The 166,436-nt window shown below is 68.1% G+C and carries 146 protein-coding genes and 2 tRNA genes (1 of these 148 running past the window's edge); 78 read left to right on the top strand and 70 right to left on the bottom strand.

Annotation, left to right across the window (positions count from 1 at the left end; genetic code table 11):
• Window positions 1-495: the 5' portion of an alkaline phosphatase D family protein gene (locus K343_RS0118650; protein WP_084615995.1), read on the bottom strand. 1,305 nt of this gene lie to the left of the window's left edge; 495 of the gene's 1,800 nt are visible here — the first part of the coding sequence; the start codon lies at window positions 493-495; the stop codon falls past the left edge of the window.
• A gap of 86 nt (window positions 496-581) precedes the next feature.
• Window positions 582-1,781 carry an efflux RND transporter periplasmic adaptor subunit gene (locus K343_RS0118655; RefSeq protein WP_028009346.1) on the bottom strand — a complete coding sequence of 400 codons (1,200 nt, stop codon included), beginning with the start codon at window positions 1,779-1,781 and terminating at the stop codon, window positions 582-584.
• A 110-nt stretch (window positions 1,782-1,891) separates the two neighbouring features.
• On the opposite strand from K343_RS0118655, the gene K343_RS0118660 reads away from it, so the two are divergent.
• The 7 genes from K343_RS0118660 (at window position 1,892) to hisC (ending at window position 14,943) form a co-directional block, all read left to right on the top strand.
• A complete protein-coding gene (locus K343_RS0118660) occupies window positions 1,892-2,593 on the top strand; it encodes an SDR family NAD(P)-dependent oxidoreductase (RefSeq protein ID WP_051278715.1) in 702 nt (233 codons plus the stop codon).
• A gap of 182 nt (window positions 2,594-2,775) precedes the next feature.
• Window positions 2,776-4,329, top strand: a complete 1,554-nt coding sequence (locus K343_RS0118665) for a glycerol-3-phosphate dehydrogenase/oxidase (RefSeq protein WP_028009348.1) — start codon at window positions 2,776-2,778, stop codon at window positions 4,327-4,329.
• Window positions 4,330-4,578: 249 nt separating this feature from the next.
• A complete protein-coding gene (locus K343_RS0118670; RefSeq protein WP_028009349.1) occupies window positions 4,579-6,807 on the top strand; it encodes a hypothetical protein in 2,229 nt (742 codons plus the stop codon).
• A 17-nt stretch (window positions 6,808-6,824) separates the two neighbouring features.
• Window positions 6,825-8,648, top strand: coding sequence for a DUF1302 domain-containing protein (locus tag K343_RS0118675; RefSeq protein ID WP_028009350.1), 1,824 nt, complete (start codon window positions 6,825-6,827; stop codon window positions 8,646-8,648).
• 923 nt (window positions 8,649-9,571) lie between these two features.
• Window positions 9,572-12,340: a TonB-dependent receptor plug domain-containing protein gene (locus K343_RS0118680; protein ID WP_043113215.1), complete on the top strand. Its 2,769-nt coding sequence runs from the start codon at window positions 9,572-9,574 to the stop codon at window positions 12,338-12,340.
• A gap of 98 nt (window positions 12,341-12,438) precedes the next feature.
• Window positions 12,439-13,590 (top strand): NHL repeat-containing protein, encoded by a 1,152-nt coding sequence (locus K343_RS0118685; protein ID WP_028009352.1) that lies wholly within the window; start codon window positions 12,439-12,441, stop codon window positions 13,588-13,590.
• Window positions 13,591-13,797: 207 nt separating this feature from the next.
• The gene (gene hisC / locus K343_RS0118690; RefSeq protein ID WP_084615996.1) at window positions 13,798-14,943 is read left to right on the top strand and encodes a histidinol-phosphate transaminase; all 1,146 of its coding nucleotides are present in this window, start codon (window positions 13,798-13,800) and stop codon (window positions 14,941-14,943) included.
• Between the two features lie 188 nt (window positions 14,944-15,131).
• Here hisC and K343_RS22870 read toward each other — a convergent pair whose 3' ends face one another.
• Genes K343_RS22870 through hutI form a run of 5 tightly spaced genes read right to left on the bottom strand, consistent with a single transcriptional unit; the run spans window position 15,132 to window position 20,976 of the window.
• The gene (locus K343_RS22870) at window positions 15,132-15,728 is read right to left on the bottom strand and encodes a HutD/Ves family protein (RefSeq protein WP_043113162.1); all 597 of its coding nucleotides are present in this window, start codon (window positions 15,726-15,728) and stop codon (window positions 15,132-15,134) included.
• Between the two features lie 15 nt (window positions 15,729-15,743).
• Window positions 15,744-17,414 carry a urocanate hydratase gene (hutU, locus tag K343_RS0118700; protein WP_028009354.1) on the bottom strand — a complete coding sequence of 557 codons (1,671 nt, stop codon included), beginning with the start codon at window positions 17,412-17,414 and terminating at the stop codon, window positions 15,744-15,746.
• A gap of 30 nt (window positions 17,415-17,444) precedes the next feature.
• The gene (hutG, locus tag K343_RS0118705; protein ID WP_028009355.1) at window positions 17,445-18,275 is read right to left on the bottom strand and encodes an N-formylglutamate deformylase; all 831 of its coding nucleotides are present in this window, start codon (window positions 18,273-18,275) and stop codon (window positions 17,445-17,447) included.
• On the bottom strand, window positions 18,272-19,810 hold the full coding sequence (gene hutH, locus K343_RS0118710) for a histidine ammonia-lyase (RefSeq protein ID WP_028009356.1): 1,539 nt from the start codon (window positions 19,808-19,810) through the stop codon (window positions 18,272-18,274). The genes hutG and hutH overlap by 4 nt, the downstream gene beginning before the upstream one ends.
• Window positions 19,807-20,976: an imidazolonepropionase gene (gene hutI, locus K343_RS0118715; protein WP_211226343.1), complete on the bottom strand. Its 1,170-nt coding sequence runs from the start codon at window positions 20,974-20,976 to the stop codon at window positions 19,807-19,809. The genes hutH and hutI overlap by 4 nt, the downstream gene beginning before the upstream one ends.
• 177 nt (window positions 20,977-21,153) lie before the next feature.
• Here hutI and K343_RS0118720 point away from each other — a divergent pair, with 177 nt between their 5' ends.
• A complete protein-coding gene (locus K343_RS0118720; RefSeq protein WP_028009358.1) occupies window positions 21,154-22,509 on the top strand; it encodes a formimidoylglutamate deiminase in 1,356 nt (451 codons plus the stop codon).
• 17 nt (window positions 22,510-22,526) lie between these two features.
• Window positions 22,527-23,300, top strand: coding sequence for a histidine utilization transcriptional repressor HutC (gene hutC, locus K343_RS0118725; protein ID WP_028009359.1), 774 nt, complete (start codon window positions 22,527-22,529; stop codon window positions 23,298-23,300).
• A gap of 38 nt (window positions 23,301-23,338) precedes the next feature.
• Here hutC and K343_RS0118730 read toward each other — a convergent pair whose 3' ends face one another.
• Complete coding sequence (locus tag K343_RS0118730) at window positions 23,339-24,289, bottom strand: LysR family transcriptional regulator (protein ID WP_051278717.1); 951 nt, start codon at window positions 24,287-24,289, stop codon at window positions 23,339-23,341.
• A 264-nt stretch (window positions 24,290-24,553) separates the two neighbouring features.
• Here K343_RS0118730 and K343_RS0118735 point away from each other — a divergent pair, with 264 nt between their 5' ends.
• The 8 genes from K343_RS0118735 to K343_RS22875 all read left to right on the top strand — a co-directional run bounded on the left by K343_RS0118735 (window position 24,554) and on the right by K343_RS22875 (window position 34,058).
• On the top strand, window positions 24,554-25,711 hold the full coding sequence (locus tag K343_RS0118735) for a cytochrome c (protein WP_245585244.1): 1,158 nt from the start codon (window positions 24,554-24,556) through the stop codon (window positions 25,709-25,711).
• 218 nt (window positions 25,712-25,929) lie between these two features.
• Entirely contained in the window at window positions 25,930-27,390 is a 1,461-nt protein-coding gene (locus K343_RS0118740; protein WP_084615997.1) for a sodium:solute symporter family protein, read from the top strand.
• On the top strand, window positions 27,387-27,944 hold the full coding sequence (locus tag K343_RS0118745; RefSeq protein ID WP_028009363.1) for a hypothetical protein: 558 nt from the start codon (window positions 27,387-27,389) through the stop codon (window positions 27,942-27,944). Before K343_RS0118740 ends, K343_RS0118745 begins: the two co-directional genes overlap by 4 nt.
• A 4-nt stretch (window positions 27,945-27,948) precedes the next feature.
• Window positions 27,949-29,709, top strand: a complete 1,761-nt coding sequence (locus tag K343_RS0118750; RefSeq protein ID WP_028009364.1) for a DUF1592 domain-containing protein — start codon at window positions 27,949-27,951, stop codon at window positions 29,707-29,709.
• A 25-nt stretch (window positions 29,710-29,734) separates the two neighbouring features.
• Entirely contained in the window at window positions 29,735-31,081 is a 1,347-nt protein-coding gene (locus K343_RS0118755) for a DUF1552 domain-containing protein (RefSeq protein WP_028009365.1), read from the top strand.
• Window positions 31,078-32,439 carry a COG4315 family predicted lipoprotein gene (locus tag K343_RS0118760; protein WP_028009366.1) on the top strand — a complete coding sequence of 454 codons (1,362 nt, stop codon included), beginning with the start codon at window positions 31,078-31,080 and terminating at the stop codon, window positions 32,437-32,439. The genes K343_RS0118755 and K343_RS0118760 overlap by 4 nt, the downstream gene beginning before the upstream one ends.
• Window positions 32,439-33,596 carry a hypothetical protein gene (locus K343_RS0118765; RefSeq protein WP_028009367.1) on the top strand — a complete coding sequence of 386 codons (1,158 nt, stop codon included), beginning with the start codon at window positions 32,439-32,441 and terminating at the stop codon, window positions 33,594-33,596. The genes K343_RS0118760 and K343_RS0118765 overlap by 1 nt, the downstream gene beginning before the upstream one ends.
• A gap of 189 nt (window positions 33,597-33,785) precedes the next feature.
• On the top strand, window positions 33,786-34,058 hold the full coding sequence (locus K343_RS22875; protein WP_028009368.1) for a response regulator transcription factor: 273 nt from the start codon (window positions 33,786-33,788) through the stop codon (window positions 34,056-34,058).
• A 150-nt stretch (window positions 34,059-34,208) separates the two neighbouring features.
• Here K343_RS22875 and K343_RS0118775 read toward each other — a convergent pair whose 3' ends face one another.
• From K343_RS0118775 to K343_RS0118785, 3 genes are all read right to left on the bottom strand, one after another.
• The gene (locus K343_RS0118775; protein ID WP_028009369.1) at window positions 34,209-34,886 is read right to left on the bottom strand and encodes a SanA/YdcF family protein; all 678 of its coding nucleotides are present in this window, start codon (window positions 34,884-34,886) and stop codon (window positions 34,209-34,211) included.
• Window positions 34,883-35,284: an MAPEG family protein gene (locus K343_RS0118780; protein WP_028009370.1), complete on the bottom strand. Its 402-nt coding sequence runs from the start codon at window positions 35,282-35,284 to the stop codon at window positions 34,883-34,885. The genes K343_RS0118775 and K343_RS0118780 overlap by 4 nt, the downstream gene beginning before the upstream one ends.
• Before the next feature lie 109 nt (window positions 35,285-35,393).
• A complete protein-coding gene (locus K343_RS0118785; protein WP_020649665.1) occupies window positions 35,394-36,572 on the bottom strand; it encodes a vWA domain-containing protein in 1,179 nt (392 codons plus the stop codon).
• Window positions 36,573-36,648: 76 nt separating this feature from the next.
• Between K343_RS0118785 and K343_RS0118790 the strand changes: the two genes are divergently transcribed.
• Window positions 36,649-37,311 (top strand): DNA-3-methyladenine glycosylase family protein, encoded by a 663-nt coding sequence (locus K343_RS0118790; protein WP_028009371.1) that lies wholly within the window; start codon window positions 36,649-36,651, stop codon window positions 37,309-37,311.
• A 15-nt stretch (window positions 37,312-37,326) separates the two neighbouring features.
• Here the strand turns inward: K343_RS0118790 and K343_RS0118795 are convergent, their stop codons facing one another.
• From K343_RS0118795 to K343_RS0118810, 4 genes are all read right to left on the bottom strand, one after another.
• Window positions 37,327-38,043: a hypothetical protein gene (locus K343_RS0118795; protein ID WP_028009372.1), complete on the bottom strand. Its 717-nt coding sequence runs from the start codon at window positions 38,041-38,043 to the stop codon at window positions 37,327-37,329.
• Window positions 38,044-38,055: 12 nt separating this feature from the next.
• On the bottom strand, window positions 38,056-38,754 hold the full coding sequence (locus tag K343_RS0118800; protein WP_020649668.1) for an iron-containing redox enzyme family protein: 699 nt from the start codon (window positions 38,752-38,754) through the stop codon (window positions 38,056-38,058).
• A 141-nt stretch (window positions 38,755-38,895) separates the two neighbouring features.
• Window positions 38,896-39,669 (bottom strand): helix-turn-helix transcriptional regulator, encoded by a 774-nt coding sequence (locus K343_RS0118805; protein ID WP_028009373.1) that lies wholly within the window; start codon window positions 39,667-39,669, stop codon window positions 38,896-38,898.
• Between the two features lie 289 nt (window positions 39,670-39,958).
• Complete coding sequence (locus K343_RS0118810) at window positions 39,959-40,531, bottom strand: hypothetical protein (RefSeq protein ID WP_028009374.1); 573 nt, start codon at window positions 40,529-40,531, stop codon at window positions 39,959-39,961.
• A 143-nt stretch (window positions 40,532-40,674) separates the two neighbouring features.
• Between K343_RS0118810 and K343_RS22880 the strand changes: the two genes are divergently transcribed.
• Entirely contained in the window at window positions 40,675-41,454 is a 780-nt protein-coding gene (locus K343_RS22880) for a TetR/AcrR family transcriptional regulator (protein WP_051278719.1), read from the top strand.
• A 156-nt stretch (window positions 41,455-41,610) separates the two neighbouring features.
• Here the strand turns inward: K343_RS22880 and K343_RS23710 are convergent, their stop codons facing one another.
• The 3 genes from K343_RS23710 to K343_RS0118830 form a co-directional block, all read right to left on the bottom strand.
• On the bottom strand, window positions 41,611-42,384 hold the full coding sequence (locus K343_RS23710; protein ID WP_028009375.1) for a helix-turn-helix transcriptional regulator: 774 nt from the start codon (window positions 42,382-42,384) through the stop codon (window positions 41,611-41,613).
• A 214-nt stretch (window positions 42,385-42,598) separates the two neighbouring features.
• The gene (locus K343_RS0118825) at window positions 42,599-43,624 is read right to left on the bottom strand and encodes a hypothetical protein (RefSeq protein WP_028009376.1); all 1,026 of its coding nucleotides are present in this window, start codon (window positions 43,622-43,624) and stop codon (window positions 42,599-42,601) included.
• Between the two features lie 83 nt (window positions 43,625-43,707).
• The gene (locus K343_RS0118830) at window positions 43,708-44,253 is read right to left on the bottom strand and encodes a PraA/PraB family alkane oxidation protein activator (protein WP_028009377.1); all 546 of its coding nucleotides are present in this window, start codon (window positions 44,251-44,253) and stop codon (window positions 43,708-43,710) included.
• 495 nt (window positions 44,254-44,748) lie between these two features.
• On the opposite strand from K343_RS0118830, the gene K343_RS0118835 reads away from it, so the two are divergent.
• Genes K343_RS0118835 through K343_RS22895 form a run of 4 tightly spaced genes read left to right on the top strand, consistent with a single transcriptional unit; the run spans window position 44,749 to window position 52,013 of the window.
• Window positions 44,749-47,019, top strand: coding sequence for a DUF1302 domain-containing protein (locus tag K343_RS0118835; protein ID WP_028009378.1), 2,271 nt, complete (start codon window positions 44,749-44,751; stop codon window positions 47,017-47,019).
• A gap of 49 nt (window positions 47,020-47,068) precedes the next feature.
• Window positions 47,069-48,487: a DUF1329 domain-containing protein gene (locus K343_RS0118840; RefSeq protein WP_028009379.1), complete on the top strand. Its 1,419-nt coding sequence runs from the start codon at window positions 47,069-47,071 to the stop codon at window positions 48,485-48,487.
• A gap of 32 nt (window positions 48,488-48,519) precedes the next feature.
• A complete protein-coding gene (locus tag K343_RS22890; RefSeq protein ID WP_154662654.1) occupies window positions 48,520-49,608 on the top strand; it encodes a WD40/YVTN/BNR-like repeat-containing protein in 1,089 nt (362 codons plus the stop codon).
• Window positions 49,605-52,013: an efflux RND transporter permease subunit gene (locus tag K343_RS22895; RefSeq protein ID WP_084616001.1), complete on the top strand. Its 2,409-nt coding sequence runs from the start codon at window positions 49,605-49,607 to the stop codon at window positions 52,011-52,013. Before K343_RS22890 ends, K343_RS22895 begins: the two co-directional genes overlap by 4 nt.
• Before the next feature lie 9 nt (window positions 52,014-52,022).
• Here the strand turns inward: K343_RS22895 and mgtE are convergent, their stop codons facing one another.
• Complete coding sequence (gene mgtE, locus K343_RS0118855) at window positions 52,023-53,372, bottom strand: magnesium transporter (RefSeq protein WP_028009380.1); 1,350 nt, start codon at window positions 53,370-53,372, stop codon at window positions 52,023-52,025.
• A 348-nt stretch (window positions 53,373-53,720) separates the two neighbouring features.
• On the opposite strand from mgtE, the gene K343_RS0118860 reads away from it, so the two are divergent.
• Together K343_RS0118860 and K343_RS24710 are read left to right on the top strand one after the other, a co-directional pair.
• The gene (locus K343_RS0118860; protein WP_028009381.1) at window positions 53,721-54,335 is read left to right on the top strand and encodes a glutathione S-transferase family protein; all 615 of its coding nucleotides are present in this window, start codon (window positions 53,721-53,723) and stop codon (window positions 54,333-54,335) included.
• A 93-nt stretch (window positions 54,336-54,428) separates the two neighbouring features.
• A complete protein-coding gene (locus tag K343_RS24710) occupies window positions 54,429-54,848 on the top strand; it encodes a hypothetical protein (RefSeq protein ID WP_028009382.1) in 420 nt (139 codons plus the stop codon).
• 19 nt (window positions 54,849-54,867) lie between these two features.
• Here K343_RS24710 and urtE read toward each other — a convergent pair whose 3' ends face one another.
• From urtE to K343_RS0118895, 6 genes are all read right to left on the bottom strand, one after another.
• On the bottom strand, window positions 54,868-55,566 hold the full coding sequence (urtE, locus tag K343_RS0118870) for an urea ABC transporter ATP-binding subunit UrtE (protein ID WP_028009383.1): 699 nt from the start codon (window positions 55,564-55,566) through the stop codon (window positions 54,868-54,870).
• Window positions 55,567-55,603: 37 nt separating this feature from the next.
• Window positions 55,604-56,404: an urea ABC transporter ATP-binding protein UrtD gene (urtD, locus tag K343_RS0118875; protein ID WP_028009384.1), complete on the bottom strand. Its 801-nt coding sequence runs from the start codon at window positions 56,402-56,404 to the stop codon at window positions 55,604-55,606.
• Complete coding sequence (urtC, locus tag K343_RS22900) at window positions 56,401-57,528, bottom strand: urea ABC transporter permease subunit UrtC (RefSeq protein ID WP_043113163.1); 1,128 nt, start codon at window positions 57,526-57,528, stop codon at window positions 56,401-56,403. Before urtC ends, urtD begins: the two co-directional genes overlap by 4 nt.
• A gap of 138 nt (window positions 57,529-57,666) precedes the next feature.
• Window positions 57,667-59,343: an urea ABC transporter permease subunit UrtB gene (gene urtB / locus K343_RS0118885; RefSeq protein WP_245585246.1), complete on the bottom strand. Its 1,677-nt coding sequence runs from the start codon at window positions 59,341-59,343 to the stop codon at window positions 57,667-57,669.
• Between the two features lie 161 nt (window positions 59,344-59,504).
• A complete protein-coding gene (urtA, locus tag K343_RS0118890; RefSeq protein ID WP_366514400.1) occupies window positions 59,505-60,761 on the bottom strand; it encodes an urea ABC transporter substrate-binding protein in 1,257 nt (418 codons plus the stop codon).
• 69 nt (window positions 60,762-60,830) lie between these two features.
• The gene (locus K343_RS0118895; protein ID WP_028009387.1) at window positions 60,831-61,958 is read right to left on the bottom strand and encodes a hypothetical protein; all 1,128 of its coding nucleotides are present in this window, start codon (window positions 61,956-61,958) and stop codon (window positions 60,831-60,833) included.
• 479 nt (window positions 61,959-62,437) lie between these two features.
• Here K343_RS0118895 and K343_RS0118900 point away from each other — a divergent pair, with 479 nt between their 5' ends.
• Window positions 62,438-65,851: a hybrid sensor histidine kinase/response regulator gene (locus K343_RS0118900; RefSeq protein WP_051278724.1), complete on the top strand. Its 3,414-nt coding sequence runs from the start codon at window positions 62,438-62,440 to the stop codon at window positions 65,849-65,851.
• The gene (locus K343_RS0118905; protein WP_028009389.1) at window positions 65,848-66,777 is read left to right on the top strand and encodes a response regulator transcription factor; all 930 of its coding nucleotides are present in this window, start codon (window positions 65,848-65,850) and stop codon (window positions 66,775-66,777) included. Before K343_RS0118900 ends, K343_RS0118905 begins: the two co-directional genes overlap by 4 nt.
• A 143-nt stretch (window positions 66,778-66,920) precedes the next feature.
• Here the strand turns inward: K343_RS0118905 and ptsP are convergent, their stop codons facing one another.
• The 10 genes from ptsP to K343_RS0118955 all read right to left on the bottom strand — a co-directional run bounded on the left by ptsP (window position 66,921) and on the right by K343_RS0118955 (window position 74,688).
• On the bottom strand, window positions 66,921-68,651 hold the full coding sequence (ptsP, locus tag K343_RS0118910) for a phosphoenolpyruvate--protein phosphotransferase (RefSeq protein WP_028009390.1): 1,731 nt from the start codon (window positions 68,649-68,651) through the stop codon (window positions 66,921-66,923).
• Window positions 68,652-68,661: 10 nt separating this feature from the next.
• The gene (locus tag K343_RS0118915) at window positions 68,662-68,928 is read right to left on the bottom strand and encodes an HPr family phosphocarrier protein (protein WP_028009391.1); all 267 of its coding nucleotides are present in this window, start codon (window positions 68,926-68,928) and stop codon (window positions 68,662-68,664) included.
• An 11-nt stretch (window positions 68,929-68,939) separates the two neighbouring features.
• Window positions 68,940-69,344, bottom strand: a complete 405-nt coding sequence (locus tag K343_RS0118920; protein ID WP_028009392.1) for a PTS sugar transporter subunit IIA — start codon at window positions 69,342-69,344, stop codon at window positions 68,940-68,942.
• Between the two features lie 55 nt (window positions 69,345-69,399).
• Entirely contained in the window at window positions 69,400-70,287 is an 888-nt protein-coding gene (gene rapZ, locus K343_RS0118925) for an RNase adapter RapZ (RefSeq protein WP_028009393.1), read from the bottom strand.
• Window positions 70,288-70,333: 46 nt separating this feature from the next.
• Window positions 70,334-70,891 (bottom strand): hypothetical protein, encoded by a 558-nt coding sequence (locus K343_RS0118930; RefSeq protein ID WP_245585247.1) that lies wholly within the window; start codon window positions 70,889-70,891, stop codon window positions 70,334-70,336.
• 66 nt (window positions 70,892-70,957) lie between these two features.
• Complete coding sequence (locus K343_RS0118935) at window positions 70,958-71,416, bottom strand: PTS sugar transporter subunit IIA (protein ID WP_028009395.1); 459 nt, start codon at window positions 71,414-71,416, stop codon at window positions 70,958-70,960.
• Window positions 71,417-71,484: 68 nt separating this feature from the next.
• On the bottom strand, window positions 71,485-71,808 hold the full coding sequence (gene hpf, locus K343_RS0118940) for a ribosome hibernation-promoting factor, HPF/YfiA family (RefSeq protein ID WP_020649687.1): 324 nt from the start codon (window positions 71,806-71,808) through the stop codon (window positions 71,485-71,487).
• A 49-nt stretch (window positions 71,809-71,857) separates the two neighbouring features.
• Complete coding sequence (locus K343_RS0118945; protein ID WP_028009396.1) at window positions 71,858-73,345, bottom strand: RNA polymerase factor sigma-54; 1,488 nt, start codon at window positions 73,343-73,345, stop codon at window positions 71,858-71,860.
• A gap of 34 nt (window positions 73,346-73,379) precedes the next feature.
• Window positions 73,380-74,150: an SDR family NAD(P)-dependent oxidoreductase gene (locus K343_RS0118950; RefSeq protein WP_028009397.1), complete on the bottom strand. Its 771-nt coding sequence runs from the start codon at window positions 74,148-74,150 to the stop codon at window positions 73,380-73,382.
• Window positions 74,151-74,202: 52 nt separating this feature from the next.
• Window positions 74,203-74,688, bottom strand: a complete 486-nt coding sequence (locus tag K343_RS0118955; RefSeq protein ID WP_028009398.1) for a DUF4399 domain-containing protein — start codon at window positions 74,686-74,688, stop codon at window positions 74,203-74,205.
• Between the two features lie 279 nt (window positions 74,689-74,967).
• Between K343_RS0118955 and K343_RS0118960 the strand changes: the two genes are divergently transcribed.
• Together K343_RS0118960 and K343_RS24715 are read left to right on the top strand one after the other, a co-directional pair.
• Window positions 74,968-76,392 (top strand): DEAD/DEAH box helicase, encoded by a 1,425-nt coding sequence (locus K343_RS0118960; RefSeq protein WP_245585248.1) that lies wholly within the window; start codon window positions 74,968-74,970, stop codon window positions 76,390-76,392.
• Between the two features lie 3 nt (window positions 76,393-76,395).
• Window positions 76,396-76,557, top strand: a complete 162-nt coding sequence (locus K343_RS24715; protein WP_154662655.1) for a hypothetical protein — start codon at window positions 76,396-76,398, stop codon at window positions 76,555-76,557.
• Between the two features lie 184 nt (window positions 76,558-76,741).
• Here K343_RS24715 and rpiA read toward each other — a convergent pair whose 3' ends face one another.
• On the bottom strand, window positions 76,742-77,407 hold the full coding sequence (gene rpiA, locus K343_RS0118970; protein ID WP_028009400.1) for a ribose-5-phosphate isomerase RpiA: 666 nt from the start codon (window positions 77,405-77,407) through the stop codon (window positions 76,742-76,744).
• An 81-nt stretch (window positions 77,408-77,488) separates the two neighbouring features.
• A complete protein-coding gene (locus K343_RS0118975; protein WP_028009401.1) occupies window positions 77,489-78,202 on the bottom strand; it encodes a YggS family pyridoxal phosphate-dependent enzyme in 714 nt (237 codons plus the stop codon).
• 132 nt (window positions 78,203-78,334) lie between these two features.
• Between K343_RS0118975 and K343_RS0118980 the strand changes: the two genes are divergently transcribed.
• The 7 genes from K343_RS0118980 (at window position 78,335) to K343_RS0119010 (ending at window position 83,566) form a co-directional block, all read left to right on the top strand.
• Window positions 78,335-79,378, top strand: coding sequence for a type IV pilus twitching motility protein PilT (locus tag K343_RS0118980; RefSeq protein ID WP_028009402.1), 1,044 nt, complete (start codon window positions 78,335-78,337; stop codon window positions 79,376-79,378).
• Between the two features lie 27 nt (window positions 79,379-79,405).
• Window positions 79,406-80,572, top strand: a complete 1,167-nt coding sequence (locus tag K343_RS0118985) for a PilT/PilU family type 4a pilus ATPase (RefSeq protein ID WP_028009403.1) — start codon at window positions 79,406-79,408, stop codon at window positions 80,570-80,572.
• A gap of 49 nt (window positions 80,573-80,621) precedes the next feature.
• Window positions 80,622-81,683 (top strand): PilT/PilU family type 4a pilus ATPase, encoded by a 1,062-nt coding sequence (locus K343_RS0118990; protein WP_043113166.1) that lies wholly within the window; start codon window positions 80,622-80,624, stop codon window positions 81,681-81,683.
• A gap of 199 nt (window positions 81,684-81,882) precedes the next feature.
• Window positions 81,883-82,311 carry a 50S ribosomal protein L13 gene (gene rplM / locus K343_RS0118995; protein WP_028009405.1) on the top strand — a complete coding sequence of 143 codons (429 nt, stop codon included), beginning with the start codon at window positions 81,883-81,885 and terminating at the stop codon, window positions 82,309-82,311.
• Window positions 82,312-82,325: 14 nt separating this feature from the next.
• Window positions 82,326-82,724 carry a 30S ribosomal protein S9 gene (rpsI, locus tag K343_RS0119000; RefSeq protein ID WP_020649699.1) on the top strand — a complete coding sequence of 133 codons (399 nt, stop codon included), beginning with the start codon at window positions 82,326-82,328 and terminating at the stop codon, window positions 82,722-82,724.
• A gap of 73 nt (window positions 82,725-82,797) precedes the next feature.
• A tRNA-Gln gene (locus K343_RS0119005) sits at window positions 82,798-82,871 on the top strand.
• A gap of 206 nt (window positions 82,872-83,077) precedes the next feature.
• Window positions 83,078-83,566 (top strand): hypothetical protein, encoded by a 489-nt coding sequence (locus K343_RS0119010; protein ID WP_028009406.1) that lies wholly within the window; start codon window positions 83,078-83,080, stop codon window positions 83,564-83,566.
• Between the two features lie 344 nt (window positions 83,567-83,910).
• Here K343_RS0119010 and K343_RS0119020 read toward each other — a convergent pair whose 3' ends face one another.
• The 6 genes from K343_RS0119020 to K343_RS24280 form a co-directional block, all read right to left on the bottom strand.
• Complete coding sequence (locus tag K343_RS0119020) at window positions 83,911-84,399, bottom strand: hypothetical protein (protein ID WP_028009407.1); 489 nt, start codon at window positions 84,397-84,399, stop codon at window positions 83,911-83,913.
• 13 nt (window positions 84,400-84,412) lie between these two features.
• On the bottom strand, window positions 84,413-84,871 hold the full coding sequence (locus tag K343_RS0119025; RefSeq protein WP_028009408.1) for a YHS domain-containing (seleno)protein: 459 nt from the start codon (window positions 84,869-84,871) through the stop codon (window positions 84,413-84,415).
• 115 nt (window positions 84,872-84,986) lie between these two features.
• Window positions 84,987-86,081, bottom strand: a complete 1,095-nt coding sequence (locus K343_RS0119030; RefSeq protein WP_028009409.1) for a hypothetical protein — start codon at window positions 86,079-86,081, stop codon at window positions 84,987-84,989.
• Window positions 86,078-86,596: a hypothetical protein gene (locus K343_RS0119035; RefSeq protein ID WP_020649703.1), complete on the bottom strand. Its 519-nt coding sequence runs from the start codon at window positions 86,594-86,596 to the stop codon at window positions 86,078-86,080. The genes K343_RS0119030 and K343_RS0119035 overlap by 4 nt, the downstream gene beginning before the upstream one ends.
• Complete coding sequence (locus tag K343_RS22905) at window positions 86,571-87,023, bottom strand: hypothetical protein (protein WP_051278725.1); 453 nt, start codon at window positions 87,021-87,023, stop codon at window positions 86,571-86,573. Before K343_RS22905 ends, K343_RS0119035 begins: the two co-directional genes overlap by 26 nt.
• A gap of 147 nt (window positions 87,024-87,170) precedes the next feature.
• Window positions 87,171-88,043, bottom strand: a complete 873-nt coding sequence (locus K343_RS24280) for an AraC family transcriptional regulator (RefSeq protein ID WP_161628924.1) — start codon at window positions 88,041-88,043, stop codon at window positions 87,171-87,173.
• 162 nt (window positions 88,044-88,205) lie between these two features.
• Here K343_RS24280 and K343_RS0119050 point away from each other — a divergent pair, with 162 nt between their 5' ends.
• The 6 genes from K343_RS0119050 (at window position 88,206) to K343_RS0119075 (ending at window position 96,065) form a co-directional block, all read left to right on the top strand.
• Window positions 88,206-89,978 carry a bifunctional lysophospholipid acyltransferase family protein/GNAT family N-acetyltransferase gene (locus K343_RS0119050; protein ID WP_028009411.1) on the top strand — a complete coding sequence of 591 codons (1,773 nt, stop codon included), beginning with the start codon at window positions 88,206-88,208 and terminating at the stop codon, window positions 89,976-89,978.
• An 82-nt stretch (window positions 89,979-90,060) separates the two neighbouring features.
• Window positions 90,061-91,860, top strand: coding sequence for a long-chain-acyl-CoA synthetase (locus K343_RS0119055; RefSeq protein WP_028009412.1), 1,800 nt, complete (start codon window positions 90,061-90,063; stop codon window positions 91,858-91,860).
• Window positions 91,861-92,019: 159 nt separating this feature from the next.
• Complete coding sequence (locus K343_RS0119060; RefSeq protein ID WP_028009413.1) at window positions 92,020-92,499, top strand: SRPBCC family protein; 480 nt, start codon at window positions 92,020-92,022, stop codon at window positions 92,497-92,499.
• Between the two features lie 93 nt (window positions 92,500-92,592).
• Entirely contained in the window at window positions 92,593-93,891 is a 1,299-nt protein-coding gene (locus K343_RS0119065) for an acyl-CoA dehydrogenase family protein (protein WP_028009414.1), read from the top strand.
• 10 nt (window positions 93,892-93,901) lie between these two features.
• Window positions 93,902-95,107, top strand: coding sequence for an acyl-CoA dehydrogenase family protein (locus tag K343_RS0119070; protein WP_028009415.1), 1,206 nt, complete (start codon window positions 93,902-93,904; stop codon window positions 95,105-95,107).
• A gap of 142 nt (window positions 95,108-95,249) precedes the next feature.
• Complete coding sequence (locus tag K343_RS0119075) at window positions 95,250-96,065, top strand: crotonase/enoyl-CoA hydratase family protein (protein WP_028009416.1); 816 nt, start codon at window positions 95,250-95,252, stop codon at window positions 96,063-96,065.
• 20 nt (window positions 96,066-96,085) lie between these two features.
• Here the strand turns inward: K343_RS0119075 and K343_RS23720 are convergent, their stop codons facing one another.
• Window positions 96,086-96,835 carry an energy transducer TonB gene (locus K343_RS23720; RefSeq protein WP_028009417.1) on the bottom strand — a complete coding sequence of 250 codons (750 nt, stop codon included), beginning with the start codon at window positions 96,833-96,835 and terminating at the stop codon, window positions 96,086-96,088.
• A gap of 261 nt (window positions 96,836-97,096) precedes the next feature.
• Between K343_RS23720 and K343_RS0119090 the strand changes: the two genes are divergently transcribed.
• Both K343_RS0119090 and K343_RS0119095 read left to right on the top strand, forming a co-directional pair.
• Complete coding sequence (locus tag K343_RS0119090; RefSeq protein WP_028009418.1) at window positions 97,097-98,335, top strand: NAD(P)/FAD-dependent oxidoreductase; 1,239 nt, start codon at window positions 97,097-97,099, stop codon at window positions 98,333-98,335.
• A 151-nt stretch (window positions 98,336-98,486) separates the two neighbouring features.
• Complete coding sequence (locus K343_RS0119095) at window positions 98,487-99,698, top strand: hypothetical protein (protein WP_245585249.1); 1,212 nt, start codon at window positions 98,487-98,489, stop codon at window positions 99,696-99,698.
• Between the two features lie 86 nt (window positions 99,699-99,784).
• On the opposite strand, the gene K343_RS0119100 is transcribed toward K343_RS0119095, so the two are convergent.
• Window positions 99,785-100,477, bottom strand: a complete 693-nt coding sequence (locus K343_RS0119100) for an SDR family oxidoreductase (protein ID WP_028009420.1) — start codon at window positions 100,475-100,477, stop codon at window positions 99,785-99,787.
• A 238-nt stretch (window positions 100,478-100,715) separates the two neighbouring features.
• Between K343_RS0119100 and K343_RS0119105 the strand changes: the two genes are divergently transcribed.
• A complete protein-coding gene (locus tag K343_RS0119105) occupies window positions 100,716-101,945 on the top strand; it encodes an aspartate aminotransferase family protein (protein WP_028009421.1) in 1,230 nt (409 codons plus the stop codon).
• Window positions 101,946-102,143: 198 nt separating this feature from the next.
• On the opposite strand, the gene K343_RS22915 is transcribed toward K343_RS0119105, so the two are convergent.
• The 12 genes from K343_RS22915 to K343_RS0119165 form a co-directional block, all read right to left on the bottom strand.
• Window positions 102,144-104,993 carry an Ig-like domain-containing protein gene (locus tag K343_RS22915; RefSeq protein ID WP_043113168.1) on the bottom strand — a complete coding sequence of 950 codons (2,850 nt, stop codon included), beginning with the start codon at window positions 104,991-104,993 and terminating at the stop codon, window positions 102,144-102,146.
• Window positions 104,994-105,207: 214 nt separating this feature from the next.
• A complete protein-coding gene (locus K343_RS23725) occupies window positions 105,208-105,975 on the bottom strand; it encodes a general secretion pathway protein GspB (RefSeq protein WP_051278726.1) in 768 nt (255 codons plus the stop codon).
• Window positions 105,972-107,651, bottom strand: coding sequence for an ExeA family protein (locus tag K343_RS0119120; RefSeq protein WP_028009422.1), 1,680 nt, complete (start codon window positions 107,649-107,651; stop codon window positions 105,972-105,974). The genes K343_RS23725 and K343_RS0119120 overlap by 4 nt, the downstream gene beginning before the upstream one ends.
• A 67-nt stretch (window positions 107,652-107,718) precedes the next feature.
• Complete coding sequence (locus tag K343_RS0119125) at window positions 107,719-108,183, bottom strand: GNAT family N-acetyltransferase (protein ID WP_028009423.1); 465 nt, start codon at window positions 108,181-108,183, stop codon at window positions 107,719-107,721.
• 46 nt (window positions 108,184-108,229) lie between these two features.
• On the bottom strand, window positions 108,230-109,600 hold the full coding sequence (astB, locus tag K343_RS0119130; RefSeq protein ID WP_051278727.1) for an N-succinylarginine dihydrolase: 1,371 nt from the start codon (window positions 109,598-109,600) through the stop codon (window positions 108,230-108,232).
• Window positions 109,601-109,680: 80 nt separating this feature from the next.
• Window positions 109,681-110,382, bottom strand: a complete 702-nt coding sequence (locus K343_RS0119135) for a sensor histidine kinase (RefSeq protein WP_028009425.1) — start codon at window positions 110,380-110,382, stop codon at window positions 109,681-109,683.
• A 1-nt stretch (window position 110,383) separates the two neighbouring features.
• Window positions 110,384-112,774, bottom strand: coding sequence for a serine/threonine-protein kinase (locus tag K343_RS0119140; protein WP_028009426.1), 2,391 nt, complete (start codon window positions 112,772-112,774; stop codon window positions 110,384-110,386).
• 39 nt (window positions 112,775-112,813) lie between these two features.
• Window positions 112,814-113,464 carry a response regulator gene (locus K343_RS0119145; protein ID WP_028009427.1) on the bottom strand — a complete coding sequence of 217 codons (651 nt, stop codon included), beginning with the start codon at window positions 113,462-113,464 and terminating at the stop codon, window positions 112,814-112,816.
• A gap of 135 nt (window positions 113,465-113,599) precedes the next feature.
• Window positions 113,600-114,433 carry a DNA ligase gene (locus tag K343_RS0119150; protein ID WP_043113169.1) on the bottom strand — a complete coding sequence of 278 codons (834 nt, stop codon included), beginning with the start codon at window positions 114,431-114,433 and terminating at the stop codon, window positions 113,600-113,602.
• Between the two features lie 48 nt (window positions 114,434-114,481).
• Window positions 114,482-115,951: a succinylglutamate-semialdehyde dehydrogenase gene (gene astD / locus K343_RS0119155; RefSeq protein ID WP_028009429.1), complete on the bottom strand. Its 1,470-nt coding sequence runs from the start codon at window positions 115,949-115,951 to the stop codon at window positions 114,482-114,484.
• An 18-nt stretch (window positions 115,952-115,969) separates the two neighbouring features.
• Window positions 115,970-116,995 carry an arginine N-succinyltransferase gene (gene astA, locus K343_RS0119160; RefSeq protein WP_043113231.1) on the bottom strand — a complete coding sequence of 342 codons (1,026 nt, stop codon included), beginning with the start codon at window positions 116,993-116,995 and terminating at the stop codon, window positions 115,970-115,972.
• Window positions 116,992-118,200: a hydrolase gene (locus K343_RS0119165; RefSeq protein ID WP_028009431.1), complete on the bottom strand. Its 1,209-nt coding sequence runs from the start codon at window positions 118,198-118,200 to the stop codon at window positions 116,992-116,994. Before K343_RS0119165 ends, astA begins: the two co-directional genes overlap by 4 nt.
• A 72-nt stretch (window positions 118,201-118,272) precedes the next feature.
• Between K343_RS0119165 and K343_RS0119170 the strand changes: the two genes are divergently transcribed.
• From K343_RS0119170 to K343_RS0119210, 9 genes are all read left to right on the top strand, one after another.
• Window positions 118,273-119,106 (top strand): transporter substrate-binding domain-containing protein, encoded by an 834-nt coding sequence (locus tag K343_RS0119170; RefSeq protein WP_028009432.1) that lies wholly within the window; start codon window positions 118,273-118,275, stop codon window positions 119,104-119,106.
• A 147-nt stretch (window positions 119,107-119,253) separates the two neighbouring features.
• Window positions 119,254-121,275 (top strand): S9 family peptidase, encoded by a 2,022-nt coding sequence (locus K343_RS0119175; protein WP_245585250.1) that lies wholly within the window; start codon window positions 119,254-119,256, stop codon window positions 121,273-121,275.
• Window positions 121,276-121,683: 408 nt separating this feature from the next.
• Window positions 121,684-123,027 (top strand): TolC family outer membrane protein, encoded by a 1,344-nt coding sequence (locus tag K343_RS0119180; protein WP_028009434.1) that lies wholly within the window; start codon window positions 121,684-121,686, stop codon window positions 123,025-123,027.
• A gap of 179 nt (window positions 123,028-123,206) precedes the next feature.
• Window positions 123,207-124,478, top strand: a complete 1,272-nt coding sequence (locus K343_RS0119185; protein ID WP_028009435.1) for an efflux RND transporter periplasmic adaptor subunit — start codon at window positions 123,207-123,209, stop codon at window positions 124,476-124,478.
• A 27-nt stretch (window positions 124,479-124,505) separates the two neighbouring features.
• Window positions 124,506-125,216 carry an ABC transporter ATP-binding protein gene (locus K343_RS0119190; RefSeq protein ID WP_028009436.1) on the top strand — a complete coding sequence of 237 codons (711 nt, stop codon included), beginning with the start codon at window positions 124,506-124,508 and terminating at the stop codon, window positions 125,214-125,216.
• An 11-nt stretch (window positions 125,217-125,227) separates the two neighbouring features.
• Window positions 125,228-126,529, top strand: a complete 1,302-nt coding sequence (locus tag K343_RS0119195) for an ABC transporter permease (RefSeq protein WP_028009437.1) — start codon at window positions 125,228-125,230, stop codon at window positions 126,527-126,529.
• Between the two features lie 10 nt (window positions 126,530-126,539).
• Window positions 126,540-127,760 (top strand): ABC transporter permease, encoded by a 1,221-nt coding sequence (locus K343_RS0119200; protein WP_028009438.1) that lies wholly within the window; start codon window positions 126,540-126,542, stop codon window positions 127,758-127,760.
• Window positions 127,761-127,945: 185 nt separating this feature from the next.
• Window positions 127,946-129,286 (top strand): sigma-54-dependent transcriptional regulator, encoded by a 1,341-nt coding sequence (locus K343_RS0119205; RefSeq protein ID WP_028009439.1) that lies wholly within the window; start codon window positions 127,946-127,948, stop codon window positions 129,284-129,286.
• A 42-nt stretch (window positions 129,287-129,328) separates the two neighbouring features.
• Window positions 129,329-130,633, top strand: coding sequence for a sensor histidine kinase (locus tag K343_RS0119210; RefSeq protein WP_028009440.1), 1,305 nt, complete (start codon window positions 129,329-129,331; stop codon window positions 130,631-130,633).
• Here the strand turns inward: K343_RS0119210 and K343_RS0119215 are convergent.
• The gene (locus K343_RS0119215) at window positions 130,611-131,036 is read right to left on the bottom strand and encodes a globin family protein (RefSeq protein ID WP_028009441.1); all 426 of its coding nucleotides are present in this window, start codon (window positions 131,034-131,036) and stop codon (window positions 130,611-130,613) included. The genes K343_RS0119210 and K343_RS0119215 overlap by 23 nt on opposite strands.
• A gap of 159 nt (window positions 131,037-131,195) precedes the next feature.
• Here K343_RS0119215 and K343_RS0119220 point away from each other — a divergent pair, with 159 nt between their 5' ends.
• Both K343_RS0119220 and K343_RS0119225 read left to right on the top strand, forming a co-directional pair.
• Entirely contained in the window at window positions 131,196-132,143 is a 948-nt protein-coding gene (locus tag K343_RS0119220; protein WP_028009442.1) for an amino acid ABC transporter permease, read from the top strand.
• Window positions 132,136-132,900 (top strand): amino acid ABC transporter ATP-binding protein, encoded by a 765-nt coding sequence (locus tag K343_RS0119225; RefSeq protein WP_051278730.1) that lies wholly within the window; start codon window positions 132,136-132,138, stop codon window positions 132,898-132,900. The genes K343_RS0119220 and K343_RS0119225 overlap by 8 nt, the downstream gene beginning before the upstream one ends.
• 101 nt (window positions 132,901-133,001) lie before the next feature.
• Here the strand turns inward: K343_RS0119225 and K343_RS0119230 are convergent, their stop codons facing one another.
• Together K343_RS0119230 and K343_RS0119235 are read right to left on the bottom strand one after the other, a co-directional pair.
• Window positions 133,002-133,376: a PaaI family thioesterase gene (locus tag K343_RS0119230; protein WP_028009444.1), complete on the bottom strand. Its 375-nt coding sequence runs from the start codon at window positions 133,374-133,376 to the stop codon at window positions 133,002-133,004.
• A gap of 60 nt (window positions 133,377-133,436) precedes the next feature.
• A tRNA-Arg gene (locus K343_RS0119235) sits at window positions 133,437-133,512 on the bottom strand.
• 161 nt (window positions 133,513-133,673) lie between these two features.
• Between K343_RS0119235 and K343_RS0119240 the strand changes: the two genes are divergently transcribed.
• Entirely contained in the window at window positions 133,674-135,488 is a 1,815-nt protein-coding gene (locus K343_RS0119240) for an Ig-like domain-containing protein (protein ID WP_154662658.1), read from the top strand.
• Window positions 135,489-135,554: 66 nt separating this feature from the next.
• Here the strand turns inward: K343_RS0119240 and K343_RS0119245 are convergent, their stop codons facing one another.
• The gene (locus K343_RS0119245) at window positions 135,555-135,911 is read right to left on the bottom strand and encodes a hypothetical protein (RefSeq protein WP_154662659.1); all 357 of its coding nucleotides are present in this window, start codon (window positions 135,909-135,911) and stop codon (window positions 135,555-135,557) included.
• 128 nt (window positions 135,912-136,039) lie between these two features.
• Between K343_RS0119245 and ald the strand changes: the two genes are divergently transcribed.
• Complete coding sequence (gene ald, locus K343_RS0119250; protein ID WP_028009447.1) at window positions 136,040-137,161, top strand: alanine dehydrogenase; 1,122 nt, start codon at window positions 136,040-136,042, stop codon at window positions 137,159-137,161.
• Between the two features lie 148 nt (window positions 137,162-137,309).
• Complete coding sequence (locus K343_RS0119255; RefSeq protein WP_245585252.1) at window positions 137,310-139,739, top strand: TonB-dependent receptor; 2,430 nt, start codon at window positions 137,310-137,312, stop codon at window positions 139,737-139,739.
• Window positions 139,740-139,892: 153 nt separating this feature from the next.
• Here K343_RS0119255 and nth read toward each other — a convergent pair whose 3' ends face one another.
• The 3 genes from nth to metG form a co-directional block, all read right to left on the bottom strand.
• Window positions 139,893-140,546: an endonuclease III gene (nth, locus tag K343_RS0119260; protein ID WP_028009449.1), complete on the bottom strand. Its 654-nt coding sequence runs from the start codon at window positions 140,544-140,546 to the stop codon at window positions 139,893-139,895.
• Between the two features lie 31 nt (window positions 140,547-140,577).
• Window positions 140,578-141,000 carry an RnfABCDGE type electron transport complex subunit B gene (locus K343_RS22925; protein WP_169716658.1) on the bottom strand — a complete coding sequence of 141 codons (423 nt, stop codon included), beginning with the start codon at window positions 140,998-141,000 and terminating at the stop codon, window positions 140,578-140,580.
• A gap of 103 nt (window positions 141,001-141,103) precedes the next feature.
• A complete protein-coding gene (gene metG / locus K343_RS0119270; protein WP_028009450.1) occupies window positions 141,104-143,281 on the bottom strand; it encodes a methionine--tRNA ligase in 2,178 nt (725 codons plus the stop codon).
• Between the two features lie 135 nt (window positions 143,282-143,416).
• Between metG and K343_RS0119275 the strand changes: the two genes are divergently transcribed.
• On the top strand, window positions 143,417-143,803 hold the full coding sequence (locus K343_RS0119275; RefSeq protein ID WP_028009451.1) for a hypothetical protein: 387 nt from the start codon (window positions 143,417-143,419) through the stop codon (window positions 143,801-143,803).
• 233 nt (window positions 143,804-144,036) lie between these two features.
• A complete protein-coding gene (locus K343_RS0119280; protein WP_051278732.1) occupies window positions 144,037-145,212 on the top strand; it encodes a S8 family peptidase in 1,176 nt (391 codons plus the stop codon).
• 54 nt (window positions 145,213-145,266) lie between these two features.
• Here K343_RS0119280 and K343_RS0119285 read toward each other — a convergent pair whose 3' ends face one another.
• On the bottom strand, window positions 145,267-145,617 hold the full coding sequence (locus K343_RS0119285) for a DUF4870 domain-containing protein (RefSeq protein WP_084616003.1): 351 nt from the start codon (window positions 145,615-145,617) through the stop codon (window positions 145,267-145,269).
• A gap of 166 nt (window positions 145,618-145,783) precedes the next feature.
• On the opposite strand from K343_RS0119285, the gene apbC reads away from it, so the two are divergent.
• The 3 genes from apbC to dcd all read left to right on the top strand — a co-directional run bounded on the left by apbC (window position 145,784) and on the right by dcd (window position 148,509).
• The gene (gene apbC, locus K343_RS0119290) at window positions 145,784-146,863 is read left to right on the top strand and encodes an iron-sulfur cluster carrier protein ApbC (protein ID WP_028009454.1); all 1,080 of its coding nucleotides are present in this window, start codon (window positions 145,784-145,786) and stop codon (window positions 146,861-146,863) included.
• A gap of 84 nt (window positions 146,864-146,947) precedes the next feature.
• A complete protein-coding gene (locus K343_RS0119295) occupies window positions 146,948-147,898 on the top strand; it encodes a glycerophosphodiester phosphodiesterase (protein WP_161628925.1) in 951 nt (316 codons plus the stop codon).
• Window positions 147,899-147,945: 47 nt separating this feature from the next.
• Window positions 147,946-148,509 (top strand): dCTP deaminase, encoded by a 564-nt coding sequence (dcd, locus tag K343_RS0119300; RefSeq protein WP_020651063.1) that lies wholly within the window; start codon window positions 147,946-147,948, stop codon window positions 148,507-148,509.
• Between the two features lie 229 nt (window positions 148,510-148,738).
• On the opposite strand, the gene K343_RS0119305 is transcribed toward dcd, so the two are convergent.
• The 5 genes from K343_RS0119305 to K343_RS0119325 all read right to left on the bottom strand — a co-directional run bounded on the left by K343_RS0119305 (window position 148,739) and on the right by K343_RS0119325 (window position 152,459).
• Window positions 148,739-149,146 (bottom strand): hypothetical protein, encoded by a 408-nt coding sequence (locus tag K343_RS0119305; protein WP_028009456.1) that lies wholly within the window; start codon window positions 149,144-149,146, stop codon window positions 148,739-148,741.
• Window positions 149,147-149,227: 81 nt separating this feature from the next.
• A complete protein-coding gene (locus K343_RS0119310) occupies window positions 149,228-149,638 on the bottom strand; it encodes a hypothetical protein (RefSeq protein ID WP_028009457.1) in 411 nt (136 codons plus the stop codon).
• A gap of 67 nt (window positions 149,639-149,705) precedes the next feature.
• A complete protein-coding gene (locus tag K343_RS0119315; protein ID WP_154662660.1) occupies window positions 149,706-150,062 on the bottom strand; it encodes a hypothetical protein in 357 nt (118 codons plus the stop codon).
• A 122-nt stretch (window positions 150,063-150,184) separates the two neighbouring features.
• On the bottom strand, window positions 150,185-151,135 hold the full coding sequence (locus tag K343_RS0119320) for a response regulator (RefSeq protein ID WP_028009459.1): 951 nt from the start codon (window positions 151,133-151,135) through the stop codon (window positions 150,185-150,187).
• Window positions 151,136-151,157: 22 nt separating this feature from the next.
• The gene (locus K343_RS0119325) at window positions 151,158-152,459 is read right to left on the bottom strand and encodes a sensor histidine kinase (RefSeq protein WP_051278733.1); all 1,302 of its coding nucleotides are present in this window, start codon (window positions 152,457-152,459) and stop codon (window positions 151,158-151,160) included.
• Between the two features lie 278 nt (window positions 152,460-152,737).
• Between K343_RS0119325 and K343_RS0119330 the strand changes: the two genes are divergently transcribed.
• The 14 genes from K343_RS0119330 (at window position 152,738) to cas2 (ending at window position 166,270) form a co-directional block, all read left to right on the top strand.
• Entirely contained in the window at window positions 152,738-153,028 is a 291-nt protein-coding gene (locus tag K343_RS0119330; protein ID WP_020651069.1) for a co-chaperone GroES, read from the top strand.
• 46 nt (window positions 153,029-153,074) lie between these two features.
• Window positions 153,075-154,718, top strand: a complete 1,644-nt coding sequence (groL, locus tag K343_RS0119335) for a chaperonin GroEL (protein WP_020651070.1) — start codon at window positions 153,075-153,077, stop codon at window positions 154,716-154,718.
• 159 nt (window positions 154,719-154,877) lie between these two features.
• Complete coding sequence (locus tag K343_RS0119340; protein ID WP_043113172.1) at window positions 154,878-155,480, top strand: TetR/AcrR family transcriptional regulator; 603 nt, start codon at window positions 154,878-154,880, stop codon at window positions 155,478-155,480.
• Window positions 155,481-155,505: 25 nt separating this feature from the next.
• Window positions 155,506-156,405: an alpha/beta hydrolase gene (locus K343_RS22930; protein ID WP_084616005.1), complete on the top strand. Its 900-nt coding sequence runs from the start codon at window positions 155,506-155,508 to the stop codon at window positions 156,403-156,405.
• Between the two features lie 21 nt (window positions 156,406-156,426).
• The gene (gene gstA / locus K343_RS0119350) at window positions 156,427-157,065 is read left to right on the top strand and encodes a glutathione transferase GstA (RefSeq protein ID WP_028009462.1); all 639 of its coding nucleotides are present in this window, start codon (window positions 156,427-156,429) and stop codon (window positions 157,063-157,065) included.
• A gap of 110 nt (window positions 157,066-157,175) precedes the next feature.
• Window positions 157,176-158,129 (top strand): helix-turn-helix transcriptional regulator, encoded by a 954-nt coding sequence (locus tag K343_RS0119355; RefSeq protein WP_043113238.1) that lies wholly within the window; start codon window positions 157,176-157,178, stop codon window positions 158,127-158,129.
• A gap of 177 nt (window positions 158,130-158,306) precedes the next feature.
• A complete protein-coding gene (locus K343_RS0119360; protein ID WP_028009464.1) occupies window positions 158,307-160,574 on the top strand; it encodes a CRISPR-associated endonuclease Cas3'' in 2,268 nt (755 codons plus the stop codon).
• Window positions 160,568-160,933 (top strand): GIY-YIG nuclease family protein, encoded by a 366-nt coding sequence (locus tag K343_RS0119365; RefSeq protein ID WP_028009465.1) that lies wholly within the window; start codon window positions 160,568-160,570, stop codon window positions 160,931-160,933. The genes K343_RS0119360 and K343_RS0119365 overlap by 7 nt, the downstream gene beginning before the upstream one ends.
• Window positions 160,909-161,583, top strand: coding sequence for a type I-C CRISPR-associated protein Cas5c (gene cas5c, locus K343_RS0119370; RefSeq protein ID WP_028009466.1), 675 nt, complete (start codon window positions 160,909-160,911; stop codon window positions 161,581-161,583). Before K343_RS0119365 ends, cas5c begins: the two co-directional genes overlap by 25 nt.
• Entirely contained in the window at window positions 161,580-163,394 is a 1,815-nt protein-coding gene (gene cas8c / locus K343_RS0119375; RefSeq protein WP_028009467.1) for a type I-C CRISPR-associated protein Cas8c/Csd1, read from the top strand. Before cas5c ends, cas8c begins: the two co-directional genes overlap by 4 nt.
• The gene (cas7c, locus tag K343_RS0119380) at window positions 163,391-164,281 is read left to right on the top strand and encodes a type I-C CRISPR-associated protein Cas7/Csd2 (RefSeq protein WP_028009468.1); all 891 of its coding nucleotides are present in this window, start codon (window positions 163,391-163,393) and stop codon (window positions 164,279-164,281) included. The genes cas8c and cas7c overlap by 4 nt, the downstream gene beginning before the upstream one ends.
• An 18-nt stretch (window positions 164,282-164,299) precedes the next feature.
• Window positions 164,300-164,935 (top strand): CRISPR-associated protein Cas4, encoded by a 636-nt coding sequence (gene cas4 / locus K343_RS0119385; protein WP_028009469.1) that lies wholly within the window; start codon window positions 164,300-164,302, stop codon window positions 164,933-164,935.
• Window positions 164,935-165,975, top strand: a complete 1,041-nt coding sequence (cas1c, locus tag K343_RS0119390) for a type I-C CRISPR-associated endonuclease Cas1c (protein WP_028009470.1) — start codon at window positions 164,935-164,937, stop codon at window positions 165,973-165,975. The genes cas4 and cas1c overlap by 1 nt, the downstream gene beginning before the upstream one ends.
• Window positions 165,976-165,979: 4 nt before the next feature.
• Window positions 165,980-166,270 carry a CRISPR-associated endonuclease Cas2 gene (gene cas2, locus K343_RS0119395; RefSeq protein WP_028009471.1) on the top strand — a complete coding sequence of 97 codons (291 nt, stop codon included), beginning with the start codon at window positions 165,980-165,982 and terminating at the stop codon, window positions 166,268-166,270.
• Window positions 166,271-166,436 lie beyond the last annotated feature (166 nt).

Below are 166,436 nucleotides of genomic sequence, written 5' to 3' on the forward strand. Positions count from 1 at the left end.
GAGGCCGAGGCGGACGCGCTGCGGCTGGCCGTCCGGCGCGGTGCGCGTGCGCCCGACCGGCGAGCGCGCCGCGCCGCAGCGGAACTGGTAGTAGTAGCTGCTGCCGGGCGCCAGGCCGAGCACGTCGACCTTGAACGTGTAGTCGCGCGCCGGCGTCGCCGTGCGCGGTTGGCCGGGGTCCTGTCCGTCGTCGCTGCGGCGGACCACGTCCTGCAGCTGCGGATCGCGGGCCAGCACCCAGTCGACCGTCGCCGCCGCCGTCAGGCCGGAGACGCGGGTCCAGAGGATCACGCGATCGTGCAGCGGATCGCCGGAGGCGACGCCGTGCTTGAAGCCGGCCTCGGCGGCCGGCGCCGGCGATTCTCCGCCGGAGGAACCGCTGCCGCAGGCGCCGAGCCAGGGCAGGGTGCCGGCCGCGGCCAGACCGCGCAGCACATCACGACGCTTGAGGCTTCCTGCGCGCGCGCCGCGCCGCAGCCGGATACGACGGCTCATGAACGAGATCCTTCTCGGTTCGAAAGCCGGCGATGCTAGCGGCGGCAGATGTCGCGCCGATGGCGCGGCGCCGCGACCCGCGAAGCTCAGGGCGGCGCGATGCGCACCCGCACGCCGTCCTGCAGCTTGGCGAAGTCGCCGACCGCGACGCGCTCGCCGGCGCTGAGGCCGGACAGCACCGTGAGCTGTTCGCCGGCCAGCGCGGCGCCGAGCTTCACGGCGCGGCGTTCGACGTGATCGTCGCGCAGCACGTAGACGACGCCGGTGCCGGATTCGCTGCCGGCCTGCACGGCCGCCGCCGGCAGCGACAGACCGCCGCGCGGCGCGCCGGGGTCCGTCGGCGGCGCTTCGGAGAGGAACGACACGCGCGCGCCCATCTCCGGCAGGATGCGCGGGTCCTTGTCCTTGAAGCCGACCCGCACCTTGACCGTGGCCTTGCTGCGGTCGGCGGTCGGGATCACGGCGATGACTTCGGCCGGAATGCTCCAGTCCGGATAGGCGTTGAGGCGCACGACGGCCGGCTTGCCGCTCTGCACGCGATTGATGAAGTTTTCGTTGACGTCGACCTCGACTTCCAGCGAGTCCATGTCGACCAGCGTGCCGATGCCGGTGCGCGTGAAGCCGCCGCCGGCCGAGATCGGCGAAACGATCTCGCCGGGCTGCGCCGCCTTGGTGGTGACGACGCCGGCGAACGGCGCGCGGATGACGGTATCGGCGACGTCGCGTTCGGCGACGGCGAGACTGGCCTCGGCCACGCGCAGCGCGTACTGCTGCGCGTCATAGCTGGCCTTGCTGGTCTCCAGCGCCTCGGTGCTGATGAAGCCCTCGGCGGCCTGCCGGCGGTTGCGCTCGTAGATCGGCCGGATGTTGGCGGCCGCGGCGCGCGCCGCGGCGAGACTGGCGCGCGCCTGCAGCAGCCGCGCCTGGGCGTTGGAATCGTCGAGGCGCGCCATGATCTCGCCTTCGGCGACACGCTGGCCTTCCTCGATGTACAGCTCCTGCAGCTTGCCGGTGATCTTCGCCGACACCGTCGCCTGACGGCGCGCCACCACATAGCCGGAGGCGTCGAGCATCGAGGCCGCGCCGCCGCCGCTGCCGCCCGGCAGCGGCGTGGCGCTCACCGCCTGCACCGGCACGCCGCGCTCGCGCAGGAAATAGGCGGCGCCGGCGCCGAGCACGGCGACGAGCAGCAGCGCGGCCACGATCCACGGCCAGCGCGATGGCGCGTCGCGCTCCGGGCCGCGGTCGATCTTCAGCTGGCCGAGCAGGGTCTGGGTGTCGTTCATCGGCGACGGTTCTTCTTGCTCAGGAGGGCCGCACTCTAGCAGGGCACGGCGCGTCCGGTACGGGCCGTGCTTATCATATGGACACAAGCACAATTCAAAGCAGGTTTCGCATGAGCGCACGCAGCTCCACCCCCCGTCGCAAGGCCCGCATCGGCCGGCCGGTCTGCTTCATCGTCGGCGCCGGGCGCGGCATCGGCGCGGCGCTGGCCGAGGCGTTCGCCGGCGAGGGTTTCGACATCGTGCTGCTGTCGCGCGGGCCGGCCAAGCTGCGCGGCTTTTGCGAGGAGCTGCGCCGCAAGTCCGGCCACTACGTCGCCGCCTACGCCGCCGACGCCGGCGACGAGATCTCGCTGAAGCAGGGCCTCGACATCGCCCGCGCCGACTTCGGCGATCCGCAGGTGCTGATCTACAACGCCGCCGCCTCGCATCCCGAAGTGCCGACGCAGATCGCGCCCGAGCGCCTGGTCGAGGAATTCCGCGTCAACGTCGGCGGCGCGCTGATGGCGGCCCGCGAAGTCGCGCCGGCGATGATCAAGGCCAAGAAGGGCACGATCCTGTTCACCGGCGGCGGCTTCGCGTACGAGCCGTCGATGAAGTACGCCTCGCTGTCGCTCGGCAAGGCGGCGCTGCGCTCGCTGACCTACACGCTGGCGCAGGAACTCGGCGCGCACGGCGTGCACGTGGCGACGGTCACGGTGCACGGCATCACGCAGACCGGCACCAGCCTCGATCCGGCGCGCATCGCGCAGACCTATCTCTGGCTGCATCGCCAGCCGAAGGGCCATTTCGACATCGAGAAGATCCACAAGTAGGCGCCCGCTGCCGGCACCGCACGTGTTGAAGCCGTCATGGCGAGGCGCGTAGCGGCGAAGCCATCCGGCGGCCTGCGCGATCGCGCGGCCGGCCTGGTCGCTCTGGCGCTGCCCGCCGAGATGGACCTGTCAGCTTGTCCTCGAAGCCTTCTTCGCATCACCGGATACGGATGACATCGACCATGCCCGCGGCCTTTCCCCTGATCCGCAATCCCGCCGAGCTCGCTGCGCGCGAGTTCGATGTGCTCGTCATCGGCGGCGGCATCTACGGCGCCTGGACGGCCTACGATGCGGCGAGCCGCGGTCTGTCGGTGGCGCTGGTCGAGAAGAACGACTGGGGCAGCGGCACCTCGTCGGCGTCGAGCAAGCTGATCCACGGCGGTCTGCGCTACCTCGAACACTACGAGTTCGGTCTCGTGCGCCACGCCCTGAAGGAGCGCCGCACGCTGTACCGCATCGCGCCGCATCTGGTGCGGCCGCTGAACTTCATCCTGCCGATGTGGAAAGGCCCGCGCGCGAGTCCGTTCATGGTCTCGGCCGGCTTGGCGCTCTACGACCTGCTCGCGCTCGGCAGCCGGCCGGTGCAGCCGCACCGTCATTACGGCGCGCGCGCGTTGCTCGCCGAATATCCGTTCGTCGATCCGCAGCAGCTGCTCGGCGGCTTTCGCTACGGCGACTGTCAGGAAGACGACGCGCGCATGACCCTGGTCGTCGCTGCCGCGGCGCAGGGCTGCGGCGCCGTCTGTGCCAATCGCGTGGCGGCGCGGGCCTTGATCGAGGCCGGCGGCAAGGTCGTCGGCGCCGAGCTCGAGGACGGCCTCGGCGGCGGGCGCTTCGCGGTGCGCGCGAAAGTCGTGGTCAATGCCGCCGGACCGTGGGCGCCCGGTCTGCTCGGCGCGGCGGCGCCGAAGGTCAAGCTGGTCAAGGGCACGCATCTGGTGCTGCCGGCGATTCCCGGCTGCAACGAGGCCTTCCTGCTGACGGCCGCCGACGGCCGCGTGTTCTTCGTGATTCCGTGGTACGGCCGCACGCTGGTCGGCACGACCGAGGCGAGCGTCGCGGTCCCGGCCGACGCGCGGCCGACCGACGAGGAGACGCGCTATCTGCTCGCCGGCGTGCGCGCCGGTCTGCCGGGCATCGGCTGGACGGAGGCTGACGTCATCGCCCGCTTCGCCGGCGTGCGCATGCTGCAGGCCGAGGACGCCGAGTCGCTGTCGGCGGTGACGCGCGAGTTCGCGGTGCTGCGCCCGAAGCCGAATCTGGTGATGCACGTCGGCGGCAAGTACACGACCTCGCGGCACGACAGCATCGCGATCGTCGACGCGGTGTTCGAGGCGCTCGGCCAGCGCCGCGCGCCGCCACCGGTCACGCAGCTGCGTCCGCTGCCGGGCGCGCCGCAGCACGGTTTCGAAAGCTGGCAGGCGCAGACCATCGCCGAGCTGGCCGCAGCCGGCGTCGACCTGGAAGCGGCGCGCTGGCTGACGCTGCGGCACGGCACGCTGGTGTCGGCGATCGTCGCGCTGATCCAGGCGCGGCCGGCGCTCGCCGCGCGCATTCATCCCGAAGCGCCGTTCGTGCTCGCCGAGGCTGTGCACGCCGTGCGCGCGGAGATGGCGCTGTCGCTCGACGATCTGGTCCGTCGCCGCATGCCGCTGACGCTGCTCGTCCGCGGCGAGGCCTGGCGCGCGCCGCTGCTGTCGGCGCTGGCCGACGCCGGGCACGCCGACATCCGCTGAAGGTCTCGCGCTGCACGATCGCGGCCGCCGCGGTCGGTGCGTTGCCGCACGCTCGCAGCAAAATTTGTGCAGCGCGACCGCGGCGCGCTTCATGTTGCGTCGCACATTCCGACGAGCGGTAGCAGATAGCCGCCCGCGGCCGCGGTCCGCAGGCCTAATCTCTCCATACTGCTGCGCATTGTCCGCCCGATCGGACTCCAGACGTGCCGTAAGGGCGGACGTCGAAGAACACATAAGAGGAGAGGAGTTATGCGAACCCGCAGATTTGCGCCCCTGCTGCTGGCCGCCGTTCTCGCCGCGTGCGGCGGAAGCAACGATGACGGCAGCGGCCTGGAAGGCCAGAAGGCCAACGCCTATTCGCTGTTCGATCCGGTCGCCGCCAGCGCCGTGATCCCGTTCCCGTTCGACGGCCTGTTCAACGGCATGACGGACGGCACGCTCAACATCCCGAACAGCAGCAATGTGCCGTTCGTCGCCGCCGCCAACCAGCTCGACGGCTTCTCGACCACGGCCTCGCTGTTCACCGATTTCATCGGCTATGTCGACGTCGACCACGCGCTCGACATCGACGCCACCACGCACATGCCGGGCGTGCTGGTCATCGACACCTCGACGTTCTCGGTGCTGATTCCGGGCGTCGATTACCGTCTGCAGTCGTCGAAGGCGATCGACCCGTCGACCGGCCTGCCGCTCAACCAGCTGCGCACGCGCATGCTGGTCGAGCCGCTCAAGCCGCTGAAGCCATCGACGACCTATCTCGCCGTCGTCACGCGCCAGGTCAAGTCGACCGACGGCGTGCCGGTCGAGGCCGCCGACCTGTTCCGCGTGATCCGTTCGACGACGCCGGTGTCCGAGCAGGACGAGGCGGCGCTGTCGACGCTGAGCAATACGCAGCGCGCCACGCTCGAAGGCATCCGCCAGCAGTTCGCGTCGATGTTCGCCGGGCTCGAGGCCAAGGGCATCGCGCGCGAGAACGTCGTCATCGCCTGGCCGTTCACCACACAGTCGACGACCAAGACGCTGAGCAAGATGGCCGAAAACGCGACCGCGTCGCAGATCATCGTCGTCAACAGCGGCCTGAACACCGGCACCGCCAGCGGTGGCCAGCTGCCGGCGATCGCCGACGTCTACGCCGGCACGATCACGGTGCCGTACTACCTCGGCGCGCCGAGCGGCGAGGACCCGACGCACTCGACCACGCCGCTGACCAGCTACTGGCAAGCCGATACGACGCAGCGCGACGACAGCGCTAGCATCCTCGGCTATCCGTGCCCGGCGCTGGCGCCGAGCGTGAGCACCACGGCCTGCTATCCGCTGCCGCTCAAGCAGAGCAACCAGACCATTCCGGTGCTGGTGACGATCCCGAACGCCGCCAGCGGGCAGACGATGCCGGCCAGCGGCTGGCCGGTCGTGATCTTCCAGCACGGCATCACCGGCAACCGCACGCAGATGATCGCGATCGCGCCGGCGCTGGCCGCGGCCGGCTTCGCGACCATCGCCATCGACCTGCCGCTGCACGGTCTGCCGCCGGACAGCGCCTCGCGCATCCCGGGTGTCGGCGAGCGCACCTTCGATCTCGATCTGGTCAACAACACCACCGGCGTGTCCGGCCCGGACGGCATCGCCGACAGCTCGGGTACGCACTTCATCAACCTGAGCAGCCTGCTGACCAGCCGCGACAACATCCGCCAGGCGGTGTCCGACCTGCTGGTGCTCGCCAAATCCGCCGGCGGCACGCTGGTGCTGAAGGCCGATCACACGCCGGCCGGCATCGCCTTCGACGGCACCCAGGTCCGCTATGTCGGCCACTCGCTCGGCGCGATCGTCGCCGGCACCTTCCTCGGCGTGAAGGAAGGCAGCAGCGCCGCCGTGCTCGCCATGCCGGGCGGCGGTATCGCCAAGCTGCTCGACGGTTCGGCGAGCTTCGGTCCGCGCATCGCCGCCGGTCTTGCCGCGGCGACCGCGAGCAGCCCGGCAGCCAGCCGCATCGTCGAAGGCAACGACAACTTCGAGACCTTCCTGCGCTTCGCGCAGACCGCCGTCGATTCCGGCGATCCGCTGAACTTCGCGGCGACCGCGGCGGCCAACCATCCGCTGCTGATGCTGGAAGTAAAGGGCGACGCGGTGGTGCCGAACTGCACGATCGCCGGTGACGCGAACTGTCCGGCGACCGACACGATCACCGTGTCGGGCTACCTGTCGGGCAGCGATCCGCTGGCGCGCATGCTGGGGCTCGGCTTCATTCCGGGCCCGGCGCAGACCGATACGCTCGACGTGCCGGCGGCGGCGCAGATCCTCACCGGCGCTGCGGCGCGCAGCAACGTCGTGCGCTTCGCACAGGGCGACCACGGCTCGATCCTGAGCCCGGCAGCCTCGCTCGACGTCACCTGCGAGATGCAGGGCCAGACGGCGGCCTTCGTGAAGACCAACGGCACCGTGCTGAAAATCGGCAATCCGTGCCCGGGCAGCGGCTCGTGAGCGCGAGGAGAACGAACATGATCGACAAGAAGAATCTGATTGCCGCCGCCGCTGCGCTGCTGTTCGCGGGCCCGGCGCTGGCCTATACCGACGAGATCCACGGTATCTCGCTGCAGCTCGACAATCGCGTCACGATCGGCAGCGCCTGGCGCACCGAGTCGCGCGATCCTGACCGCATCGGCATCGCCAACGGCGGCAACGCCTATTCGACCAACGGCGACGACGGCGACCTGGCGTTCGATGCCGGCAAGATCGTCTCGGCGGCGGCCAAGATCACCTCCGACCTGACGCTGACCAAGGGCAAGTACGGCGTCTTCGTGCGCGGCAGCTATCTGTTCAACGACCGTCTGCACAACTACGACTTCTTCAACGAGAACAACTACTACACGACGCCGATCGGCCCGGGCTACGGACTGACGCCGGACGGCCGCGTGTCGGTCGCGCCGTACTCGGAGTACCGCTCGAAGAACAAGCAGGTGCAGGATTACAACGGCAACGACGCCGACCTGCTCGATGCCTATTTCTTCGGCAGCATCGATTTCGGCAGCCGCGAGCTGGCCTTCAAGATCGGCCGCCAGGTCATCAACTGGGGCGAGTCGACCTTCATCCTCAACGGCATCAACAGCATCCTGGCCTTCGATTCCAACCAGCTGCACGTGCCGGGCTTCGATCTCGACGAGGTCGTGATTCCGGAGAACATGGCCTGGCTGTCGATGAACGTGGTGCCGAACGTCAACGTCGAGGCGTTCTACCAGTTCGACTGGCAGCGCACGCAGCCGGACGCGGCCGGCACGTTCTGGTCGACGAACGACTTCGCGTCGATCGGCGGCACGCGCGCCAACATCACCTTCGGCCTGCCCAAGGAGAACGCGCCGAACTCGTCGATCCCGCGCGAGCACGACCGCACGCCGAGCAAGAGCGGCCAGTTCGGCGGCAAGATCAGCTTCTTCATCCCGGCGCTGAACGACATGGACCTGTCGTTCTACGCGATGAACTATCACAGCCGCCTGCCACTGGTCAGCGGCATTTCCAAGTCGAGCTACGCGTCGACTTCGGAAACCGGCCGCTACTTCATCGAGTACCCGGAGGACATCCAGCTGTACGGCACCTCGTTCAACACGACGGTCGGCGCCTGGTCGCTGCAGGGCGAATACAGCATGAAGGTTGATCAGCCGCTGCAGGTCGAGGACGTCGAACTGCTGCTCGCCGGCGTCGGCCTGCCGAGCCAGATCACGCCGCCGCCGGCGGCGCCGCTCGGCTCGGCGCTCGGCAACAAGTACCTGCGCGGTTACCGCCGCCATGACGTCAGCCAGGTCGACTTTTCGGTGACGCGACTGGCTGGTCCGATGCGCTGGCTCGGCTCCGACCAGCTGCTGTTCCTCGCCGAGGCCGGCGCCGTCTACGTGCACGGCATGCCGTCGGAGAACGAGCTGCGCTACGAAGGGCCGGGCACGTACACGCCGGGCGACGCCGCGGTTGCGGCGCTGGTCTCGAGCGCGACGCTGCCGGGCTACGGCTACGCGGTGCCGCAGCAGACGGACGGTTACGCCACGGCCTTCTCCTGGGGCTACAAGCTGGTCGCGCGCGTGACGTACAACAACGTGTTCGGAAAGTTCCGGCTCGAGCCGACGCTGCGCTTCGACCACGACGTGCACGGCGTCACGCCGACGCCGCTGCTGAACTTCGTCGAGGGCCGCAAGACGGCGACGGTGTCGCTGCTCGGCTACTACCTGCAGTCGTGGTCGGCGGAGCTGGGCTACACCGCGTACTTCGGCGGCGGTGATCGCAACCTGCTGTCGGATCGCGACTACGTCGACGCGGTGCTCAAGTACACGTTCTGAGTTGTGGGAACGCGCGGGCGGCCGACAGGCCGCCTTCGCGGGGGCGATGGGCCGGCCTTGCGCCGGCCCTGTTTTTTTGCGCGTTCAGATTCTCAATTCGCCATAAGCGCCAGTAGCGGTCTCGAACGGAACGTCGCAGGGGACGGGCGTGCCTGCCGCCACCCGTGCCTATCTCCGATGTGCCCCGCGGAGCAAGACGGTCATTCCCCAGGCGGTCTTTGAAGCCGCCGGGACGGGCGCGACGTCTGTCGACGCCGCGTGAACGCCGCCCTTTTGCGCGCATGAGGGGCCGCGCGGGCGCGTGACGATGAAATTTCCTTCACGCAATCGCTTGCCGGGTATGGCGACGCGCGCCATCCGGCCGGCGCACCAGATTGAATCGGCATGCCCCAAGCCGGGAATAAGGCTTGCGTGGGCCACGCGAATTCAATGTCTTGAACTCATCTCGCACTAGCCAAGCGCGCACCAAAAAGGCGTGTGCGCGGCGGTGCGTCCGTTGGTTGCTGCGCGCGCCGCCGGCAGGAAAAAGATGGCAGCGAATTTGCTCGTCGTTATATATAGACTTTTGAAATTGGATATGTCTAGATATTAATAAGGTCGTGTGCCGGGGCGTCATCGGGCACGGGGAAGTGAAGAGGAATTTCCTGGTGGGCTGCTTCGACCGCCTGTCAGGGGCGGCGGGCGGTACGTAATCACTTACTTATGGGAGATCGAGGGCAATGGTTCCGAGCGATTCGAAACTGACGGCGCGTGACGGTATGCCACGCGGCGCCGAATGCGGAGGCGAGAGAACGCAGGAGGGCCGACGGCGGGCGGCCCTGGCGGGCGGCACGGCGGCGTTGTTGGGTGTTGCATCGCTTGCAGCGACTCAAGTGGCATCGGCGCAGGCTGCCGAAGCCGCTCCCGCGCAGGAAGAGACCGCGGTGGAAGAGGTCGTCGTCACCGGTACGCGCATCGTCCGTGACGGTTATCAGGCGCCGACGCCGGTGACGGTGATGGGTGCGGAGCAGCTGCAGTCGTTCGCGTCGCCGAACATCGCCGACGCACTCAATACGATGCCGGAACTGTCCGGCAGCGCCACGCCGGCGACTTCGGTTACGACCGCGAGCACCGGCAACTCGAACATCAACGCCTTGAACCTGCGCGCGCTGGGCACCAACCGTACACTGGTGCTGGTCGATGGCCGCCGCGCGGTGGCGTCTTCGATGTCGGGCATGGTCGATGTCAACCTGATCCCCCAGGATCTGGTCCGCAGCGTCGAGGTCGTGACCGGCGGCGCTTCCGCAGCCTACGGCTCGGACGCGCTCAGCGGTATCGTCAACTTCGTCCTCGACAAGAACTACACCGGCACCAAGCTGACCGCGCAGACCGGCGCCACCACGTACGGCGACGGCGACAACTGGATGGGCGGCCTGACCTACGGTACGCCGTTCGGCGAAGGCCGCGGCCACTTCCTGTTCAGCGCCAACTACCGCCACCAGGACGCGATTCCGATCAACGATCGCGGCTGGAACCTGCAGGGTTGGCAGTTCATGGGCAATCAGAATTACAAAATCGGAGATACGTACACCGGCGAGCCGCAATGGCTGCGGCTCAGTCAGGTGGCGCCGAGCACCGGCTTCGCCGGCGGCGTCATCACCGACACCGCCTTCCGCGGCACGGCGTTTGGACCTGGCGGCACGCCGTACCAGATCGAGTTCGGCGATCTGGTCTCCAACCCCGACATGCATGGCGGCGACTGGAAACTCACGCAGGTCCGCGGCACGCGCGCCGGCAGCAGTCTGCTCGGCGGCTCGAAGACGGTCAGCTTCTTCACGCGCGGGTCCTGGGACCTCACCGACGACATCAATGTCTTCGCGCAGGCTTCGTACGCACGAGATCGCAATCACAACTACGCATTCTCGCTCGAAGACACCGGTACCATCACGCTCAGCGTCGAAAACGCGTTCCTGCCGGAGAACATCCGCCAGGCGATGATCGCGCAGGGCGTTTCGACGTTCCACATGGGCAGCATGCACACCGACTTGCCGATCGTCGACGCGACGAACGATCGCGAGGTCACCAGCCTGCTCGCCGGCGCCGAAGGCAAGTTCGGCAACGGCTGGAGCTGGGATACGTACTACCAGCGCGGCATCTCGAATTTCGAGAGCGTCGCCAAGGGCATGGTCTACAATCCCTACATGACCCTGGCCTATGACTCGGTCATCGATCCGGACACCGGCGTGCCGGTCTGCCGTTCGACGCTGACCGATCCGGGCAACGGCTGCAAGCCGTACAACCCGTTCGGCATCGGTGTGAACACGCAGGGCGCCGTCGACTACGTCACCGGCAACGGTACGCAAATGTGGCGCAAGCAGCAGATGACGCAGGACGTTGCGGCTTTCACGCTGAACGGAACGCCGTTTGCGACCTGGGCGGGTGACGTTTCCGTCGCCACCGGCATCGAGTGGCGCAAGGAAGCGATCGGCAAGGGCCGCAACGACGAGCTGTCGCCGACGCAAAAGTGGTGGGTCGGCGGCTACCAGATCAGCAAGGGTAGCTACAACGTCAAGGAAGCGTTCGTCGAAACGGTCGTGCCGCTCGCCAAGGATCTGCCGGCGCTGCAGGCCCTCGATTTCAGCGGTGCGTTCCGCGCCACCGACTACAGCACCTCGGGTAGCGTCGAGACCTGGAAGCTGGGCCTGAACTGGACGCCGATCGAGGATGTCCGCGTGCGTACGACGCTGTCGCGCGACATTCGCGCGCCGAACCTCGAAGAGCTGTTCAGCAACGGCGGCGGCGGCGCGCCGTCGGTCAGCAATCCGTGGATCCTCGGCGACGATGGCCAGCCGATCAGCGAGAACATCAGCTCGCCCCGCATCGGCAACCCGGACCTGACGCCCGAAAAGGCCGACAGCTTCGGCGGCGGCATCGTGCTGACGCCACGCTTCATGCCGGGCTTCGCGATGTCGGTCGACTACTGGAAGATCGATATCGACGACGCGATCGGCCTGCCGGCGACGCAGGACATCATTGACGGCTGCCATAACGGACAGACGGACTTCTGCTCGGCGATCGACTTCAATGTCGATGCCGACGGCGCTCAGCATATCGGCGTGGTCCGCCGCAATCCGTTCAACTACACGACGCTGGCGGCCCGTGGTGTCGACTACGAAGCCTCGTATCGCTTCATGGCGAGCTCGATCTACTCGGCGCTGCCGGGCGTGGTGCAGGTGCGTGCGCTGGCGACGAACTACCTGAAGATGGCTTCGACCATCAACGGCGTGGTCGACGATACCGCGGGGCAGAACACGTCTTACGGTCCGCCGAGCTGGAAGTGGAATGCGTCGGTCAACTACGCGCTCGATGCGTTCCGTGGCTCGGTGACGGCGCGCGGTATCAGCTCCGGCGTCTATGACAACGACTGGATCGTCTGCAGCACGAACTGCCCGGTGTCGGGTTCGAAGTACAGAACGGTCAACGACAATCACATCCCCAGCGCGATCTTCTGGGATGCCTCGCTGACGTATGCCTTCGGTTTCAAGGATGCCGACGTCGAGAGCTTCGTCAATGTCCGCAACGTGTTCGATCGCGATCCGCCGATCGTTGCGCCGAACGCCGGCGGCTTCAACTACACGATGCCGTCGTCGAACGCGCAGCTGTACGACGTGCTCGGCCGCACCTTCACGGTGGGCCTGCGCATGAAGTTCTGATAAAGCTCAGGTGCAGCGGGGCGGCGAGAGCCGCCCCGCCATCCTGCTGATGGCGATTGCGTGCCTGGTGCACGCATCAATTCCGGAGAGCCGATTTCATGTTTCGCTCATTCATTCGCGCGCTGGGCCTGAGCCTGGTGCTGCAGGCGTTCCTCCCTGTCGGCGCACACGCTGCCGAGCCGGCAACGCCCAAGGTGCCCGAGTACGCGCTCGATTCCACCTGGCCTAAGCTGCCGCTGCCGCACAACTGGGCGCTCGGCCTCATCAACGGCATCTACGTCGATGCCAAGAATCATCTGTGGATCTACCACAGTCCCGAGCTGGTGCCGAAGTACGCACTCGGCGCCGCGCAGAATCCGCCGACCGGCAAGTGCTGTGTGCCGGCGCCGGCGATCATCGAATTTGACGAGGCGGGCAATGTGCTGCGCGCCTGGGGCGGTCCCGAGGATGCCAAGGTTCAGGGTTACGACTGGCCGTCGGCCGGTCACGGCCTGTATGTCGACTACAAGGGCAATATCTGGATCGGCGGCAGCCAGACGCGCGTCGGCGCCGATGGCAGTCAGCCGGACGGTCTGTATCTGAAGTTCAGTCCGGATGGGAAGTTCCTGCTGCAGATCGGCGGCAAGGGGCCGTCCAAGGGTAGCCTCGACACGACCATGCTCAGCGGTGCGGCCGCGGTCGACGTCGACCCGGCGACCAACGAAGTCTTCATTGCCGACGGTTACGGCAATCATCGTGTGATCGTGTTCGACGCCGACAGCGGCGCATTCAAGCGCCAGTGGGGCGCTTACGGCAAGCCGCCGACCGATCTGAACATCCCGCGCTATGACGGTGGCCCGGAACTGCCGAAGCAGTTCAATCTCGTGCACTGCATCCGCATTGCAAAGGACGGGCTGGTCTACGTCTGCGACCGCCTGAACGATCGCCTACAGGTCTTCAAGAAGGATGGCAGCTTCGTCATGGAGCATGTCTACGAGCCGATGACGCGCGGCTCCGGCTCGGTCGGCAACGTCAGCCTGTGGCCGGATGCGAAGCAGACCTTCATGGTCATGAACGATCCGGGCAACTTTCAGACGGTGATCCTGCGCCGCTCCGATCTGAGCGAGGTCGCGCGCTTCGGCCACTACGGCACCTGGGCGGGTGAGTATCACCGCAACCACCAGATGGAGTTCGACCTGAAGGGCAATATCTACACGTCGGAAGATCACCGCGTGCAGAAGCTCAAGATCGTGAACGGTGTGAAGCCCTGAGCGTCAGCGCGGTCCGGTGCCTGGATCGCGCCGTTAGTTTTTCTAAAGAGTTAAGCAGAAGGGCTCGATGTTCTTGCATCGCGCGAGTCTCGACAATGCGCAGCCCGATCTGGGGTCTGCGCCGTCGGCTTGCAGGCATGCGTTGCGGACAGGGGCATGGCGCCGTGTTCGCTCCCGCTGGGGCGAGCCACCGAACGGAGATGAGCGTTGCTGAGCGGCAAAAAAATAGCGGCAAATCCCGAGCTGTACTTCAACCCTCATATCGCCGCCGTGCCGAAGTACAACGCCGGGCTGGGGCTCGCGGCGGCGCGCGCCGCCAGTGGCCTGGAGCAGATCGCGCGGCTGGCCAGCAACGAGAATCCGTACGGCTGTTCCCCCGGCGTGCAGCAGGTGCTGTCCGGGAGCAGCGTGGAACCCTGGCGCTATTCCGATCCGGCCTGCCAGCGTCTGCGGATGGCGCTCGGCGAGCAGCTGGGCGTCGATCCGGAGCGGATCGTGGTCGGCAACGGCTCGGAAGAAATGATCGCCGCGGCATCTCGCGCCTTCCTGTCGGAGGGTGCCGAGGCGCTGACCGTGGCGCCGTGTTTCGGTTTGCATGAGATCGAGCCGCTCGCGGTCGGTGCGCGCGTGACCAAGGTGCCGATGACGGCCGATTTCGGCTTCGACGTGCCGGCCCTGGAGACGGCGCTGGCGCGGGCTCCCAACGTCTTCTTTCTGCCGTCGCCGTGGAATCCGGTGGGCGCTGCGCTCGATCATGAGCAACTGGCGCGGGTGATCGCGGCGACGCCGGAATCCACGTTGTTCGTGCTCGACGAGGCGTACTGCGAGTTCACCTCGGAAGCGATCCCGGACGGCTTCGAGGCCCTGCGCGAGGCGGACCGTCCTTACGTGGTGCTGCGCACCTTCTCCAAAGCCTTCGGTCTGGCGGGCTTGCGCGTCGGCTATGCGATCTGCGCCAGCGTCGAAATTGCGCGGATGCTGTCGGCCGCGAAGACGCCGTTCAATGTCAATGCGGTCGCGCAGGCGGCGGCCGTCGCGGCGCTCGATGACCAGGCCTGGATGCAGGCTGCGGTCGCGCGAATCTGCGCGGAGCGCGAGCGTGTGGCGGGCGAGCTGCGTACGCTCGGCCTTCGGGTCGCTCGCTCGGAAGGCAATTTCCTGTTCTTCAGCGTGGGGCGCTCGAGCGCCGAGGTGGCGGCTGAATTGCTGAAGGCCGGGGTGGTGGTGAAGCCCTGGGTCGAGGCGCAGTATCAGGCCTTCATCCGCGTCTCCATCGGTGCGCCGAGCGAGAACGATCAGTTTCTCGCGGCGCTCGCCGCGGTTCTGCGTCCGGCTGCCGCCGGCGCTGCCTGAGGGCATCGAGGCCCGCCGCCGCCGTCAGGGCGGCGGCGGGCTTTTCTGTGGAGCCGGAGCGACGGGATATCGCGCGATGTCGCTCGGTTCGGGTGCTGCGCAGAACGACGCAGGCGCCGGGTGAATGCGCCGGGGCGTCGACGATTCCGGATGGCGGCGGCGTTGCGGCCGGCCGATGACGGCAGGCTTTAGGGCAGGCGCTCGATCCTGATCAGCAGGGCCGCCGCCGCTGCGTCCGTACTGAAGAGCGTCAACGCGCGCGGATTCTGCGGGCCCTGCAGGACGACGCAATCGTGCGTGCCGAGCTCGGCCGCCGTGCCTTCATCCGCGTGCACGCGCATGCGGCCGCCGCCACAGAACACGAGCAGCACCTCCGCATCTTCTCGCGCCGGCAGGGGCGTGCCGATCGGCGCGCGGCTCACGGTGTGCCGGTAACGGCCGCGCCGCGTCATCGTGTTCAGATCGGTGACCGTTGCGCCCAGCAGCTGCGCCTGCACCGGCCGTTCGGCGTCGAAGGCGAAAGGCGGCGCGGCGCGGTCCAGCGTCCGGACGCTGCCGTCGTCGGCGAAGGCGAGGCGCAGGCCGTCGCCTTCGAGCACGCAGAGCGTGCGGTCGATACCGGCAAAGCGGGAAAAAGGTCCGTCGCCGGCGACGACGGCCATGCTGACGCGCCAGTCCAGCGTGTCGAGGCTCGCCGCCGGCGGAGAGACCGCGATTTCGAAGGTCTCTCCGCCGCCGTTCTTCCACGGCATGCGCTGGTAATTGGACGAGCGCAGGATGCGCATGCCGTGTCCCCGGCCTCAGCCGCCGAGAATGCCGGGCAGGTCGAGATGCTTTTCCCGCGCGCAGTCGAGCGCGATGTCATAGCCGGCATCGGCATGGCGCATCACGCCGGTGGCCGGGTCGTTCCACAGCACGCGCGCGAGCCGTGCATCGGCCTCGGCCGTTCCGTCGCAGACGATGACCATGCCGGCGTGCTGCGAGAAGCCCATGCCGACGCCGCCGCCGTGATGCAGCGACACCCAGGTCGCTCCCGAGGCGGTGTTCAGCAGCGCATTGAGCAGCGGCCAGTCGGAGACCGCATCCGAGCCGTCCTGCATCGCCTCGGTTTCCCGGTTCGGCGACGCGACCGAGCCCGAGTCGAGGTGGTCGCGGCCGATCACGATCGGCGCCTTCAGTTCACCCGAAGCCACCATCTGATTGAAGGCGCGGCCGAGACGGTCGCGATCGCCGAGGCCGACCCAGCAGATGCGCGCCGGCAGGCCCTGGAAGTGAATGCGCGCGCGCGCCATGTCGAGCCAGTTGTGCAGATGCGGATCATCCGGGATCAGCTCCTTGACCTTCTGATCGGTCTTGTAGATGTCTTCGGGATCTCCGGACAGCGCCGCCCAGCGGAACGGGCCGACGCCGCGGCAGAACAGGGGGCGGATATACGCCGGCACGAAGCCGGGGAAGGCGAAGGCATCCTTCACGCCGCGATCGAGCGCGACCTGGCGGATGTTGTTGCCGTAGTCGAAGGTCGGGATGCCCTGCTTGTGGAACTCGAGCATCGCGCGGACGTGGATCGCCATCGAGTCCTTCGCGGCTTCGGCGACGGCGGCCGGTTCGGTCGCGCGCTGTGCTTCCCATTCCTCGACCGACCAGCCGATCGGCAGGTAGCCGTTGACCGGGTCGTGGGCCGAAGTCTGGTCGGTCACGGCATCCGGCTTCACGCCGCGGCGCAACAGCTCCGGCAGCACTTCGGCCGCGTTGCCGCGCAACGCGACCGAGATCGCCTTGCCGGTCTTCTTCGCGTCATCGAGGATCGCCAGTGCTTCGTCGAGGTCCTTGGCGCAAACGTCGACATAGCCGGTGCGCAGGCGGAAGTCGATGCTCGACTGCCGGCATTCGATCGCCAGGCAGCTGGCGCCGGCCATCGTCGCGGCGAGCGGCTGGGCGCCGCCCATGCCGCCGAGGCCGGCGGTCAGGATCCAGCGGCCCTTCAGGCTGCCGTCGTAGTGGCGGCGACCCATTTCGACGAAGGTTTCGTAGGTGCCCTGGACGATGCCCTGCGAGCCGATGTAGATCCACGAGCCGGCCGTCATCTGGCCGTACATCATCAGGCCCTTCTGATCGAGCTCGCTGAAGTGCTCCCAGTTTGCCCAGTGCGGCACGAGATTGGAGTTGGCGATCAGCACGCGCGGCGCGTCGCGGTGCGTGCGGAACACGCCGACCGGCTTGCCGGATTGCACGAGCAGCGTCTCGTCGTCGCCGAGACGCTTTAGCGTCGCAACGATGCGGTCGAAGCTCTCCCAGTCGCGTGCGGCGCGGCCGATCCCGCCGTAGACGACCAGTTCCTCGGGACGCTCGGCGACGTCCGGATCGAGGTTGTTCATCAGCATGCGCAGCGGCGCTTCCGTGAGCCAGCTGCGGGCACTCAGCGTCGATCCGTGCGGAGCTCGGATAACGCGCGACTTGTCGATTCGAAGCATGTCTACCACCTGATGTTGAAGCCTTAATCTTTAGGCTGATGGGCTCTGGGCGAATTCGATGCAGCGAGCCAGCACGGTTTCCAGGACCGTGCGCAGCGGCATCGCGAAATCGGGCACGAACGGCGTCGGCCAGTTGTCCGGCGTCGGCGCGCTATCCGGCTCGCGCATGTAGCCTCGGCATCCGAGCTCCATTTGCAGAGCGTGGACGCCCGTCTCCGGCTGGCCGAAGGCGCGCGTGATGTAACCGCCCTTGAAGCGGCCGTTCACGACATGGCTGTAAGGCGTGCCGGCACAGACCGCGGCCACCGCGTCGCTGAGCGCCGCAGCGCAGGCGCGGCCATCGTTGCTGCCGATGTTGAACTGCGGCAGCTCGCCGTCGAACAGACGTGGAATGCGCGAGCGGATCGAATGGCAGTCGTAGATCACGACGCGCGGATGGCGCTCGCGCAGGCGCGAAATTTCTTCGCGCAGCGCGGTGTGGTAGGGATCGAAGTACCGGGCTCGTCGCCGGGCGATTTCGTCCGGCGTCAGCGGAGAGTCCGCCGGATAAAGCGGTTCGCCGTCGAAGGTCGTGGTCGGGCAGAGCTCGGTGGTGGCGAGCCCGGGATACAGGGAATGACCGGACGGATCGCGATTGACGTCGATGACGCTGCGCGACACCGACGTGTGGACGATGGTGGCGCCGAGGCCGGCGGCGAAGCCGTACAGCTGCGGCAGCCACCAGTCGGCGTCCTTGCGCGCCAGCCACGGCGACACGAAGCGCGCTTCGAGCTCGCGCAGATCGGTACCGGCGTGCGGGATGCTGAGCAACAGCGGCGCATCGCCGCGCGTAATGGACAGCCAGTCGGACATGCGGCTCATGCCTCCAGCAAGACCTGCGGCAGCGGCACGCCGGCTGCGGACGCGATCGAGCCGCTGCGCACGAGCGCGATCGCTTCCTCCATGTCCGGATGCATGTAGCGGTCGTTGTCGAGCATCGGTACGCGTGCACGCAGTGCCGTACGCGCAGATTCAAGCGGGACGCTGGATTTGAGCGGGCTGCGGAAATCGCAGGCCTGCGCCGCCATCAGCAGCTCGATGGCGATGACCGCGGTTGCATTCTCGATCATCGGCAGCACGCGACGCGCGCCGTGCGCCGCCATCGATACGTGGTCTTCCTGGTTCGCCGAAGTCGGGATGGAGTCGACGCTGGCCGGGTAGGCGCGCTGCTTGTTCTCGGACACGAGCGCGGCGGCCGTCACCTGCGGGATCATGAATCCGGAATTGAGGCCTGGCCGCGGCGTCAGGAAGGCGGGCAAGCCGGAGAGCGCCGGGTCGATCAGCATCGCGATGCGGCGTTCCGCCAGAGAGCCGATCTCGCAGACGGCGATGGCGATCATGTCGGCGGCGAAGGCGACGGGCTCCGCGTGGAAGTTGCCGCCGGATAGCGCCTCGCCAGTCTCGGCGAAGATCAGTGGATTGTCCGAAACGCCGTTGGCCTCGGTGGCGAGGAAGCTGGCGGCGTGACGCAGCATGTCGAGGCACGCGCCCATCACCTGCGGTTGGCAGCGCAGGCAGTAAGGATCCTGCACGCGATCATCGTCGACCAGATGCGAGGCGCGCAGTGCGCTGCCTGCCATCAGCTCGCGCAGCGCGGCGGCTGCCTCGATCTGGCCCTGATGGCGGCGCAGCGCGTGGATGCGCGGGTCGAACGGCGTATCGGTGCCGCGAGCGGCATCGGTCGTAAGCGCGCCGGTGACCAGCGCCGACTGGAAGAGGACTTCCGCCTCGAACAGCGCGGCGAGGCAAACGGCCGTGGAGAACTGCGTGCCGTTCAGCAGTGCGAGCCCTTCCTTCGGGCCGAGCGTCAGCGGCTGCAGGCCGGCGGCGGCGAGCCCCTCGGTGGCGGGCACGCGTCCCGCGGGCGTATCCACTTCGCCGACGCCGATCATTGCCGCCGCCATGTGCGCCAGCGGCGCGAGGTCGCCGGACGCGCCGACGGAGCCTTGCGACGGCACGACGGGAATGATGTTCGCCGACAGCAGGGCTTCGAGGAACGACAAGGTCCACGGCCGCACGCCGGACGCGCCCTGACCGAGGCTCGCCAGCTTGAGCGCCATCATCAGGCGGACGACGGGCGTCGGCAGCGGAGCACCGGTCCCCGCCGCGTGCGACAGCACGATGTTCTGCTGCAGGCGGTCGAGATCCGCGTCTTCGATGCGAACCGTCGCCAGCTTTCCGAATCCGGTATTGATGCCGTAAACCGGCTTGCCGTCGGCGAGGATGCGCGAGATCGCCGCAGCGCCGCTCTCCACGGCGCCGCGGCAGGAGGCGTCGAGTCTCGGGGTGGCGCCCCGATAGACCGCTCTCCAGTCGTCGAGCGACGTGAATCCAGGCTTCAAAGCAATCGTGATCATCGACCTCTCCAGATACGGGAATGCAGGGGATTGAAGCCCATGCGGTAGACGAGCTCTGCCGGGGCTTCGATGTTCCAGATGGCGAAGTCGGCAAGCTTGCCGGCTTCAAGGGTTCCGACGTCGCGTTCCATGCCGAGCGCACGCGCCGCGTGCCGCGTCGTGCCCAGCAGGCACTCGCCGACCGTGAGACGGAACTGCGTGGCGGCCATGTTCATGGCAAGCAGCAGTGACGTCAGCGGCGAGGTGCCGGGGTTCGAATCGGTCGAGACGGCGATGGCGACGCGGTACTGCCGCAGCAGCTCAACGGGCGGCGGCGTCTTCTCGCGCAGGAAATAGAACGCGCCGGGCAGGAGGACGGCGACGGTGCCGGCGCGGGCGAGTGCTTCGGCGCCGGCTTCATCAGTGAATTCGAGGTGGTCCGCCGACAGTGCGCGGTGCTCCGCGGCGAGCCGGGCACCGCCCAGGTTGGACAGCTGATCGGCATGGAGACGCACGCGCAGCCCGAGCGCAGTCGCGGCTGCGAAGAGGCGCGCGATCTGTTCTGGGGAGAAGGCGATGCTCTCGCAGAAGCCGTCCACCGAATCGACGAGACCTTCTTCGGCGAGCGCCGGCAGCATCTCTGTGATCAGACGGTCGATGTAGGCATCGGCATTGCCGGCCATTTCGGGTGGCACGGCGTGGGCGCCGAGAAAACTCGTGTGCACATGGATCGGGCGCAGCCTCGCCAATTCTCTCGCGGCGCTCAGCATTCGCCGCTCGCTGTCGAGGTCGAGACCGTATCCGGACTTGATCTCGATCGTCGTCACGCCTTCGGCGATCAGTGCATCAAGACGCGGCAGCGCTACAGCGACGAGATCGGCCGCGGACGCCGCGCGAGTCGCACGCAAGGTCGAAACAATGCCACCGCCGGCCGCAGCAATCTGCTGGTAGGTCGCGCCGCGCAGCCGCAACTCGAATTCCGCTGCGCGGTTGCCGCCGTAGATCAGGTGTGTGTGGCAATCGACGAGTCCTGGCGTGATCCAGCGGCCTGCGCAGTCGATGACGTTGGCCCGTTCGGCAGCGTGAAGCGGCAGCTCGGACTCTGGCCCGGCGAAGATGATGCGTTCGCCGCGGGTCAAGATCGCGCCCTGTGGCACGACCCCGATGCCGCCTGCGCTGTCGGCCATGGTGGCGAGCCTCGCGTTGCGCCATAGGCGTTCTTGCGAGTGACGCTGAGTGATCGTCCCGGTGGTCATTTCAAAACAGCTTCCGCAAAAATTCGGCAGTCACTTTCTGTCGTTAATGTATAGTCATATAATCATGGAAAGCAAGTGTGTCTACCGGCGGCGACGGAGTTCGAATCGATGACTGTCCTGTATGCGGAAAATCTGCTGAGCGCCGAAGGCTGGGTGAAGTCGGTGCGTCTTCTTGTGGCAGGACAGCGGATTGCGGATATTCAGGTCGGCGTGCCCGCGGAGCCTGGCGATGAGCGCCATGCCGTCATCGTTCCCGCACTGTCGAATCTTCACAGCCACGCGTTTCAGCGCGGCATGGCGGGGCTGGCCGAGGTGCGCGGATCGTCGACCGACAATTTCTGGAGTTGGCGCGAACTCATGTACCGCTTCGCGTCGCGCATGTCGCCGGAGCAACTGGAAGCGATCGCGGCCCAGGCCTACATGGAGATGCTGGAGGCCGGTTTCTGCAGGGTGGGGGAATTCCACTATCTTCATCACGACATCGACGGGAGGCGATTCGCGGATCCCGGCGAAATGGCGGCGCGTATCGTGCGCGCTGCCGGGATGACGGGTCTCCATCTCACGCTGCTGCCGGTGTTCTATGCGCATTCCTCCTTCGGCGGAAAGGCGCCGAGCCCGGCGCAGAACCGTTTCGTTCATGACCTGGACGGCTATGCGCGTTTGGTCGATCGCTGTCGCGAACTGGTGGCGACGACGAGCCACGGCGTCGTTGGCGTGGCGCCGCACAGCCTGCGTGCGGTGACGCCGGAGGAGCTCGACCGGGTCGTGCGTCTGCTGCCGGGCGCCCCCGTCCATATCCACATCGCCGAGCAACTCGGCGAAGTTCGCGATTGCGTCGCCTGGGCAGGCTCGCGTCCGGTGCGCTGGCTGCTTGATCACGCGCCGGTCGATCCACGCTGGTGTCTGGTGCATGCGACCCATATCGACAGGGACGAAATCGCAGGCATCGCCCGCAGCGGCGCGAGCGTCGGCCTGTGCCCGGTAACAGAGGCGAATCTCGGTGACGGGATATTCCCTGTGCTGGAGTTCCTTGCCGAAGGCGGGCGCTTTGGCGTAGGGACCGACTCGAACGTCTGCATCAGTCTGGCCGGTGAGCTTTCTCTGCTTGAATACTCGCAACGACTTTCGCGTAAAGTTCGCAACGTCGTCAGTCTGGGAGGACATTCGACCGGCATGACCCTGTACCGGCAGGCGCTGGACGGCGGTGCTCGGTCGCTCGGTGCCGCACCGGCTGGTCTTGCCGAAGGCGCCGTAGCTGACTTCGTGAGTCTGTCCCTGGACGAGCCGGCAATGGAGTGCCGCGTCGGTGATGCCGTGCTCGACTCTTGGCTCTTTGCCAGTACCGGCGGCGTCGTGGACAGTGTCTGGGTGGGTGGTGAGAAGCTGGTCGAAGGTGGCCGGCATCGGCATCGGGACCGGGTGCGCAGCGTTTACAGCAAAGCGATAAGGGAGTTGTGCGCTTGAAGGAAAAGAGGAAGCAGGTGGGCAAGCCGAAGCCGGGTTCCGCTCGCGGCGAAGGGCGTGCCGATCGCGGACTCACTTCGCTGCACCAGCGCATTCTTTCGGACATCCAGGGCAACATCATGTCGGGGCGCTGGGAGCCCGGGCAACGAATTCCCGTCGAGCACGAGTTGATGCTGCAGTACGGTTGCTCGCGGATGACGGTCAACAAAGTGCTGACGCAGCTTGCCCGCGAAGGCATCATCGAGCGTCGACGCAAGGTCGGCAGTTTCGTGTGCCGGCCGCAGTCGCAGTCGGCGATTCTGCCGATCGCGGACATCAAGCTGGAGGTTGAAGCGCTTGGCCTCCCGTATCGCTTCGAGATCCTGCAGCGGCACAAACGGCGAGCGACCCGTGCGGACCGGACGCTGCTGCGCGCCGAGGAGGCTCTGCCCATGCTGGAGCTGGTTTGCCGGCATTTCGCCAAGGACGAGCCGTTCTGCGACGAGTACCGGCTGATCAACCTCCAGGCGGTGCCGGGCGCGGCCGCCGAGGACTTTTCGCTCATATCTCCGGGTGCGTGGCTGCTCCGGCAGGTGCCGTGGAACGAGGCGGAGAATCGCATTCGTGCGTCCGGCGCCGCCCCCGACGTGGCTGCACGGCTGAAGATCAAGTCGGGCAGCCCCTGTCTCATCGTCGAGCGCACCACGCGCAGCATGGCGGCGGCGCCGATCACCTTTGTCCGGCTGACCTATCCGGGCAATCTCCACGAACTGGTCGCAACCTTCACCGCATTGACGTCCGCCACCAAGTAGGCAGGACCGCCTCGACGCGGAAGCGGTGAGCCTGCAGTTCAGTCCGCCGAAAGGTGCTGCTGCTGATGGCCTGCGGCGACGAGCGCATTGCGGAAATCCGCGCAGGTGGGCAGATCCAGCGCGTCCCGTTCCCAGGCGAGGAAGTAGGGTTCAGGCAGCCTGAGGCGTCGATCGATCGGGGCAACCAGACGCCCGCTGCGGATCAGCTCGGCGACGATCGATATCTGGCCAAGCACGAATCCGGCGCCCTCTGCAGCCGCGTCGATGGCGGCGCCGGGCAGCGAAAACGATAAGCGGCTGGCTCGCTTCGGCGGGCCGAGCCCGGCGGACCAGGCCCAGTCGGCCCAGGACGGCGGCGGCCGGTGTCGACTGTCCCAGGTGATATCGAGCAGCGGGGCGGCCAGCAGGTCGGCCTCATTCCCGACGGGATGCGCGCGCAAAAAGTCTGGGGAACAGACTGGCACCACTGCATCGCGGAACAATTCGGAGAAGCGATCGTAGCGGCGCACATCGGCGCCGTAGCAGAGTCGAAAATCGATGCCTTCATCCTGGAGTTCGGGTTCCTTCTCGGAGCCGATCAGGCGAAGGCTGACCGTCGGATTGGCGCTACTCCATTCCAGCAGCGGGCGCTTCAGCCAGCTCCCGAGTGATGCGGGGGCGCTGAGCACGATGCCCTGCTTGCTGCGCGCCACCTGCAGCCGGTGCTGGGCGTGGCGGAGTTCGTCGAAAGCGATCCGCACCTGCTCGTAGTAGAGGCGCCCCCAAGACGTCAGCGTCAGCGAGCGGCCATCGCGCTTCAGCAGCCTGACATTCAGTTCATTTTCTATCTTGCGCAGCTGCTGGCTCACCGCGCCGGACGATACCCCGAGTTCCTCGGCAGCGGCGGCGACGCTGCCGCGGCGGACGATCGCCTCGAAGGCCTGCACTGCCCGAACAGGGGGCAGCAGCGATGCGCTCGCCTCAGATTTGTCCTGCAGATGGTCAGACATGGTGCGCGAAGCACAAGCATGTTGCGCGATTCATGTCGTGATCCGCCTTCCGTGTCTGGGCAAAAAGTGCCCTCTTTTTCTTAATGTACAGTCATTTCAATTGGTTTGTATAGACGTAATGAATTTGGGCGCGGAACTTGCTTTTAGGAGGCGGTCTGCGGCTTTCGTTCGGAACTGGGGGGGCGGTGAATGTTCTTGGTGAGGCTTGTTTTCCGATTCATGCTGGGCTTTTCGTTGCTGGCTCCGCTTTCGGCGGTCGGGGCCGTGGCCGAGCTGGAGCGGGGCGAGTATCTGGTGCGCGCCGCCAATTGCGTCAGCTGCCATACCGTGCCCGGCGGCGCGGTACTCGGCGGTGGCGTGCCGTTCCCGACCGACTTCGGCACGATCTATTCGACCAACATCACGCCGGATGTGGCGACCGGCATCGGCGGCTGGACCTTCGCGCAGTTCGACACGGCGATGCGGCGCGGTGTCCGGCCCGACGGTGAGCATCTCTATCCCGCGTTTCCTTACACGAATTTCACGAAGATCGACGAAGCGGACATGCGTGCGCTGTACGCGTACTTCATGAACCTCAAGCCGGTTCACGCGCCGCCGAAGGACAACGAGCTGACATTTCCGTTCAGTCAGCGCGCACTGATGGGCTTTTGGAACACGCTGTTCCTGCATGAAGGAAAATTCATGCCGGATCCGAAGCGCTCCACGCAGTGGAACCGCGGCGCCTATCTGGTCGAGGCGCTGGCCCACTGCAGCGCCTGCCATTCGCCGCGCAACCTGCTCGGCGCCGAGAAGAGCGGAGCCCTATATGCAGGCGGCTCCTTCTACGATCTCGACGAGGACCGTGGCCGCGTCGGACGCGGCGCGCCGAATCTGACGCCTTCGCCGAGCGGACTCGGCGCCTGGTCCGAAGACGACATCGCGTCGTATCTGAAGTCCGGGATCAGCACGCACGCGCGACTGATGGGCACGATGAACGAGGTGGTGCTGAACAGCACACGCTATCTGTCGGACTCCGACACCCAAGCGATGGCGGCCTATCTGAAGAGCCTGTCGCCGGCGGGTGCGAAGCCCGGCAAGCCGAGCGAGAGGGTCATGGCGCTTGGCGCCAAGCAGTACGACATCCATTGCGGCACCTGCCATCTGCCGACCGGCCTCGGGTCCGCCGATACCGCGCCGCCGCTGGCCGGCAGTGCCTTCGCGCAGGCGCCCGATCCCTCGTCGCTGATCGATCTGGTCATCAACGGACCGCGCACGCCGCAGGAGGCGCCGTCGCTCGCGTGGCAGCGGCCCTGGCAGTCGATGAAACCGTTCAGGCAGAAGCTCAGCGATGAGCAGGCGGCGGCGCTGCTCACCTTCGTCCGCAATTCCTGGGGCAACGCCGCGCCCGCCGTCGAGCCGAAGGACATCGATCGCATGAGGTGAGCGCGCGCGGGCCGTAGTGTTTAGCCCCGCTAAACCGTATCGATCCAGGTCTCATTGATCTGGTCTTGCCGGATCAACAAGCATTAAGGAAGGACATTCATGGTTGCGCAGAACGTGATGTTGAAGCAGGACTCGGGATTCTTTGTTGTCGCGCAACGCCTGCCGCTGCTGTCCTGCATGCACGCGTCGATCGACGCCGCCGCGCGGAGCAGCTGACGATGGATCTGCTCGTCATCGTCCTGTACATGGCCGGCATGATCGGCATCGGCTGGTACGCCAAGCTGCGCGCGCAAACGCAATCCGAGTTCCTGGTCGCCGGTCGCCGGCTCGGTCCGTTCTTCTACGCCGGCACGCTGGCCGCGCTGGTGATGGGCGGCGGCGCGACGCTCGGCGGCATCGGCCTCGGCTACCAGCACGGACTGTCCGGTGTGTGGCTGGTGTTCTCGATGTCGGCCGGCGTCGGCGCCATCAGCCTGATCCTGGCGCCACTGATCAACCGGCTGCGCGTCTACACCGTCAGCCAGATGCTGGAGTTGCGCTACGGCGAGATGGGAACCCGCGTGTCCGGCATCGTCATGCTGGCATACACGTTGATGATCTCGGTGACATCGACGATCGCCTACGGCGTGATCTTCTCGGTGCTGTTCGACATCGGCAAGGTGCCGGCGATCCTGCTCGGCAGCAGCGTGGTGATCACCTACGCCGTGCTTGGCGGCATGTGGTCGATCACGCTGACCGACATGGTCCAGTTCATCCTCAAGACCATCAGCATCTTCCTGATCCTGCTGCCGGCGGCGCTGATCAAGGCCGGCGGGTTCGAAGGTCTGCACGCCAAGCTGCCGGCCGAAGCATTCGAGTGGACGGCGATCGGGCCGGGCAGCATCTTCACTTACGTGATCCTCTACGTGCCGACCATGGTGATCGGCCAGGATCTGTGGCAGCGCGTATTCACCGCGCGCAGCGATTCGGTCGCGCGCTGGGCCGGTCTCGCCGCGGCCGGCTACGGCTTCGCCTACGGCATCGCCGGCGCGCTGATCGGCATGGCGGCGAAAGTGCTGCTGCCGGATCTCGTCGGCCGCGACGCGGTCTACACCGAGGTCGTCCGCCACGTGCTGCCGGTCGGCGTCGCCGGCCTGGTCGTGGCCGGCGCGCTGTCGGCGATCATGTCGACGTCGAGCGGCTGCCTGATCGCGACGGCGACGGTGGCCGCCGAGGACATCCGTGGCCGCCGCCGCGGCGCCGGCGCACACGACGAGATCGCCAGCACCCGGCGCTACATCCTGTTCTTCGGCATCGTCATGGCGACGATCGCCTGCCTGCTGCAGGACGTCATCGCCGGTCTGACGATCGCGTCGGACATCCTCGTCGGCGGCCTGATGGTCGCGGTGCTTGGTGGCATGATCTGGCGGCGCGCGACGGCACGCGGCGCGATCGCCAGCATCTTCGCCGGCATCGTCGGCACGATCGGCACGATGATCGTGCTGCGCGACATCTACGCGAACCTGCCGATCTACGTCGGCCTCGGCGCCAGCCTCGCGTTCTTCGTCGTCTTCAGCCTGCTCGACGTGCCGACGCCGGCCGCCGTGCTGGCGCGCTGGGATGAACGAGTGCGGGCGAAAGCGCCGGCGTCCGCCGGCGCGTCGAGCGAGTCCGTAACAGCCGGTGGTGCGCATTCATGATCCGTCCGCTCATCGCGATCGTCCTGCTCGGGGCGGTGCTGCCAGCGGCGGCCGCGTCGCCGCCGCGCATCGACGCGTGCGCGCTGCTCGACGCCGCGCAGATCGAAAAGGCACTGGGTCAGGCCGTCGACGCCGGTGCGCGCCACGATGCCGGCATCGAGAGCAACGGCGCGTGGTCGTCGTCCTGCGTGTGGAAGTTCGCCGGATCGGCGCCCGGCCAGCGCGGCGGCTTCGTGATCCTCAATGCGATGCAGTGGCCGCCCGGCGCCGGCCGCGCGCACGAGTTTCTCGATGCGTTCCGCGACGCCGCGGCGCAGGGCGTCCTGCCGCGCGCGCCAGTCGCCCGCCGCATCGGCGACGAGGCCTTGTGGTGGGGCGATGGCCTCGCCGTACGCCAGGGCGACATCAGCTTCGGCCTGTCGGTCCATGCGCCGCACACCCCATCGAACAACACGCCGGGCGCTGCCGAAGAGCGGCTCGCGCCCCTGGTCCTGAACAGGCTCGATCGTCGCCAGGCGCGACGCACCGATCCGCCGAATTCCGCGAGGTCCTGAACAAATGCTGCAGAGACTGCTGCGTGGTACTCCGAAAGCGCGGAGAACGAAATGGCTGCTGGCCGGAGGCGGCGCACTGCTCGCCGCCGTGCTCGCGATCGTCATCGTCGGCATCATGCGCGGCACGGCCGAGCCGCCGTCCAAGGGCACGCCGAAGAGCATGCGCCTGCTGACGCAGGACCAGTATCTGAACACGGTCGCCTACGTGTTCGGTCCGAACGTGCAGCCGACGACGCGTTTCGCCGCGCTGCCGCGCATCGACGGTCTGCTGGCGAGCGGAGCGTCACTGGCCGGTCTCACCGATGCGCAGCTGGAGACCTACCAGAAGACTGCGACCAAGGTCGCGGCGCAGGTCGTCAACGAAGACAGCCGCAGGTATCTGGTGCCGTGCGAGCCGGCCGCCGCCGACGCCGCCGATGCCGCGTGCGCCAAGGAGTTTCTCGCGCAAGTGGCGCCGCTGCTCTACCGCCGCGCGCTGCCGGAAGAGCAGATCGACAAGTTCGTCGCCGAGGCCGGCAAGGCCGCCGATTCGCTGCACGATTTCTATCAGGGACTCGGCATCGTCATCGAAGGCATGCTGATCAGCCCGAACGTGCTGCTGGTCGCCGAAGTCGCCGAGCCCGATCCCGACCATCCGGGCGAGATGCGCCTCGACAGCTGGTCACTGGCGACGCGTCTGAGCCTGTTCCTGTGGAACGCCGCGCCGGATGCGGAACTGCTGGCGGCCGCGCAGAGCGGAGCCTTGCAGACCAAGAAGGGTCTGGCCGGGCAGGTCGACCGCATGCTGGCGAGCCCGCGGCTGGAAACCGGCGTGCGCGCGCTGTTCGACGACATGTTCGCGTTCGAGGATTTCACTCGCCTCACCAAGGACAACACCATCTATCCGGCTTTCACCGGCGAGACAGCGGTCGATGCGCGCGAGCAGACGCTGCGCACGGTCGTCGACCATCTGCTGGTGCAGCGCGCCGACTATCGCGACCTGTTCACGACGCGCAAGACCTTCATGTCGCCGTCGCTCGCGCCGATCTACAAGGTCGCCGCGCAGGGGCCGGGCTGGACGCCGTACGAGTTCCCGCCGGACGATCCGCATTCCGGCCTGCTCACGCAGGTCAGCTTCGAGGCGCTGCACTCGCATCCGGGCCGCAGCTCGCCGACCTTGCGCGGCAAGGCGCTGCGCGAAGTGATGCTGTGCCAGACCGTGCCGCGGCCGCCGGCGAACGTCGATTTCTCCAAGGTGCAGAACCCCGACGGCAGCGTGAAGACGGCGCGCGAGCGCATCGCCTTCCATCTGCAGAACCCGTCGTGCGCCGGCTGCCACCGCATCATGGATCCGATGGGTCTGTCGATGGAGGCCTTCGACGGCGCCGGCACGTTCCGCCACGAGGAAAACGGCGTCGCGATCGACACCAGCGGCAATCTCGACGGCGTGGAGTTCACCGATATCGTCGGTCTCGGCAAGGCGCTGCGCGACAACCCGCAGGTGCCGTGGTGCGCGGTGCGGCGCACCTTCGCGTACGGCACCGGCACGGCCGCCGACAGCAACGATCGCCGCGTCCTTGAATACCTGTCGGCAGAGTTCGCCGACCAGGGCTACGTGTTCCCGGACCTGCTGCGCGACATCGCCCTGAGCCGCGCCTTCCGCAAGGTCTACGAGCCGCACGTGCGCAAGACCTACCCGCTGCCGGACCTGAAGTCCGCCGAGCGGCCGCAGCAGACCGCATCTGCCGAGCTGCCGCTGTCCGGCAGCGCTGCCGCCCATCCGTGATTCCGAGACCGAGGAGGTTTCCTTCATGAAAGTCAAAAACCTGAGCCGCCGCCATGTCCTGCGCGGCCTCCTCAATGGCGGCATGGTCGCTGTGGCGCTGCCGGTGCTCGACTGCCTGCTCGACGACAGCGGCAAGGCCTGGGCCGCCACCGGCGAGTCGCTGCCGCTGCGCTTCGGCACCTGGTTCTGGGGCCTCGGCGCGACCAACCGCATCTTCGTGCCGCAGAAGATCGGCGCCGGCTACGAGGTGCCGTCGCAGCTGGGACCGGTCGCGCGCGTGCAACAGCACGTCAACCTATTCACCAATCTCAACGTGTTCCGCGACGGCGAACCGAACCTCTGCCACTACTCGGGCTGGATCGTCGGCCGCACCGGCAAGGCGCCGAAGAGCACGGCCGAGCAGCCGGGCGAGACCCTGGACATCACGGTCGCCAACCAGATCGGCCGCACGACGCGCTTCCGCACCTTGACGGCGTCGGCGACGGGCGATTTCCGCAACACGGTCAGCTACGAGAACGCCAACTCGCCGAACCCGCCGGAGATCTCGCCGCTGGAGTTCTATACGCGCCTGTTCGGCGCCGACTTCCAGGACCCGAACGCGCCGGTGTTCACGCCGAACCCGCGCATCATGGTCCGCCGCAGCGTGCTGTCCGGCGTGCTCGACGAGATCAAGACGATGGAGAAGACGGTCGGCGCCTCGGACCGCCAGCGCCTCGACGAATACTTCACAGGCCTGCGCCATCTCGAGAAGCAGTTCGACCAGCAGCTGACCAAGCCCGAGCCGATCGCCGCCTGCCATGCGCCGCCGTCGGTGAGCATGGACCCGAAGATGGGCGTCGAGGTCGAGATGGTGCAGAAGCGCCACCGCATGCTGACCGACCTGATGGTGATGGCGGTCGCCTGCGACCAGACGCGCGTCTTCAACATGGCGTACTCGAACGCCCAGGCCAATACCGTCAAGGAAGGCTACGAGAAGCCGCACCACACGACGACGCACGAGGAGCCGATCGACAGCCACATCGGCTATCAGCCGCAGTGCGCGTACTTCTCGTCGCGCGCGATCGAGGAGTGGGCGTACTTCGTCGAGGCCTTCACCAAGATCCGCGAGGGAGCCGGCACGCTGCTCGACAACATGCTGATCTACGCCAACACCGATCACGGTGAAGCGCGCATTCACTCGCTCGACGGTCTCGTCGCGTTTACCGCCGGCCGCGCCGGCGGACGCGTGAAGACCGGCCTGCACATCGATGCCGGCGCCACCGGCGTGACGCGCGTCGCCTACACGGCGATGCGCGCCATGGGCATCGATCTCCCGAACTGGGGCGCCAAGAGCAACATGACCTCTAACACGTTCAGCGAGATTCTGGCGTGACCCATCATCCGATCTTCAAACGCCTGCTGCTGCTGTGCCTGGCGGCAGCGCCGCTGCTCGCGCAGGCCGACGCCAGGTCGCCGTGGCCGGATTCGGCGAAGGACAAGGAACAGTACGAGCCGGTGAAGATGCCGCCGGGCTTTCAGATCGTCGTCACCGAACAGGAAGGCCCGGTGTTCGCCGATGCGCGCGGCCATACGCTGTACACCTGGCCGGTGCGACAGCTGCGCAACGGACCGGTCGGCGAACGCAAGGGCGCGCCGAGCTGCGACGCCACCAAGTACACGGAGAACGCCGGCCTGATGAGCCCGTATCCGGCGGGCTTCGAACTGCCGGAGCTGGCGACGCGACCGAGCTGCATCGACGTCTGGCCGATCGTCGTCGCCGACAAGGACGCCAAGCCGGTCGGCAAGTGGACCGTCGTGCAACGCAAGGACGGCATCAGCCAGTGGGCCTACGACGGTTATGCGCTCTACACCTCGGTGCTCGACGACCAACCCGGCGAGGTCAACGGCGCGCATTCGCAGGCGTCCGGCGAAGTCGGCGTGCGCAAGCCGGCCGAAGCGCCGTCGATGGTGCCGCCGCAGTTCAAGGTCGACGCCAACCTCGTCGGTCGCATGCTGCTGACCAGCGACAACTATTCGGTCTACGCCAGCAAGCAGGACCAGCCGGATCGATCGAACTGCAAGGGTGCCTGCCTCGAAGCATGGAAGCCGATCGAAGCGCCGGCGTATGCGAAGCCGCGCGGCGAGTTCGGCATCATCGAGCGCTCGCCCGGCATCCGTCAGTGGACCTTCCGCAAGCAGCCGCTGTACACGCACGTCGGCGAACCGTTCAAGAAGATGTACGGCAGCGATGAGCCGGGCTGGTACAACGTCTACGCGCAGTACACGCCGAAGCCGCCGGCCGATTTCACGGTGCAGGAGAGCCCGACCGGGCTGGTGCTCGCCGACAAGGCCAGCAAGACGGTCTACATCTACAACTGCGCCGACGATGCGCTCGACCAGCTCGCCTGCGACCACCCGGCGTCGCCGCAGGTCTATCGCTTCACGGTCTGCGGCGGCGGTGATCCGAAGCGCTGCCTCGAGCGCTTTCCGTACGTGCCGGTCTCCAAGGGTGTGAAGAGCGACAACCTGCTGTGGACCGCGATGTGGATCGACCCGATGACCGGCAAGGAGGCGAAGCCCAACGCGCCCGGCGCGCTGTACGTCTGGGCCTATCGCAAGCGGCCGGTGTACACGCATTACCGCGACCGCGGTCCCGGCGACATGACGGCCGACCAGTGGGGTGAGTTCTACGGCTATCGCAACGGCTACAAGGCCTTCTGGCTGCGGTCCGACTTTGGACGAGGTGCATGATGAACGACGTGAACGATCGGCATTCGCGATCTGCGCTGCAGCGTGCGGCGCTCGGCCTGACGGCACTCGCCTGGCTGCCGCTGGCGCTGAGCGGCAGCGTGACGGCGGCCGAGCCGACCGCGAAGCCGGCGGCCAAACCGGCAGCAAAACCGGCAGACCTCAAGGACTGGGCGCCACCCGGCGGACGCATCGGCTACGTGCTGTGGGACGAAGTGTCCTGGGGCCTGCGCGAGACGCCGACCAAGGAAGAGTGCCCGAACGGTTTCAACATCGGCCCGCGCGAGCAGTTCGCCGAGGAATTCCCGAAGGACGGCAAGAAGCGCACGCTGGTCGAGACGCAGCTCAAGCGCGAGGCGGCGATCTGGGACCCGGACACGACGCCGGACGAGTTCCCGTTCTACGAGGCGACCGGCAAGTACGCGATCGGCGTCAATCTCGACGGCAAGGACACGCCCGAGGACTTCGAGAGCGATGACGGCCGCAAGGGCATCGACAATCAGCTGTTCCGCGTCGTCGGCTGCATCCGCAATTACCGTAAGGAAGGCGAGCTCGGCATCATCACGACCAAATGGCGCGCGCAGAAGCCGTTCAACCGCGTCACCTTCGAGATCACCGGCGTCGACAGCCTGAAGAACGATCCGGACGTCACCGTTTCGTACTACCGCACGCTCGACACGCTGCTCGCCGGGCCGACCGGCAATTACCTGCCGGGTGGCTCGCAGCGCATCGACGAGCGCTGGGGCAAGCGATTCATCATCAGCGCCAAGGGTCGCATCGTCGACGGCGTGCTCGAGACCGAGCCGTTCAAGGAAATCCTCGTGCCGGAAGACGGCATGGGCGATCCGGCGATCAATATTTTCAAGAGCGCGCAGCTGCGCCTGAAACTGACGCCGGAATCGGCGGAAGGCGTGCTGGCCGGCTACATCGACGTCGAGCAGTGGTACTACGCGATGAACACCTCGTGGGCGACGCACCACGCCGCGTACGGCCAGGCGTCGGCGGCGTCGATCTACAAGGCCCTGCGCCGCCTCGCCGACGGCTATCCCGACCCGAAGACCGGGCAGAACACGGCGATCTCCGGAGCACTGGATATGAGGCTCACGCAGGTCTACGTCATTCATCCGGAGTCGGAGCAGCCGGCCTCCGGCGCGCGCTGAGCTCTCCTGTCGCGCGGGCGCCGCGCGGGCGCCTGCGCAGACCCGGTCGCTCAGGTCCCGCCGCCCGCGGGCCCGCCGGGCGCCTCCCTGTCCCGCCATCCCCCGGCGTGGCCTTCCATTTCGATCGAAAGCCTGACGATCCGGCCGGGCGGGGCCCGGCTCGGCGCCCGCTTTTCGAGAAGAGCACCTGTGAACAAGCGTTCGCTTCACTACAACAAGCTGTCGCCGCGCGAGATGCAGGCGCTGTACCTGCTGATTTGCGGGCGCTCGACCAGAGAGATGGCGGAGAGACTCCAGATCTCGGTGCACACCGCCCACCACCATCGCCGCTGCGTGTACGAGAAGCTCAACGTGCGCAACACGGCCCAGCTCATGCGCGAGGCCTTCCTGGAGGGCTGGCTGGTGCGTCGAGAGGAGAGCGATGCGGCGCGCGGCGACCGGCGTCTGCGTCAATCGCCATAGCCATTCGCGGCGTCCTCCATGAAGCTCGGGCGAGCATTGTCACGGGGCGCCGCCGACAGTGACCCGACTTAAAGTCTGCGGCTGCGCCGATGCGCAGAATAGGCGCGACGCTGGCGGCGATACGCCTGTTGTCCGCGGCCCCCTTGCGCCTCAGGTTCCCGCCGAGTCCGGCGTCAGTTCGATGTGCTCGGGCTCGCCGAGGAACTTCGGTTCGGTGCTGAGCAGGAAAATGTCGAGGATCGCCTTGACGCGGGCGAACACTTCGCGCGGCGGGTTGCGGCTGCCATAGCCGCCGTCGCTGGTCGCCGGGGCGATATAGGCGACCACCTTGAGACCGAGCTTGCGGCCGATGAAGACGGCGCGGTACGAGTGATAGCGCTGCGTGACGACGGTGAACTGCTTGAGGCCGAACACCGCCTCGGCGCGCACGATCGAGTCCAGCGTGCGGAAGCCGGCGAAGTCCATCGTGATCGCGGTGTCCGGCACGCCGGCCTTGATCAGCTCGCGGCGCATCGCGCGCGGCTCGTTGTAGGTCTCGTCCGGGTTCGCGCCGCTGACGATCAGATGCTTGAGCTTGCCGTTGCGGTACAGCTCCGCGGCCGCCTCGATGCGGCCACGGAATTCCGGACTCGGCTTGCCGTTTTCCAGGTACTTGCTGGTGCCGAGCACGACGCCGACGTCGTTCGCCGGCAGCAGCGCCCAGTCGCGGTAGATGTACGCGTCGGTGCTGTTGATGACCCAGCGGTTGCCGAGCAGCACGATCAGCGCGAACGCGAGAAAGCCGGTGATCAGCCAGCGTTGCAGGAAGCGGCGAGTCCAGGGTTTCAAGTCGCAAGACCCCACAGCAGATACGCGAACAGCGCGATCTGGATGACGTAGAAAGTGGCACGCACCATCACCAGCGCGACCGAGGTGCCGATCAGATGGACGACGCTCTGCGCGACGCGTGCGCCGAGCACCCAGCAGCCCAGCGCGTCGACGCCGGCGGTCTTGCCGAGCAGCTGCGCCGCCAGCACGATCACCGCGAACACCGGCAGGTTCTCGAGCACGTTCAGATGGGCGTGACCGGCGCGTTCGATGAAGGACGGTACCGCGATCGACCGGCCGCGACCCCAGCTGTTGATGCTCTTGCCGCGCAGCACCTCGAGCACGCGCCACGTCAGCACGATGGCGACCAGCACCAGCGTCCACGCGGTATAGCCTAGCAGCGCCGTCATTCCCGTCATGTTTCGTTTTCCCCTCGTTATGAATCGTTTGGTATCGGCACGCCGCTGCCGGTCCGGCCGGCGGCGTCCGCCGGCATTGTAGCGGCTGCGCCGGCGGGATCGCGCCGGCTCAGTGCGAGAGGCGGCGCATCGCCGCTTCGAGGCCCGACAGCGTCAGCGGGAACATGCGGCCCTGGCCGAGCAGCTCGTTGGTGACCTGCACCGAGGGCGTGTATTCCCAGTGATCCTCGCGTTCCGGGTTCAGCCAGACCAGGTTCGGGAACTGGTCATGGAGGCGCTTGAACCAGACCGCGCCGGCCTCCTCGTTCCAGTGCTCGACGCTGCCGCCCGGATGGACGATCTCGTAGGGGCTCATCGTCGCGTCGCCGACGAACACGACCTTGTAGTCCGGCGTGTACTTGTGCAGCACGTCGAACAGCGGGATGCGCTCGCTGTGCCGGCGCGCGTTGTCCTTCCACACCGACTCGTAGACGAAGTTGTGGAAGTAGAAGTGCTCCAGATGCTTGAACTCGGTCTTGGCGGCGCTGAACAGTTCCTCGCAGACCTTGATGTGCGGGTCCATCGAGCCGCCGACGTCGAGGAACAGCAGTACCTTCACCGCATTGCGGCGCTCCGGCACCATCTTGATGTCGAGGTAGCCGGCGTTGCGCGCCGTCGAGCTGATGGTGTCGTCGATGTCGAGCACGTCGGCCGCGCCTTCGCGCGCGAAGCGGCGTAGCCGGCGCAGCGCGATCTTGATGTTGCGGGTGCCGAGTTCGATGCTGTCGTCGAGATTGCGGAAGTCGCGCTTCTCCCAGACCTTGACCGCCTTCTTCTGGCCGCCGGGCCCGCCGATGCGGACGCCTTCCGGATTGAAGCCGCCGTGGCCGAACGGGCTGGTGCCGCCGGTGCCGATCCACTTGCTGCCGCCGTGGTGCTGTTCCTTCTGCTCTTCGAGGCGCTGCCGGAGCGTTTCCATCAGCTGGTCGAGCCCGCCGAGCGCCTGGATCTTGGCCAGCTCCTCCGGCGACAGGTGCAGCTCGGCCTGCTTCTTGAGCCATTCCTCCGGGATCGAGCCGAACAGCTCGCCGGTGACGGCTTCGATGCCCTTGAAGTACGCGGCGAACGCGCGGTCGAAGCGGTCGTACTGCGACTCGTCCTTGACCAGCGCCGCGCGCGACAGGTGGTAGAAGTCGTCGATCGAGAAGATCGCGACGTGCTTCGACAGCGCTTCCAGCAGCATCAGGAATTCGCTGAGGCTGGCCTTGACGCCGGCGGCGCGCAGGGTGAAGAAGAACGTGAAAAGCACGGGTGGCGGGGCAGAGGGTTTATGGCATTGTAGCGCCTCGTTCCCGTCCGTCCGCCAGCGCACCGCCGAGCCGACCATGACCGCTCCGACCCTCCGCGGCGCCGCCGCTTTCGTCCAGCAGGTGCGGGCCGCCGAACAGCACCTGTCCGGCGCCGATCCGGTGATGGCGGCGGTCATCGAGCGCCACGGTCCGTGCACGCTCGGCGCCACGCGCCGCGATCCGTTCCACACGCTGTGCGCGTCGATCATCAGCCAGCAGCTGTCGAGCAAGGCGGCCGACACCATCCAGGCCCGGCTGATGGCCGGCATCGGCGCCGGGCGCCGCATCACGCCGCCGCTGCTGCTGGCGGCCAGCCACGAGGAATTGCGCGGCTACGGTCTGTCGACCGCCAAGGCGCGGTGGCTGCGCGCGCTCGGCGAGGCGGCCGCGGCCGGCACGCTGGATTTTCGTGCGCTCGGCCGGCTCGACGACGAGGCGGCGATCGCGGTGCTCGACGCGCTGCCCGGCATCGGCCGCTGGACCGCCGAGATGTTCCTGATGTTCGCGCTCAACCGCATCGACCTGTTCGCGATGGACGATGTCGGCCTGCGCCGCGGCGTGGCGATGCTCTACAACCGGGGCCGGCCGCTGTCCGACGCGCGCACCCTGAAGATCACGCGGCGCTGGGCGCCGTACCGCACGATCGCCAGCTGGTATCTCTGGCGCGTCGCCGACCCGGTCAACGAGATCTGGGTCTGAGCGCCGCGCGGCCGCTCAGGCCGCGGCCGGTACTGCCGCCTGCAGACGGCGCTGCGCGCGCCCGTACTTCTCGTCGATGCTGCGCAGTACGTACTGCTGGTGGAAGTAGCGCTGCGCGCGCTGCTCGATGTACGCGCACGACGCCGGCGAGGCGGTGTCGTAGTAGATGGTGAAGTCGAGCAGATCGTCGCGGCCGAGCAGGTGCAGCGGCTCGTGGTCGACCGGCACCACGCCGAACTCGACGAAGTGCCGCAGCACCTGGTAGCGCGTCAGACCGACGATGAAGTCGTAGCCGTGCGCGGCCGCGTGCAGCGCGCTGTGCCGCAGCAGCAGGCCGAGGGCGATGGTCGCGCGAAAGCGCGGCACGACGATCACGTTGTTGACTTCGAGCAGACGCAGGGGCGCGCCGTCGGCGCGCGTCGCGCGCGGCAGCACGCGGCGGAAATGATGATCGCCGTCGTCGACCGGCGTCAGCCGGAAGGTCGCCGCGGTCTGCGCGCCGAACTCGAGCAGGAAGCAGCGCGAATCGTCGGTCGGACGCAGCCCGGCGAGCGGAAAGCCGAGCGCGCCGTAGGTCTGTTCGAGCAACGCTTCGTAGGTGCGGCGCTGCAGCTGGCCGTCGATCTCGCGGATGCGGTAGCGCTCCGGGCGGTAGAGATCGAGCGACGAATCGGCGGCGCCTGCCGACGGCAGGTCGGCGACGGCGACGGCGGCGAGCGGAAGGCGGTTCATGTCGGGCTCCCCTCAGGCGGCGCGCTGGTGGTCGTCGAAGAAGCGCTCGACGCTGCGCAGCACGTCGTCGTACAGCGCCCCGTAGTAGCGGAAGGTGTAGCGGCGCGCGCGAATCACCTCGTCGAGCACCTCGGGGGCGGCGGCATATTCGTTGACGGCGCGGCGCGCTTCCTCGAAGTGGCGGCGGTCGAACGAGGCGTGGCTGCGCAGGAAGGTGGTGGCCGTGTCCGGAATGCCGAGCCGGGCCGAGACCACGTCGGCCATGCGTCCGGCGAGTTCCACGCCCATGCCCTCGGTCGCGGCGGCGACGCCGAGGATCGCGCCGGGACGGGCGTGCGTGGCGAGGAAGTAGTTCTGCGTGACCATGCCCCAGACGCCGGGGCCCGGCGCGCGCTGCACGATGCGCTCGGCGTCGAGCCCGAGCCGCTGCAGATCCTTGAGGCAGAACAGCTCGTGGCCGTGCTCCTCGTGCGCCTGTTCGAGCAGCCAGCCGCGCAGGCCGCGGTGCTCGTCGTCGAGCCGCGCGGCGGCGGTCGCCAGCGCGCGCGAGGTGTGACGCACGAGGTGGAAGGTTTCGCGCAGGAACAGCGCGTAGTGGTCGCGGCGCAGCTGGCCGGCCGCGAGTGCGGCCAGCAGCGGGTGGCCGAGGATCTGCGATTCGAAGTCGGCGCGGGTGGCGTCGAGCAACTGCGAGAACGGTTCCAAGCTCATCGGTTTCTCCCCCTGGCAGTCTTGCCTGCGGTGGAGTCTCGACCCGTGCCGATGCGGGGCGCACCTGCCGCAACGGACAGGTCGGCCGTCTTTCCGGAAAGGCGACGATCCCGATGCTGAGGATGCGATTGCGGCGGGGATCTAGCCCCAGTCGATGAGCCCCTGCGAGAGGGCGATCGCCATCGCCTGCACGCGGTTGTTGGCCTGCAGCTTGCGCATGGCGTTTTCCAGATGGAATTTCACGGTGCGCGCACCGATGCCCATCTGCAGCGAGATCTCCCAATCGGTCTTTCCGAATTTCGCCCAGTTCAGCGCCTCGCGTTCGCGGTCGCTGAGCACCGGCGTTTCCTTGAGCAGCCCGAGATGGACCTTGGCCAGCGCCTCGTGCAGATGCGGCGTGAGGAATTCGATCATCACCGCGTGGCGGCGGTGCCGCACCATCTCGCGCTCGTCGCAGATACAGGTGAAGAAGCTCGCCGAGCTGGATTGCGAAAAGCGGGCACCGAACGAGAAGCCCTCGCTCAGGCCGAAGGCGCGCGCGTCGGCATAGAACTGCTGGGCGCCGTCCACGACGTTGCGCTTGCGCAGCTCGTGCCAGAGCAGCGGCCGGCCGGCGCTGAACAGTTCGCGCGCGACCGGATCGACGCGGAAGTACTCGCGCTCGCGATATTGGCCAAGCCACTCGAGCGGGAAGTTGATGTGCATCTGCCGCGTGGTCGAGACGATGTTGGCGTCGGCGTCGAGCGCCGCCACGCAGATGTGCACCTTCTCGAGCGGAATCAGCTCCGAGGCCAGATGCATGAGCCGCTTCATCTGTTGCTCGGAGCCGACGTGGCGCGCGGTGTCGATGACGTCGAGCGCCTTGACCAGATCCAGCTTCGACAGATGTCGGGCGATTTCGGTGGCCGTCGGCATGTTTCTCCCCCATGGCTCGCAGCGCCGACAGTGTAGGCAGATCGCGGCGCGCATGGCGTGCTCGGCGTGCACGGTTTTCGCGCTGCGCTGCAGCATCGGGCCGCCGCCGCGGAAGCCTGTCGATGCGATCGCCGGGCGGGCGGCCGGGAAAGGCCTGAAACGCGCCGTCATCGCGAGGCCGCGCAGCGGCCGTGGCGATGCAGAGACGTCCCCGGCGTCACGCGCCGCTGAATGGCGTCGTCGCCGACAGCACCTCGCCATGACGATGGATGCGCTTTTTCAGAGGTGCCTAGAGTCCGAGCACGGCGCGCAGCGCGCGCGCATCGATCGTGCGCGGCGCATACAGCGGCCGCAGCAGCGTTGCCGCCGGCGCCGGCAGCGGCGCCTCGCCGTCGGCGTTGAGCAGGGCCGGATTGCGCGCGCGCGCCAGGCGGATCAGCGCCTGCTCGACGCAGGCGATCTCGGCGCCGGTGCCCGACGCCGGCAGGCCGCCGCGGTCGAGACGCCCGAGCAGGTGCAGGTGCGCGTCGAGACAGGGCATGCATGCCTGCGCCTGCGCGTAGATCCGCAGGCAGGCGTCGCTCAGGCAGACCTCGGCGAACGAGCCGCCGTCGGCACGGCCGACGTACCACGGCAGCGCCGCTGCGCGGCCGCGCAGGCTGAAGACGAAGCAGCCGCAGGCGGCGGCGAGGCCGTCTTCGCGCCCGGCGATGTCGGCCAGCACGCGTCGCCGCGCGGCCGGTGTCGCGTCGAAACCTCCGTCGGCGGCGAGCGGCAGCTCGAACGGGCCGAACACGGCGAATGCGGTGCCGGCCCATATCGCGCGCCGATGCCGCGTCCGCTTGCGTGTGGCGTCCGGCATGGGTCCTTGACCTTCCGCCGTCGGCGGTTCGGGGCAGGCACATCGATGCTCGCGGTCGGGGATTTCCCGACCAACTGGCCATTAGGACAGTGCCCATTGTCACTGCGGCCTGCGAAGGTGGCGCTGTCATCCGAGCGACATCCATGAAGCCCAAGTGCCATCCAGCCTCTCACGCGCATGCCGGGACGCGACCGGTTTCCGCCGGCAGCGAGCCCGGCCTCGCGCTGCAACGCGGCCCGCGCGCCGTCAATCGCGTCTACGGCGGCCGCGCCATGGCCGAGCTCAAGGCCGAGCGCCGCGAGCGCCTGATGAACGCGGCCTACGCGCTGATCGGCCGTGAGGGCTATGCGCGCCTGTCGATCGAGCGCACCTGCGCCGCGGCGCGCGTCGCTACACGCCATTACTACGAGCACTTCCAGGGGCGCGAGGCCCTGCTGCACGGGCTGTTCGACCGTGTCGAGGCCGAACTCTGGCAGGCCGTCACGCGCGCCCTGACCGAGCCGGGCGTGGAAACCGGAGAACGCAGCGGCGCGGCGATCCGCGCTTTTGTGCGGCATGCGCTGTCCGATCCGATCCGGGCCCGCATCATGTGTCTGGAGAGCGTCGGCGTCAGTGCCGAACTCGAAGAAAAGCGGCGGCGCCTGATCCGTCGTTTCGCCGAGCTGATCCATCAGGTCTCGCGGCAGCTTGCGGCCGACGGCGTGCTGCCGGCCGCCGACTATCGGCTGTCCGGCATCGCCCTGGTCGGCGCGACTAACGAGCTGCTCGTCGAGTGGATCTCCGGCGGCATGCGTCTGACGGTCGAGGAAATGGAATTGCAGGTGCTCAACATCTTCCGCGCGCTGACCAAGGGCGCGGTCTATGCGCACGCCGAAGCCGCCTTGCCCCATGTGCCGCACGCGGCGGACCGCGCGCTCGCCTAGGGAAAGTCTGAAAACTGCAGTCATCGTGAGTGAGGCCGCGCGGTGGCCGCGGCGATCCGGAGAGGCATCGCTTGCGCGGGGTGCCGCTGGATGGCTTCGTCGCCCGCGGCGCCTCGCCATGACGCTGCAGGCGCTTTTTCAGAGGCGCCCGGGGCTTTACCCCCAGTCGATCAAGCCCTGCGACAGCGCGATCGCCGCCGCCTGCACGCGGTTGCTCGCCTGCAATTTGTGCATGGCGTTGTCGATGTGGAATTTCACCGTGCGCGCGCTGACGCCGATCTGCAGCGCGATCTCCTGATCGGTTTTGCCGAACTTCGCCCAGGCCATCACCTCGCGCTCGCGCTCGGTCAGCGCCGACGGCTGGCGCGCCGGATTGAGCTGGATGCGCGCCAGCGCCGCGTGCAGGTGCGGCATGAGGTAGCCGATCAGCGCGATATGGCGCGGATGGCGCCTGAGTTCGCGCGGCGCGCAGGCGACTGCGAAGGCGCTGACGCAGCGCAGCTGCGAGTGGCGCATGCCGAACGTGAAGCCGTCGTGCAGGCCGTGCGCGTCGGCGCGGCGGTACAGCGCCTGCTGCGCCGGCGAGCGATGACGGGCGCGCAGTTCGTGCCAGATGAGCGGCCCTTCGCCGCCCAGCAGCGCCGGCCAGGTCGGGTCGTCGCGCGCCGCGTCCTTCGCCAGATACTCGTCGACGAAGGCCTGCGGATAATCGATCAGCAGATGGCGGCTCAGGCCGCAGACCTGCGAGGACGCGTCGAGCGTCGCGAAGCAGGCGTGCAGGCCCTGCAGCGGAATCAGTCGTGCCGTGTGAGCGACGATCTGTCGGAACTGCTGTTCCGTGCCGGCCTTGTCGGCGAGCGACACCACGTCCAGCGTCTGCAGCAGTTCGGCTTTCGACAGATGGCGCGCGAGCGCGCTTGCGGTTCGCATGTCCCCTCCCTGGCCGCGGCGATTTCTGATCCCGGTGCGCGTGCCGATGGCGACTGTAGGTGGCGTCGCCGATGGCGCATCCTGCCATGCCGGACGACCGGTCGTCCGGCGCCGACCGGCGGTCTCGCGCCGGCGTGCGGCGCAAAAAATCCCCGACGCGCAGGGCGCGCCGGGGAAGAGGAGAGCCTTTCCTTTCGTCTGCGGTCGACGGACGTCAGGGGCTCACGATCGCCGACGCCCAGCCGTCGGCGAAGGCCTGGCCCGATACCGGCAGGTCGATGCTGGTCGGCAGCAGGATCGAGGCGCTGGCGTCGTCGAGCCGCAAATGGTTGCGTCCGGCCGCCGCCGGCAGGCCGATCTTGAGGTTGATGACGGAATTGATCGCCGCCGCAGTGAACGGATCGCCGAAGCCGCAGCCGCTGGCGCGCGGCACCGTGAAGCTGTCGTCGACCTGCGTCGCACCTGCTACGTCGAGGCGGTTGAGCACGCCTTCCGGATAGCCGGCCGGTGTGCCGTCGAGCCGGTAGTAATTGCCGGACGCCGTGCCGGCGACGGCATTCTGCGGGCGCAGCACGATCGGGTTCTGATCCGAGCCGATGTAGCAGTTGGACCCGAGGAAGGGATGCTGCAGGTGGATCTTCACCGGCAGGTTCATGATCGGGACGCCGGTCTGCAGTGCCGCGAAGAGGTCGAACCCGGACGGCACACCGGCCGATTCGAGCGTCGCCAGCACGCGGTTCAGATCGTTGTTGGTAATCAGCCGGCACAGCGGCGCGATCAGCAGATTGTGGCTCGTGCACAGCAGGCCGAGCAGGCCGCCGGGCACTTCGGCCGGATCGGCAAGCACGGCGCCTGTCGGCGGCGGCACGATGGCGTCGATGCCGCTGAACGTGCCGACCGGTACGGACGCGCCGAACTGCACGTTGCTGTGTCCGGCGGTCGCCGGGGCGTTGCCGATCGCGATCGGGCCGAGCTGGATCACGCCCATCGAGCCGATCGCCAGCGAGCCGCCCGGCGAGTCGCTGGCCACGCAGATGCTCTGCGTGGTGACGCCGTCGCTTTCGAGCATCGTCGGATCGTCGACGGCACAGCGGTTGAACGGCGCCCAGCCGCCGTTGAGCGTCGGCGCCGCCTGTGCCGGTGGGGCAAGGAGCGCGGCGGCGCTTGCCGCGAGCAAGGTGCCGAGCAGCGGCAGGGCGGGCCACCAGGATGTGGACCGGGGACGCGGGTTGGTTTTCATGGCATCACGCTCCGTTTACAGCACGTCGAGAAAAAGGACGGCGAGGGCGCCTTGCGGGCCCTCGCCGTGAACCACTCGCGGCATCAGGGCGTCGACGTCAGCAGGCCCGACGGCGTGACGTTGAGCGTGAAGCCGGGGCTCGTGCAGGTGCCGGCCGGCGAGGTGCCGGTCAGCGAGAACGCCGGGATCGTCACCGTGTTGCTGCTGCCGTCGTAGACGCCCGGCACGTCGCCGTCGCAGTAGCCGAGCAGCGTCGTGAAGAGGCGTACGCCGACGAAGGTCAGGTTGACCTTGTTGGTGCCCGGCACGCTGTCGGCGCGGATCGCCCACGGCAGGTTCTGGGCCTGCACGAGATTGCACAGGCTGCTGCCCGGCGTGAACGTCGCCGTGCTGACCTGGGCGATCTGCGTCGCCGGCGGAATCGGGAACGAGGCGATCGCGCCGCTGATGCTGAAGGTGACGTTGCAGGTGACGGGGATGTTGTTCTTCGTGATGCTGGCGCCGCTTCCTGAGGCGCTCCCCGAAGTGGCATTGACGTTGACCGTGCCCGCGAAGGCGGGGGCGGCGACGAGGCCGGCGGCGAGGGCGGTGAGGCCGAGCAGTCGGCTGATGGTGAAAGGCAGTTTCATCGTTGATCTCCAGATAGGCATATGGGTCAGGTCCGGTTCGCGGCGGGTGCCGGAGTCGGTAAAGCCCTGCCAGACGCGGTAGTGGGGTCGATCCGGCGGATCGGTGCGCTGGCGAGGCGTGAGCGTTGTAGAGAGCCCGGTGGCGGGCGGTCAAACGGCGCCGTGTGTGGCCTCGGAGTGTCGAAATATTTCTTTGAATTCTTATTGTTGAACTGCTTGCGAGGCTTCGGAACGGGCTTCGGAGGTGCGCTTTCCCTGCCCCAAAGGACAGGCTGTTTCCGGATGAGCGGTCGTGGCCGGGCCCGGCTGCGCCGCGCCGCCCCGGAGCACGCGCGGGCGCCGGCCTGCCCAAACGGACAGGTGTCCGCGCGGGCCTGCACACCCAATATCCCGGCACCCGGCTGGCCGTATCAGGAAAACCGCCTTTTACGAAAAGAACCCGCCCGACGAGGCGGGCAGCCGACAACCGATCAGAACGCGGGAGGAGAACGGGACATGCAGATCAACAGTCCGGCAGGTGGCGGCGTGCGGAGGCTCGCGCTGGTGTTCGCGGCGGTGCTCGGTACGCCGGTCGCGCAAGCGGCGGATTTCAATTTCAGCGATGAGCAATGGGGCGATTTCCGCTTCAGCTGGAACAATCGCGTGACGCTCGGCGCGGCGATGCGCATGCAGCACCAGGACGAGCGCATCATCGACAAGCAGAACGTGCCGGGCCAGGCGACGTTCTGTGCGGAAACGCCGGCCAGCGTGCCGGGCCTGGAAGGACAGAACGGCGACTGCAAGTCGCTGGCGGGCGATCCGCTGCCGAGCCAGATCCTGCGCAGCGCGCGCGGCGGCTACAACATCAACGGCGACGACGGCGACCTGAACTACGACAAGGGCGATATCACCTACAGCGGTATCTCGCTGCGCTCGACGTTCAGCGGCTCGTGGCGCAATTACACGCTGAAGGTCGGCGGCCTCGGTTTCTACGACCCGGTCAACTACGACTTCAAGACGCATTCGCGCGATCTGGAGTATCCGGGGCGTAATACCGATACCGGTACGGTGCTGCTGCAGCGTTCCGACAAGCGGCCGGCGGACCTGGAGCGGGCGGCCGGCCTGCGCGCGCAGCTGCTGGAAGCCTATATCTCCGGCGTGTTCAAGCTCGGCGGCGAGCACGAGCTGACGCTGGCGGTCGGCCAGCAGTACCTGCGCTGGGGCGAGAGCACCTTCATGCTGTTCAACAACCTGAACCAGATCAATCCGATCTCGGCGCCGCTGTATCGGCTGCCCGGCTCGGAGGTGAAGGACGCCTATCTGCCGACCAATCTCGTCAGCGCGAGCATCGACCTGAGCCCCAAGCTCACGCTCAGCGGCTTTTACCAGCTGCACTGGGCGCCGACCGAGCCGGACGTGGCCGGCACCTTCATGTCGATCTCCGACGTCGCCGGCGGCGGCGACGGTCCGACGCCGATCTATTTGGGGCAGGGTCAGTACCCGGAGGATCCGCTGGGGCAGTACTACCCGACAGTGGCTGATGCGGCCTACACCACCGGCACGCGCACCGCATACCTGCTCGGTGAGCACTACGGGGACCCGCGCAATAGCGGCCAGTTCGGTTTCCGACTCGACTACTACGCGGACTGGCTCAGCGGCGGCACCGAGCTGAGCCTGTACGGCATGAACATCCACAGCCGCCTGCCGTACTACAGCGCCTACGCCTCCATCCAGTCCTGCTTCCATCCCGAAGAGTTCCAGAAGGGTGGAGGGTACGCAGAAGCTTTCAGCAGTTGCATCGATATGTACGGCACCGATTTTAATACGCCGGAAGGATTCGAAGCGCTGCGCCGCTACTACTCGTATCCGGCTGATTCGATGAAGCCCTTTCTCGAATATCCGGAAGACATTCATATCTTTGGTGCCAGCTTCAACACCAATGTCGGCGACTGGTCGCTGGCCGGCGAGATCGCCTACAGCCCGAACCAGCCGGCGCAGATCAGCTATGTCGATGTGACCTACGCGGCGCTCCAGCCGGCGTTCCCGGACACGCCGGAAGATGGCGGCTTCGGCTCCGCTCCCAATATGTTCTTCATCCAGGCGCCGACCAACCGGGTCTACATCCCGGACTACGTGGAAACGCTCTACCGCGGTCACGACGTCGAAGCCGGCGACTACGTAAAGGGCTACGAGCGCCTGAAAGTCGGGCAGATCAGCCTGACCGGCATTCGTATCTTCTCCGGCAGCAACTTCCTGCATGCCGACCAGATCCTGTTCGTCGGCGAGCTGGCCGCGGTCCGGGTCTTCGATCTGCCGTCGATCGACAAGCTGCAGTTCGAGGGCGGTACCGGCCGCAACCTGCACTGGGGCGTCGCGCAGACGGACTACGACCCGAACGCGCCTTATGCGGGCACGCCGGAGAACTTCTATTTCGACCGCCAGGTCAGTCCGCTCGACACCGCCAACCCCGAGCATGCAAGCCGCAAGGACTTCGCCAGCGCCTTCGCCTGGGGCTACCGCGCGCGTCTGACGGCGACCTACAACGACGTGTTCTACGGCGTCGGCCTGGTGCCGGGCATCGAGATCTGGCACGACGTGCACGGCACTTCGATCTCGCCGGGACAGGACTTCGTCGAGGACCGCATCCAGACCACGGTCTCGAACGAATTCAAGTTCACGCAGAACTTCAGCGGCCTGGCGCGCTACGTGATCTTCTCCGGCGGCGGTTATCGCAACCTGCGCATCGACCGCGATTATGCCGAGCTGTCGTTCACCTACGCGTTCTGAACGGGCCGTCGCCGCATACAACTACGAGATCTTTCTGAAGGAGAGCGCCATGCGATTTTCGCGCGCGATGTTGCGTTGGACGATGTGCACGCTGCTGCTGTGCGGCGTGTCGGGACCGGCGGTGGCCAAGGTCAGCGAGGCCGAGGCGGCACAGCTCGGCAAGACGCTGACGCCGCTCGGCGCCGAGCCGGGGCCGAATCAGGACGGCACGATTCCGGCGTGGAAGGGCGCCGCCGTCTTCACGGAGGAGCAGAAGCATTACACCTACGCGCAGCTGGAGAAGCTGCGCAAGACCGATCCGGACCGCCTGAACATGACGCGGACCGCGCAGGGCGAGGCGGTCGACAAGCCGCTGTTCACGATCACGGCGCAGAACTACACGCAGTACGCCGAGCATCTGAGCGCCGGTCACCAGGAGATGTTCCGGCGCTATCCGGACTACAAGATGATCGTCTATCCGTCGGTGCGCGGGCATTTCGCGCCGGAGGAGATCAACGAAGCGGTGAAGTACAACGCGACGCACGCCGAGCTGGACGGCACCGACGACATCAGCGGCGCACGCCTGGCGACGCCGTTCCCGATTCCGAAGAACGGCGCCGAGGTGATGTGGAACAACCGCCTGAAGTTCCGCGGCGTGTCGGCGGTGCGGCGCTACAACAATCAGGCGATCGTCGACGCCGACGGCAGCTTCCAGATCTCCAAGCTGATCGAGGACGTGCGCTTCGAGTACGGCAACCTCAAGGACAAGAGCCGCGAGAACAACGTCATCGTCTACTACCTGCAGCGCACGCTGTCGCCGGCGCGCGTCGCCGGGCAGATCACGCTGGTGCACGAGATCTTCGGCAAGGGCACCAGCGGCCGCAACGCGTGGATCTACAACCCGGGTCTGGCGCGTGTGAACCGCGCGCCGGAAGTCGGTTTCGACAATCCCTCGCTCGGGTCGGACGGCCTGCAGTTCAACGACCAGATCGACATGTTCAACGGCTCGCTGTCGCGCTACGACTGGAAGCTGATCGGTAAGCGGGAGATCTACATCCCCTACAACGCGTACACGATGAGCGACCCGCGCTACAAGTACAAGGACATCATCCGCAAGGGGCACATCAACCAGGATCTGGCGCGCTATGAACTGCACCGCGTCTGGGTCGTCGAGGCCAACCTGCGTCCGGGCCACGCGCACCAGTTCAAGCGCCGCACCTTCTATCTCGACGAGGACTCCTGGACCCTGTCGCTGGTCGACTGCTACGACAATCGCGACAAGCTGTGGAAGCTGCAGGAAGGTCACGTCATCACGCTGCCGTTCCTGCCTGGTTCGACCACCGTTCCGGAAGTGATCTATGACCTGCAGAGCGGTCGCTACTTCATCACGGCGATGGTCAACGAAGACAACGTCAACAACTTCGAGCTGAGCTTCGACCGCGAGTACTTCCTGCCGAAGAACCTGCGCAGCCTCGGCGAGCGCCGCTGAAGCGCAACGACGGAACGAAGATGGACGATCGCATGAAGCGAAGAAGTCTTGCGGCGCTGGTCGTGGCCGCGGTCTGGTTCGCCGCCGGCGCGGCGCGTGCCGATGATCCAGCGCAGGACCCGGCGCAGGCGCAGCGGGCGCCGCGCCCGGCGCTGATGGCGCCGCTCGCGGCGTCCGCGCCGCTGCTGGATCTGGCGCGGGCCGGACGGCGGCTGGTGGCGGTCGGCGCGCGCGGCAACATTGTGGTCTCGGACGACGGCCGCGACTGGCAGCAGGTGCACAGCCCGGTCGACGTGATGCTGACGCGCGTGTTCTTCCTCGACGCGCGCCGGGGCTGGGCGGTCGGCTACGACGGCGCGATCCTGCAAACCGGCGACGGCGGGCGGCACTGGTCGGTGCAGCGCTGGGTGCCGGACCGCGGTCCGCTGTACGACGTACTGTTTCTCGATGCGCAGCGCGGCTTCGCGGTCGGCAGCTATGGAGCGCTGCTGCGCAGCGACGACGGCGGCGCGCACTGGCAGGAGATCGACAGCCCGATCCGCGAGCCGGGCCTGCACTTCAACGCGATCGCGCGGCTTGCCGACGGCACGCTGTTCATCGCCGGCGAGCGCGGCATGCTGGCGCGTTCGGCCGACGAGGGGGCGAGCTGGACGATGCTGGATTCGCCGTACCGCGGCTCGATGTTCGGCGTGCTGCCGAGCGGCGCGCACGGCGCGATGATCTTCGGTCTGCGCGGCTCGATCTACGTCACCGACGACGCGCGCGCGGTGCGCAGCATCGCCGTCGACGGCTGGGACGAATTCGACCGCGAGACGGTGAGCGATCCGGCGGCGCTCGCCGCACTCGGCTGGCGGCACGTGGACAGTCCGTCGCACGAGAGTCTGTTCCGCGGCATCGCCGACGGCGATCAGGCGCTGCTGACCGGCGTCAACGGCGTCGTGCTGCAGGTGCCGGCCGATGGCGGCCCGGTGCGGGCGCTGGCCAGCGCCGAGAACGAAACGCTGTCGGGGCTGCAGCCGTTCGACGGACAGTGGATCGCCGTCGGCCTGCGCGGCGCGCGCGCGCTGCCGGTGGTCGCCGCCACGAGCCCGCGACTGGCGACGGCGGGAGCGAAGCCATGAGCGGGCCGGGCATGTCGCAGAACTCGGTGGCGCGGCACATCCTGCGCCTCGTCGAGCCGATCATCTTCGGTCACCGGCGGGCGCTGCTGATCGTGCTCGGCGTGGCGACGCTGCTGCTGGCCTGGCAGGCGTCGATGCTCAAGCCGCAGGCCGGCTGGCTGAAGATGGTGCCGCAACAGCATCCGTACATGCAGGTCTTCCTCAAGCACTACGCCAGCTTCGGCGGCGCCAACACCATCGTCGTTGCGCTCAAGGCCCGGCACGGCACCATTTACGAACCGCAGTTCATGGATCGACTGCGCCAGGTCACCGATGCGGTGTTCTTCGTGCCCGGTGTCGACCGCTCGCGCGTCAAGTCGATCTTCACGCCGAACACGATCTACGTCGACGTGATCGAGGACGGGCTTGCCGGCGCCACCGTCGTGCCCGGCGACTACGCGCCGACGCCGGAGATGGTCCAGCGCATTCGCGCCAACGTCGGCAAGGCCAACGTCATCGGCCGCCTGGTATCGGAAGACGAAACCTCGGCGCTGGTGCTGGCCGAACTGCAGGATCTCGATCCGGTCAGCCGCGCGCCGCTCGACTACGTCGCCGTCGGCCGGCAGCTCGAAAAGATCCGCGAGCAGTTCGAGGACGACCGGGTCAGCGTCGAGATCATCGGCTTCGCCAAGGTCGTGCACGACATGACCGAGGCCTCGGTCGAGGTGGCGATGTTCTTCGTCGTCGCGCTGCTGTGCATGGCGCTGCTGCTGTGGATCTACATCGGCTCGCTGTCGCTGGCGATGATCGTGCTGCTGACCTCGCTGGTCGCCTGCGTCTGGGAGCTGGGCCTGCTGCACCTCGTCGGCTACGGGCTCGATCCGTTCGCGATGCTGGTGCCGTTCCTGATCATGGCGGTTTCGGTCAGCCACGGCGTGCAGTACGTCAACGCCTGGGCCAACGAGATCTCGACACGTGGCGCGACCGGCTACCAGGCCTCGCTGGCGACCTTCCGCGCGCTGGCGATCCCCGGCGTGGTGGCGCTGCTGACCAACGTCGCCGGCTTCTCGACGATCTACCTGATCGACATCGACGTGATCCGCGAGATGTCGATCAACGCCGCGTTCGGCATGGCCGGCGTGATTCTCGTCAACAAGGCCTTGCTGCCGGCGGTGCTGTCGTATCTGCGCCTGCCGAACGTCGAGAAGTTCCGCCATGCGCAGGCGGTGCGCGAGCGCATCGGCGACGCGGTGTTCCGGCGCATGTCGGTGCTGACCGAGCGCGGTCCGGCGATCGCCGTGATCTGCGTCTGCATCGGCCTCGCCGTCTACGGCGCGCTGCGCTATCCGCAGGTGCAGATCGGCGATACCACCGAGGGCGTGCCGGAGCTGCGTCCGGACTCGCGCTTCAACCGCGACGCCCGGCAGATCGCGCGCGACTTCTGGCTCAGCACCGATATCTTCACGGTGGTGGCGGAGACTTTTCCGGACGCCTGCATCGACTATCGGGCGATGGCCGAGATCGACCGCTTCGCCTGGTATCTGCGTAACACCGCGGGCGTGCGCGACGTGTTCACGCTGTTCGATATGTCGAAGCTCGCCTATGCCGGCCTCAACGAGGGGCGTCTCAACGCGCAGGTGATTCCGCGCGACAAGTACTCGCTGGCGCAGTCGACGGCGCTGGTGCCGACCACCACCGGCCTGCTGAACAAGGATTGCAGCGCGCTGGCGATCCAGGCCTACACGACCGACCACAAGGCCTCGACCCTGGCCGGCATCGTCGAAGCCGTGAAGCGCTACGAGGCGGGCGAGAACCAGGACCGCCGCGTGCAGTTCCGGCTGGCGTCCGGCAACAACGGCGTGATGGCGGCGACCAACGAGGAGGTGCGCCGCAACGAGCTGCCGGTGGTGATCTACGTGTACGCGGTGGTGCTGCTGTTCCTGTGGCTGTCGTTCCGCACCGTGTCCGGCGTGCTCTGCGTCGGCCTGCCGCTGGCGCTGGTGACGCTGCTCGGCTACGCGCTGATGGTCGAGATGGGCATCGGCCTGAAGGTGGCGACGCTGCCGGTGCTGGCTTTCGCCTGCGGCATCGGCGTCGACTACGGCATCTACAGCTATTCGACGGTCGCCGCCGGCATGCGGCGCGGCCTGAGCCTGCGCGACGCCTATTACGAGAAGATGCGTTCGACCGGCAAGGCGACGCTGTTCACCGGCGTCGGCCTGGCCAGCGGCGTGGCGATGTGGATCTTCTCCAAGCTGCAATTCCAGCGCGACATGGGCATCCTGCTGGTGTTCGGCTTCACCGCCAACATGATCGGCGCGATCGTCGTGCTGCCGGCGCTGGCGCACTTCCTGGCGCGCGAGGAATACCGGCACCGCAACAAGGACCTCACGGTCGGCGCCGAGGAGGCTTTCCAGCCGCGCTAGCGCCGTCGCTCAGAGCAGGATCAGCGTGCCGAGCGCCAGCAGGCTGAAGAAGCCGCAGACGTCGGTGAAGGTGGTCAGGATCACGCTGCCGGCGAGCGCCGGGTCGACGCCGAAGCGCTTGAGCGTCAGCGGCACGAAGATGCCGGCGAGCGCGGCGACGGTCTGGTTGATGACGATGGCCAGACCGACGACCAGCGCGAGCATCGGATCGCGGAACCACAGCCAGGCGGTGGCGCCGACCACCGCGGCCCACAGCACGCCGTTGACCAGCGCCACGGCGAGCTCCTTGCGCAGCAGCGGCCGCCAGTTGTGGTAGCCGATCTGGCCGAGCGCGAGGCCGCGGATCATCAGTGTCAGGGTCTGGCTGCCGCCGATGCCGCCCATGCTGGCGACCACCGGCATCAGCACGGCGAGCGCGACGACGCGGCTGATCGTGCCCTGGAACAGATCGACGACGGAGGACGCGAGGAAGGCGGTCAGCAGATTGATGCCGAGCCAGATCGCGCGGCGCCGCGCGGCGCCGCGCACCGGCGCGAAGATATCCTCGTCCTCGTGCAGGCCGGCCATCGACAGCAGCTTGTGCTCGGCGTCGCGGCGGATGACGTCGACGACGTCGTCGACGGTGATGCGGCCGATCAGGCGGTTGCGTTCGTCGACCACCGGCGCCGACACCAGGTCGGCGTCCTGGAAGCGCTGCGCGACACGCTCGTCGGGCAGTGAGGCCGGCATCGTCTCGCGTTCACGCTCCATCACGTTCGACACCAGCTCCTCCTGGCCGCGCGTGAGGATGCGCGCCAGCGGCAGCGCGCCGAGGTAGTGGCTGTAGCGGTCGACGACGTACAGCGCGTCGGTGTGATTCGGCAGCTCGCCGCGCAGGCGCAGGTAGCGCTGCACGACGTCGAGCGTGACGTCGGGGCGCACCGTCACCGTGTCGGTGTTCATCAGGCCGCCGGCGGTGTCGGGCTCGTAGGCGAGCACCGATTCGAGGCGCGCGCGGTCGTCGGCGTCGAGCGCCTGGAGCACCCGCTGCGTGACCGTTTCCGGCAGGTGTTCGACGAAGTCGGCGAGGTCGTCGATGTCGAGTTCGCCGGCGGCGGCGACCAGCTCGTTGACGTCCATCTGCCGGATCAGCTCGGCACGGACGTCCTCGCCCAGATGCAGCAGCACCTCGCCGTCGTCCTCCGGGCTGACCATGTTCCAGACGATCGCGCGCTGCCGCGGCGGCAGCGATTCGAGCAGGCCGGCGATCTCGGCCGGGTTGAGCGCGTGCAGCGCGCGGCGCGCCGGCAGCAGGCGGCCGCTGGCCAGCCGCTCACGCAGCAGCGCTACCGCAGCGGTCGATTGCTCGTGCTCGGACATCGGGCCTCCGGAAGAACCGCGCACAGCTTAAGAAGACGTGCTTGACCGCCATCTGAACCGGGATGGCCGGCTGGCACCGCCGGACGAGTCGCCGTCGCCGGCGACGGCGCGAAAGCGGGCGCGAGCATGCCGTAAGACATCGGACTTGTCGAAAGGTTTTTGAGCGCATGCGCGCGCCGCTCGGGCGGCCGGCGAGCGGGCGGCGCGTGCCGCCGCAAGGACGCGCCGCCGGCGCTCGCGGCGGCTTTCCGCGGCCGCCGTCGTGGCGGCAAAAAGACGGTGCGCGGCTGTCGATCCGCGACGCCGTCGTTCGACGTGTCAGTGAATCAGGCCCAACGGAGACACGACATGCAGATCTACTGGATCGAGGCCCAGGCACCCCGGCGCGTGCTGGCGCTGGCCAGGCACCTCGGCATCGACGCCGAGTTCGTCGAGCAGGACCTCAGGGCGGGCGCGCTGAAAGCGCCCGGCTACCTCGCGCTGAACCCCAACGGCAAGGCGCCGGTCCTCGTCGATGGCGACACCGTGCTGTGGGAGTCGTCGGCGATCATGGCCTATCTGCGCGTCAAGGCCGGCTCCGACCTGTGGCCAGCAGACGATCCGGCCGGGCAGGTCGAGCTGCTGCGCTGGCTGTCGTGGAACGACCAGCACTGGGCGCCGGCCGTCGCGCCGTTCTACTTCGAGCATGTGGTGAAGTCGACGTTCGGGTTCGGACCGCCGGACCGCGACGCCCTGCCGGCCGCGGTAGCGGACTTCAGCCGCTACGCCAAAGTCCTCGACGCCCATCTTGCCGGCCGCGACCACGTCGCGCTGAACCGTCTGACGATCGCCGATTTCCAGCTCGCGTCGATGGCCGCGCACTGGCGCGAGTCCGAGATGCCGATGGCCGAATTCGGCAATATCATCCGCTGGCTCGATGGCCTGATGCGGATTCCGGCGTGGGCGCAGCCGTGGCCGGCCTGACGATGAACGACAGCGGTCTTCACCGCGCATTCAAACATCCGCTGGCATGCTGCGTCCCGCCGCCGCATGCGGCGCCGACCCGGGAGCGGAGCGATGACGAGCAGAGCGACGGCGGTTGCAGCACTGATGATGGTCGCGGCGATGCTGGGCGCCTGCCGCCAGCGCGAAGCGCCGGCATCGACACCGGCACTGGCACCGGCACAGGCCGCAGACCCCGCCGCCTTGCCGTCGGCGCCGCCGTCCCTGCAGGCCTGGCTCGGGCAATGGAACGGGCCGGAGGGGACGTTCCTGAAACTCGCCGCCGACGGTTCGGGTTACAAGGTGACGATCGCCAACCTCGACGGCCCGAAGAATTACGCGGGCCGCCAGACCGGTGATCACATCGAATTCGAGCGCGACGGCGTCACCGAAACGATACGTGCAACCGACGGCCAGGCGACCGGCATGAAATGGCTGCTCGACAGGCAGCGCTGCCTGACGGTCAAGCCGGGCGAGGGCTACTGTCGCGACTGACGGCGGCGTTGTGCGCGCCTCACACCGTCAGGTGCTGCCGCACGATCTCGTCGCTGAGGCCGGCGATCGGTCCGCCGGCAACAAGCCGTCCCTTGTCGAGCACGCGGAACTCGCTGGCGACGCGGCGGGCGAACGGCAGCTTCTGTTCGACGATCAGCACGCTCAGTCCGGTTTCGCGATTGAGGCGTATCAGCAGATCGCCGATCTCGTGAACGATGTTGGGCTGGATGCCTTCGCAGGGCTCGTCGAGGATCAGCAGCCTGGGCTGCAGCAGCAGCGCGCGGCCGATCGCCAGCTGCTGTTGCTGGCCGCCGGAGAGATCGCCGCCGCGGCGGCGCAGCATCTGCTTGAGCACGGGGAAGGTCGCGTAAACGCGTTCGAGCGCGTCAGGCGGGCGTTCGCGTCTGGCGATCAGGCCCATGCGCAGATTCTCTTCGACACTGAGCTGGCTGAAGATCTCGCGGCCCTGCGGCACGAAGCCGATGCCGAGTGCGGCGCGCTGTTCGGCGCCGAGCGTGCGCAGCTCGGTGCCGCCGTCGTAGACGATCTGTCCGGATGCGGTGCCGACCAGGCCCATCACGCTGCGCAGCAGCGTGGTCTTGCCCATGCCGTTGCGGCCCATCAGACAGGTGATCGAGCCGCGCGCGACGTCGAGGTCGACATCCCACAAGGTGTGGCTGCCGCCGTAGAACTGGTTCAGCGACTTGATCTGCAGGATGGCTGTGGTTTCGCTCATGGTGTCCATTCCCGGTCCGTCACTCGCCAAGGTAGACCTCGACGACGCGCGGGTTCGCCTGGACTTGGTCGATCGAGCCTTCGGCCAGCACGCTGCCTTCGTGCAGAACGGTGACGGTGCGCGCGATCGAGCGCACGAAGTCCATGTCGTGTTCGACGACGACGACCGAGCGCGTGCCGGCCAGCGAGGTCAGCAGCTGCGCGGTGCGCTCGGTTTCCTGCGGCGTCATGCCGGCGACCGGTTCGTCGACCAGCAGCAACTGCGGGTCCTGCATCAGCAGCATGCCGATCTCCAGCCACTGCTTCTGGCCGTGCGAGAGACTGCCGGCGATCGCATCTCGACGTTCGCGCAGACCGATGGTGGCGAGCACGTCATCGATCTTGTCGATCTGCGATGGCGTGAGCCTGGCGCGCAGCAGCTTCCACGGCGAGCGTGTACCGGCCATCGCCAGTTCGAGGTTCTCGAACACCGTGTGATTCGGGAACACCGTCGGCTTCTGGAACTTGCGGCCGATGCCGGCCTGCGCGATCGCCGGCTCGCTGAGCGTCAGCAGATCGATGGTCTGACCGAACCAGGCCGAGCCGCTGTCGGGCCGCGTCTTGCCGGTGATGACGTCCATCATCGTCGTCTTGCCGGCACCATTCGGGCCGATGATGCAGCGCAGCTCGCCGACCTCGATGTAAAGGTTCAGCTTGTTGAGCGCCTTGAAGCCGTCGAAGCTGACGCTGACATCTTCGACATAGAGGATGATGTTGTTGGCGATGTCGACTTTCGGTTGCGACGAGCGACGGCCGAGATATTGCCGCTTCGAGCCTCTCATGCCGAAGCCTCCTTCAGCGACGCCGCTTTCGTGAGGCGTGTCTGCCACTGCGCGATCAGGCCGACGATGCCCTTCGGCAGGAACAGGGTGACGCCGACGAACAGGCCGCCGAGTGCGAACAGCCAGACCTCGGGCAGTGCGGCAGTGAAATAGGTCTTCGCGTAATTGACGAGCAGCGCGCCGAGCGCGGCGCCGTACAGCGTGCCGCGACCGCCGACGGCGACCCACACGACGATCTCGATGGCGTTGATCGGTGCGAACTCGCTCGGATTGATGATGCCGACCTGCGGCACGTACAGGGCGCCGGCGACGGCGGCGAGCAGGGCCGAGAACACCCAGACCCAGAGCTTCACGTTCTCGACGCGATAGCCGATGAAGCGCGCGCGGCTCTCGGCATCGCGCACCGCCTCGATGACGCGGCCGAGACGCGAGGCGATCACAGCGCGGCAGGCTGCGTAGGCCAGACCAAGGGCTATCGCCGAAGCGAGGAACAGCGCGATCCGCACGCCGGACGACTGCAGATCGAAGCCGAGCAGATCCTTGAAGTCGGTGAGGCCGTTGTTGCCGCCGAAGCCCATTTCGTTGCGGAAGAAGGCGAGCAGCAGCGCGTAGGTCAGCGCTTGCGTGATGATCGACAGGTACACGCCGGTGACGCGCGAGCGGAACGCGAACCAGCCGAAGGCATAGGCGAGCAGCCCGGGCACGAACAGCATCATCAGCATCGCGAACCAGAACATGTCCATGCCGTGCCAGAACCACGGCAGTTCCTTCCAGTTGAGGAACACCATGAAGTCCGGCAGCAGCGCGTCGCCGTAGACGCCGCGCGCGCCGATCTGACGCATCAGGTACATGCCCATGGCGTAGCCGCCGAGCGCGAAGAACGCGGTGTGGCCGAGACTGAGGATGCCGCAGTAGCCCCAGACCAGATCGACGGCGATCGCCAGCAGCGCGTAGCACATGTACTTGCCGAGCAGCGCGACGGTGTACGTCGGCACGTGCAGGGCGGAGCCATCGGCGACGCCGAGATTGAGGAGGGGCACGAACACGGCGGCGAGCAGCAGCACGATGTAGAACGCGCGACTGCCGCGTTCGGCCCAGAGCAGACGGAGGAGAGAGTGGTTCATGCTTCGCGGCTTCTTCTTTTGCGGTCATTCCCGCGAAGGCGGGCATCCAGGGATCGGGTATTGCGCGTGACGAACGTGCGCGCCGGATGCCCGCTTGCGCGGCAATGACGTGAAAAGGATGGACGGTTGTGGCGCATCTCAGCCCTCCGCAGCACGGCCTTTCTGCGGGAAAAGACCGCGCGGCCGCCGCTGGATGAAGAGGATCAGGAACACCAGTACGAGAATCTTCGCCATCACCGCGCCGGTATGCGGTTCGAGCAGCTTGCTGACGACGCCGAGCGACATGCCGCTGATCAGCGTGCCCCACAGACTGCCGACGCCGCCGAAGACGACGACCATGAACGAATCGATGATGTAGCTCTGGCCGAGATTGGGGCCGACGTTGGTGAGCTGCGACAGCGCCACGCCGGCGACGCCGGCGACACCGGAGCCGAGGCCGAAAGTTGCGGCGTCGATCCATTCGCTGCGCACGCCCATCGCGCGTGCCATCGCGCGGTTCTGCGAGACGGCGCGAACCTTGAGGCCGAGCGAAGTGCGCTTCAGCACCAGCTGCAGCGCGAGGAACACCAGCAGCATGAAGAAGACGATGTAGAGGCGATTCCAGGTCAGCGACAGCGCGTCGTTGATGACCAGCGATCCGCTCATGAATTCCGGCGTCGACACCGAGCGGTTCAGCGGCGAGAAGACGCTGCGGACCAGCTGCTGCAGAACCAGCGACAGACCGAAGGTGGCGAGTAGCGTTTCGAGCGGGCGTCCGTAGAGGAAGCGCACGATGCCGCGCTCGATCGCGATGCCGGCGGCGCCGGCGACGATGAAGGCCATCGGGATCGCCAGCAGCGTCGCCGCGGTGATGTGCTGCGGCATCAGCTGCTGCATCACGTAGGCCGTGTAGGCGCCGAGCATCATCAGCTCGCCGTGCGCCATGTTGATGACGCCCATGACGCCGAAGGTGATCGCCAGCCCGATCGCCGACAACACCAGCACCGAGCCGAGCGAGAGACCGAAGAAGAGGGTCTCGACGCCGCCGTACAGGGCGCGCTGGTTGTCGATGCGATGGATGGCCGCGTCGGCCGCCATGAGCACGCGCTCGTCGGGCTCGCGGCGCTTGCCGCTGCCGTCGTCGGCGACCAGCGATTGCAGGGCGTTGTAGACATCGGGGCTCAGCTCGCCGGACAGGCGCTGCACGGCGGCGAGCCGCGTGTCGGCGCTGTCGCTCGCAAGATCGGCGACGGCGAGGCCGACGTCGATCGCATCGCGCACCTTGCTGTCGGTCTCCGCATCCCGGCGTGCGCGCAGTGCGGCGATCGCCGGCGCGTCGAGATTGCGCAGTGCTTCGTTGACGGCGGCGAGGCGCTTGTCGGGATCGGCGTCGGCGAGATCGAGTCGCGCGAGCAGGCCCTTCAGTGCCTTGCGCAGCTTGTTGTTGCTGCCGATCTTCGTCAGAGCCGCGCTCGCGGCGCTGCCGAGCGCGGCGCCGCTCAGCGGATCGCGGAGTGCCACCGTCTCGCCCTCGCCCTCGCCGTCGACGACCACGACGCGCTGATTCGCATCGCTGTACAGGCGGCCTTCGAGCAGGGCGCGCAGGGCGGGGCCGGCTTGCGCGCCGGCGCTCTGCACGAGCTGCTCGGCGATTGCCTGCTTGTCGGCGTAGCCGGCATCGGGCAGGGCGGCGAGCAGGGTCGCAGGATCGTGGATTTCGCTGATCGCCGGTGCCTCGGCGGGGCTCTCGTCCTGCGCGGCGGCAGGGCCGACACACAACGCAAGACCGAGCGCGCCCGCGCGCAGGATCGTTCGGAATTTTGATGAAGCAGTCACGTCATGTATCCCGGTGTGGCTGACAACCCTTCCGCTGGCCGGAAGCCGCCATTGCGAGGAGCGCAGCGACGAAGCAATCCGGCGACACGGCCCGATCAGGCCGTGCACCGGATTGCTTCGCTACGCTCGCAATGACGTTTCCTTTGTCGTGCGTGAATGGCCTAGAAGTTCTGACCCGAGCACTTCTTGGTGGTCTTGTTGTAGTTGCCGCACTTCAGGGTCACCCAGTCGGCTTCGATATCCTTGCTGCCCGGCAGGAAGTCCGACCACGCATCGCCCGGCACTTCGCTCTTGGTCTTCCAGACCACATCGAACTGGCCGTCGTCGCGCACTTCGCCGATGTACACCGGCTTGGTGATGTGATGGTTCGGCAGCACCTTGGCGACACCGCCGGTGAGGTTCGGCGTCTCCAGGCCCGGCAGCGTGTCGATGACCTTGGTGGTATCGGTGGTGCCCGCCTTTTCGACGGCCTTCACCCAGAGCTTGAAGCCGATCACCGTTGCTTCCATCGGATCGTTGAAGGTGCGCTTGTCGTTCTTGATGAACTTGTGCCACTGCGCGATCGCGGCCTTGTTCGCCGGCGTGTCGATCGACTCGAAGTAGTTCCACGCGGCGAGATGGCCGACCAGTGGCTTGGTGTCGAGACCGGCGAGCTCTTCCTCGCCGACCGAGAACGCCACGACCGGAATGTCTTCGGCTGAGATCTTCTGGTTCCCGAGTTCCTTGTAGAACGGCACGTTGGCGTCGCCGTTGATCGTCGAGACGACCGCCGTCTTCTTGCCGGCCGAACCGAAGGTCTTGATCTTCGACACTTCGCTCTGCCAGTCGGAGAAGCCGAACGGCGTGTAGTTGATCATGATGTCGCTCGCCGCCACGCCCTTGGCCTTCAGATAGGCTTCGAGGATCTTGTTGGTCGTGCGCGGATAGACGTAGTCGGTGCCTTCGAGCACCCAGCGCTTCACGCCGACGTCCTTCATCAGGTAGTCGACGGCCGGGATCGCCTGCTGGTTCGGCGCGGCGCCGGTGTAGAAGACGTTCCTGCTCGACTCTTCACCTTCGTACTGCACCGGATAGAACAGCAGGCCGTTCAGTTCCTCGACGACCGGCAGCACGCTCTTGCGCGACACCGAGGTCCAGCAGCCGAAGATCACGTCGACGTGATCCTTGGCGAGCAGCTCGCGCGCCTTCTCGGCGAACAGCGGCCAGTTCGATGCCGGATCGACGACCACCGGCTCCAGCTTCTTGCCGAGGATTCCACCCTTTTTGTTCTGCTCGTCGATCATCATCAGGACGGTGTCCTTCAGCGTGGTCTCCGAGATCGCCATCGTGCCCGACAGCGAGTGCAGCACGCCGACCTTGATGGTGTCGGCGGCCTGCGCGCTCAGCGACAGGCCGAGCAGCAGCGGCGCGGCGGCCATCGTGATCGCGCTGCGAATGAAGTTCCTGCGTTCCATGTCTTGTGTGCTCCTGAGTCGTGGTGATGGCGATCAGATCTGCAGCTGCAGGCCGATGCCGATCTGCGTCGAATCGCCCGCCGCGTGCGTGTAGTTGCTGTCGATGTAGAACAGGCTGATGCGTGCGTTGAATGTCTTGATCACGTAGTTGACGTCGAACTCGGTGGTGTTCAGGTCGACGTCCTGGCCGGGCAGGTCGTAGGTGTTCGAACCGTATTTTCCGAGCAGCTGGATCTGGCCGATACCGATCTTCTGCGGGAACAGATACGCGGCGAGGCCGAACCAGCCGTCGCTCGAATCGAGGCCGGCGGCGCTGTAGCCGTAGCCCGCGAACGGGAAGTCGTAGTGCGCGTATTCGCCTTCGAGGCTGACCACGCCGCCACCGGCGATCTTCTTTTCGAGCAGACCGTCGACCGTTACGCCCATGTCGCCATCGACGCCCTGTGCGGCGACGCCGAGCGCGAGGATGTCCTTGGCGCCGTAGTAGGTGCTGTTGAGGTAATAGCCCGACTCGGCGTCCCAGAAGTCGTATTGCACGCGGCCGGCGAGGACGACCTTGCTGCCGTCACCCGAAGCAGCGTTGGTCGACGGCACATCGAAGACGCCGGCCGACACTTTGAGCTTGTCGAAGTCGCCCCAGTAGGCGACGCCGTTGTCGCGGCCGGCGGCATAGAAGGGATAGCCGTCCTCGATGCCATCGACGGCGAAGCCCCAGTTGTTGGCGTAATACGGGCCGTGCAGGTTGGCGCGGTCGCTCGGCGGCAGGAAGCGGCCGGCCCAGATGTTCAGGCCCGGCGAGAACTCGAAGCGGCCGATCGCGTCGATCACCTGTACCTTGCTGTCGGCGGTGTCGGCGCCGTTGTACTCGGTGTTGAAGGTGAACTTGATCTGGTCGGTGACGGCGCCGCTGATGTAGAGGCGTGCGCTGTTCAGCGTGAAATCGTTCGGTTTTTCGTCGCTGCCCTCGACGTCGGTATTGGTGAAGCTGGTGCGCAGGCCGGCACCGATCGACAGCGGCGGCAGCGTGACGTCGGCGGCAAAGGCCGGCGCAGCGCCGCAGACGGCCGCCAGCAACGGCAGCCAGCGCGCGGCCTGCATCGCTATCGCGATCGGACGGCGTCGCGACGAGATCGCGGCCCCTTCCGTGGTCACATCGTTCATCGTGTATCCCCTATGCATGAGTCCCACCCGGACGAGAATTCGGCCGGTCGAATCGACGTTGATGACGACCGGGCAATTCAGGCTAGGCAGGCGACCGGGGGCGCGGTATGGGGCATTTGACGTAGCGCGGCACTCGCTGCGGCGATGCGCTTTTCGCAGGCGTTTGGATCCACGCTAACGCTGTGCGGCCGCTCTGCCCATGGGGTATTTGACGTAAGGGCGCTGCCGGCGCCCGGTGCGATCATCGCCACGGACATTTCTCATCCCCGGCATAAGGCTTGTACGACATCGCCGGCCGGGTCTTGCGGAGCAGCGCGCACCGCCGCCGCGTGGCGCCGGCCTCGGCATCGGGTACGCTGCACAATGCAGGAGCCGGTGGCTCGCGCGTGCCGCCGGCATGCTGACGATGGCGGGAGGTTTGGCATACGCGTGCGCCTGACGCACGGCGACGGACGGAGCGACTCGGCGTGGGAGGGGGCGTGGCAACGAAGGGGGAATCGGGCGCGGCGGCGAAGGCGGGGGCGACGCCACGTCAGCGCATCGTTCGCGAACGGCGCCAGTACAACAAGTGGGCCGCGAGCCAGACGCTCGAGGACTACGCGCTGCGCTACACCGCCGAGAAGGCGCGCAAGCGCGGCTCGTTCGTCATCGCCAGCACCGCGCTCGGCGCGATCTCGTTCCTTGCCTGCGAGGCGATCGGCGGCAGTCTGACACTGCAGTTTGGTTTCGCCAATGCGATGTGGGCGATCGCCGTGGTCTGTGCGCTGATGTTCGTCATCGGCCTGCCGATCGCGACCTATGCAGCGCGTTACGGTCTCGACATCGATCTGCTGACGCGCGGCGCCGGCTTCGGCTACATGGGCTCGACGATCACCTCGCTGATCTACGCCTCGTTCACTTTCCTGCTGTTCTCGATCGAAGCCAGCATCATGTCGCAGGCCCTGCACATGGTGACCGGCATGCCGCTGTGGATCGCGCATCTGGTCAGCGCGCTGGTCATCATCCCGATCGCGATCTACGGCATCAGCCTGATCAGCCGCGTGCAGCTGTGGACGCAGCCGGTATGGCTGATCCTGCAGCTCGCGCCGCTGGCCTGGCTGCTGATCTATCACCGTGACGAGCTGGCCGATCTCGGCCACTTCGGCGGCACGCACGGCAGCGCCGGCGGGGCGTTCGACATCTCGCTGTTCGCGATCGCCGCATCGACGCTGCTGTCGCTGCTGCCGCAGATCGGCGAGCAGGCCGATTACCTGCGTTTCCTGCCGGACCGTCGCCGCGTCGGCAACTGGCGCTGGTGGAGTGCGCTGCTGACGACCGGGCCGGGCTGGGTGTTCATGGGCGGCCTCAAGCTCGCTGCCGGCGGCCTGCTCGCGTACTTCGCGCTGCAGAACGGCGTGCCGGCCGAGGAGGCGGCGCAGCCGGTGCAGATGTTCTTCGTCGCCTTTCGCGAGATGCTCGGCTCGCCGACGACCGCGCTGCTGCTGACCGGCGTATTCATCGTCACCTGCCAGATCAAGATCAACGTCACCAACGCCTACGCCGGCTCGATCGCGTGGTCGAACTTCTTCTCGCGGCTGACGCACGCGCATCCGGGCCGCGTCGTCTGGCTGGTGTTCAACGTCCTGCTCGCGCTGCTGCTGATGGAGATCGGCATCGTGCGCGTGATCGAGGGCATCCTCGTGCTGTACGCGAACTTCGCGGTCGGCTGGATCGGCGCGCTGACGGCCGATCTCGTCGTCAATAAGCCGCTGAAGCTATCGCCGTCGTTCATCGAGTTCAAGCGTGCGCATCTGTACGACATCAATCCGGTCGGCGTCGGCAGCATGCTGGCGTCGATCGCCGTGTCGGCGGCGGCGTTCTTCGGTTGGTTCGGGCCGCTGCCGCAGGTGCTGTCGCCGTTCATCGGCTTCGGCGTCGCCTTCGTGCTGGCACCGCTGATCGCGATCGCCACGCGCGGCCGTTATTACCTCGCACGCCAGCCGGATGATCTTCCGGGCGAGCACGAAATCCGCTGCGTGATCTGCGAGAACCGCTTCGAGCGCAGCGACATGGCGATGTGCCCGGCCTACAGCGGGCCGATCTGTTCGCTGTGCTGCACGTTGGAAGCGCGCTGCCACGATGTCTGCAAGGAAGACAGCCGCTTTGGCCAGCAGATCGCGCGCGTGCTCGGCAATATCCTGCCGCAGCGGCTCGGCCGCTCGGTGCGTCTGGCCAGCATCGGGCACTTCCTCGGCATCCTGTTCCTGTTCACGCTGGCGGTCGGCTGCCTGCTGTCATTCATCTACCTGCAGTACGCCGCCGTTGCGCCCGGGGCGCGCACGGTGATCGGCAACACGCTGTGGATCGTCTTCCTCAGCCTGCTGATCATCTCCGGCGTCGCTTCGTGGCTGCTGGTCCTCGCGCAAGAAAGCCGCAACGCCGCACTCGGCGAATCGGCGCGGCAGACGACGATGCTGATGGACGAGATCGAAGCGCACGAGCGTACCGACGCCGCGCTGCAGAAAGCCAAGGAAACCGCCGAGGCGGCCAACGAGGCGAAGAGCCGCTACGTCGTCGGCATCAGCCACGAGATCCGCTCGCCGCTGAATTCGATCTACGGTTACGCGCAGCTGCTCGAACGCGAACCCGGCGCCCCGCCGCAGAGCGCGATCCGCGTGATCCGCCGCAGCGCCGAGCATCTGTCGAATCTGGTCGACGGCATGCTCGACATCTCCAAGATCGAGAGCGGCCAGCTGCGCCTCAAGCGCGACGATGTGCGTCTGCCGGAATTCCTTGAACAGATCGTCGACATGTTCCGTCTGCAGGCCTCGGCCAAGGGCATCGACTTCCGCTACGAGCGCCCGGCCTGGTTGCCGCCGCTGGTGCACACCGACCAGAAGCGCCTGCGCCAGATCCTCATCAACCTGCTGTCGAACGCGATCAAGTTCACCGACCGCGGCTACGCATCACTGACGGTGCGCTATCGCACGCAGGTGGCGGAGTTCGAGATCGCCGACAGCGGCATCGGCATCCGTCCGCAGGATCGCGAACGCATCTTCATGCCGTTCGAGCGCGGCGGCATGCCCGGTGCGCGCGCCACGCCGGGCGCCGGTCTGGGTCTGGCGATCACCCGCGTCCTCGTGCAGATCATGGGCGGCGAGATCGCCGTGCACAGCACGCCGGGCGAGGGCAGCCGCTTTTCGGTGCGCCTGCTGCTGTCGGCGGCGACCCGGAACCAGCGCGCGACACCGCCGCGTCGGCGCATCGTCGGTTACGAGGGCGAACGCCGCCGCGTGCTGCTGGTCGACGACGATCCGGCGCATCTCGATCTGCTGCGCAATCTGCTCGCGCCGCTGGGTTTCGATCTGTTCACCGCGCGCGATGGCGAAGCCGCCGTCGAACTGGCACGGCAGTGCAGGCCGCAGTTGGCGACGCTCGATCTCGCGATGCCGGGCCTCGGCGGCTGGCAGGTAGCCGAGGCGCTGCGCGCGCTCGATCTGCCGACGCTGCGCATCATGATCGTCTCCGCCAATGCCTACGAGTTGCGCCGCGGTGGTGAAGCCGGCGAGGCGCACGACGCGTTCCTGACAAAGCCGCTCGACATCGATTTCTTCATGGACCGCATCGGCGCGCTGCTCGGTCTGAGCTGGCAGTACGCCGACGATGTCGCCGCGCCGGGCCCGGAGCAGCCGTTCGTGGTGCCGCCGGGGTGCCGCCGCCATCTCGACGATCTGATTCAGCTCGGCCGCATCGGTCATGTGCGCGGCATTCAGGCCAAGCTGCGCGAGATCGAGGCTGAAGATTCGGCGCACGTGGTGTTCACGGCCAGCCTTCAGGAGATGGTCCTTCGCTTCGACCTCGGAGCCTACGCGCGCACGCTCGAAGCGGCGCGCAACGACGGAGCCGCTTCATGAACGACCTGCAGAGCGGTCGCCGCGATATCGTGCTCGTCGTCGACGACACGCCGGAAAGCCTGAGCCTGCTGACCGACACGCTCGAAGGCGCCGGCATCACCGTGCTGGTCGCCAACGGCGGCGAGGGCTGTCTGGCGCTGCTCGACGAGATCACGCCCGACCTGGTGCTGATGGACGCCGTGATGCCGGGCATCGACGGCTTCGAGACCTGCCGCCGCCTGAAGCGCGAGAAAATGCTGTCGCACGTGCCGGTGATCTTCATGACCGGCCTGTCGGAAACCGAAGACGTCGTGCGCGGCCTGCAGGCCGGCGGCGTCGACTACGTGACCAAGCCCATCGTGATCGGCGAACTGCTCGCGCGCATCCGCGTGCATCTGGCCAACGCGCGCAGTGCGCATGCCTCGCGCAGCGCGCTCGATGCAACCGGACGTTTCCTGCTGTCGACCGATCGCAGTGGCCGTCTGCTGTGGTGCACGCCGCGCGCCGAACGTCTGCTCGCCGAACTGCTGCCGCAGGGCGGTGAGATGCTGCGCTTGACGGCGGACATCTCGCAGCAGCTCGCCGCCCTGCGCGACGACGGTGCGATGCAGGTGACGCTGAGCGTCGCCGACGGTCGCCGTTTCGAATTCTCGTACGTCAGTTCGACGGGGCCGGACGAATTTCTCTATCGCCTGCGCGAAGCGAGCAATCCGGAAGAACAGCTGCAGCAGCAGACCCAGCTGCTGCTGTCGACGCTGGCGCTGACGCAGCGCGAGGCCGAAGTGCTGCTGTGGATCAGCCGCGGCAAATCGAACCGCGACATCAGCGAGATTCTCGGCATCAGCCCGCGCACAGTGAACAAGCATCTGGAGCAGGTGTTCGAGAAGCTCGGCGTCGAGAACCGCGCCTCGGCGACGGCGCGCGCGGTGCGGATTCTGGCGCAGTGAGCTGATCGGGCAATCCGCTTCATCGTCATTGCGAGCGCAGCGAAGCAATCCGGCTGCACAGCTAGATTTGATCCCGGCACCGGATTGCTTCGCTGCGCTCGCGATGACGGATTCGGCGGGCCGCTATTGCCGACGAGCCTGTTCTACATCTCATCCAGCGCCGCGATGCGGTCGCGCATCTCCTGCAGCTCGGTGCAGCGCAGCAGCTCGGCGACAGCGGCGCGCAGGCGGCCGACGTCGGCGTCGATGATGTTGCGCTTGATCTCCAGCACGCTGGCCGGATGCATCGAGAACTCGGTCAGGCCGAGGCCGAGCAGCAGCCGCGTATAGCGGGGATCGCCGGCCATCTCGCCGCACATCGCCACCGGGATGTCGGCGCCGGCGCCGGCTTCGATGGTGCGGCTGATCAGTTGCAGCACGGCCGGATGCAGCGGGTCGTACAGATAGTTGACCTCGTCGTCGACGCGGTCGATCGCCAGGGTGTACTGGATCAGGTCGTTGGTGCCGATCGAGAAGAAGCGGGCGTGGCGGGCGAGCATCGGCGAGGCCAGGGCCGCGGCCGGAACCTCGATCATCACGCCGATCGCGACGTCGTCGCCGATCTCGCGGCCTTCGCCGAGCAGTTCGTCGCGGGCGGCCGCGATCACGGCGCTGGCCTGACGCAGCTCCTGCAGGTTGGAGATCATCGGCAACATGATCTGCATGCGGCCGAGGCGCGAGGCGCGCAGCAGGGCGCGGACCTGGGTGCGGAACAGCTCCGGTTCCTTCAGGCACAGGCGGATCGCGCGCAGGCCGAGCGCCGGGTTGTTCGGCGTCGGCCCCGGCGAGCGGCCGGAGTCGACCTGCTTGTCGGCGCCGAGGTCGAGCGTGCGGATCGTGATCGGGCCGGACATCGCCGAGACGATGCGCGCGTAGGCGTCGAGCTGCTCGTCCTCGCTCGGCAGATCGGGGCGGTTCATGTAGAGGAACTCGGTGCGGTACAGGCCGACGCCTTCGGCGCCGTTCTCCTCCGCCACCCTGGCGTCCTCCGGCAGCTCGATGTTGGCGAGCAGCTTCACGTGCACGCCGTCGCGCGACACCGCGGCGCGGCCGCGCAGGCGCACGAGGCCGGCGCGGTACTGCGCCTGGCGGCGCTGCTTGGCGCGATAGAAGTCGAGCGCGATGTCGTCCGGCGTCGCCAGCACGTGGCCGGCCTCGCCGTCGACGATGATCTCCTCGCCCTCGCGCAGCAGGCGGCGCGCGTCGCGCAGGCCGACGATCGCCGGAATGCCGAGGCTGCGCGCGAGGATCGCGGTGTGCGACAGCGGACCGCCATACTCGGTGACGAAGGCGGCGACATGCTGCTGCGCGAGCAGGATGATGTCGGCCGGCGTGATGTCGTCGGCGACGGTGACGTAGGGCTCGGCGCCGCTCTTCTGCGGCAGCTGGCGCTCGGATTTGAGCAGCACGCGCTGGATGCGCGCGCAGACGTGCTCGACGTCGTCCTTGCGCGTGCGCAGGTACGGATCGTCCATCTGCTCGAAGACGGCGATCAGCGCATCCTTGGTCTTGCGCAGCGCCGCTTCGGCGTTGATGTGCTGGTTGCGGATGTGCGCGACCGTGGTGTCGGTGATCGAGCGGTCATCGAGCATCAGGATATGCGTGTCGATGAAGGCGGCGATATCGCCCGGCGTGCCGGCCGGAATCTTCTCGCGCACCTCGCGCAGCTGCTCGCGGGCGCGGCGCTGGGCGCCGACGAAGCGCACGATCTCGCCTTCGATGTCGCCGGGGGCGAGCGTGCGCTCGGGAATGTCGAGTTCGCCCGCATGCAGCTTCTGCACGCGGGCGATGACGATGCCGCGCGAGACGCCGACGCCGGAAAGCCAGAGGCTCATGCGCGGGCGCCTAGTTTTCTTCGTCGAACTTGTCGGCGATCAGCGCCGACAGCTCGTCGAGCGCCTGCTGCTCGTCCGACCCTTCGGCGATCAGGGTGATCTGCGAGCCCTTGGCGGCGGCCAGCATCATGACGCCCATGATCGACTTGCCGCTCACCTCGCGGGCGTCCTTGCGCACGCGGATGTCGGATTCGAACTTGGAGGCCAGCGTCACCAGGCGCGCCGCGGCGCGCGCATGCAGGCCGAGCAGGTTGACGATCGTGACGGTACGTTCCACGGAAGGTGTTCCTATGAGCCCGGCTCGGCCGGGTGGCTGACGACGATGCCGCGCGTGCCGCCTTCGACGGCGTTGCGGACCATCTCCGGCAGCGCGAGCTTGGGATAGTTGAAGATGCGCACCAGCATCGGCAGATTGACGCCGGCGATCACGGCGGTGCGCTCGTCGACGGTGAGCTTGTTGGCGATGTTGCTGGGTGTCGAGCCGAACGCGTCGGTCAGCATCAGGACGCCGGCGCCGGAGTCGAGCCGCTCGATCATCTTGCGGCCCTGGTTGATCAGCACCTCGTGCGCCTGCACGCGCCGCACTTCGAGCACGTCGGCGGCCAGCGGCAGCTCGCCCATCATGTCGCGCAGCGTGTCGAGCAGGTGGTGCCCGAGCTTGCCGTGCATGACCAGCAGCACGCCGACGCTCATGCGCGGTTCCTGCGGCAGCGGCGACGGGGCGGGGACGAAGGAGGCGTCATGCGGATCACGGAGTCTTGGCGCCGGCGTCGCCGAGGCGGGTCCACAGCTCGCGGTGGCGGATCGCGAGATTATCGAATCGGCCACGGAACGTCTCGCCGAGCTTCTCGACGAAGTAGACGCTGCGGTGCTGGCCGCCGGTGCAGCCGATCGCGACCGTCAGGTAGGCGCGGTCCTGCTTCTGGTATTCGGGCAGCCAGCGTTCGAGGAAGCCGCGGATGTCGGCGTACAGGCGCGCGGTGATGTCGTGCTGCTCCAGCCATTCGACGACCGGCGCGTCGCGGCCGGTGAGCTTGCGCAGCTCGGGCTGCCAGTGCGGGTTCGGCAGCGTGCGGATGTCGAACACGAAATCGGCGTCCTCGGGAATGCCGTTCTTGAAGCCGAACGACATGAACATCAGCGACAGCTTGCCGCCGCCGCCGGGCACCAGGCCCTGGATCTCCTCGCGCAGCGCGTGCAGGTTCTTCAGCGAGGTGTCGATCGTGGCATCGGCGGCATTGGCGATCGGCGCCAGCAGCTGGCGCTCCTGGCGGATCGCCTCGGTCAGCGAGCAGTCGCCCTGCGCGAGCGGGTGCCGGCGCCGGGTCTCGGAGTAGCGCTGCAGCAGCACCGAGTCGTCGGCGCGCAGGAAGATCACGCTGACTTCGATGCCCTGCGCGCGCAGCGACTCGAGGTATTTGGGGAAGCGGGCGATCTCGCGCGGGCTCTCACGCGCGTCGATGCCGATCGCGAGGCGTTCGTAGCGGCCGTCGCTGCGGCGCAGCGCGCGGCGGATGAACGGGCCGACCAGCTGCAGCGGCAGGTTGTCGATGCAGTAGTAGCCGATGTCCTCGTACTGCTTGAGGGCGACGGTTTTGCCGGCGCCGGACAGACCGCTGACGAAGACCAGTTTCATGGGCGATGGACGGTCACGCGGTGGCGGGCGCGCATGCGGTGGAGGTTCAGGTCGGCGTGTCGTGCTTGCGTTCTTCGCGCAATTCCTGCCTGTGAATCTCGCGTGACTGCCGCTCGATCAGGTCGACGTCGGCGCGGTAGCCGCCGAGGCGCAGATGCAGGTCGCGACAGGCCGCTTCGACAAGCACCGCCAGATTATGCCCGAGGCGGATCGGAATCGTGATTTCCGGCAGCTCGACGCCGAGGATCGTCGCCGTGCTGCGCCGGCCGCCGAGCCGCTCGAGGCCGCTGTCCCAGGCGACGCGCGGGGCCTCGAGGCGCAGCACCAGATCGAGCTTGCAGTGGCCGGCCACGCTATGCGGTCCGTACAGGCGGCTGATGTTGAGAATGCCGAGGCTGCGCGCCTCGAGGAAGCCGCGCAGCAGGCGCGGCGCGCGGCCGACGACGAAGCCGCGGCGCAGGGAGAAATCGACGGCGTCGTCGGCGACCAGCTGATGGCCGCGCGCCAGCAGCTCCAGCGCCAGCTCGCTCTTGCCGACGCCGCTGGCGCCGGTCAGCAGCACGCCGGTGTCGTAGACCCGCATGAACACACCATGCAGGGTCACGGCGGGAATGCTGCCGGGCATGTGTGCGCCCTCGCGCCGGGAGCGGGCCGCGCCGCGCCCGGACGATCAGGCCGGCTTGTAGTCGGCGATCAGCTGGAACAGCGCGCGATCGTCGGCGGCCTCGCGCGCCTTCTTGCAGAACGATTCGTCGGAGAACATCTCGGCGATCGCGGCGAGGTGCTTGAGATGGGCCTCGGTCGCGCCCTGCGGCACGAGCAGGCCGAAGATCAGGTCGACCGGATGGCCGTCGTGGGCTTCGTAGTCGAGCGGGTGCTTGAGGCGCATGAAGGCACCGACGCTGTCGCTGACGCCGGCGATGCGGCCGTGCGGGATGGCGACGCCGTGGCCGAGTCCGGTGCTGCCCAGCTTTTCGCGGGCCGACAGGCTGGCCAGGATATCGGCCGCCGAGACCCCTTCGGCACCGCGCGCCAGCAGCTGGGAGAGTTCCTCGAGCGCCTTTTTCTTGCTGGTGAAGGTGTGCCCGAGGCTGACCCGCTCAGCGGACAGAATGTCGGCGATCTTCATTTTTGGGGGAGTCCTCTTCCAATAAAAAAGCCCGGCCCACGGTGGGCCGGGCCTCGGAACCCGGGATTCTACTCAAGCGCCATGCGCTTGTGGGCTTCCTTCTGGCGGTGATCCCGCACCTTTTCCTTGTGGCGGCGGGTCTGCTGGTCGAGCTTGTCGGCCATCAGGTCGATCGCCGCGTACATGTCTTCTTCGATCGCGGCGGCGTGCAGGTTGGCGCCGCAGGCATGCACGGTGGCTTCGGCGCGCTGGCTGAGCTTGTCGATGGAGAGAATGACTTCCGCTGAAATCAGGTGGTCGAAGTGTCGTTCGAGTCGCTTGAGCTTCGTCATCACGTATTCGCGCATCGGATGGGTGACGTCGACATGGTGACCGGAGATGTTCAGGTTCATCGATTCGCTCCTCTAGGCCTTGCGGCCATGCTGCCTCTGGGTGCCGGCGCTAGACCGGCGGTTTGCGCTCGTGCGAGGGGGGGATCCCCAGGCCTTCGCGGTACTTCGCTACCGTTCTCCTTGCAACCTGTATGCCTTCCTTCAAGAGCAGATCCGACAGCGTGGCGTCGGAAAGCGGACGCGACGCGTCCTCGGCGGAGATCATGCGCTTGATCATGGCCTGGATGGCCGTGGCCGAAGCGACGCCGCCGCCGGTCGTCTGCACGTGGCTGGAAAAGAAAAACTTGAGTTCATACAGCCCACGCGGCGTGAGCATGTATTTGTTCGCTGTGGCTCTCGAAACGGTCGATTCATGTATGCCCAGCTGTTCGGCGATGTCGCGCAGTACCATCGGTCGCATCGCCTCGGGTCCATAATCCAAGAAAGCGCGCTGCTCTTCAACTATCGACTGTGCGACCCGCAACAGAGTTTCATTGCGTGCCTCCAGACTGTTCAGGAAGTACCGCGCCTCCTGCAGGTGCTGCTTCAGGACCAGCTGATCGCGCGAGCTGTCGGCGCGGCGGATCATGCTCTGGTACTGGTTGTTGAGGCGCAGGCGCGGCGTGTGCTCCGGGTTCAGGCTGACGATCCAGCGGCCGTTCTTCTTGCTGACGAAGACGTCAGGCGTGACGTAATCGGGCTCGTGCGCCTGGAACGGCCGGCCCGGATGCGGCTGCAGGGTCTTGATCAGCGCCAGCGCCGGCTCGATCTCGACCAGCGGCAGGCCGGTGGCGCGCGCCAGCGCCGCGGGGTCGCGGCGGGCGAGCAGGTTCAGCTGCTCGCCGACCAGCCGGAGCGCGGTGTTGATGCCGGGCGTGCGCGCCGGCATCAGTTCGAGCTGCAGGCGCAGGCACTCGCCGAGATCGCGGGCGGCGACGCCGGTCGGCTCGAAGTCCTGGATCTTCTGCAGCACCGTCTCCAGTTCCTCCGGCGTGGCGCCGAAGTCGGCCTGCAGGCGGGCCGCCAGCTCCGGCCAGTCGTCGAGGTAGCCGTCTTCGTTGATCGAGTCGATCAGGTGTTCGGCGAGCTCCGCCTCGCGAGCCGTGAACGGCGCCGTGCGGGCCTGCTCGATCAGGTGCTCGTGCAGGCTTTTGCGGCTGTGCAGGTTGGCTTCGAGGAAGTCGCGCAGCTCGTCGTCGTCGCCGCCGCCCTTGCCGCTGCCGGCGGAGCTTTCGTCGTAGACGTCGCCCCAGTCGGCGTCGACCGGCATATCGGCCGGGATTTCGGCGTTCTCGGTGCCGAGTTCGAGGCTCTTCGGGTCGCCGGCCGGCTCGGCCGCGGCCTCGCCCTCGCCGGGGGGCTCGTTGCTGGCGGCCGTGACCTCGGCTTCGAGCGGCTCGGCGCCGTCTTCGCGTTCGAGCAGGATGTTGGATTCGAGCGCCTGTTCGATCTCCTGCTGCAGGTCGAGGCTGGACAGCTGCAGCAGGCGGATCGCCTGCTGCAGCGCCGGGGTCATCGTCAGCGACTGCCCGAAGCGCAGGCCCAGCGTGGACTTCATGCCTGACGTCCGTGTGATGCGGGGAACGGACCCTTCACTTCGCCGCCATGCGCAGCGCGCCGTCGAGGCGGATGCATTCGCCGTTGAGCATCGGGTTCTCGACGATGCTCTGCACGAGGCGGGCATATTCGTCGGGGCGGCCGAGACGCGACGGGAACGGCACGGTCTTGCCGAGCGATTCCTGCACCTCGGGCGGCAGGCCCGCCATCATCGGCGTCTCGAAAATGCCCGGCGCGATCGTCATGCAGCGAATGCCGTAGCGCGCTAGCTCGCGGGCGAGCGGCAGCGTCATGCCGACGACGCCGGCCTTGGACGCCGCGTAGGCCGGCTGGCCGATCTGGCCGTCGAAGGCGGCGACCGACGCGGTATTGATCAGCACGCCGCGCTCGCCGTCGGCGTTCGGCGCCTGGCGGGCCATCTGCGCGGCGGCGACGCGCAGCATGTTGAAGCTGCCGACGAGGTTGATGTTGATGACGCGGGCGAAGCCGGCCAGCGCCGCGGCGCTGCCGTCGCGAGCGATGACCTTCTCGCCGGTGGCGATGCCGGCGCAGTTGACCAGGCCGTGCAGCGCGCCGAAGGCCTCGACGGCGGTGGCGACCGCGGCGCCGGCGTCGGCTTCGGAGGTGACATCGCAGCGCGCGAAGCGCGCGCGCGGGCCGAGTTCGGCGGCGAGCGCCTCGCCGGCCGCGGCGTTGAGGTCGGCGACGACGACGCGCCCGCCGGCTTCATGAAGGCGACGGATGGTGGCCGCGCCGAGGCCGGACGCGCCGCCGGCGACGAGGAAACAGCAATCGGAAATCTGCATGGGGGAGCGTACCGAAGGTGCGGCGCGCGAGGCGGCCGCACCGTTTGAGGGCTTATTTGACGGTGATCGTGATCTTCTCGGACTGCACCGAGGGATTGAACGGCTGGTGCTTCCAGTCGGCGAACACCAGCTGCAGCGTGTGCTTGCCCGGCTTGAGCTCGATGCTGGTTTCGGTCTGGCCGCCGCCGAAGTGCTTGACCTGATCGCTGGCCGGCAGCGGCTTGGTGAGGTCGACCTCCGGGCTGTCGATCAGCAGGTGATGGTGGCCGGTGTTTTCCTTGTTCACGCCGGCCGGCGCGACGCCGGCGCCGGACAGGCCGAACAGCACTTTCACCGGGCTGCTGACGGTGTCGCCGTCCTTGAGATTGATGAAGTAGACCTTGGCATTGGCCGGCGCCGGCGTGGCCAGGCCGAGCTCTTCGGCGGCCTTGTCGGAGGCCTGCTGCTTGGCGGCGTTCTTGAGGTCCTTCCAGCTGTCGGCATGAGCGGGAAGCGCGGCGAGGGAGGCCAGCACGGCCAGGGCAAGCATCTTCTTCATGAAATGTGTCCTGTTCGAATAAAGCATGTCCGGAGCGGCACGCGATTTGCGTATCGCCTGAAGCCAAGATTAGGTGAAACGCCGGCGCGCCGCTATACTGCGCGCCGCTTGTGAGGCGTCCACCGGTTGACGCGCTCGGACGAAGGCCTTGATCGGCCGACGAATTTCCGCTCCAGGCGCCGCTGGCGGCCCGACCGCCGGCGCTTTCTTCCCGAACAGCAATACGACCTGAACCGGTCCGTGGAGCGATCCGCGCAGCAGGCGTTCAGGAGTTTTTTCATGTCATCCGAACTTTCTTCCTTCGCGGAGCTGGGCCTTGCGTCCGAACTGGTGCGCGCGGTCGCCGACGAGGGCTATACTCAGCCGACACCGATCCAGGCCCGCGCCATCCCGCAGGTCATTGCCGGGCACGATCTGCTCGCCGCGGCCCAGACCGGCACCGGCAAGACCGCCGCCTTCACGCTGCCGCTGCTGAACCGCCTGAAGAAGGCCGGCAAGCGCGCCAGCCGCAAGCAGGTGCTGGCGCTGGTGCTGGTGCCGACGCGCGAACTCGCCGCCCAGGTGCAGGACAGCGTGCGGACCTACGGCCGCCACCTGCCGGGCATCCGCACGGTGCTGATCTTCGGCGGCGTCGGCATCAATCCGCAGATCGAGCAGCTGGCCGGCGGCGCCGAGATCGTCGTCGCCACGCCGGGCCGCCTGCTCGACCACGTCAGCCAGAAGACCATCGATCTGTCGCAGGTCGAGACGCTGATTCTCGACGAAGCCGATCGCATGCTCGACATGGGCTTCATCCACGACATCCGCCGCGTCATCGCGCTGCTGCCGAAACAGCGTCAGAACCTGCTGTTCTCGGCGACCTTCTCGCCGGACATCCGCAAGCTGGCCGAGGGCCTGCTCAACGCGCCGGTGACGATCGACATCGCGCCGCGCAACTCGGCGGTCGAGACCGTCGAGCAGCGCGTGATCTTCGTCGACAAGGCGCGCAAGACCGAGCTCCTGATCCATCTGGCCAAGGGCTACGACTGGCAGCAGACGCTGGTCTTCACGCGCACCAAGCACGGCGCCAACCGCCTCGTCGAGAAGCTGATCAAGGCCGGCATCAACGCCGCCGCGCTGCACGGCAACAAGAGCCAGAACGCGCGCACCAAGGCGCTCGCCGAGTTCAAGGCCGGCGTGGTGCGCATCCTGGTCGCCACCGACATCGCCGCGCGCGGCCTGGACATCGACCAGCTGCCGCATGTCGTCAACTATGAGCTGCCGAACGTGCCCGAGGACTACGTGCACCGCATCGGCCGCACCGGCCGCGCCGGCAACGTCGGCGAGGCGTTCTCGCTGGTCAGTCCCGACGAGCGCGACGATCTGCGCGGCATCGAGAAGCTGCTGCGCAAGCAGCTGCCGGGCTTCGAGGTCGACGGCTTCGAGCGCGGCACGGTATCGTCGGAACCGGCCGAGCCGGAAGCGCCGCGTCCGCCGCGTCCGCAGCGCGGCGGTGGCCGCCACTCGGGCGGCGGGCAGGGCAAGGGCCAGGGCGGTCAGTCGCGCCAGGGTTCGCCGGCGCAGCCGCAGGGACGCCAGGGTCACGGTGCCGGGCAGGGGCATGGTCAGGGGCACGGCCAGCAGCCGGGCAGCGGCCGACGCCGCGGCCGCGGCGGTCGCGGCCGGGGCCAGGGCGGCGGTGGACGCAACGGAGGTAACGCTTAATCCATGAGCAAGGACGACGACAGAAAGGCGGGCAAGCCCAAGCGCGAGCAGCCGCAGAAGACCTACGGCCCGCCGTCGCGCTTCGGCAGCGGTGCGTATGGCAGCGGCGGACGCGCACAGAAATCGGCCGAGCATCGCGCCGGCAAGTCGCGCAAGGTCCATTAGAAGACGCGCGCGCCCGATCCTTCCGCCGCACAGCAAAAGGCCGCGCTCTGCGCGGCCTTTTGCGTGATCCGGCCGAACCGGAACCCCGAACCGGAACCCCGAACCGGAACCCCGAACCGGAACCCCGAACCGGAACCCCGAACCGGAACCCCGAACCGGAACCCCGGGCCGGTGCTTCAGGGCTTCAGGGTTTCAGGGTCCTGGCCCCGTCCGGGGTGCCGACGATCAGCACGTCGGCCGGGCGGCGGGCGAACAGGCCGACGCAGACCACGCCGGTGATCAGGTTGATCTCGGTTTCGAGCTTCACCGGATCGACGATGTTCAGGCCGTGCAGGTCGATGATGACGTTGCCGTTGTCGGTGACGACGCCTTCGCGCAGCACCGGCGTGCCGAAGCGGACCAGCTCGCGGCCGACGTAGGACTGCGCCATCGGGATCACTTCGATCGGCAGCGGGAACTTGCCGAGCACGTCGACCTGCTTCGACTGATCGACGATGCAGACGAACTTGCGGCTCGCCGCGGCGACGATCTTCTCGCGCGTCAGCGCCGCGCCGCCGCCCTTGATCAGCTGCAAGTGCTTGTTGGCCTCGTCGGCGCCGTCGACGTAGATCGACAGCGTGCCGGTCTTGTTGAGATCGAGCACCGGAATGCCGATCTTCTTCAGCCGCTCGGTGCTGGCGTTCGACGACGACACCGCGCCCTTGACGTCCTGCGCGAGCTTCTTCTCGGCGAGCAGGTCGATGAAGAGGTTGACGGTCGAGCCGGTGCCGACGCCGAGCACTTCGCCGGGTTCGACGTAGGCGAGGGCGGCTTCGGCGGCCTGGCGCTTGGCGAGATCTTGCGGATTCATGATGTACCGGTTCGTGACGTGAAAGAGGGCGCCGCCATCGTCAGCGCGGCGCGGCCGATCGGCGGCTGTGGCCGGCCGCCATCAATGCGGACGCGGCGCTTCGGCCTGCGCGCGCGGCCGCGAGCCGAAGATCGCGGTGCCGATGCGGACCAGCGTCGAGCCTTCGGCGATCGCTGCTTCGAGATCGTCCGACATGCCGGCCGAAAGTGTATCGAGTTCGAGCCCCTCGCGTCGCAGCGATTCGTAGAGCGCGCGCAGCGCGCGGAACGGCGCGCGCGGATCGCTGCCCTCGGCGGCCGGCGCCGGAATCGCCATCAGGCCGCGCAGCCGCAGCCGCGGCAGCGCCGCCACGGCGCGGCACAGCGCCGGCGCATCGGCCGGCGCGCAGCCCGATTTGCTGGCCTCGCCGGAGATGTTGACCTGCACGCAGACTTGCAGCGGCGGCAGCGACGGCGGGCGCTGCTCGGACAGGCGCAGCGCGATCTTCTCGCGGTCGATGCCGTGCACCCAGTCGAAGGACTCGGCGATCGCCCGCGTCTTGTTCGACTGGATCGGGCCGATGTAGTGCCAGACCAGCGCCAGGTCGGACAATTGCGCCCGCTTGTCGAGCGCCTCCTGCACATAGTTCTCGCCGAAGGCAGACTGCCCCGCGGCATGCGCGGCGCGCACCGCGTCGGCGCCGAACGTCTTGCTGACGGCCAGCAGCTGCACGGTATCCGCGGCGCGGCCGGCGGCGCGGCAGGCTGCGGCGATGCGGGCGCGTACGGCGGCGAGATTGGATTCGATGTCGGCCATGTTGATTGCGGTCGGGATTGCCGATAACGTCGTCGGCCTTGTATCGCCATCGAGCGTTGCCGGGCAGGGTCGCCTGGACGGGGCGACATTAGACAACAGCTGACAGCAGTTTTGCCTCGGGGGCGTGCTTAAATGGATATCGCGCAGTTGCTGACGTTCAGCGTCAAACAGGGCGCGTCCGATCTCCATCTCTCGGCCGGCGTCGAGCCGATGATCCGCGTCGACGGCGACGTCAAGCGCATCAACCTGCCGGCGCTGGCGCACAAGGACGTTCATGACATGGTCTACGACATCATGAACGACAAGCAGCGCAAGGCCTGGGACGAGTTCCTGGAGACCGACTTCTCGTTCGAGATTCCGGGCCTGGCGCGCTTTCGCGTCAACGCCTTCAACACCTCGCGCGGCGCCGGCGCGGTGTTCCGCACCATTCCGTCGAAGATCCAGACGCTCGAGGATCTGCGCTGCCCGGCGATCTTCAAGGACATCGCCGAGTATCCGCGCGGCATCGTTCTGGTCACCGGGCCGACCGGCTCCGGCAAGTCGACGACGCTGGCGGCGATGGTCGACCACGTCAACGAGAACGAGTACGGGCACATCCTCACCGTCGAGGACCCGATCGAGTTCGTGCACCAGTCGAAGAAGTGCCTGATCAACCAGCGCGAGGTGCATCGCGACACGCTGGGCTTCAACGAGGCGCTGCGTTCGGCGCTGCGCGAGGACCCGGACGTGATCCTGGTCGGCGAAATGCGCGATCTGGAGACGATCCGCCTGGCGCTGACCGCCGCCGAGACCGGCCATCTCGTGTTCGGCACGCTGCACACCTCGTCGGCCGCCAAGACCATCGACCGCGTCGTCGACGTGTTCCCCGCCGCCGAAAAGGACATGGTGCGTGCGATGCTGTCCGAGTCGCTGCGCGCCGTCATCTCGCAGACACTGCTGAAGAAGAAGGGCGGCGGTCGCGTCGCCGCGCACGAGATCATGATCGGCACCCCGGCGATCCGGAACCTGATACGCGAGAACAAGATCGCGCAGATGTACTCGGCGATCCAGACCGGCGGCAAGGAAGGTATGCAGACGCTCGACCAGTGCCTCAAGGAACTGGTCAAGAAGGGCATGACGACGATCGAGGAAGCGCGCCTGAAGTCGGCCGACCCGCGCAGCTTCTCGCTGAACTAAGGCGCGGGACGCGACGGGGGAGACACGATGGACCGCGAACAGGCAATCAAGCTCGTTCAGCAGCTGCTGACGATGATGAAGCAGAAGGGGGCCTCGGACCTCTTCATCTCGGCTGGCTTCCCGCCGGCGATCAAGCAGGACGGCCAGATGACGCCGGTCGCCGACAAGCCGCTGCCGCCCGAAGCCTCGGCGATGATCATGCGCGCTTTGATGAACGACCGGCAGATCAAGGAGTTCGAGGCCAGCAACGAGTGCAACTTCGCGATCTCGCCGCCGGGCATCGGCCGCTTTCGCGTCAATGCCTTCGTGCAGCAGGGGCGCGTCGGCGGCGTGCTGCGCACGATCAACACCGAAATCCCGACCTTCGAGCAGCTCGGCCTGCCGCTGCAGATGCAGAAGATCGTCATGGAGAAGCGCGGCCTGGTGCTGATGGTCGGCGCGACCGGCTCGGGCAAGTCGACCTCGCTGGCGGCGATGGTCGGCTATCGCAACCAGAACTCGCGCGGCCACATCGTCACGATCGAGGACCCGATCGAGTACGTGCATCCGCACATCGGCTGCATGATCACGCAGCGCGAGGTCGGCACCGATACCTTTTCGTGGGAGGCGGCGCTGAAGAACACGCTGCGCCAGGCGCCGGACGTCATCCTGATCGGCGAAATCCGCACCCGCGAGGGCATGGAATACGCGGTGAACTTCGCCGAAACCGGCCATCTCGTGCTCGCCACGTTGCATGCCAACTCGGCGAACCAGGCGCTCGACCGCGTCATCAACTTCTTCCCGGAGGAGAAGCGCGAGCAGCTGCTGATGGACCTGTCGCTGAACCTCAAGGCCATCATCTCGCAGCGGCTCGTGCGCAAGGACGGCGGCGGCCGCGCCGCGGCGATCGAGATCATGATCAACTCGCCTTTGATCTCCGACATGATCTTCAAGGGCGAGGTCGCCGGCATCAAGGAAGTGATGGCGCGCTCCAACGAGCAGGGCATGATCACCTTCGATCAATACCTGTTCAATCTGTTCGAGGCCGGCGTCATCAGCTACGAAGAAGCGGTGCGCAACGCCGACTCGCAGAACGAGTTGCGCCTGCGCGTCAAGCTGGAGTCGACCCGCGCGCGCGCCAACCTGCTCGAGGACGAAGGCGTCAAGCGCATGCGCATGCTCGACGACGACGGCGCCACGGTGATGCGCCGCTGAAGAAGCTGCGCCCGATGTCGCTGCAACCAGGTCATCCACGGGGAAGGGGATGCTGAAAATCCTGCCGTACTTGAAGCTGTGCGTCGAAAAGAACGGTTCCGACCTGTTCTTCACCGCCGGGGCGCCGGCGCAGATCAAGGTCGAAGGGGAGCTGTATCCGATCGGCAAGACGGCGCTGACCCGCGAATTCATCCACGAGCTGATCGACAGCATCCTGACGCCCGAGCAGCAGCAGTATCTCGCCCAGAACCTGGAGATCGACATCGCGACCGAAGCCGGTGGCCTCGGTCGCTTCCGCGTCAACATCTTCCACCAGCGCGGCTCGCTCGGCATGGTGATGCGTTACGTGCGCTCGCAGGTGCCCAGTCTCGACGAAATTCCCGGCATGCCGCCGGTGCTCAAGGAGCTGATCGCGCAGAAGCGCGGCCTGATCCTGATGGTCGGCGCCACCGGCTCGGGCAAATCGACGACGCTGGCGGCGATGATCAATCACCGCAACCAGACGCAGAGCGGGCACATCCTGACGATCGAAGATCCGATCGAATTCATTCACCCGAACCAGCGCAGCATCGTCAACCAGCGCGAGGTCGGCCAGGACACGGTCAGCTACGAGCGTGCGCTGAAGAGTTCCTTGCGCGAGGCGCCGGACGTCATCCTCGTCGGCGAGGTGCGCACCCGCGAGACGATGGACGCCTGCATCCAGCTGGCCAATACCGGCCACCTGGCGATTTCCACGCTGCACGCCAACAACGCCTATCAGGCGCTGCAGCGCATCGTGAACCTCTATCCCGACGATCTGCGCGAACAGCTGTATATGGACTTGTCACTGACGCTGCGCGCGATCGTTTCACAGCGCCTGGTGCGGCAGAGCGACGGCCGGCGCTGCGCGGCGATGGAAGTGATGATCAACACGCCGTTCATCCAGGAGCTGATCCTGCACAAGCGCATCGACGAGATCCGCGGCGCGATGGACCAGTCCTCGGACAGGGGCATGCAGACCTTCGACCAGTCGCTGCTGAACCTTTACAAGCAGGGCACGATCTCGCTCGACGAGGCACTGACCAACGCCGACTCGCGGACCAACCTGGAGGCGAAGATCAATTTCGGGTGAACGCCCGGCCGTGAATGGCCGGGACGGGGCGCGATGGAGAGGCGATGTCGCGTCATGGATGGCGGCGCTTGTCCGCATCGGCCTTGCGCCGGCTTCTCCCGCCCGCTAGAATCGCGCGCTTTTCGAGGTTCAGGAAAGCCCCAGCCGCCAGCTGGGCGCCGATCTGAACCGAACTATAACTACCGATAGGATTGGACCGATGAAGACCATCTTCGCGAAGTCCGAGACCGTCAAGCGCGACTGGTACGTGATTGACGCGACGGACAAAACGCTCGGCCGTTTGGCCACCGAAGTGGCTCGCCGCCTGCGCGGCAAGCACAAGCCGGAATACACCCCGCACGTTGATACCGGCGACTACATCGTCATCGTCAACGCCGAGAAGGTGAAGGCGACCGGCAACAAGCTCAAGGACAAGGTCTACTACAGCCACTCGGAATATCCGGGCGGCATCAAGTCGACCACGCTCGAGAAGATGCTGCAGAGCCACCCCGAGCGCGCGATCGAAAAGGCCGTCAAGGGCATGCTGCCGGGCGGCCCGCTGGGCTACGCGCAGTTCCGCAAGCTGAAGGTCTATGCCGGCGCGGAACACCCGCATACCGCGCAGCAGCCCAAGCCTCTCAATATCTGATCGGGTCCAGCACCATGGCCAAGAACATCGATTACAAGTACGGCACGGGTCGTCGCAAGACGGCGGCGGCGCGCGTCTTCCTCAAGCCGGGCTCCGGCGACATCAGCATCAACGGCAAGACCGTCGAAGCCTACTTCGGCCGCGAAACCTCGCGCATGCTGGTCCGCCAGCCGCTCGAAGTGACCGAGTCGGTCGGCCGCTTCGACCTCAAGGTGACGGTCGCCGGCGGTGGCCCGAACGGCCAGGCCGGCGCGATCCGGCACGGCATCACGCGCGCGCTGATCCAGTACGACGAAGAGTTCCGCAAGCCGCTGCGCGCCGCGGGTCTCGTCACGCGCGACGCCCGTGAGGTCGAGCGTAAGAAGGTCGGTCTGCACAAGGCCCGCCGCGGCACGCAGTACTCCAAGCGCTAATCCGGTTCGCCGGACCGCTTGGAATTCGGGGCGGCGTGTGTATACTCGCCGCCCTGCGATTTCCGCTTTCGGATGGGGGATCGTCTAATGGCAGGACAACAGATTCTGACTCTGTTTATCTAGGTTCGAGTCCTAGTCCCCCAGCCATCCGCAAAGAGACCCGCAATCAATCGATTGCGGGTTTTTTGTTGGACGTTCGCCCGGCGAAGGCTGCGCCACGGCAGTCGGCGTCTGCGGCTGAAGGCCCGGGCACGACCGTGCGGGCAGGACTCGTCCGGCGCCTCGGCGCGCCGCCCTGAGCCCGCGGCGTCCGCTACCCTTGCGAGGTCCCCGATTGCCGGAGGTAAAGCGCGATGCCCCGAATCCTGCTGCTCGCGCTGCTCGGCGCGCTGGGCGGATGCTCGATGTTCAGCACGGTGAGCGATCAGTGGTTCTTCGCCGGAGACCCGATGGGCCGGGACTGGCCCGGTCTCGCGACGAAGCCGGCGCCGCGCCACATCGATCTCGCGGCCGATGTCCGGGCGCCATACACGCGCCGTGCATCGCAGCGGACGGCGATCATCCCGGCGGGCCGCCTTGACTACTGCGGCTATGACAAACGCGGCGACTATTACTGCTCGCACGCGCCCGTTGCCATCGGCGGCGACAGCAAGGCCGGCGGGCTCTATGTACCGCGCGGCGGCAGCGAGGCAACGGCCATTTTCTGGCACGTCAGCTTCCGCGAGATGGAGTATGCGCGGCAATGCCTGCGCAGCCCCATGACGCCGGCAATGCCGGTGACCGTGGTGACGGATCCCGCGTCGCGTTCCGCACGCCCGCCCGCCGCGTCGCCGGACTCTTGATCCGCCGCGGCAGGCGGACCTCGATCGCGGGCGGCGCCGCTTCCGGCAGGCGAGGCGAGCAGATGGTCGTGCGCTCCGGATCGGCATGACCCGGCAGGCCCAGCCACGGATTTCGATGGCGGTGTCGCTCCCCGCCGGCTCCGCGCTCGTCCGGTGCCGGAACGCGTGCGACGCAGCACGCGCGTGTCGATGCCGGCGGCCTCGCCGTGGCCGCCGATCATCCGGGGCGCGCTCCAGGTCCCGATCCGGTGCTTCCCGCCGCGTCGGCCGTGCACGGGCACGCTGCCGTTGCCGGGCCGGCGGCGGCCGATCGGACCGCGACCGGGAGGTCCGCGCGCCGTGCTTCAGGCTGCCGGGCGCCGCCGCCGGCGCCATCCGGGCAGCAGATCGCGGCGCAGCACGATCAGGATCGCCGCGCTGATCCAGACGCCGCAGGCCAGCGCGAACAGTTCGCCGCCGTCGCTGCTGCCGTCGCCGTTGACGACCTGTACGCCGAGCGGCGTGCACAGGTGGAAGAAGAGCGCGCCGCTGATGATCGCCAGCGCCAGCACCGCGCCGAGGGCCTGCAGGCGGCGCCAGGCCGGCACGAAGCTGCCGGCGAGCAGCAGCAGCGAGGCGATGAGTTCGGCGCTGCCGATCACGTGCGCGCTGAACAGCCCGCCCGGCGCGAACAGGCCGGGCAAGCCGAGGCTCGCCGCCCAGGGATCGAGCTTGCCCTGGAAGATGTAGACCGTCTCCGGCGAATCGGTGAACTTGAAGAACAGCGACTGCACGAAGACGAAGGCGATGTAGAGGGCTGGCAACAGATGGCCGTGACGCTTGAGCAGGTTCATGGCGCTCTCCGGTTCAGTGGCGCTGGCTGAGCGCCGGCCAGTTGCGGTCGGCAGCCTCGATGTAGCGGGCGCGGTCGGCGTCCCACTGCGCGCGGATTTTCTGCGAGTAGTTCAGGTAGAGCTTGCCGTCGACGACCGTGAACGCTTCGGGATCGATGTCGACCAGCTCGTTCTTGGCGCCGAGCGCGTACGCGCAGTAGCCGCCGTACTGCGGCGCGTAGCGTTCGGGCTCGGCCTTGAACGCGGCCAGGTGCGCGGCGCTCGCGAAGCGCCAGTTGGCGTCGTGCCAGCGCGTCTGGAACTCGGCCTTGCCGGCGACCGCGCGCTGCTCGGTCTGATAGGCGACGACGTCGTAGCCGTCGACCGCGAGATGGCCGAACAGCGACTGGTGGATCAGCGGCGCCGCATGCGCGGCGAGCGTGGCGCCGGCCAGCAGCAGCGCGGCGGCGCGGGCGACGAAGGATCCGGACATGGCGCTCTCCCGTTGAGGATGGCGCCATCGTAGGCCGCCGCCGGCGCGCTGCCTGCGTGCGCGCCGCCGCCGTTCATGCGCGATCGTTCAGGAGCGGTGCGCCTCAGAACCAGGCTCAGAACCAGGCTTGGCCGCGACGCAGATCGGCGCGGAAACGGCGCAGCAGTTCGAACGGCCCGGTCACCGGCGCGCCGCGCGCGGCGTTGGCGGCGCCGATCGCGAAGGCCAGCCGCCATTGCCGGAACATCGAGGCGTAGCCGCGATGCAGCGGCGTGTCCGGATGGTAGATGTGGGCGGCTTCGGCGGTGACGCCGTTGACTTCGAGGATGCGCAGCGCCGTGCCGGCGCGCAGGGCCGCTGCCGACGGACAGCGCAGATCGAGGCGGCCGAAGCAGAAGCCCGGGATCGCGTCGAACACGCGCCCGACCGCGGCGAGCAGTTCGGGCGTGGCCAGATCGGACGCATCGAGGAACAGCGCGCCGCGGCAGTGCGCGCCGATCTCGACCAGCGGCACCGAAGCGCCGCGTGTCGGCACTTCCTGCAGACGCGCGGCGAAGCGCTCCCACAGCAGCGGCGCGATCAGGCGCGCGCGCGGATCGGCGGCGATCAGCTCGACGAGCGTGCGCTGCCCGTCGCCGAGCACGCGCGGAAAGCACTTGTGCGTGATCGAGTACAGCACCGGCCGGCCGTCGTCCGGGGCGCGATAGATGAACAGCCCGTACTCCTCGCCGCCGACGTAGCGCTGCACGAGCACGTCGCCGGGCGCGTGCTGCAGATAGCCGATCAGCGCCGCCTCGTCGCGGATCACGGCGACGCCGCGGCCGCGCGAGCCGATATCGGGCTTGAGCACGACCGGATAGGCGTCGCCGACGAAGGCCTGGGCGCGCGCGATGCGCACGCCGAGCGGCAGTTCGAACGGCAGCAGCTCGAAGGCGGCGACCAGATCCGGTGCGTTCTGCAGCAGGGCGGCGAGGGCCACGGCCTTGCTCTCGCCGACCACGCCGCCGGAGTCGAAAGCCGGGTTGGCGGCGGTGAACACCGTCGACCGGCGGTAGCGCAGGCCGAGCACGAGGATCCAGGCGATCACCGGCAGGTAGAACAGCCAGGCCGGCCAGAACTCCCAGCGCCGCAGCCGCTGCCAGCGGATCGCCAGGCGTTCGCCGAGCGGCGCTCGGTAGCGGCGCGCCGCGAGATCGATGGCCTGGTTCATGGCGCCCACTGCAGGCGTTCGTGGCGCACGGTTTCCGGCGCCTTGCCGAACGGCGCCGGCAGCGCGATGCCGGCCGCTTCGGCGAGCGGGCGCAGGATCGCGTAGTGATGCACGGCGTGACTGGCGACGAACAGCAGCTCGCGCGCCAGCGTCGAGCCGCTGACGCAGAAGTCGGCGCCGTCGACGCCGATCGTGAAGCCGACCGACACAGGCTCGCCGGGCTCGCGCCCTTCGAGTGCGGCGAGCGTGCCGGTGATGCCGTCGAAGCGGCGAACGGCGAGGTCGGGCATGCGCTCGACGCGCCGGTCGCGCGGGCGATGGTCGTAGTCGACGAGCTCGTCGGGCGCGCGCGCCAGCAGCGCCTCGTAATGCTCGATCACGTGCCGAAGATGGGGGCCGACGTGCGCGGCATAGGCCTCGACGCGCCCGACGTAATGCTGCGCGAGCGCGCGGCCTTGGCCGACGATGGCGACATTGAAGGCGAGGATCTCAGCGAATGAAGGGCGCGGCTTCATCGGCGTCCTCGGCGAGCGGAAGGCCGGCCGGCTGCGGCGCGCGGCGCGTCTGGCGCAGCAGCAGCAGCGGGTAGGCGAGGCAGAACGACAGCGTCGGCAGGAAGCCCGGCGCCAGCGTCAGCAGGATGTGCGGCGTGCCGATCAGGCTGTGTACGCCGATCAGCAGCGCGTAGGTAAAGCCCATCGAGCCGCAGAACGCCAGCGCCGCACCGCCGCGCGGATCGCCGGCGAACCGGAACAGGCGATTCATGATCGCCACGCCGATCAGCGTCAGCCCGGTGCTCATCGCGAAGTGGGTGGCGCCGATACGCAGCGCATGACTGCTGCCGGCGCTCCAGTTGGCGTAGGTGGCCCAGCTGCCGTAGGCGGCGCCGCCCAGCACGGCGCCGAAGGCGCTGTCCATCAGGCGCCGCAGGTGGTCGAACATGAAGACTCGGCTCCGGAACGGATCGTCATGGGAATGCGCCGATGCTGGCAATCATGGATGGCTGTCCGCTGAATACGCTACGCGCGGTCTCGACATGACGATAGGGCCGGCGGCATCGGACGTCATTGCCGATCGTTCGGCCGCGCGTCACGCCGCGTTCCGGCGCAGCTCGCCGGGGCCGATGCCGGCGACGCGCTTGAACGTGCGCCGGAATGCGGCCTCGCTCTGGTAGCCGAGCTGCTCGGCGATCGCCGCCACCGACAGGCGGCGATCGCCCAGCAGGCGACGTGCCTCGCCGATCCGGCATTCGGTCAGATACTGGAACGGGCTGAGGCCGAGGCACTGCGTGAACGCCACGGCGAACGCGGTGCGCGACATGCCGGCGATGCGCGCCAGCGAGTCGACGCGCCAGGGCGCGCCCGGCTGCAGGTGGATCGCCGCCAGCGCCTTGCCGAGGCGCGGATCGGCGAGCGCCGCGAGCAGGCCGCTGCGCTCCCGGGCCTGCGCGGCGTGCACGCACACCGCCATCACGAACAGACTGTCGGCGAGCTTGTCGAGCAAGGCCTGCTGGCCCGGCAGGCGGCGCTGCGCCGCCGCCGAGAGAATCTGCGCAAGCTCGCGGAACGCCGGGCCGCCGTCGGCGGCGCGCACCACGAAGACCTCGGGCAGCGCGCGCAGCAGCGGGCTGCGCTGCCCGCTGGCGAAGCGGAACTCGCCGCAGATCAGCGTGCTGAACGGTGCCGGCGCGGCGCCGTCGCCGTCGCCGCGGTCGCGCAGCGTATGGGCGCCGCCGCGCGGAAAGACGATCAGATCGCCGGCGCCGAGCGCGAGCGGCGCCGGCAGCTTCGGGCTCTCGACCCAGCAGGCGCCGCGATCGATCAGGTGAAAGCTGCCCTGCGGCGTCTGCGGCTCGTTCTCGAACCAGCGGCCGCAGTAGTCGGCGACCGCGACGATGCTGACATGCACCTGCTGGGCGCCGAGCACGGCGCTCAGGACCGCGTCGCGCGAGGTCTCGCTCACGGGCTGCATGGTTCGACGTGCGGCATCGGCATCTCCTCGGGCCGCAGTGTATGCCGGCCGCGATCCGGCGGGCAGCCGGGAACTCGGCCATATAATGGTGCGTCGAATGCCCCGGGACGGCGCATTCCGACCGTCACGCCGACAAGAACGAAGAGGTGACGCATGGACACTGCACCCACGCCGGGCGGCAAGCATTCCGCCCCACCGCCGGTCACGATCGGCCTGCCGCGTGCACCGGGCCTGGCCTGGGCCGCCTCGCTGTTCGACGCCGTCACCGGTCTGCGCACCCTCGAAGGCTATTACCGGGCGCGACCGGCGCCGCTGGCCCCGCACGAGTTCGTGCGCTACGCGCTCGGCGCGGTCGGCATCGACTACCGCCTCGGCGCCGGCACGCCCGACGACATTCCGGCCAGCGGCCCGCTGCTGGTCGTCGCCAATCATCCGTACGGAGCCGCCGAAGGCCTGGCGCTCGCCGACCTGTTCCTGCGGCGGCGCGCCGACGTGCGCCTGCTCGCCAACACGCTGCTGCTGACGCTGCCGGAGCTGGCGCCGCTGGTCGTGCCGGTCGACGTCTTCCGCAGCGGCGTCAACGGCGCCGCCCTGCGCAGCGCGCTGCGCCATCTCAAGGACGGCGGCGTGCTGATCGTGTTTCCGGCCGGCGAGGTCAGTCGTATCGACTGGCGGACGCGCCAGATCGGCGATCCGCCGTGGTCGCCGACCGTGGCGCTGCTGGCGCGCCGCAGCGGCGCGCGCGTGCTGCCGCTGTTCGTCGAAGGCCGGCCGCGCCTGCGTTCGCTGGCCGCCGGGGTCGTCAACACGCGTCTGCGCACGGCGCTGCTGGCGCGCGATCTCCTGGCGTTGCGCGGCCGCACGCTCGGCCTGCGCTTCGGCGAGCTGGTCGAGCCGCGCGAGCTGGCGCGCATCCCGGACGAGGCGCAGACCGATTACCTGCGCCTGCTGACTTACACGCTCGGCGTCGAGCGCGGCAGCGAGCCGGCGCCGCGCGCGCTGCAGCCGCTGGCGCCGCGCTCCGACGCGAGCGCGCTGGCCGCCGAAGTCGCCGGGCTCGCCGACTGCCGCCTGCTGCAGGCCGGCGAGTTCGAGCTGTATCTGGCGCCGGCGCCGCGCCTGCCGCGGCTGCTCGACGAGATCGGCCGGCTGCGCGAGGAGAGCTTCCGCGCGCTGCAGGAGGGCAGCGGCCGGGCCCGCGACCTCGACCGTTACGATCCGCTCTACGAGCACCTGTTCCTCTGGCACCCGCAGCGGCGCGAGGTCGTCGGCGCCTACCGCTTCGGCTTCACCGACGCGATCGTGCCGCGCCACGGCGTGCAGGGCCTCTATACGCGCACGCTGTTCCGCTACGACGCGCGCCTGTTCGCGCAGACCGGGCCGGCGCTCGAACTCGGCCGCTCGTTCGTCGCGCCGGCCTGGCAGCGCAGCTTTCAGCCGCTGCGCCTGCTCTGGGGCGGCATCGCTGCGGTCATCGCGCGCCGGCCCGAGATCCGCTATCTGTACGGCCCGGTCAGCATCAGTCCGAGCTACAGCCTCGCCGCGCGCCGCCTGATCGCCGAGACGCTGAGCGTGCATCACGCCGACGCGGCCCTGGCCGGCCTGATCGAACCGCTGCATCCGTTGCCGGAGCGGCCGCAGGCGCCGGCGCAGCGCAACGTGATCTCGGCGCTCGCCGATCCGAAGCTGCTGTCGCGCGTGATCGCGCGCGTCGAGCGCGGCCCGGGCCTGCCGGTGCTGCTGCGCCACTATCTCGAATTGAACGGCCGCTTCGCCGGCTTCAACGTCGACGACAGCTTCGGCGGCACGCTCGACGGCCTGGTGTTCGTCCGCGTCGACGGCATTCCGCCGCGCACGCTCGAGCACTTCCTCGGCGTCGCTCGCGGCGAGGCCGCGGGTGCGACGGCCGCCGGCGACGGGCACTGACTCGACAGCGGGCGCTGGCGCGCCGGCGCTTGCCGGCCGCCGGCGCCTTGCCGAAAGTGCGCGCACGACAAGGAGGAGTTCCATGAGTGACGATCGCGTGCGGCTGCGCGACCTGCTGCGCGGCGTGGCATCGACGCTGCCCGATTTCGCGATCACCCAGCGCGGCCTGTGGAACCTGATCCGCTTCAAGCCGGACACGCCGCTGTCGATCGGCCTGCGCTACGAACAGCTGGCGGCGTCGACGCCGGCGCAGATCGCGCTCCGCTTCGAGGACCGCGCGTGGACCTACGCCGAGCTCAACGCCTGGGCCAACCGCATCGCGCACACGCTCGCGGCGCGCGGCGTCACGCGCGGCCAGGCTGTGGCGCTGCTGTTCGAGAATCGCGCCGAGGCGCTGGCCTGCGCGCTGGCCGTGGTCAAGCTCGGCGCGATCGCGGCGATGCTCAATCCGCAGCAGCGCGGCGAAGTGCTCGCGCACAGCATCGGACTGGTCGACGCGCGCGCGATCGTGGTCGGCGAGGAATGCCGCGCGGCGCTGGAAAGCACCGAGCACCATCCGCAGTCCGGCAGCGCGCTGCCGTTCTGGTGGGACGGCGCCGGCGAGCCGCCCGCCGGCTATCGCAATCTGCGCGCCGAGGCCGCGGTCGCGCCGGCCGCGAATCCGCCGCAGACCGCACAGATCCGCCTGCGCGAGCCCTGCTTCTACATCTTCACCTCGGGCACGACCGGCCTGCCGAAGGCCTCGCGGATGACGCACTACCGCTGGATGCGCAGCCTCGCCGGCGTCGGCCAGCTCGCGGTGCGCATGCACCGCGACGACGTCCTGTACTGCCCGCTGCCGCTCTACCACAACAATGCCCTGACGGTCTCGTGGAGCGCGGTGCTGTCGGCTGGCGCGACGCTGGCGCTCGGCCGCAAGTTCAGCGCCTCGCGCTTCTGGGACGAGATCCGCCACCACGACGCGACCGCGTTCTGCTACATCGGCGAGCTGTGCCGCTATCTGCTGAACCAGCCGGCGCGGCCCGACGACCGTGAACACCACGTACGGCTGGTGATCGGCAACGGCTTGCGCGCCGAGCTGTGGGACCGCTTCCAGCAGCGCTTCGGCATCGGCCGCATCTGCGAGTTCTACGGCGCGTCCGAGGCCAATCTCGCTTTCGTCAACGGCTTCGGCCTGGCGCGCACCGCCGGCTTCTGTCCGATGCCGTTCGCGATCGTCGAGTTCGATGCCGCGCACGAACTGCCGCGGCGCGGCGCCGGCGGCCATCTGGCGCGCGTCGCCAAGGGCGGCGTCGGCCTGCTCATCACCGAAATCACCGAGCGCGCGCCGTTCGACGGCTACACCGACCGGAAGGCCAGCGAGGCCAAGCTGCTGCGCGACGTCTTCAAGCGCGGCGACTGCTGGTTCAACAGCGGCGATCTCGTCCGCGACCAGGGCTGGGGCCATATCCAGTTCGTCGATCGCGTCGGCGACACCTTCCGCTGGAAGGGCGAGAACGTCGCCACCACCGAAGTCGAAGGTGCGCTCAACCACTTCCCCGGCGTGACGGAAGCCGTCGTCTACGGCGTGCAGCTGCCGGACTGCGACGGCCGCGCCGGCATGGCGGCGCTGACGCTCGACACTGCGTTCGACGGCGCCGCGCTGGCCCGCCATCTGAGCGAGCGGCTGCCGGCCTACGCCGTGCCGCTGTTCGTGCGCCTGCGCCGCGCGCAGGAAACCACTGCGACCTTCAAGTTCCGCAAGATCGAGCTCAAGCAGCAGGGCTACGATCCGGCGCAGATCGACGAGCCGCTGTACGTGCTGCGCGACCGCGCGCTCGGCTACGAGCCGTTCGACGCCGCGGCCTACGCCGAGATCCGCCGCGGCACGCTGCGCTTCTGAGCGCGGACTCGTCCGTTCGGACGGCCTGCCGCAGCGCCCTGTGTCAGTGTCGCAACAGCATTGACCCGAGCGCCGATTCGCGTCGCCGCCGAGCCAAGGCTAGGCGCGCGGATGCGATGCGATGCTCGCCGGACGTAAAAGAACGATGCCGGGTGCAACATGAATGTCGATATCAAGATCGAGCGCAGCGTCGAGGTCGAGGCGCCGTACGCCAGGGTGGTGCCGCTGCTCGACGATCTGGAGGGAACCATCCGCCGTTTCCCGAAGCTCAAGAAGCTGACGAAGGTCGGCGCCAATGCCTATCTGTGGGAGATGTCGACGATCGGCTCGAAGGCCGCGAACATCGCCCATGAAGTCAGCTATGCGGCGCACTACACCGTCAATGCCAAGCGCGGCGAGATGAGCTGGAAGCCGCTGCCGGATTACGGCAACGCGACGATCGAGGGCCGCTTCGCGCTGCTCGATCAGGGCAAAAAGACCAAGCTGGTGTTCGATGTGAAGGGCAAGCTGCGCGACGTGCCGGTGCCGCTGATGTACCGCCTGCTCGCGCCGCCGTTCATCCAGGGCAAGTTCACGCGCCTCGTCGACATCTTCCTCGAATCGACCCGCGACGCGCTGCTCGAGGAGACGACGCGTTAGGGCAGGTTGACGCCGTACCGAGCGCCGCGCCGGACGCGACGCCGCCAGTAGAACGAACGAGGGGGAGGCGACATGGGCGTCGTGCAACGCGTCATGGGACTGGGCCTGCGCGCGATCAACCGCATCGCCGGTTCGCCGCTGCTGGACCGTCTGCAGCTGCGCAGGCCTGCCGAGCGGGCGCTCTATCACGGCGCGCGCGTCGGCTTTCGCGGCGCCGCCGCGGCGGCGCGCACCTTCAAGGCCGCGCAGTCGCTGGGCCGGCCGCTGCGGCCGTCGCGCGGCGCCGGCGGCAGCGGCCTGTTCGACCTGACGCCGAGCGAGGAGCAGCAGATGCTGCAGGCGGCGGCGCGCCAGTTCGCCGACCGCGAGCTGCGTCCGGCGGCGGCGACGGCCGATGCCGAATGCCAGGCGCCGTCGCCGCTGCTGCGCGGCGCCGACGCGCTGGGCCTGGCGGCGCTGGGCATTCCCGAAGCGCTCGGCGGCGTCGGCGGCGAGCGCGCGGCGGTGAGCAACGCGCTGGTCGCCGAAGCGCTCGCGCACGGCGACCTGGGGCTGGCCTTCGCCTGTCTGGCGCCGACAGCGGTCAGCCAGGCGCTGGTGCTGTGGGGCGACGCGGGACAGCAGGCGCGCTACCTGCCGGCTTTCGCCAGCGAGCATGCGCCGGTTGCGGCGCTCGCCGTGCAGGAAGCGCAGCCGCTGTTCGATCCGTTTGTGCTGCGCACGACGGCGCGTCGCGACGGCACCGACTTCATCGTCAGCGGCGTGAAGTCGCTGGTGCCGCGTGCGGCGCAGGCCGAGCTGTTCGTCGTCGCCGCGCAGCTCGACGGTGCCGGGCCGGCGCTGTTCATCATCGAATCGTCGAGCACGGGCCTGACGATCGAAGTCGAGCCGGCGATGGGCCTGCGTGCCGCCTCGACCGCCCGCGTGCATCTGCGCGACGTGCGCGTGCCGGCAGCGGCCCTGCTCGGCGGCGCCGCGGCCGAGGTCTATCGCGAGTGCATCGCCCTGTCGCGTATCGCCTGGAGCGCGCTGGCGACCGGCACCGCGCAGGCGGCGCTCGACTACGTGATCCCGTACGTCAATGAACGCAGCGCGTTCGGCGAGCCGATCAGCCATCGCCAGGCGGTGGCGTTCGCGGTCGCCGACATCAGCATCGAGCTCGAAGGCCTGCGCCTGACGACCTGGCGCGCGGCCAGCCGCGCCGATCGCGGCGATCCGTTCGCGCGCGAAGCGGCGCTGGCGCGACGGCTCGCGGCCGACAAGGGCGCGCGCATCGGCTCGGACGCCGTACAGCTGCTCGGCGGCCACGGCTTCGTCAAGGAGCATCCGGTCGAGCGTTGGTACCGCGATCTGCGCGCGGCCGGCTTCGTCGAAGGCGCAGTGCTGGTCTGAGGAGACGGTCATGATCCATCTCGAAACGCCGAGCAAGTTCCGCGCGCTGGTCGAGCAGGCGCATCAGGTCGCTGCCGAGATCTTCCGGCCGAACTCGCGCCGCTACGATCGCGCCGAGCACGAATACCCGAAGGAACTCGACATGCTCGGCGCGCTGCTCGACGGCATGAACGCCAGCGGCGTCGGCGGTGCCGGCGCCGCCGGCGTGCGCCGCGAGAGCGCGCAAGGCGAGGGCAACCGCAACGGCACCAATCTGTCGACCGCGCTCGGCACCATGGAACTGTGCTGGGGCGACGTCGGCTTTCTGCTGTCGATGCCGCGCCAGGGGCTCGGCAACGCGGCGATCGCCTCGGTGGCGAGCGAGGAACAGCTGCAGCGCTTCGCCGGCCGCTGGGCGGCGATGGCGATCACCGAGCCGCACTGCGGTTCCGATTCGGCGGCGATCCGCACCACGGCGCGCCTCGACGGCGACCACTACGTGCTCAACGGCGACAAGATCTTCGTCACCGCCGGCGCGCGCGCCGAACTGGTCGTCGTCTGGGCGACGCTGGATCGCAGTGTCGGCCGCGCCGCGATCAAGTCCTTCGTCGTCGAGAAAGGCACGCCGGGCTTCGAGCTCGTGCGCCTCGAACACAAGCTCGGCATTCGCGCCTCGGACACCGCGCAGTTCGCGCTGCGCGACTGCCGGGTGCCGAAGCAGAATCTGCTCGGCGATCCGGCGATCAACGTCGAGAAGGGCTTTGCCGGCGTCATGCAGACCTTCGACAACACGCGGCCGCTGGTCGCGGCGATGGCGGTCGGACTGGCGCGGGCCTGCATCGAGGAGACGCAGCGCCTGCTGGCGCAGGCCGGCGTCGAGGTCGATTACGACCGGCCGGCGTACGCGCAGCCGGCCGCGGCCGCCGAGCTGCTGAGGCTCGAAGCCGATTACGAAGCGGCACGACTGCTGACGCTGCAGGCGGCGTGGATGGCCGACAACCGCAAGCCGAATTCGCTGCAGGCCAGCCAGGCCAAGGCCAAGGCCGGCCGCGCCTGCGTCGACATCGCGCTCAAGTGCGTCGAGCTGTGCGGCAGCGCCGGCTACGGCGAGAGCGAGCTGCTCGAGAAATGGGCGCGCGACGCCAAGATTCTCGACATCTTCGAGGGCACGCAGCAGATCCAGCTGCTGATCATCGCGCGCCGCCTGCTCGGCAAGACCTCCGCCGAGCTGAAATAGGACGCCGTTCTCCGCGCCGGCGCGACGGCCGTCGCGCGCCGCCGTGTCCGCCGCAGTGCGCGTGCGGCCGTCGGCCGGTCGCGCGAAGCGCCGCCGCCGGCTACGCTTCGCCGCCATTCCCGGAGCTTTCGGAGTCTTTGCCATGCAGCAGGAGTTCGGCGCCCGCGTGCGCCTCGAGATCGACGGCGGCATCGCCGTCGTCACGCTGATCCGCGCCGAGCGTCACAACGGCATGGACTTTCCGATGCTCAAGGCCATGCTCGCCGCGCAGCGCGTGCTGCGCCGGCGCCGCGAGGTGCGCGCGGCGATTCTCTGCGGTGACGGCGCCTCGTTCTGCGCCGGCCTCGACTTCAAGTCGGTCGCGGCCAAACCCGCGCTGATGGCGAAGCTCTACGCCAAGCTGTGGTGGCCGTTCATGAACGCCTTCCAGCGCTTCAGCCTCGGCTGGCGGCAGATGCCGTTTCCGGTGATCGCCGCCGTGCACGGCAACTGCTTCGGCGCCGGCATGCAGCTGGCGCTCGGCGCCGACCTGCGCATCGCGCGCGCCGACGCGCAGCTGTCGGTCATGGAGGCCAAGTGGGGTCTCATTCCGGACATGGGCGGCAGCGTGCTGCTGCGCGAGCTGGTGCCGATCGACGTCGCCAAGGAACTGACGTTCAGCGCGCGCATCTTCAGCGGCGCCGAGGCCAAGGCGCTGGGCCTGGTCACGCACCTGGCCGACGAGCCGCTGGTGGCGGCGCGCGCGCTGGCCGCCGAATTCACGGCGCGCTCGCCGGACGCGCTGGCCGCCGCCAAGTTCCTGCTGCAGCGCGCCTGGGCGGCCGGCGAGCACCGTGCGCTGGCGCTCGAGCGCGGCTACCAGCGCCGCATCATCGGCAAGGCCAACCAGCGCGTCGCCGTCGCCCGCAACCTGAAGAAGGCCGAGCAGCCGTTCGGCGCGCGCCGCCTCGAACGCTGAGCGGCCGCCGCGGGCCGGGTTCAGTAGCGGTAGTGGCGGAAGCCGATCGGCTGGTCGATGTCGAACTCGCCGATCGCCGGTCGGTAGTGGCCCGGGAACGGTGGGAAGCGGCCGATGCGGCGCACCACGTCGAGCGCCTCGGCATCGAGCATGGCGTGGCCGCTGCTGCGCAGCAGTGTCGCCGACAGCACGCGGCCGTCGCGCGCCAGATGCATGCGCACGATCGCGTCGCCCTCGTAGCCGTACTGGCGGGCGCTCCACGGGTAGCGCTGGCTCAGATCGATGAGCCGCGCGATGCGGCGCAGATAGTCGAGCGGCGGCGGCACGTCCGTTTCGGCCTCCGGCGGCGGCGCGGCCGCGGCTTGCGCGGCGGCCTCGGCCATTGCGCCTGCCGCTGCCGCTGCAGCGGCTGAATCCTCGATCCGGGACGGCGTCGGTGCCGGCTGAACAGTCGCCGCGGCCGCAGTCGGCGTTGCGGCGCTCGCCGCCGCCGCGCGGCGGGCGGCGGGCTGGCGCGCAGTGGTCGGGTGCGCGGCCGCCGGTGCCGGCGCCGAGGCGCGCTGGGTAACGGCGGACGGCAGCTGCACGAGCGTCAGGCCCGGGCTCGCCGCGGCCGGACGCGGCGGCTGGCGCGCCGGCAACAGCAGCGCCAGCAGCACGGCGACGTGCAGCAGCACGGACAGCGTCAGCGCGGACGAGCGCTCCGGCTTCGAGGCGGCGATGATCGGACTCCTGCGCGCCGTCCCTGGCGCGCCGCTTTCGTCATGCAAGCGCCACGCCGGATCCGGCCGGACCCGGACGCCCGGGCCGGCCGCGAACGTGGCCGCGCGGACAGGGGGTGCGCGGGCGCGGCTTCGTCATCTCTGACAGGGACCGCGCGAAAGCGGCCGGGCGGCGCAGGCGTGCACTTGCATGTCGCGGCTCAGCCGCGACAATAGCGGACCCGATGGCAGAGCCGCCGCCCCGCAGGCGGCTGGCGTCCGCGGGGGTGCGGCCGGCCCCGGGACCTCCATCCAACGCTGCGTGAGAACATGACGGATTCCCAGATTTCCAAGGCCGACGTGGTGATCGTCGGCGCCGGCCAGGCCGGCAGCGAGCTCGCTTCGTCGCTGCGTCAGCAGGGCTTTGCCGGCAGCATCGTGCTGATCGGCGACGAGCCTTACCTGCCGTATCGCCGCCCGCCGCTGTCGAAGACCTTCCTCGCCGGCGAGGCGACGCTCGAATCGCTGTTCATCAAGACGCAGGCGGTCTACGAGAAGAACCAGATCGACTGCCGGGTCGGCATCGGCGTCGAGGCGATCGACCGCGCCGCGCATCGCGTGCGCCTGTTCGATGGCAGCGTGATCGAATACGGCAAGCTGGCGCTCGCCACCGGCGGCCGGCCGCGGCGCCTGTCGCTGCCCGGCGCCGAGCACGACAACGTGCATTACGTGCGCACGATCGCCGACATCGAGGCGCTGAAGGCGCAATTCGGCGCGGGCCGCCGGCTGCTCATCATCGGCGGCGGCTACATCGGACTCGAAGCGGCGGCGGTCGGCATCAAGAAGGGCCTGGACGTCACCGTCGTCGAGGCCGCGCCGCGCGTGCTGGCGCGCGTCACCGCGCCGGAGATCTCGGCATTCTACGAACGCCTGCATCGCGGCCGCGGCGTCAAGCTGCACACCGGTGTCGGCGTGCACGGCTTCGAGGGCAGCGGTCGCGTCGAGGCGGTCGTGCTGACCGACGGCACGCGGCTGCCGGCCGACCTGGTCATCGCCGGCATCGGCCTGATCCCGAATACCGAGCTGGCCGAGGCGGCGGGCTTGGCGATCGACAACGGCATCGTCGTCGACTGCTATGCACGCACCGCCGATCCGGACGTCTACGCGCTCGGCGATTGCAGCAACCACGAGAACCTGTTCTTCGACCGCCGCATGCGGCTCGAATCGGTGCCGAACGCCATCGAGCAGGGCCGCGTCGCCGCCGCCGCGATCGTCGGCAAGGCGGTGCCGTACAACGCCGTGCCGTGGTTCTGGTCGGACCAGTACGAGCTCAAGCTGCAGATGGTCGGCCTGTCGCAGGGCTACGACCGCCTCGTCGTGCGCGGCAGCCTCGACGGCGAGTCGTTCGCGGCGTTCTACCTGAAGGACGGCGTGGTGATCTCGGCCGACGCGGTGAACCGGCCGCAGGATTTCATGGTCGCCAAGAAGCTGGTCGCCGACCGGGTGCGCGTCGATCCCGCGCAGCTGGCTGACGAAGCCTTCATCCTCAAATCCCTGCTGGCGGCATGATGAGTGCTAGCAGAACGAGCCGGCTGGCCGCGCGCGATCGCGTCCGGCGTGCACGTCCGTTCCCGATCGGCGAAGATGCGGGAGCGGTACACCCATAAGAACGCCGGCAGGACCGGTGTTCCCGTGAACCCGAAGCAAACAGACCCCTATCATGCGCACATCCCTAGCTCCCCTGATGATGGCCGCCGCGCTGCTGCTCGGCGCGCAAACCGTTCACGCCGCCGACACGCTGCGCCCCGAGGTCGGTGAGCCGCTGCAGAAGGCCCAGACCCTGATCCAGGGCAAGAAGTACAAGGACGCACTGCAGCAGGTCGACGCTGCCGCCAAGGTCGGCAGCCTGACGCCATACGAGAGCTATATCGTCGAGCGCATGCGTGCCGCCGCCGCGACCGGCGCCGGCGACACCAATACCGCGATCAAGGCCTACGAGGCCGTGCTGGCCTCGCCGCAGATGTCGGCCGGCGAGAAGACGCAGACCTATGACGTGGTCGCCAAGCTGGCCTATGCCGGCCGCAACTACGGCAAGGCCGCCGAATACATCCAGAAGTACCGCAGCGCCGGCGGCAGCAGCGCGCAGACGCTCGGCCTGCTGCCGCAGGTCCTCTACCAGGCCGGCGATCTCGCCGGCGCGCAGCGCGAGCTGAACGCGCAGATCGGCACGCTCGAAAAGGCCGGCCAGAAGCCGACCGAGACGCAGCTGCAGCTGCTCGCCCAGCTGGGCCTCAAGCAGAACAACCAGGCGGCCTATACCGCCGCGCTCGAAAAGCTGGTCACCTACTACCCGAAGCGCGACTACTGGCTTGACGTCATCATCCGCACCTCGAACAAGCCGGGCTTCTCCGATCGCCTGACGCTCGATCTGTTCCGCGTCAAGAAGATGACCGGCACGCTCGAAAAGGCGAGCGATTTCATGGAGGCCGCCCAGCTGGCGCTGCAGGCCGGCTTCCCGGGCGAAGCCGACCAGTACGTCAAGCTCGGCTATGACAAGAAGGTACTCGGGACCGGCAGCGACGCCGAGCGCCACAAGCGCCTCAAGGATCTGGTCGCCAAGAAGATCGCCGAGAACAAGCCGGCGCTGGCCGAGGCCGAGAAGCAGGCTGCCGCCGAAGCCGACGGCGAGGCGCTGGTCAAGGCCGGCCTCAACCGCGTCGGTTACGGCGACTACGCCGCCGGCATCGCGCTGATCCAGCAGGGCATCAAGAAGGATGCGCTGAAGAAGCCGGACGAGGCCAAGCTGCATCTCGGCTACGCCCAGCTGCTCGGCGGCAAGACCGACGACGCGCTCAAGACGCTGAAGACGGTGCAGGGCAAGGACGGCTCCGCCGACCTCGCGCGCCTCTACTCGCTGACCGCCCGCAAGTAAGCCGGCGCCGCCTGCGGCGGCGTGGGCAGCAGACCCGAGGGCGCACCGTCGCGGTGCGCCCTTTTTCATTGCGGGGCGGGGCGGGGCTAGACGCGCCCGGACACCGGAATCAGCGCGCCGGTGATCGCCGCGGCGCGCGCCGACAGCAGGAAGACGATGACGTCGGCGAGCTGTTCCGGACGCACCCAGCGGCCGAAGTCGGCATCCGGCATGTCGTGCCGGTTCGGCGGCGTGTCGATGATGCTCGGCAGTACCGCGTTGACAGTGACGCCGCGGTCCTTCAGTTCTTCCGCCAGCGCCTCGGTCAGCCGCGCGACGCCGGCCTTCGAGGCGGCGTAGGCGCCGAGACCGGCGCCGGCCTTCAGCGCCGCGCCGGCGGCGATGTTGACGATGCCGCCGCCGCGGGCGAGCAGCAGCGGCAGCGCCGCGCGGCTGGCGGCGACCGCCGTGCGCAGATTGAGCCCGTAGAGGAAATCCCAGGTTTCGAGGCTGCCGGCTTCGAGCGTCTCCCAGCGAAAGCCGCCGGCGACGTTGACCAGCGCGTCGAGGCCGCCGCCGCGGCCGATTTCCGCGAACAGCGCCTCGGCGGCCCCGGGCGCGGCCAGATCGACGCCGCCGTACAGGCGGCTGCCGGCGAGCGCCGGCGCCGGTTCGGCCGGCGGCGCGGCGCGGTCGATGGCGATGGTCTGCGCGCCGGCGGCACGCGCCGCGGCGATGACGGCGCGGCCGAGACTGCCGAAGCCGCCGGTGACGGCGACGATCTTGCCCTCTAGCTCCACGATGCTGCCTCCTTCGCCGCCGCGGATCGGGCGGCCGATGTCGTCCTGACTGTAGCGGCGCGCGGCCGCGGCCCGCCTCCGCCAAAGGCAGCAGGCCGGCCCCGCGCTGCGCGTCGCGGCCCGCTTGCTATAATCGCGCGGCCCGGCCGCCAATGGCCGGCCCGATCGATCCCGCCGCCGCGCGGGATTTTTTCGTTCCACCTACGGTTGCGTCATCGTTACAGACGCTGAGGTCGAGATGTCCACGTCCGTCACGCGCCAGACCTTCGACGAGGTCATGGTTCCGAACTACCAGCCCGCCGACATCATTCCGGTGCGCGGTCAGGGTTCGCGCTGGTGGGACCAGCAGGGACGAGAGTACGTCGACTTCGCCGGCGGCATCGCGGTGACGGTGCTCGGCCACGCGCACCCGGCGATGGTCGAGGCGCTCGACGCGCAGGCGCACAAGCTCTGGCATCTGTCGAACGTGATGACCAACGAGCCGGCGCTGAAGCTGGCGCAGCGGCTCACCGAGCTGACTTTCGCCGAACGCGTGTTCTTCTGCAATTCCGGCGCCGAGGCCAACGAGGCCGCGTTCAAGCTGGCGCGGCGCTGGGGCAACACCCGTTACGGCGCGCACAAGAACACCATCATCTCGTTCTTCAACGCCTTCCACGGCCGCACGCTGTTCACGGTCTGCGTCGGCGGCCAGGCCAAGTACACGCAGGGCTTCGAGCCGCTGCCGGGCGGCATCCGGCACCTGCCGTACAACGACGTCGCCGCGCTCGAGGCGGCGATGAACGACACGGTCTGCGCGATCGTCGTCGAGCCGATCCAGGGCGAGGGCGGGCTGTTGCCGGCCTCGCCGGAGTTCCTGCAGGCGGCGCGCGCGCTGTGCGACAAGTATCAGGCGCTGCTGGTGTTCGATGAAGTGCAGACCGGCAACGGCCGCACCGGCTCGCTCTACGCCTACCAGCAGTGCGGCGTGACGCCGGACGTGATGACCACGGCCAAGGGCCTCGGCGGCGGCTTCCCGATCGGCGCGATGCTGACGACCGCCGACGTCGCCAAGGCACTGCCGTTCGGCACGCATGGTTCGACCTACGGCGGCAACCCGCTGGCCTGCGCGGTCGCCGGTGCGGTGCTCGACGAGATCACCAAGCCGGCGCTGCAGCAGAACGTTGCGGCGCGCGCGCAGCAGCTGCGCGACGGTCTCGACCAGCTCGGTCGCCGCTACGGCCTGTCCGGCACGCCGCGCGGCCAGGGCCTGCTGATCGGCGCGCCGGTCAGCGAGGCCTGGAAGGGACGCGCCAAGGAGATCGTCAACGCGGCGCTCGCCGAAGGCGTCTGGCTGCTGGTCGCCGGCCCCGACGTGCTGCGCTTCGCGCCGGCGCTGAACATCACCGAAGCCGACGTCAGCGAAGGTCTGGCGCGGCTCGAACGTGCCATGCAGAAGCTCGCCGCGGTGCCGGCGGCCGTCAACGGTTAGACGCGGCGCGGCGCGATGTAAAAAAGGCGGCCTTCGGGCCGCCTTTTTCGTTCGTGTGCATCAGGGCGCGGCGATGTCGGCGGTCCACTCCGCGGCGGTCTTGTGGTCGTTGACGGGCGGCCGACCTGCCCGTGCGGTTTGTGCTCCAGAACGAAAAAGGGCGGCCCGTAAGGCCGCCCCTTTCTTGTTGCAGACGCTTCAGGGCGTCGCCGGTGGCTGCGCGACCGCGCAGGCCGAGTACAACTGCAGGCTGCTCAGCGCGCTGGCGAGGCCGGAGTTGAACGTCAGCCGGATCGCGTCGTACGGGCGTACCGCCTGGATGCTGGCGAGCGCGGTCTCGTTGTTGCCGGTCAGTTCGAGGCCGAGCAGGTCGAGGCGCAGCGGCACGGTCGCGCTGCTGCTCTGCTGGACCTCGTCGTCGAGCAGCGTCTCGACCTTGAGCTGCGAGAACAGCTCGGCGAGCAGCAGCTTGCCGGCCGGCCGGCCGACGACGAAGCCGGTCGCCTGACCGCCGACGCCGGGGGTCGTGACCTCACCCTTGACGGTGACCGACTGCGTCGCGCCGAGCAGGCCGACCGGTACGTACGAGGTGGCGTAGGTCGCGGCGATGCCGTCGATGACGTTGCCGGCATTGGTCAGCGAGCACAGCAGGCACAGGCCGGTGGTGTCGGTTTCGAGCGTCGCGCCGGCCGCCGCGGTGTACGGCGAGGTGCAGACCGCGTCGGTGACCGTCAGCGTCGTGCTCGCCTGACGCAGATTGCCGCTGACGGTGTCGTCGACGCCGTTCTTGAGGCGGGCGGTGATCGTCGCCGTGCCCGAGGACACGCCGGTCGCCAGGCCGTTGGCCACGACCGTCGCCACCGCGGTCGCCGAACTGCTCCAGTCGAGATCGGCGTTCTGCACTTCGCGCTCGACGCCGTCCTCGTACAGGCCGATGGCGGTGAACGTTGTCGCCGCGCCGGCCTGCACGCTCGGCGTCGCCGGCTCCAGGCGCTCGATGCGCACCAGCGGCGACGGCGGCGGCGGCGGATTCGTCGTCGCGCAGGCCGACGACACGCGCACGTTGGTCAGCGCGCTGGCGAGGCCGGACTTGAGCTTGATGCGCACCGCGTCGAACGGCAGCGAGGTGGTGATCGTCACCAGCCCCTGCTCCTGGCCGCCGGTCAGCGGGATGCCGAGCAGGTCGAGGCGCAGCGGCACGGCCGAGCTGCTCGACTCCTGCTGGTTGCCGCCGAGCAGGGTGCTGACCTCGATCTGCGAGGCGACTTCGGCGAGCAGCAGCGAGCCGGTCGGGCGCGAGATGACGAAGCCTGGCTTGGAGCCGGCCGCGAACGGCACGGTATACAGCGGCGGCGCGCTGACCGCCTGCACCGTGAGGCTTTCGCCGGCGTCGAGCAGGCCGACCGGGACGTTGATCGTCGCGTAGTTGGCGGGATCGCTGTCGATCGCATTGTCCTTGTCGGTGACGCCGCACAGCAGGCACAGGCCGACCGAGCCGATGGTGGTGCTGGCGCCGTCGGCCTCGTGCAGCGGCGTCGTGCAGACATCGTCGGTGACGGTCAGATCGGCGCTGACGCTGCCGCCGCCGCTCTTGAGCGCCGCGCTGACCTGGGTCGAACCCATCGACACGCCGGTGGCGACGCCGTTGGCGTCGACAGTCGCGATCGCGTTGTTGACGGTGGTCCAGTTCACCGACGCATCGTCGACCGGCGCCTCGGAGCCGTCGCTGAACTTGCCGATGACGCTGAACTCGGTGGTGCGACCCTTCGGGATCACCGCCGAGCTGGGCTCGATGCGCAGCAGCGACTGCACGACAGCATCGGTGACGGTCAGCGTCGTGCTGGCGGCGAGCGTGCCGCTGCTGGCCTCGATGGTCGAGCTGCCGACCGCCTTGCCGGTCGCGGTCGTTGACGTGCCCTGGGCGGGCGCCAGCGTCGCGATCGCGGTACTGGCCGAGGTCCAGCTGACGGTGTCGCCGTCGCGCAGGTCGATCGCGGCGCCGGCGGTATCGCTGTAGACGCCCTTGGCGACGAAGACCTGCGTCGCGCCGGCCGGGATCGACGGGTTCTGCGGCGTGATTTGCAGCGCGCGCAGCACCGGGTCAATGACGGTCAGCGTGGCCTGCGCCGTCTGCGTGTTGTTGCTGTTTTCCGGATCGGTATACGAGGCGGTGACGGTGGCCGTGCCGCGCTTCAGGCCGTGGCCGGAGCCCCGCGCGGTGTCGAGGTCGGCGACCGTGGCGTCGTCGATGCTCCAGGTGGCGTCGACGGTTTCGGTGATCGGGCTGCCGCCGCCGTCCGGACTGTCGATGCCGAAGGTCGCTTTGGCGGTGAACTGGTAGGCGTCGCCGAGCGGGATCGACTGCGTCGCCGGCTCGACCGCCAGCGACAGCAAGGTCAGATTGGCGACGGTCAGCGAGGCCGAGCCGGACAGGGAGCCGACGGTGGCGGTGATGGTCGTGTCGCCGAGCTGGGTCGCCGGCTTGGCCAGCGTCTTGTCGCCGGTCTTCGGTGCGACGGTGGCGACGCTCTCTTTGCTGGACGTCCAGTTGACCGTGCCGTTGATCGGCTGCAGTGCGTCGCTGCCGTAGTAGCGGCCGAGCGCCTCGAATTCCTGCTGGCCGCTCGGTGAGATCGTCCGCGACGCCGGCGTGACGACGATTTCGCGCAGGGCCGCGCCGAGACCGGTGAAGCTCAGTTCGTTGGACTCGACGCCGTCGCGCGAGGCCTTGATGCTGATGACGCCGGCCTTGGTGCCGCCGCTCGCCAGCCCGCTCGCATTGACGCTGATCACCGCGCTGTCGGTGCTCGACCAGTTGACGTCGGTCAGCTCGCGCTGCGTGTCGTTTTCTCCGGGCGGCGCGCTGAAGGTGCCGACCGCCTTGAGTTGCGCCGTTTCACCGGCGCCCAGCGTGCTGCTGCCGTTGACCTTCGAAATCTCGATCGACTTCAGCACCGGCTCGAAGTCGGGGCTCTTGACGCTGCCGTCGCCGCAGGCGGCGAGAACCAGCGCCAGCAGCGCGCCGAACGCAATACGCAGTCCTTTCATGAATCGCTCCGTGCAGTGACGAGCGCCGGAGAACGCCCCCGCGGGGCCGGCGCATGCGGCCGTTCCCTCGGCCGCACGCCCGATGTTAAGAACAATTGCGATTGCAACGGTGTCGGAAAATGCCGCGTCGACGCGCGGCAGTGTGCGCCAGGCCTCGAAAAACCCGGCGAAACAGGTCCCGTTGCCGGGACATGGTTTTTTCAGTGCACGGGTTTCAGCGCACCGGCAGCAGGACCCGGGCGCCGCCGTAGTCGAAGATCACGCCGTTTTCGACGATGCGCTCGATCAGCGGCCCGCTGGCGAGCGTCTCGCCCTCGCGGTAACGCTTGCCGGCGACCATCACCCAGCGGCGGGCCGGATCGGCGTCGTAGACGTGCACGTCGAGCGCGGCGACCGGAAACTGCGCCCGATAGGCCTCGGGCATCTCGCGCAGCACGGTGACGCCCGCCGGCACCACGGTGGCCCCGGACGATGGCGCCGTGCCCGACAGGACAGTCGTGGGCGCCGGTGCAGGCGCTGGCGCGGGTGCAGCGGCCGGCTCCGGCGCGCGCGCCAGGTCCTGCGGCTGCAGCGGCGCGGCTTCAGCGGCGGGTTTCGGTTCGGGCTCGGCGACATCGTCGAGACTGGCGAGCGCCCCATCGTCCTCGATCGCGGCCGGCAGCGGCGGAGTATCCGCCTGCACTGCCGGAGGCGGTTCGAGCGTGGCGCTCGGGACCGGCGCCGGCGCCGGGGCGGCGGGCGGCGCTGCGGCGACGGTGCCGGTGTCCTCCGGGGCCGGGGCCGGTTGCGGCGCCGGCCACAGCAGCAGTGCGAGGGCGGCGATGGCGATGGCGGCGGTGCTGCCGGCGAGCAGCCAGATCCGCCACGGTACGCCGGCCGGCGTGCCGGCCGCGCCGCCCTGCGTCAGCGATTCCACCGACGGCGCCTTGCCCATCTGGCGTTCGCGTTCGGCGCGGCGCAGGGCTTCGAGGATGTAGCTCATGGCGTGCCGTCCGCGGCCGCGGCGAGGGTGGGGGTCTGCGGAACCTCGTCGCCGAGGGCGATCAGCGTGCGGATGCCGGCGACGCCATCGGCGACCAGGCCGCGCGTTTTCTGGAATTGCGTCAGCGCGTCGCCGAGCTGCGGGCCGAAGCGTGTCGGCAGCGGCGTCGGCGGCGTCACGCCGTCGAGCGCAGCGAGGCGTCGCCACAGATAGGCGACCGATGCGCCGCGCGTTTGCGGGCCGATGTAGGTCTCGGCCGTGCCGCGCCGCCAGAGCAGCAGGAACTCGCCGTTCCAGACGCCGTCGAGCGAGGCCAGCGGCACGCGCACCGGCCCGTAGGCGGTCGCGAAACTGGCGCTCTGCGCGTCGAGCCCCGTCAGCAGGAAGTTCTGCGCGCCGCTGCTCGGCAGATCGAGCGTCAGGATCGTCGGCCGGTTCATCTGCGTCAGATCGGCCCAGCTGCCGTGGCCGCGGTAGCACTCGAGGCGCTCGCGCTTGAGCGCGGCGCAGACGTTCTCGCCGCGCGGCACGACGATCTTGCTGTCCCACAGCCGGATCAGCCGGCTCATCACCGCGCCGAGCGGTTCGGCGGTCTGCTCGAGCATCGCGAAATCGGCGGCCGGATCGGCGACCGCGGCGGCCGGCGGCGCTGCGGCCGCCGCGGCCGGCGCCGGCGCGGGGCTTTCGTTCGTCGCGGCGACCGCGGCGGACGGCGGTGACGTCACCTTGGCGGCCGGCGCGGTGGCCGCGTCATGGTGGCGCGTCAGGCTCCAGGCGAGCAGCGCCAGGCTCAGCAGCAGCGCCGCCGCCCAGCCGAACTCGATCCAGCGCCAGCGGCGCCGGGCATGCGGGTCGAATTCGTCCGGCAGCTGGCCGATCGCCTCGCGCGCCGCCTTGCGCACGATCTCCGGCGTGATGCGCCGCGCGTTCTGCGCATAGGCGCCGAGCAGCGCGCGGTCGCAGACGATGTTGATCAGACGCGGGACGCCCTTGGTATAGCGGTGGATTTCCTCCATCGCCTGCGGCGTGAAGACCTCGCCGTGGCTGCCGGCCACCTTGAGGCGGTGCTCGATGTATTCGGCGGTCTCGCGTGCGCCGAGCGGCGTCAGATGAAAGCGTGCGGTGATGCGGCTGGCCAGCTGGCGCAGGTCCGGCCGTGCCAGCAGCGCCGACAGCTCGGGCTGGCCGATCAGCATGATGCGCAGCAGCTTTTCCTTGGCCGTTTCCAGATTGGTCAGCAGGCGCACCTGTTCGAGCACTTCCGGCTGCAGGTTCTGCGCCTCGTCGATGATCAGCACCGTACGCCGGCCTTCGGCGTGCGTGCGCAGCAGGTGTTCGTTGAGCGCGTCGATCAGCGTCTTCAGCGTCAGCTGCTCGCGCGGATACGCGACGCCGAGCTCGTCGCAGATCGCCTGCACGAACTCCTGCTCGTTGAGACGCGGGTTGTGCACGAAAGCGACGTCGACCTTGTCGAGGCGCTGCTCGAGCAGGGTGCGCACGATCGTGGTCTTGCCGGTGCCGACTTCGCCGGTGAGCTGCACGAAGCCGCCGTACTGGCCGGTGCCGTACAGCAGGTGGCCGAGCGCCTCCTGATGGCGCGGCGACATGTACAGGTAGGCCGGGTCCGGGGTGATCGAAAACGGCATTTCCCGGAGCTGGAAAAACTCGATGTACATGCGCGCGTGGGCCGGCGTTTCGCGTGTGGATGAAGGCCGAGTATAGAACGCCCGGCGTGACGGGCGTCTAACGCTCCCAGACCTTCAGCATGTCGACGTGCCAGATGCCGTCTTCGAGATAGGGCTGCGAACTCACCTTGAAGCCGAGCGAAGCGTAGAAGTCTTCGAGATGCTGCTGGCCCGACAGGTAGATGTCCTGCTGCGGATAGCGTGCGTGGCAGGCGCGAATGCCCTCGCTCACCATCGCCCGCGCCAGGCCCTGGCCACGCGCGGAGGCGGCGACCACCAGCCGGCCGAGCGCCGGTTCGTCGACCTTGAGGCCCGGCGGTAGCAGGCGCAGATAGCCGAGCAGCGCGCCGCCCGGTTCGCGCACCGTGAGGTGTTCGCAGCGCGAGTCGAGGCCGTCGAGTTCCGGATAAGGGCATTTCTGCTCGACGACGAAGATGTCGACGCGCAGGCGCAGGCATTCGTAGAGCGTGTCGATATCCAGGTCGCGCCAGGCATGCCAGCGCCAGTCGAGGTCGAGTCGCATCGGGAGGATCGGAGAGGAACGGAAGGCGCCGCGGCGCGCGGCGCCGTCAGCGCTGGAAATCGTACACGCTGCCGAGCCCGAGCAGTACCGTCAGTTCGTCGAGCGCGATGCGCGATTCGACCAGCAGTTGCGGATCGGCGAGATCGTCGAGGCTCAGGCGGTCGCGGTAGTGACGGTCGATCCAGTGCGCGAGCTGGGTCGCGCGGGTGTCGTCGATCCAGCACAGCGGATTGACGGCATCGCGCTCGGCCGGCGTCAGTACCACGCGCAGGCGCAGGCAGGCCGGCCCGCCGCCGTTGCGCATCGACTGGCGCAGGTCGAAGACCTCGACCGCGGCGATCGGATTGCCCGGATCGGCGACGATGCGCTCGATCGCCCGCCAGACGCGCGGCTGTTCGCGGCTCTCCTCGGCGGCGATCAGGCGCATCGCGCCGTCCGGCGTGCACACCAGCTGCGAGTTGAACAGGTAGGAGCCGACCGCCTCGGCGACCGTCACCTCGCGCTCCGGCACTTCGACGAAGACCGGCCGGACGCCGCGCAGATGCGTGCAGATCCAGCCGCGCACGGTGGCGGCGTCGGCGAAGGCCTGCTCGTGGTACAGCAGCAGTTCGCGGTTGCCGACCGCGATCACGTCGTTGTGGAACACGCCCTGGTCGATCACCGCCGGATTCTGCTGGGCGTGCAGCGTGCGCTCGTCGCGCAGGCCGTGCAGGCGCGCCAGTGCCTCGCCGGCGAGGCGCGTCTGCCGCGCCGGATAGCGCGACGGCGCCGGCTCGCGTTCGTCGCCGCGGCCGTAGACGAACAGTTCGAGGCCCGGCTCGCCGTAGTCGGCGCACAGACGCGTGTGATTGGCGGCGCCTTCGTCGCCGAACGCCGGCGTGGCCGGCAGCGGCTCGTGATGCACGAAGTGGCGCGGATCGGCGAACACCGCCTGCAGCAGGCGCGCGCTGGTCGGTGCCTCGATCGAACGATGCAGGTGCGTGCAGAGGTTGGCCGGCGTGAAGTGCACGCGCCCGTCAGCGCAGTCGGCGCTCGGCGACACCGTCGCGGCGTTGGCGCTCCACATCGCCGACGCTGAGCTGGCCGCGGCCAGCAGGCCGGGCGCGCGGCGCCGCGCCTGCGCCAGCACCTCGGCGTCGCGGCCGCCGAACCCGAGGCGGCGCAGCGTCGGCAGGTGCGGGCGCTCGTGCGGCGGCAGCAGGCCCTGGGCGAGGCCGAGCGCGGCGAGCGCGCGCATCTTGGCGAGCCCTTGCTGGGCCGCGGCGCGCGGGTTCGACGGCTGCTCGGCGTTGTTCGCCGAGGCGACGTTGCCGAAGGCCAGGCCCGCGTAGTTGTGCGTCGGCCCGACCAGACCGTCGAAGTTCGCTTCGACTGCGCCGGCCGGCGCGTCTCCGTTTCTCTGCGGCGTGAGCTTCATGCGGCGCCCCGATGGCTGAAGGCCGGATTCTACGCAGCGGGCCGTGACGCGGTCGCGGCGGGATTCTCCCCAGTCGCGTGTCAGCGCGGCGCCGGCGGCAGCGGGAATTCGAGGATGACCTTGGTGCCGCCGAGCGTGCCGGGTTCCCAGTCGATCGTGCCGCTGAGCTGGCGGGCGCGATCGCGCATGCTGCTGGTGCCGCGGCCGAGGCCCGGCGGCGTCTGCGGCCGCAGGCCCGGGCCGTCGTCGGTCAGGTCGAGCAGCAGGCGCTCGCCGAACGCGCGGACGCGGACGCGGATGTGCGTGGCGCTGCCGTGGCGCAGGGCGTTGGTGATGGCCTCGCGGACGATGCGGAACAGGTGCAGCACCTGCGCTTCGTCGAGCGGTGGATCGGGGAGGTCGGCGGCCTGCTGCCAGTCGAGCCGGCTGCCGACCGCGTCGAGACGCTGCTCGGTCTCCTCGCGCATCTGGCCGAGCGCTTCGAGCAGCGAGCACGGGTCCTGCTGCGTGCGCGAGACGATGTCGCGGAAATCCTGTACCACCGAGCGCACGAGGTCGGCCTGCTGCGGGTCGTCGAGGGCATGCACCAGCGTCGTCAGCTTGGCGCCGATATCGTCGTGCAGGTCGGCGAGCAGGCGCTTCTGTTCTTCGGCGGCGGCGGTGCGATTGGCCTGGGCGAGCTGCCGGGCGAGCGCATCGGCGCGTCGCCGCTCGCGCCGGCAGACGAAGAGGGCCGCCGCCAGGGCGGCGAGCAGGGCGAGCATCAGCAGGCGTTCGATCATGTCAGGGCGAAGCGCGGCCGCTGCCGGCCGCCAGGCGCTGTTCGGCTTCGGCAAGGCGTGTGCGCAGCGTGAGTACCGCAGGATGGTTGTCGTCCAGTACCGGCGGGCCGACGATGCGTAGCGCCCGCTGTAGTGTCTCGCGTGCCGCCGGCCACTGGCCGTCGCGCATCAGCGCGTAGCCGTAGCTGCCGAGCAGGCGGCCGTACAGGAGATTGTGTTCGCTGCGGCCATCGGCGCGCGGCAGCGCGTCGTGCAACAGCGCGATGGCCTCGCGGGTACGGCCGGTCTCGATCAGCGTCAGCGCCAGGCCGTTGACCGGAAACAGCGATTCGGCGTGCGCGCCGGCGTCGGCGCGGCGGCGCAATGCGATCACCTCGCGATACTGGCGCTCGGCCTCGGCGTAGCGGCCGAGACTGCGCGAGACGTTGGCCCGCACGTACATCGCGTTGAGGGTATCGGCATCGCGCTCGCCGAGCGACGCGCGCAGTCCGGCGACGACTTCGTCGATCAGTCCGTCGGCGGCGGCGGCGCGTTCGCTCTGGTCGAGGATGTTGCAAAGCACGTACTCGGCGATCAGCGTCCAGTAATGGCTTTCGCCGGATACGCGGCGGCGATCGTCGATGACCGCGCGGATCACCGGCTCGGCTTCATCGTAGCGGCCCAGCTGGCGCAGGCGCTCGGCGTAGTCCATGCGCGTCAGCAAGGTCGTCGGATGGTCGAAGCCGAGGGCCGCCGTCTCGCGCGCGATCAGCGCGACGAAGCGCGGCAGCGCCTCGTCGTAGCGGCCGCTGTTGAACAGCGCCGAGGTATAGCCCTGGTCGATTTCGAGCGTGAGCGGATCGTCGGCGCCGAGCTGGCGCTGTGCGTCGTCGACGAGCTGGGCGAGCAGCTGCAGCGACTCGCCGTGGCGACCGAGATAGAGCAGCACGGTGGTGCGCTGCAGGCGGGCCGTCAGGCGCAGGCGCGGATCTTCACCGGGCTGCGGCGGCGATGCGACGAAGGCCTGCAGGCGTTCGTCGGCGGCCTGCAGCTCGCCGCCGAGCTGCAGGCCGTTGATCTCGGCGAGCTGCAGGCGGCGCGCCGCGTCGCTGCCGGCGCCGAGCTGCGGCACGATGCGCGTGAGCGCGTCGCGCGCGATCGCGCGCGCGGTGTCGACTTCGCCGAGCGCCGCGTAGGTATCCGCCAGCGTGGCCGCCAGCGCCGCGCCGGCGCGCGGCGCCAGGCGGCGGTCCCGGTCGAGCTGGCGACGGGCGGCGTCGAGGGCTTCGACGACGGTCAGCGTGCGGCCGCGCGCGTGCGCCGGATCGGCCGAGACCAGCATGTCGTTGAGGAAGCGGTTGACCGCCGCGAGCTCGGTGGCGCGCGCTTCGGCCTCGGCGTGGGCGCGTGCTTCCGAGATGGCGTAGTAGGTGGCGATCGAGGCGCCGCCGACGAGGGCGAGGATCGCCGCCGCGAGCGCTGCCGACAGCGCCCGGTGACGGCGCACGAACAGGCCGAGCAGATAAATCGCGGTCGGCGGCCGCGCGGCGATCGGGCGGTGCGCGAGGAAGCGTTCGAGGTCGGCAGCGAGCGCGGCGGCGTTGTCGTAGCGCTGATCGGCCTCCTGGGCCATCGCCTTCATGACGATGGTCTCGATGTCGCCCGGCGTCTCCGGCGCGATGCGCGACAGGCGCTCGACGCGCCCGGCGCGCAGCACCGCGATCGCCTCCATCACGGTCGAGTTCGACAGCCCCGGATACGGCAGGCGGCCGGCCAGCAGCTGGTAGGCGATCACGCCGAGCGCATAGATGTCGCTGCGCGGATCGCCGGGCGCCGCGCGGCCGGCCAGCTGCTCCGGGCTCATGTACGGCACGGTGCCGAGCACCTGGCCGGCCACCGTCATCGCCGCGAAGCCGTCGCCGGCGACGTGCGCGACGCCGAAATCGAGAATGTGCGGACGGCCCTGAGCGTCGACGACGATGTTGGCGGGCTTGAGGTCGCGGTGCACGATGCCGCGGCCGTGCGCGTAATGCACGGCGTCGCAGATCGCGGCCAGCAGGCGCAGGCGCCTGCTGATGTCGAGGGCCGCGGCTTCGGCGTGTGCGAGCAGTTCGGTGCCCGGCACGTATTCCATCGCCAGGTACGGCAGCGGACCGGTGTCGGTGTCGAGCACGCCGGCGGCGTAGACGCGGGCGATCCCGGGGTGCTCGAGTTGCGCGAGCAGATCGGCCTCGCGGCGGAAGCGCTGCTGCGCCTCTTGCGCCAGCGCCGCGCTGCGCAGCACCTTGAGCGCGATCAGGCGTCGCGGCGCGTCCTGCTCGGCCAGATACACGCGGCCGCTGCCGCCTTCGCCGAGCAGGCGCAGGATGCGGTAGGCGCCGAGCTGCTCGGGCAGGGAGTCCGCGGCTTTCATCGGGACGCCGGATCGTTCGCGGGCGCGCGGTGCCGGCGGCTACAGATGTGGATTGACCAGACCGAGCCGCGCCGCTTCCATCGTCGCTTCGGCACGGCTGCCGATGCGCAGCTTGCGGTAAACGTTCTTGACGAATTCATGCGCGGTGTTGTGCGTGACGCCGAGCGTCTGTGCGACGTCGGCGATCTTGAAGCCCTTGGCGAGCAGCGTCAGCGTCTCGCGCTCGCGCGGCGTCAGCCGGGCGGCGTGGTTCGCGGCGCGGGCACTGCCGTCGCCGCCGAACACGCGCAGCAGGCGGCGGGCGATCGAAGCCGACAGCGGCGGCTCGCCGGCGGCGATGCCGCGCAGCGACTGGATGGTCCGCTCGCGTGGCTGGTCCTTCAGCAGATAGCCGCCGGCGCCGGCACGCAGCGCCGGGAACAGGTGCTGGTCGTCGGCGTAGATGGTCGCGACGATGCAGTGGCAGCCGGGATGGCGGGCGGCGATCTCGCGAATGAGGTCGACGCCGTCGCCGTCCGGCAGGCCGAGATCGATCAGGGCGATCTCCGGGCCGAGCGTCTCGATCGCCGCGCGCGCTTCTGCCAGCGTGCGGCTTGCCTCGACCGCGATGCCCGGAAAGGCTTCTTCCAGCGTTGTGCCGAGCCAGCGCGTCAGCGCCGGCTGATCTTCGACCACGAGCCCCTGCTTCATGTGTCCCCAGCGTTGCCGGTCCGTTGCCGGACCTTCAAATCCCCCGTGGCAAGCCTGCGGCGAGCCCCCGGCAGCGTCAAGACATGTGCCGGACGCTCCCCCGGAACGGGGGATCCCCCGGCGCGGCACCGGGGCTCAGGGCGCATCGCGCACGCGCAGGAAGCGCGCGAAGCGCGGCAGGCCCTGTTCGGTGAGGCCGTTGTAGGCGTAGGTGACGCGGCTGCCCAGCGGCGGCGGCTGGCGGCGCTCGGCGTCGCGCAGGCCGCTGCCGAGCCGGAAGCGGCGGCCGTCGTCGCCTTCGACTTCCAGCGCGCCGACCAGGCCCGCGTACTTGCCCTTGCCCGGCACGTAGCCGACGACCGTCGCCTCGGCGTCGTCGTAGGGCTTGTACTTCAGCAGGTCGCCGCTGCGACCGGCGGCGTAGCGCGAATCGCCGCGGTGGAGCATCAGCCCTTCGCCGCCGGCGGCGACGATCGCATCCAGCCGCGCGCGCAGCGCGGCATGACTGGCGACGCGGAACTGCTCGACGGCGCGCAGCGTCGGCGGCGGCGCGGCGAGCAGGCGGCGCAGCGCCTGCAGGCGCGCATCGAAGTCGCCCGGGTGTGCCGGCAGATCGAACGCCATCAGGCGGATCGGCTGCCAGTCGCGCGCGTCGGGCTCGTAACGACGCACCGCGGCGGAGACGGCTTCGAAGCGGCCGCGTCCCGCCCACAGCTCGCCGTCGAGCGGTTCGTGCGGCCAGCCGGCGGTATAGCCGGGCGGCGCGACGATCGGCTGGCCGCCGCGCGTCCACAGCCGCGCGCCGTCCCAGTACGCGCGCACGCCGTCGAGCTTCTCGCTGACCCAGTACGCCGGCAGTTCGATCGGATCGCCGTCGTGATAGACCTTGGCGAGCAGCAGCGCCGGCGCTTCGGCGGCGAACGCCACCGGCGCCCACAGCGCCAGGCACAACAGCAGGCTCCGCAGCATCGTCGTTCTCCGGCGCGATGACTGCGGCCAGCCTAGGCCGGTGCGGGGCTACAGACTGAGACCGGGTACGAGTTTGGCGGGCAGCTCCGGGTGCGCGGCTTCGGAGCTGGCGACCGGATAGGCGCAGTAGTCGGCCGCGTAGAACGCGCTCGGTCGATGGTTGCCGCTGGCGCCGATGCCGCCGAACGGGAAGGCCCCGGACGCGCCGGTCGTCGGCCGGTTCCAGTTGACGATGCCGGCGCGCGAGCGGCGCCAGTAGCGGCGGTACTCGGCCTCGTCGTCGCCGATGAAGCCGGCCGACAGCCCGTAGCGCGTGGCGTTGGCGACGTCGATCGCGGCATCGAGGGAAGCGACGCGGATCACCTGCAGCAGCGGACCGAAATGCTCCTCGTCGTCGATCTCGACGCCGGTGGTGTCGAGCAGCCCCGGCGTGACGAAGGCGACGCCGCGTTCGAGGCGGCGCATCGCCAGCAGCGGCTGCGCGCCGCGCGCGACCATGTTCTCCTGCGCGTCGAGCAGCTGCGTCGCCGCACGCGGCGTGATCAGCGGGCCCATGAACGGCTGCGGCTCGTCGTTCCAGGCGCCGACGGCGAGCTGGCCGGCGACGTCGGCGAGGCGCGCCGTGAAGCGCGTGCCCCAGGCGTCGTCCGGCACGATCAGGCGTCGCGCGCAGGTGCAGCGCTGGCCGCTGGTGATGAACGCCGACTGCACGACGTCGTGGACGGCCGCATCGAGCGCTTCGACCGGCCGCACGATCAGCGGATTGTTGCCGCCCATTTCGAGCGCGAGGATCTTGCCGGTGGCGCCTGCGAACTGGCGGTGCAGTAGTGCGCCGGTGCGCGAGCTGCCGGTGAAGAACAGACCGTCGAGCTCGCGGTGCGCGGCGATCGCCTCGCCGGTTTCGCGTTCGCCCTGCAACAGATTCAGCACGCCGGCCGGCAGGCCGGCGGCCTGCCAGCAGCGCAGCATCGCCTCGCCGACCGCCGGCGTCTGCTCGCTGGGCTTGAACACGACGCAATTGCCGGCGAGCAGCGCCGGCACGATGTGGCCGTTCGGCAGATGGCCCGGAAAGTTGTACGGACCGAACACGGCGACCACGCCGTGCGGCTTGTGGCGCAGCGTGTGGCCACCGATCTCGGCCCGGGTTTCGACGATGCCGGTGCGCTGCGCGTAGGCGCGGATCGAGATCTCGACCTTGCCGATCATCGCCGCGACTTCGGTGCGCGCTTCCCACAGCGGCTTGCCCACTTCGCGCGCGATCAGCGCCGCCAGTTCTTCGCGCGCCTGTTCGAGCTGGCGCGCATAAGCGCGTGCGACCGTCTCGCGTGCCGCCTGCGGCGTGTCGGACCAGCCGTCGAAGGCGGCGCGTGCGGCGGCGTACGCCTCGTGCACGTCCTCGTGATTGGCGGTGCGGCCGTTCCACAGCAGATCGCCGCAGGCCGGGTCGCGGCTCTGCAGCGGCAGGCCGCGGCCGGCGCGCCAGCGCCCGTCGATCAGCAGTTCACCCGTCGTTTCCATTGGGACTCCGGCAAGGTTTCAGAGCGGGCAGACGCGGACGCGCTCGCCCGGCGCGACGCCGAGCGCCGCGGCGACGGTGTCCGGCAACGGCGCGCCATCGGCGCCGACTGCGAGCTCGGCGAGCGTGCAGCGGAAGCCGTCGAGCCGTTCGTTGGCGACCAGGTGCGGCAGGCCGTCGCGCGCTGGCGCGCCGGCGACGACCGTGGCGTGGTGCGAGCGCCGTACCGAGCGGATCGCCTGCAGCGGGGCTTCGACCGCCGGGCCGCCGTCGAAGATATCGATGTAGCCCTGGTAGCGGAAGCGCTCCTGTTCGAGGAAGCGCAGCGCCGGCGCGGTTTCCGGATGCACCTGGCCGAGCACGCCCTGCGCTTCCGGCGGCAGCAGCACGGTGTAGATCGGATGCTTGGGCATCAGTTCGGCGATCACCGCCTTGTTGCCCTGGCCGACGACGTGCTCGGCGTCGCCGTACTCGATGCTGAAGAAGTGCCGGCCGAGGCCTTCCCAGAACGGCGAACGCCCGGCCGCGTCGGAGACGCCGCGCATCTCGGCGATCACCTTGTCGGCGAAACGATGCGGAAAGGCGGCCATGAACAGGAAGCGGGATTTCGACAGCAGCGTGCCGTGCCGGCTGTGGCGCGCGTCGCGGCGCAGGTAGAGCGAGCACAGCACCGTGCTGCCGGTCAGATCGTTCGACAGGTACAGCGTCGGCAGGCGCTTGTAGACATTCAGCGCCGGGCTCGCCTGGACGGTGAGACCGACGTGGTAGTTGTAGAACGGCTCGTCCAGGCCGCAGGCCGCTTCGATCGCGCAGCAGCCGGCGATCGTGCCGTCGCCGCTGTCGAGCACGAACATGTAGCGCTCGTGGCCGGGCGCGTCGACCTCGGCGGCGAACGAAGCCAGCGAGCGCTCGATCTTGTGCCGCAGCACTTCGCGCACCGGCGGCAGCGAGGTGAAGCCGGTGCCGGCGCCGCGCGCCAGTTCGAGCAGCGCGTCGAGGTCGCCGGGCGCGATCGGGCGCACGCAGGCGGCGGCTACGGCGCTCATGTCCAGCTCCATTCGCCGCTGGCGACGCGCATCAGCAGCAGCGCCGACAGCTGCGCGCGCTCGCCGAGGCTCGAATAGCGCATGGTTTCGCGGTCCGAGTGGATGTCGCGGCCGACGACGCCGAGATTGTCGAGATTCGGCAGACCGTGCGCGGCCAGGTTGTTGCCGTCGCAGCAGCCGCCGGTCGGCTTGAACGCGAGCGGTCGTTGCAGCGCGCGGCCGCAGTCGAGCACCCAGTCCATCAGGCGCTCCTGTGCCGCGCCCAGCGGCTTGGGCGGGCGCGTGAAGCCGCCGCGCAGCTCGAAGACGATACCGTCGCCGCCGTGCGCGCGGAAGATGCGGTCGAGCTCGCCCTGCAGCCACGGCTCGTCGCCGGCCTGCTGCGTACGCACGTTGAATTTGAACAGGCAGAAGTCGGGAATCACGTTGAGCGGGCCGCCGCCGCGGACATAAGCGGGATTGATCGTGACGCCCTCACGTTGCAGGCCGTTGATGGCGTCGATGACGCGCGCCGCGGCGGCGATCGCGTTGCGGCCGTCCTGCGGGTTGCGTCCGGCGTGCGCGGCGCGGCCGTGCACGAGGATCTCGAAGTTGCCGCTGCCCTTGCGGCTCGATGCCAGCGAGCCGTCGGGGAACGAGGGTTCGTAGATGAGCCCGAAGCGGTGGCGCTGCGCGGCTTCGGCGAGCAGCGGCGCCGAGCCGGTCGAGCCGATCTCCTCGTCCGGGTTCAGCAGCACCTCCCAGCCGACGCGCTCGCGCCACGGCGTACGTTCCAGCGTCGCCAGTGCCAGCCACATCGCCAGCAGGCCGCCCTTGAGATCGGCGACGCCGGGTCCGTGCACAGTGTCCTCGTCGATGAAGCGCGCGGTCTGGAACGGATGCTCGGCGCCGTAGACGGTGTCGAGGTGGCCGCCGAGGAAAACCTGTAACGGCGCCTCCGGGCGCAGGCGCAGGCGCAGCGCCGGGCCGACCGCGCGCTCGCGCTGGGTGCCGTCGTCGGCCGTCGACCGGGACGGCGGCAGCTCGAACCACTGCGCGCTCGCGCCGAGCGCGGAGAAGCGTGGCGCCAGCATCTCGGCGACCGCGCGCACGCCGCGCGGGTTGAAGCTGCCGGAATTCTGGTTCGCCAGGCGCAGCAGCTCGTCGCGCAGGAGCGGCGCCTGCGCGGCGGTCCATTGCAGATGCGGTGAGTAATCCTCTCGCACGGCGCGAACCTGTCTGCTGTAATGAGTCCATTCTTAGGGACGTCGCGCGCCTCGCGCATGAGGAAAACTCCGGTGAAGTTCTGGTTCGCAAAATCGCTCGCCGCGCTCTGCGCGCTCATCGGCCTGTTCGGTGCCGGCCACGCCTGGAGCGCCGACCAGGCGCTGTGGGAGAAATCGACGCTGAACCAGATCCTCAAGCGCGGCGAACTGCGCGTCGGCCTCGAGGCCGGCTACGTGCCGTTCGAGATGCGGGACCGAAAGGGCAACATCATCGGCTTCGACGTCGACCTCGCCCGCCTGATGGCGCGCTACATGGGCGTCAAGCTGACGCTCGTCAACACGCAGTGGGACGGCATCATTCCGGCGCTGCTGACCGACAAGTTCGACCTGCTGATGTCCGGCATGACCGTCACGCCCGAGCGCAACCTGCAGGTCAACTTCGCCGACCCGTACGTCGTCATCGGCCAGACCGTCATCATCCGCAAGGGGCTGATCGGCAAGATCACCAAGTACGATCAGCTCGACGACCCGCAATACACGATCGCCACCAAGCTCGGCACGACCGGCGACATCGCCGGGCGCAAGTACTTCACCAAGGCCAAGATCAAGGCCTTCGAGACCGAGGCCGAGGCGACGCTCGAAGTACGCAACGGTCGCGCCGACGCCTTCGTCTATGACCTGCCGTACAACGCCGTCTTCTACGCCCGCTACCCGAACGACGTCGGCATCCTGCGCGAGACCTTCACCCAGGAGCCGATCGGCTGGGCCGTCCGCAAGGGCGACCCCGACTTCCTCAACTGGCTGAACAATTTCCTGCGCGTCATCAAGGCCGACGGCAGCTACGATGCGCTGTATCAGAAGTGGTTCGAGGGCACGGCGTGGCTGCAGAACGTCGGGGGCGGTTAAGGCCCCGGCAGGGCCGCGCCTGCGATTGAGACCGGGCGCGCGGTTCGGGGAAGCGGATCGTCAGAAAATGCAGCGACATCGATCGCCGAGGATCGAACATATCGCTGATCAGCGTCACGATTGCCGGGGGGCATGATGAGAAGAGGATTGGATCTGGTTGTTTTCTGCTGCGGGGCCTTGCTCTGGACAGCGGCGATGGCAGCGGAAGAACGATTGGCGGCCCAGCCGCTGCCCGTTCGCGATTTCGCAAGATTCAATGAATATGAAGAAGTGAAAATCTCCCCGGGAGGCGAGTATCTGGCGGTGACATCCCGCATCGAGAAAAGGACGGTGCTGGCCCTTCTTCGCCTGTCGGACATGAAGGTCGTTGCGTCGGCGGGCGGTGCCGAATACCAGCACGTCAGTTCCTTTTCTTGGGTGAGCGATGATCGTGTCGTTTACTCGATTGGTGAGAACTATGGCTCTCTGGAGCGTCCAGCTGGGACTGGTGAGCTTCTGGCGTTGGACGTGGATGGATCGCCATCCAAATATCTCTTCGGCTACCGAGGTGAAATGTCGACCGGCACGCGAATTCGTGCGGCCACGGCGCAGTATGCCTCTGCACAAGTGATAGACCCTCTGATCGATGATCCTTCGTACGCGGTAATTGCCGTCTATCCCTGGCGTGAATCGGATACGCAGGATACGGGTGCCATCATTTACAAGATAAATGTAAAGAACGGTCTTACGTCACCGATCATTTCGTCTCCCGGTCGCGGCGAAACCTCGTTCCTCACCGACAAGAAAGGGTTCGTGCGCTACGCCACAGGGTATTTCAGTAATCCCGTGAGCGTTGATACCTACGTCCGCTCGCCGGAACATCCGGAATGGAAGAAGGCCAATTCGGGAGCGCTGGAGCGGCATAACATCGAGCCCATAGCATTTTCGGAGCAGCAGGATACCGCTTACTTGATATCCGACGAGAAGAACGGTCGCTCGTGTCTGGTTGCTCATCATTTAAGTGATGACAGGCGGGAAGAGTTAGCGTGTGATCCGGTATCGGCCGTCGCCGGATACACGCCTTCACACGACCAGACACAGCCGATCCGCGTATTCTTCGAGCCGGACAAAGTCGAGTCGATAGCGCTCTTCTCCGACGATCCCGATAGCAGGACGCTGACGGCGTTGACTCGGAGTTTTTCCGGGCAGGTGGCCGGGATCGCGTCCTGGTCTCGTGATGGCAGCAAGGCCGTCGTGTACGTCTCAAGTGATCGCAATCCCGGCGTTTTCTATCTGCTCGACAGAAAGGCGAAGACAGCGGACTTTCTTTTGGCGAAACGTCCATGGGTCGATCCGGAGCAAATGGCAGAGCGCCAGCCGATTGGCTTCAGATCGACGGATGGAATGATGGTCCACGGGTATCTGACCCTGCCGAAGGGCATGAAGCCCGAGAATTTGCCCATGGTTGTGATTTCCCATGGCGGTCCATTTGGCTTTCGCGATCATTGGGCCTTCGACGAAGAAGCTCAGATGTTTGCCAGTCGCGGTTATGCGGTGTTGCAGGTCAACTATCGCGGCTCCGGCGGCTACGGCAGCGCCTACCAGCTCGCCGGCAAGGAGCAGTGGGGCGCCGGCATGATCGACGACATCGCGGCCGGTACCCACTATGTAACGGGTAAGGGGATTGCTGATCCAAGGCGGGTTTGCGCTTATGGCGCGAGTTTCGGCGGCTATGCTTCGCTCATGGGCGCGGTGCGCTATCCGGAGCTCTATCGATGTGTTGTTGGCTATGCGGGCATTTACGATCTCGTCCAGTTGAAGCGCGAGGCGGCAAGCTCGAATACGAAAATGGGACGCCGCTACTTCGACTTCTACGTCGGGACGAGTGATGAAATGCTGAAAGCCCAGTCGCCGACAACATACTTGGATCGCTTGCGTGCGAATGTCATGCTGGCTCACGGCGAGCTGGATCGAAATGCGGAGTTCGACCAGTACGAAACACTCCGTGATGCACTGAAGTCTCGAGGGTACCCATTCGAATCGCTGACCTACGCCGGTGAAGGGCACGGCTTCTACAGCGAAGCGCACCGCGAGGAGCTCTACACCAGAATGCTCGACTTCATCGCGCGTAGCTTGAGCGCGCCGGCGGGCGAAAGCGCTTCGGCTATGCCTGATACCGTCACCCGGTAACCCGGCTTCGATCCAGCCTCGTTGCGCAGAACAGCGCAACGTTCCGCTTGCTCTGAATGCGGCATCGCGGAAGCCCGACTCGGCGTCCATCGCGTTCGGCCGTCTCTGGAGTGGCCTGCCATCGGGCTTTCCCCGGGTGCAGATCGCGGAGGCGGTGTGCGGCTGCGTATTGCCTGGGTTGAATAGAAGCGAGCACTCGTCCGGCGCTTTGAAAGTTTGCCGGACTGTCCGCCGCTGTCCGCAAGCCCGTACGCGGACACCAAATCCCACCCGGATTGCTTTTATTTATATCGTTTATTCAATGAGATAATTTCATCTGCCGCGCTGGCACGGCCGCTGCGTTGTCGATCCGCAAAACCGGTATGGGGAGCGACGATGCGAGTGGCGGCGGGGTGTTTGGCGGTGGTGATGGCGGCGGCGGGCCCGGCGCAGGCGAACAGCCTGATCGAGGCCTATCGCGCCGCGCAGCAGCACGACGCGGTGCTGCAGGCGGCGCTCGAGGTGCGCAATGCGGCGGTCGAGGCACGGCCGCAGGCCTGGTCGCTGCTGCTGCCGTCGGTGACGGCGAGCGCCGGCACGGCGCGCGAGCGCTACCGGCTCGACGGCGGCAATGCGGCGGTGAGCGATCCGACCGATCCGCAGGCGAGCGAGGAGTCGCGTTTCTCGGCGACGCGGACCACGTACGGGCTCGACCTCAAGCAGACGCTGTGGAGCGTGGAATCGTTCCAGAAGCTGCGCCAGAGTAGCCTGGCGGTCGCGCAGGCCGAGGCCGAGTACCGTGACGCGCATCAGGCGCTGATCCTGCGGGTCGCCGAGGCCTATTTCGGCGTGCTCGCCGCGGCCGACAACCTCGACGCCAACCGCTCGGAGCGCGCCGCCTACGCGGCGCTCGTCGATCAGGCGCAGAAGCGTCTGCAGACCGGCCTGGGCGCGCGCATCGGCGTCGACGAGGCGCAGTCGTTCTATTCGTTGACCGCGCAGGCGGTCAGCGATTCCGAGCTGGCGCTGCTCGACGCGCAGCGTGCGTTGCTGCAGATCACGCGCGAGTCTACGGCCATCGTGCCGCTGCGCGAGGAGATTCCGCTGGCGCCGCCGCAGCCGGCCAGCGCCGACGAGTGGCTCGCCGCGGCGCGGCAGGGCAACTACGCCGTGCAGGCGGCGCAGCTGAAGCAGGAGGTGGCGGCGCGCGGCGTGTCGGTGGTTGACGGCCGCTGGTGGCCGACGGTGTCGCTGCAGGGCTCGATTGGCAAGACCCAGATTCCCGACGTGCTCGGCGGCGACCAGCGCATCGACAGCATCGGCGTCTACGCGGAGTGGCCGATCTTCTCCGGCGGTCAGACGCTGTCGCAGCGTCGGGAGGCTTCGGCGCGCTGGCGCGGCGCCAGCGCCGACTACGACGGCCGCGTGCGACTGGCCGAGCGCGACACGCTGGCGGCGTTCCGCGGCGTGCTGGTCGGCATCCGCAACATCCGCTCCGGCCAGCTCGCGGTGCAGGCCAACCGCACGGCGGTCGAGGCCAGCCAGAACGGCGTCGAAGCCGGCACCCGCACCGAGTTCGACCTGCTCAACGCGCAGACCCATTACTACTCGGCGCTGCGTACGTACTACCAGTCGCGCTACGACTATCTGAACAACACGCTGCGCCTGAAGGCGCAGGCCGGGCGCCTCACTGAAGGCGATCTGGCGGCGGTCGATGCGGTGCTCGCCGACGACGGGCGACGTGTCGACATGCCGGCGGACCTGTCGCCGTGAACCTCGCCGGGCGCTTGTCCGCGGTGTCCGGCGGCGCCGTCCGCGGACACTGTCCGCAGCGTGCCGGCGACGAACGAATTTGTTTCGCAGCAATGACTTAACGATCAACGACGGGCTGGTACGGCGCTTGCGCCGACCGCCCTGGAACCGCAACGCGCGGTAGGGGAAGGCAGGACATGATGATTCGCGATACCAGTGCGCAGGACCGTGTGGTGACGCGCGCGCCGTGGTGGAAGCGGCACCGCAAGGCGCTGGCTGCGGCCGCGGTCGCCGCGCTGCTGCTGATCTGGCTGCTGCCGACGACGCTGCGCTCGCTGTCGGCGCACGCTTCGGTCAGCCGGGCGCGCCTGGCGGTCGCCACGGTCGAGCGCGGCGATTTCACGCGCGACATCGCCGCCGAGGGGCGCGTCGTCGCCGCCGTCAGCCCGACGCTCTACGCCCCGGCGCCTGGCAGCGTGCGCTTCACCGTGCAGGCCGGCCGCCAGGTCGCCAAGGACGAGGTGATCGGCAGCGTCGACAGCCCGGAACTGACCAGCAAGCTTGCGCAGGAGCGCGCCAACCTGCAGGCCATGCAGGTCGATTACGCGCGCGCCCAGCTCGATGCCAGGCAGCAGGGCATCGTCGCCGAGCAGACCCTCGAACAGGCGCGCATCGATCGCCAGACCGCCTACACCGAGCAGGAACGCACGAAGAAGGCCTTCGAACTGGGCGTCACGCCGGAGATCGAGGTGCTGCGCACGCAGGCGGCGCTGCAGAAGGCCGAGATCGCACTCAAGCGCGCCGAGACCGACTACGCGCTGCAGCGGGAGGGCCGTCGCTTCGACACCGATGCCAAGCGCCTCGCGCGCGATCGCCAGCAACTGCTTGTCGACGAACTGCAGCGCCAGGTCGACCTGCTGACGCTGCGTTCGCCGGTCGCCGGCCAGGTCGGCCAGCTGATGGTCACCGACCGTTCGACGGTCGCCAAGGACGCGGCGCTGCTGACGGTCGTCGATCTGACCGCGCTCGAAGTCGAGGTCAAGGTGCCGGAAAGCTTTGCGCGCGACCTCGCCGTCGGCATGCCGGCGACGATCCGCGGCAACGGCAATACCTGGAACGGCGAGATCAGCACCGTGGCGCCGGAAGTCGTCAACGGCGAGGTCGTGGCTCGCGTGCGCTTCGTCGGCGATGCGCCGCAGGGCCTGCGCCAGAGCCAGCGTCTGTCGGTACGCGTGGTGCTCGACGAGCGCAAGAACGTCGTCATGGTGGCGCGCGGTCCCTTCGTCGAAATCGGCAACGGCCGTGTCGCCTACGTCGTCAACGGCGACATGGCCGAGCGGCGTGCGATCCGTGTCGGCACCGCCTCGGTCGACAAGGTCGAGATTCTCGAAGGCCTGCAGCCCGGCGAGCAGATCGTCGTGTCCGGAACCGATAGCTTCAACGACGCCGAGCGCGTCGCCCTCAGTCGCTGATCCACTGCTCGAAGAAAGGAATTTCCCATGCTGAAGATGACGCATCTGTCGAAGGCCTTCCGCACGGAAGTCGTCGAGACCTACGCCCTGCGCGACTTCTCGATTCACGTCCGCGAGGGCGAGTTCGTCGCCGTCACCGGCCCGTCCGGCTCGGGCAAGACGACCTTCCTCAACATCGCCGGCCTGCTCGAAACGCCGACCGGCGGCACCTACGAACTGGACGGGCAGGACGTCGGCGCGCTCGGCGACGACGCGCGCTCGCATATCCGCAACCAGAAGATCGGCTTCATCTTCCAGGCCTTCAATCTGATTCCGGACCTCAACATCTACGACAACGTCGATGTGCCGCTGCGCTATCGCAAGATGTCGTCGGCCGAACGCAAGAAGCGCATCACCGAGGCGCTCGAGCGCGTCGGCCTGTCGGCGCGCATGCGCCACTATCCGGCGGAGCTGTCGGGCGGCCAGCAGCAGCGCGTGGCGATCGCCCGCGCGCTCGCCGGCAGCCCCAAGCTGCTGCTCGCCGACGAGCCGACCGGCAATCTCGACACGCAGATGGCGCGCGCCGTGATGCAGCTGCTCGAGGAGATCCATCGCGACGGCGCGACCATCGTCATGGTCACGCACGATCCGGAACTCGCCGCGCGTGCGCAGCGCAACGTGCACGTGATCGATGGCCAGGTCGTCGATCTCGGCGAAGACCCGAAGCTGCACATGAACGTCTCGCGCATCAGCGCCTGAAGGAGCCGCGCATGTTCCGCTACTACGCATGGCTGGCCGGCCGCAGCCTCAGAAAGAATCCGGCGCTGACCGCGCTGATGGTGATCGCGATCGGACTCGGCATCGGCGCCAGCATCACCACGCTGACGGTGCTGCGCGTGTTGTCGGGTGATCCGATCCCGCAGAAGAGCGCCGTGCTGTTCCATCCGCAGATCGATCCCGCCGATCTCGACGACTGGCACGAGGGCGAGGAGCCGCCGGACCTGATCGGTTACGTCGACGGCATGAACCTGCTGAAGGCGGGCAAGGCCGATCGCCAGGTCCTGCTGACGGGCGGCAATGCAGTGATCCAGCCGGAAGGCAGCTCGCTCGACCCGTTCCGGACCGAGGCGCGCTTCACGACCGCCGACTTCTTTCCGATGTTCGACGTGCCGATGCTGTACGGACGCGGCTGGACCGCCGAGGACGACGAGCGGCGCGCGCGCGTCGCCGTCATTACCCGCAGCCTCAACGACAAGCTCTATGGCGGCGCCAACAGCGTCGGCCGCACGCTGCGGATCCGCGGCAACGATTTCCAGATCGTCGGCGTCGTCGACCACTGGCGGCCGACGCCGCACTTCTACGATCTGGTGACCGGCAACTACGCCGAAGTCGAGGACGTGTTCGTGCCGCTCGACGTCGGTCTGGATCTCAAGCTCGGTCGCAACGGCACGATGAACTGCTGGGGCAACGGCGGTGGCGCCGATCCGGAACACTCGCCGGACTGCGTCTACATGCAGCTCTGGGTCGAGTTGGGCACGCCCGAAAAGCGCGCCGCCTACATGACCTTTCTCAACAACTACGTCAACGAGCAGCGCGCGCTAGGGCGCTTCCCGCGGCCCAACAGCGTCAAGCTGCGCAGCGTGATGGAATGGCTCGACTACCAGAAGGTCGTGCCGTCCGACGTGCGCCTTCAGGTCTGGCTGGCGCTCGGCTTCCTCGTGGTCTGCCTGGTGAACACGGTCGGACTGATGCTCGCCAAGTTCCTGCGGCGCTCGGGCGAGGTCGCCGTGCGTCGCGCGATCGGCGCATCGCGGCGCGAGGTCTTCGCGCAGTTCCTCGTCGAGGCCGGCGCGGTGGGCGTGGCCGGCGCGGTGCTCGGACTGTTGCTGGCCCTGCTCGGCCTGTGGGCGGTCCGCCAGCAGCCCGGTGACTATGCCAGCCTGGCGCATATCGATCTGCCGATGCTGCTGGCGACGCTCGCGCTGGCGCTGCTGGCGAGCCTGATCTCCGGCCTGCTGCCCGCCTGGCGTGCGTGCCAGGTCGCGCCCGCCCTGCAACTGAAAAGCGATTGAGGAATCCGCCATGGACTTCATGCCCATCATCGCCGCGCTCAAGCGGCAGAAGACCGCCGCCGCCCTGATCGCGATCGAGATCGCGCTGTGCTGCGCCATCATTTGCAACGCCCTGTTCCTGATCATCCATCGCCTCGAGCGCAGCAGCATTCCGAGCGGTGTGCCGGAGAACGAGCTGGTGCGGATCCAGACGACGAGCGTCGCCGAGGATCCGGATGTCGATGCGCGCGCGCGGGCCGCGCTGCAGTCGCTGCGCGAGATCCCGGGCGTTCAAGGCGCCACGCTGATCAACCAGGTGCCGTTCGGACGCTCGTCGTGGAACTCGGGCTTGCGCCTGAAGCCGGAAGACAAAAACACCATCGTCAATGCCACGATCTATTACGGCGATGCCGCGATGCTGTCGACGCTCGGCGCCAAGCTGATCGCCGGACGTTGGTTCGAGGAAAGCGAGTTCGGCGACTTTGCGACCCTGCTCGGGGCGCCGGACGGTGAGCAGCCGAAGATCGTCATCATCACGCGCCAGCTGGGCCAGAAGCTGTTCGGCAACGAAAATCCGCTGGGCCGCGAATTCGCTTTCGGCGATGTTCCGGTCCGCGTGATCGGCGTGCTCGATCATCTCGTTCGGCCATCGATCTTCGACGACGCAACGGCCGACTGCAGCCTGGTGTTTCCGGTGCGCATGGGCGCCGGCTACGGCGCGCAGTATGTGCTGCGCACGCGCCCGCAGGATCGCGACGCCGTGATCGCCGCCGCCAAGAAGAAGCTGGCCGAAGCGATGCCGAACCGGATCGTCCTGGACACCAAGGGCTTCGACGAACTGCGCGACGAGAATTTCAAGCAGGACCGCGTGATGGCCGGCCTGCTGATCGCGGTCGTCGTCTCGCTGCTGGTGGTCACGGCGCTCGGCATCGTCGGTCTGGCCAGCTTCTGGGTGCAGCGCCGGCGCCGCCAGATCGGCATCCGCCGCGCGCTCGGTGCGACGCGCGGGCAGATCCTGCGCTACTTCCAGACCGAGAACTTCCTGATCGTCACGGTCGGCATCGCGGTTGGCATGGCGGCGGCGTTCGGCATCAGCGGCTGGCTGATGCATCACTACGAACTGCCGCGCCTGCCGCTCTACTACCTGCCGGTCGGCGCGGTCGCGCTCTGGCTGCTCGGGCAGATCGCGGTGCTGGCCCCGGCCTTGCGCGCTGCGTCGGTACCGCCGGCGACGGCGACGCGCCCGGTCTGAGGCGCGGTTCGATGGTTCACTCCCAGGATTGCGCGCCGCTCGTCGGCGCGCTTTTTTCTGGCGCCTGGCAGCGTATGCGGCACAGGCTATGATCGCCCGTGCCGCCCGGCGCGCCGGGCAGGATTGCTCGATTCCAACCTTCTGCGTGGGCGCCGCGTCTATGACGCATGCGCCGAAGAGCTGACATGTCCACCGTCCTGATCATTGACGACAATGCCGGCGTGCGCGAGGCGCTCGGGCTGCTGCTGTCGCTGCGCGACATCCGCACGCGCACGGCGGCGACCCCCGAGGAAGGCCTGGCGATGCTGCTCACCGAGCGCATCGATCTGGTCATCGCCGACATGAATTTTCGCGCCGACACCACTTCCGGCGAGGAGGGCGTGGCGCTGTTCCGTGCGATCCGCGACCGCTATCCGGATCTGCCGGTGATGCTGCTGACGGCCTGGACGCATCTGGAGACGGCGGTCGAGCTGGTCAAGGCCGGCGCCGCCGACTATCTCGCCAAGCCCTGGGACGACCACAAACTGCTGACGACGGTCGAGAACTTGCTCGAGCTGTCGGAGGCGAGCCGGGCGATGTCGCATCTGCGCCGCGAGCGCCGCCGCCGCCGCGAGGAGCTGGCGCGGCGCTACGACTTGCGCGGCTTGGTCTACGGCTCCGAGGCGATGGAGCGCATCGTCGAGCTGGCCTGCCAGGTCGCGCGCGCCGACGTGCCGGTGCTGATCACCGGCCCGAACGGCGCCGGCAAGGAGCGCATCGCGCAGATCGTGCATGCCAACTCGGCGGTCAAGGACGGGCCGTTCATCGCCATCAACTGTGGCGCCCTGCCGAGCGAGCTGATCGAGGCCGAGCTGTTCGGTGCCGAGGCCGGAGCCTATACCGGCGCCAATCGGGCCCGCGAAGGACGTTTCGAGAGCGCCAACGGCGGCACGCTGTTCCTCGACGAGATCGGCAACCTGCCGCTGTCGGGTCAGGTCAAGCTGCTGCGCGTGCTGGAGACCGGCCAGTTCGAGCGGCTCGGTTCGTCGCGCACGCGGCAGGTCAAAGTGCGCGTGCTCAGCGCGACCAATGCCGAGCTGCCGAAGATGATCGACGAGGGCAGTTTCCGTCAGGATCTCTATTACCGTCTCAATCTGATCGAGATCGCGCTGCCGCCGCTGGCGGAGCGGCCGGACGACATCATCCCGCTCGCCGAATTCTTCCTCGACGGCCAGGCGCAGTTCGCCGACGAGGCGCGCGACGCGCTGCTCGACTATGCGTGGCCCGGCAACGTGCGCGAGCTGCGCAATGCCGTCGAGCGCGCGCGCCTGCTGTGCCGTGGCGGCGTGATCCGTGCCGCCGATCTCAACCTGCCGCAGCGCAAGGCACCGGCACGCGGCGGCGACGAGCCCGACCGCGACACGATCGCCGCCGCGCTCAAGGCGTCCGGCGGCAACATCAGTCGTACCGCGCAGGCGCTCGGCCTGTCGCGGCAGGCGCTGTACCGGCGCATGGAGCGCTACGGCTTCGAAACTGCCGTCGGCTGAACGACGCTGCTACGCTGCGCGGCAATTCCACGCCGCCTCGCCATGCGCCGACTTTCGCTCGAAGCCCGCTTTGCCGTCGCCCTGTTGCTGGTCGCCGTCGCCGCGACCGGCGCCGCGATCGCGGTCCTGTCGTTCGGCGCTTCGGTGACTCTGGCGGCGCTCGCCGCGATGGCGGCCGGCCTGCTCGCCGCGGTGTTCGCTGCCCCCCGCGTGCTGCGTCCGCTGCGCCAGCTGCTGCGCGCGCTGGAGGGCGCGGTGGCCAGCTTCCGCGACGGCGATTTCAGCTTTTCGATCGCCGGTGCCGACGACGACGTGCTCGGCCCGCTCGCGCGCCTGCACAACGAACTCGGCCATACGCTGCGTGAGCAGCGCCAGAACCTTGCCCAGCGCGAGCTGCTGCTCGATACCGTGGTGCAGAACACGCCGGTCGCGCTGGTCCTGGTCGACGACGTCGGCCACGTCGCCTACGCCAATCTCGCGGCGCGCCAGCTCTTCAACGACAACCGCAGCCTGGCCGGGCTGTCGTTCGCGGCCATCGTCGAAGCCGGGCCGGCGTCGATGCGCGAGGCGCTGGCCGGCGGCGGCGACGCGCTGTTCAACGTCGACTTCGCGGAGGGCGAGGAGACCTTCCATCTGTCGCAGCGCGGTTTCCGGCTGCAGGGACGCGCGCACCGGCTCTATCTGTTCCGGCGCATGACGCGCGAGCTCGCGCGACAGGAGGTGGCGACCTGGAAGAAAGTCATCCGCGTCATGAGCCATGAGCTGAACAACTCACTGGCACCGATTTCCTCGCTCGCGCATTCGGGCGCGGAGCTGGCGCGGCGCGGGCAGGTCGAGCGCCTGCCGGAAGTATTCACCAGCATCGGCGGGCGAGCGCGGCACCTGCATGCATTCATCGAGGGCTACGCGCGCTTCGCACGTTTGCCGGCGCCGCGCCTCGAAGCGGTGCGCTGGGCCGAGTTCATCGGCGCGCTCGGCGCGCAGGCCGAGTTCCGCGTCGAGGGCCGCCTGCCGGACGGCACGGCGCGCTTCGATGCCGGTCAGCTCGAGCAGGTGCTGATCAATCTGCTGAAAAATGCGCATGAAGCCGGCAGCGCCGCGGACGCGGTCGAGCTGGAAGTGGTGGGGATCGCCTCGAACTGGCGCATCGAGGTGCGCGACCGCGGCACCGGCATGAGCGAAACCGTGCTTGCCAACGCGCTGCTGCCGTTCTATTCGACCAAGCGCGCCGGCACCGGGCTCGGCCTGGCGCTGGCCCGCGAGATCATCGAGGCGCACGGCGGCCGGCTGCAGCTGGCCAACCGCGACGGCGGCGGTCTGCGCGTCAGCCTGACGCTGCCTGCCTGAGCGGCGCACCGGCCTGCATCGCCGACGCGAGCGCGCCGTAGACCTCCGTCCAGGCGGCGCGCGCGTCGGCGTCGAAGGCCGGCCCCAGGCCCTGTTCGAGCGTCCATAGCAGCGCCTCGCCGACGGTGTCGTAGTGCGCCGTCTGCACCCCGTAGTCGAGGTGGCGGGCGCCGAGCGCCTGCACCGCCGGCAGCAGGCTGTCGAGCCGGCCGAGGCCGCGTACGGCGATGTCGATCATGTTCATCAGGCGCTCGCCCTGCTCGGCGATCGGCGCGCGGAACAGTGCACGCAACGACGGATCGAGCTGGAACAGGCGGCCGTAGAACAGCGCCGCGGCTTGCGTGCGGATGGGAACGACCTGGGCCCAGCTGGTCTGGACGAGGGCGATCTGCGTCGGAGTCATGGCGCCTGGTGTGCGGTGGTCGATGGACAGCGATGGAAGACTCCGAACGCAACCGCAAGAAACATGCCGCGGGTTTCCGACGATTGCGGCACGGCGAGCGCAGCTGCTAGGGTCGCGCCGGCCGCTCCGGCTGGGCTGTTTCTTGCTTTCTTAAGATCCATGCAGAGTTCTTCCCATCGATGGTGGTGGTACGGCGTCTATGTGGCCGTGCTCGTCGCGTTCGGCGCGACGCTGTACATGGCCAGCAAGCGCATCGAATACAGCTGGCGCTGGGAGCGCATCCCGCAATATCTGGTCAGCGACGAGGGCACCGAACTCAAGGCGCCATACGACGGCTTCGTGTCGGTCGCCGACGACGGCAAGAGCCTGACGCTCAAGGAGCTCAAGGGCGGGCGTCACGAAACCATCAGCGGCTTCGACGACCTGCTGGTCGGCGACGGCGATCTCGTCTTCCAGAACGATCCGGTCGCGCGCAAGCGGGGCCTCGTTGCCGGGCCGCTGACGCTCGGCCTGTGGATGACGCTGAAGCTCTCGGCCGTGGCGCTGGTATTCGCGATGCTCCTCGGTCTGGTCGCCGGGCTCGGCCGCGTGTCGCGCAATCCGGCGGCCTACGCGCTGGCGACGAGCTATGTCGAGCTGATCCGCGGCACGCCGCTGCTGGTGCAGATCTTCATCTTCTATTTCTTCTTCGGCACGGTGCTGAAGCTGTCGGCTTTCACCGCCGGCGTCGCCGCGCTCGCCGTGTTCACCGGCGCCTACATCGCCGAGATCATGCGCGCCGGCATCGAGGCGATCCCGCGCGGCCAGATGGAAGCGGCGCGCAGTCTCGGCATGAGCGTGCCGCAGGCCATGCGCCACGTCGTGCTGCCGCAGGCCTTCAAGAAAACGCTGCCGCCGCTCGCCGGCCAGTTCATCAACCTGATCAAGGATTCCTCGCTCGTGTCCGTCATGGCCCTGACCGACCTCACCAAGGCCGGCCGCGAGGTCGTCGCCTCGACCTTCAGCCCCTTCGAGGTCTGGTTCACCGTCGCGGTGATGTACCTGCTGCTGACCGGCACGCTGTCGGTTCTGGTGCGCCGCCTGGAAAAGAGGCTGGCCCATGACTGAGCCCGTCTCCGCCGTGGCGCCGGAAGTGCTGATCGACGTGCGCGACGTCGGCAAGACCTTCGCCAACGGCGTCGTCGGCCTGAAGAACGTTTCCCTGCAGGTGCGGCGCGGCGAGGTGGTCTGCATCATCGGGCCCAGCGGCTCGGGCAAGTCGACGCTGCTGCGCACGCTCAACGCCCTGGAGACGATCACCTGCGGCGAGATCCACGTGCTCGGCCAGTCCGTGCATGCGTCGAAGGCCGATCTCAACCGCCTGCGCACGCACGTCGGCATGGTGTTCCAGTCGTTCAATCTGTTTCCGCACAAGACGGTGCTGCAGAACCTGATGCTGGCGCCACGCGTCGTGGCCGGCGTCGGCGAGCCCGAGGCGCGTCGGCGCGCCGAGCAACTGCTTGCCAAGGTCGGCCTCGCCGACAAGGCCGCAGCGCATCCGGGGCAGCTGTCCGGCGGCCAGCAGCAGCGCGTCGCGATCGCCCGCGCGCTGGCGATGCAGCCCGACATCATGCTGTTCGACGAACCCACCTCGGCGCTCGATCCGGAGAAGGTCAACGAAGTGCTCGACGTGATGCAGGTGCTGGCGCGCGAGGGCATGACGATGTGCGTCGTCACGCACGAGATGGGCTTCGCGCGCGCCGTCGCCCACCGCGTCGTGTTCATGGAGGCCGGCGAGATCGTTTATCAGGACGCGCCGCAGCGCTTTTTCGATGCGCCAGACAACGAGCGCCTGCGCGGCTTTCTCGGCCAGGTGCTGAAGTAACGCGAGACGTCGTTCGCCGGCCGCGGCGTCGCGCGCGAACGGCGCGCGGATGCCGGGCGGTGCGGCGGATTTCGCGCCGCTGCGGCCGTGCCGTTGCGGCCCTATCGGGCCGGCACGTGGCTGGTCGTGACCTCGGCGATCAGCCGGCCGCCGTCACCGGTCACGGTCGTGCGCACCACGCTGAGCTGGCGACCGCGCTTCACGAATACCGAGATCGCGGTGAACGTGCCGTCCTTCTGATTGCCGAGCAAGGCGGCGTTGAGATTGATCGCCAGCGGAAAGCCGCTCTGGCCCGGCTCCATCGTCGTGCCGCCGAAGCTCAGCACCGTCGCACAGACGTCGGCGAACCACAGCACGGCCCCGGCATGGGCGATCCCGAACGGGTTGAGGATGCCGGCCTGCACCGGCATCTGCCCGACGACGCGCTCCGGGGTCTGCTCGACGATGCTGAATTCGATCTGCCCGCTGACCCTCACCGCCGTGCTCCTGTTCGACCGCCGGCTCCGCGGCTCCGTTGCCGCGGACGGAGGGAATCGTGGTGCCCCCGGCAGGAATCGAACCTGCGACCTACCGCTTAGGAGGCGGTCGCTCTATCCACTGAGCTACGGAGGCGGGGCGCGCATGATACGGCATCGCCGGGCCGGCCAAGCAAGCGCCGCAACATTGCGGCAACGGTTTCAAAACGTTGCAGAGTTTCTTGTTTGGTATCGCTTTTCCGGCTAGCATCCGGCCTGAACTGCAAAGCCCGACGGGCAGCCCTTGGGGGGTATCTCGTGTTGAAACTGATTCAGCGCCACGCGGCGGTATTGGCCGTGCTCATGCTCGCGGCCTGCGGCGGCGGCGGCTTCAGCGATGGAGAAACCACCGGCGGCACGACCGGTGGAACGACGGGCGGTACCACGGGCGGCACGACGGCGTCATCGCTGACCCTGCTCGCCAGTTCCCCGCAGCTGTCGTCCAACGCCTCGGCCGTCACCGACGGCGTGACGCTGACGGCAATCGTCAAGGACGTCAACAACAACGTCGTGCCGGGCGTGACGGTGACGTTCAGCTCGCAGGATTCGTCGGAAATCAATGTCTCCAATCCGGCGACGACCGACGATAACGGCCGCGTGACGGCCGTGGTCACGACGGGCGGCGATCCGCAGAACCGCACGATCAATGTCGCGGCGAAGACCGGCAGCCTGTCGGCCTCGGCCAGCATCGACGTGATCGGCACGACGCTGAATATTTCCGGTCTCGATTCGACGCAGATCAACGTCGAGACGCCGTACACCATCACGCTGACCGATTCCGCCGGCGTGGCGATCGCCGGCAAGACGGTGGGCGTGTCGACGGAGGCGGGCAACACGCTCAGCGCATCGTCGTACGTGACCAACGCCGCCGGCCAGATCACCGTCAAACTCAAGGCCACCAACGCCGCGTCGACGCTGACCGCGACGGCGCTGGGTCTGACGGCGACCAAGTCGATCAAGGTCTCGACCGACCAGTTCTCGTTTACGGCGCCGGCGGCGGCGGCCGAAGTGAAGCTCGGCGTCAACCAGTCGGTCTCGGTGCGCTGGCTGCAAAGCGGCACGCCGGTGCCGGACGGCACGGTCATCAACTTCACCGCGACGCGCGGTCAGCTTTCGGCCGCGTCGGCGACGACCAGCAACGGGGTGGCCACGGTGACGATCCAGTCCGCCGAAGCCGGCTTCACCGAGGTCGTCGCCAGCAGCACGGCGCTGACCAAGCCCTCGGCCTCGCTGTCGCTGGAATTCGTCGCGGTGACGCCGGACAAAATCGACGTGCAGGCCAGTCCGGCCGTGCTCGCGACCAACCAGACCAGCGAGATCACGGCGATCGTCCGTGATTCGAGCAACAATCTCGTCAAGAACGTCACGGTCGACTTCTCGGTGTCGGACATCACCGGCGGCTCGCTGTCCTCGCCGAGCGCGGTGACCAACAGCCAGGGCCTGGCCAAGATCACCTACACCGCGACCTCGCAGGCGAGCGCCAGCCAGAACGTGGTGGTCACCGGCAAGGTGCACAGCAATGCCGCGATCAGCGACACGGCGCTGCTGACGGTCGGCGCGCGCGCGGTCAGCATCACGCTCGGCACCGGCAGCAAGATCATCGCCAAGGACGAATCGACCTATCAGGATCCGTGGACGGTGCTGATCAACGACTCGTCGGGCAATCCGGTGCAGAACGCGCAGTTCACGCTGTCGATCCAGTCGGTTGCGTTCGCGAAGGGAACGCGCACGGCTCCGACCATCGTTTGTCCGAATGAGGATGTGAACCTCAACGACATCATCGACTCGCCGAACGAGGATACCGACCACGATGGGATCCTGGAGCCGGGTCGCGTCGCCAGCGTGCCGACCACGGTGACGCTCGACGCCGACGGCACCGGCCAGTTCTACGTGACCTATCCGAAGGAATTCGGCGACTTCGTGCGAGTTCGCATCATCGGCGTCGCCAGTGTGGCCGGCACCGAGACGACGGAGTCGAGGGATGCTTGGCTGCCGATCGCCGAGGGCGACGAAGACAACCTGCCGTCCGACAGTCCATTCGGACTCGTCGGGGACTGCAGCAAGCCGAACTAACGCTCGGCCAAGTGCGATTTACAGACGGCGGCCTTCACGGCCGCCGTCGTCGTTTGGGGCCCAGCCTTATGGGGTGCGCCGCTCGCGGTCCAGCAGCCCTGACAACACGAAATGGCCGATCGCCAGCACCAGCGCGATCAGTCCGGCGCCGAGGCCGGTTTCGACTTCGCTGCGTTCGCGCGCGATGTCGGCCTGCAGTTCCTGGCGGACCTGCCGGCGCAGGCGTTCGAGGCCGGCGGCGTCGGTCCGTGCGTTGCGGGACTGCAGTTCGAGCTGCACGTTCAGCTCGGTGGACGCGTCGAGATCGGCGTCGCTGTACTGCGGCAGCTTGGTCCACTGCAGGCCGTAGTAGCCGCTGAGGCCGATGCCGACGGCCAGCAGCATGAACGGGAAGGCACGAGGGGAACGGCGCGGGGACGGCATGGGGCTCTCGTCAGCGGAACAGCGCGCATTGTAGGCATTCCGGGATTGCCCCCGGTCCTGAGGGATGTTCACGAAGGCCGAACCGCTGGCTGCGGCGGAATAATGGCGGCCCCAACCGGAGCCTCGCCATGCGGATCGGCACGCCGAAAGAAATCAAGAATCACGAGTATCGCGTCGGTCTGACGCCGGCCGGCGTGCGCGAGCTGAGCGCGCACGGGCATGAGGTCTTCATCGAAACGCGCGCCGGCCTGGGCATCGGCATCGACGATGCCGAGTACCAGCGTGCCGGCGCGACGATCCTGTCGACGGCGGCCGAGGTTTTCGCGACCGCCGAGATGATCGTCAAGGTCAAGGAGCCGCAGCCGGCCGAGTGCGCGATGCTAAGGCCCCATCACGTGCTCTTCACCTACCTGCATCTGGCGCCGGACCCGGCGCAGACCCGTGCGCTGCTCGACTCCGGCTGCACGGCGATCGCCTATGAAACCGTCACCGACGCGCGCGGCGGTCTGCCGCTGCTGGCGCCGATGAGTGAGGTCGCGGGGCGCATGTCGATCCAGGCCGGCGCGCACGCGATGGAGAAGGCGGCCGGCGGCAACGGCGTGCTGCTCGGCGGCGTGCCCGGGGTGCCGGCGGCCGAGGTCGTCGTCCTCGGCGGCGGCGTGGTCGGCTACAACGCCGCGCGCATCGCCGTCGGCATGGGCGCGCGCGTGACGATCCTCGACCGCTCGCTGCCGCGCCTGAACTGGCTCGACATCAGCTTCGACGGCCGTCTGACGACGCTGTATTCGACGGTCGACGCGGTCGAGTCCAGCCTCGCGAAGGCCGATCTGGTGATCGGCGCGGTGCTGGTGCCGGGCGCCGCCGCGCCGAAGCTGGTGACGCGCGGCATGCTCGCGGGCATGAAGCCGGGCACGGTGATCGTCGACGTGGCGATCGACCAGGGCGGCTGCTTCGAGACCTCGAAGCCGACCACGCACCAGGAGCCGACCTATCTGGTCGACGGCATCGTCCATTACTGCGTCGCCAACATGCCGGGCGGCGTCGCGCGCACCTCGACCTTTGCACTGACCAACGCGACGATGCCGTTCGCGCTGGCGCTGGCCGACAAGGGCTATCGCACGGCGCTGCTCGACGATCCGCATCTGCGCGACGGCCTCAACGTGCATCGCGGCCAGCTGAGCTGCCAGGCCGTCGCCGAAGCGCTCGGGTATCCATACGTGCCGACGCCGCTCGCCCTCGAAGCGGCCTGAGCCGTGCGGGTGTCATGGCGTGAAATGTAAAGCGGGGCGCGCAAAGGCCTGTTAGATTCGTGCCACCCTGGCACGCGCTGCGGTCGCTCGGCAGCCGTGGGATGACTACCCTCAATGCGGAGGCCTCATGCGCCCCTTGGCAGCGTTCGTGGTTGCTCTTCCCTTCGTCTATGTCGAAGCCCGCGCCCAGTCGCCCGACGTCCCGGACGCCGCCGCCGAGCCGCAGCTCGCGCCGGAGACGACGCCCGCGCCGCTCGACACGATCCCGCTCGCTGCCGAGACGCCGCCGCCGCTGTCGGCCGATGCGGCGCAGGACGATGGCCAGGGCCTGACCGAAATCGTCGTCACCGCGCAGAAGCGCAAGCAGTCGCTGCATGACGTGCCGCTTTCGGTATCGGCGCTGAGCGGCGACATGCTCAAGGACATCAACGCCTCGAACCTGGCCGACGCTTCGGTCTATATCCCGAACGTGCGCGTCGACGCCGACGACCTCGGCTCGCCGCAGGTCTTCATTCGCGGCTTCGGCACCAATACCTTCAACCCGAGTTTCGAAAGCTCGGTCGGCTTCGTCGAGGACGAGATCTTCTACGGACGCGGCGCGTACTTCACCGAGTCGATGTTCGACATCGACCGCGTCGAAGTGCTGCGCGGTCCGCAGGGCACGCTGTTCGGCAAGAACACCGTGGCCGGTCTCTACAACGTCATCACCGCGAGTCCGACCGAGACGTTCTCGGGCAACATCCGCTTGAGCACGTCCGAGTACAACGAGCAGCGCCTCGAAGGCGGTGTCGGCGGCATGTTCAACGACTGGTTCGGCGCGCGCCTGTCGCTGCTCGCGCAGTCCGGCGACGGCGAGCTGCGCAACGAGTACCTCAATCGCGACGAGGACAAGATGCGCCAGAAGGCGGGCCGTCTGAAGCTGCGCCTGTTGCCGCATGAAGACGTGACGATGGACCTGATGCTGCAGCGCTCCGTCACCGACATCAATTTCTGGCCCTACCAGCTGTTCGCGCTGGACTCGGGCACGACGAACTATCTGCAGGCCTTCGATCCGGCCATCGAGGGCGATCCGTACAACTTCGTCACCTCGTTCGACCAGCCCGGCTTCATCAACAAGAATTCCGCGACCGAGAGCCTGAAGACCGACTGGGCGATGGGCGATCTCGGGCCGATCCAGGACGCGCACACGGTGCTGGTCGCCGGTTACAGCAATCTGGCGATCAACCAGCTCAACGACCTCGACGTTTCGCCGGCGGATCTGCTGCGCCTCTACAACTACGAGGACTACGGGCAGACCTCGGTCGAGCTGCGCTTCAGCGGCCGCACCGACAGCCTGTTCGGCCTCGGCCGTTCCGTCGACTTCGTCGCCGGCGGCTTCTTCTTCGAGTCCAACTACAAGCTGCGCGCGAAGATCAAGGCGGGCGACGATATCGGCTCCTACTTCCTCACCCAGGACGCCTGGCAGTTGCTGACCGGCAACCTCAATGCGCTGCCGGGCAACATCGCCGTGATCCCGGGGCTCGGCGATCTGCTGTCGGCGTTCATCGGCGACGACGACTACCAGTTCGACTACCGCCAGAAGCTGAAGTCCGGCGCGCTGTTCGCGCAGATGACCTGGAACATCAGCGAGCACTGGGCGCTGACGCCGGGCCTGCGCTACAACCGCGAGACCAAGGACGTCGACACCGCCGGCACCGCGCACTGCAGGACGGCGCCGAACTGCCTGACGCCGCTGCTGCTCGGCGCCAACGACTACTCGCGGCACGATCTCAAGCGCGACGAGGCCGACTGGTCGCCGAAGGTCGCGCTGCAGTACATCTGGGACCCGAACCTCAACTTCTACGCGAGCTATGCGCGCGGCTACAAGAGCGGCGGCTACAACTCGCTCTCGTACACCGGCGACGATCTGGCCTTCAAGCCGGAGAAGGCCGGCACGGTGGAAGGTGGCTTCAAGGGGCGCTTCTTCAGTCGCAAGCTGAACTTCAATCTCGCCGTCTACCAGACCAAGCTCGAGAACCTGCAGGTGCTCGCGTTCCACGGCGCGACCACCAACGTCGGCAATGCGAGCGCGACCTCCAGGGGCGTGGAGGCCGATTTCCAGTGGCGTACGCCGTGGCAGCCGCTGATGCTCAACGGCTCGTTCGGCTTCATCGACGCGACCTACGACGACTATCCGGACGCGCCGGCGCCGATCTCGGCCGGCATCGGCGCAACGCAGAATCTCAAGGGCGAGCGCCTGGCGTTCACGCCGAAGCAGACCGGCACGCTGACGCCGATCGTGACCGTGCCCTTCGAGTCGCTGCTCGTGCGCCTGGCCGCCGACGCGATCTGGCAGGGCGAGCAGTACACCGACACCGATCTCGATCCGCACACGCGGGTCGGCGGTTTCATGCAGTACGCCGCGCGCATCAGCGTCGGCAGCGCCGACGACCTGTGGTCGCTGACGCTCGGCGGCAGCAACCTCGGCGACAAGCGCGTGCTGAACCAGTCGACCGACGCCGTGCTGTTCCCGGGTTCGTTCTACGCTCAGCAGGCGGCCGGCCGCCAGTACTACGCGGCGATCGCGATCAACTGGTAGCGCTTCCCCGACCGACGCCGACCGACGCCGGGGCGCGGGCGCGGCCGGCAACAGCCGCGCGCCGCGCCGTTTCGGGGCCCGCTGCCGTGCATGATGCCTGTCGCGTCCCCGTGACGGGCGCGCGCGGCCCGCGCGCCGCCGTCCTGGGCCGCCTCAGCGCACCGGCGGCGGATCGAACGGCGTCTTGGCCTTGTACTCGCACAGATCGACGATCGCGCAGCGTCCGCATTCGGGCTTGCGCGCCTTGCAGACGTAGCGGCCGTGCAGGATCAGCCAGTGGTGCGCGTCGCGCTTGAATTCCTCGGGCACCACCTTGAGCAGCTTGCGCTCGACCTGCAGCACGTTCTTGCCCGGCGCCAGGCCGGTGCGGTTGGCGACGCGGAAGATATGCGTGTCGACCGCGATCGTCGGCTCGCCGAACGCGGTGTTGAGCACGACGTTCGCGGTCTTGCGGCCGACGCCGGGCAGCGCTTCGAGCGCCTCGCGCTCGCGCGGCACCTCGCCGCCATGCTGTTCGATGAGCTGGCGGCACAGGCCGATGACGTTCTTCGCCTTGGTCTGGTAGAGACCGATGGTCTTGATGTACTCGCGCAGGCCGGTCTCGCCGAGCGCGAGGATCGCCTGCGGCGTGTGGGCGACCGGGAACAGCCTCGCCGTGGCCTTGTTGACGCCGACATCGGTGGCCTGCGCCGACAGCACGACGGCGACCAGCAGTTCGAACGGGGTCGTGTAGCGCAGCTCGGTGGTCGGCGCCGGGTTGGCGTCGCGCAGGCGGCGGAAGATCTCGTGGCGTTTGACGGGATTCATACGGGCGGGAATGGCGCGACGGCGCCTGGCGTCAGTCTTGCGGAGGGCCGCGGCGTGCGCGCGCCGCGGCGAGCGCACGGGCCAGCGGATCGGTGGCCGGCGCCGCCTCGACCGGGTCGGTCGAGCCGGCGCGCGCTTTCAGCATCGCCTTGCGCCGCTCGCGCTCGGCCTCGCGCTCTTCGTCGCGGTGCTTGAGGCGCAGCTTGCGCGCCTTCACGCGCTGCCGCGCGACGGCGTCATCGAACGGCTTCTGCGCCACGGCGCGCATTTCGATGCAGTCGACCGGGCAGGGCGGCAGGCACAGCTCGCAGCCGATGCACTCCTGCGCCACCACCGTGTGCATGTAGCGCTCGGCGCCGACGATGGCGTCGGTCGGACAGACGGCGAGACACTTCGCGCAGCCGATGCAGCGGCTCTCGTCGATCAGGGCGACATGGAAGGAATGAGTCGTCATGGCCAGGCGCATCGCGACGACGCCATCCGGCGGCAGGGCCGGATCAGCTGGTGTCGCTGGAGGGCGTCGTTACCTTCGGGTCCTTGCAGTGACGGACATGGCGTTACTTCACTTTCATGCCGGGCTCGGCGCCGGCGTCCGGCGCCAGCAGGAACGGGCCGCCGCGTTCGTCGCTGGCGGCCAGCACCATGCCTTCGCTCATGCCGAACTTCATCTTGCGCGGCGCGAGATTGGCGACGCACATCGTCAGGCGGCCGACCAGCGCTTCCGGCGCGTAAGCGGCCTTGATGCCGGCGAACACCTGGCGCGTGCCGAGCGGTCCGAGGTCGAGCTGCAGGCGCAGCAGCTTGTCGGCGCCCTCCACATGCTCGGCCGAAGCGATGCGCGCGATGCGCAGATCGACCTTGCCGAAGTCCTCGACGCCGATCGTCGCCGGCGCGGCGCTGGCGGCGCTGGCGGCGCTGGCGGCGTCGGCGGCCGGCCGGGCGGCGGCTTTGGCCGGTGCCGCGCGCGCCGGCTTGCCGGCTTCCGCCGGCGCGCTGCCGCGCTCCTCGGCGAGCATCGCCTCGATCGCTTTCGGATCGATGCGCGTCGCCAGCGGCGCGTAGGCGCGGATCGGGTGGCCGAGCAGCGGCTTGCCGGCGTCGGCCCAGCTCAGCGCCGGCACGTTCAGGAAGTGCTCGACCTGCGCGGCGATCTTCGGCAGCACCGGCTTGAGATAGATCGTCAGCTGGCGGAACAGGTTGAGGAAGGTGGTGCAGACCTGCTGCAGTTCCTCGCGGCGCGCCTCGTCCTTGGCCAGCGTCCACGGCGCGAGCTTCTGGATCTCGGCGTTGGCGTCGTCGGCCATCGCCATCACCTCGCGCAACGCCCCGGCGAAGTCGCCGGCTTCGTAGAGCTCGCGCAGGTTGTCCGCTTCGGCGGCGAAGTCCTCGAACAGCGTGCGCTCGTGCATCGCCACCGCGAGCTGCCCGTCGAACAGCTTGTCGATGAAGCCGGCGCAGCGGCTGGCGATGTTCACGTACTTGCCGACCAGATCGCTGTTGACGCGATTGGTGAAGTCGGCGAGGTTGAGATCGAGATCGTCGACGCCGCTGCCGAGCTTGGCGGCGAAGTAGTAGCGCAGGTATTCCGGATGCAGGTGATTGAGGTAGGTGCGCGCCTTGATGAAGGTGCCGCGGCTCTTGCTCATCTTGGCGCCGTCGATCGTCAGATAGCCGTTGACGTGCAGCGCGGTCGGCGCGCGGAAGCCGGCGCCGTGCAGCATCGCCGGCCAGAACAGGCCGTGGAAATTGACGATGTCCTTGCCGATGAAGTGGTGCAGTTCGGTCGACAGCGGCCAGGCGCCGCCGGTTTCGGTGCTGAACTCGGCGGCGGTGCTCGGCTGCGGGTCCCAGAACTCGGCGAAGATCTCCGACGGATCGCGCTCGCTGCCCGCCGCGAGCGTTTCGCACAGCGCCTTGAACGAGGCCATGTAGCCGATCGGCGCATCGAGCCAGACGTAGAAGAACTTGCCCGGTGCGCCCGGAATCGCGAAGCCGAAGTAGGGTGCATCGCGCGAGATGTCCCAGTCCTTGAGCCCGGACGTGAACCACTCCTTGAGCTTGGCCTTGACCGAAGGATGCGCGACGTCGCCGTCGAGCCACTGTTCGAGGAAGGCCTGGAACTTCGGCAGCTCGAAGAAGTAATGCTCGGAGTCCTTGAGCACCGGCGTCGCGCCGGAGACCACCGAGCGCGGATTCTTCAGATCGGTCGGCGAATAGGTGGCGCCGCAGTTCTCGCAGTTGTCGCCGTACTGGTCCGGCGTGCCGCAGCGCGGGCATTCGCCCTGGATGTAGCGATCCGGCAGGAACATTTCCTTGACCGGGTCGTAGAGCTGCTGGATGGTGCGGCTGGCGATCGCCGGCGGCATCTCGCCGCGTTCGGCGCTCACCGGCGAGCCGGCGCGCAGGCGCGTGTAGATCAGCTCGCAGAGCTGGCGGTTCTCCTCGGAATGCGTCGAGTGGTAGTGATCGAAGGCGACCAGGAAGTCGGCGAAATCGCGCTCGTGGTGGGCCTTGATCTCGGCGATGAACTGCTCGGGCGCGATGCCGGCCTTTTCGGCGGCGAGCATGATCGGCGTGCCATGCGCGTCGTCGGCGCAGACATAGTGGACCGTGTTGCCCAGCAGGCGCTGGAAGCGCACCCAGACGTCGGCCTGGATGTAGCCCACCATGTGGCCGAGGTGGATCGGGCCGTTGGCGTAGGGCAGGGCGTTGGTGACAAGGATCTGGCGGGCCATGAGAGGAGCGTCTGGCGAAAGCGAACGCGAATTATCGCACGGCCCTGCCGCCGGGCAGCGCAGACGCGCTACAGTTCAGGTCCGATTCAGTGCCGCGATCTAGCCTCGATCTTCGTTTCACACGGGAGAGTCTCCATGCGCCGCCTGCTCCGAGGTCTTGCACTGTCCTGCACACTGCTGGCGCCGTCGGCGACCGTGCTGGCCGCGCCGCCGCCGCAGGCTCCCGCGCACGGCTACCGCGCGCAGCAACATTACGTCTATTACCCGCAGAAACAGATCTACTACGCGCCGGACCGGCAGCTGTGGTTCTGGCTCGACGGCGGCAACTGGGCGTTCGGCGCCACGCTGCCGATGATCTATCAGCAGTACACGCGCAACGGTTACAGCGTCTATCTCGATGTCGAGCGCCCGTACGAAGCGCAGGAACGCGTTGTCAACGGCCTGCACCGGCACGAGTGGCAGCCATACCGCTACGGCGGTCCGGAGGCACCGCCGCCGCGCGGGCCGGGTCCGAAGAAATGAGAATGACGGCAGCCACGGACGGGTGCCGCAAGAGCGTCATTGCTTGATCAAGCCTTCGGCGGGTCGCAAGACCCGCCTTTCTTTTGTCCCGGGGGCCGGCGGGACAGCGCTTCGGCGCAGCGGCTTGCGGCCATCCGCGCCGTCCGCGGGACGGACGGCGCATCGAGCAGGATCAGGGGAGTGCCATGGAACGGAACGCAAATCGGGGCCGCCGGCTGCTGGCGGGAATCCTCATGCTGGGCATGACGGCGACGGCCGTCGCGGCGCCACCGCAGCCGATCGCCAACCAGTACATCGTCGAGCTGGACACGCCGGCCTTCGGGACGCGCGAGCGCGGCCTCGGCATTGCCGAGCGCACGCAGTCGGTGCTCGCGCAGGTCGGCGGCGGGCAGGTGCTGGCGCACTACCAGTACGCGCTGCTCGGCTTCGCGGCGCGCATGAGCGCCAGTCAGGCCGCGGCGCTCGCCCGTCTGCCCGGCGTGCGGCGCGTCGAGCAGGATCAGGTGATGACGGCCGATGCGACGCAGAGCGGCGCGACCTGGGGGCTTGATCGCGTCGACCAGCGCGCGCTGCCGCTCGACGGGCTCTATCGCTATCCCGATGGCGGCGGGCTGGGCGTGCACGTCTATGTCATCGACACCGGCCTCAACGCCGCGCACACCGAGTTCACCGGCCGGGTCGCGTCGGGGCATAACTTCGCGCCGAACAGCGGCGGCCTGCTGTGCAATCTGCTCGGCCTCGGCTGCAAGACCGACGCCGCCAATACCAGCGACTGCAACGGCCACGGCACGCACGTCTCCGGTACGGCGGTCGGCACGACCTACGGCGTCGCCAAGCGGGCGACGGTGCATCCGGTGCGCGTGCTCGGCTGCAACGGCAGCGGCTCGACGTCCGGCGTGATCGCCGGCGTCGACTGGGTCGCCGCCAATCGCATCCTGCCGGCGGTCGCCAACATGTCGCTCGGCGGCGGCGATTCGGCGACGCTCGACGAGGCCGTCGACAACGCCATCGCCCAGGGCGTGAGCTTCGTCGTCGCGGCCGGCAACGACAACGCCGACGCCTGCAGCGGCTCGCCGAACAAGGTGCCGGCGGCGATCACGGTCGGCGCGACGACCAGCGCCGATTCGCGCGACACGAGCTATTCGAACTACGGCAGCTGCGTCGACCTGTTCGCGCCGGGCACCGGCATCACCTCGGCCTGGTACACCAGCAATACCGCGACCAACACCATCAGCGGCACGTCGATGGCGACGCCGCACGTGACCGGTGCGGTGGCGCTGCTGCTCGGCGCCGATCCGGGGCTGACGCCGGACCAGGCGACCGACGCCTTGCTCGGCGATGCGACGCTCGGCGTGCTCAGCAACGTCGGCAGCGGTTCGCCGAACGCGCTGCTGTACGTGCGCCACTGATCTTCGAGTGAGACGGCGGCAAGCCGGGCCGGACGCCCGGCTTGCCGCCAGCGCTCACTGCAGCAGGCGGATCGCGAACGGATAGCGGTACGAAGTGCCTTTCGACGCAGCCATCGCGCCGAGGATGCAGAACACCAGGTTGGCGACCAGCAGCACCGGGAACAGCAGCGCGCCGATCAGGACCGCGCTCAGGATCATCGCCGCGACCCAGCCGATCGCCATCGTGATCTGGAAATTCAACGCTTCCTTCGATTGCTCGGCGACGAAGGCCGAGCTGTCCTTCTTCATCAGCCAGATGATCAGCGCGCCGATGAAGCCGGTGAAGATACCCAGCAGATGCGCCAGCATGGCGATGTTGCAGTCGTCCTTGCTCGGCGCCGTCGAAACCTCGGTGTTCATGCGCATTCCCTCGTTCCAGCGTGGTCGGGTCCGGATCGACGCACGGTGCGCGCGGCGACCCGTGGCGACATCGTAAGCGCCTCGTGTTGCGCTGCGCCGTGCGCCGAATCTCGCCGGGCGCGCGCGGCCGGCGAGGTTGTAGACTGCGCGCCCCTGCCGATGGGATCTGCCGATGTCCGTTTCCCGCCAAGAACTGCTGTCCGTCCTCGATGCCTGTGTCCACCCGCTGATCGGGCGCGGCCTGGTTGCCGCCGGGGCGGTGAGCGAGGCCGAGATCGCCGGCGATCATGCGCGCGTGCGGCTGACGCTGGGCTTCCCGGCGGCCGGCATCCGCGACGAACTGGCGGCCGAGGTCGCGCAGCGCATCGGCGCCACGCTCGGGCTCGACGTGGCGCTGGCGATCGACTGGAAGATCGGGAGCCATGCGGTGCAGAAGAACCTGCAGCCGTTGCCCGGCATCCGCAACATCATCGCCGTGGCCAGCGGCAAGGGCGGCGTCGGTAAATCGACGGTTGCCGTCAATCTGGCGCTGGCGCTCGTCGCCGAAGGCGCGCGCGTCGGCCTGCTCGACGCCGACATCTACGGGCCGAGCCAGCCGCGCATGCTCGGCACCGAGGCGCGGCCGACCTCGCCGGGCGGCAAGCGCATGAATCCGATCATCGCGCACGGGTTGCAGGCGATGTCGATCGGCTTCCTCGTCGACGAAGACCAGCCGATGATCTGGCGCGGACCGATGGTCACGCAGGCGCTCGGCCAGCTGCTCAACGAGACGGTCTGGCAGGACCTCGACTATCTGGTCGTCGACATGCCGCCGGGCACCGGCGACATCCAGCTGACGCTCGCGCAGCGCATTCCGGTCAGCGGTGCGGTGATCGTCACCACGCCGCAGGACATCGCGCTGCTCGACGCCAAGAAGGGCCTGCAGATGTTTCGGCGCGTCGAGGTGCCGGTGCTCGGCATTGTCGAGAACATGGCCTGGCACGTGTGTTCCAACTGCGGTCACCGCGAAGCGATCTTCGGCGAGGGCGGCGGTGAAAAGATGGCGGCGCAGTACGGTACCGAGCTGCTCGGCCAGCTGCCGCTGAGCCTGTCGATTCGCGAGCAGGCCGACGGCGGCCGGCCGACGGTGATCGCCGAGCCGCAGTCGGAGATCACGCAGCGCTACCGCGACATCGCGCGCCGTGCCGCGGCGCGGCTGGCGTACGGCGTCGCGGCGCCGGCATTCCCGACGATCGAGATCCACGACGACTGAGGGCGCGGCCCCGGCATCATGTGCGCTTCATGCGCGCGCTCTACGCTGTACGCCGTTCCAGGGGGAAGATCGGGGGATCGACAGATGCAGCAGAGGCTAATCGCAGGGTGGGGTTCGGTCGTGCTGGCGGCGCTGCTCGCGGCCTGCGGTTCGGACCCTTCGCAGTCGGACGGTGTCGTCGCCGGCCCCTACGTCTCGGCGCATCGCGGCGCCGCCGCCTACGCGCCGGAAAACACGATGATGGCGTTCCGCAATGCCGCGCGCCTGCACGTCGACGATTTCGAGACCGACGCCTGGCAGACCGCCGACGGCGTGTTCGTGCTGCTGCACGACCAGACGCTGTCGCGTACCACCGACTGCAGCGGCCTCGTCACCGCCAAGACCTACGCCGCGCTGCAGGCATGCGATGCCGGTTACTGGTTCTCGCCGGGGCAGGGCACGACCTCGCCGGACGATGCCCTGGCGCATCCGGCGCGCGGCAAGGGTGTGAAGGTGCCGACCGCCGAGGAACTGTTCGCCTACGCCGCCTCGTTCAACGGCGCGTACCGGCCGACGGTGACCATCGAGCTGAAGAATTCACTGGCGGCGGCGCGCGATGCCGAAGCGCTGGTGTCGCTGATCCAGGCCAGCGGCATCCAGGATCGCATCATCGTGCAGTCGTTCAGCGCGATCGGCATCGATCGCGTCAAGGCACTCGATCCGACGATCCGCACGCTCTACCTGACGTCGCAGGTGCCCGGCGCCGAGTACGCGCTGGACTACGCCGAGCGCAAGGGCCACGACATCGTCGCGCCGTCGGCGAGCCTGCCCGAGGTCGACGCCGACTATGTCCAGCGCGCACATGCGGCCGGCAAGGAAGTGGTGCCGTGGACCGTCGACCGGCTGGGCGATCTGCAGCGCCTGAGCGAGATGAATACCGACGGCCTGATCAGCAACTTCCCCGGCTGCCTGCTGCAGCTGCAATCCCGGCTCGGCGTCTCGCGCATGCTGTCCGGCGAACTCGACGGCGACGACAGCCCGATCTGCAAGTCCTGAGGCGCCGGCGCCGCTACAATGCGCGCCGGACTACGGGGCAGACGCGCGTGAGCATCAAATCGGACAAGTGGATCCGCCGCATGGCGGCGCAGGGCATGATCGAGCCGTTCGAGCCGGGCCAGGTGCGCCAGGTCAACGGCCACAAGATCGTCAGCTACGGCACCTCGAGCTACGGCTACGATGTGCGCTGCGCCAACGAGTTCAAGATCTTCACCAACATCAACTCGACGATCGTCGACCCGAAGAACTTCGACGCCGGCTCCTTCGTCGACGTGAAATCCGACGTCTGCATCATTCCGCCGAACTCCTTCGCGCTGGCGCGCACCGTCGAGTACTTCCGCATCCCGCGCTCGACGCTGGTCGTCTGCCTCGGCAAGAGCACCTACGCGCGCTGCGGCATCATCGTCAACGTCACGCCGCTGGAGCCGGAGTGGGAAGGCCATGTGACGCTGGAATTCTCCAACACCACGCCGCTGCCGGCGAAGATCTACGCCAACGAAGGCGTGGCGCAGATGCTGTTCTACGAATCCGACGAAGTCTGCGAGACCTCGTACCGGGATCGCGGCGGCAAGTATCAGGGCCAGACCGGCGTCACGCTGCCGAAGACCTGAAGCCCGATCGGTCCGCGGCGCTGCGCGATTCGCGCCGCGCTCGCGTTGCGGACGATCCCGCGCCGGGTTGCTCGTGCGGCATCGCCGGCGACAACGACCAGGGCCAGACCGGCATCGCGCTGCCGAAGAGCTGAAGCCCGACCGGTCCGCGGCGTCGCACGATCCCGCGCCATGCTCGCGTTGCCGGCGATCCCGCGCCGCGCCGGGGCGCTGAACGCGTGAGCGTGCTTCAGCGATGCGCGCGCGGCCGCAGCACGCTCCACGCCGAGGCCTCGCCGTCGGCCTGGTAGATGTTCTTGTCGTCGGCGGCCAGATAGTGCTCGTTCCAGTACGCGGTGCTCATCGGCCGGGCCTGCACCGGCGCCTTCTGGTCGAGCTGCGTGGCGCATTCGTCGAGCGTCGCGGTGCGCGTCTCGGTCCACTGCGGGCCGATCTTGATCTGGCAGGCCGGTGCCGCATCGCCGCCGATCGTCGTTTTCGGCTCGTAGGTCTCCGAGGAGATCGTCGCCGGCGCGAAGACCGGTTCGGACGGTTCGGGCTCGGCCATCGGCGGCTTGGGGGTCACCGGCGGCGCGGCCTGGACCGGCGACAGCAGGGCGGCGGACAGCGCCAGGACAAACACGGCGGAGCGAAGCATGGGGAGGCATTCCGTTGCGGGCCGAAGCGACATCTTATCGCCTGCCGCCACGTGTGCCCGGACCGGGGTGCCGCCCGTCGCTCAGGGCGAGCGGCGCTCGCGCAACAGCGACCAGTCGCGGCCGTCGGCCGAGCGGTAGATCGCGCTGCGGCTGGTGGCCAGGAAGGTGCCGCGCCAATACGCCTGGCCGAGGCGGCCGGCGTCGTTGTCGACGGGAGTTGCTTCGAGCGCATCGGCGCATTCGGCGAGGCTCAGGTTTTTGAGCGATCGCCATTGCCCGGCGTCGCGCAGGCTGCAGGTGCCGCGCGCGTCGTCGCCGGTGGCGGGCGCGGTCGCCGTGGGGGCGGACGCGGCGGCGGCGTCTCCGGCCGGGGCAGCGTCGTGCGCCGCGTCGGCGGCGATGGCTGCCAGCACGTCGGCCGGCACGGGCGCATCGGCCGAAGCCTGCCAGGCAAACGCGGACAACACGGCAAACGACAACGGCCGCCACATGCGAGGGCTCCTTCGAGACCGCGCGATGATAGCGGACGGCGCGCCGGCGCCGGCCCGGCCGCTGCGGCTAGAAGCGGTAGCGCGGCAGGCGGTGCACGGCGGCGATCGCCGCGCCGTCGGCCTTGGCCTTGATCTCGACGAGCACGTTGCGCACGACCGCCTCGGCATAGCCCTGCGCGTCGAGGAAGCGCTGGACCGGCAGCAGCTGCGGCGCGCAGCTGGTCTCGATCTCGCGCGAGAGTTTCATCGGGTCGGCGGCTTCGTTGCTGATGTAGCGCTCGCCGAGCGAGTCGTGCAGGCAGCTGCGGTAAGCCTCGCCGAGGCCGTTGGCGTGCTGCAGGTCCGGTTTGCTGATTTCACCCGGCGCCTGGGCACCGGCACTGGACGACGCCACCAGCATGGCGGCAAGAACAAGACTGCGCATGGACAAATCCCCCCGGCCCCACCGGGATGCAGCGTTTGAGATTCAGAGACTACGCCATGTACGCAAGGACTGTACCGACCACCGATCAGCGGAAGCTTCCGGCGGACCGGCGCGTTCGCCGCTCAGGAGGGCGCCCCGGCGCGGCGCATGCGTGAGAGGAAGCCCATGACGCGCGCCGCGACGCCGGCTTCCTCCGGGGCGCGGACCTTCTCGACCGCGTGCGCCGCGCGCAGCGCCGGGGCGGCACGCAGCAGGCGGTGATGGCGCAGGGCGCTGGCCAGACTCATGCTGAAGGCGCCGCGCCGCAGCGGCTTGGGCAGCAGGCGGTAGACCTGGCCCTGGTTGATCAGGCCGATGAACACGGACACGTCGGCGAACGGCGTCAGCACGATCGTGACGATCTCCGGATATTCGGCCTTGAGCATCTTCAGCAGGCCGGTGACGCTCTGGCCGCCGACTGCCAGCTCGGAGACGACGACGCCGACCGTGCCGCGCTCGAACGCCGCCAGCGCTTCGTCGAGCGTGCGCGCCCAGGCGACCGGCTGCGAGCTGCCGACGATGTCCTGCACGGTCTTGTAGATCTCGGCGTCGTCGTCGAGCACCAGGATCGTCTCGGCGCTGGCGACCGCCGGCGCCACGAACTGGCCGGTCTCGGTCTGCAGGGGCTGCGGCGGCGCCGCGGCGCCGGCGGCGTGCAGCGAGCCGGCGATCTCGGCGGCCTGGCGCACAGTCTGGCGCAGATCCTCGGCGTCCCAGGGTTTGTTGACGAAGCGGAAGATCTCGCCTTCGTTGACCGAGGCGACCACCGCGTCGAGCTCCGAATAGCCGGTCAACAGGATGCGCATCGTGTGCGGCGAGCGCGCGCGCACCTGCTTGAGCAGATCGGCGCCGCGCATCAGCGGCATGCGCTGGTCGCTGACGACGACGTCGACACGCTGCTCGGCGACGGCGCGCAGCGCGGTCGCCGGATCGGTGGTCGCGATCAGCTCGTACTGGCCGCGGAACAGCATCGCCAGCGAGCGCAGGATGCGCTCCTCGTCGTCGACCAGCAGCAGTGTGGACTTGTTGCTCATGGCGATTCCCTGTGGGGCGGCGCTAGGCGGCCAGTGATGCAGCCGGCGCGACCTGGCGCGGCAGCGAGATGACGAACTTGGTGCCGCGGCCCTGCTCGGAGACGACGTGGATCGCACCGCCGTGGGCCTGCACGATCTGGTGCGAGATCGACAGGCCGAGCCCGGTGCCCTGGCCGATCGGCTTGGTCGTGAAGAACGGGTCGAAGATGCGCGACAGGTGCTCGGCGGCGATGCCGCGGCCGTTGTCCTGGATGTGCACGCGCACCCAGTCGGCGTCGGCCTCGGTTTTCAGCAGCAGCTTGCCGCCGTCGTCCGGTACCGCCTGGGCGGCGTTGGTGACGATATTGAGCAGCACCTGATTGATCTGCGACGGCGAACAGCGCACCAGCGGCAGCTCGGCGTCGTAGCGGCGGATCAGCTCGAGGCGGTTCTTGATCGCGTTGCGGGCGATCACCAGCGTCTGTTCGAGGCAGTCGTTCAGCGACACCTCGGCGGTGCGCGCCTGGTCCAGGCGCGAGAAGTTGCGCAGGTTGACGACCAGATCCTTGATCGTGTCGGCGCCGTGCAGGGTGTCGCGGAACAGGTCGCGCGTGTCCTGCAGCAGATCGGAGTCGGCGAGCGAGGCGCCGAGCTGCTGGCAGCGGCCGATCTGTGCGGCCAGCGCGTCTTCGTCCAGGGCGTCCGAGGTCAGCATCGACACCAGCCGGTGGTGCTCGGTGAGCGCCGCCACGCCTTCCTCGAACAGGCCGCGGATCATCTCGACGTTGTTGCGCACGTAGCCGAGCGGCGTGTTGATCTCGTGGGCGACGCCGGCGACCATCTGGCCGAGCGAGGCCATCTTCTCGGACTGCACGAGCTGCGCCTGCGAGGCCTTGAGCGCGACGAAGGCCGCGTCGACGCGGCGCTGCAGGGCGGCCAGCAGGTCGACGGCGATGCCCATGCCGGCGTAAGTGCCGTCCTGTTCGAGAATGAAGTCCTCGGTGATCGGCGCGCCGAGATGGGCGGCGACGTAGCGCGCCGCGTCTTCGAGCGGGGCGCTCAGCTCGACGCGCAGCGGCTCGGCGTTCATCAGGCTGCTCACCGGCCGGCCGCCGTACAGCTCGCGCCCGAAGCGACGCAGGAAGACGTTATTGAGCGTGTGCCGGCTGATCGTGCCGACCACGCGAGTGCCGCTGATGATCGGCAGGCACAGCAGGCGGGCGTGCGCGGGGAGCAGGAAGGTGTCGGCGGCCTCGTCGACGGTCGCGGTGAGGCGCAGCGGCACGACGTCGAGCCGCAGACGGCCGAGGTCGTCCGGGGCGTCAGCGGGTTGGGGGGCGTTCATCAGGCGCGCGAGCCTACGACAGGCAGATGACGCCCTCATTGCGCCGGCCGTGCCTGCGCCGCGTGGCGGCGGGCCCGTACCCGCCGGACGCGGTTGCGGCCGGCAGCCGCCTGCCGGGCGCCCCCGGACGGCAGTTTGGTGCCGGCCCCCTTGAATCCCGCGAGGCCGTCCCCAACAATTAGCAGCCTTCGATGGCGAGTGCTAATAGGGCCGCCCAGAACGGTACCGGGCATCCGCCGCGGGAATCATCAACTCATTGACCTATCGGGAGATTCACCATGAAGCTTCGTCCCCTGCACGATCGCGTGATCGTCAAGCGTCTCGAGGAAGAGAAGAAGTCGGCCGGCGGCATCATCATTCCGGACAACGCGGCCGAAAAGCCGGTGAAGGGCGAGATCCTCGCCGTCGGTCCGGGCAAGAAGGACGAAGCCGGCAAGCCGATCCCGCTCGACCTCAAGGTCGGCGACACCGTGCTGTTCGGCAAGTACTCGGGTTCGGAAGTGAAGGTCGACGGCCAGGACCTGCTGGTCATGCGCGAAGACGACGTCATCGCCGTGTTCGCCAAGTAAGCCGCGCGCTTCATCGCACTAACATCGCTTTAAAGAGGAATTCAAAATGGCTGCCAAAGAAGTCAAGTTCGGTGACGACGCCCGTTCGCGCATGGTCGCTGGCGTCAACGTGCTCGCCAACGCCGTCAAGGTCACCCTCGGCCCGAAGGGCCGCAATGTCGTGCTCGACAAGGCGTTCGGCGCGCCGACCGTCACCAAGGACGGCGTCAGCGTCGCCAAGGAAATCGAGCTGAAGGACAAGTTCGAGAACATGGGCGCCCAGCTCGTCAAGGAAGTCGCCAGCAAGACCTCCGACGAAGCCGGTGACGGCACCACGACCGCCACGGTGCTCGCCCAGGCGATCGTCAACGAAGGCCTGAAGTCGGTCACCGCCGGCATCGACCCGATGGACATCAAGCGCGGCATCGACAAGGCCGTCGAAGCCGTCACCGAAGAGATCAAGAAGAACGCCGTGCCGTGCAAGGATCGCAAGGCGATCGCGCAGGTCGGCACCGTCTCGGCCAACGCCGACGAAGCGATCGGCAAGATCATCGCCGACGCGATGGACAAGGTCGGCAAGGAAGGCGTGATCACCGTCGAAGACGGCTCGGGCCTCGAGAACGAGCTGAACGTCGTCGAAGGCATGCAGTTCGACCGCGGCTACCTTTCGCCGTACTTCATCAACAACGCGCAGAGCCAGCAGGTCGAGCTCGACAGCCCGCTGATCCTGATCACCGACAAGAAGATCAGCAACATCCGCGAGCTGCTGCCGGTCCTCGAAGGCGTCGCCAAGAGCGGCAAGCCGCTGCTGATCGTTGCCGAAGACGTCGAAGGCGAAGCGCTCGCCACCCTCGTCGTCAACAACCTGCGTGGCATCCTGAAGGTCGCCGCCGTCAAGGCGCCGGGCTTCGGCGACCGCCGCAAGGAAATGCTGAAGGACATCGCCATCCTCACCGGCGGCACGGTCATCACCGAAGAGCTGGGCCTGTCGCTCGAGAAGGCCTCGCTCGCCGATCTCGGCACCGCCAAGAAGGTGCAGATCGAGAAGGAAAACACCACCGTCATCGACGGCGCCGGCAAGAAGGACGCGATCACCTCGCGCATCAAGGAGATCAAGGCCCAGGTCGAAGCCGCGACCAGCGACTACGACAAGGAAAAGCTGCAGGAGCGTCTGGCCAAGCTCTCCGGCGGCGTCGCCGTGATCAAGGTCGGTGCCGCGACCGAAGTCGAGATGAAGGAAAAGAAGGCGCGCGTCGAAGACGCCCTGCACGCGACCCGTGCGGCCGTCGAGGAAGGCATCGTGGCCGGCGGCGGCGTCATGCTGGTCCGCGCGTCGAAGGTGCTCGAGAAGCTCAAGGGCGCCAATGAAGACCAGACGGTCGGCATCGGCATCCTCAAGCGCGCCATCCAGGAGCCGCTGCGCCAGATCGTCAAGAACGCCGGCGAAGAAGCTTCGGTCGTCCTGAACAAGGTCGCCGAAGGCAAGGCGGCGTTCGGCTACAACGCCGGTTCGGGCGAGTACGGCGACATGATCGAGATGGGCATCATCGACCCGGCCAAGGTCACGCGCCTCGCGCTGCAGAACGCGGCCTCGGTCGCCGGCCTGCTGCTGACGACGGAAGCGATGATCGCCGAACTGCCGCAGAAGGCTGAAGCGCCGGCGATGCCGGGTGGCGGCATGGGCGGCATGGGCGGCATGGGCGATTTCTAAGAAATCCCGGTATGTCGTCCTGACCAGCCGGCGCCATCCGTGGCGCCGGCTGGCAAGGCAAGCAGTCCGCTGTTCGATCGGGGCGCCTTCGGGCGCCCCGATTTTTTTGCGCCAGGCGTGACGGCTTTACAAAACGACCGATCGTGCTAAATTCGCTGCATGAATCCGAGCAAAGGCGAACAAACCCGCAGGCTGATCCTGGACCGCGCGCTGACGATGGCGGGCGAGGTCGGGCTCGAAGGCGTGTCGATCGGCGCGCTCGCCGAGGAGACCGGCCTGTCGAAGAGCGGCCTGTTCGCGCACTTCAAGTCGAAGGAAGCGCTGCAGCTTGAGGTGCTGCAGGAGGCGATCACGCGCTTCACCGTGCAAGTGCTGCAGCCGGTTCTGGCGACGCCGCGCGGCGAGCCGCGTGTGCGGCGGCTGTTCGACAAGTACCTTGAATGGATCCGCGGCGACGATGCGCGGCGCGGCTGCATTTTCCAGAAGCTCACCAGCGAATATGCGGGCCGTGACGGGGCCGTGCGCGATCGCCTCGTGCAGTCGCAGAAGGACTGGCGCGACGCCATCATGCGCGCCGTGCAGGGCGCGATCGACGAAGGGCATTTCCGCCGCGATCTCGATCCGGCCGTGTTCGCACACGAGATGCTCGGCATCGCCATGGTGTTCCAGAGCGCGTGGCGCCTGATGCGCGAGGCCGACGCGCTGCCGCGCGCGCAAGCGATTTTCGACGCGCTGCTCGCTCGCAGCCGCTCCGTTCCGTAGTCGTCCCGCCACCCAGGGGAGTCCCATGGCCACACAGCCGCTCACTGCTTCGCCGGTTGCTTCGTCCGTAAAAAGCACGATCGTTCGATCTAAACCGAGATCGCAGCCATTCCTGCGCCCGACGTTCCGCATTCTCGACCGCCTCGCGCCGACGCTCGCCGCCCGCCTGGCGCAGCGCCTTTTCTTCACGCCGCCGCGCGCCGTCTTGCGCGAGGAGGAGCGGGAGATTCTCGACGCCGGCCGCCGCGGCACCATCGAACACCGTGGCGACCGTCTCGCCATCTGGCGCTGGGGCGAGGGGCCGCGCGCGCTGCTCGTGCACGGCTGGGGTGGCCACGCCGGACAGATGACGGCGCTGGTCGAGCCCTTGGTCGCCGCCGGCTATGAAGTCGTCGCGCTCGATCTGCCGGGCCATGGTCTGTCCTCCGGCGATCGCGCCTCGGTGCGGCACTTCGCCGATGCGATCGTGCATGTGGCGCAAGGGCTCGGTGGCATCGACGCGCTGATCGCGCACTCGCTCGGCTCGGCCGGCAGCACGCTCGCGCTATCGCGCGGCCTCGTCGTGCGGCGTGCCGTCTACTTCGCGCCGCCCGCGCGCTTCGACGCGATCTGGGCCCGCTTCCGCGGCGGCCTCGGCATGTCGGCGGCGACATGGACGCGCTTCCAGCGCCGCGCCGAGGCCTGGCTGGGCCTCGCGTTCGCCGAGATGGCGCCGGCCGATCTGGCGCCCGATCTGCGCGTGCCGCTGCTCGTGATTCACGGCACCGGCGATCGCGAGGTCGCCGTGCAGGAAGGCGAGCTGCTGCAGCGGCGCTGGCCGCAGGCGCGTCTGCATCGCGCCGAGGGTCTCGGCCATCTGCGCGTACTGAAGGATGCGACCTGCATCGACGCGGCGCGGCGCTTCCTTTCGACATCGAAACGCTGAATCAACCCAGGAGAAAAGCCCATGAAACTGTACGCCGACGCAATGTCCTGCTCGCTCGCGTCCCATCTCGCACTGCTCGCGGCCGGACTGCCGTTCGAACTGGTCTGGGTCGACAACCAGGCCAAGCGCACCGACGATGGCCGTGACTACTACAGCATCAACCCGAAGGGTCTCGTGCCGGCGCTCGAACTCGACGACGGCAGCGTGCTGACGGAGAGTGCCGCCGTACTGCAATACATCGGCGATCGCGCGCCGCAGGCGCAGCTCGTGCCGCCGCCCGGCAGCGAGGCGCGCTATCGCCTGCAGGAATGGCTGAACTTCATCGCCACCGAGCTGCACAAGTCGGTCTTCAATCCGTACTTCAGCGCACACAAGCAGAACGCCCTTCCGCCGGAAGCGCTGCAGCGCTATGTGCTCGGCTTGCTCGAGGCGCGCCTCGACTATCTCGATCCGCAGCTGCGGAACCGCGAGTGGCTGGCCGCCGAGCACTTCACCGTTGCCGACGCGTACCTGCTGGCGGTCCTCAACTGGGTGCAGTACGCCAGGATGCCGATGCAGCGATGGCCGGCGCTGTCTGCGTACCACCGGCGTCTGCTCGAACTGCCCGTGGTGCGCGAGGTCATGCGGCGCGAACGGGAGCGTTACGCGAAGAAGGCCTGATCGCCCCCGGGCGATCGTCACTGGATCCGCGCTGACGGAAAAGGCGTAGCTCGGCTTCCGCTTGCCGGGGCGCCTTCGGGCGCCCCGATTTTTTGCGCTACGCTTGGGCCGTGAAATCCTTCGAGCACGTCTACCGCCTGCATCGCCTGCTGAAGAGCCGGCGCTATCCGGTACCGTTCGAGCGTGTGATGAGCGAGCTCGAATGCTCGCGCGCGACCACCAAGCGCGTCCTCGCCTATCTGCGCGACGTGCTCGGCGCGCCGATCGAAAGCTCGCGCGAGCCGCGCGGTTACCGCTACACCGACGCCGCTTACGAACTCCCCGGTTTCTGGTTCTCCGCCGAGGAACTGCAGGCGCTGCTGACGCTGCAGCAGCTGCTCGCCACCTTCCAGCCGGGCCTGCTCGATGACGCACTCGCGCCGCTGCGCGACCGCCTCGACCAGATCCTCAAGTCGCAGAACCTGCAGCCGGGCGAAGCCGGCCGCATCCGCCTGCTGCGCGCCGCCGCGCGACCGGCCGGTCGCCACTTCGCGACGATCGCCGCCGCCGTGCTGCAGCGCCAGCGCCTGCGCATCGCCTACGAGGCACGCGGCACCGGCCAGATCAGCGAGCGCGAGATCTCGCCGCAGCGGCTGACACACTATCGCGACAACTGGTATCTCGACGCCTGGTGCCACAAGTCGAACGGCCTGCGTACCTTCGCCGTCGACTGCGTGCGCGAGGCCGAGGTGCTCGACGCGCCGGCCGAGGACATCCGTCCCGAGCGGCTCGACGACGAGCTGGCTGGTTCCTATGGCATCTTCTCCGGAACGCCGACCGCGACTGCGATCCTGCGCTTCACGGCGGAACGGGCGCGTTGGGTCTCGGCCGAGACCTGGCACCCGCTGCAGCAGTCCGTCTGGCTGCCCGACGGCAGCTACGAACTATCCGTTCCCTATCACCGCGACGAAGAACTGATCCTCGACATCCTTCGCTACGGACCCGACGTCGAAGTGCTGGCGCCGCCGCCGCTGCGCAAAGCGGTCAAAGCACGCCTCGCGGCTGCGGTGGAGCGCTATCGGTAAGCGATCGGCTTCTGTCCTTTGTGAGAAACAAGGCTCACATTCCAGGGTGGGGGAGTTGCACACTCCTCGCAGGCGTGCGGGGCGGGGGCACGAGACGCCGGTTGATCGCCAGGGGTGCAAATGGTCAGGGGTCGTTTCATGGGTGCGACTGACATGCATCGGATGCGTCGGTGACGCATGAGGCTCTGTTATGCGCATTCCACCAGCAAGCCGGATTGCTCTGACTGGCAACCGCTCGCCGAGCATCTGCGCAATACGGCGCAATTGGCTGCGTTGCGCGCAGCGCCGTTCGGAGGCGCCGACATGGCGCATGTGGCCGGCCTGCTGCACGACATCGGCAAGTACACAGATGAATTCCAGCGACGCATCGCGGGCGACGCGATCCGCGTCGATCATGCGACGCGCGGCGCGATGCTGGCCGTGGAGCGATATGGGCCGATCGGTCACCTGCTCGCGTACGCGATCGCCGGTCATCACGCCGGCTTGGCCAACGGTGCCGACGGCGCCGAAACGCGCGAGCGCACGGCGCTACGCGACCGGCTCAGGGGCATTGGCTTGCCGCCGCTGTTCGCGGAGTGGCAGCGCGAAATCACGCTGCCGGATGCGGTCGCGCACCCGCAAGGCTTTCGCCCTCGGGATGCCCGCGGCTCTTTCCAGCTCGCCTTCCTCACGCGCATGCTTTTCTCGTGTCTGGTCGACGCCGACTATCTGGACACCGAGGCGTTCTACGATCGCGTCGAGCGTAGAGCCTCACACCGTGATGCGCCGACGCCGACACTCGTGGATCTGCGCTTACGCCTCGACAGCTATCTCGGGCGTTTTGTGGCGGACACGCCGGTCAACGCCGTGCGCGCCGACATTCTTCGCCACATGCGGGCGCAGGCGGGGCTTGATTCGGGCCTGTTCTCTCTGACGGTGCCAACGGGCGGCGGCAAGACACTGGCGTCGCTAGCCTTTGCGCTGGATCATGCCATCCGCCACGGTCTTCGCCGCGTGATCTTCGTAATTCCGTTCACCAGCATCGTCGAGCAGAACGCCGCCGTGTTCAGGGCGGCACTGGGTGATCTGGGTGACGCCGCCGTGTTGGAGCATCACAGCGCCTTCGTGGCCGCGCCCCCGCCCAGGGATGCACCGGACCGCTATCAGGCGCATGAGAAGCTGCGGCTGGCGATGGAGAACTGGGATGCCCCGATCATCGTCACGACTGCCGTGCAGTTCTTCGAGAGCCTGTTTGCAGCTCGCCCCGCGCAGTGTCGCAAGCTGCACAACATTGCCGCGAGCGTCGTCATCCTCGATGAAGCGCAGACGTTGCCACTGAAGCTGCTGCGGCCATCGGTCGCGGCGATCGACGAACTGGCGAGGAACTATCGCTGCAGCGTCGTGCTTTGCACGGCGACCCAGCCGGCATTGGAAGCGCCGAAATTCGAAGGCGCGCGCGGGTTCGAAGGCGGACTTGAGAAAGTTCGCGAACTGGCGCCGGAACCGGCGGAGCTGTTCCGCAGGCTCGAACGCGTCCGGGTCCGGCACATCGGCGTGCTGGATGACGCAGCTCTGGCCGCGCAGATGCGGGCGCGCGAACAGGTTCTCTGCATCGTCAACAACCGCCGGCATGCGAGGGCGGTCTATCAGGCGATGGCCGATCTGCCCGGTGCGCGGCATCTGACCACGCTGATGTGCGCGCGCCATCGCAGCGAGGTATTGGCCGAGGTGCGCGGCATGCTCAAGCGCGGCGAGCCTTGCCGCCTGGTGGCGACGTCGCTGATCGAGGCAGGCGTCGATGTCTCTTTTCCGGCCGTGCTGCGGGCGGAAGCCGGACTCGATTCGATTGCGCAGGCGGCAGGTCGCTGCAATCGCAACGGCGAGTGGCCGGTGGCGCAGAGCGAAGTGCTCGTGTTCGATTCTGGCAACGATGAATGGGTACCGCCGCCGGAGCTCAAGCAGTTCGCTCAGGCGGCGCGCGAGACCCTGCGCCAGCATGGCGATGATCCTCTGTCGCCCGCAGCCGTCGAGGCGTACTTCCGGACGCTGTACTGGCAGAAGGGCGATCAACAGCTGGACGCTGGAAATCTGCTTGGCCTCCTGAGAAACAGCCGCCCCGACAGCCTGCCGATGGAGACGCTGGCCGCGAAGTTCCGGATGATCGATTCGGTCCAGAAGCCGGTGATCGTCCTATACGGCAACGACGGCGACGCGAAAGGTCTGGTCGACTCGCTGTACCGCGCCGACAAGGTGGGTGGCATCGCGCGGCGTCTGCAGCGTTACTTGGTCCAACTGCCGGATAAGGCGTTCGGGGCCCTGTACGGCGCAGGGGCGATACAGGCCGTTGCGCCGGAGAAATGGGGCGAGCAATTCATGCTGTTGGCGAACGCGGATCTCTACGACTATCGCTTGGGATTGAACTCCGACAATGCGACGTTTGTACGCTCGGAGCGCCTGACATGGTGAGCGAGGTGCGAAAGGCGATCGTTTATCTGATCACGTATCCGAATGGGAAGATCTATGTCGGCAAGGATATGACCAACAGCATCAACTACTTTGGAAGTGCGGACGACACTCTGGTCGCCAGGGACTTCAGCGACGAACAGCGCCGGGATTTTGTCGTCAGAAGAACGGTGCTCTGGGAATCCAGTACGGCGACCTTGCAGGAGGTCAACAGGATGGAAGTTCAGCTGATCAGGCAATGGAAAGCCAATGATCCGAACATTGGCTACAACCGCTGGCCTCGCTTCAGGCCGAATGCGCTGACCGCTTCGAGTTGTGCAAACGGGCAGGAGGGGCCATGGGCTTCGGAATCCGTCTATTGATTTGGGGCGAACGAGCCTGCTTCACGCGTCCCGAGATGAAGGTGGAACGCGTCAGCTACGACGTCATCACCCCGTCCGCCGCGCGCGGCATCCTCGAAGCGATCCACTGGAAACCGGCGATCCGCTGGCATGTCGATCGCATTCATGTGCTGAAGCCGATCCGCTTCGAGTCGATCCGGCGCAACGAGGTCGGCTCGAAGCTGTCTTCTGCCAGCGTGGTCAAGGCGATGAAGACGGGGTCTACGGACGGCTTGGCCACCTGCGTCGACGAGGACCGGCAGCAGCGTGCGGCCACGGTGCTGCGCGATGTGGCCTATGTGATCGCCGCTCACTTCGAGCTGACGGATCGAGCCGGGCCGGATGAAAACGTCGGCAAGCACCTCGATATTTTCAATCGCCGGGCCCGAAAGGGGCAGCACTTCCATGCGCCCTGCATGGGGGTTCGCGAGTTCCCGGCGCATTTCCGGCTGTTGGAATCCGAAGAGCCGATACCGACACCAGATGCCGCGCTGGCCGGCGAGCGTGATCTGGGCTGGATGCTTCACGACATCGACTTCTCCGACGACGCGACATCCCGTTTCTTCCGGGCGCGCATGATCGACGGCGCGATCGATGTTCCGCCGTGGACCAGCGACGAGGTGAAGGCATGATCCTGCAAGCGCTGGATCGCTATTACCACCGGCTGGTCGAGCGCGACGCCGACGGCATCGCACCGTACGGCTACAGCCCGGAGAAGATCAGCTATGCGATCGTCCTCGATCGTGATGGAAATGTCGTCGACGTCAATGATGTCCGCGATACGTCGGGAAAGAAGCCCGTTCCGACCTTGATCGAGGTGCCCCAGCCGCCCAAACGATCGAGCAACGTCGCGCCTTGCTTCCTATGGGACAAGACGAGCTATGTGCTCGGCGTCAGTGCGACGAGCAAGCGGACTGAGCAGGAGCATGCGGCGTTCCGGACGCTGCACGAGCAGGCACTCGCCGGCGAGACTGACGAGGGGCTCCTGGCGTTCTCGGCGTTCCTCAGCCGTTGGACGCCGGATCAGTTTTGCGGCCCGCTGTTCAGTGAGGAGATGAAGGACGCAAACGTCGTCTTCAGGCTCGATGGGGAGCACGACTACCTACACGACCGTGCCGCTGCCAAGGCCGTCCGGGCACGGCTTCTGTCGGCGACGCCGGGCGATGAGGACGATGCAGCGGCTCCGGCCGTCTGTCTGGTGACGGGACAGAGGGCGCCCATTGCGAGTCTGCATCCCTCGATCAAGGGCGTCATGGGCGCGCAGAGCTCGGGCGCTTCGATCGTTTCTTTCAACCAGGAAGCGTTTACGTCCTACGGAAAGACGCAGGGCTACAACGCGCCGGTTTCCGAGCAGGCGGCATTTGCCTATACGTCGGCTCTGAACTACCTCTTGCGACGTAGCGAACATCACCGCCAGAACCTGACCGTGGGTGATACCACCGTCGTGTTCTGGGCGGAGGCCGACAAGGTCGCGGAGGCCGCATGTGCGGAAACCACGTTCGCCATGCTGTTGAATCCGGCCGATACCGATGACAGCGAGTCCGAAAAGCTGCGCCGGGTATTACACGGAATCGAGCAGGGCCGCCCTCTGGCCGAGATCGATCCCGATCTTGCGGCAGGAACGCGGATGTTCGTCCTGGGACTGGCACCCAATGCGTCGCGCCTTTCGATCCGCTTCTGGCTCGTCGACACGTTCGGTGATCTGGCCCGCCATCTCGTTCAGCATGAGCGCGATCTGCGCATCGAGCCGCAGCCGTGGAGGACGGCTCCCTCCGCATGGCGACTGGCGTTGGCGACGGCGCCCTCGCGCGATGGCCGAGCCAAGAGCGAAGACGTACCGCCGCAACTGGCCGGCGAACTGCTGCGCGCCATTCTGACGGGTGGCCGCTATCCGGCCAGCCTGCTCGCCAATGTCCTGATGCGGATGCGCGCCGACGGCGACATCTCGGGTGTTCGCGTTGCGATCTGCAAGGCGGTGCTCTCGCGAAATCTGCATTCCCCTGGTTCTGAAGAGGAGGTCCCCGTGAGTCTCGACAAGGAATCCACACAGCCGGCGTACCTGTTGGGGCGTCTGTTCGCTGCGCTGGAGTATGTGCAGCGCAGTGCGCTCGGCGGGCAGGTCAATGCCACGATCCGGGATCGCTATTACGGCGCAGCTTCTGCGACGCCGGCGTCGATCTTTCCGGTGTTGCTGCGCAACACGCAGAACCACCTGGCCAAGCTGCGCAAGGAGCGGCCAGGGCAGGCGGTGAACCTGGAACGCGACCTGCGCGAGATTGTCGACGGACTGCCCGATCAGTTCCCGCGCAGCTTGCATATCGAGGACCAGGGTCGTTTCGCGATCGGCTACTACCACCAGTCACAGTCCTATTTCACGAAGCGCGCGGCTGATCACGATGCCGAGCAGGAAACCGAAGCTGATACCGAGGGGGCACAGTCATGACCGCGATTACGCATCGCTATGAATTCGTCTATTTGTTCGATGTGGCCAATGGCAACCCCAATGGCGATCCGGATGCCGGCAACCTGCCGCGGCTTGATCCGGAGACCAACCGGGGCTTGGTCACCGATGTGAGCCTCAAGCGGAAGATCCGCAACTTCGTCGCGCTGGAAAAGGAAGATGCGCCGGGTTACGCGATCTATATGAAGGAGAAGGCAATCCTGAATCAGCAGCACCAGAAGGCCTGGGAGGCCTTGAAGATTCCGCCGGATGCCAAGGAAGCCTACAAGAAGCTCCCCAAGGAAGAAGCCAAGGCGCGTGAAATCACGGCGTGGATGTGCTCGAACTTCTTCGACGTGCGCACGTTCGGCGCCGTGATGACGACCGGGGTCAATGCCGGACAGGTCCGAGGGCCGGTGCAACTCGCGTTTGCGTCGTCCGTGGAGCCGGTCATTCCTCTTGAAATCGCCATCACGCGCATGGCGGTGACGACCGAGAAGGAAGCCGAGGCCCAGAGTGGCGACAACCGGACGATGGGACGCAAGCACATCCTGCCGTATGGCCTCTATCGCGCACACGGATTCGTGTCCGCGAAGCTGGCAGAGCGCACCGGATTCTCCGCCGAGGATCTGGAACTGCTGTGGCGCGCGCTTGCCAACATGTTCGAGCACGACCGCTCGGCGGCGCGTGGGGAGATGGCGGCGCGCAAGCTGATCATCTTCGAGCACGAGAATCCGATGGGCAACGCGCCGGCCCATGTTCTGTTCGACGCGGTGACGGTCGAGCGGGCAAGCGACTTGAGCGAGCCGGCACGCGGCTTCAAGGACTATCGTGTAAGCATTGACCGGGCCGCGGTTCCGCAGGGTGTCAGCGTTTTGGAATACCTGTAAGGAAGGTTGGGGCGGACGATGGAAGACGAAGATGATCTGATTCCGTTGTCCGCCCTCCAGCACTATTTGTACTGCCCACGCCAGTGCGCGCTGATTCATGTCGAGCGTTTGTGGGCAGAGAGCCGCCACACGGCCGAGGGGCGGCTGATGCATGATCGCGCCGACGTGCCGGGTGTGGAGATCCGGCACGGCGTGCGCACGGATACGGCGATGCCGCTGTCGGCACCGGAATTGGGGATTGCCGGCGTGGCCGATGTGGTCGAGTTCCGGCCGGGTGCGGCGGGCTTGATCCCGTGCCCTATCGAATACAAGCGTGGCCGGCCAAAGGCGCATCGCGCGGACGAGGTTCAACTCTGCGCGCAGGCCCTTTGTCTTGAATCAATGCTGCGTTGCGATGTGCCGGAAGGTGCGCTGTTCTATGGCAAGACGCGGCGTCGCAAGCAAGTGATCTTCGATACGGAACTTCGCGAGCTGACCTTGGAGGCGATTCGTGCGGTGCGCCGGATGCTCGATGAAAGGCGAACGCCAACTGCGACATATGAGGCCAAGCGCTGCGACGCCTGCTCGTTGCTCGAACTCTGCCGGCCACAAGACCTCAGGCGCCGCATCTCCGTGCGCGACTGGCTGTTGCAGCAGACCGCGGAGCCCGCCTGATGCGGCGTCAGCTCAACACGCTGTATGTCACCACGGAAGGTGCCTGGTTGCGCAAGGACGGCGCCAACATCGTGATGGACGTTGAGCAGGAGGAGAAGGCGCGCATACCGGCCCATATGCTCGAAAGCCTGGTGTGCTTCGGGCGTGTGCTCGTCTCGCCGCCGCTGCTGGGCTATTGCGCGGAGCAGGGCATCAGCGTCTGCTTCCTGAGCCCGAACGGCCGCTTCATGGCGCGGGTCGAAGGGCCGGTCTCCGGAAACGTGCTGCTGCGCCGGGAGCAGTATCGGCGCTCGGATGATCCCGGTGGCTGCGCTGCGATCGTCCGCCACCTGCTGATCGGCAAGCTCTACAACCAGAGAGTTGTGCTCGGAAGAGCCTTGCGCGACCACAGTGAATCGATGACTCCGGATGCGATGGCGGCCGTGACGCATGCCTATCAACGGCTCGAACGCATTTCGGCGAAGCTCCAGACGGAAAGCGATGCGCAGTTGATGCGTGGTCTGGAAGGGGAGGCGGCGCAGGCTTACTTCGGAGTCCTGGATCATCTGATTCGTACTTCGGCGCCGATTTTTCACTTCGGCGGACGTAATCGCCGGCCGCCGCGCGATGCTGTCAATGCGCTGCTGTCGTTCTTCTACACCCTGTTGACGCACGACTGCCGTTCGGCGCTTGAGACGGTGGGCCTCGATCCGGCGGTCGGCTTCCTGCATCGCGATCGACCGGGAAGGCCGAGCCTGGCGCTCGATCTGATGGAGGAGTTCCGGGCTTTCCTGGCCGATCGGCTGGTGCTGTCGATGATCAATCGTCGACAGCTGACCGAGCGTGACTTCCAGTCCCTGGACAACGGTGTCGTGCTACTTCGAGAAGAGTCGCGAAAGAATCTGCTCGTGGCTTATCAGGAACGGAAGCGTGAGGAGATTCAGCATGCCTTTATCGGCGAGAAAATGGCGATTGGCTTGTTGCCGCTGATGCAGGCGCAACTGCTGGCACGACATCTGCGCGGCGACCTCGACGCGTACCCTCCGTTTCTCTGGAAGTAGCGGCATGATGGTGCTGGTCAGTTACGACGTCACGACGATTGATACGGCCGGACGACGAAGGTTGCGCAGAGTGGCCAAGGCGTGTCAGGACTATGGGCAACGCGTGCAGCTATCTGTCTTCGAGATCGAGGTCGAGCCGGCACAGTGGGCAAGCCTGAAGCAGAAGCTCGTGGATTTGATCGAGCCGGAATGCGACAGCCTGCGTTTCTATTACCTGGGCGCAAACTGGACGCGCCGCGTCGAGCACGTGGGCGCAAAGCCTGCGACGGATCTCAACGGACCGCTGGTTTTCTGACCGGAGACCGCGCGAACCCCAAGCGGCAAGCCTGAGCCCTTGGGGTTCGCAACTCTTTAACAAACTGAAATCTTTGAAATCTCCGGCTGCCTGCATGGCGAGCGCAGCCTTGATGTATCCGATCACATCCGGTTCGCGCCAGCGGGAAGTTGAAGCCCGATAACTC

The sequence above is a fragment of the Solimonas flava DSM 18980 genome (genome assembly GCF_000426685.1).
Classification (GTDB): domain Bacteria; phylum Pseudomonadota; class Gammaproteobacteria; order Nevskiales; family Nevskiaceae; genus Solimonas; species Solimonas flava.

Coding starts and splice junctions, on each gene's coding strand:
- K343_RS0118655 (WP_028009346.1), bottom strand. CDS start 1,781: ATGAACGACACCCAGACCCTGCTCGGCCAGCTGAAGATCGACCGCGGC.
- K343_RS0118660 (WP_051278715.1), top strand. CDS start 1,892: ATGAGCGCACGCAGCTCCACCCCCCGTCGCAAGGCCCGCATCGGCCGG.
- K343_RS0118665 (WP_028009348.1), top strand. CDS start 2,776: ATGCCCGCGGCCTTTCCCCTGATCCGCAATCCCGCCGAGCTCGCTGCG.
- K343_RS0118670 (WP_028009349.1), top strand. CDS start 4,579: ATGCGAACCCGCAGATTTGCGCCCCTGCTGCTGGCCGCCGTTCTCGCC.
- K343_RS0118675 (WP_028009350.1), top strand. CDS start 6,825: ATGATCGACAAGAAGAATCTGATTGCCGCCGCCGCTGCGCTGCTGTTC.
- K343_RS0118685 (WP_028009352.1), top strand. CDS start 12,439: ATGTTTCGCTCATTCATTCGCGCGCTGGGCCTGAGCCTGGTGCTGCAG.
- K343_RS22870 (WP_043113162.1), bottom strand. CDS start 15,728: ATGCGCATCCTGCGCTCGTCCAATTACCAGCGCATGCCGTGGAAGAAC.
- hutU (WP_028009354.1), bottom strand. CDS start 17,414: ATGCTTCGAATCGACAAGTCGCGCGTTATCCGAGCTCCGCACGGATCG.
- hutG (WP_028009355.1), bottom strand. CDS start 18,275: ATGAGCCGCATGTCCGACTGGCTGTCCATTACGCGCGGCGATGCGCCG.
- hutH (WP_028009356.1), bottom strand. CDS start 19,810: ATGATCACGATTGCTTTGAAGCCTGGATTCACGTCGCTCGACGACTGG.
- hutI (WP_211226343.1), bottom strand. CDS start 20,976: ATGGCCGACAGCGCAGGCGGCATCGGGGTCGTGCCACAGGGCGCGATC.
- K343_RS0118720 (WP_028009358.1), top strand. CDS start 21,154: ATGACTGTCCTGTATGCGGAAAATCTGCTGAGCGCCGAAGGCTGGGTG.
- K343_RS0118730 (WP_051278717.1), bottom strand. CDS start 24,289: ATGTCTGACCATCTGCAGGACAAATCTGAGGCGAGCGCATCGCTGCTG.
- K343_RS0118740 (WP_084615997.1), top strand. CDS start 25,930: ATGGATCTGCTCGTCATCGTCCTGTACATGGCCGGCATGATCGGCATC.
- K343_RS0118745 (WP_028009363.1), top strand. CDS start 27,387: ATGATCCGTCCGCTCATCGCGATCGTCCTGCTCGGGGCGGTGCTGCCA.
- K343_RS0118750 (WP_028009364.1), top strand. CDS start 27,949: ATGCTGCAGAGACTGCTGCGTGGTACTCCGAAAGCGCGGAGAACGAAA.
- K343_RS0118755 (WP_028009365.1), top strand. CDS start 29,735: ATGAAAGTCAAAAACCTGAGCCGCCGCCATGTCCTGCGCGGCCTCCTC.
- K343_RS0118765 (WP_028009367.1), top strand. CDS start 32,439: ATGAACGACGTGAACGATCGGCATTCGCGATCTGCGCTGCAGCGTGCG.
- K343_RS0118780 (WP_028009370.1), bottom strand. CDS start 35,284: ATGACGGGAATGACGGCGCTGCTAGGCTATACCGCGTGGACGCTGGTG.
- K343_RS0118790 (WP_028009371.1), top strand. CDS start 36,649: ATGACCGCTCCGACCCTCCGCGGCGCCGCCGCTTTCGTCCAGCAGGTG.
- K343_RS0118795 (WP_028009372.1), bottom strand. CDS start 38,043: ATGAACCGCCTTCCGCTCGCCGCCGTCGCCGTCGCCGACCTGCCGTCG.
- K343_RS0118800 (WP_020649668.1), bottom strand. CDS start 38,754: ATGAGCTTGGAACCGTTCTCGCAGTTGCTCGACGCCACCCGCGCCGAC.
- K343_RS0118805 (WP_028009373.1), bottom strand. CDS start 39,669: ATGCCGACGGCCACCGAAATCGCCCGACATCTGTCGAAGCTGGATCTG.
- K343_RS0118810 (WP_028009374.1), bottom strand. CDS start 40,531: ATGCCGGACGCCACACGCAAGCGGACGCGGCATCGGCGCGCGATATGG.
- K343_RS22880 (WP_051278719.1), top strand. CDS start 40,675: ATGAAGCCCAAGTGCCATCCAGCCTCTCACGCGCATGCCGGGACGCGA.
- K343_RS23710 (WP_028009375.1), bottom strand. CDS start 42,384: ATGCGAACCGCAAGCGCGCTCGCGCGCCATCTGTCGAAAGCCGAACTG.
- K343_RS0118825 (WP_028009376.1), bottom strand. CDS start 43,624: ATGAAAACCAACCCGCGTCCCCGGTCCACATCCTGGTGGCCCGCCCTG.
- K343_RS0118830 (WP_028009377.1), bottom strand. CDS start 44,253: ATGAAACTGCCTTTCACCATCAGCCGACTGCTCGGCCTCACCGCCCTC.
- K343_RS0118835 (WP_028009378.1), top strand. CDS start 44,749: ATGCAGATCAACAGTCCGGCAGGTGGCGGCGTGCGGAGGCTCGCGCTG.
- K343_RS0118840 (WP_028009379.1), top strand. CDS start 47,069: ATGCGATTTTCGCGCGCGATGTTGCGTTGGACGATGTGCACGCTGCTG.
- K343_RS22890 (WP_154662654.1), top strand. CDS start 48,520: ATGAAGCGAAGAAGTCTTGCGGCGCTGGTCGTGGCCGCGGTCTGGTTC.
- K343_RS22895 (WP_084616001.1), top strand. CDS start 49,605: ATGAGCGGGCCGGGCATGTCGCAGAACTCGGTGGCGCGGCACATCCTG.
- mgtE (WP_028009380.1), bottom strand. CDS start 53,372: ATGTCCGAGCACGAGCAATCGACCGCTGCGGTAGCGCTGCTGCGTGAG.
- K343_RS0118860 (WP_028009381.1), top strand. CDS start 53,721: ATGCAGATCTACTGGATCGAGGCCCAGGCACCCCGGCGCGTGCTGGCG.
- K343_RS24710 (WP_028009382.1), top strand. CDS start 54,429: ATGACGAGCAGAGCGACGGCGGTTGCAGCACTGATGATGGTCGCGGCG.
- urtD (WP_028009384.1), bottom strand. CDS start 56,404: ATGAGAGGCTCGAAGCGGCAATATCTCGGCCGTCGCTCGTCGCAACCG.
- urtC (WP_043113163.1), bottom strand. CDS start 57,528: ATGAACCACTCTCTCCTCCGTCTGCTCTGGGCCGAACGCGGCAGTCGC.
- urtA (WP_366514400.1), bottom strand. CDS start 60,761: ATGGCCGCCGCGCCGCTGCTGCTCGGCCTGTCGCTGAGCGCGCAGGCC.
- K343_RS0118895 (WP_028009387.1), bottom strand. CDS start 61,958: ATGAACGATGTGACCACGGAAGGGGCCGCGATCTCGTCGCGACGCCGT.
- K343_RS0118905 (WP_028009389.1), top strand. CDS start 65,848: ATGAACGACCTGCAGAGCGGTCGCCGCGATATCGTGCTCGTCGTCGAC.
- ptsP (WP_028009390.1), bottom strand. CDS start 68,651: ATGAGCCTCTGGCTTTCCGGCGTCGGCGTCTCGCGCGGCATCGTCATC.
- K343_RS0118920 (WP_028009392.1), bottom strand. CDS start 69,344: ATGAGCGTCGGCGTGCTGCTGGTCATGCACGGCAAGCTCGGGCACCAC.
- rapZ (WP_028009393.1), bottom strand. CDS start 70,287: ATGAAACTGGTCTTCGTCAGCGGTCTGTCCGGCGCCGGCAAAACCGTC.
- K343_RS0118935 (WP_028009395.1), bottom strand. CDS start 71,416: ATGAAGATCGCCGACATTCTGTCCGCTGAGCGGGTCAGCCTCGGGCAC.
- hpf (WP_020649687.1), bottom strand. CDS start 71,808: ATGAACCTGAACATCTCCGGTCACCATGTCGACGTCACCCATCCGATG.
- K343_RS0118945 (WP_028009396.1), bottom strand. CDS start 73,345: ATGAAGTCCACGCTGGGCCTGCGCTTCGGGCAGTCGCTGACGATGACC.
- K343_RS0118950 (WP_028009397.1), bottom strand. CDS start 74,150: ATGCAGATTTCCGATTGCTGTTTCCTCGTCGCCGGCGGCGCGTCCGGC.
- K343_RS0118955 (WP_028009398.1), bottom strand. CDS start 74,688: ATGAAGAAGATGCTTGCCCTGGCCGTGCTGGCCTCCCTCGCCGCGCTT.
- K343_RS0118960 (WP_245585248.1), top strand. CDS start 74,968: ATGTCATCCGAACTTTCTTCCTTCGCGGAGCTGGGCCTTGCGTCCGAA.
- K343_RS24715 (WP_154662655.1), top strand. CDS start 76,396: ATGAGCAAGGACGACGACAGAAAGGCGGGCAAGCCCAAGCGCGAGCAG.
- rpiA (WP_028009400.1), bottom strand. CDS start 77,407: ATGAATCCGCAAGATCTCGCCAAGCGCCAGGCCGCCGAAGCCGCCCTC.
- K343_RS0118975 (WP_028009401.1), bottom strand. CDS start 78,202: ATGGCCGACATCGAATCCAATCTCGCCGCCGTACGCGCCCGCATCGCC.
- K343_RS0118980 (WP_028009402.1), top strand. CDS start 78,335: ATGGATATCGCGCAGTTGCTGACGTTCAGCGTCAAACAGGGCGCGTCC.
- K343_RS0118985 (WP_028009403.1), top strand. CDS start 79,406: ATGGACCGCGAACAGGCAATCAAGCTCGTTCAGCAGCTGCTGACGATG.
- K343_RS0118990 (WP_043113166.1), top strand. CDS start 80,622: ATGCTGAAAATCCTGCCGTACTTGAAGCTGTGCGTCGAAAAGAACGGT.
- rplM (WP_028009405.1), top strand. CDS start 81,883: ATGAAGACCATCTTCGCGAAGTCCGAGACCGTCAAGCGCGACTGGTAC.
- rpsI (WP_020649699.1), top strand. CDS start 82,326: ATGGCCAAGAACATCGATTACAAGTACGGCACGGGTCGTCGCAAGACG.
- K343_RS0119010 (WP_028009406.1), top strand. CDS start 83,078: ATGCCCCGAATCCTGCTGCTCGCGCTGCTCGGCGCGCTGGGCGGATGC.
- K343_RS0119020 (WP_028009407.1), bottom strand. CDS start 84,399: ATGAACCTGCTCAAGCGTCACGGCCATCTGTTGCCAGCCCTCTACATC.
- K343_RS0119025 (WP_028009408.1), bottom strand. CDS start 84,871: ATGTCCGGATCCTTCGTCGCCCGCGCCGCCGCGCTGCTGCTGGCCGGC.
- K343_RS0119030 (WP_028009409.1), bottom strand. CDS start 86,081: ATGAACCAGGCCATCGATCTCGCGGCGCGCCGCTACCGAGCGCCGCTC.
- K343_RS0119035 (WP_020649703.1), bottom strand. CDS start 86,596: ATGAAGCCGCGCCCTTCATTCGCTGAGATCCTCGCCTTCAATGTCGCC.
- K343_RS22905 (WP_051278725.1), bottom strand. CDS start 87,023: ATGTTCGACCACCTGCGGCGCCTGATGGACAGCGCCTTCGGCGCCGTG.
- K343_RS0119050 (WP_028009411.1), top strand. CDS start 88,206: ATGGACACTGCACCCACGCCGGGCGGCAAGCATTCCGCCCCACCGCCG.
- K343_RS0119055 (WP_028009412.1), top strand. CDS start 90,061: ATGAGTGACGATCGCGTGCGGCTGCGCGACCTGCTGCGCGGCGTGGCA.
- K343_RS0119060 (WP_028009413.1), top strand. CDS start 92,020: ATGAATGTCGATATCAAGATCGAGCGCAGCGTCGAGGTCGAGGCGCCG.
- K343_RS0119065 (WP_028009414.1), top strand. CDS start 92,593: ATGGGACTGGGCCTGCGCGCGATCAACCGCATCGCCGGTTCGCCGCTG.
- K343_RS0119070 (WP_028009415.1), top strand. CDS start 93,902: ATGATCCATCTCGAAACGCCGAGCAAGTTCCGCGCGCTGGTCGAGCAG.
- K343_RS0119075 (WP_028009416.1), top strand. CDS start 95,250: ATGCAGCAGGAGTTCGGCGCCCGCGTGCGCCTCGAGATCGACGGCGGC.
- K343_RS0119090 (WP_028009418.1), top strand. CDS start 97,097: ATGACGGATTCCCAGATTTCCAAGGCCGACGTGGTGATCGTCGGCGCC.
- K343_RS0119095 (WP_245585249.1), top strand. CDS start 98,487: ATGCGCACATCCCTAGCTCCCCTGATGATGGCCGCCGCGCTGCTGCTC.
- K343_RS0119105 (WP_028009421.1), top strand. CDS start 100,716: ATGTCCACGTCCGTCACGCGCCAGACCTTCGACGAGGTCATGGTTCCG.
- K343_RS22915 (WP_043113168.1), bottom strand. CDS start 104,993: ATGAAAGGACTGCGTATTGCGTTCGGCGCGCTGCTGGCGCTGGTTCTC.
- K343_RS23725 (WP_051278726.1), bottom strand. CDS start 105,975: ATGAGCTACATCCTCGAAGCCCTGCGCCGCGCCGAACGCGAACGCCAG.
- K343_RS0119120 (WP_028009422.1), bottom strand. CDS start 107,651: ATGTACATCGAGTTTTTCCAGCTCCGGGAAATGCCGTTTTCGATCACC.
- K343_RS0119125 (WP_028009423.1), bottom strand. CDS start 108,183: ATGCGACTCGACCTCGACTGGCGCTGGCATGCCTGGCGCGACCTGGAT.
- astB (WP_051278727.1), bottom strand. CDS start 109,600: ATGAAGCTCACGCCGCAGAGAAACGGAGACGCGCCGGCCGGCGCAGTC.
- K343_RS0119135 (WP_028009425.1), bottom strand. CDS start 110,382: ATGATCGAACGCCTGCTGATGCTCGCCCTGCTCGCCGCCCTGGCGGCG.
- K343_RS0119140 (WP_028009426.1), bottom strand. CDS start 112,774: ATGAAAGCCGCGGACTCCCTGCCCGAGCAGCTCGGCGCCTACCGCATC.
- K343_RS0119145 (WP_028009427.1), bottom strand. CDS start 113,464: ATGAAGCAGGGGCTCGTGGTCGAAGATCAGCCGGCGCTGACGCGCTGG.
- K343_RS0119150 (WP_043113169.1), bottom strand. CDS start 114,433: ATGCTGCGGAGCCTGCTGTTGTGCCTGGCGCTGTGGGCGCCGGTGGCG.
- astD (WP_028009429.1), bottom strand. CDS start 115,951: ATGGAAACGACGGGTGAACTGCTGATCGACGGGCGCTGGCGCGCCGGC.
- astA (WP_043113231.1), bottom strand. CDS start 116,995: ATGAGCGCCGTAGCCGCCGCCTGCGTGCGCCCGATCGCGCCCGGCGAC.
- K343_RS0119180 (WP_028009434.1), top strand. CDS start 121,684: ATGGCGGCGGCGGGCCCGGCGCAGGCGAACAGCCTGATCGAGGCCTAT.
- K343_RS0119185 (WP_028009435.1), top strand. CDS start 123,207: ATGATTCGCGATACCAGTGCGCAGGACCGTGTGGTGACGCGCGCGCCG.
- K343_RS0119190 (WP_028009436.1), top strand. CDS start 124,506: ATGCTGAAGATGACGCATCTGTCGAAGGCCTTCCGCACGGAAGTCGTC.
- K343_RS0119195 (WP_028009437.1), top strand. CDS start 125,228: ATGTTCCGCTACTACGCATGGCTGGCCGGCCGCAGCCTCAGAAAGAAT.
- K343_RS0119200 (WP_028009438.1), top strand. CDS start 126,540: ATGGACTTCATGCCCATCATCGCCGCGCTCAAGCGGCAGAAGACCGCC.
- K343_RS0119205 (WP_028009439.1), top strand. CDS start 127,946: ATGTCCACCGTCCTGATCATTGACGACAATGCCGGCGTGCGCGAGGCG.
- K343_RS0119210 (WP_028009440.1), top strand. CDS start 129,329: ATGCGCCGACTTTCGCTCGAAGCCCGCTTTGCCGTCGCCCTGTTGCTG.
- K343_RS0119215 (WP_028009441.1), bottom strand. CDS start 131,036: ATGACTCCGACGCAGATCGCCCTCGTCCAGACCAGCTGGGCCCAGGTC.
- K343_RS0119220 (WP_028009442.1), top strand. CDS start 131,196: ATGCAGAGTTCTTCCCATCGATGGTGGTGGTACGGCGTCTATGTGGCC.
- K343_RS0119225 (WP_051278730.1), top strand. CDS start 132,136: ATGACTGAGCCCGTCTCCGCCGTGGCGCCGGAAGTGCTGATCGACGTG.
- K343_RS0119245 (WP_154662659.1), bottom strand. CDS start 135,911: ATGCCGTCCCCGCGCCGTTCCCCTCGTGCCTTCCCGTTCATGCTGCTG.
- ald (WP_028009447.1), top strand. CDS start 136,040: ATGCGGATCGGCACGCCGAAAGAAATCAAGAATCACGAGTATCGCGTC.
- nth (WP_028009449.1), bottom strand. CDS start 140,546: ATGAATCCCGTCAAACGCCACGAGATCTTCCGCCGCCTGCGCGACGCC.
- K343_RS22925 (WP_169716658.1), bottom strand. CDS start 141,000: ATGACGACTCATTCCTTCCATGTCGCCCTGATCGACGAGAGCCGCTGC.
- metG (WP_028009450.1), bottom strand. CDS start 143,281: ATGGCCCGCCAGATCCTTGTCACCAACGCCCTGCCCTACGCCAACGGC.
- K343_RS0119275 (WP_028009451.1), top strand. CDS start 143,417: ATGCGCCGCCTGCTCCGAGGTCTTGCACTGTCCTGCACACTGCTGGCG.
- K343_RS0119280 (WP_051278732.1), top strand. CDS start 144,037: ATGCTGGGCATGACGGCGACGGCCGTCGCGGCGCCACCGCAGCCGATC.
- K343_RS0119285 (WP_084616003.1), bottom strand. CDS start 145,617: ATGCGCATGAACACCGAGGTTTCGACGGCGCCGAGCAAGGACGACTGC.
- apbC (WP_028009454.1), top strand. CDS start 145,784: ATGTCCGTTTCCCGCCAAGAACTGCTGTCCGTCCTCGATGCCTGTGTC.
- K343_RS0119295 (WP_161628925.1), top strand. CDS start 146,948: ATGCAGCAGAGGCTAATCGCAGGGTGGGGTTCGGTCGTGCTGGCGGCG.
- K343_RS0119305 (WP_028009456.1), bottom strand. CDS start 149,146: ATGCTTCGCTCCGCCGTGTTTGTCCTGGCGCTGTCCGCCGCCCTGCTG.
- K343_RS0119310 (WP_028009457.1), bottom strand. CDS start 149,638: ATGTGGCGGCCGTTGTCGTTTGCCGTGTTGTCCGCGTTTGCCTGGCAG.
- K343_RS0119315 (WP_154662660.1), bottom strand. CDS start 150,062: ATGCGCAGTCTTGTTCTTGCCGCCATGCTGGTGGCGTCGTCCAGTGCC.
- K343_RS0119320 (WP_028009459.1), bottom strand. CDS start 151,135: ATGAGCAACAAGTCCACACTGCTGCTGGTCGACGACGAGGAGCGCATC.
- K343_RS0119325 (WP_051278733.1), bottom strand. CDS start 152,459: ATGAACGCCCCCCAACCCGCTGACGCCCCGGACGACCTCGGCCGTCTG.
- K343_RS0119330 (WP_020651069.1), top strand. CDS start 152,738: ATGAAGCTTCGTCCCCTGCACGATCGCGTGATCGTCAAGCGTCTCGAG.
- groL (WP_020651070.1), top strand. CDS start 153,075: ATGGCTGCCAAAGAAGTCAAGTTCGGTGACGACGCCCGTTCGCGCATG.
- K343_RS0119340 (WP_043113172.1), top strand. CDS start 154,878: ATGAATCCGAGCAAAGGCGAACAAACCCGCAGGCTGATCCTGGACCGC.
- K343_RS22930 (WP_084616005.1), top strand. CDS start 155,506: ATGGCCACACAGCCGCTCACTGCTTCGCCGGTTGCTTCGTCCGTAAAA.
- gstA (WP_028009462.1), top strand. CDS start 156,427: ATGAAACTGTACGCCGACGCAATGTCCTGCTCGCTCGCGTCCCATCTC.
- K343_RS0119360 (WP_028009464.1), top strand. CDS start 158,307: ATGAGGCTCTGTTATGCGCATTCCACCAGCAAGCCGGATTGCTCTGAC.
- K343_RS0119365 (WP_028009465.1), top strand. CDS start 160,568: ATGGTGAGCGAGGTGCGAAAGGCGATCGTTTATCTGATCACGTATCCG.
- cas5c (WP_028009466.1), top strand. CDS start 160,909: ATGGGCTTCGGAATCCGTCTATTGATTTGGGGCGAACGAGCCTGCTTC.
- cas8c (WP_028009467.1), top strand. CDS start 161,580: ATGATCCTGCAAGCGCTGGATCGCTATTACCACCGGCTGGTCGAGCGC.
- cas7c (WP_028009468.1), top strand. CDS start 163,391: ATGACCGCGATTACGCATCGCTATGAATTCGTCTATTTGTTCGATGTG.
- cas4 (WP_028009469.1), top strand. CDS start 164,300: ATGGAAGACGAAGATGATCTGATTCCGTTGTCCGCCCTCCAGCACTAT.
- cas1c (WP_028009470.1), top strand. CDS start 164,935: ATGCGGCGTCAGCTCAACACGCTGTATGTCACCACGGAAGGTGCCTGG.
- cas2 (WP_028009471.1), top strand. CDS start 165,980: ATGATGGTGCTGGTCAGTTACGACGTCACGACGATTGATACGGCCGGA.